198 protein-coding genes, 2 tRNA genes, 1 pseudogene and 3 CRISPR repeat arrays (2 of these 204 only partly in view) are annotated in these 230,686 nt (G+C 46.3%); of the genes and pseudogenes, 121 read left to right on the plus strand and 80 right to left on the minus strand.

All coding sequences use genetic code 11. From position 1 onward, the window contains the following. Positions 1–1,149, minus strand: the 5' portion of a protein-coding gene (locus OCV37_RS16460; protein ID WP_038184158.1) for a DUF294 nucleotidyltransferase-like domain-containing protein. 735 nt of this gene lie to the left of the window's left edge; the window shows 1,149 of its 1,884 coding nt (coding positions 1–1,149); its start codon is at positions 1,147–1,149; its stop codon lies off the left edge, out of view. 205 nt (positions 1,150–1,354) lie between these two features. Between OCV37_RS16460 and OCV37_RS16465 the strand changes: the two genes are divergently transcribed. The 4 genes from OCV37_RS16465 to cqsA all read left to right on the plus strand — a co-directional run bounded on the left by OCV37_RS16465 (position 1,355) and on the right by cqsA (position 7,854). Next, positions 1,355–1,873 carry a YgjV family protein gene (locus OCV37_RS16465; protein WP_038184155.1) on the plus strand — a complete coding sequence of 173 codons (519 nt, stop codon included), beginning with the start codon at positions 1,355–1,357 and terminating at the stop codon, positions 1,871–1,873. 190 nt (positions 1,874–2,063) lie between these two features. Continuing rightward, positions 2,064–3,206, plus strand: coding sequence for an efflux RND transporter periplasmic adaptor subunit (locus OCV37_RS16470; RefSeq protein WP_038184153.1), 1,143 nt, complete (start codon positions 2,064–2,066; stop codon positions 3,204–3,206). Positions 3,207–3,209: 3 nt separating this feature from the next. After that, positions 3,210–6,275: an efflux RND transporter permease subunit gene (locus OCV37_RS16475; protein WP_038184151.1), complete on the plus strand. Its 3,066-nt coding sequence runs from the start codon at positions 3,210–3,212 to the stop codon at positions 6,273–6,275. A gap of 406 nt (positions 6,276–6,681) precedes the next feature. Continuing rightward, positions 6,682–7,854 carry an alpha-hydroxyketone-type quorum-sensing autoinducer synthase gene (cqsA, locus tag OCV37_RS16480; RefSeq protein WP_038184149.1) on the plus strand — a complete coding sequence of 391 codons (1,173 nt, stop codon included), beginning with the start codon at positions 6,682–6,684 and terminating at the stop codon, positions 7,852–7,854. 59 nt (positions 7,855–7,913) lie between these two features. Here the strand turns inward: cqsA and OCV37_RS16485 are convergent, their stop codons facing one another. Further along, positions 7,914–9,398 carry a hybrid sensor histidine kinase/response regulator gene (locus OCV37_RS16485; protein ID WP_245609145.1) on the minus strand — a complete coding sequence of 495 codons (1,485 nt, stop codon included), beginning with the start codon at positions 9,396–9,398 and terminating at the stop codon, positions 7,914–7,916. Between the two features lie 1,173 nt (positions 9,399–10,571). On the opposite strand from OCV37_RS16485, the gene OCV37_RS16490 reads away from it, so the two are divergent. Together OCV37_RS16490 and OCV37_RS16495 are read left to right on the plus strand one after the other, a co-directional pair. Next, positions 10,572–11,396: a hypothetical protein gene (locus OCV37_RS16490; protein ID WP_157635057.1), complete on the plus strand. Its 825-nt coding sequence runs from the start codon at positions 10,572–10,574 to the stop codon at positions 11,394–11,396. A gap of 67 nt (positions 11,397–11,463) precedes the next feature. Then, positions 11,464–12,090 carry a hypothetical protein gene (locus tag OCV37_RS16495; protein ID WP_038184140.1) on the plus strand — a complete coding sequence of 209 codons (627 nt, stop codon included), beginning with the start codon at positions 11,464–11,466 and terminating at the stop codon, positions 12,088–12,090. A 58-nt stretch (positions 12,091–12,148) separates the two neighbouring features. Here OCV37_RS16495 and OCV37_RS16500 read toward each other — a convergent pair whose 3' ends face one another. The 3 genes from OCV37_RS16500 to OCV37_RS16510 form a co-directional block, all read right to left on the minus strand. After that, positions 12,149–12,847 (minus strand): sulfite exporter TauE/SafE family protein, encoded by a 699-nt coding sequence (locus tag OCV37_RS16500; RefSeq protein WP_261888162.1) that lies wholly within the window; start codon positions 12,845–12,847, stop codon positions 12,149–12,151. Positions 12,848–12,975: 128 nt separating this feature from the next. Beyond that, entirely contained in the window at positions 12,976–13,404 is a 429-nt protein-coding gene (locus OCV37_RS16505; protein WP_038184133.1) for a GNAT family N-acetyltransferase, read from the minus strand. A gap of 416 nt (positions 13,405–13,820) precedes the next feature. After that, a complete protein-coding gene (locus OCV37_RS16510; RefSeq protein ID WP_038184130.1) occupies positions 13,821–14,765 on the minus strand; it encodes a D-2-hydroxyacid dehydrogenase family protein in 945 nt (314 codons plus the stop codon). Between the two features lie 615 nt (positions 14,766–15,380). Here OCV37_RS16510 and OCV37_RS16515 point away from each other — a divergent pair. Beyond that, a complete protein-coding gene (locus OCV37_RS16515) occupies positions 15,381–15,764 on the plus strand; it encodes a hypothetical protein (RefSeq protein ID WP_038184127.1) in 384 nt (127 codons plus the stop codon). A gap of 10 nt (positions 15,765–15,774) precedes the next feature. On the opposite strand, the gene OCV37_RS16520 is transcribed toward OCV37_RS16515, so the two are convergent. After that, on the minus strand, positions 15,775–18,813 hold the full coding sequence (locus OCV37_RS16520) for an AAA family ATPase (RefSeq protein WP_038184124.1): 3,039 nt from the start codon (positions 18,811–18,813) through the stop codon (positions 15,775–15,777). A 9-nt stretch (positions 18,814–18,822) separates the two neighbouring features. Next, positions 18,823–19,956, minus strand: a complete 1,134-nt coding sequence (locus tag OCV37_RS16525) for an exonuclease SbcCD subunit D (RefSeq protein WP_038184121.1) — start codon at positions 19,954–19,956, stop codon at positions 18,823–18,825. Positions 19,957–20,471: 515 nt separating this feature from the next. Here OCV37_RS16525 and OCV37_RS16530 point away from each other — a divergent pair. Together OCV37_RS16530 and OCV37_RS16535 are read left to right on the plus strand one after the other, a co-directional pair. Next, the gene (locus OCV37_RS16530) at positions 20,472–22,772 is read left to right on the plus strand and encodes a two-partner secretion domain-containing protein (protein ID WP_157635056.1); all 2,301 of its coding nucleotides are present in this window, start codon (positions 20,472–20,474) and stop codon (positions 22,770–22,772) included. A gap of 70 nt (positions 22,773–22,842) precedes the next feature. Continuing rightward, positions 22,843–25,677 carry a DUF637 domain-containing protein gene (locus OCV37_RS16535; RefSeq protein ID WP_038184116.1) on the plus strand — a complete coding sequence of 945 codons (2,835 nt, stop codon included), beginning with the start codon at positions 22,843–22,845 and terminating at the stop codon, positions 25,675–25,677. 396 nt (positions 25,678–26,073) lie between these two features. Here OCV37_RS16535 and OCV37_RS16540 read toward each other — a convergent pair whose 3' ends face one another. After that, complete coding sequence (locus OCV37_RS16540) at positions 26,074–28,431, minus strand: glycoside hydrolase family 3 N-terminal domain-containing protein (protein ID WP_038184113.1); 2,358 nt, start codon at positions 28,429–28,431, stop codon at positions 26,074–26,076. A gap of 573 nt (positions 28,432–29,004) precedes the next feature. On the opposite strand from OCV37_RS16540, the gene OCV37_RS16545 reads away from it, so the two are divergent. Then, positions 29,005–30,180 carry a carbohydrate-binding protein gene (locus tag OCV37_RS16545; RefSeq protein WP_084717509.1) on the plus strand — a complete coding sequence of 392 codons (1,176 nt, stop codon included), beginning with the start codon at positions 29,005–29,007 and terminating at the stop codon, positions 30,178–30,180. Between the two features lie 93 nt (positions 30,181–30,273). Here the strand turns inward: OCV37_RS16545 and puuE are convergent, their stop codons facing one another. Both puuE and OCV37_RS16555 read right to left on the minus strand, forming a co-directional pair. Continuing rightward, complete coding sequence (gene puuE, locus OCV37_RS16550; protein WP_038184110.1) at positions 30,274–31,188, minus strand: allantoinase PuuE; 915 nt, start codon at positions 31,186–31,188, stop codon at positions 30,274–30,276. A gap of 25 nt (positions 31,189–31,213) precedes the next feature. Further along, positions 31,214–31,888 carry a GntR family transcriptional regulator gene (locus OCV37_RS16555; protein WP_038184107.1) on the minus strand — a complete coding sequence of 225 codons (675 nt, stop codon included), beginning with the start codon at positions 31,886–31,888 and terminating at the stop codon, positions 31,214–31,216. A gap of 332 nt (positions 31,889–32,220) precedes the next feature. Between OCV37_RS16555 and OCV37_RS16560 the strand changes: the two genes are divergently transcribed. From OCV37_RS16560 to OCV37_RS16610, 11 genes are all read left to right on the plus strand, one after another. Further along, the gene (locus OCV37_RS16560) at positions 32,221–33,669 is read left to right on the plus strand and encodes an NCS1 family nucleobase:cation symporter-1 (protein WP_261888163.1); all 1,449 of its coding nucleotides are present in this window, start codon (positions 32,221–32,223) and stop codon (positions 33,667–33,669) included. A 395-nt stretch (positions 33,670–34,064) separates the two neighbouring features. Then, entirely contained in the window at positions 34,065–34,856 is a 792-nt protein-coding gene (locus OCV37_RS16565; protein WP_038184106.1) for a transporter substrate-binding domain-containing protein, read from the plus strand. Between the two features lie 16 nt (positions 34,857–34,872). Beyond that, positions 34,873–35,541 carry an amino acid ABC transporter permease gene (locus OCV37_RS16570; RefSeq protein ID WP_038184104.1) on the plus strand — a complete coding sequence of 223 codons (669 nt, stop codon included), beginning with the start codon at positions 34,873–34,875 and terminating at the stop codon, positions 35,539–35,541. A gap of 12 nt (positions 35,542–35,553) precedes the next feature. Next, entirely contained in the window at positions 35,554–36,195 is a 642-nt protein-coding gene (locus tag OCV37_RS16575; protein WP_038184103.1) for an amino acid ABC transporter permease, read from the plus strand. Between the two features lie 97 nt (positions 36,196–36,292). Further along, positions 36,293–37,021 (plus strand): amino acid ABC transporter ATP-binding protein, encoded by a 729-nt coding sequence (locus tag OCV37_RS16580; RefSeq protein ID WP_038184101.1) that lies wholly within the window; start codon positions 36,293–36,295, stop codon positions 37,019–37,021. A 93-nt stretch (positions 37,022–37,114) separates the two neighbouring features. Next, positions 37,115–37,972: a MurR/RpiR family transcriptional regulator gene (locus tag OCV37_RS16585; protein ID WP_051680741.1), complete on the plus strand. Its 858-nt coding sequence runs from the start codon at positions 37,115–37,117 to the stop codon at positions 37,970–37,972. A 108-nt stretch (positions 37,973–38,080) separates the two neighbouring features. Beyond that, positions 38,081–39,085, plus strand: a complete 1,005-nt coding sequence (locus OCV37_RS16590; RefSeq protein ID WP_038184099.1) for a bile acid:sodium symporter family protein — start codon at positions 38,081–38,083, stop codon at positions 39,083–39,085. Between the two features lie 14 nt (positions 39,086–39,099). Beyond that, positions 39,100–40,305, plus strand: a complete 1,206-nt coding sequence (locus OCV37_RS16595) for an amidase (RefSeq protein WP_038184097.1) — start codon at positions 39,100–39,102, stop codon at positions 40,303–40,305. Further along, a complete protein-coding gene (locus OCV37_RS16600; protein WP_038184094.1) occupies positions 40,302–41,870 on the plus strand; it encodes a gamma-glutamyltransferase family protein in 1,569 nt (522 codons plus the stop codon). Before OCV37_RS16595 ends, OCV37_RS16600 begins: the two co-directional genes overlap by 4 nt. A gap of 35 nt (positions 41,871–41,905) precedes the next feature. Next, positions 41,906–43,138: a pyridoxal-phosphate-dependent aminotransferase family protein gene (locus OCV37_RS16605; RefSeq protein ID WP_038184090.1), complete on the plus strand. Its 1,233-nt coding sequence runs from the start codon at positions 41,906–41,908 to the stop codon at positions 43,136–43,138. Between the two features lie 58 nt (positions 43,139–43,196). Continuing rightward, positions 43,197–44,438: an allantoate amidohydrolase gene (locus tag OCV37_RS16610; protein ID WP_157635055.1), complete on the plus strand. Its 1,242-nt coding sequence runs from the start codon at positions 43,197–43,199 to the stop codon at positions 44,436–44,438. A gap of 95 nt (positions 44,439–44,533) precedes the next feature. Here the strand turns inward: OCV37_RS16610 and OCV37_RS16615 are convergent, their stop codons facing one another. Beyond that, positions 44,534–45,289, minus strand: coding sequence for a DUF3307 domain-containing protein (locus OCV37_RS16615; RefSeq protein WP_038184084.1), 756 nt, complete (start codon positions 45,287–45,289; stop codon positions 44,534–44,536). Further along, positions 45,282–45,932, minus strand: coding sequence for a hypothetical protein (locus OCV37_RS16620; RefSeq protein ID WP_038184081.1), 651 nt, complete (start codon positions 45,930–45,932; stop codon positions 45,282–45,284). The genes OCV37_RS16615 and OCV37_RS16620 overlap by 8 nt, the downstream gene beginning before the upstream one ends. A 521-nt stretch (positions 45,933–46,453) precedes the next feature. Here OCV37_RS16620 and OCV37_RS16625 point away from each other — a divergent pair. From OCV37_RS16625 to zntB, 3 genes are all read left to right on the plus strand, one after another. Then, a complete protein-coding gene (locus OCV37_RS16625; protein ID WP_038184078.1) occupies positions 46,454–46,855 on the plus strand; it encodes a putative signal transducing protein in 402 nt (133 codons plus the stop codon). Positions 46,856–46,977: 122 nt separating this feature from the next. Then, a complete protein-coding gene (locus OCV37_RS16630; RefSeq protein WP_038184076.1) occupies positions 46,978–47,388 on the plus strand; it encodes a hypothetical protein in 411 nt (136 codons plus the stop codon). 125 nt (positions 47,389–47,513) lie between these two features. After that, the gene (gene zntB / locus OCV37_RS16635) at positions 47,514–48,488 is read left to right on the plus strand and encodes a zinc transporter ZntB (RefSeq protein WP_038184074.1); all 975 of its coding nucleotides are present in this window, start codon (positions 47,514–47,516) and stop codon (positions 48,486–48,488) included. A gap of 164 nt (positions 48,489–48,652) precedes the next feature. Here the strand turns inward: zntB and xylA are convergent, their stop codons facing one another. After that, positions 48,653–49,972 (minus strand): xylose isomerase, encoded by a 1,320-nt coding sequence (gene xylA / locus OCV37_RS16640; RefSeq protein ID WP_038184073.1) that lies wholly within the window; start codon positions 49,970–49,972, stop codon positions 48,653–48,655. A gap of 374 nt (positions 49,973–50,346) precedes the next feature. Between xylA and xylE the strand changes: the two genes are divergently transcribed. Then, entirely contained in the window at positions 50,347–51,750 is a 1,404-nt protein-coding gene (xylE, locus tag OCV37_RS16645) for a D-xylose transporter XylE (protein ID WP_038184070.1), read from the plus strand. 49 nt (positions 51,751–51,799) lie between these two features. Further along, a complete protein-coding gene (locus tag OCV37_RS16650; protein WP_038184068.1) occupies positions 51,800–52,066 on the plus strand; it encodes a hypothetical protein in 267 nt (88 codons plus the stop codon). Here the strand turns inward: OCV37_RS16650 and OCV37_RS16655 are convergent. Further along, positions 52,045–53,325 (minus strand): XylR family transcriptional regulator, encoded by a 1,281-nt coding sequence (locus OCV37_RS16655; protein ID WP_281172939.1) that lies wholly within the window; start codon positions 53,323–53,325, stop codon positions 52,045–52,047. The two genes, OCV37_RS16650 and OCV37_RS16655, sit on opposite strands and share 22 nt — an antisense overlap. Before the next feature lie 257 nt (positions 53,326–53,582). Here OCV37_RS16655 and xylB point away from each other — a divergent pair, with 257 nt between their 5' ends. Further along, positions 53,583–55,037: a xylulokinase gene (xylB, locus tag OCV37_RS16660; RefSeq protein ID WP_038184064.1), complete on the plus strand. Its 1,455-nt coding sequence runs from the start codon at positions 53,583–53,585 to the stop codon at positions 55,035–55,037. A 199-nt stretch (positions 55,038–55,236) separates the two neighbouring features. Here the strand turns inward: xylB and OCV37_RS16665 are convergent, their stop codons facing one another. The 3 genes from OCV37_RS16665 to OCV37_RS16675 form a co-directional block, all read right to left on the minus strand. Beyond that, positions 55,237–56,634 (minus strand): peptide MFS transporter, encoded by a 1,398-nt coding sequence (locus OCV37_RS16665; protein WP_038184060.1) that lies wholly within the window; start codon positions 56,632–56,634, stop codon positions 55,237–55,239. 326 nt (positions 56,635–56,960) lie between these two features. Further along, on the minus strand, positions 56,961–58,151 hold the full coding sequence (locus OCV37_RS16670; protein WP_038184058.1) for a cellulase family glycosylhydrolase: 1,191 nt from the start codon (positions 58,149–58,151) through the stop codon (positions 56,961–56,963). A 447-nt stretch (positions 58,152–58,598) separates the two neighbouring features. Then, positions 58,599–59,051 (minus strand): DUF1353 domain-containing protein, encoded by a 453-nt coding sequence (locus OCV37_RS16675; RefSeq protein ID WP_084717508.1) that lies wholly within the window; start codon positions 59,049–59,051, stop codon positions 58,599–58,601. A 439-nt stretch (positions 59,052–59,490) separates the two neighbouring features. Here OCV37_RS16675 and OCV37_RS16680 point away from each other — a divergent pair, with 439 nt between their 5' ends. The 6 genes from OCV37_RS16680 (at position 59,491) to OCV37_RS16705 (ending at position 65,709) form a co-directional block, all read left to right on the plus strand. Then, positions 59,491–60,177: a DUF4336 domain-containing protein gene (locus OCV37_RS16680; RefSeq protein ID WP_038184629.1), complete on the plus strand. Its 687-nt coding sequence runs from the start codon at positions 59,491–59,493 to the stop codon at positions 60,175–60,177. Between the two features lie 332 nt (positions 60,178–60,509). Further along, positions 60,510–61,139, plus strand: a complete 630-nt coding sequence (locus tag OCV37_RS16685) for a 2OG-Fe(II) oxygenase (RefSeq protein ID WP_051680788.1) — start codon at positions 60,510–60,512, stop codon at positions 61,137–61,139. A gap of 24 nt (positions 61,140–61,163) precedes the next feature. After that, positions 61,164–61,565: a GFA family protein gene (locus OCV37_RS16690; RefSeq protein WP_038184051.1), complete on the plus strand. Its 402-nt coding sequence runs from the start codon at positions 61,164–61,166 to the stop codon at positions 61,563–61,565. A gap of 157 nt (positions 61,566–61,722) precedes the next feature. Next, entirely contained in the window at positions 61,723–63,558 is a 1,836-nt protein-coding gene (locus tag OCV37_RS16695) for a CHASE domain-containing protein (protein ID WP_051680736.1), read from the plus strand. Beyond that, a complete protein-coding gene (locus tag OCV37_RS16700) occupies positions 63,536–63,964 on the plus strand; it encodes a response regulator (RefSeq protein ID WP_261888164.1) in 429 nt (142 codons plus the stop codon). The genes OCV37_RS16695 and OCV37_RS16700 overlap by 23 nt, the downstream gene beginning before the upstream one ends. A 14-nt stretch (positions 63,965–63,978) precedes the next feature. Next, positions 63,979–65,709: a putative bifunctional diguanylate cyclase/phosphodiesterase gene (locus OCV37_RS16705; RefSeq protein WP_038184047.1), complete on the plus strand. Its 1,731-nt coding sequence runs from the start codon at positions 63,979–63,981 to the stop codon at positions 65,707–65,709. A gap of 4 nt (positions 65,710–65,713) precedes the next feature. On the opposite strand, the gene OCV37_RS16710 is transcribed toward OCV37_RS16705, so the two are convergent. Then, the gene (locus OCV37_RS16710) at positions 65,714–67,750 is read right to left on the minus strand and encodes an NADPH-dependent 2,4-dienoyl-CoA reductase (RefSeq protein WP_038184044.1); all 2,037 of its coding nucleotides are present in this window, start codon (positions 67,748–67,750) and stop codon (positions 65,714–65,716) included. Here OCV37_RS16710 and OCV37_RS16715 point away from each other — a divergent pair. Next, the gene (locus OCV37_RS16715) at positions 67,729–68,457 is read left to right on the plus strand and encodes a TetR/AcrR family transcriptional regulator (RefSeq protein ID WP_211252077.1); all 729 of its coding nucleotides are present in this window, start codon (positions 67,729–67,731) and stop codon (positions 68,455–68,457) included. The two genes, OCV37_RS16710 and OCV37_RS16715, sit on opposite strands and share 22 nt — an antisense overlap. Positions 68,458–68,575: 118 nt before the next feature. On the opposite strand, the gene OCV37_RS16720 is transcribed toward OCV37_RS16715, so the two are convergent. Then, positions 68,576–68,758, minus strand: coding sequence for a hypothetical protein (locus tag OCV37_RS16720; protein WP_038184042.1), 183 nt, complete (start codon positions 68,756–68,758; stop codon positions 68,576–68,578). Positions 68,759–69,395: 637 nt separating this feature from the next. Here OCV37_RS16720 and OCV37_RS16725 point away from each other — a divergent pair. Further along, positions 69,396–70,139 carry a putative ATP-dependent zinc protease gene (locus OCV37_RS16725; protein WP_084717507.1) on the plus strand — a complete coding sequence of 248 codons (744 nt, stop codon included), beginning with the start codon at positions 69,396–69,398 and terminating at the stop codon, positions 70,137–70,139. Between the two features lie 379 nt (positions 70,140–70,518). Next, complete coding sequence (locus OCV37_RS16730; RefSeq protein ID WP_051680733.1) at positions 70,519–72,033, plus strand: endo-1,4-beta-xylanase; 1,515 nt, start codon at positions 70,519–70,521, stop codon at positions 72,031–72,033. 297 nt (positions 72,034–72,330) lie between these two features. On the opposite strand, the gene fruA is transcribed toward OCV37_RS16730, so the two are convergent. The 3 genes from fruA to fruB are packed head-to-tail and all read right to left on the minus strand — an operon-like array spanning position 72,331 to position 76,189. After that, on the minus strand, positions 72,331–74,067 hold the full coding sequence (fruA, locus tag OCV37_RS16735; protein ID WP_038184040.1) for a PTS fructose transporter subunit IIBC: 1,737 nt from the start codon (positions 74,065–74,067) through the stop codon (positions 72,331–72,333). A 22-nt stretch (positions 74,068–74,089) separates the two neighbouring features. Further along, positions 74,090–75,043: a 1-phosphofructokinase gene (pfkB, locus tag OCV37_RS16740; RefSeq protein ID WP_038184038.1), complete on the minus strand. Its 954-nt coding sequence runs from the start codon at positions 75,041–75,043 to the stop codon at positions 74,090–74,092. A gap of 9 nt (positions 75,044–75,052) precedes the next feature. Continuing rightward, on the minus strand, positions 75,053–76,189 hold the full coding sequence (gene fruB / locus OCV37_RS16745) for a fused PTS fructose transporter subunit IIA/HPr protein (RefSeq protein ID WP_038184035.1): 1,137 nt from the start codon (positions 76,187–76,189) through the stop codon (positions 75,053–75,055). Between the two features lie 356 nt (positions 76,190–76,545). On the opposite strand from fruB, the gene cra reads away from it, so the two are divergent. After that, complete coding sequence (cra, locus tag OCV37_RS16750) at positions 76,546–77,541, plus strand: catabolite repressor/activator (protein ID WP_038184032.1); 996 nt, start codon at positions 76,546–76,548, stop codon at positions 77,539–77,541. Positions 77,542–77,647: 106 nt separating this feature from the next. Here the strand turns inward: cra and OCV37_RS16755 are convergent, their stop codons facing one another. Then, on the minus strand, positions 77,648–78,430 hold the full coding sequence (locus OCV37_RS16755) for a class I SAM-dependent methyltransferase (RefSeq protein WP_038184029.1): 783 nt from the start codon (positions 78,428–78,430) through the stop codon (positions 77,648–77,650). A gap of 136 nt (positions 78,431–78,566) precedes the next feature. On the opposite strand from OCV37_RS16755, the gene OCV37_RS16760 reads away from it, so the two are divergent. Further along, positions 78,567–79,517 (plus strand): GHMP family kinase ATP-binding protein, encoded by a 951-nt coding sequence (locus OCV37_RS16760; protein ID WP_084717506.1) that lies wholly within the window; start codon positions 78,567–78,569, stop codon positions 79,515–79,517. A gap of 236 nt (positions 79,518–79,753) precedes the next feature. On the opposite strand, the gene OCV37_RS16765 is transcribed toward OCV37_RS16760, so the two are convergent. Then, positions 79,754–80,179, minus strand: a complete 426-nt coding sequence (locus tag OCV37_RS16765) for a hypothetical protein (RefSeq protein WP_261888165.1) — start codon at positions 80,177–80,179, stop codon at positions 79,754–79,756. 235 nt (positions 80,180–80,414) lie between these two features. Between OCV37_RS16765 and OCV37_RS16770 the strand changes: the two genes are divergently transcribed. Beyond that, positions 80,415–80,705, plus strand: a complete 291-nt coding sequence (locus OCV37_RS16770) for a hypothetical protein (protein ID WP_261888166.1) — start codon at positions 80,415–80,417, stop codon at positions 80,703–80,705. A 455-nt stretch (positions 80,706–81,160) separates the two neighbouring features. Continuing rightward, positions 81,161–81,549: direct repeats of the CRISPR family, unit length 28 nt. Between the two features lie 118 nt (positions 81,550–81,667). Here OCV37_RS16770 and OCV37_RS16775 read toward each other — a convergent pair. Continuing rightward, positions 81,668–81,853, minus strand: coding sequence for a hypothetical protein (locus tag OCV37_RS16775; protein ID WP_038184027.1), 186 nt, complete (start codon positions 81,851–81,853; stop codon positions 81,668–81,670). Between the two features lie 1,049 nt (positions 81,854–82,902). After that, a CRISPR array of direct repeats spans positions 82,903–83,652; the repeat unit is 28 nt; unit sequence GTTCACTGCCGCGTAGGCAGCTTAGAAA. Between the two features lie 122 nt (positions 83,653–83,774). Between OCV37_RS16775 and cas1f the strand changes: the two genes are divergently transcribed. From cas1f to cas6f, 6 genes are read left to right on the plus strand one after another with little or no spacing between them, the layout of a single operon-like run. After that, positions 83,775–84,746: a type I-F CRISPR-associated endonuclease Cas1f gene (gene cas1f / locus OCV37_RS16780; protein ID WP_038184021.1), complete on the plus strand. Its 972-nt coding sequence runs from the start codon at positions 83,775–83,777 to the stop codon at positions 84,744–84,746. After that, on the plus strand, positions 84,743–88,150 hold the full coding sequence (gene cas3f / locus OCV37_RS16785; protein ID WP_038184018.1) for a type I-F CRISPR-associated helicase Cas3f: 3,408 nt from the start codon (positions 84,743–84,745) through the stop codon (positions 88,148–88,150). The genes cas1f and cas3f overlap by 4 nt, the downstream gene beginning before the upstream one ends. Before the next feature lie 9 nt (positions 88,151–88,159). After that, positions 88,160–89,512: a type I-F CRISPR-associated protein Csy1 gene (csy1, locus tag OCV37_RS16790; RefSeq protein ID WP_038184014.1), complete on the plus strand. Its 1,353-nt coding sequence runs from the start codon at positions 88,160–88,162 to the stop codon at positions 89,510–89,512. Beyond that, on the plus strand, positions 89,509–90,546 hold the full coding sequence (csy2, locus tag OCV37_RS16795) for a type I-F CRISPR-associated protein Csy2 (RefSeq protein ID WP_038184011.1): 1,038 nt from the start codon (positions 89,509–89,511) through the stop codon (positions 90,544–90,546). The genes csy1 and csy2 overlap by 4 nt, the downstream gene beginning before the upstream one ends. A gap of 14 nt (positions 90,547–90,560) precedes the next feature. Continuing rightward, positions 90,561–91,547: a type I-F CRISPR-associated protein Csy3 gene (gene csy3, locus OCV37_RS16800; protein WP_261888167.1), complete on the plus strand. Its 987-nt coding sequence runs from the start codon at positions 90,561–90,563 to the stop codon at positions 91,545–91,547. 9 nt (positions 91,548–91,556) lie between these two features. Beyond that, complete coding sequence (cas6f, locus tag OCV37_RS16805) at positions 91,557–92,201, plus strand: type I-F CRISPR-associated endoribonuclease Cas6/Csy4 (RefSeq protein WP_038184005.1); 645 nt, start codon at positions 91,557–91,559, stop codon at positions 92,199–92,201. Positions 92,202–92,353: 152 nt separating this feature from the next. Next, a CRISPR array of direct repeats spans positions 92,354–93,162; the repeat unit is 28 nt; unit sequence GTTCACTGCCGCATAGGCAGCTTAGAAA. A gap of 59 nt (positions 93,163–93,221) precedes the next feature. Here cas6f and OCV37_RS16810 read toward each other — a convergent pair. The 4 genes from OCV37_RS16810 to OCV37_RS16825 all read right to left on the minus strand — a co-directional run bounded on the left by OCV37_RS16810 (position 93,222) and on the right by OCV37_RS16825 (position 96,237). Then, positions 93,222–93,413: a hypothetical protein gene (locus OCV37_RS16810; RefSeq protein WP_038184003.1), complete on the minus strand. Its 192-nt coding sequence runs from the start codon at positions 93,411–93,413 to the stop codon at positions 93,222–93,224. 687 nt (positions 93,414–94,100) lie between these two features. Continuing rightward, positions 94,101–94,427 carry a hypothetical protein gene (locus OCV37_RS16815; RefSeq protein ID WP_261888168.1) on the minus strand — a complete coding sequence of 109 codons (327 nt, stop codon included), beginning with the start codon at positions 94,425–94,427 and terminating at the stop codon, positions 94,101–94,103. Positions 94,428–94,447: 20 nt separating this feature from the next. Continuing rightward, complete coding sequence (locus OCV37_RS16820) at positions 94,448–94,897, minus strand: hypothetical protein (protein ID WP_261888169.1); 450 nt, start codon at positions 94,895–94,897, stop codon at positions 94,448–94,450. Positions 94,898–95,328: 431 nt separating this feature from the next. After that, complete coding sequence (locus OCV37_RS16825) at positions 95,329–96,237, minus strand: hypothetical protein (RefSeq protein WP_038180924.1); 909 nt, start codon at positions 96,235–96,237, stop codon at positions 95,329–95,331. 292 nt (positions 96,238–96,529) lie between these two features. Between OCV37_RS16825 and OCV37_RS16830 the strand changes: the two genes are divergently transcribed. The 9 genes from OCV37_RS16830 to OCV37_RS16870 all read left to right on the plus strand — a co-directional run bounded on the left by OCV37_RS16830 (position 96,530) and on the right by OCV37_RS16870 (position 107,003). Further along, positions 96,530–97,483 (plus strand): glycoside hydrolase family 25 protein, encoded by a 954-nt coding sequence (locus OCV37_RS16830; RefSeq protein ID WP_038180927.1) that lies wholly within the window; start codon positions 96,530–96,532, stop codon positions 97,481–97,483. Further along, the gene (locus tag OCV37_RS16835; RefSeq protein WP_038180931.1) at positions 97,480–98,493 is read left to right on the plus strand and encodes a hypothetical protein; all 1,014 of its coding nucleotides are present in this window, start codon (positions 97,480–97,482) and stop codon (positions 98,491–98,493) included. Before OCV37_RS16830 ends, OCV37_RS16835 begins: the two co-directional genes overlap by 4 nt. A 391-nt stretch (positions 98,494–98,884) precedes the next feature. Further along, the gene (gene rbsD, locus OCV37_RS16840; protein WP_038180934.1) at positions 98,885–99,304 is read left to right on the plus strand and encodes a D-ribose pyranase; all 420 of its coding nucleotides are present in this window, start codon (positions 98,885–98,887) and stop codon (positions 99,302–99,304) included. An 82-nt stretch (positions 99,305–99,386) separates the two neighbouring features. Then, a complete protein-coding gene (rbsA, locus tag OCV37_RS16845) occupies positions 99,387–100,892 on the plus strand; it encodes a ribose ABC transporter ATP-binding protein RbsA (RefSeq protein ID WP_038180936.1) in 1,506 nt (501 codons plus the stop codon). Continuing rightward, complete coding sequence (rbsC, locus tag OCV37_RS16850) at positions 100,889–101,872, plus strand: ribose ABC transporter permease (RefSeq protein ID WP_038180939.1); 984 nt, start codon at positions 100,889–100,891, stop codon at positions 101,870–101,872. The genes rbsA and rbsC overlap by 4 nt, the downstream gene beginning before the upstream one ends. A 141-nt stretch (positions 101,873–102,013) precedes the next feature. Continuing rightward, the gene (rbsB, locus tag OCV37_RS16855) at positions 102,014–102,892 is read left to right on the plus strand and encodes a ribose ABC transporter substrate-binding protein RbsB (protein WP_038180942.1); all 879 of its coding nucleotides are present in this window, start codon (positions 102,014–102,016) and stop codon (positions 102,890–102,892) included. 190 nt (positions 102,893–103,082) lie between these two features. After that, the gene (gene rbsK / locus OCV37_RS16860) at positions 103,083–104,012 is read left to right on the plus strand and encodes a ribokinase (protein ID WP_038180944.1); all 930 of its coding nucleotides are present in this window, start codon (positions 103,083–103,085) and stop codon (positions 104,010–104,012) included. A gap of 39 nt (positions 104,013–104,051) precedes the next feature. Next, complete coding sequence (locus OCV37_RS16865) at positions 104,052–105,059, plus strand: substrate-binding domain-containing protein (RefSeq protein WP_038180947.1); 1,008 nt, start codon at positions 104,052–104,054, stop codon at positions 105,057–105,059. A 279-nt stretch (positions 105,060–105,338) separates the two neighbouring features. After that, positions 105,339–107,003, plus strand: coding sequence for a putative transporter (locus tag OCV37_RS16870; protein ID WP_038180950.1), 1,665 nt, complete (start codon positions 105,339–105,341; stop codon positions 107,001–107,003). Between the two features lie 95 nt (positions 107,004–107,098). Here the strand turns inward: OCV37_RS16870 and OCV37_RS16875 are convergent, their stop codons facing one another. The 4 genes from OCV37_RS16875 to OCV37_RS16890 are packed head-to-tail and all read right to left on the minus strand — an operon-like array spanning position 107,099 to position 110,653. Continuing rightward, positions 107,099–107,974, minus strand: coding sequence for a metal ABC transporter permease (locus OCV37_RS16875; RefSeq protein WP_038180953.1), 876 nt, complete (start codon positions 107,972–107,974; stop codon positions 107,099–107,101). A gap of 2 nt (positions 107,975–107,976) precedes the next feature. Next, positions 107,977–108,870 carry an iron chelate uptake ABC transporter family permease subunit gene (locus OCV37_RS16880; protein WP_038180956.1) on the minus strand — a complete coding sequence of 298 codons (894 nt, stop codon included), beginning with the start codon at positions 108,868–108,870 and terminating at the stop codon, positions 107,977–107,979. A gap of 5 nt (positions 108,871–108,875) precedes the next feature. Next, positions 108,876–109,775, minus strand: coding sequence for a metal ABC transporter ATP-binding protein (locus OCV37_RS16885; RefSeq protein ID WP_038180959.1), 900 nt, complete (start codon positions 109,773–109,775; stop codon positions 108,876–108,878). Further along, complete coding sequence (locus OCV37_RS16890; protein WP_038180962.1) at positions 109,772–110,653, minus strand: metal ABC transporter substrate-binding protein; 882 nt, start codon at positions 110,651–110,653, stop codon at positions 109,772–109,774. Before OCV37_RS16890 ends, OCV37_RS16885 begins: the two co-directional genes overlap by 4 nt. A 528-nt stretch (positions 110,654–111,181) precedes the next feature. Here OCV37_RS16890 and OCV37_RS16895 point away from each other — a divergent pair. Beyond that, complete coding sequence (locus OCV37_RS16895; RefSeq protein ID WP_038180963.1) at positions 111,182–111,910, plus strand: MaoC family dehydratase; 729 nt, start codon at positions 111,182–111,184, stop codon at positions 111,908–111,910. Between the two features lie 127 nt (positions 111,911–112,037). Here OCV37_RS16895 and OCV37_RS16900 read toward each other — a convergent pair whose 3' ends face one another. After that, a complete protein-coding gene (locus tag OCV37_RS16900) occupies positions 112,038–112,502 on the minus strand; it encodes an Lrp/AsnC family transcriptional regulator (RefSeq protein WP_038181036.1) in 465 nt (154 codons plus the stop codon). Positions 112,503–112,688: 186 nt separating this feature from the next. On the opposite strand from OCV37_RS16900, the gene OCV37_RS16905 reads away from it, so the two are divergent. Together OCV37_RS16905 and OCV37_RS16910 are read left to right on the plus strand one after the other, a co-directional pair. Continuing rightward, a complete protein-coding gene (locus OCV37_RS16905; RefSeq protein ID WP_038180965.1) occupies positions 112,689–113,705 on the plus strand; it encodes a 1-aminocyclopropane-1-carboxylate deaminase in 1,017 nt (338 codons plus the stop codon). A 767-nt stretch (positions 113,706–114,472) separates the two neighbouring features. Further along, positions 114,473–115,774: an anaerobic C4-dicarboxylate transporter gene (locus OCV37_RS16910; RefSeq protein WP_038180967.1), complete on the plus strand. Its 1,302-nt coding sequence runs from the start codon at positions 114,473–114,475 to the stop codon at positions 115,772–115,774. A 77-nt stretch (positions 115,775–115,851) separates the two neighbouring features. Here OCV37_RS16910 and OCV37_RS16915 read toward each other — a convergent pair whose 3' ends face one another. Next, on the minus strand, positions 115,852–116,541 hold the full coding sequence (locus tag OCV37_RS16915; protein WP_038180968.1) for a LexA family protein: 690 nt from the start codon (positions 116,539–116,541) through the stop codon (positions 115,852–115,854). Positions 116,542–116,851: 310 nt separating this feature from the next. Here OCV37_RS16915 and OCV37_RS16920 point away from each other — a divergent pair, with 310 nt between their 5' ends. The 5 genes from OCV37_RS16920 (at position 116,852) to lysC (ending at position 118,682) form a co-directional block, all read left to right on the plus strand. Next, positions 116,852–117,229, plus strand: coding sequence for a hypothetical protein (locus OCV37_RS16920; protein WP_157634956.1), 378 nt, complete (start codon positions 116,852–116,854; stop codon positions 117,227–117,229). Positions 117,230–117,318: 89 nt separating this feature from the next. Further along, positions 117,319–117,597 (plus strand): hypothetical protein, encoded by a 279-nt coding sequence (locus tag OCV37_RS16925; RefSeq protein WP_072959891.1) that lies wholly within the window; start codon positions 117,319–117,321, stop codon positions 117,595–117,597. A 27-nt stretch (positions 117,598–117,624) separates the two neighbouring features. After that, a complete protein-coding gene (locus tag OCV37_RS16930) occupies positions 117,625–118,161 on the plus strand; it encodes a lysozyme (RefSeq protein WP_038180974.1) in 537 nt (178 codons plus the stop codon). Continuing rightward, positions 118,151–118,489, plus strand: a complete 339-nt coding sequence (locus tag OCV37_RS16935; RefSeq protein ID WP_038180976.1) for a hypothetical protein — start codon at positions 118,151–118,153, stop codon at positions 118,487–118,489. The genes OCV37_RS16930 and OCV37_RS16935 overlap by 11 nt, the downstream gene beginning before the upstream one ends. Next, positions 118,476–118,682, plus strand: a complete 207-nt coding sequence (gene lysC, locus OCV37_RS16940; RefSeq protein WP_245609122.1) for an Rz1-like lysis system protein LysC — start codon at positions 118,476–118,478, stop codon at positions 118,680–118,682. The genes OCV37_RS16935 and lysC overlap by 14 nt, the downstream gene beginning before the upstream one ends. 337 nt (positions 118,683–119,019) lie before the next feature. Here the strand turns inward: lysC and OCV37_RS16945 are convergent, their stop codons facing one another. Continuing rightward, on the minus strand, positions 119,020–119,271 hold the full coding sequence (locus tag OCV37_RS16945; RefSeq protein ID WP_021019862.1) for an ogr/Delta-like zinc finger family protein: 252 nt from the start codon (positions 119,269–119,271) through the stop codon (positions 119,020–119,022). A gap of 496 nt (positions 119,272–119,767) precedes the next feature. Here OCV37_RS16945 and OCV37_RS16950 point away from each other — a divergent pair, with 496 nt between their 5' ends. From OCV37_RS16950 to OCV37_RS17040, 19 genes are all read left to right on the plus strand, one after another. Beyond that, positions 119,768–120,253: a phage tail protein gene (locus tag OCV37_RS16950; RefSeq protein WP_038180980.1), complete on the plus strand. Its 486-nt coding sequence runs from the start codon at positions 119,768–119,770 to the stop codon at positions 120,251–120,253. A gap of 169 nt (positions 120,254–120,422) precedes the next feature. Then, complete coding sequence (locus tag OCV37_RS16955; protein ID WP_038180982.1) at positions 120,423–121,541, plus strand: DUF2586 domain-containing protein; 1,119 nt, start codon at positions 120,423–120,425, stop codon at positions 121,539–121,541. Then, positions 121,538–121,993: a phage protein gene (locus OCV37_RS16960; RefSeq protein WP_038180984.1), complete on the plus strand. Its 456-nt coding sequence runs from the start codon at positions 121,538–121,540 to the stop codon at positions 121,991–121,993. Before OCV37_RS16955 ends, OCV37_RS16960 begins: the two co-directional genes overlap by 4 nt. A gap of 199 nt (positions 121,994–122,192) precedes the next feature. Further along, positions 122,193–122,474 (plus strand): putative phage tail assembly chaperone, encoded by a 282-nt coding sequence (locus OCV37_RS16965; protein ID WP_038180988.1) that lies wholly within the window; start codon positions 122,193–122,195, stop codon positions 122,472–122,474. 8 nt (positions 122,475–122,482) lie between these two features. Next, complete coding sequence (locus tag OCV37_RS16970) at positions 122,483–122,662, plus strand: DUF6890 family protein (protein WP_038180990.1); 180 nt, start codon at positions 122,483–122,485, stop codon at positions 122,660–122,662. Positions 122,663–122,688: 26 nt separating this feature from the next. Further along, positions 122,689–124,707, plus strand: coding sequence for a phage tail protein (locus OCV37_RS16975; protein WP_157634958.1), 2,019 nt, complete (start codon positions 122,689–122,691; stop codon positions 124,705–124,707). Beyond that, positions 124,697–125,029: a DUF2590 family protein gene (locus OCV37_RS16980; protein ID WP_038180994.1), complete on the plus strand. Its 333-nt coding sequence runs from the start codon at positions 124,697–124,699 to the stop codon at positions 125,027–125,029. Before OCV37_RS16975 ends, OCV37_RS16980 begins: the two co-directional genes overlap by 11 nt. Continuing rightward, positions 125,026–126,231, plus strand: a complete 1,206-nt coding sequence (locus OCV37_RS16985) for a baseplate J/gp47 family protein (RefSeq protein ID WP_038180996.1) — start codon at positions 125,026–125,028, stop codon at positions 126,229–126,231. The genes OCV37_RS16980 and OCV37_RS16985 overlap by 4 nt, the downstream gene beginning before the upstream one ends. Beyond that, the gene (locus OCV37_RS16990; protein ID WP_038180998.1) at positions 126,224–126,793 is read left to right on the plus strand and encodes a phage tail protein; all 570 of its coding nucleotides are present in this window, start codon (positions 126,224–126,226) and stop codon (positions 126,791–126,793) included. The genes OCV37_RS16985 and OCV37_RS16990 overlap by 8 nt, the downstream gene beginning before the upstream one ends. Positions 126,794–126,804: 11 nt before the next feature. Continuing rightward, the gene (locus tag OCV37_RS16995) at positions 126,805–128,598 is read left to right on the plus strand and encodes a tail fiber protein (RefSeq protein ID WP_051680512.1); all 1,794 of its coding nucleotides are present in this window, start codon (positions 126,805–126,807) and stop codon (positions 128,596–128,598) included. Beyond that, a complete protein-coding gene (locus OCV37_RS17000) occupies positions 128,598–129,578 on the plus strand; it encodes a hypothetical protein (protein WP_051680513.1) in 981 nt (326 codons plus the stop codon). The genes OCV37_RS16995 and OCV37_RS17000 overlap by 1 nt, the downstream gene beginning before the upstream one ends. 110 nt (positions 129,579–129,688) lie before the next feature. Beyond that, on the plus strand, positions 129,689–131,434 hold the full coding sequence (locus tag OCV37_RS17005; RefSeq protein ID WP_051680516.1) for a phage tail-collar fiber domain-containing protein: 1,746 nt from the start codon (positions 129,689–129,691) through the stop codon (positions 131,432–131,434). Between the two features lie 2 nt (positions 131,435–131,436). Further along, positions 131,437–131,790: a hypothetical protein gene (locus OCV37_RS17010; protein WP_051680518.1), complete on the plus strand. Its 354-nt coding sequence runs from the start codon at positions 131,437–131,439 to the stop codon at positions 131,788–131,790. 94 nt (positions 131,791–131,884) lie between these two features. Continuing rightward, positions 131,885–133,819: a phage tail-collar fiber domain-containing protein gene (locus tag OCV37_RS17015; protein ID WP_169739362.1), complete on the plus strand. Its 1,935-nt coding sequence runs from the start codon at positions 131,885–131,887 to the stop codon at positions 133,817–133,819. A gap of 10 nt (positions 133,820–133,829) precedes the next feature. Beyond that, on the plus strand, positions 133,830–134,396 hold the full coding sequence (locus OCV37_RS17020; protein ID WP_051680523.1) for a hypothetical protein: 567 nt from the start codon (positions 133,830–133,832) through the stop codon (positions 134,394–134,396). 2 nt (positions 134,397–134,398) lie between these two features. Then, positions 134,399–135,286 (plus strand): hypothetical protein, encoded by an 888-nt coding sequence (locus OCV37_RS17025; protein ID WP_038181000.1) that lies wholly within the window; start codon positions 134,399–134,401, stop codon positions 135,284–135,286. After that, positions 135,274–135,747, plus strand: a complete 474-nt coding sequence (locus tag OCV37_RS17030; protein WP_038181002.1) for a baseplate complex protein — start codon at positions 135,274–135,276, stop codon at positions 135,745–135,747. Before OCV37_RS17025 ends, OCV37_RS17030 begins: the two co-directional genes overlap by 13 nt. Further along, positions 135,744–137,336: a hypothetical protein gene (locus OCV37_RS17035; RefSeq protein WP_038181005.1), complete on the plus strand. Its 1,593-nt coding sequence runs from the start codon at positions 135,744–135,746 to the stop codon at positions 137,334–137,336. The genes OCV37_RS17030 and OCV37_RS17035 overlap by 4 nt, the downstream gene beginning before the upstream one ends. Beyond that, positions 137,336–137,533 carry a hypothetical protein gene (locus tag OCV37_RS17040; protein ID WP_038181007.1) on the plus strand — a complete coding sequence of 66 codons (198 nt, stop codon included), beginning with the start codon at positions 137,336–137,338 and terminating at the stop codon, positions 137,531–137,533. Before OCV37_RS17035 ends, OCV37_RS17040 begins: the two co-directional genes overlap by 1 nt. Positions 137,534–137,552: 19 nt before the next feature. Here OCV37_RS17040 and OCV37_RS17045 read toward each other — a convergent pair whose 3' ends face one another. After that, positions 137,553–137,855, minus strand: a complete 303-nt coding sequence (locus OCV37_RS17045) for a helix-turn-helix domain-containing protein (RefSeq protein WP_038181010.1) — start codon at positions 137,853–137,855, stop codon at positions 137,553–137,555. Between the two features lie 218 nt (positions 137,856–138,073). Between OCV37_RS17045 and OCV37_RS17050 the strand changes: the two genes are divergently transcribed. From OCV37_RS17050 to OCV37_RS17085, 8 genes are all read left to right on the plus strand, one after another. Then, positions 138,074–138,304 (plus strand): hypothetical protein, encoded by a 231-nt coding sequence (locus tag OCV37_RS17050; RefSeq protein ID WP_038181013.1) that lies wholly within the window; start codon positions 138,074–138,076, stop codon positions 138,302–138,304. A 187-nt stretch (positions 138,305–138,491) separates the two neighbouring features. Continuing rightward, positions 138,492–140,420 carry a threonine--tRNA ligase gene (thrS, locus tag OCV37_RS17055; protein ID WP_038181015.1) on the plus strand — a complete coding sequence of 643 codons (1,929 nt, stop codon included), beginning with the start codon at positions 138,492–138,494 and terminating at the stop codon, positions 140,418–140,420. 3 nt (positions 140,421–140,423) lie between these two features. After that, positions 140,424–140,975 carry a translation initiation factor IF-3 gene (infC, locus tag OCV37_RS17060; RefSeq protein ID WP_084717461.1) on the plus strand — a complete coding sequence of 184 codons (552 nt, stop codon included), beginning with the start codon at positions 140,424–140,426 and terminating at the stop codon, positions 140,973–140,975. Between the two features lie 102 nt (positions 140,976–141,077). Then, positions 141,078–141,272 (plus strand): 50S ribosomal protein L35, encoded by a 195-nt coding sequence (gene rpmI, locus OCV37_RS17065; RefSeq protein WP_027694124.1) that lies wholly within the window; start codon positions 141,078–141,080, stop codon positions 141,270–141,272. 42 nt (positions 141,273–141,314) lie between these two features. Further along, positions 141,315–141,668: a 50S ribosomal protein L20 gene (gene rplT, locus OCV37_RS17070; RefSeq protein ID WP_021019837.1), complete on the plus strand. Its 354-nt coding sequence runs from the start codon at positions 141,315–141,317 to the stop codon at positions 141,666–141,668. 141 nt (positions 141,669–141,809) lie between these two features. Next, positions 141,810–143,012, plus strand: coding sequence for a sugar efflux transporter (locus tag OCV37_RS17075; protein WP_038181020.1), 1,203 nt, complete (start codon positions 141,810–141,812; stop codon positions 143,010–143,012). Between the two features lie 237 nt (positions 143,013–143,249). Beyond that, complete coding sequence (locus tag OCV37_RS17080) at positions 143,250–143,780, plus strand: GNAT family N-acetyltransferase (protein ID WP_038181022.1); 531 nt, start codon at positions 143,250–143,252, stop codon at positions 143,778–143,780. 85 nt (positions 143,781–143,865) lie between these two features. Further along, positions 143,866–144,519, plus strand: coding sequence for a beta-phosphoglucomutase family hydrolase (locus OCV37_RS17085; RefSeq protein WP_051680526.1), 654 nt, complete (start codon positions 143,866–143,868; stop codon positions 144,517–144,519). Positions 144,520–144,588: 69 nt separating this feature from the next. On the opposite strand, the gene OCV37_RS17090 is transcribed toward OCV37_RS17085, so the two are convergent. After that, positions 144,589–145,065 carry an FKBP-type peptidyl-prolyl cis-trans isomerase gene (locus OCV37_RS17090; protein ID WP_038181026.1) on the minus strand — a complete coding sequence of 159 codons (477 nt, stop codon included), beginning with the start codon at positions 145,063–145,065 and terminating at the stop codon, positions 144,589–144,591. A gap of 255 nt (positions 145,066–145,320) precedes the next feature. On the opposite strand from OCV37_RS17090, the gene OCV37_RS17095 reads away from it, so the two are divergent. After that, positions 145,321–145,935: an OmpA family protein gene (locus OCV37_RS17095; RefSeq protein WP_038181030.1), complete on the plus strand. Its 615-nt coding sequence runs from the start codon at positions 145,321–145,323 to the stop codon at positions 145,933–145,935. Between the two features lie 94 nt (positions 145,936–146,029). On the opposite strand, the gene tkt is transcribed toward OCV37_RS17095, so the two are convergent. Both tkt and tal read right to left on the minus strand, forming a co-directional pair. Beyond that, entirely contained in the window at positions 146,030–148,021 is a 1,992-nt protein-coding gene (gene tkt / locus OCV37_RS17100; protein WP_261888170.1) for a transketolase, read from the minus strand. Positions 148,022–148,101: 80 nt separating this feature from the next. Then, on the minus strand, positions 148,102–149,052 hold the full coding sequence (gene tal, locus OCV37_RS17105; protein WP_038185209.1) for a transaldolase: 951 nt from the start codon (positions 149,050–149,052) through the stop codon (positions 148,102–148,104). Positions 149,053–149,491: 439 nt separating this feature from the next. On the opposite strand from tal, the gene OCV37_RS17110 reads away from it, so the two are divergent. Continuing rightward, entirely contained in the window at positions 149,492–150,481 is a 990-nt protein-coding gene (locus tag OCV37_RS17110; protein ID WP_038185202.1) for a sugar-binding transcriptional regulator, read from the plus strand. Positions 150,482–150,600: 119 nt separating this feature from the next. Here OCV37_RS17110 and OCV37_RS17115 read toward each other — a convergent pair whose 3' ends face one another. From OCV37_RS17115 to moeA, 3 genes are all read right to left on the minus strand, one after another. Beyond that, entirely contained in the window at positions 150,601–151,452 is an 852-nt protein-coding gene (locus OCV37_RS17115) for a sulfurtransferase (RefSeq protein ID WP_038185200.1), read from the minus strand. Between the two features lie 91 nt (positions 151,453–151,543). After that, entirely contained in the window at positions 151,544–152,311 is a 768-nt protein-coding gene (gene moeB / locus OCV37_RS17120) for a molybdopterin-synthase adenylyltransferase MoeB (protein WP_038185198.1), read from the minus strand. 11 nt (positions 152,312–152,322) lie between these two features. Beyond that, complete coding sequence (gene moeA / locus OCV37_RS17125; protein ID WP_038185196.1) at positions 152,323–153,558, minus strand: molybdopterin molybdotransferase MoeA; 1,236 nt, start codon at positions 153,556–153,558, stop codon at positions 152,323–152,325. Positions 153,559–153,813: 255 nt separating this feature from the next. Here moeA and folE point away from each other — a divergent pair, with 255 nt between their 5' ends. Beyond that, the gene (gene folE, locus OCV37_RS17130; protein WP_038185193.1) at positions 153,814–154,470 is read left to right on the plus strand and encodes a GTP cyclohydrolase I FolE; all 657 of its coding nucleotides are present in this window, start codon (positions 153,814–153,816) and stop codon (positions 154,468–154,470) included. Positions 154,471–154,605: 135 nt separating this feature from the next. On the opposite strand, the gene OCV37_RS17135 is transcribed toward folE, so the two are convergent. The 5 genes from OCV37_RS17135 to OCV37_RS17155 all read right to left on the minus strand — a co-directional run bounded on the left by OCV37_RS17135 (position 154,606) and on the right by OCV37_RS17155 (position 161,776). Beyond that, on the minus strand, positions 154,606–157,209 hold the full coding sequence (locus OCV37_RS17135) for a pectinesterase family protein (protein ID WP_038185190.1): 2,604 nt from the start codon (positions 157,207–157,209) through the stop codon (positions 154,606–154,608). A 240-nt stretch (positions 157,210–157,449) separates the two neighbouring features. Next, positions 157,450–158,328 carry an ethanolamine ammonia-lyase subunit EutC gene (gene eutC, locus OCV37_RS17140; protein WP_051680836.1) on the minus strand — a complete coding sequence of 293 codons (879 nt, stop codon included), beginning with the start codon at positions 158,326–158,328 and terminating at the stop codon, positions 157,450–157,452. Beyond that, on the minus strand, positions 158,325–159,728 hold the full coding sequence (locus OCV37_RS17145; RefSeq protein ID WP_038185180.1) for an ethanolamine ammonia-lyase subunit EutB: 1,404 nt from the start codon (positions 159,726–159,728) through the stop codon (positions 158,325–158,327). Before OCV37_RS17145 ends, eutC begins: the two co-directional genes overlap by 4 nt. 393 nt (positions 159,729–160,121) lie before the next feature. Continuing rightward, positions 160,122–160,772, minus strand: coding sequence for an isoprenoid biosynthesis glyoxalase ElbB (elbB, locus tag OCV37_RS17150; RefSeq protein WP_038185178.1), 651 nt, complete (start codon positions 160,770–160,772; stop codon positions 160,122–160,124). A 47-nt stretch (positions 160,773–160,819) separates the two neighbouring features. Next, complete coding sequence (locus OCV37_RS17155; protein ID WP_157635083.1) at positions 160,820–161,776, minus strand: LysR family transcriptional regulator; 957 nt, start codon at positions 161,774–161,776, stop codon at positions 160,820–160,822. Positions 161,777–161,916: 140 nt separating this feature from the next. Here OCV37_RS17155 and yjjG point away from each other — a divergent pair, with 140 nt between their 5' ends. Continuing rightward, the gene (gene yjjG, locus OCV37_RS17160; protein ID WP_038185176.1) at positions 161,917–162,591 is read left to right on the plus strand and encodes a pyrimidine 5'-nucleotidase; all 675 of its coding nucleotides are present in this window, start codon (positions 161,917–161,919) and stop codon (positions 162,589–162,591) included. A 92-nt stretch (positions 162,592–162,683) separates the two neighbouring features. Beyond that, on the plus strand, positions 162,684–163,427 hold the full coding sequence (locus OCV37_RS17165; RefSeq protein WP_051680833.1) for a GntR family transcriptional regulator: 744 nt from the start codon (positions 162,684–162,686) through the stop codon (positions 163,425–163,427). A gap of 144 nt (positions 163,428–163,571) precedes the next feature. On the opposite strand, the gene OCV37_RS17170 is transcribed toward OCV37_RS17165, so the two are convergent. Beyond that, positions 163,572–164,282, minus strand: coding sequence for a hypothetical protein (locus tag OCV37_RS17170; protein ID WP_051680831.1), 711 nt, complete (start codon positions 164,280–164,282; stop codon positions 163,572–163,574). A gap of 284 nt (positions 164,283–164,566) precedes the next feature. Between OCV37_RS17170 and OCV37_RS17175 the strand changes: the two genes are divergently transcribed. The 5 genes from OCV37_RS17175 to OCV37_RS17195 are packed head-to-tail and all read left to right on the plus strand — an operon-like array spanning position 164,567 to position 170,670. Continuing rightward, positions 164,567–165,091 carry an NUDIX hydrolase gene (locus tag OCV37_RS17175; protein WP_038185173.1) on the plus strand — a complete coding sequence of 175 codons (525 nt, stop codon included), beginning with the start codon at positions 164,567–164,569 and terminating at the stop codon, positions 165,089–165,091. Positions 165,092–165,142: 51 nt separating this feature from the next. Continuing rightward, positions 165,143–166,924, plus strand: a complete 1,782-nt coding sequence (locus OCV37_RS17180; RefSeq protein ID WP_245609158.1) for an extracellular solute-binding protein — start codon at positions 165,143–165,145, stop codon at positions 166,922–166,924. 8 nt (positions 166,925–166,932) lie between these two features. Beyond that, complete coding sequence (locus OCV37_RS17185) at positions 166,933–168,018, plus strand: microcin C ABC transporter permease YejB (protein ID WP_038185164.1); 1,086 nt, start codon at positions 166,933–166,935, stop codon at positions 168,016–168,018. A gap of 1 nt (position 168,019) precedes the next feature. Continuing rightward, entirely contained in the window at positions 168,020–169,063 is a 1,044-nt protein-coding gene (locus tag OCV37_RS17190) for an ABC transporter permease (protein ID WP_038185162.1), read from the plus strand. Continuing rightward, positions 169,060–170,670 (plus strand): ABC transporter ATP-binding protein, encoded by a 1,611-nt coding sequence (locus tag OCV37_RS17195; protein WP_038185154.1) that lies wholly within the window; start codon positions 169,060–169,062, stop codon positions 170,668–170,670. The genes OCV37_RS17190 and OCV37_RS17195 overlap by 4 nt, the downstream gene beginning before the upstream one ends. 163 nt (positions 170,671–170,833) lie before the next feature. Here OCV37_RS17195 and OCV37_RS17200 read toward each other — a convergent pair whose 3' ends face one another. Next, positions 170,834–172,270: a glyceraldehyde-3-phosphate dehydrogenase gene (locus OCV37_RS17200; protein WP_038185151.1), complete on the minus strand. Its 1,437-nt coding sequence runs from the start codon at positions 172,268–172,270 to the stop codon at positions 170,834–170,836. A gap of 340 nt (positions 172,271–172,610) precedes the next feature. Beyond that, entirely contained in the window at positions 172,611–173,246 is a 636-nt protein-coding gene (locus tag OCV37_RS17205; RefSeq protein WP_038185150.1) for a hypothetical protein, read from the minus strand. 395 nt (positions 173,247–173,641) lie between these two features. Here OCV37_RS17205 and OCV37_RS17210 point away from each other — a divergent pair, with 395 nt between their 5' ends. Further along, on the plus strand, positions 173,642–174,184 hold the full coding sequence (locus tag OCV37_RS17210; protein WP_038185149.1) for a cytochrome b: 543 nt from the start codon (positions 173,642–173,644) through the stop codon (positions 174,182–174,184). Further along, positions 174,181–174,750, plus strand: coding sequence for a YceI family protein (locus tag OCV37_RS17215; RefSeq protein WP_038185146.1), 570 nt, complete (start codon positions 174,181–174,183; stop codon positions 174,748–174,750). Before OCV37_RS17210 ends, OCV37_RS17215 begins: the two co-directional genes overlap by 4 nt. 131 nt (positions 174,751–174,881) lie before the next feature. Here the strand turns inward: OCV37_RS17215 and focA are convergent. Further along, positions 174,882–175,742: pseudogene (gene focA, locus OCV37_RS17220) on the minus strand (formate transporter FocA); the annotation flags it as partial. A 165-nt stretch (positions 175,743–175,907) separates the two neighbouring features. Between focA and OCV37_RS17225 the strand changes: the two are divergent. Then, positions 175,908–176,813, plus strand: coding sequence for a LysR substrate-binding domain-containing protein (locus tag OCV37_RS17225; RefSeq protein WP_038185139.1), 906 nt, complete (start codon positions 175,908–175,910; stop codon positions 176,811–176,813). A 115-nt stretch (positions 176,814–176,928) separates the two neighbouring features. Here OCV37_RS17225 and OCV37_RS17230 read toward each other — a convergent pair whose 3' ends face one another. Then, positions 176,929–178,563 carry an ATP-dependent endonuclease gene (locus OCV37_RS17230; RefSeq protein ID WP_038185137.1) on the minus strand — a complete coding sequence of 545 codons (1,635 nt, stop codon included), beginning with the start codon at positions 178,561–178,563 and terminating at the stop codon, positions 176,929–176,931. Between the two features lie 189 nt (positions 178,564–178,752). Between OCV37_RS17230 and OCV37_RS17235 the strand changes: the two genes are divergently transcribed. Together OCV37_RS17235 and OCV37_RS17240 are read left to right on the plus strand one after the other, a co-directional pair. Continuing rightward, positions 178,753–180,486 (plus strand): bifunctional metallophosphatase/5'-nucleotidase, encoded by a 1,734-nt coding sequence (locus OCV37_RS17235; RefSeq protein ID WP_038185135.1) that lies wholly within the window; start codon positions 178,753–178,755, stop codon positions 180,484–180,486. 580 nt (positions 180,487–181,066) lie between these two features. Continuing rightward, the gene (locus tag OCV37_RS17240) at positions 181,067–182,329 is read left to right on the plus strand and encodes an OmpA family protein (RefSeq protein ID WP_038185125.1); all 1,263 of its coding nucleotides are present in this window, start codon (positions 181,067–181,069) and stop codon (positions 182,327–182,329) included. A 104-nt stretch (positions 182,330–182,433) separates the two neighbouring features. On the opposite strand, the gene OCV37_RS17245 is transcribed toward OCV37_RS17240, so the two are convergent. Next, positions 182,434–183,000: a PhnA domain-containing protein gene (locus OCV37_RS17245; protein ID WP_038185123.1), complete on the minus strand. Its 567-nt coding sequence runs from the start codon at positions 182,998–183,000 to the stop codon at positions 182,434–182,436. A gap of 247 nt (positions 183,001–183,247) precedes the next feature. On the opposite strand from OCV37_RS17245, the gene OCV37_RS17250 reads away from it, so the two are divergent. From OCV37_RS17250 to OCV37_RS17260, 3 genes are all read left to right on the plus strand, one after another. After that, a complete protein-coding gene (locus OCV37_RS17250) occupies positions 183,248–183,670 on the plus strand; it encodes a hotdog fold thioesterase (protein ID WP_038185122.1) in 423 nt (140 codons plus the stop codon). A gap of 89 nt (positions 183,671–183,759) precedes the next feature. Beyond that, positions 183,760–185,451: an SgrR family transcriptional regulator gene (locus tag OCV37_RS17255; RefSeq protein WP_038185109.1), complete on the plus strand. Its 1,692-nt coding sequence runs from the start codon at positions 183,760–183,762 to the stop codon at positions 185,449–185,451. A gap of 187 nt (positions 185,452–185,638) precedes the next feature. After that, positions 185,639–186,529, plus strand: a complete 891-nt coding sequence (locus OCV37_RS17260; RefSeq protein WP_038185107.1) for a LysR substrate-binding domain-containing protein — start codon at positions 185,639–185,641, stop codon at positions 186,527–186,529. Positions 186,530–186,602: 73 nt separating this feature from the next. Here the strand turns inward: OCV37_RS17260 and OCV37_RS17265 are convergent, their stop codons facing one another. Continuing rightward, on the minus strand, positions 186,603–189,299 hold the full coding sequence (locus OCV37_RS17265) for a bifunctional acetate--CoA ligase family protein/GNAT family N-acetyltransferase (RefSeq protein WP_038185105.1): 2,697 nt from the start codon (positions 189,297–189,299) through the stop codon (positions 186,603–186,605). Positions 189,300–189,514: 215 nt separating this feature from the next. Here OCV37_RS17265 and OCV37_RS17270 point away from each other — a divergent pair, with 215 nt between their 5' ends. Together OCV37_RS17270 and OCV37_RS17275 are read left to right on the plus strand one after the other, a co-directional pair. Further along, on the plus strand, positions 189,515–190,081 hold the full coding sequence (locus OCV37_RS17270; protein ID WP_038185260.1) for an SPOR domain-containing protein: 567 nt from the start codon (positions 189,515–189,517) through the stop codon (positions 190,079–190,081). A gap of 136 nt (positions 190,082–190,217) precedes the next feature. After that, positions 190,218–191,234, plus strand: a complete 1,017-nt coding sequence (locus OCV37_RS17275) for a D-alanine--D-alanine ligase (RefSeq protein WP_038185103.1) — start codon at positions 190,218–190,220, stop codon at positions 191,232–191,234. Here OCV37_RS17275 and OCV37_RS17280 read toward each other — a convergent pair. Then, complete coding sequence (locus OCV37_RS17280; RefSeq protein ID WP_038185101.1) at positions 191,215–192,183, minus strand: tyrosine-type recombinase/integrase; 969 nt, start codon at positions 192,181–192,183, stop codon at positions 191,215–191,217. The two genes, OCV37_RS17275 and OCV37_RS17280, sit on opposite strands and share 20 nt — an antisense overlap. A gap of 101 nt (positions 192,184–192,284) precedes the next feature. On the opposite strand from OCV37_RS17280, the gene OCV37_RS17285 reads away from it, so the two are divergent. From OCV37_RS17285 to OCV37_RS19840, 4 genes are all read left to right on the plus strand, one after another. Continuing rightward, entirely contained in the window at positions 192,285–192,665 is a 381-nt protein-coding gene (locus OCV37_RS17285) for a DUF3319 domain-containing protein (protein ID WP_038185098.1), read from the plus strand. Positions 192,666–192,672: 7 nt separating this feature from the next. Then, positions 192,673–192,984: a stress response translation initiation inhibitor YciH gene (yciH, locus tag OCV37_RS17290; protein ID WP_038185096.1), complete on the plus strand. Its 312-nt coding sequence runs from the start codon at positions 192,673–192,675 to the stop codon at positions 192,982–192,984. A gap of 244 nt (positions 192,985–193,228) precedes the next feature. Continuing rightward, the gene (locus OCV37_RS17295) at positions 193,229–194,374 is read left to right on the plus strand and encodes an iron-containing alcohol dehydrogenase (protein ID WP_038185094.1); all 1,146 of its coding nucleotides are present in this window, start codon (positions 193,229–193,231) and stop codon (positions 194,372–194,374) included. 459 nt (positions 194,375–194,833) lie between these two features. Continuing rightward, positions 194,834–195,160 carry a GNAT family N-acetyltransferase gene (locus tag OCV37_RS19840; protein WP_390902304.1) on the plus strand — a complete coding sequence of 109 codons (327 nt, stop codon included), beginning with the start codon at positions 194,834–194,836 and terminating at the stop codon, positions 195,158–195,160. Between the two features lie 584 nt (positions 195,161–195,744). On the opposite strand, the gene OCV37_RS17300 is transcribed toward OCV37_RS19840, so the two are convergent. The 8 genes from OCV37_RS17300 to OCV37_RS17335 form a co-directional block, all read right to left on the minus strand. Beyond that, positions 195,745–196,902 carry a conjugal transfer protein TraF gene (locus tag OCV37_RS17300; RefSeq protein ID WP_038185092.1) on the minus strand — a complete coding sequence of 386 codons (1,158 nt, stop codon included), beginning with the start codon at positions 196,900–196,902 and terminating at the stop codon, positions 195,745–195,747. Positions 196,903–196,962: 60 nt separating this feature from the next. Beyond that, entirely contained in the window at positions 196,963–197,844 is an 882-nt protein-coding gene (locus OCV37_RS17305) for a DUF2861 family protein (protein WP_038185089.1), read from the minus strand. Further along, positions 197,844–198,506, minus strand: coding sequence for a response regulator transcription factor VxrB (gene vxrB / locus OCV37_RS17310; RefSeq protein ID WP_038185080.1), 663 nt, complete (start codon positions 198,504–198,506; stop codon positions 197,844–197,846). Before vxrB ends, OCV37_RS17305 begins: the two co-directional genes overlap by 1 nt. After that, the gene (vxrA, locus tag OCV37_RS17315) at positions 198,481–199,929 is read right to left on the minus strand and encodes a sensor histidine kinase VxrA (RefSeq protein WP_038185076.1); all 1,449 of its coding nucleotides are present in this window, start codon (positions 199,927–199,929) and stop codon (positions 198,481–198,483) included. Before vxrA ends, vxrB begins: the two co-directional genes overlap by 26 nt. Positions 199,930–200,095: 166 nt before the next feature. Beyond that, entirely contained in the window at positions 200,096–201,475 is a 1,380-nt protein-coding gene (gene pntB, locus OCV37_RS17320; protein ID WP_038185074.1) for a Re/Si-specific NAD(P)(+) transhydrogenase subunit beta, read from the minus strand. Positions 201,476–201,488: 13 nt separating this feature from the next. Next, positions 201,489–203,024 carry a Re/Si-specific NAD(P)(+) transhydrogenase subunit alpha gene (gene pntA / locus OCV37_RS17325; protein ID WP_038185072.1) on the minus strand — a complete coding sequence of 512 codons (1,536 nt, stop codon included), beginning with the start codon at positions 203,022–203,024 and terminating at the stop codon, positions 201,489–201,491. Positions 203,025–203,299: 275 nt separating this feature from the next. Next, positions 203,300–203,575: an HlyU family transcriptional regulator gene (locus OCV37_RS17330; protein ID WP_038185070.1), complete on the minus strand. Its 276-nt coding sequence runs from the start codon at positions 203,573–203,575 to the stop codon at positions 203,300–203,302. Beyond that, complete coding sequence (locus OCV37_RS17335; protein ID WP_038185067.1) at positions 203,576–203,962, minus strand: late competence development ComFB family protein; 387 nt, start codon at positions 203,960–203,962, stop codon at positions 203,576–203,578. Positions 203,963–204,303: 341 nt separating this feature from the next. On the opposite strand from OCV37_RS17335, the gene OCV37_RS17340 reads away from it, so the two are divergent. Beyond that, complete coding sequence (locus OCV37_RS17340) at positions 204,304–205,536, plus strand: GGDEF domain-containing protein (protein WP_038185066.1); 1,233 nt, start codon at positions 204,304–204,306, stop codon at positions 205,534–205,536. 118 nt (positions 205,537–205,654) lie between these two features. Here OCV37_RS17340 and OCV37_RS17345 read toward each other — a convergent pair whose 3' ends face one another. Together OCV37_RS17345 and OCV37_RS17350 are read right to left on the minus strand one after the other, a co-directional pair. Further along, on the minus strand, positions 205,655–206,524 hold the full coding sequence (locus tag OCV37_RS17345) for a hypothetical protein (protein WP_211252094.1): 870 nt from the start codon (positions 206,522–206,524) through the stop codon (positions 205,655–205,657). Further along, positions 206,511–207,653 carry an MBOAT family O-acyltransferase gene (locus tag OCV37_RS17350; protein WP_038185062.1) on the minus strand — a complete coding sequence of 381 codons (1,143 nt, stop codon included), beginning with the start codon at positions 207,651–207,653 and terminating at the stop codon, positions 206,511–206,513. Before OCV37_RS17350 ends, OCV37_RS17345 begins: the two co-directional genes overlap by 14 nt. A 413-nt stretch (positions 207,654–208,066) precedes the next feature. On the opposite strand from OCV37_RS17350, the gene OCV37_RS17355 reads away from it, so the two are divergent. The 4 genes from OCV37_RS17355 to OCV37_RS17370 are packed head-to-tail and all read left to right on the plus strand — an operon-like array spanning position 208,067 to position 211,539. Beyond that, a complete protein-coding gene (locus OCV37_RS17355; RefSeq protein ID WP_157635077.1) occupies positions 208,067–208,447 on the plus strand; it encodes an SxtJ family membrane protein in 381 nt (126 codons plus the stop codon). A 14-nt stretch (positions 208,448–208,461) separates the two neighbouring features. Then, positions 208,462–208,611, plus strand: coding sequence for a DUF5989 family protein (locus OCV37_RS17360; RefSeq protein WP_235862816.1), 150 nt, complete (start codon positions 208,462–208,464; stop codon positions 208,609–208,611). 8 nt (positions 208,612–208,619) lie between these two features. Beyond that, positions 208,620–210,455 (plus strand): carbamoyltransferase family protein, encoded by a 1,836-nt coding sequence (locus OCV37_RS17365; protein WP_038185060.1) that lies wholly within the window; start codon positions 208,620–208,622, stop codon positions 210,453–210,455. Further along, a complete protein-coding gene (locus OCV37_RS17370) occupies positions 210,442–211,539 on the plus strand; it encodes an SGNH/GDSL hydrolase family protein (RefSeq protein WP_157635076.1) in 1,098 nt (365 codons plus the stop codon). Before OCV37_RS17365 ends, OCV37_RS17370 begins: the two co-directional genes overlap by 14 nt. A 66-nt stretch (positions 211,540–211,605) precedes the next feature. Here the strand turns inward: OCV37_RS17370 and OCV37_RS17375 are convergent. The 6 genes from OCV37_RS17375 to OCV37_RS17400 form a co-directional block, all read right to left on the minus strand. After that, a tRNA-Gly gene (locus tag OCV37_RS17375) sits at positions 211,606–211,680 on the minus strand. Between the two features lie 163 nt (positions 211,681–211,843). Then, complete coding sequence (locus tag OCV37_RS17380) at positions 211,844–213,487, minus strand: electron transfer flavoprotein-ubiquinone oxidoreductase (protein WP_038185055.1); 1,644 nt, start codon at positions 213,485–213,487, stop codon at positions 211,844–211,846. A 105-nt stretch (positions 213,488–213,592) separates the two neighbouring features. Then, positions 213,593–214,525, minus strand: coding sequence for an electron transfer flavoprotein subunit alpha/FixB family protein (locus OCV37_RS17385; RefSeq protein ID WP_038185052.1), 933 nt, complete (start codon positions 214,523–214,525; stop codon positions 213,593–213,595). Next, on the minus strand, positions 214,525–215,274 hold the full coding sequence (locus tag OCV37_RS17390) for an electron transfer flavoprotein subunit beta/FixA family protein (RefSeq protein ID WP_038185051.1): 750 nt from the start codon (positions 215,272–215,274) through the stop codon (positions 214,525–214,527). Before OCV37_RS17390 ends, OCV37_RS17385 begins: the two co-directional genes overlap by 1 nt. A 28-nt stretch (positions 215,275–215,302) precedes the next feature. Beyond that, positions 215,303–216,448, minus strand: coding sequence for an acyl-CoA dehydrogenase family protein (locus tag OCV37_RS17395; RefSeq protein ID WP_038185050.1), 1,146 nt, complete (start codon positions 216,446–216,448; stop codon positions 215,303–215,305). 624 nt (positions 216,449–217,072) lie between these two features. Continuing rightward, positions 217,073–219,292, minus strand: a complete 2,220-nt coding sequence (locus OCV37_RS17400) for an alpha-galactosidase (protein ID WP_261888171.1) — start codon at positions 219,290–219,292, stop codon at positions 217,073–217,075. A gap of 302 nt (positions 219,293–219,594) precedes the next feature. Here OCV37_RS17400 and melR point away from each other — a divergent pair, with 302 nt between their 5' ends. Next, on the plus strand, positions 219,595–220,548 hold the full coding sequence (gene melR / locus OCV37_RS17405; RefSeq protein WP_038185046.1) for a transcriptional regulator MelR: 954 nt from the start codon (positions 219,595–219,597) through the stop codon (positions 220,546–220,548). A 145-nt stretch (positions 220,549–220,693) separates the two neighbouring features. On the opposite strand, the gene OCV37_RS17410 is transcribed toward melR, so the two are convergent. Beyond that, a tRNA-Gly gene (locus tag OCV37_RS17410) sits at positions 220,694–220,768 on the minus strand. 239 nt (positions 220,769–221,007) lie between these two features. Here OCV37_RS17410 and OCV37_RS17415 point away from each other — a divergent pair. Continuing rightward, positions 221,008–221,199 (plus strand): hypothetical protein, encoded by a 192-nt coding sequence (locus OCV37_RS17415; protein WP_038185044.1) that lies wholly within the window; start codon positions 221,008–221,010, stop codon positions 221,197–221,199. 81 nt (positions 221,200–221,280) lie between these two features. On the opposite strand, the gene modC is transcribed toward OCV37_RS17415, so the two are convergent. From modC to OCV37_RS17450, 7 genes are all read right to left on the minus strand, one after another. Beyond that, positions 221,281–222,360: a molybdenum ABC transporter ATP-binding protein gene (gene modC / locus OCV37_RS17420; RefSeq protein WP_084717529.1), complete on the minus strand. Its 1,080-nt coding sequence runs from the start codon at positions 222,358–222,360 to the stop codon at positions 221,281–221,283. A 4-nt stretch (positions 222,361–222,364) separates the two neighbouring features. After that, on the minus strand, positions 222,365–223,039 hold the full coding sequence (gene modB, locus OCV37_RS17425; protein WP_038185042.1) for a molybdate ABC transporter permease subunit: 675 nt from the start codon (positions 223,037–223,039) through the stop codon (positions 222,365–222,367). Positions 223,040–223,059: 20 nt separating this feature from the next. After that, positions 223,060–223,791, minus strand: coding sequence for a molybdate ABC transporter substrate-binding protein (modA, locus tag OCV37_RS17430; protein ID WP_051680827.1), 732 nt, complete (start codon positions 223,789–223,791; stop codon positions 223,060–223,062). Between the two features lie 230 nt (positions 223,792–224,021). Beyond that, positions 224,022–225,323: a GGDEF domain-containing protein gene (locus OCV37_RS17435; RefSeq protein ID WP_051680826.1), complete on the minus strand. Its 1,302-nt coding sequence runs from the start codon at positions 225,321–225,323 to the stop codon at positions 224,022–224,024. Then, entirely contained in the window at positions 225,320–226,339 is a 1,020-nt protein-coding gene (locus tag OCV37_RS17440) for an ABC transporter substrate-binding protein (RefSeq protein WP_038185040.1), read from the minus strand. Before OCV37_RS17440 ends, OCV37_RS17435 begins: the two co-directional genes overlap by 4 nt. Before the next feature lie 72 nt (positions 226,340–226,411). Beyond that, positions 226,412–228,106, minus strand: a complete 1,695-nt coding sequence (locus tag OCV37_RS17445) for a HAMP domain-containing methyl-accepting chemotaxis protein (protein ID WP_038185039.1) — start codon at positions 228,104–228,106, stop codon at positions 226,412–226,414. A 330-nt stretch (positions 228,107–228,436) separates the two neighbouring features. Beyond that, the gene (locus OCV37_RS17450) at positions 228,437–229,075 is read right to left on the minus strand and encodes a TetR/AcrR family transcriptional regulator (RefSeq protein ID WP_245609155.1); all 639 of its coding nucleotides are present in this window, start codon (positions 229,073–229,075) and stop codon (positions 228,437–228,439) included. 405 nt (positions 229,076–229,480) lie between these two features. On the opposite strand from OCV37_RS17450, the gene OCV37_RS17455 reads away from it, so the two are divergent. Further along, on the plus strand, positions 229,481–230,686 hold the 5' portion of the coding sequence (locus tag OCV37_RS17455; RefSeq protein WP_038185036.1) for an ABC transporter ATP-binding protein. 327 nt of this gene lie beyond the right edge of the window; 1,206 of the gene's 1,533 nt are visible here — the first part of the coding sequence; its start codon is at positions 229,481–229,483; its stop codon lies beyond the right edge, outside the window.

Below are 230,686 nucleotides of genomic sequence, written 5' to 3' on the forward strand. Positions count from 1 at the left end.
GTCATCCGAGAGCACCAATGCACTATCCTGATCGGAGAGTAGATGGACTTCATTACGGGCATGAGAGCCGGCAACCATCCAAGCATATTCACACGGCGGCGGCCCGAGGATTTCTTCACTGAGCTGAATGATTCGGCGCGTAAATGCATCCATCATCATCGACATGATCTGCCCTTGAATTTCAGCACTGACTCCCCCTTCAACCAGCGCCTGAAAAATCGTTTCCCGTTCGCTTTTCAGGTTCGCTAATGCATTGACCGAGCTGGCGTACTTGATTTTTTCCAGCAGAAACAGCGACTGGGTACGATGATTGTGAACCAGATGCGTGGTGGTCAGCAGCCCGGTGACTCGCTTTCCGGTTAACACCGGCAAACACCGGATGTTGTATTGCATCATCAATGAAATCGCTTGAATCACTTTGGCATCATGATGAATTAAATGTGGGTTCCGGGTCATTACGGTGGCAATCGGCTCATGAATATCGCGTCCGGTCGCGACCACCGATTGGGTCATATCCCGATCAGTGACCAGACCGACAATTTCCTGATCCTGCATCACGACCGCACAAGAACTGCGTTGCTTATCATGGGCGATGTTGCCGCACATCAGGCGTGCAACATCACGGATGCTGTCATCGCAACTGACGATGGCAATGTTTTCACTGGCAATTTCTCCGACGGTTCGGAAGAACAGTCCTTTAGCCTCTTTTTTATTGACATCGTTGACTGCCGAGCTAAGCCGGATATTCGCCTGAGCCGCAAAGTAGTCTGCAAAATCCGGGTAGGTTTCGCAGACCAGAGTGAGTTCCTGATGAGGAATCAAATACAGGAGTGAATCATCAATGGCTTGCGCCTGATAACCATCTTCTGCATTGACCAATGGTTTGAGAAAGGTAAAACCAAACTGGTCATCCTGCCCGAGCCGGGCGCGCAGCTCACCGGTTGGAGTCCGTTGTTCAATGGCCCCGGTTCTGACGATGTAGAGGTAGCGTTGTTCACACAGCGCACTAAAATCAATCGTTTCTCCTTTAACCAGATATTTGACTTTGACCGTATTGGCAATCGAAGTCACTAAGTCTGGCGGTAACTTATCAAACGGATCGATTTTGACCAGAAAATCATGGATGTTAGGCGTGATCGACGTACTCATAGATTCATTCTACTCTGATGCGGTTCGCGCTATTATAGCGTTGCATGAAAAGATGAACAGTATTTTTAAAATCGCTTTTCAAAAATTTGAATTTGTGCAACTATAGCGCAATCAATCGATCTGCTTTTCATATTTTTTTCTTTTTATTCAATCAATTAATTTCACTAATTTCACTAATTTGTAATCTGTAGATGGGGCTGTTGTTGTGGACGACACATTGGCACAAGCGTTAGGGTTGGTCAGTTTTGCTTTAGGGCTTTCGACTTTTTATCAAAAGAATGACCGACGTCTGAAGATATTAATGCTGGTTTTCAACCTGAACCACTGTATTCACTATCTGTTACTAGGATCCACCGTTTCGGCACTCAGTACGATGCTGTCTGCCGCACGGACAACCACTGCTATTTTTGTCTCTTCAGCCCGGGTTGCTGCGGTATTTATTGTGATCAGTCTCGTTAGCGGTCTATGGATGGCTCATCATTGGTGGGATCTTTGGTCAGTGGTCGGAACCGTGATCGGAACCTATTCTGTCTTCTGTCTTTCCGGTATTAAAATGCGCATCGGCTTTCTGTTGGGTGGCATATGCTGGCTCACGAACAATATTATCGTCGGGTCGATTGGCGGCATGATGCTGGAAACTTCGTTATTGAGTATGAACTTATTAACGATATATCGCATTCATCGACAAACGATCGATATGTTGATAAAAACGCCGGAATGTTAAAAATATGATGTGATTGACGAATCCATCCGACTCACTTTGAGACCCTCCTCCCAAACATTTTTCCTGACTTGAATGACCGGATAGCTTGTCCGGTCTGACCACCTCGATATGCATTAAATTTCCATTCATTCTGGATCATAAATCGGTAATATCGCTTGAGTTCAAAATAAAAAAGTAGGGGAACATCCGAATGACGTTTCGCATCTGTCAGAAAAGATCGGTATCTGTTGTCGGTCGATTTTCTCGGTATCGCGTTTGGCGACAGTGGCTTGGGTTATGGATCTTAATCAGCGGACTGACCGCTTGTTATGATGATGCGCATCCGGTGAAAGTTGAGCCGAAACCGCTTCGTCCGGTGAAAACCATGCTTGTCTCATCGGTAAAAACCACACCGATTGTGACACAAGTGGGTGATATTGAAGCCTATCAGCAAACGGTACTGGGGTTTCGTATTGCCGGTCGAATTCTTGAGCGTCGGTTTGATGTCGGCGACCATGTGCAGCAGGGAGAAGTTTTAGCGGTTTTGGATCCCAGTAATGCCAATAATGCGCTTAAACAAGCCAAAGCTGAACTCAACAATGCGCTGTCTACGGCAAATCTGGCAAGGCAGACGCTCAGACGGATGAAAAAATTATTGCCCACCGGGGCGATTTCCCGCTCTCGCTATGAGGAAGCGGAATCTGACTGGCAGGCTGCAGATTCACAGCTTGAACGCGCTCAGGCAGCCGTTATCGATGCACAAGATAATTTGCAGTTTACCCACCTGATAGCCCCCCAAGATGGGGTAATCAGTGAGACCAGCGCCAACGCCGGGCAAGTTGTCAGTGCCGGACAACAAGTGTTTAAACTGGCATACAATAGCCATCTGGACGCTGTGTTTGAAGTGCCGGAGCAGGTATTACAGACCCGGATTGAAGATCCGCAAATTACCGTTGCCCTGTTATCTAACCCTGAGATTAAAGCGCGTGCCAAATTACGCGATGTGACGCCACAGGCGGATCCGTATACCCGGACATACCGTGTGCGCGTCACGCTGATTGACCCGCCGGAGCTGATGGGGCTGGGAGCCATTGTCAAAGGACAGTTACAGCTGCCGACGATTGATCAGGTCATCGTGCCGAAATCGGCGCTGACCCGCCAAGGGGAACAACCTGCGGTTTATGTGGTTGACCCGCAAACCGGTGAGCTGCGACTGAAGTTGATTGATGTGACTCGGTACAGCGACGACGCTCTGTATGTTTCTGATGGTCTTGATGAAGGTGATCAGGTGGTGATTGCCGGTGTGAATCAATTGCGTCCCGGGCTGAAAGTTCGCCTGATGACGGGAGAATAATGCATGGCATCCGATTCATCTCAAAAGCGTTTTAATCTCTCGGCGTGGGCATTGGAAAACCAGCAAATGGTTTCATTTTTGATGCTGATGATCGTTGTGATGGGGATCATCAGTTTTCAAAATTTACCACGTAATGAAGACCCGGAGTTTACTGTGAAAATCGCGGTGGTTTCCGCACATTGGCCGGGGGCGACCATCGAAGAAACCACGCAGTTTCTGACCGATAAATTAGAAAAGAAGTTGCAGGAGATTCCCTACCTTGACCATTTGAGAAGTTATACCCGGGCCGGGGAAACCGTTATCTTTGTCAACTTACGCGACAGTACTCCCCCGGACAAAGTGGCGGATATCTGGTATCAGACCCGCAAAAAAATGTTGGATTTGTCCCCTGAACTGCCCAGCGGCGTTATCGGCCCGGCCGTCAATGATGAATTTGCCGATACCTACGGGACGATTTTCGCATTCACGGCCGACGGATTCAGTATGAAAGAGCTGCGTCAGAAAGTGGATGACGTTCGTTCAACCCTGATGCGGGTGCCCTATGTGAGTAAGATTGAAGTGATGGGCGCACAGGAGCAACAGGTTGTGCTGGCCATCTCATCCAAACGGCTTGCCGGGCTCGGCCTGAACCTAACAGAGGTGATTAATAGTTTAAAAGCTCAGAACGCAGTGACGCCTGCAGGCGTCATTCAGACCCGTGATGAGCGGATTGCTGTTCAGGTCAGCGGGGCATTCAGTTCGGCTGAAAGCCTGCGAGAGATTGTCCTGCATATTCATGACCGTTTTATTCCACTGCACGACATCGCAGAGATATATACACAGACAGAACAGCCGCCGAAACCGCAATTTCGGGTTAACGGTAAAGCCGCTATCGGGCTGGCGATTTCGATGTCTCCTGACGGCAATATGTTAAAGTTCGGACAGGATTTACGTGACGCAATGTCGCGGATTGAGCATGACTTGCCATATGGGATTGACGTGACCAAAGTGGCTGATCAGTCATCAGTGGTTCAAGATGCCGTGGGGGGATTTGTCAAAGTCCTGATCGAGGCTGTGGTGATTGTGCTTGCAGTATCGTTTGTCTCTTTGGGCACAAGAGCCGGTTTGGTCGTTGCAGTCTCGATTCCGATTGTGCTTGCGATGACTTTCTCCGGGATGGAGATTGCCGGGATCGGTTTTCAGCGCATCTCTCTCGGGGCCTTGATCATCTCGCTTGGTTTGCTGGTTGATGATGCGATGATCACCATTGAAGCGATGGTCTCCAAACTGGAAGACGGCTGGCCGCGCAAAAAAGCAGCGGCATGGGCTTATCAAAATACCGCATTTCCGATGTTAACGGGCACATTGGTGACGATTGCCGGTTTTATTCCGGTCGGATTCGCTGCTTCTGGGGCCGGGGAATATTGCTATTCGCTGTTTGTCGTAGTGATGGTCTCACTGGCCAGCTCATGGATTGTGGCGATTCTTTTCTCCCCATTATTAGGGGTATGGTTGTTACCTGAGAACCTGAAAGCCCATCAAGCCAAACAAGGACGACTCTCTGCCGGGTATCAACGTTTGATTGACGGTGTGCTTCGTCATCGATGGAAAACCATTGTACTGGCAATATCGGTGTTGGTTGCCGCCGGTGTATTGTCTGAACGACTCCATTCGGAGTTCTTCCCGGCATCTGACCGCCCTGAACTGCTCGTGAGTTTACGCTTACCCGCTAATGCCGCTCAGGCAGACACATTGGCTGAGGTGAAAAAACTGGAAACCCAGCTCAGCAATAATCCCAAAGTCGCTCTGTTTTCAAGTTACGTCGGTTCCGGTGCGGTGCGGTTCTATCTGCCGATGGATATTTTGCTTAATCAGGAGAATATTGCCCAAGTGGTGGTGGTGGCCAAAAATATTGAGCAACGAAAAGCGCTCCGCAAAGAGCTCCAGACCATTATGCAGCGTGATTTCGGAGAATGGATTACGCGTGTTTCGCCATTAGAACTCGGGCCGCCGGTCGGCTGGCCGTTGCGTTATCGGGTGAGCGGGCCGAATCTGAATCAAGTCCGGGCCTATGCTCAGTCACTGGCGAATGTGGTTGCTGACCATGCAGAGACCCGGGATATCAACCTGACATCCGGTGAGCCACAACGCTTACTGCGAGTCGATGTTGATCAGACTGCCGCCCGGGCTGTCGGGCTGAGTCGCCAACAAATCGCGGAACAGCTGGCGACGATTTTCTCGGGTCAGACTATCACGTCACTGCGGGAAGGGATTCATCCGGTCAGTATCGTTGTGAAAGGTGGTGTGAGTGAGCAACAGGATATTGAAACGATAGAGAACCTGCAAATTTCACTCGGTCAGGATCAAGTGATTCCCCTGCGGCAAGTGGCAAAAGTTGAATATACCATCACGGATCCGATTATCTGGCGACGTCAGTTGGAACCCTTTATTACGGTTCAGACCGATATCGCGCCCGGTGTCATGGCGGAAAAAATTTCTTCCGAATTAGCGCCTCAGATCGAAGCCTTCAGGCAACAGTTACCTGCCGGTTATGAAGTCACGGAAGAGGGAACCGTCAGCGAGTCGGAAAAAGGGAATGAATCCATTTATGCTGTTCTACCGGTGACTCTGATTGTGATGCTGACATTACTGATGATTCAGCTGCGACGTTTCTCCAGCATGATGCTGGCATTGTGTACCGCACCATTCGGTTTGATCGGGATTGTCGCGGCGATGCTACCCACGGGAACACCGGTTGGCTTTGTTGCGTTACTTGGCGTGATTGCCTTGGTCGGGATGATTATTCGTAATGCAGTGATTCTGATCTCTGAAGTCGATGATAACCTGACGCGGGGCAATGGGGCGCATCAGGCGATTGTAATGGCTGCAACCCATCGGGCCAGACCGATTCTGTTAACGGCTTTTGCTGCGATTCTCGGCATGATTCCGATTGCCAGACAGGTTTTCTGGGGGCCGATGGCTTATGCCATTATTGGTGGCTTGATGGCGGCAACAGTCATTACATTAACTGTACTACCGGCGGCAATTAGTCTGGTCTTACAATGGGAGAAACGTGCGACACCTCCATAAGTTGTCCCCTTTTCTACTTAGATCTGTTCCGCAGCGCTGCCATTGGCAGCGCTTTTTTGGGTCGGACGAAATGAATTGTTTTGTTAAACAATAGTCTGAGATCGGGCTTGTTTGTTTAAAATGTTGCTTCAGTCTTTTAAAACATTAGGGTTTGGGATAGAGATGAATAACAAGATTAGTTTAATATTAATGGCTTAATATTTTGAAAATATAACCAATTGATTACATTAAAATGAATATATTTAATTAATTATACCTCCAAAGGGTAATGATGTTTAAATAATAATGAATTTAATATAATTGAATCTGCAATGATAAGCAAAATAATTTATTTATCATGATGACAATTGCTTCTTTATTGAGAAAATAGCTTTCCTAATTATTATATTTTGGAAGGTTTTTTATTATGTTTAACTATCCTAAGTCTTTACCTGAGTTTATTAAACCAAGAGCGGATTTTTTAATGAAAGATCTCATTGACACCGATTTTGGGAAAAACTTAGTTGTTGGGATAACGCCAACACCTCAAGATATTGTGATGCAGAGTAATGATTATTTAAATATATCTGAACATATAGATATACGAGAACAATTAATCAAATCACTACAACAGAAGAAAAATGATATGTTTATGTCATCAATATTTCTACATGATGACAATCATAAGCACATATTAGAAACTGAGATATCAGAATACACCGGTTTTAGTAACTCTTTTCTCTCTCAGTCTGGATGGAGTGCAAATGTCTCTTTATTACAAGCCCTTTGTGTACCGGAAACGAATGTATATATTGATTTTTTCGCGCATATGTCAATGTGGGAGGGCGCTCGCTATAGTAATGCGAACATTCGCCCATTTATGCATAACAACTGTAATCATTTGAAAAAATTAATCCAACGTCATGGCCCCGGTATTATCGTAGTCGACTCTGTTTACAGCACGATTGGGACGGTAGCTCCTTTAGAAGAAATTGTCGCAATTGCTCATGAGTATCATTGTGTGACCGTTGTTGATGAGTCTCATTCTTTGGGTGTTTATGGGCAGAATGGGGCAGGTATATTAAATGAGCTGGGGTTATCGCAAAAGGTTGACTTCATGACGGCTAGTTTAGCAAAAGCATTTGCTTATCGTGCGGGAGTGATTTGTACCAATAGTGATTTTGGGCAATGTATCCCATATGCTGCATTTTCGAATATTTTTAGTTCTACAATGATGAGTCATGAAATTCCAGCGTTAAAAGCGACGTTAGATGTTATAAAAAATGCTGATGATAGAAGGGAAAAATTATTTGATTTGTCTAAAGCATTACGGCTGGGATTGAAGGAGATAGGTCTTGAGTTAAGAAGTCAGTCCCATATCATTTCATTAGAAACTGGTGACGAATTAAATACTAAAAAAATTAGAGTTATTCTTGAAGAACAGGGTATATTTGGTTCAGTATTTTGTCGTCCTGCAACACCAAAAAATAAGAACATTATTCGTTTTTCAATCAATAGCTCGTTAAGTTTTGAAGATGTAAGTAAGATAATTAAAGTCTGTGGTGAATTAATGAAAGACAAATCTGTATATTTTAAATAAGGACATTCATATATAAATAATTATCGGCTTTATATAAATTAGTGGACATTTTATTATTTTTATATCCAGTTAGCTAACTTATCCAGTAAATTATCCGTATCTGCTGGCTTAATAATATAATCATTCATGCCTGAATTGCGAATGCGCTTCAGTGTCGGCGTATTGGTATCACCGGTATGACCCAGAATGGGGATATGACGATAAGGTTTCTGGGAACTGCGGATCGTACTGGTTGTTTCGATGCCATCAAGAACGGGCATCTCTATATCCATTAAAATCAGATCAACTTCGTGCGCTTCCATCGTTCCCAGAGCCTCTTGACCATTCGATGCCTGTAAAACATGATAGCCCTGCTTCTCTAAAAGGATAGCCGTCAAATTGCGAACCGAATGGTTATCATCCACGATAAGAATACATTTTTCGGTACGTTCCTGTTTGAAAGGTATCACATTTCTATCGGCTTCGATTTCCTCTGCGGGTTCAAAAAATAACTGGTACAGAATCGATGAGCTGTCGTCTAGTAACGGCTCTCTTTCCAGTGGATAAACTGAAAGATGGCGTTCAACATGAATCGGATACTGACCACTGGCATCATAAATATAATTGATTTGTGCCTCAGAGAAATGCAGCTGAGATTCCAGAACGGTAAGCAGATCCCATTGCCGATCAATTTGGTTAAGATCAACCATAATGACATCAAACTCAAATTCAAATTCCTTGCGTTTGAGTGCTTCTGTCAATGTCACGGCCTCGAGATGAAATCCCATTTGCTGTGCTTGTTTTTTCAGTTGCAGGAGTACGTGATCCATCGTACCAATATAAAGGAGTGATTTTTCGATCACGAGCTCTTCTTTAAGTTTTCTCATTTCTGTAGAAGATTCTGTCGGAAATGAAAGTGTAAATTCAGTCCACTGGCCGACTGAGGATGTGCATTCGATTCTCCCGCCGAAAGCTTCCATAATCCGTCGGCAAAATGGTAATCCCAGACCGTATCCACCATGTTTACCATGCGTATAAAAGTCCTTAAAAATATCTTGCAGATTTTCCTTGGCAATACCTACACCATTATCCTTTACCGTAATTTGATTCCACTTTCCTTGTCGTGTCATACAAATATTAATGCGAAATATTTCGTTATTTTGGTAATAAAAAGCATTTTTGAATAAATTATAAAAGGCATATTTTAATAAAATATCACTACCCAGAAATCTGAAATCATTCTCAATTTGAATATTAATCGCTAGTCGATCGAGTGGGTTTTTATAACTGAAAGAGTGGATGGCATGTTGCGCAATGTCACTGGCTGAGTACATTTTAAAAGTCGATGTCGGAATCCGATTCTGATCGATTGAGGTCAGTAGTAGATTGATCGTTTCATTGGCCGAATCCACAGTGTTATGCATATCATTGAGTAGTTCATTGACCATCTGATAATCGTGCTGTTCGATATTATAGTGAGGCACTGAATCCGTTGGGTGTTTGGTATGAAGCAGTGATTGAATCAGCCCTACAGATGACTTGATGGCACTCAGTGGATTACGCATCTCATGCGCGATTCCTGCACCGAATGACTTCGCGATGGATACCTTGGTTTCATGAGATATTTGATTGCGAAAATAAAAAACATTCCCGAAAATGTAAACAAAGAGGAATATTGGTATGTACGTCCAGTCAGTAAAAGGACTGAGTTCATTCCCTTTAATATAGTCAGCGGAAACATATGCGACGAATATGGAAATGATGGTCTGAATAGCAAGCGATTTGGTTTCATGAATAAGGAGAATATGTAGACATATAGAGGCCGTGAAAGACATCACCCATACATTATTATAACCATTCATGATCATCATATAGCCAAAGAAAAATGGCAGGCAAAAACCCATCGTCAAGTAGTAATAATAGGGGAGGTATTTTTTTAATTTTATCGGTACAAAAGAACGCAATGCGAGACCAAGACAGAGTAGTGATCCAATCGCTCTCAACCCAAGAGATTCATATGGTTGCGGGAAAAGATAACTCCAGACGTAGTAATATACAGGAAAGCCGAAAAAACCCATCCATCCAACGGAGGATAAGTTAGGTTCCGCATATTGGTATATTTTCTTGATAGCATTCATTGATTTTCTAGCCTAAACCGAACTAATTGTCTGCTTATTGTTTGTTAGATTACAGTCACGATATCAGTAATGTGATGCTCTAACTTTAATGTTGTGTAACGATAAGACTACCTGATTCTACACGGAAGAGAAATGCCCTTTTGGATTAAGCATGTATTTTATATGGCTGTCGTGGAATATGGTAAAGTGATCTGTGAATCACAAGTCGTGACTTTTGAGTATTTAATATCTTATCTGTTATTAAAAGTTATTGAATTTTATAATTTATTTTGGGTTGTTCTATTAATGCGAGTCAGACTCTTCAAGCATCATTGTGCTGTTCATCTATCGTTCAAAGTTAACGAGCCTTCGAGACTCGATAATTGCCTTGCGGGATGAATCATAACAGTATTTATCTCAGTATCAATAAAAGGTATTTCTTATTCGGTCAGCTTCATATTCATGCGCCATAACTTCGATTCTTCCTTCTACAGATAATACATGATAATGTGAAATAGTGCACATATGTAAAAAATGCAATTGATATGTCTTGTGATGTGATAAATGTTTTCTACTCTTCAAATTAGTCAACGTCGGCTAACCTTGCTATGGGGAATAATAATGAGCTTCTTAAGTGCACTCACTACAGGTGGTATGTTAATCGGAAAAATTTGCCAAGCTTTATCACCAAGTAGTTCAAATCGATACACATGCCCTAATTCTGGCAATATTTACCACGGTCCCATTACTTCTGGTGGTGTATCATTTTATCGCAAGGTAAATTCTGACGGCTCTACGGCGATTTGGGTAGCTAATACAGATGTCGAACAAACGGCAACAATTTCACTTGAGAATGAACACGATATAAATGGAACTACATTGATATTGCCTCCAATGCAGCAAGCTCCTTTTCCTGATGCAGATAGCTCCAATGTATCGCCGCTGAGTAGAGTCGTCTCTGGATCCACATCCTCAGCCTCTACCATGTTATCGGCTTTAAATGAGGGGAAAAATAAACCCTCTTTCACACTCAACTTTCAAGGTTTAGATTTTACACACAAAGGTTTGCCTGTAAAAATTGGTGCATTCCGACTTAGTGCGACTAATACTGCACTAAAAATTCTCACAATAGGTTTTACTATTAACTATATAGGGTACCTATACCTGAGTGGGCGACAAGGAAATACCTACTTGAACCGCGATCGAATAAATCCAAGTCAGCCTAAACCAGATAAATCAGTCATTACGGATAACGGTGAAATTGAAAATGTTTTTGAGATTGACTTCGCTGATATCGGTTTCGACTCAGAAAATGAACTTTTGTCGGGAACAATTAACTTCGAAATAGACTCAGAGGAGGAAGTTCTACATCGTCTTGCCCATCCAGAGCAGAAAAATATAGATGAACATGATTTATTGTTTCTAACCTCATTAAATCGAAAATAAAATATCGTCAATTGAGTACGCGAGCTAATCCAAAAGCGGGTTAGCCCGTGTAATAGAGGTTAACTAAATGGATATTCTGATTCAGGCAAGAACTGCATTCAAAGCAATCCAACTATTATCAGATTCATCTCTAAATCTCTCTCTGACAATACCATTAGATGCCCCTGGTGACGGTGGCTACTTATACATTTTTGAAAACAGAGCTAAGCAGTACGTAGTGAAGCATTATCTGACTAAAGAAGAAATTCGAAGTGAAACTGTTGTAGATTGTGACCTTAATTTACAAGATGGACAGTTTACCATCTTCTATGGCCCTACTTGGGACAAGAAAAGTGCCGATGACTACGCTGCTAGCTGTCAACTAACTAAAGGGGATTTCTCACACTATGAAGGAAGTAGTTTGTCATTAGTAAATGTCTCGGATGAGGTAGTCGCTTGTGAGTATGAAACGCCTAAAGGTTCGTTCAAAATGAATTCAGGCAAGTCGAAAATAGTGGTTCGTGCTGGCGAAGTCTTGGGTCGAGGAAAAAATGTGAGTATTAGTCGGGTACTCGATGATAACGAAGATAGTGGTTTGGTAAATGTTCCTCTGCTTAACGACGAGAAGTTGACTAAAGGTGAAATTTATAATGTTGTACTCACATTATATTCAGTTCAGGGGCGAGTAGCTGCGGGCGTAGTGTTTAGATATTGAGTTAATAGGAAGTGTAACCCACCCAGTAATCTGCGTTGCCTGAAAAGTAAGTATCAGACTATATCATCACACCCCCAATCATTTTGATAGCAAACAAGGTCAGTAACACCTTGATGATTTTAATTATCTGATCATTATTGGTTCTTAAACGAAGTTTGGTGCCTAAAAATGATCCCACGATTGCTCCGATAATCATATAAATAAGTAGATTTAACTCGGTGAACAAACTGGCTGTAACGGCAAGATAGACTGGGATTTTTGCCAAGTGACTGATGGTCATGAACAATGCACTGGTGGCAATGATTTCATCTTTAGATTTCAGTTGTTTGGTTAATACATTTAAAGCCAAAGGCCCTGTGGCACCCACGACCAGACCTAGTCCCGTTTGTAACAAGCCGATTAAATAGTAACTTTCGTATCGACTGACTAACGCCGAAAACTTGGTGCTCCACAGATTCAGCAGAATGTATAAACCAATTGCAGCGGGGACGTACTCCATTGAAACATGAGAGAGACCATAGCCAATGAACAGTGCACCGACGATTGAGCCCATCAAAAATTTGGGCAGCAGTTGCCAGCGAACATATTTTAGTGAGAAAAGCATTCGCGAAATGTTACTCGCGAGTTGAACCACGCCATAGGCCGGTATAATTAAGCCGGGGCTGAGAAAGGATGGAAAGACAACAATTAAGAGCATACCACCACCAAATCCAATCGTGGCTGCAACCATAGATGTCAATAATGCGAATAAGCCCAATAGATATTCGATGGTCCGTTTCTCCTTGTTGCATTACGACTATAGCTGCGTCTGACGGTATTTATCACCTACTGATATCTGGATGACAATCTTACCGGTATGATATTAGTTGAAATGTTGCGTCCGATTCAACGGAGAGATTTATATAAATACTTTGGCGATTCTACATACCCTTGTCGGTCATAAAAGCGGTGTGCATCCACTCGTCTGAAATGGCAATGAACTTCAATGCGATCGCAGCCACGCGCTTTCGCAATATCAACAGCATGAGACTCAAGCCTAGCTCCGACACCCTCTCCTCTGGAAGATTCAGAGACACAAAAATAACTGATACGGCACAAATCTCGGGGCAAAGCGAGCTGTGGAATAAAGTGCAGAGAAATAACACCAATCACCACATTCTCTTTAACAGCGATCAGGAGAACATCGTCGTCATGGGAGATAAGTTCAGTGATTCGGCTTTCAATAAATGGTTCTGTGCCGGGATAACCGAGTGAATCGAGGAGTGCTGCGATGGCTGCTGCATCAGATATCGTTGGCTCTTGAATATCGATCATGAATTGCATCCTTTCTTGAATTATCAGACCTTTTCCGGTGATGGGGGAGTCAACACAACCGGGTGACGGAATCTATTATGATTTAAATTGTTCTGTGATCAATGAACCGACACAATTCGTCCCAATTTTGATCAGTAAGCGTTAAATTTGATCGTGACACTTATTTATGTCTTCACCCATTCAGAACAGAATTAGAAAAGGAAAACGAGTCCCATCAAAAGGTGATCGATGCGCTGGATATGATAGCCGAAGAAGGACAGTCCGATTGACCAAATGTGTGTCGGTCACATCTCTATCTCCATGGCCACGCAAAACAGCTTCGTTATGAAGAAACCGACTTTCTGTTGTTGAATTTCTGCTGGTGAATAAGGCTGACCACCGGAAAAGCCGCGGACCCATTTTCTTTGTGTTGAGATTTATCCAATATCTTTCGCAAAGGCCAGAATATTCTCGAAAGCGATTTTGAAATACAGCTCGTAACTATTTTTCTCAACATAGCCAATATGAGGGGTGGCAATCACATTGGGCAGTGTGAGCAACGGTTCGTTGTGGACAGATGCCGGCTCAGTGTCAAACACATCAATCGCAGCCTGTTTCGTCGGAACTGCGCAAAGCTCATTGTATAGCGCCGATGGTTCCACCAGCTCCGCACGACTCACGTTCAGGAACAGGGAATCCGATTTCATGTGTTTTAAGTCGTCAGCGGTCACACATCCTCGGGTGGCATCATTGAGGCGTAAATGCAGTGAAACAATATCTACTGTGGAGAAGAATGCCTGTTTTGATTCGGCAGCTTCAAAGCCGTGCGCTTGAGCGAGCGTCCGCGACGATTCACTGCCCCAGACGACAACGGACATTTCAAATACTTTCGCGTATTGGGCGATTTTCTGGCCAATCTTGCCGTAGCCCCAAATCCCGAGTTTGAGTCCCTTTAGCGTGCGTCCTAAACCAAACTCACCGGCACTTTGCCATTGGTTGTTTCTGAGGTTTGCAGCATAAGTCGGGATATGACGACTGGCAGCCATCAACAAAGCCCAGCATAATTCAGCGGGGGCCACCGGTGAACCGCGTCCTTCTAACACGGTAACCCCGTATTTCTCGCACAATTGAACATCAATATGCTGGCTCACTTTGCCTGTCTGACTAATCACTTTGAGACGGGGAAGCTGAGCAAGCAGTGATTCAGTGATGGTCGTGCGCTCCCGGATTAACACGAGAGCTTCGGTGTCTTTGAGTCTGGCGATCAACTCTGGTTCGGTATAGGTTTCGGTGAAAACGGTGACGTCATGTGCTGCCAATAATTTGAAGCAATCCAAGGTGTTGACCACATTCTGATAGTCATCCAATACGGTTATTTTCACGCAACGCTCCTTGTTATTTACGTATCGACCGGTCGCTTGATTTGCCCTTTTACTGGGAGGCAATCACCAGCGTCCATCATTGATGAACATCGCGATACAGTCAACTGTAGTAGCAGCGCCTCGCATGATTAGCCCTGTTTGGACAATATGTCTTGTCTGTTTTTGAAAAAGGAATGAACAGATACACTATTGTATGAAAACTTGTTTAAAGAGGTTAAATATTTGAACCTCTGCTCACATTCTTTTACTCAGTTAATTAACGGTTATGCAATCAAGTGCAATTTATTATGATGTATCCATTGTACTTATTTTTGATGATGAGAGGCACGATGCCAGTCGCTCAAATAAAAAGTGATTTTTGCTCTATCAGCGGTTTTGTTCCAACATCGAGAACAGTTGATGCCATTAATGACATGAACGATGTGATTAACATGAGTTCATTATTAGAAAGAATCCTCATGTTTGTTCCCGCATTTCAGATATTTGCGGGGCGGAACACATACACAAGTGTGACGTTAGCTTCTACAGCGAAAATATAAAAGACTATGATTGGGTGATGTTTGCTCAAGCCCTTCAGCCAATGCGACATCGATACATGACTATTTACGGCAAAAAATGCTGACAAGTTATGACCATTTGAACGTGAAGATCGAACAATGTCGTCACAAAAGAGCAAAAGATGATATTAAATCGGCTTGGTTGTCTTCACTGTCTCGGGAAAAAAAAGTGATGGTCGTATCTATTTTGAGTGAAATGGCAAACGATCAATGTGTCGCAGAAGAGAAGGCTCGCTATAGCCAAGATTTACTGAACTATGTCGCAGAAACCGGAGATAAAACAAGATTAGATGAGTGGTTAAAAATTCAGAAAACATATCGGCCGCAAGCATTGGAATCGGAGTTTCAGCAACTGGATATGCAGCAGATCGAAACATTATCGGCGCAACCCCCGTTTAATGCGCCATTTAATCCGCTGCAACTGATGAGCGTGTATCAGTGAGTCGTGGTACTTAACCTCTAACTTTAACCGTCGATCCGGTCAGTGAGGGCACAACATCAATCCGCAATGCCATTTGCTCTTTCAGATCTGCCACATGGGAGATGATACCGATCATCCGCCCGGTTTGTTGGAGATCAACCAGTGTCTGAATTGCCAGATCGAGCGACTCCGGATCCAAGCTTCCGAAACCTTCATCAATAAATAAGGTCTCCAGCCGGATCCCGCCACTGTATGACTGAACCACATCGGATAATCCCAAGGCGAGCGCCAGAGCTGCCATAAACGATTCACCACCGGACAGCGTTGCCACATCGCGGGTTTTACCGGTGTAGCCATCTTCCACCACCAGATCAAGACCACGACCGGCGATGCCTTTGAATCCTTCGGTTTTCCGCACCAGCGTATAACGCCCTTTGCTCATTAAACTCAGCCGTTGAGAAGCCTGAATCAGAACGTCATCGAGTAAAACTCCTAATACGAAGCGGTGCAGGCTGATCCGGCTGCCGGTTTTACCGCTGGCGACATCATAGAGGGTGCCGTAAACCTGATACTCTTTCTCCAGTCTGGCGTTTTGCGTGTGGAGCCGGACAATATCTGTGCGGACTTTTTCCAAGCGTTCGAACGTTGAGTAGATTGTATCCAGCTGCTGGCGTGCATTGGTATAAGCCTGTTGGGCTTGAGTCTGGGTGGCATTCAAGGCTTCTAAATCCGGTCGTTGAACATCTTTCAAGGCGGTTGTTAAGTCGGCCAGTGTTTGCTCCAAGCGTGTTTGTGTTTGTTTGAATTCATCGAGTGCTTGTTGCCATTGCTGAATTTCTTGTTCGCTGCGTTGACTGGCGAGATAGTGTTGTTCGTCGCGGAAATGGCTGGCTGCCAGCGCTTGACGCCATTCGGCTTCTGCCGCTGTCAAGCGCGTTTGTGCCTGCTGGAGTAACTCCTGATTGGTGATGAGCTGACTGTTGAGGTTCGAACAAGCCAGTGTCGCTTGTTGTAGTTCAGTCTGTGCCGTGGTCAATGCTTGATTGAGAGTGTCGATCTGTTGCTGTGTTGTGGTGATTTCTTGATTAACTTTGGTGACGTTGTCACGATTTGGGTCAATTGATTCGCTGAGCTGACGTAGTTGCTCCTGACTGGCACTTAGCCGGGAATCATTGGCTACGATCTGTTGCTGAAGCTCGGTCAGTTTCCGTTCTCCGGTTTCACAACGTTGTTTGAGTGTTGTGACCGTTTGTGCCATTTGCTCCAGATTGAGGGTAGATAAATATTGCAGGCGGTCATGTCTGGCTTGTAAGTCTTGCTGTAACTGCGCTGGCTGAACGGAAGCTTGTTCGCCGAGTTGTGCGGTTAACTCATTCAAGCGCTGTTCGGTTTGAGCTATCAATGTCTGGTGCTGCTCGAGTTGAGCCGAGAGCTGATGATAGTGCTGCCATGCCTGCTGCTGTTCAGCGCGGGCTTGGCGGATGTGTGATTTAGTGACTTCGGTATCGGTCAAGACCGCAGGGGAAGGGTGCTCACAACTGCCGCAGACCGGGCATGCCTCGCCGGGTTGGAGTTTTTGCGCCAGAATGGCCGCCTGTGCACTGTGCCACTGCATTTCTAACCGGTCAGCCTGTTGTTGTGTTGCTTCAAACGCTTGTTTGGCCTGTTGGATGGCGGCAGTTTTTTGCGGTGTTTGTTCCATCGCCTGTTGCTGCTGTTTTCTGAGGCTTTCAAGTTGATGGAGATCTGTGGCTAAACGCTGCATGCGGGCAATATCAGCCTCAATCACCGGTTTTTCAGCCACCTCCTTCTGGGCATGCTCGAATGCTTGATGCGCCTGTTCGGCTTCACGGGTCAGGGTGTCTTTATGAGCAATATACTGCGTTTGTGTCTTCTCAAGAGACTGTTTTTGGGTGATATTTTCTGCAATCTTATCTTCAAGCGCCTGTTTTTCAGCCAGCTTGGTTTTGAGGGTTTCCAGCTGATAGACCGTTTTTGACAGCTCCGGGATCTGCTTGGCCTGCTCTGTGGCTGCATCAAGCACAGTCTGTTTGTGCTGTTGTTCGGTCAGCGCTGCATCGCGTGCTTTTTCCTGAGTGATTATTTTCTGCTGAAACTCATCTACCTGCTTAGCAGCATTGATCCAATTCACATAAGGCAGTTGAATTTTAGCCGCATGACGTGCCGTATCCAGTTGTTGCTGCTGTACTGCCATATGCGGACTTTGTTCGAGATGAGTGTTCAGTGCCGATTGCGCGTGACTGAAGCGGTCAAAATCCTGATTGAGCGCTTGCGCTTTTTGAATTTCGGATTTGATCTGATTGAGGGCAGACAAAGCGGTTTGTTCTTGATGACGGGCCGCTTCGAGCTGTTGGCCAAGCTCAGTTTGTTGTTCATTGAGTGCCTGTTCAGAGGTCACGCCGGCAACTTGCAAAGCACCGCGGATCTGGTTATCGAATTCGTTTTTAGCCTGACTGATATCACTGGCTTTATCTTTGAGCGCAAATTCGATTTTTTTATAAATGTCGGTTTGAAACAGTTGACCGAAAATGGCTTCCCGATCTTTAGAGCTTGCCAGCAACAGCTCGCGGAACTGACCTTGAGGCAAAACCATCACCTGACGAAACTGCGTTTCGTTGAGACCAATCAAAGTTGTCACTTCCGTTTTCACCTGCGTGGTTTTGGCGGTGATCAGTTTCTCTCCGTCGGTTATGTTGTACAGCGCTGCGCTATGTTTGCGAATGGTTGTCCCTTCGCCACGGCTTTTCGGAACGGGTTGCTCCGGGCTTCGGGCGACCCGGTAGACTTGATCGTGGAGGGTAAACGTCAGAGTGACTTCTGTCGGGGTATCGGCGCTGGCGAGATCACTACGCATTTGAGCGCCCTGACGTTCATTACCGGTAGTTTCGCCATACAGGGCAAAGCAGATTGCATCCAGAATCGATGTTTTACCGGAACCGGTCGGGCCATTGATCAGAAACAGCGGATGCCGCCCCAGACGGGTAAAATCAATCTGTTCGGTATTGGCAAACGGGCCAAAGGCCTGCATGGTCAGTTGTAATGGTGTCATGGGAGTCCCTTACTGCCGCGTCAGTTGGTTGATGATATCGCCGATGGCTTGTTCTTGTTCTGCCGATAAGGTGTCATCCTGTACTTCAGTAAAGAAATCACGGAACATATCGATTTCACTGCGGGCCAGTCTGGCCGGGGCCATGGTTTGTTCAACCCCAATCAACATGCCCGGTTTTTCCAGATGCAGCACATTGGGATAGACGGTGCGGAGTTTCTCCATCGGATTGAGAATGGCGTGTTTGTCCATCAGCCGTACCAGCAAATAGTCGTGATGCTGCGGATCGGTTTTGCCTTGTTCAAGAATGGTATTCAGTTCACCTTCAACAATGCGCATTTGATGCGGGGCGGTGAGTTCGATAGGCGTGGCGGAGACAAAACCATCTTGGTTCAATTCAACCAGCGTGATGCCTTTCTTATGGTGTTGCTCTCCGAAACTGTACTTCATCAGAGAGCCTGAGTAGCGAATGTGCGCCGCCCCTTTTTGTTGAGGCTGATGCAGATGACCGAGGGCGACATAATCAAAATCGAGAAAGTGCTCATGGCTGACCCGATCAGAGCCGCCGATAGACAGGGGCCTTTCGGATTCGGATTCAATCGCTCCGTCAACAAAACAGTGACTGATCAGCACCTGTTTCTGTGTGGCGTCGGTATGCTCGCGGATTTTTTGGGTCAGGAATTGATGGGCTTCATCATGGGTAGAAACTGCGGTTTGAAACGCTGCACGGACGGTTTCCGGATCACTGTAAGGCATCCCGTAGAAGGCGACTTCACCCGCCGATTCGCTCGACAAAATCACGGGTTCCAGCATCTGTGTGAAATCACTGATAATGTGCAATCCGGCATGTTTCATCTGTTCTGCACCAAAGCCAAGCCGCTCTGCTCCGTCATGATTGCCCGGAATGAGAATCATCGGGGTTTTGAGGGTGCCACAAATCTGATGAATGACCTGATTCAATAGCTCGATGGCGACCGTCGGTGGTACCGAACGATCATAGATATCTCCGGCAACAATGACTGCATCAACCGGGTTGTCTTCAATCAAAGCAACTAATTGGGTCAATACGGCACGCTGATCGGCAATCAGTGAGACGCTGTGAAACTGGCGACCAAGGTGCCAGTCAGAGGTATGGATAAATTTCATCAGTGTTAGTTTCTTGATTCGTCAGCAGAGTCGCATGGATAAAGTCCGGAAGTTCAAAGACTAGCGTATTCACGCTTGACTGCAAAGAGATGAGCGGGATTTATCGGTAATCCTTGACAGCAATACTCAGTGATACAACATCTGGCAAGCACGAATTTGTGATTGAACAATGTTGTTGCCAATAGACTAAAAGTTGCTGTCAATAGACTAAAAAGCCAATAGCTTTGTTATTTATATATCATTCATGTAAATGTAATTAATAGATGATAATTCGTGAATTGAATATATTCATTTTTATTGGATGAAATGAGCATGGGTTATATCAATCGGATATTAATGAACAAATTTTTATCATAAATGTTCACTTGTTGATTTTCAGTTCGGTGATATGATTTGCGAACTAAAATTGACATTCACATGACATTGGGAGTGTTAGTTTTTTAGGGCGTTTATCATATGTGTTGATAAACATTTTTATTTAGATATAAGAATATTTCTGAATCATAGGTATCACATTGGCTAATATAAATTGGAAACTGAACGTCGGATATCGGGCTTCGGTGAAATATGCATGGCTCATGATTTGTTTTTCTTTGCTCTCAATCGCCCACTCAGCAGTTGCGGCAATTCGTGCACAGGGAGACGGTAGTATTGAGCAAGCATCAGTCTTGGACCGTTCTGATCAATATTATGTGCGTATTGCTAAAGCAAATGCGCAAGGTTTATCGGTGAATTATTTTAAAGAGTTTAATGCGCAAGGAAAGCCGATTGTCTTGCTCAACTCATTAGTGATGAACCCGAAAATTGGTCATGCTCCGGCCCAGACGATCATGCTGGTCGTTGACCAAAATCAACAGGCAAATATTCAGGCGATTCGGGTTGAGGGACATGCCGCAGATGTCGTTTTAGTGTCTCCCGGCGGCATCCAGTGTCAAAGCTGTTCGATGAACAATACCGAACGGGCGACGTTTGCTACAGGGACTGCACAGATAGAAAATGGTGAGCTGACCGGCATTGATGTGAATGGCGGGACTGTCACAATTAACGGCGACGGTCTGACGGCAACCGATTTATCGTTGTTAGATATTGCTGCGGGTCGTGTACTGGTTGATGGTCCGTTACGTACCAATATGAAAGGAAGCCTTTCTACCCGTAATCATCAGCAAGTCAAAGAAATTGATGCCGGGGGGAATTTAGAAGTTTCCAATGGTGACGTACAAATTATTGTCGGGAAAAATCACTTCCGTTATACCGACCGTCGGTCTGATGCGCATTATCAACTGTTTAATCGTAAATCTTTTCAAAACGCATCAAATGCTTTAGAGATCACTGAAAAAGGCCGTATTTCTGTCGGCAATCTTCACCTTGAATCAACCTATGATTTAGGTTCGATTCTGGTCAAAGGGCTCATCAAAACCCAAGGAAACTGGACATATGTCGGCCGGTATAACGAACGCAGTATTATTCCGTTAGAGTCGGTATCGATTAAATCGAATGGCAATATTAATCTTTCTGAGCAGATTATTGCGACAAATAAAGTCGATGTGGAATCGACCCGAGCGATTCATATTGCTGCGCTGCCTGCGGGGAATAATTATCTGCTTGATAGTATTCAAGGCGCAGAAATCAAAGTGGTTGCCGTGGGGCAAATTAAAAACTTTGGCGCCATATCGGGTGAATCGGTTTATTTTACCGGCCAGAATATTATTAATGAAGGTGATATTGAAGCGACTCGTGATCTGTACCTCAATGGCCAAACAGGTGTGAATAACCAGTATGGCGGTATTATTCTGGGCGAGAATATTGAGTTAGTCTCTCAAGAGGATGTGATCAACGGTCAATATTATCCGTTCAAGCCGGCTGAAATATGTGCGATGCTGCGTGTGGTCAATAACGCGCCTTCCATTGAAGTCGGTGGTAAATTAGCTGTTCCGCCATTTACAGGATGTGGCAAAGTTGCCGCACAATCACTGAGTGCTTATATATTAGGGCAGAATATCAAGGTGGTTGCGCAAAACTTTATCAATGCGAACCCTTATGAAGTCTCCAGAAACAGCTATACCGATCCTGAACTCGATTTGGATTTAACGAAAAGTGAGCAGGTTGTGGCGTCTGCAGAGTCGATCATGGATATCCGAGTTCATGAGCGATTCTGGAATATGTCAGCGGTTGTCGAATCATGGACCGGTAATGTGATCTTACAAGCCCCGATCATCGACAACGAACGCTACCATATTTGGGCGGATACCTACGAGAAAGTGGTTGGCAATCCCAACGGAACCCACACCAATCAGCAGATCCAATATCTGAAAGTTTTATCACCACCAGCGAGACTGAATGTCGGTCAGGACCTGATTCTGAACAGTGACATGCTCAATAACGAACACAGTAGTGTTGAAGTCAAACGCGATGTGTCCGGGACGGTCAATAAAATCTGGATGGAAGGGCTTAAGCTGCGTGATATTTTCAAACAGACCACGGTGACAGAGCATTCAAAACGTTACTGTAGTAAGCGCGTTTTCGGCCACTGTATCAAACATAAGAGAAAACATTGGACGACGTCGAGTGTGGCACTGACGAAGAATAGTAAAACAGCTGAGTATCCATTTATTTTTCTTGTCGACGGGCATATTCATGAAGGGTTCGGCAGCGAATATAGCATGTTGCAGAATATCACCTTCGGCCCTGAAGCATCGGCTTATGATCCGAAGCCAATGACTCAACCGGTGCAACCCGGAAAACCTGGCAAATTCGTTCCGATTACGGCCAGCGATGTGACCTTCTTTGTGGAAAACCCAAATTATCAGGGAGATTAAGCATGGGCTCTCGTCGTGTATTCGTGAATATAAATGTAATTGAATGACTCAGAATCAGGTAAATCAAACTATGAAAAAAAATCAAATACCATCGTGGCAGCGCCTGACTTCTTCTACGCTGTTACCGATACTTTTTACCCATATGTCTTTTCCGGTTTATGCTTCGGTCCAACAACATATTGCACTGGATTCGATTACCAGCGCAGTGTCCAGCTCGGCTCGTTATGAACTGAAAGAACAAGTTCAGAATTATTTGTATGCGGGTGCGATTGAACAAAATGAACTGGCTATTTTTGACGGGTTCGGATTCTTCTTCGAGCAAATCAAAGCCAGCTATCCGGCCATGTTGTCGGCGTTTCATGGCAAGAATACGACCTTGAATGATATTCCGGCCCGGTTTGGTACACCTTATGTCGAACGGGGTGTCATCCGCCAGCAGATCACCCAGTTACTCAATAAAAGCTGGATTACCGCGCCCGGTTATTCCAGCTATAACGAACAGACCAAAAAATTGTATGAGAATGCGATCAGTTATGCGCAGTCACATACGAAAAAACTGGGGCAAGCCCTGACAGCCGATGAAATCACGCAGATCCCCGCCGATATGGTGTGGCCTGAAATCCGGGTGATCAATGGACGTAACTACATTGTGCCATTTGTTTATTTGACGCCAACCACCATTGCCAGCCAGAAGATCTCTGAATCAACACTGGCGGCTGGGTCTGCCAGCATCAAAACGGATACCTTTGTTGTCAATGATGCGGATGTGCGCTTTAAACATAATGCATTGTTGGATGTTACTCATGATTTCATTAATACCAAAGGCAGGATTTCTGGCGGAGAGCTGACCATCCGCACCGGTCGTGAATTGCAAAACTTATCCGGTACGATTACCGGTGATGATGTGTCACTGATTGCCAATAAATTGGTGAACGACACATTGGTGACGCGTTTTGACTATGGGCACGGCTATTCTGAACATTTTGACCAGATAGGTTCTATTGTGTCTCTGGGTGATTTGAATATTCGTACCGCTTCCGATGTGGTCAGTCATGGCGGGCAGTTCTCTGCGCAGGGTGATTTACGGATTCAGTCTCAAGGCAACATCATTCTTGTGCCACAAAGTGCGAAGAGTGAACGGGCAGAATCAGGCAGCCACTGGTCTGACAGCGAATCGTCACTGGTAAATTTACAAACCCATCTGTCGGCGATTGATACCTTATCCCTGATTTCTGGCGGTGAAGTGTATATCGAAGGCGGTGTTCTGGAAAGCCAAGGGCTGCTGGAAGTGCTGGCCGCGCATGGGATTACGCTGAAAAGTGCTGCGGACATGAAGACCTTTGACCGTCGTTTTGAAGCCGATAGCGGTGGCTTATTCGGCAGCAAGGAGAGTGAATCGGAGAGTAAGACTGAGTCTACAATCGTTAAAACCCTGCTCAAGGCAGGCCAAAGTATGGTTCTGCATACCATTCAGGGCGATGTGTCGTTAGAAGCGGTTACCGTTGATAGTCAGGGACTGGCTAAAATCATTTCTGATTACGGGGCTGTGGATTTTAAACTGGCTAAACTGCTGGAAAATTATAGCTATGCGAAATCTTATGACGGGGCATTAGCGTTCCGCCATCAAGGCCATGGCTATCAGCGGGAAGTGGCTTACTATTCTGAGTTCGTCAACTCTGGCGGCATCATGCTCAATGCATACAGTGGGGTGCGCATTCAGTATGCCGGTGATAAGCATAATCTGGACACAACACTGGCAACACTGGCACAAACGCCTGAATTGTCGTGGATGCTGAATGTACGTAATGATCCGTCGATCAACATTGACTGGCAGCAAGTCCAGTTGGTGATGGAAGACTGGGATTATGACCAGTCTGGCCTGACACCGGCAGCGATGACGATTATTGCGGTGGCAATGGCGGTTGCGACCAGTGGTGCCGGTATGGCGGTGATTGGTGGCGAAGGGCCGCTGTATACTGCAATTAATGTCGGCTTCAAATCTTTGGTTTCACAGGCAACCAGTAGCCTGATGTCAAATAAATTTGATATCAAAGCCACACTGAAATCATTGTCGTCTAAACAATCGTTAATTTCATTAGCGACAGCGATGGTGACGGCTGGGGTTCTGAAAAGCGTTGATACCCATCTGTTTGCTGAAGGCACTGATGCTGCCAATGCAATCAAAGATGCAACCACCATTGATATTGCCAGTAACAGTATCGAAGCCCAAATCATTCGTTCGGTGGTGAATTCAACGGTGAGTATCGGGATTAATACCGTGGTTCAAGGCGGAGATCTCGGTGATTTCGGCGATGCATTTTCGACCAGCTTCGCGTCTTCGATGGTATCTATTATCGGTAGCTCTTTGTCTGAGAAAATCAGTGATGCTGCGGGTCATAAAGGGGTGACTGAGACCAACCCGAGCGGGACACCGCAGATCGGTGAAGCGGCCAAGTATATTGCTTATGCATCGTTAGGATGCGGCATCGGTTCGCTCACTTCTTCGATTGGTGGCGAAAAAATATCTGGTATTGCGATGGGATGTGCGTCGGGTGCGACAGGGAGTGTCATCGGTGAATATGTGACTGATCAATACGGTGACGTGATTCTAAAAGGGGAACGCAAAGTAGAAGGATGGACCAAAGACCTTTTAGGGAGTGGGCTGCTTTGTCCGAAACGGATCAAAAAACTGGTGAAAACCTTACGTCAACAAGCGATCAATGTGCCTCGTTATGCGGCTTCAGTGGCAGTATATGCTTTTGGTGATAAAGGAATTAGTGCCAGTAATGCGGATAATGTGGTGAAACAGAATGCGTTATATCTGCTGAAGTTCGCGTTTGATGAAGATAAAGCGACTGACGATAGTAGCAGTAGTGATGGTGATGACGAGTCTTGTATTATCTAGGGACAACGACTGTGATTTGGTGAGGTTAGGTCCTCCGAATCTTTGACAGTCACATCATATCAACACAGCCGGGATTCACCTCCCGGCTTTTTTATGGTGATGTCCGGCTGTGATTTGATGATGGCATCATGGTCGGCTTTTCTGTTGTTGAATATGCACCTGTGTGCGCCTTGAGACACAATTCAGGAAAACTCATACTTTTCTAATGCTTGCAGGGGATAGATTGCGCTTAGCAACTGGGCTTAGTCATTGCGCCAGTACCACTGACGGTTCGCTGTAACCTCTGGCATTTACGTGGAATGGATGATCATCACGAAGAGGGGTCAGCATGTCATGCTGACCCCTCTTTCTGCTTTCTGTTTTCTTTCGGTCAAATGTCCGAAGCCAGAATATGGCTTATTCTACCGTGACATCACAAATCATGTTCCATGCTTGCGGCAGCACTTTTTTACCTGCGCAGACCTCAATGGTATGGCGTGATTCAATTTCTTGTGAAGAACGGCCAATCATCAGCTCAAATTCACCGCCTTCGACAACCCGTTGATTGGAAGCGTCGGTGAAATTCAGCATATCAACCGGCAGATGGAAGGTGACGGTTTTCTGCTCTCCGGCTTTCAGAAAAACCTTTTTAAAGCCTTTCAGTTCCTTCACCGGACGAACCACGGAACAGACTTTATCCCGCACGTATAACTGCACCACTTCTGCACCATCCCGTTCTCCGCTGTTGGTAATCATGACCGAAAGCGTAACTGACTCATCAAACTCATATTCGGTTTTGGCAAGCATCGCGTGGCTGTAGTCGAAGTGGGTGTAACTGAGACCAAAGCCGAAGTTGAACTGAGAACCGAAGTGGAATGCAATCGGAGTCCCTGAACTTTTCAGTTTATGGTTGTAGAAGTAGGGCACGGCACCGATATTTTTCGGGATTGAAACGGTCAGACGACCACTTGGATTGATCTCTCCGACCAGCATATCGGCGATGGCGTCTGCGCCGCCTTGGCCCGGCTCCCAACCATATATAATCGCAGCGGCTTCATCTTCGGCTCGGCCAAGATGATAGGGGCGTCCCCCGGTCACAAGGACCACCACTGGTTTTCCGCGATCTAGTGCCGCATCAAGCAGTTGTTGCTGAACCCCCGGCAGATTGAGCGAATCCGCATCTGAGCCTTCACCGGTAGTACCGGTCTGGAATAACCCGGCTAAATCGCCGACGCACACGACCGCAACGTCAGCGTCATCAATGATCGACACGGATGATGCGATCGCGGATGTATCCACACTGACGGGGGAGACTTTGTCTTGCGTGATCGCCATATCAACATCCCCGGGAAAGACCGGCGCACCGCTTTCACGTTTGGTGAGAATATCACAGCCTTTTTGATAGCCAACCAGAGTCACACGCTCCGCCAAGGCTTCTTTAATCGATTTGGCGACGCGCTCGGTGGCACTCACACCGGCAAAAATAAGATGGACGGGGAAGCTGTAACCGGAAAGCAGCGCCAAGGGATCATCAGCCGTTGGCCCAATGAGCGCCACTTTGCTCTGTGGCGGCAGTGGCAGATGCCCATCGTTTTTCAACAGCACAATTGACTCAGCTGCAGCCTGATAAGCCAGTTTTTCACTCGCTTCATTATGTAAGGCTTCCGTCGGAACCGGCGTATAAGGATTCTCAAATAAGCCGAGTTCAAATTTGAAGGACAAAATCCGGCCAACGATTTCGTTAATTTTTTCTTCAGTAATCAAACTGCGTTCGATCGCTTGGGTGAGGTAAATGGCACAGGTATCGTCCGGTAATTCAATATCAAGCCCTGCATTAAATGACTGTGCGGCGGCATCTACACGATCTACTGCTGTGGCATGATGTTCGCTCAGCAGCTCAACACCGCCGTAGTCAGCGACGATTAAACCATCGAAGCCCCATTGGTGACGCAAAATTTCTGTCAGCAAGTAGGTCGAGCTATGACAAGGTTCACCGTCAATATCATGATACGCAGGCATGACCGAACCGGCGTTCCCAAGTTTGACTGCCATTTCAAACGGTAACAGGAAGGTATCATTGAGCGTTTTAAAACCCACATTGACGGGGGCGTGGTTACGGGCACCTTCACTGGCTGAATGGCCGACATAGTGTTTCAGTGTGGCAATAAAATCGCGGTCTTGACCTTGTAGTCCTTTGACGTAACTGGTCGCCATCACTCCGACGAGATAAGGGTCTTCAGCTAATGTTTCTTCGGTACGCCCCCAGCGCACATCGCGAGAGACATCTAACACCGGGGATAATCCTTGTTTCGCACCGACAGCTCTTGCCTGACGACTGATATCTTGCGCAACTTGTTCGATTAATTCCGGATTCCACGTATGACCATAATTGATTGACGCGGGATATAAGGTTGCGTCTTTTGTCATCAGACCAACCAGACACTCTTCATGAGCAATTGCGGGGATCCCTAACCGGGTTTCTTCGACCAGAAATTTTTGTAACTGATTGAGTGCCTTGACGCCAGATACGACATCGACAATATGTGTGCCGAGAGGGCGGGTGATCTGGCCCAGCCCATGCATGAGCTTTTCTTTGACAGAACGCGAAACCACCTGATTTGAGAACTCCAGTTCACGTTCCTGATGTTCTCCCTGTTCGTCGAGTATCAGCCATTGCGCGCCTAACTGCGCGATTTTTTCTTCGATTGTCATCTGTGACAGCAGGTCATGAACACGCTCAGCTGTTGTGTAGTTCGCATCTTTGTAAATTGACATAAACAAATCCCTATCATTGAAAGCGTCATTGAAGATTCTGTCCATTTTGACTGAGTCTTGCAAAGCTGCATTTATTCAAATTCACGATCTGCTTATGTTATTTGATAAATGTGATTCAAATACAAAAAAATTGCGGCGACACGAAACATTGTTTGAGATAAGTCACTGTTACCAAATCATCATCCAAGCGATACGGCGGGGGAATTATATTTTAATGCTTTTTTAAAATTATATTTTCGTCAATTCATTGCGCGGATCATCCGGCGTGATTTTTTATTTTTATCATCCAGCCAATCTCTTTATTTTAGAATGAATAAAACAATAAAGTTTTTTGACATGTCGGTTTATCAATGAAAATGACAGGATGATTAGTTACATGTTTATCTGCGGTTAATTGATAGAATTGGTTTATTTTTGTGATTATTTTGCGGAGATATTCATTGGATAAATGTCAAAATTTGACCCGATACGCAAATAAGTGAATATCCATATTGCTATGCTTGCTAGCGTTTTAAGGGTTGTGATGTTTATGTCTGTCTTAATTTGATGACGATAGCTCGATTGAGGATAACGATGAATATGAAATTAAATACGGCATTAAGCCTAATCGGCTGCGCTTTATTTTCACACTCAGCAATGAGTGCCGACTGGCAGCTTGTCTGGCAGGATGAATTTACCAATGGCATTGGCCCTGATTGGGTATTTGAGACCGGCAATGGGAGTAATGGCTGGGGCAATCAGGAGTTGCAATATTATCAGCGGCAAAATGCCACGGTTGAACAAGGGAATTTGGTGATTACTGCCAAACGTGAAAATGTGAATGGGTTTCGGTATACATCATCACGGATGAAAACGCAGGGATTGGCGTCCTTCCGTTATGGTCGTGTCGAAGCTCGGATCCGTTTACCGAATGGGAGTGGTCTGTGGCCAGCATTCTGGATGCTCGGCAGCAATATTGACAGTGTCGGTTGGCCGCGTTGTGGTGAACTCGATATCATGGAGCATATTAATACCGAAAGCCAAATCTACGGGACAGCACACTGGGAAGAGAATGGCCATGCCAGTTACTCCAGCCCCAGCTACAACCTCGACGTGAGCAAATACCATAATTACGCCATTGAGTGGGATGAGAATGAAATCCGCTGGTATGTCGATGGCAACATGTATCACGTGATGAGCATTGCCAATAATGCCGGAGGAACCTCGGAATTACATAACGATTTCTTCTTATTGCTGAATATGGCTGTGGGTGGTCAGTGGCCCGGATTCAATATTGATGAAAGTAAACTCCCTGCGAAAATGTACGTTGATTATGTCCGGGTTTACCGTGATGCGGATCGTCCCTCTGACGGGCCATCAAATCATTTCTCCAAACAAATTGAAGCCGAAGATTATTCCAGCATGAAAGGTGTCGGCACCGGACCCAGTAACGACGTCGGCGGTGGTGATAGTGTTGGCTGGATCGATACCGGTGACTGGATGTCCTACAGCAATATCAATATTCCGGCTTCCGGGGACTATCGGGTTGAATACCGGGTGTCGAGTTTAAACGGTGGTGGTCGTTTGTCGCTGGATCATAGTGCGGGAGCAACGGTATTAGGCTATCTGGATGTCGGTGCAACCGGAGGTTGGGACAAATGGACAACGTTATCTCATACGGTGCACATCGATGCCGGAACTTACAACTTTGGCATTTACGCGCAACAGGGTGGTTTTAACCTGAACTGGTGGCGGATCAGCAAGCTATAACGATAACGCTTGGCGCATCAGTTACAAATCCCCATACATATTATCCATGTATGGGGATTTTATCGTATCAGGGGGCAGTATAGATGCGTGGTATTAAATGGTCGGCGGATGCTTCTCAATCCAATGACGGGCAATGGTTTCCCGTTTGGTGATCCAGACATGGTCGTGTGACTGGACATAATCAAGGAACTTCTTCAGCGCCATAAATCGGCTTGGTTTGCCCAGAATCCGACAATGCATGCCAATCGACATCATTTTGGGGCGGTCTTGACCTTCAGCATATAAACAGTCGAAATGATCTTTCAGATACTGGAAAAATTCTTCCCCATGACTGAAACCATACGGCGACGCAAAGCGCATATCATTGGTATCCAGTGTGTATGGAATGACCAGATGAGGTTGGGGCTGACCGTCAACACGAGTCCAGAATGGCAGATCATCACCATAATAATCAGAGTCATAGAGTAAACCATCCTGCTCTGCCACTAACTGGCGGGTATTCGGGGAGTCCCGTCCGGTGTACCAGCCAACCGGACGTTTACCGGTCAGGTTTTCAATGATATCCAATGCTGCCTGCATGTGCTGACGTTCTTGTTCGATCGGCATATCTTGATAATGAATCCATTTCAGACCATGACAGACGATTTCATGATCTGCCTCGATCATTGCCTGAGTCACTTCCGGGTTGCGTTGGAGGGCCGTTGCAATGCCAAAAATCGTCAATGGTAGCCCGCGTTGCCGAAACTCATTCAGAATCCGCCACACGCCGACCCGAGAGCCATATTCATAGAGGGATTCCATACTCATGTGGCGTTGTGGATAAGGCTCCGCCCCAAATATTTCAGAGAGAAATGTCTCGGCATGGTCGTCCCCGTGCAGGACGCAGTTTTCCCCGCCTTCTTCATAATTCAAGACAAACTGTAGCGCGATGCGCGCTTGTCCCGGCCATTGGGCATGCGGCACTGTGCGGCCATAACCGATATAATCGCGGGGATTGTTTTCTTCCATGTATTATTTCCTTCCTTTGTCACTATTATTTTTCGATTCCGGCAAAAATCTGCTGGAAATCAATGACGGTATGTTGATCCTGTTCGAGCTTCAAAGAGTCTCGGATATGATGAAGATGATGTGTCATCCATTGTTGAGCCGCTTGCGTCTCTTGTTGATTGAGCAGCGTAATCAGTTCGGCATGATCGCCACAGTCACAACTGACGCTGTGATGCGATCCGAACGCGGCGATGACCAGTGAAGAGCGGTAACAGAGTTGTTCAATAAAATCTGCCAGCACTGAATTACCTGCCAGTTTCGCCAGTTCATAATGAAAACGGGCCGTCAGCTGAATCGAATCCGAAAGGTGCCCATGCTGTTCGGCTTCTTTCTCTTCATGGATCATCTGGGTGAACCGCTCAGACTGTTGTGCATCCCAACGACGTTGTAGTTCGGGAATCAACAAGGGTTCGAGCAGGATGCGGCTACTGAGCACTTCTTCTGCTTCCTGACGGGTAGGGCGGTTCACATGCGCCCCTTTATTGGGTTCTATCACTACAAATCTTTCCAACGCTAAACGTTGCAGGACTTTACGGATACCGGTCCGGCTGACACCAAAGGCTTCAGAGAGCCGATCTTCCGGCAGGCGCACGCCCGGGGCAAGTTGATGCTCGACAATGGCTTTGAGCATTTTCTGATAAATTTTCTCATCATTCGACATCGCGATTTCTCGTTATATGATTTAGATTCTTTGATCGATGCATTTTGTATACAGTTTATGTTGGTAAGCTGTATACAGGCAATATATATACCACGGAAACGCGGAACGGTTCAGGATGTTTCGCTTTCATGAACACCGGGCATTGATTCCCGGGATGACTCATCGCCATTCCCACACTTGTGCACCATGAGGTTGCAAAATTGCATAAAATCAGTGCAATTGAGGTGCATCATTGTGCCACAAATCCATTCATCATGCGGTTTAACCATGCTATTTCAGATTGGCACGTAAATTGTATTTATCATTGTATACAATCTTGACATGGAGAGTCGATGATGAAAACAACACAACTACCTATCAGCCCACGGCTGAGTAATTCAGACCTGGCCCCGGATACGGAACAAAAATGGGGATGGTACAGTATTTTTGCTTTTTGGATGTCTGATGTTCACAGTGTCGGCGGCTACGTTTTCGCTGCGAGCCTGTTCGCCCTCGGACTAAACGGCATTCAGGTGTTTATCAGTTTGTTGGCGGGTATATCCATCGTGATGGTTTTTGCCAATCTGATGGGCAAACCGGGTCAGCAATCCGGTGCGCCGTTTCCGGTCGTGGCCCGAATGTCATTTGGCGTGTTCGGTGCCAACATTCCTGCGGTGATTCGTGGGTTAATCGCAGTGGTCTGGTACGGGATTCAAACCTTTTTGGCTTCAAGTTCATTTATTATCTTGTTGCTCTACTTCTTTCCGCAGTTAAGCCGTTTGGCGGACGACAGTTTCCTCGGATTATCCTATCTCGGCTGGATTGGATTCAGTGCGATGTGGTTGATGCAGGCGATTGTCTTTATGTTCGGCATGAACATGATTCGCAAAGTGATCGATTGGTCGGGACCTGCGATTTATGTCGCGATGTTTGCGTTGTGCCTGTACATGATTGACCGCGCCGGATGGGACAACATTCATTTCAATCTGAGCACCCATAATCTCGAAGGATGGGACGCGATCACGCAGATGGTGATTGCCATTGCGTTGGTTGCCGGTTATTTCGCCGGCCCGACCCTCAACTTCAGCGATTTCTCACGTTACTGCGGTAGTTATCAAAAGCTGAAACTCGGCAACTGGCTGGGCCTGCCGCTGAACTTCATTCTGTTCTCACTATTCAGCGTGGTTATTGTTTCCGCATCGATTCCGGTTTTTGGTGAGATGATCACCGATCCGGTTGAAACCGTTAAACGACTCGATTCGGGGCTGATTACTGTGTTGGGTGCGCTGACATTCATTTTTGCCACGGTTGGGATCAATATCGTTGCGAACTTTGTTGCGCCGGCATTTGATTTCTCGAATGTGTCACCACAGAAAATCAGTTTCAAATTCGGTGGCTTCATCGCTGCATTTGGTTCGGTTCTGCTGACGCCGTGGAATCTATTCAACAACCCGGAAGTGATTCACTATACGGTGGATATTCTGGCTGCGATGATCGGTCCGCTATATGGCATTATTCTGGTGGATTATTTTCTGATTAAGAAAGGCCAGATTGATGTTCCGTCGCTCTATACCGAATCGCCGCAAGGGCAATACTGGTATGACAATGGGGTGAACAGAAAGAGCATTTATGCGCTGGCGATTGCAGGTTTCGTGGCAGTTTGCGCCACATTCTGGGTCACCGAGCTGGCCAACTATGCGCTGTTTATCGGTGGTGGGGTTGCCGCCTCGACCTATCGCTTCCTGATGGAGTCGGAACGTGTGCGTGTCGGCGGTTTAAAGCTGGCTAAGCAGAAATCGTAATACATATTTTGGAATGCGTATTGTGGAGCACGTGTTGCAGAACGCGTGTTTCGGAATAGAGAATATAGTAAAGACATCATGCCTCGGTTCGTCGTTGGTTGATCAACGGCGAACCGACTGCCGTTAATGCAAAAGCTAAAACAGCAATTCTTAGAACTTTCTGATGCTTTGCCGCTTGGAAATCCTTCCCCCTAATATCTCTGCTGCACCGTATTGGTTCATCGACTGTATAAGAATGGGCCAATACAGTGCTGTCATTCAGTCGGGCTCTCATATCGGATGATTTTATTTTTAATAAAATCAATAGGATAAATTGTTAAATCTAACATGGCACAATCGTTGCAAAAAATAATTTGATTGTTTCAATCGTTTCATTTACAAGATAAGGGACTCAAATGAAATTACTTCGATTGTTTGCTATAGCCGTGACTTCGGTCATGTGTATGGGATACACGCTGACCGCGTCAGCCGATCAACTGGACACCATTCATCAACGGGGTGTGTTAAAAGTCGCGGTACCGCAGGACTTTCCGCCGTTTGGTTCTGTCGGAACTGACATGCAACCACAGGGATATGATATCGACATGGCGGCCTACATTGCTAAGCAGATGAAGGTCAAACTGGAATTGGTGCCGGTGACCAGTGCCAACCGGATTCCGTATTTGCAAACACAGAAAGTCGATTTAGTGATTTCGAGCATGGGTAAAAATCCGCAGCGTGAAAAAGCGATCGATTTTAGTGAAGCTTATGCACCATTTTATTTGGGGGTATTCGGTGCCGCAGATGAGCACGTTACTTCCGCAGATGATTTGGCGAACAAAACGGTGGGTGTGACTCGTGGTTCAGTGGAAGATCTGGAGTTAAGCAAACTGGTACCGGTATCGGCCACGATCAAACGGTTTGAAGACAACAATGCCACTCTGTCTGCTTTCTTGTCCGGGCAGATTGGGCTGATTGCGACCGGAAATCTGGTGGTGACTGAGATTGCGACCCGTTATCCGAATAAGGCACCACAGACCAAGTTCTTGCTGAAAAATTCACCGTGCTACGTTGGGGTCATGAAAGGTGAGCACGCGTTGGTCAGCGAAGTCAATCGTTTGATTGAACAAGCCAAAGCCAACGGTGTCTTGGAGCAGTTTTCACAAAAATGGCTGAAGGCACCATTTCCGAAAGATTTAGGCGCTTAACTTCTGGGAGAACAGCATGAGTTATCAGCTAGACTATGCCGGACTCGCGCCATACCTGCCACAGTTTGTGGCAGGTGTCTGGACGACGGTACAACTGACGGTGATTTCTACCGTGGCAGGGCTGGTGGTCGGGACGTTATGTGCAGCCGGGCGAACCGGACGCCAACCCGGATTACGCCTGCTGTGTGCCAGTTATATTGAGGTCACCCGCAATACCCCGTTTATTGTACAGCTCTTTTTTATTTTCTTCGGTTTACCGGCGCTTGGCCTCAAGCTCACCGCATGGGAAGCCGGGGTGATCGCCATGGTCTTTAACCTGGGCGCATACAGTGCAGAGATTATCCGGGCCGGGATTGATGCTGTACCGCAAGGGCAATGGGAGGCCGGTAAGACACTGGGATTGAGCCGACGTCAAATTTTCATGCATATTGTTCTGCCACCGGCATATCAACGGGTTTATCCGGCATTGGTCAGTCAGTGCATTATTGTGATGCTTGGCTCCGCGGTGGTGTCGCAGATTTCTGTCGAAGACCTGACGTTTGCCGCGAATTTTGTGCAATCACGGAGTTTTCTGAGTTTTGAATCTTATACATTAACGGCGGTGATTTATCTGGTCTTGGCGATTTTGATGCGCCAAGGATTTGCTTATCTTCGCCATCTGGCATTTAAAAACCCATCGCTCTAGGAGAGATTCAGGATGATGCAGTTTACTGATTGGGATATCTTCCGTAACCTCCTGCTGGCAGCCCGCTGGACGATACTCTTGTCTGTGTATGCTTTTATCGGCGGTGGTCTGGTCGGGCTGGCGCTGACTTTATTGCGCAGTACACGCAACCCGTTATTTACCCGTCTGATTCAGCTCTATGTGGAACTGTTTCAAGGGACACCGTTATTAATGCAGCTTTTTCTGGCCTTTTTTGGTCTGTCGCTCATTGGGATCGAAGTCAGTGCATGGTCGGCAGCGATTCTGGCGTTAACGCTATTCAGTAGTGCGTATTTCCACGATATCTGGCGGGGATGTATCGAATCTTTACCCAAAGGTCAGTGGGAAGCCTGTCGCACGCTGGGACTAACGTATTTGCAGACGATGCGGCATGTGATTTTTCCGCAGGCGATGCGCATTGCGATTGCACCGACGGTCGGTTTTTCGGTGCAAATTGTGAAGGGTACGGCACTGGCATCGATTATTGGGTTTGTTGAACTGACCAAAGCCGGAACCATGCTCAACAACGCAACATTTCAGCCGTTTAAAGTATTTGCCATGGTTGCGTTGCTCTATTTTGCGATCTGTTTTCCTTTATCGATGTTCGCCCGTTATCTCGAATCACGGAAGGTGTGAGATGTAGCCGTGTCAAATATCAAAGTCCTGTCATCCGACAGACAGCAAGAAGAACTGAAAATAAGACGACTCATTCATAGCTCGGAGGCGAAGTATTATGTCACTTATCAGTGTTGATCAGGTTCATAAGTTTTATGGTGAAAACCATGTATTGAAAGGGGTAGACCTGAAAATTCAAGCCGGAGAAGTGATCTCGATTATCGGCCGGAGCGGTTCAGGAAAAAGTACACTGCTGCGATGTATGAACGGACTGGAAACCTATCAGGAAGGCGCGATCGTGGTGGATCAGCAGGCTGTGGAAGATGATGAATATAAACTGCGTCTCTTGAGTCAGAGTGTTGGCATGGTTTTTCAGAGCTTCAATCTGTTTCCGCATAAAACGGTGGGTGAAAATGTCATGCTGGCACCAAAGCTGGTGCAGAAAAAATCCACGGCGGCCTGTCGGCAGATTGCTCAGGAATTACTGGCAAAAGTCGGACTGGGCGATAAATTTGATGCTTATCCGGGGAATCTTTCCGGCGGACAGCAACAGCGCGTGGCGATAGCGCGTTCTCTGGCGATGTCCCCGAAAGTGTTACTCTGTGATGAAATTACCTCGGCACTGGACCCGGAACTGGTCGGCGAAGTGTTGAAAGTGCTTGAACAATTGAAAGCTGAAGGGATGACTTTGATTTTAGTCACCCATGAAATGAATTTTGCACGGGATGTCGGCGATCGGGTCGTGTTTATGAATGAAGGGAAAGTCTGGGAAACCGGGCCGAGTGAAACGGTGTTTGCCAATCCGCAGACGGCGGAGCTGAAAAGTTTTCTTTCGGCGGTACTTTAATCAGCCGCTTATCGATTAACCCTTGATAGAACTGACCGCCGTATACAGAGTCAGCGTTCACCATTAATTGTCCGTCAGGAGATAAAACCAGCGATGAATGACCGAACCCATGATGTCAGCAAATCCACTTATCCGTCAGCGACAGATTGTCCGCTCAGTGAACGGATCACGCAGCACTACGCGAGCCTGACGGACAACAATCGGCGCTTGGCGGATTACTTGCAATTGAATCCGGAAAAGGTGTTGATGTTATCAACCAGTGAGATTGCCGAAGCCTGTCAGGTGTCGAAAGCCAGTGTCAGTCGGTTTATCCGTAAACTTGGCTATGAAGACCACCTTGCCTTACGCCAAGAGCTGATGACGGAGCGGGATAATGGTCTGCCGGTGATGATGACAACACTGGACGATTCTGAATTCAACCATGAATTGCGTGCGCTGGAAAAACTCTGGGAACAATTGACCCGACAAGATCATCAGGCCTTAATTGAGAAACTGGCGACGGCGAAACGGATCAAAATTATCGGTTATCGTAACAGTTACCCGTTGGCGATGCATTTTCGTCAGCAGTTGATGCAATGTCGGCCTCATGTTGAGTTGTTACCACTGCCGGGTCAGACGATTGGTGAAGATTTGGCATCGATAGAGGACGATGATTTTACGATTGTGATTGGTATCCGACGACGGATCGCAAATTTTGAGAAAATTATGGCCTTTCTGGCGCAACGCGATAGCTTGCTGATTACCGACCAATCCGGACAAAAGTACGCGCAGCAAGCCGGACACTTCTTTATCTGTTATATGAATAATGAGCTGCCGTTAGACAGCTATACTGTGCCGATGAGTCTGATTGCGCATCTGGTCAACCAAACGTTTTTACATCTGAAAAGCAAATCGACGCAGGTTAGCCGAAAAATTAGCATGAACTATACACAGCTTCACGAGTTAGAATAGCGCGGTTGGCAGTCATGTCCGACGATGAAGGTACAAACCGCCTGAGTGCTAGCAAGCATATCGTGGCGATAACAGAATGACGATAGATAAGTATAGGTATCAACAAGAATGAGTATCATCAATAAACTAAAAAAAGAGTGGTTTCTGGTTGGCATGGTGGCCGCTATTTTGCTGGCGACTGTTTCAGAACAGGTGGGGCGTTCCGGTGGACTGATTCATCTCGATAAGCTGACGGGGATCGGTGTCGCGATCGTGTTTTTCTTACATGGGTTAGGGCTGTCTCCGCAAAAGATTAAAGCCGGAGTAAGCAACTGGAAACTGCATGTGTATATCCAACTGGCGACCTATTTATTGTATCCGTTACTGTGGCTGATTTTTGGCAATGGGATGTTGGCATTGATGCCGGCGTCGCTCGCGTTTGGCTTCTGCTACCTGTTTGTGCTGCCCAGTACCATTTCTTCCTCGGTGGCGATGACCAGTGTGGGTAAAGGCAATGTCCCGGGGGCAATTTTCAACGCATCACTTTCCAGTATCCTCGGTGTGTTCCTCACGCCGTTATTGATTCAGCTCTTTATGGGGATGACAGGCGTGGAGTTAGATCTGATGAGCTCAGTCACTTCCATCGCTAAGTTGTTGTTAATCCCGATGGTTGCCGGGCAACTGGCCCGTCCGGTATTACTGAATTTCATCGATCGGCATAAGTCAGTGGTCAACAAAGTTGATAAGTTCGTTATTCTACTGATTGTCTATAATGCATTTTGTGACTCGGTAGCAAATGGTATCTGGCATAACTTCTCGGTCGCCATGTTAGCGTCTGCGATCGTCATCTGTTTTGTGGTGTTGCTGGTGATGGTTCATGCCATTCAGTGGGGGGCTCAGCGCTGCCATTTTTCACGGGCCGATGAAGTCGCTGCCGTGTTTTGTGGGACCAAAAAAACACTGGCCGCAGGGGTGCCGATGGCGACGGTTATTTTCGGTAACGACCCGAATCTTGGCATGATTTTGCTACCGATAATGCTTTATCACCCGATTCAGATTTTCTACTGTGCAATTCTTGCGAATCGGTATGCCAAACGTTATCAGCCAGCCAGTGAGGCCGCTGCTAACTCATAAGCGGAGAGACAGATATGGGACAACAGCAGATCAGAGACCAACGTATTTACTGTCAGCAGGGGCCTGATTATCTTGCGGCAACCGATGATGGTGCGTTATCCGGTCTGAGCTTTGTATTTAAAGATTTATTTGATGTCGCCGGGTATGTTACCGGGGCCGGGAATCCTGCATGGCTGGAGAGTCATGCCTCGGCAAATGCAACATCACCGATGATCGAAACCTTACTTCGTGCTGGGGCCACTTGTCGTGGCCGGGTTCAGACTGATGAGCTGGCTTATAGTCTCAACGGCCAAAATATCCATTACGGCACGCCTGACAATCCGGCAGCGCCCGGTTGTATTCCCGGCGGGTCATCGAGTGGCAGTGCCGTGGCGGTAGCGCGAGGGGATGTGGATTTCTCAATCGGCACAGATACCGGGGGTTCGGTGCGGATTCCTGCCAGTTATTGTGGTTTATTCGGCTTGCGTCCGACATTGGGTAAATTTGATCTCACTCACTGTTTCGAACTGGCGAAAAGCTTTGATACCGCAGGCATTTTTGCCCGCGATCTGTCGGTTTTAAGCTCGGTTTATCGTGAGTTGTCTGGAGAGCCGGTGCCGGATGTTGTTGAGCCGGTGCCGACCCTGTATCTCGACCGGTTTATGGCGCAACACCTGAGTGAAGATCGTTACCAGCGGGTGCATGACCGTTGCCGCTGGGCCGGGATTGCGCTCGAAGAGAAAGATTTTATGACACAGTCCGAGTGGCGACCGGACGCGTTGAGCCTGTTGTTTCGCAGCATCCAAGGATATGAAATTATTCAAAAACATGGGCGCTGGCTGACAGAACATGAGCATTCACTCGATCCGGTGATTCTGGAACGGGTCAAATGGTCGAGAACCATTTCCGATGCCACTTATCAGCAAGGAAAGATCCGCCAGAAAGCATTTCGCACGTGGTTATATGCTCAGCTCGATGAGCATGGGGGCGTCTGGTTGTTACCAACCACACCCGCGGGTCCGCCATCACTGGATATGGCACCGCAAGCGATGGCGGATTACCGGACGGCGCTGATGGGCTTGACTGCGATTGCCGGCTTGGCCGGGTTCCCCCAGTTACATTTACCGTTTCAGGGAATGGCCGACGGCCCGTGTGGGATGTCGTTGTTGGGGCTGCCCAATGAAGAGGCCCGGTTACTGGCGATTGCGACAAAACTGATGGCCGGAGAGGATAGTCAATGAGATATCAGACCGCATTTACCGCGCCCCATTACCGGGCGGCAGAAGTCGGGCAAAAAATTCTCGATGAGGGGGGCACCGCCAGTGAAGCGATGGTCGCTGCGGCGGCGATGGTGACGGTGCAGTATCCGCACATGAATAGTATCGGCGGCGACAGTTTCTGGCTGATTTGCCACCCGGGGCAGCAACCGATTGCCATTGATGGTTGCGGTGCGGCGGCGTTGCACCTTGATCCGGCGGCGTATTGTGCGCAAGGTGATGAGTTGCCTGCGAGCGGTGGGCGTGCGGCGATCACCATGGCCGGCACCATTGCCGGCTGGCAACACGCCTTAACGCTCAACCACCGCCAGCATACCTTGCAACAACTGTTGCAACCTGCGATCACCGCTGCCCGTGAAGGGATTGAGGTCACTCAGAGTCTGGTCAATGCAAGCGAAAAAACAGTGGCAATGTTGGGAGAGATTCCGTCATTTGCTCAGTGCTATTTACCGGATGGCAAAACACTGGAAGTCGGGCAGATTTTGCATAATCCGGCCTTGGCGGCGACCTTTGAACGGCTTGCAACCGCAGGGCTGGATGATTTTTATCGGGGTGAGCTTGCCAAACAGGCTGCGGCCGATTTAGCCGCCTTAGGCAGCCCGTTAACTCTGGACGATTTTCATCACCATCAGGCCCGGGTTATGGCCCCGTTATCGGTGCAGACCGGCAAGGGGAAGCTGTATAACTTCGGTGCGCCGACACAAGGGGTGGCCTCGCTGCTGATCTTGTCGATTTATGACCGATTGGTGACTCAGGCGGACCGTGAGATTGACCACATTCATTTGCTGGTGGAAGCCACCAAACAGGCATTCATTCTGCGCGATCAATACGTGACTGATGAAGCCGATCTCGCTGTCTCGTTGCAGCAGTTATTGACTGAGCCGAATATTGATGCGTGTGCGGCACGTATTTCGCTGGCACAGGCCCAACCCTGGCCGCATATCGCCCAACCCGGTGATACGGTCTGGATGGGAGCAACCGACCAATACGGTACGATGGTCAGCTTTATTCAGAGTGTGTACTGGGAGTTCGGTAGCGGCGCTGTATTACCAAATTTAGGCTTTGTCTGGAACAACCGGGCGAAAAGTTTTTCACTTGATGCGACGCATCACAATGTATTGAAACCGGGTAAAAAGCCATTTCACACTTTAAATCCGGCTTATGCTGAGCTGAATGATGGACAACGGATCGTGTACGGCACCATGGGCGGGGAAGGGCAGCCCCAGACACAAGCTTGTCTGTTCAGCCGTTATGTCTATCAAGGTTATGCGCTGGATGAAGCGATTGCCACACCGCGCTGGCTGCTGGGCCGGACTTGGGGAGACGATACCCATCAGTTACGGCTGGAGCAGAGTTTATATCTGGCATATCAGGATACCTTACGCGAGCGCGGCCATCATATTACGCAAGTGAAAGATCACAATGAATTGATGGGTCATGCCGGCGCTATCACGTTAAATCAGAATGGGCAGGCGACTTCGGCAACGGACCCGCGCAGTGATGGTGATGCCTTGGCCGGGCCGTTTTAAAGTCACAATTTGAATCAGATTTTATGGAGAGATGTATGGAAACCAATCCGCTATTTGAAACCCTCAATCCACCGCAACGGATGCTGATGGGGCCGGGGCCGATTAATGCTTATCCCCGGGTGCATCAGGCGATCTCATCAGCCCTGATCGGACAATACGATCCGGTGATGACGGGTTATATGAATCAGGTTCAGGCTCTTTATCGTCAGGTATTTGAGACCCAGAATCAACAGACGTTCCTCGTTGACGGCACTGCCCGGGCCGGGATTGAAGCTGTGCTGGTGTCGGTCCTGCAACCGGGGGACAAAGTGCTGATTCCGGTGATTGGTCGGTTCGGACATCTGTTATGTGAAATTGCTCAGCGAGTCGGCGCGACGGTACAGACGATTGATATTGAATGGGGAGAGGTGTGCCCGCCGGAAAAAGTGGAAGCGGCGATTCGTGCATTTCAGCCGAAAATGCTGGCCACTGTGCAAGGTGATACATCGACCACGATGAACCAGCCGTTGGCGGAGATCGGGGAAATTTGTCAGCGTTACGGCGTGCTATTTTACTGCGATGCAACGGCATCGATTGCCGGAAATGCGCTGAAAGTTGATGCGTGGCATCTGGATGCGGTTTCTGCCGGACTGCAAAAATGTCTCGGCGGCCCGTCGGGCAGCGCGCCGGTGACGCTCAGTGATCGTTGTGTTGCGGTGATTAACCGGCGCAAACGGGTCGAAGCCGGGATTCGGACGGCTGCGCATCAGGATGGTGAGGAGACACCGATTCAATCCAACTATTTTGACTTAGCGATGGTGATGGATTATTGGGGGCCGGAGCGGCTTAACCATCATACGGAAGCAACCAGTATGCTCTATGCTGCGCGTGAATGTGCACGGCTCTATCTGGAAGAAGGGGCCGCACAGGTGCTTGCCCGCCACCAGCAAGCCGGGCGGGCGATGGCAATTGGCCTTGAAGCGATGGGCTTAAAATTGTTTGGTAATCAACAATACAAAATGAACAATGTGGTCGGGGTCTATATTCCTGAGCAAGTGAATGGTGACCTCGTCCGTCAGGAACTGTTGCACCGCTTCGGCATTGAAATCGGCACCTCATTCGGGCCGCTTCACGGCAAAATCTGGCGAATTGGCACTATGGGATATAACGCCCGTCAGGAATGTGTCCTGATGACACTGGCAGCACTGGAATCGGTGCTATTGAAAGCCAACGCTTCTGTTGCCCCCGGTCAGGCAGTCGCTGCGGCAATGGATGTTTTCGGTGCCTGATTCGGGTCATCAAAACAAGGAAGAGTCACAATCTATGAGGCAATCAGAAGGAGCGTGTATGCAGGGAGCACCCCGGGCAACCCAAGTGATGGACAGAATTCAGACTTTGGCCTCATTCAGTGCAATGCCAAATGGTATTCTGCGGGCTTATCTGACCGAAGAGCATCGTCAGGCACATCAGCAACTGGCGCAGTGGATGACGCAGGCGGGGCTGGAAACATGGCAGGATGAAGTCGGCAATCAGTGGGGCAGAAAAGTCTCGGCACATCCCGAGATGCCGACGCTGATTATCGGTTCGCACAGCGATACGGTCGCCAACGCGGGCGGCTATGACGGCCCGTTGGGCATTTTACTGGCGATTGAGGCGTTGGCGGCACTCAAAGACGTTGACTTACCGTTCCATGTCGATGTCGTGGCATTTGCCGATGAAGAAGGAACCCGCTTTCAGACCACATTACTCGGTTCCAGCCCGGTGGCCGGCCTGTGGAATCCGGCTTTGTTAGACCGTCAGGATAAGGATGGTATCAGTATTGGTGAAGCAATGAGCCGGTTCGGACTCGATCCTGACAAGGTGGTGAATGCCGCCCGTAAACCGGAAGAGACGCTCGCTTATCTGGAAGTGCATATTGAGCAAGGCCCGCTGTTGGAGAGTCTCGACCTGCCTGTCGGTGTGGTGACTGCGATTGCGGGCGCGAAACGGTTTCTGATTGATGTTTCAGGTGTTGCCGGACATGCCGGTACCGTGCCGCTGCCACTGCGTCATGATGCTTTGTGTGGCGTGGCGGAGATGATTTCCTGTATTGAAGCATTTGCCACCGAGCATGAAATTGTCGCGACGGTCGGCAAGTGTGAGGTGCGCTCTGCCGCGGTCAATGTGATTCCCGGACAGGTGCAGTTTTCTCTCGATATTCGCAGTCAGTCGCAAGACAAACTGGATCACTGTGCGTCAGTGCTGATGGCACAACTGGCAGCGATAGCTGAGCGCCGCGGCCTGAGGATGACGGATGAACAGATTTATCAGGCACAAGCCGTCCCGTGCAGTGATCGGCTACAACAGGTCTGGGCAGATGTGGTCGAATCAGCGACCGGGAAAGATGTCTGTTATCTTGCCAGTGGTGCCGGTCATGATGCGATGGTGATGGCAAATCTTGCCGAGATGGGCATGTTGTTTGTCCGCTGTGAAAAAGGCATTAGCCATAATCCGCGAGAAAATGTAGAGACTCAGGATGTGGCGATTGCGCTGGACTGTTTGATCAACATGATCCGTTCTCTTTCACCATCCCGTGCTGGCATTGATTAACCACAAGCCAAGATCCTTCTTCGCCCGGACAGGAACACCGTCCGGGCATTTTTTTGGCTTGTATTCCTGTTTCGATAGCTATGAATCTGTGGCCCTCACTTCATTTTGATATCGAGCCCGAGTGAAACCAACGTCCCGATAAGGGTGGCGCTCACGACCGATAACAGCGAACCGATCAGCACATATTCAGTCAGATTACGACTGTCTGATTTGTTCAGTTCACCAAACCTGAAAATCGATTTGGCGGTGAAGACAAAGCCGACCGCGGCATAACTCCCGACCAGCGTGAAAGTCAGGATCAAAATACGTTCTAAATAACCAATCAGCTCACCACCAGCGACAAGGCCATTCATCTGCGGGGAATGGTCGGTTATGGTCATGGAATACTTATTTAAGAGACTGCCAATCACCACCGATGTCGGTTTCAATACCAGTACATACGCCAGAGCCACCAACATGCCTTGAGTAAATTTGTCATGCTGAAGGATGGTATCGATGGTGAGGTCCGTTGTCATGTGAAAAGCTATCAGTGCAAACACCACCGCATGGAGTGTTTGCTCCACTATCACATGGGTGAATTGATGGTGATTGCGCGTCGCTTGCCATAGGTCGATCATCAGATGACTGAGCGTAACAATCACGATGAGACAAGCGGTGGCACGCCAATCCATCCCAAGTACTACCGCTGGTACGGAGAGCACGATGCCTTGCAATAATGCATGAATGTACAGTTGCGGGGCGCGATAGGTGAATTTTTGTTTGGCTGCCCGCCATCGTCCGGGTTGGAGGTAAAAATCACCAATCAGATGAATCAGTAAAAACGTGATGAAGACCGTCAAAAAATCAGACATTTCTGAACCCTGCCACTTGGTTGATAAATTGTTGATTAAGCGCACTGATGAGCGACCAGCCCGACGCTTTTAATGATTTACTGGCTGTTGCCGTCGCAATACCGAGCTGTTCGGCTAACTGACTGACTGACAGCTCTTGAGCGGTTTGTAGCATCGGCAGCATCACTTCACACTGGCGGGCCGTTAAGTCGGTCAGCTGTCTGTCGAGATATTGAAAGAGTAAGTCAAACTGAGTACGGAGTTCGGCACGGTCAGCATTAAAAATCAGCCGATGGCTTTTTAATGACTTCAGCCCGCGCCCGGAGAGGACGAATGCTTCTCCCATTGACTCCGAGACCGACGTACGCAGCTCGGCATGAGCCGCAATAGCAAAGCTGATGCGGCTGTCAAAGGCTTTGCCGAGCGCTTTAATGCCAAGCCGATACAGGAGGGTATATCTCAGCGCATTTTCAATATCATGTACCACACTCTGAAATTCATCCCCCCGGATAATACTGTGTGCATTGGCTGTGTTTTCATGACTTATCCATGCCTGAATCTGTTTGATACGTGTCAGAAGTTGTTCAAACTGCTCAGTATCTAACTGCGTTGAATTCACTATATCACCACTGATCACAGCAATTGTTTTATTGGTCTTCGCCACATGAAACTCCTCTCTGTCTCTGCGTTAATTTAGCCTCTTATAGCTAATTATGCAAATTTAGCTGTTTATGGCTAATTAGGGTGGTTTGGCGATATGGGGCTAACGTGTCAAGGGGAAGCGGAAAGCATGAAGTCATGATCGAAGCGGTCGGGCAGGCGGAGGCGATGTTTCATCGCATATATATTTCCAGCCTTCGTTACTCCGAAAGGCACAGAAACTATCGGAGGAAGTATATCTTTCATGGAGAATCAACCGCCGGTCAATCCCTGTTTCGATGTGGATGATGAACCGAAAATTTGCGAAATAATGACTTTTCGTGGTGAGGTTGGTGATGACTTTACGGCGGGGCTTGGGCGTGACATGAATATTCATTTTCATGTAATCTATAGCAATACCTGAGTGTGGGGCTGGGTTTTTGGTGGTGTCTGTATGCTACCAGCCTTTACACATCAACGCAGGCAGTGGAGACCGATAGCCCGTCTGGGACACGGTTATTGAGGTGGTACGGCAAGGAGTAGAATGTGGTTGTGATTGCAAGGTTTTCTTTTCCGCACGAAGCGCAGATTGCGAAGGCGAGCTTAGATTGTGCGGGTATCGCCAGCTATATCGCTGATGAACATACAGTCAATACGCAGTGGCTATACTCAAACGCGATGGGAGGTGTTCGTCTCATGGTTGCTGAGGATGATGCTGAAGAAGCGATACAAATACTCAATAGCGATTTCTCCCAATCTGTAGACCATGAGTTGGTGACAGAATCCGTCAAAGACGTTTGCCCCCATTGTGGGAGCGCTGATTTGTTTGCCTTTACCAAAGGTAAGCGTCCCGCTTTTCTGGTGTTTCTCCTGCTTGGTTTTCCATTGTTCTTTTATCAGCATGGTTACAAGTGTCATCGGTGTGGCAAATTCAGTCAAAAACTGTAGTGTTTCAGGCCTTGAGCGATGCATGGTGCTGTTCTGCCCGCGATGACGCCGCGAACTAATCAGATCTCGTATTGTCTGTAAAGGGAGATGTGAATCGCGAAGACAAGCAGGAGTCTCGAAGTATGCGAGGTTTAAGCACCATCATTTTGATTGCTGTCGGGTGTTTGATTGGTTATTTCACACCGCAGTCGTTTGGTAAACACAAACATCACCGTACCAATATGGAGATCGTCTCGGAAACCATTGCCCCCGGTGTGATGCTAACGGGGTACCGGGAACCCGAAGAGAATGAGCAACAAGGGCCGCAAGGCTACCACTATCTTTACTATTTACACGCCCCCGGAGATGCATTGAGCGATCCGTTTCTGATTACCGATACCCCGGTCGCTAAAATTGGCAAGCTGAATGCCCATCATCTGAGTATCCGTTTAAGCGGACATGTCTTCCACTATCAAACGCTGTCACAAATAGACTGGCATGATCACCTGACGACGATCGCCGTTGATCTGGAGGCACATATACCGGCGTCGTGATCCTGATATGGGGTGACTGTCTATTTTGCAGGGATGAACATTCAGTCCGGTAAGCGATTCAGTTCCTTTATGTTTATCTGAAAAAATCTGCTAATTTAAACAAGATAACGATTCCCGGAGGCAGCATGAGTCAAAGTGCGTTTATAGCAGCTTTATTATTTGATGGGCAGGGCGGAGCCGTTGAGCTGGATCTGGAACAGGTCAATGCCTGGCAACCCGAGCAGGGCACATTGTGGGTACATATTGATTGTGCCAATGAACAGGGCAGTCACTGGTTGTCGCATCAGAGTGGTGTCGGAGAATTGGTTGCGGATGCCTTACTGAGTAATGATACCCGCCCGCGGGTGAGTCATGTGAATGAACAGTCACTGATTTTTTTACGTGGGGTGAACTTAAGTGAAGGTGCCAGCCCGGAAGATATGGTCTCGGTGCGGATTGTGATTGATGCGCAGCGGATTATTTCGACCCGACGACGCAAATTGTTGTCAGTCAGTGATTTAATTCAGTCTCTGCATCAGGGGGAAGGGCCGGTGAATCCGTCTGACTTTCTGGTGCGGCTGTGTCATTACCTGACATTACGCATTGATGCGGTGACAGCCACGTTTGAGGATCGCATTGCGCAGATTGAAGAGGATGTACTGGAGGCGTCAAACCCTGCGGCACATCGCAAAGAATTAATGGAAATCCGCCGTCAGACTATTCATCTGCGTCGTTATCTTGCGCCGCAGCGTGAGGCTATGTTGAAAATGATGGCGGAGCGAAAAGCATGGTTACTGGCCGATGACCGGCTGTATTTACAAGAGAGTACGGATCGGCTGATTCGCTCGGTGGAAGAGCTGGATGCGATTCGTGAACGGGCGGTGGTGACACAAGAAGAGTTGGTCAGTCAGGTGAATGATCAGATGAACCAGCGTATGTATGTGATGTCGCTGATTGCCGCGTTGTTTTTACCGCTGGGATTTTTGACTGGTTTGTTGGGTGTGAATATCGGTGGCATTCCGGGCACGGATAACCCCGCGGCCTTTCTCTGGTTTGCAGTCATGTTAGTGATAGTGACGTGCGCCATCTTAGGATTTTTCAAACTCAAACGCTGGTTTTAGGCGGGTGTCACTGACATCTTTATCGATCATGAAACGGCCCAGTGCAAATGCACTGAGCCGTTTTCATCAGGACGGTATGAGGGCAAGACTAAATACCACCTGTCGGGGGTTGGAGCATCCGTCTATCGGCGGCTGTCGATTGACTTAGCGTCAATCTCGGCGCATTACCGATAGATAAAGCGATTGACCAGATTTTCCAGATATTCTTGTTGGCCGGAGACGCGTTGTGGCGCAATATCATTGTCTACGGCGTACTGTGCCAGTGATGCCAATGAATGTTCTCCGGACAGAATCTGGCTACCCAGTGTTTGACTCCAGTCGGCGTAACGTTGGGCAATATGTTTGCCGAGTTGATCATTTTCGATCATGCTGGCTGCCCGTTCGAGTGCTAATGCCATTGTGTCCATACCACCGATGTGACCGTGGAACAGGTCTGCTGCATCAATCGATGGGCGACGGAGTTTGGCATCAAAGTTCAGACCGCCGGTGGTGAAACCGCCTGTTTTAAGAATTTCGTACATGATCAGGGTATTTTCTTCCACACTGTTCGGGAACTGGTCCGTATCCCAACCCAGTTGTGCATCACCACGGTTGGTATCAATGGAGCCGAAGATTCCCAGCGCGGTTGCTGTGGCTACTTCATGGTGGAAGCTGTGACCGGCCAGTGTGGCATGGTTGGCTTCAATGTTGACTTTGACTTCATCTTCCAACCCGAACTGTTTTAAGAACCCGTATACAGTGGCACAGTCGTAGTCATACTGGTGTTTGGTTGGCTCTTGAGGTTTCGGTTCGATCAGAATCGTGCCTTTAAAGCCGATTTTATGTTTGTGCTCGACCACCATTTGCATCAGGCGACCCAATTGTTTGCGTTCCTGACGTAAGTCGGTGTTCAGTAATGTTTCATACCCTTCGCGTCCGCCCCACAACACATAGTTTTCACCGCCCAGTTTTTGTGTTGCTCCCATCGCATGGAAGATTTGAGTCGCGGCATAGGCAAAGACTTTTGGATCGGGATTGGTCGCTGCGCCAGCCATATAGCGTGGATGAGAGAACGCATTGGCGGTGCCCCATAACAATTTCACACCAGTGTCTTGTTGTTTTTGTCCCAGAACATCAACCATTTCTGCGAAATTATTGACGTATTCTTTGATGGAGCTGCCTTCAGGAGCGACATCGGCATCGTGGAAACAGTAGTAAGGCACACCAAGTTTAGTAAAGAATTCAAATGCAAGATCGGCTTTTGAACGCGCCAGTTCCATGGCACTGCCGCCATGATGCCATGGCCGGTCAAAGGTTGCGGCCCCGAAAACATCGGCACCCGGCCAGACGAAGTTGTGCCAGTAGCATGCAGCAAAACGCAAATGTTCTTTCATGGATTTGCCAAGAATCATACGGTCCGCATCATAATGATGGAATGCCAAGGGATTCGTTGATTCTGTCCCTTCGAATTGGATGGGCTCAATGTGTTTAAAAAATTCAGTCATGATGGTTTCCCTGTAATTAATGGCCCTTGCCTTTATGAAATAGCTTCATGGAATAGGTACCGAGTGAATAAAATCAATTCGCATTTATCATGACGGGATTGTTCGGCAAGCGGCAATTGTGATTTTTCTTATCGCTATTATTCATTTTTTTAAATTTGAACTGTGTTGTTTTTTTAAAATATGGCCGGACCTACACGATCACATAAATAAAAAATCATAATTCAGTTGAATTATTCCATAATATGCAAACCTGAATCGTTTGACTTTATATATAGCCAGACAATCATCAAGATGGCGATATCTTCATTATGAGATGGCTCTTTTGAGATGGTTGGAAAGAAAGATACCCTACAAATATAAAAGAGGTCATTCAGATGAAAACTGGCACGAATGTGATTCACCTAACGCTGGTTGTGGCGTTAGGTGGGCTGTTATTTGGTTACGATACCGCGGTGATTTCCGGCGCGGTTGAGGCGCTGCAAAATTATTTTCAATTGACGGCAACTGAGTTGGGCTTTGCGGCGTCTTCGGCGTTAATTGGTTGTGTGCTTGGTGCTGCATTGGCGGGCTATGTCAGTCAACGTTACGGGCGACGTGGTGCACTGATTATTGCCGCTTTACTGTTTCTGATTTCTGCCATTGGTTCGGCGATACCACAGCATTATTGGACTTTTGTGATTTATCGGATCATTGGTGGGGTCGGTGTGGGCATCGCGTCGATGGTTTCACCAATGTATATTGCCGAAGTTGCCCCTCCTGCACGGCGTGGCGGATTAGTCGCATGGAACCAGTTTGCCATTATTTTCGGTATGCTGGTGGTCTATTTCGTCAATTACGGCATTGCGCTGATGGGCAGTGATAACTGGCTGAATGATGTTGGCTGGCGATATATGTTTGCGTCAGAAGTGATTCCCGCAGCCCTGTTCTTTGGCTTGCTGTTTACTGTACCGGAGACTCCTCGCTGGCTGGCATTGAAAGGACGGGACAATGAAGCGCATGGTTTGCTGAAAGCGCTCAATCCACAACAAGATGTTGAGCCGCAATGGCAAGAGATCAAACAATCGTTGGTGAAAGTTCACCGGCCAGGGATTGTCGCTGCCGGATATCTGGGCGTATTGCTGATTGGTATTATGCTGAGTGTGTTACAACAGGTGACGGGGATTAATGTGTTTCTTTACTATGCTCCTGCGATCCTGAAAGGTTTTAGTGATTCCACAACTGATATTGCATTGCTGCAAACCATTTTGGTGGGGGCGGTCAATTTAAGTTTTACCGTTTTGGCAATTTTCACCGTGGATAAACTCGGACGCCGTCCGTTGATGATGATCGGGGCCGGCCTGATGGCGGTCAGTATGCTCGCGATCGGCACCGCAGCGTATCTCAATGCAATCGGCGGATATTTATTAGTCTTTATGTTGTTATATATCGCTGCCTTTGCACTGTCATTGGGGCCCGTCACATGGGTATTACTGTCTGAAATTTTTCCTAACAGTGTTCGTTCCAGAGCGTTATCGATTGCGGTGTTCGCGCAATGGTTTGCCAACTTTGTTGTGTCTCAGACCTTCCCGATGATGAATGAAAAAGAGAGTTTCATTTTTCAACAATTTCATGGCGGTTTCCCATTTTGGATCTATGGCATTATGGGGATATTCACCGTTTACTTTATTTATCGCTGGGTACCGGAAACCAAGGGCAAGTCGCTGGAACAGCTGGAAGGCCTTTGGCAGCGTGATGCTGACCAAGCCAATGGTCGCATGAAAACAGCGGATTTATCCTGAGTGAGGCAGCACGGATGATAGCGTCGGAAAGCTGGTTGGTTCGAGTGATATGATGGCTGAATGGTGTGTGTCGAGCATTTTGTGCAGTGGCCCACCGGGATCCGGTGGGCCGTCTGCGCGGTGTTGTCGTTCTCTCATTATGTCACAAGGCGATGCTGTGACAGCCGTGAGAACGCTCGAACATACCAAAGCATCGGTCATGCGGAACTGTCGCTCATGCGGAATTATCGGGCATGGTAAACATCGACCAGACAGAACAATGGATCATGCCGGTGATGCGTTACAACAATACAGTTACAACAATGCATCACGATGACGCCATCGGTCGTGGTGCTGTTCGCGGAACTCTTTTGGTGTACATTGCTGGTGTTTTTTAAACACACTGTACATGTATTGCAGTGACGGATAACCACATAGCTCCGCAATTTCGGCCACCGGCAGTGATGTGGTCGCCAGAAGGTGGCGGGCTTGTTTGAGTTTTGAGTTATGAATTTCCTGATGAATCGAGTGGCCGCATTCTTCTTTGAAACGAATTTCCATGTTGGAACGCGAGATCCCGACATAATCGAGTACCTGTTCGACTTTAATCCCTTTACAGGCGTGATGGCGGATAAAATGCATCGCCTGAATGACATATGGGTCTTTCAGAGCCTGATAGTCGGTGCTTTGCCGGGCGTGAACCTGCGTTGGGGGAACCAGTCGGCGGGTTTGATGCAGGCTCTCTAATTGCTCGGTGTCTTGCGGATCGGTCGTTAACAGGCGGTGCAGCAGTTTGGCTGCCTGATAACCCATTTCTCTGCATCCTTGTTCGACCGAGGATAACGAGACGCGGCTCAGGTAGCGGGTCAGCTCTTCATTATCGATACCGATGACAGAAATTTTGTCCGGTACCATCAGCTTCAAATGATCACAAACCTGCAAGAGGTGACGGGCACGGGCATCGGTTACTGCCACGATGCCGACCGGCGTCGGTAGCTGTTGTAACCAGTCCGCGAGGCGATTCATGTCATACTGCCACGTTTGCGGACTGACCTCATTGCCCCGATAGACCGAGCCTGAATATCCTTCGCGCTGTAACAGATGAATAAACGCCTGCTCTCGCTCATGAGACCAGCGTCGCCATGATTCCTGCGGCATGCCGTAAAACGCGAAGTTTTCAATGCCTTTGCTTTTGAGGTGCTGAAATGCCAGTTCAATCAAGGCCTGATTATCTGTCGCCACATAAGGAACGTTCGGATAATCCTCCGGGTGTTCATAAGAGCCGCCGATTGCGACGACGGGAATCGTGGTCTCTTCCAGCAGCGTGCGAATTTTAGGGTTGTCGAAGTCAGCAATCACACCATCGCCTTTCCAGGTATGAAAGTTTTCCAGATGCGTTGTGAATTCTTCCTCAAGATAAATATCCCAGTTGCATTGGGAGGCTTGCAAATATTCGCCGATGCCCTCAATCACTTCTCGGTCATACACTTTATTGGCATTAAATAACAGTGTAATCCGATAACGGTGGTCGATGAACTGACGGTATGGTGTGTGAGAGTAAGGTTTCAGAGTGGTCATGGATGGGTTTTTATTCATAAATAATATTAATTATATTTTGTCCATAATTTTTAAGTCTAACAGGCAAGCACCGTGTTAAATGTGATCCTTCACTCAGTCATTAAATCCATGAAGCTATCTATGAAAAATCGTAATTGTGTCGTGAACTGAGAGACTTATGATAATGATTCGATAAATAAAATCATAACGAAGCATCAATATATTCGGATTGCCCCACCAGACAATGTATTTCTTGAGGTTATCCGAGCGGTTGACTGAAAATAAAAGGATAGCTTATGTATGTTGGAATCGATTTAGGGACATCCGGCGTGAAGGTCATTGTGCTGGCTGAAAACGGTGATGTCGTTGCGAGTGAAGTTGCACCGCTTGAGATATCACGTCCGTTTCCGCTATGGTCAGAACAAGATCCGCAACACTGGTGGCAAGCCACCGAACAAGCGATTCAGGCGCTGGGCAAGCAGACGGATCTCAGCGCGATCAAAGCGATTGGGCTGTCCGGACAAATGCACGGCGCGGTGTTACTGGATCAGCAAGGCGAGGTGCTGCGCCCTGCGATTTTATGGAATGACGGGCGTTGTCAGGCGCAATGTGCCGAACTGGAGCGGCGTGTCCCCGATAGCCGTCAGATTACCGGGAATATGATGATGCCGGGCTTTACTGCGCCGAAACTGCTTTGGGTTGCAGAGCATGAACCGGACATTTTTGCCCGGACAGATAAAGTTCTATTGCCTAAAGATTATTTACGTTATCGGATGACTGGCTTATACGCGTCAGATATGTCCGATGCTGCCGGAACCATGTGGCTTGATGTCGCCCGGCGTGACTGGAGTGATGAACTGCTTGATGCGACCGGATTGGAACGGCGTCAGATGCCAGACTTGTATGAAGGCAATGCAATCACCGGCACGTTGAGTCGTGAACTGGCCAATGCGTGGGGGATGCCGGAAGTGCCGGTGATTGCAGGTGGCGGTGATAATGCCGCAGGAGCCGTCGGGGTCGGAATTATTGAGCCGGGACAAGCCATGCTCTCTTTGGGAACTTCCGGGGTGTATTTCGCCGTCAGTGACGGCTTTCTGGCCAATCCGGATTCGGCGCTGCATAGCTTCTGTCATGCCCTGCCCGGAACGTGGCATACCATGTCGGTTATTCTGAGTGCCGCATCGTGTCTGTCTTGGGTGTGTGAATTGACCGGATTTGCTGATGTGCCTGAGATGTTACAAGCGACGGAAAATCATGCGGATGTCAGTTCCGGGGTGGTATTCCTGCCTTATCTGTCCGGGGAGCGGACACCGCATAATGATCCGTATGCCAAAGGTGTTTTCTTCGGTATGACTCATTCAACTTCAAAGTATGAGCTGGTTCAGGCCGTGTTGGAAGGGGTCGGGTTTGCATTTGCAGATGGTTTTGATGCATTACATCAGACTGGTCTGTTGCCGGAAGAGGTGGTTCTGATTGGCGGCGGGGCCCGTAGTCAGTACTGGCGTCAGATGCTGGCGGATATTGTCCGCTTACCGCTGGCTTATCGTCAGGGTGGTGATGTCGGTCCGGCTCTGGGGGCTGCGCGACTGGCGATGTTAGCGGTTCAACCGGAGATGACCGCGCGGGATATTTGTGCGTCACCGGTCTTGATTGAAAGACACATACCGGATGAAGAGCAAACCGAGCATTACCAGCGCAAACGAGCCGTTTATCAGCAATTATATCGTCAATTAAAACCACTCTTTATTTAAGCAACACCGATTATTCAAGAAAAATAGAGCGTTTCAGTCGGCGTGATTTCCCCTCGGTTGAGGGGAAATCACGATGGGTTAGCGATTCGCCAGCCACAAAATAACAAACACAAAATAACAAAGGAGCCTTGAGGCTCCTTTGTTAATCAATAATGTTAATCAATGATCACGCTGAATATCGACAGCATATTCCATCGCGTTATGCCGTTTGAGTGGTCTGCTCCACGTCCTCCGGGGTCTCGTTGAGATGGGTTATTGTTTCCGCACCGTGCATCCACATCACCAGTTTATTGGAGAATAATAGCAGGATCAGGCCGGACACTGTGGCCGTTACGGCGATGCCGCCGAAAATTGCTAAGGCGCCGAAATCACCGACATGGGCCCCGATCAACCCGGCAATATAGTTGGCAACTGCATTAAATCCGAGCCAGACCCCCATCATGAGTGACGCCAGACGCAGCGGTGCCAGTTTGGTGGTCATCGACAAACCGATGGGTGATAAACAGAGTTCCCCGATGGTATGGAAGAAGAACGCGCCCACCAGCCAGAACATCGAGGTTTTCACATTCAGATCACCGCCTTGTTCTAAAACTGCGCCAATCATACACAAGAAACCGATCGCCAGAAAAAATAGTCCAAACGCAAATTTGACCGGTGAATTGGGTTCACGACTGCCAAGTTTGATCCAGAGTAGCGCAATCAGTGGCGCACAGGTAATAATGAAAAACGGATTCAGAGACTGGAACCAGGCTGCGGGCACTTCAAAACTGCCGATCATCCGGTCGGTATATTGTTGGGTATACAAGTTCATCAAACCACCGGCTTGCTCGAATCCTGCCCAGAAAACAATCACAAAGAAGCCCATGATGATAATGACTTTCATACGGTCTGTTTCTTCTTTGGTTAATGGTTCTTTCTTCTGTGCTTTCTTCTGTTGTAAATCCCGGGCTGCCGCAGGTTTGAGGCCAATATCTCCCAGCAAGCGTTGTGCAAACAGGATCTGAATGACGAAGCTGATCATCATCCCAATTCCGGCGGCGACAAAACCGGCTTTCCAGCCGAAATTATTGGTTGCGATGCCGGAGATAATCCCCGCAAGGAGCGCGCCCATATTGATGCCCATATAAAAGATAGTGAATGCGCCATCACGCCGATGGTCGCCTTCGTGATACAGGTCTCCGACCATGGTGGAAATATTCGGTTTAAACAGACCATTGCCGATGATCAGTAACGCCAGTCCAAGATAGAAGCTGTGTACCGCGTCAAGACCGAATAGCTGATGCGGCAGAGCCAATGTAAACTGACCGATGGCCATCAGGGCTCCCCCCGCGAGGATCGAACGACGCTGGCCAAAATAGTTATCGGCCAGCCAGCCACCGATTAAGGGCGTAATATAGACAAGCCCGGTATAAATGCCATAGAGATCTAATGCCTCTTTGGCTGACCAGCCCATGCCACCATTGAGTGTTGTATCTGTGAGGTATAAAACCAGAATTGCTCGCATTGCATAGTAGGAGAATCGCTCCCACAGTTCCGTGCCGAACAAAAGAAACAGGCCACGAGGATGGCCTAAAAATTGATGATTGTTGTGATTCATATTTGCTTTGTTTGGATTATTTATTAGCTTTTTATTTTACTTTAATGTTACATATTGGGTAAATGGTTTGGTTTTTAACATCTTTGCAATATATTATAACTATGTGTTTTTAAGTTTTTGAAATTCAACAAATTTGTAAATTTTGCTTGAAAGTCAGGTAATCGAGGGGAACTAAGTTTTCATTTATGAAACAATTGGTTGCATGGTTGATATAGAAAAACTAGCAATAATTAAAGATTTGTGACGGTGATTGATATCGCTGAAAAAAAAGCCAGCACAGCGTGCTGGCAAGATCCTGCAAAAGATAGGATATCAGAGCGTATTGATTAATTTGTACACGCGCCGGTCAAAGTCCAGGAGTTATCACTACCGGGAGTTGATGTCGTATACCAGTTGGCCTGATAGAGTTTATTCTGATACACCATGTAGTCACCGCTGTCGCTATGGTTATAAGGGCCGTTTTCCCACGCCCTGCGTGTCCAGTTTGGATAGACATTGACGCCGGCACATGTTTGTGGGGTATTGTTGCCCAGCTGATATGGCCAGTTTTCAATAATTGATTTTACTTTTTTGCCGGATGGCGTCAGATTCATCGTATCGGGATAATAAGTCGATGCGCCTTCAGCTTTGTCGTTTAACGCCCAGTTTGCATTACTGAGGTCATGCTCTTTCATGAAGTTCACCCAGATATTGGTTTCCGCTTCATTGACCCCACCGTCTCCGTCGGCGTTGATAGTGCCCCATTCGGTGACGAAGAGCGCAATGCCATTATTCATCGCGGTGAGGGCTTTGTCTCTGAGATATTGTCCGTGTGTACCGGCATAGAAGTGCAGTGTATAGGCAATGTTGGTTCCGTTGATGGGATTAAAAGATGCGGTATCGACATCTTGTGACCAGCTTGGGGTACCGACCACGATTAAGTTATCTGGATCAAACTCGCGGATTGCAGCAATGACTTTTTCGGCATAAGGCTTGATGACATGATCCCAAGAGATTTGCAGCGGCTCATTATAGATTTCATAAATGACGTTGGGGCTATCGCCATATTTCTGAGCCATTTCCCGGAAGAAGCTGACCGCTTCAGCAACGTTATCTTCGGCATGGTGAGAATGCCAGTCGATGATTACATACATGTCGTTTTCAATTGCGGCATCGACGACGGTAATCACTTTGGCCTTATTACCGGCCGGATCATCGAGATAGCCACCATCTTCCTGAATTCCCATTGATGCCCGGACAATACTTGAATGCCAGTCATCCCGAAGCATTTTGACAATATCTGCGCGATAGAACTTTTCACCGCCCCATTCGTTATTACTCCAGAACAGACTGTTACCCGCGAAGCTCTTCACGGTATCTCCGGCATAGATTTTATTGCCGGACACTGACAAAGGTTCAACCGCCCATGCTTGCTGACTTAATCCGACAAATAAGCATCCCAGACAGGAAAGTAATAATTTTTTTGCCGGGAAACGGCGTTTTTTCATCGATAGACGTTGTGTTGGTAAATATGACATCAGTTCACCTCTAATTAAACATGACGTACCATTCATTATATGTGGAATGACTCATGATAATTGTATTGTTAGCTTGGAAGTATGTTTGACAAAGATTGCCAATCAATAAATTGGCAATTATTTAAATATAGATGCTAATAGGCAAATTGGAATACGAACTATCATAGTTGTGACAATACACTCGATAGTCGGTTTTTATATTTTTATTTATATTATTAAATATATTGTTTTGAATTTACTGAAACAATCTTTGTGATCTGTATTTCAAAGGATGTTATGAAATAATGTATGAAAATCCAAGGGATAGGATATTGTCTGGCGAGTGAATATGATATTCCGTCCTATAAAAAGGACGGAATAGTGACATTATTTTATCATGTTTTCATTTTCAGATTTTTATTTCCAGAAAACAAGAAAGTAATGGTATTGCTTGGTCTGTTGGTAAAATTACAGCCCATACTTTGATGGTAAGCGATGGTCATTCTGAATCATGATTTTCAGATCAGATAAATATTTCACATCATCGTCATTATTTTCCCAGTAGAAATGGCCGAATGCTTCAACCGCCTCGCGCATTAAAATCGCTTTAACTTTTTTGACACCCGATTCGCGCAGTAGCTCGTAGAACAGTTGATCGGCATCAGAGCGGCTTAACAAATGCGTATAATAGAGCCAGTCATGGATCACTGCCGCTTTCATAAAGCGCGGGTTAAACGGTGTCCCGATAATACTGTAGGCAGCACTCGGAATACTTGCCCCATCGTACTGAAAGAACTTCGGCACCCAGAGTTCTGTGCCTTGGTTGACGATGCCAAAATCCTCAGCAACTTCATAGGCTTCATCAAGCTTACTGCTATGTGGTTCGGTCACCGGAAATAAATATAAATTGCTCATGCTCATATTCGAGTCTCCATATTCAAGCGTGTTATTGGGTTGTATGTTCGTCCGGACGGCTGAGGCACATGATCCGCAGCAGAGATAGATTATGTGTATTGATGACTATTGAATAGGGGGGCCTGCGAACAACTTTGCGAACAAATATAAATAGTTACAGAGAGTTAGCAAGTCTATTTGAGGCGAACGTCGGAGAAAATGAGGGGAAGTTGCGGTCAGTCATACAGTCTGTGCATTTTATGTTTTTTGTTGCATACTGTTTTTCAGCCCGTTCTGATGAACGAACGGCTCTCAACGAATGGTTATGAACGAATAGTTATGAACGAATAGTTATAAACGAATGGTTATAAACAAATAGTGATAAACAAACCGTTATCAATGAACATCCATCAACGGGGACGCGCGTTGTGCTGAAAGATGAAAAACCAAAACGGAGAAGACAATGATGACAAAGATTGGTGAAAATATTTGGATATTCGATGGTAAAACCGTTCCGTTTTTAACCTTACCGTATTCGACAAGGATGACGATTGTCCGGCTTGCCGATCAATCTTTATGGGTTCACAGCCCCATTGAATTTAATTCTGAACTGCAAGCCGCAGTCGATGCTTTAGGGGTTGTGAAATACTTGATCGCGCCCAACCAGCTTCATCATCTGTTTATTGCCCAATGGCAAGCCGCTTATCCGGAAGCGTTCTCGTATGGAACCGAAGGGGTACGTCATAAGCGTCAGGATTTGACATTTAATGCGACTTTGTCCGCACAGGCCGATTATCCGTGGACCGATGAACTGGATGCCGTGTTATTTACCGGTTCTCAGGTGATGCAGGAGTGTGTCTTTTTTCACCGTTCGACTGAGACGTTAATTGTCACGGATCTGATTGAAAACTTCTCACCGCAAGCTTTCAATTTCTTTCAGCGTTTGTTGGCTAAGCTGACCGGGATTCTTGCCCCGACCGGTAAAATGCCATTGGATTGGCGCTTAAGCTTTTTGATGGGCAAAGCGACCGCTCGGACGCATTTGGAGAAAATCCTGAGTTGGAACCCCAAGACCATTGTCATGGCACACGGTATGATTGTGACGGAAAATGCCGATAAATTCTTACGCCGTTCATTTCGCTGGCTATTATAAACGGAATCAATAGACTGTTGACTCTGTCATTTTCTGGTGCTGAACCTTGTGTTCCAAGGGGCGTCGCTCGCGGGGTGAATGGCCGATCATTTAACCGCATCTCATCATGCCGAATCGGTGAACGAAATATGTAGCGAAATGCGCGGAATGTGGTACTTTGCCCGGCAATAAATGGTGTGTTTCTGTGCAACGCAGCGTGGGTTGATATGACTCAGTGTGCGATGTGATATCAACATGTCGGTATACATGAATGACGATAATAAGGAATCAATGTGGCAGCGTTTGATCGATTTTCAAAAGCCAATGGATCAAAAACAGATGACGGGAGTTCGATGAATGAAAATTTATTCGAGCTGATTGCTGATGATATAGAAAAGCAAGGATATAGCATTCGTCCGGCTGCGTTGCCAGAAGCGATCTCCGGCCCACTGTTTGATCACCAGCAATCGCTTCATGCTGACAAATATATCGACGCTGGTATCGGTCGGCGCGATGACTATCTGAAAAATGACTTTGTCAGAAATGATGAAATTTGTTGGATTACCGGACAATCAGATTCAGGACAAGCTTGGATCGACTGGACATCACAGTTAAAGCGCTTCCTCAATCAACGGCTTTTTCTGGGGCTGTTCTCGTTTGAAAGCCATTTCGCGCATTACCCGCCGGGAGCCTTTTATAAACGGCATTATGATGCTTTTCGTGGTGAAGCCAACCGGGTTTTGTCCGTCGTGACGTATTTAAATCCGAATTGGGGGGCGACCGATGGCGGCGAACTGATTTTGTATCGGGATGATTTGGACCAGGAAGGGATCAGCGTCGTACCGCTGTATGGAACCATTGTGGTTTTTCTCAGTGAGGAATTTCCGCATGAAGTGCGTCCCGCGACGCGAGATCGATACTCGATTGCCGGTTGGTTCCGGGTGAATACCTCGATTAATAACCGAATCGATCCCCCGCGTTAATTACACTGATCATCAGGAGGATGTATGCATCATTTTCAAGGTTCGTGCCTGTGTGGCAGTATCCGGTATGAAGTGGCCGGTAAACTACAGAAATTTTTCCTGTGCCACTGTCAGCGGTGCCGTAAAGATACGGGGTCAGCTCATGCGGCAAATATATTTATCAACCCCACCACCTTTGATTGGCTGAGTGGTGCTGATTTAGTAAAAACGTATCACCATCCGGACTCCCGTCATGTGAAAAGCTTTTGTCAAAACTGTGGCTCAGCTGTGCCGACCGTCATCAACAGCACCATGATTCTGCTCCCCGCCGGAAGCCTGGATTCAGAGCCTCCACGGATGCCTGACGCAAATATTTTTGTCGACAGTCAGGCAAACTGGTCAAAAAATACCGACAACCTGCCGGGTTTTGCACAATTGCCTGAATAAACGGATTCACATTTCATCATTTTTGGCCTGACTCAGATTTTCATAGAATGATCGAATAGCTCAAACTAGTCACAACTGAAGATTGAACAAATATTGAGGTTTTTGAACCCTTCAACTAACTTAAAATTATCGTTTTTATTTTGGGAGCGCACGATTGATGCCATCTCAATCGAAAGATATTGAGTACGAAGTGAAGGGGACTACCACTGGGTTGCATTGGTATCACTGGGCTGTTATTTCACTGTCTCTGATACTGACTTTTGGCGCTTACTATATTACTGAACGCCAGACCAACCTGAAAATCACCAATCAGTTTGAGTTTCAGTCACAGCAAATCGTCGAACTGGTACAAGAGCGAATGATTCGCTACGAAGAAGCATTATGGGCGGGGGTCTCCGCATTAAAAATGTTTCCGCGTGATGCCTCGCGGGAAGATTGGCGAACATTTGCAGCAAGCTTACAGATCGATCAGCGTTTCCCGGGGATTAACGGCATTGGGGTGATTCATTATGTGCCGCCGCAAAAGCTTGCCAACTATCTGGCGTGGCAACGGGAATCCATACCTGACTATGGTCTTCATCCTGCTCACGCAGAACCCGAATACTGGCCGATCACCTATATCGAACCGCAATCTGAAAACCGCCGGGCGGTTGGGTTAGATATGGCACATGAAATAAACCGGTATACCGCAGCGAAAAAAGCCCGTGACTCTCAGCATGCGAATATTACCGGCCCGATTACGCTGGTGCAGGATGATCAAAAAACACCGGGATTTTTGTTCTATGCACCGTGGTCTTCACCGGGTCGGCCTTCTGACCGGTATGGTGAAACCGACAGCGATTTTAAGGGGCTGGTGTATGCGCCGTTCATCATGTACAAATTGATGGACGGGACCTTAAAAAATGTCAATCGTCTCGTTAATTTCAGCATTCATGACGGAGACACTTTACTCTATACCGAACTGGATTCAAATGCTGAAAATCTTGATGCTGATCCACTATTTCAACGCGAGATTACGCTGAAACTTTACGGGCGTGAATGGCGTTTTCATCTGCAATCGACACAGCTATTCCGGACGCAACAAAGCAGTGCCCAGCCTTTTGTCATTTTGTTCGGAGGTTTAACGATCGATGTGCTACTTTTTGCCATTTTCTTCATCCTCGCCCGATCAAACCGGAATGCGATTGAGTACGCGCAGAAGGTCACTGCCAGTTTGAAGTTACGTAAAGAAGAATTGGAACAGGCCAGTGACGATCTCCGGCAAAAAAACTGGGATTTGGAAGAAGCCAACAGCGAACTCGATCAGTTTGCCTTTGTCGCCTCTCATGACTTAAAAGCACCGCTCAGAGGGATCAATCAGCTGGCGTTGTGGATTGAAGAAGATAGTGAGGGGAAACTGACAGAAACGACCTATGCACATCTCGAATTAATGAAAAACCGGATCTCCCGGCTCGAGCGTTTGCTCGATGATTTGCTCACCTATTCTCGGGTCGGCAGAAACAAAGAGCTGCCGGTGTCCGTCAATGTTGCGTCTATGATTGAGGACGTATTTCAATTGCTGAATCATGACCACCGTTTTTCGCTAACGGTTGATGCGCCGGATGAAGTCGTGACGACGGTTGCCACACCGCTGGAACAAATTCTCAGAAACTTAATCGGCAATACCATGAAACATCATGATCAAGAGGCGGGAAATATTGCGATTCATGTTACTCAGTCACCACAGTCTCTGCATTTTGAAGTGAAGGATGACGGCCCGGGAATTCCCGTTGAACATCAGGAGAAAGTGTTTGAGCTGTTCCATACCCTTAAACCCCGGGATCAGGTTGAAGGCAGCGGACTGGGATTATCGATCATTAAAAAAATATTAGAGCGTTATCACTGCCCCTATCAGATTCAATCAGACGGAAAACGTGGACTCACGTTTTCATTCTCCTGGCCGATTGGAATGAAATCACAGAATACAGCAGATGATGAGAGAGACGAATCATAAACCAGTCAGTATTTTACTGGTCGAAGACGATGACATTGATGCGATGAGTGTGCAAAGAGCATTGCACAAAATGCAGTTGAGTAATCCTGTGATTCGCGCGATCGATGGCATTGAAGCATTAGAAATTTTACGACAGGGTAAGATTGAGCAGCCATTTATTGTGTTACTCGATTTAAATTTACCGAGAATGAGTGGGCTAGAGTTACTCAGTGTGATACGTGATGATAAAACACTCAAAAATTCAATCATCTTTGTTTTAACGACATCAAAGCGCGAAGAGGAAATTGCACAGGCTTATCAGCATAATGTCGCCGGATATATTGTGAAATCATCGGTCAATCAAGATTTCGACCCTGTATTGGCATTTCTCGAAAACTACTGGCGATTGGTTGAAATTCCGCATTAGAGGCAAGGCGTTCTATGGATATATTGATTATTGATGATGATGCGATCGACCGGATGTCAGCCATCAGAACTTTGCGTCAGTCAGAATTGATTTTAGGCAGAGTTGATCAGTCTGACACTGCGATCGAGGGGATTCGTCAGGCTTCTGAGCACGGCTATGACATGATCTTACTCGATTATCAGATTCCCCCTTCAAACGGTATTGAGATATTGCGTGAGATTCGCGGAGGCAATGATTATTCAACCGCGATTGTGATGTTAAGCCATAGTAATGATGAAAAGCTGGCGTTGACATGTATTGAAGCCGGTGCGCAAGATTTTATTATGAAAAGTGAAATTACAGCGTCACGTTTAAAACGGGCGATTTTGATTTCACAAGAGCGACATTTGCTTGAACAACAGATCCGGGCAAATCACGAGCAACTTCGCTATATCGCAGAGCGTGATAGTCTGACCGGTTTGCGGAATCGATACTTTTTTGATGAAGCGCTTCGGGATGCGGTGAGCAAGAATTCCCGGAGCGGTCAACAATTGGTCTTAATGTTGTTAGACTTGGATAACTTCAAGAAAGTCAACGATGTACTGGGCCACCAAGCCGGAGACTACCTCCTGCAGGAGATTGCCCGACGTCTGGAACAACCTATTCGCAAAAGTGATAAGTTGTGCCGTCTAGGGGGAGATGAATTCGCGATTCTTGTTCATGATTTGCCACAACTTGAGCAGGTTCGCTTACTGGCGGATCGCATTTTAAAATCTTTAGAAACACCGATGATGATTCAGGGACAAACCATCGAAGTGACTGCAAGTATCGGGGTTGCAACCTATCCGTTATGCGCCACCGACGCGACGGGTTTGATGAAATGTGCTGACGTCGCAATGTATCGTGCCAAAGAGCTTGGCCGTAATCGTGTACAGTATTATTCTGCCGATTTACATCAAAAAATCGTTTCACGGATACAATTGGAATTTGATTTAAAGCAAGCGTTAAAAAACGATCAATTAACCTTGTATTTTCAACCGCAGTTAGATGCCCGCTCAGAACGGTTGGTGGGTGTCGAAGCGTTGATTCGTTGGCAACATCACGATTTAGGGATGATCCAGCCGGACGAATTTATTCCGATTGCAGAAGAATCAGATCTGATTATTGAGATTGGCCGCTGGGTGATTCAGGCGGCTTGTTGTCAATTTAGTCAATGGGTCGAAGCTGCGCTGGGAACGCATATTCACTTTTCGATTGCAGTCAACCTGTCAGCGCGTCAGTTAAAGGACCACGCCTTGTCGGAATATCTGCAAAACTGTCTGGCACAATACAACATCCCTGCGGCTCTGGTTGAGTTGGAGTTAACCGAAAGTCATCTGGAGAATAGCCTCAGTGCGATAGAGATGCTGAATAACTTATCAGCCACGGGGGTTCGCCTCTCTCTGGATGATTTTGGCACGGGCTACTCTTCTTTATCACACCTGAGTCAGTTTCCGTTCAGTATCCTGAAAATTGATAAATCTTTCGTACAAAGCTCAGACGATGAAAAACAGCGGACTTTACTCAAAGCTATCTGTGCGTTTGCCCATTCACTGGGATATGAAACCGTGGCCGAAGGCATAGAGACCGAAGCACAAAAACGTTTTTGCCAATCATTGGCGGTTAATCGACTGCAGGGTTATTTATTTTCTCACCCGATTGCGGCACAAGACTTTGAAACCCAATGGCTTTGCCAGACAGGAAACTCATCTGGCAAAGCTGAGTAATCCGTTATATCTGAATCGCCGTAAGCGTGCCCTGACGGATGGCCCGCTTGGCATCGAGTTCGGCAGCAATGTCTGCCCCCCCGATCAGATGGTAGGGTTTATGCAGACCTTCGGTGAGCGTTCGTAAAGGCTCTTGTCCGGCACAAATAATCACATGATCCACGTCGAGACATTGCTGTTGCTGATTGATTTGTAGCCATAAACCATCATCATCGATCCGTAAATACTCACAGCCCGATAACATCTGTACGCCCCGGTTTTGCAAGCTGGTACGATGGATCCAGCCGGTGGTTTTGCCGAGATCGGCGCCGACTTTGGTTGTTTTACGCTGGAGCAGATAAATCTGGCGCGGTGATTTCTGAGGGGGAGGCTGAATGCCTTCGATCCCGCCACGCGCCTTGAGTGTCATATCTATTCCCCATTGCTGCATAAATGTCTCAGGAGTCGTCAATGCGGTTTGATTCGCTTCGTGAGACAGATATTCTGCCACATCAAACCCAATCCCTCCGGCCCCGATAATCGCGACCCGCTGGCCGACGGGATGTTGCTCGCGCAAAACGTCGAGATAACTGAGCACCTTCGCGTGCTCGATCCCCTCAATGGCGGGTGTACGGGGGAAGACACCTGTTGCAATGATCACTTCATCCACATCTGACTGATTCAGTTGTTCCACATGAACATATGTATTGAGCTGAAGATTGATCGGCAATAATGCGAGTTGACGACGAAAATAGCGCAAGGTTTCATGAAACTCCGATTTACCCGGGATCTGTTTGGCGATATTAAACTGACCGCCGATTTCAGCTGCGGCATCGAACAACGTCACGCGATGACCACGGCGGGCCGCAGTGACTGCTGCTGCAAGGCCAGCCGGTCCGGCACCGATGACGGCTATTTGCTTCGGCTGAGCCGTGGGACTGGCGACAAGTTCCGTTTCATGGCAAGCAAATGGATTGACCAGACAACTGGCGATTTTGCCGACAAAAACATGGTCCAGACAGGCCTGATTACAACCGATACAGGTATTGATTTCATCACTGCGGCCCTGACGCGCTTTGTAGACAAATTCAGGGTCGGCGAGAAAAGGGCGGGCCATCGAAATCATATCGGCATCCCCCCGGGCTAAGACGCTTTCGGCCATTTCCGGGGTATTAATCCGGTTGGTGGTAATCACCGGAATGTGAAAGGCCTGACGGAAATGTTTGGTCACCCAGGTAAAAGCCCCCCGCGGGACACATGTGGCGATGGTAGGAATTCTCGCTTCATGCCAGCCGATTCCGGTATTGAGCAGGGTTGCGCCAGCCGCTTCAATCGCCTGACCAAGCTCAGTAATTTCTGCAGCACTGGAGCCACCTTCGACCAGATCCAGCATCGACAGGCGGTAAATAAGAATGAAATGTTGACCGACGGCAGCTCTGACCCGTCGTACGACTTCTAATGGAAAGCGGATGCGATGGTGATAGCTTCCTCCCCATTGATCATCGCGTTGGTTGGTGCGGGTGACAATAAACTGATTGAGCAGATAACCTTCTGAGCCCATGATTTCCACACCATCGTAACCGGCCTGTTGTGCGTTGAGTGCCGTTTGCACGAAGTCGTTAAGCTGCTTTTCAATGCCTTGTTCATCGAGGGCCTTGGGTTTGAAGCGGTTAATCGGTGCCTGAATTGCCGACGGTGCGACCAGTGCCGGGTTATAGGCATATCGTCCGGTATGCAGAATTTGCAGACAGATTTTGCCCCCCTCGGCATGTACCGCTTGCGTGATCAGCCGATGGGCCTGAATTTGCGTTGCTGTGGTGAGCCCCGGACTCTGTGGATGGGTTGCACCTTCCGGGTTAGGGCCGATGCCGCCGGTCACAATCAAACCGACCCCACCTCTGGCACGTTCAGCATAATAGGCGGCAAGGCGTTTCTCACCGTGCGGGATATCTTCTAATCCGGTATGCATCGATCCCATCAATACCCGATTTTTCAACGTGGTAAAGCCTAAATCCAGTGGTTGGAACAGGTGTGGGTAATGTGGATGGTCTGATGCCGTCATATGCGATATCCCTCTGTTTTTATCTTGACAGTGTCAATATTGTCGATGATTTTGACACTGTCAAGATTCGTGCTAATTTACAGCGTATGACATCAAAAAAATCAAACTACCATCATGGTGATCTGCGCCGCAGTCTGTTGCAGTCAGCCAGTCTCATGTTGAGAGAGACTGGTATTGAAGGCTTGTCACTGCGTAAGCTGGCCGACCACGTCGGTGTATCCCGGACCGCGTTATATCACCATTTTCAGGATAAAAATGAATTACTCTGCGCATTGGCTGAGCAGGGATTTCATCATTGGTATCAGCGGACTCGTCAACTGGTCGAGAGTACAGAGTCTGATCATCGTGAGATGTTTCGCCGCTTCTTCTATCACTACATTCAGGATGCAACCACAACGCCGGAAACCTACGAACTGATGTTTGGCCGGGCTATCTGGAAGCAAGCACAGGCCACCCCGACATTAAAAGACATTGCCTATCTCTGTTTTCAGTATCAGGTAGAAATTACCGCACGCTGGCAGCAGTTAGGGCTATTTCCTCAGGAAGAAACCACCGTGCGGCTCGCGCAGGTGATCTGGAGTACCATGCACGGGTTAGCACGATTGGTTATCGACGGCGTCTATGCCGATAGTCAGCATATTGATGATATGTGTGATTGTGCGATTCGGATGTTACTGACACCGGACACGAAGGCATCAGACAAGTGATAACAGTGAGAGAAAAACATGTTGGGTATTGCCTTGGACGTGGCGCCACCCAAACATGTGGGGGAATACAGCTAAAGATTGTTTAGTTGAATCACATCAACTAAATAAAAAATATGTGCTACGAGCTAAACAGAATTTCTCCGGATTCATTGAGACATAGGTGAGCCTGATGATTCTTGAGTAACTGAACGGCAAGCATCGGACTAACTGCTAACAATTCACCTTTCGCGTGGGCAATTGGCGCTTCCCATACGTTGTCTCGGTGTTTTCCGCTTTGATCAAACTGAACTAAAACTTTCATATTTACTTCTCCTCAACCACGGTTTTTATTGAATTTCTTAGTAACCTGAATGTAAACGTAGCGTAAATGAACTGTTACTTCACTAGTTAAAAATGGAAGATTAATTTGATGAAATAATTATTAATATCATTAATAAATGTAATCTCATGTTCACATTAAATAATGTTATTACTCATATTGAATATGATTCGAGGCCATATTGCAGCCTGTTAATACCAGAAGAGATCGGCTGACTCTCTTCCTGCGCTGATAAATTGGTATGATATTCTTCTTTTTCTTTAGATTTTGGCCATCACTCATCAAGCATCATCGCGATTCGTGATCTTAGTGGGAGGCACCATCTGCCAGTGTCATATACTGAGCGATACCGAGCACTGCTTAGGGGCTGGTTTGATGTTCATCGGTGGAAAGCAGATCACTGTTGAGCCGACATAAAGCGCAAAAATTTGTAGTTTTCAGGATAAAAAATAAGCTAACATCTTGAAAATTACCTATAAACCACCACAATTTGATAAGTAAGAAATCAATAAGTAATAGATAAGTAAGCAATAGAACCAATCATCAGTCGATATGAATCAGTTGATGAATTTCAGTGGCAGCATCATATTTGGCGGCCCAATAAACGTGGGGGAATCGGATGAAACGACCATGGAAGTCATGGATAACATTAATGCTGTTGAGTGGGGTGGTGGGCTGTAGCAATACCAGATCGGTTGAGGATGAGACATCCACAACACAACAGGACGCGAGCCATGCGGACCGCGAAACCGTCATGCAGCAGATCGATCAGTCCTATGGATATGAATTTGCACCCCAGAGTGATGTTGCAACGCAGGAGACCGTGCATCAACCAACGGACGTCAGCGAGAAGGCATCAACTGAATCTGTGGGACGTGAGCACGTTGAGCAACCTATTGTGGCTGATCGCCAGACGTCCCCTGATGCCACGGTCACCCCGGCTGAGCCGTCAGGCACGGATCAAAAAGGTTGGGTGTATCTGCCGGGGGTCGATGAAAAGTTTCCGGCTCAACTTGATCGGGATGCTGAAATGTCCCAGTTATCGACAACGGATGTGAATTATTTCCGGCGCAGTGGTCAGGAATGGGTTCAGTTCCGGATTCAATCGGATTCGCGCAAAAGTGCCTCGGTCAGTTTACCGATCATGCGGTGGATCGATATTACCTCCACCCAAGCTCATGCTGCTCAGCGACATCCGGTTGTCGTGACTTGGATTGAATTTGGCAAAGAGATTAAAGAGCGGACGGAATTCATGCTGACGGATACCATGCAACGAACCCGTTTCCCCGTGCGACTCGGACAAAGCTTGTTCCGTGATATGGCATCTCATGAAACTGAACAGACTATTGATATATTTAATTAGAAACATGAAATAAAATTAAAATGACGGTTTAAAAACATCCAGTTGTTATAATATATTGCTCAATAGCCCCGGAATGCTTTTGTATTCCGGGGCTATTTTTATATAAATATCAATAGAATGAAAAATAAATAAGCCTTTCCTGATTTGATAGCTTTATTTCAACGACGCGATCACAGATTGATACTTCGGTTTAAAAATATATGGATACGAATAACAAAAAATTGAAGTGGGATCTCTCAAAAATTTTATTTAGTGATACTCTATATGCGACCTGATTTATATTTCTGGTCTATGTTTAAGCGGTTTGTCAGTGCTTCTCCACAATTGAAGAAGTCTTTGGATAAATCGCGATATCAGCGTTTAACGCAAAGGAGAAAACATGAAGGAAAGAACACAACGACAATGGCTAGGTTTCAATGCGAGACAGATCCGGGGCAAAGCTGCGCCAGTTCTGACAGTCATCGCTGCCTTGATGATCCCATTTACGGGAGCAGTGGCCAGCAGTGAAGCAGATGTCAGTGCGGCATCGTCAGGTTTTGCTGCCTATTATGCTTCAGAGTCATTTGCCGGACTGGCAAATAATGGTGGCGTTGAAAATGGGTTAACCAACTGGTCATCTATTGGTGGTTATGTGACCCGTACAACGCAGGCAAGTCATAGTGGTGCGGCAAGTGTCCTTATTGCAAACCGCAATGCGACTTGGAATGGCATTACATTTAAGCCAGCACCGTTAGTCAATGGTAAAAAATACAACGTATCCGTTTGGGTCAGATTAGCGCCGGGATCTCAAAGCGCCAATATTATCCTGACCGGTAAACGGACCGACGATTCCGATACATCGACAACCAATGAATATACACGGATTGCGATGGCAAGAGCGACAGACTATCAGTGGACGGAACTGAAAGGTTCATATACACAGTCTGGCACACCATTCCAGCACTTCATCATCGAATCTGATAATAGCAATGTCAGCTACTATGCAGATGACATGTCGGTTGAAGATGTTGGTGGTGGTGATAATGGTGGCGGTGATACCCCGAATCCAGGCAACGGTAAAAAATTCGTTGGTAACATCACAACCTCGGGTCAGGTCCGCGGCGATTTCACCAGATACTGGAACCAAATCACCCCAGAGAATGAAGGCAAATGGGGATCCGTCGAAAGAACACGTGATGTCTATAACTGGAGTAGCATTGATGCCGCTTATAATTATGCCAAACAGCATAATATTCCATTTAAACAACACACCTTCGTCTGGGGAAGCCAGTACCCAACTTGGATCGATCGCTTAAGCCCATCTGAACAGGCTGCTGAAATCGAAGAGTGGATTCGTGATTTCTGCCGTCGCTATCCTGATGTTGCGATGATTGACGTTGTGAACGAAGCCACACCGGGTCATGCTCCGGCAGAGTACGCCAGAAGAGCATTTGGTAATAACTGGATCACCAAATCATTCCAACTTGCACGTCAATATTGTCCGAATGCAACCTTGATTCTGAATGATTACAACGTGTTAAGCTGGAACACAGATCAATTCATCGCGATGGCAAAACCTGCCGTACAAGCGGGTGTTGTTGATGCGATTGGTCTTCAGGCGCATGGATTGGAAGGATTCTCGAATGCTGCATTGCAAGCGAATCTGAACAAAGTCATTGCGCTGGGATTACCGATCTATATCACTGAATATGATGTTGCGAAAACCAACGATCAGGCTCAGTTAGATGTCATGAAACGTCAGTTCCCACTGTTCTATAACTCAGATGCGGTTGCCGGCATTACCCTGTGGGGATATGTCGTCGGCAGAACTTGGGTTGATGGTTCTGGTCTGATTTATGACGATGGTTCACAACGTCCGGCAATGCGTTGGCTGATGAACTACTTAGGCCGATAATCATAGCAGTCATACGCTCTGCTCACCATTTGGAACCGGTGTCTGAGCAAGCGTACTGAACACTGCACTTTGATCCCCTCAGGCATCATGTCTGGGGGGATTTTTATATTGGGTGACAGGTTCAAGAAACAGTGAATGGTGAGCATGAAGTGTCACCGCTCATTGTTCAATCAAGATCAATGTTCAATCAAGATCAATCGGGATGTGTCAGCGTCAGATATAAAAAAGCCAGTGGGGTGTCGTTCCCACTGGCAAACCGTTTTTAACGGGGCAAATCTGCCCGAGAGGTTTAGGAGATTATGCTTTTGCTTTTTCTAACGCGACCTGAGGTTTAAGCATTGCGTAACCAATACCAGTAATCGCTGTACCAACCGCGATAGCAACCAGATACATTAGAACCGGTGAAATTGCGTTTGGAATTAGCAGAACGAACAGACCACCGTGAGGTGCCATCAGTTTTGCACCGAACAGCATCGAGAGTGCACCTGTGACTGCGCCACCGGCCATACACGCCGGGATAACACGCATTGGATCTTTGGCTGCAAATGGAATCGCACCTTCTGAGATGAAGCACAGACCCAGCACGAATGATGCTTTACCAGCTTCTTGTTCACTTTTCTCAAATTTGCTTTTCGCAATAAAGGTTGCAACACCCATACCCAACGCTGGCACCATACCGGCAGCCATAATCGCAGCCATTGGCAGGTATTGTTGAGAAGCCAACAGACCGACACCGAAGGTATAAGCAGCTTTATTGACCGGACCACCCAAGTCAAAGCACATCATGGCACCCAGAATAATACCCAGCAGAATCGCATTGCCTGAACCCATGTTCTCAAGGAATGACGTCATCGCTGCCATGATATTCGCAACAGGCGTACCCACGATATAAATCATGATCAAACCGGTTGCCAGTGTGGCTAAGAACGGGATAATCAGAATCGGCTTTAGTGCTTCCATCGACTGAGGCAGTTGAACTTTATCTGCAATCAGTTTTGCTGCGTAACCGGCGATGAAACCAGCCACAATACCACCAAGGAAACCAGAACCGATCGAGCTGGCTAACATACCACCGACTAAGCCGGGTGCAAGTCCGGGACGGTCTGCAATCGAGAAGGCAATGTAACCTGCCAATACCGGAATCATCAGAGCAAAGGCTGAACCACCACCGATTTTCATCAGTGCCGCAGCAAGCGTGCCTTCTTCTTTAAAGGCTTCAATCCCGAAGACGAACGATAGTGCGATGATCAAACCACCGGCAACCACTACCGGTAGCATATGTGATACACCGGTCATCAAGTGTTTATAAACACCTTTCTTCTCTTCACTTGCTGCATCATTTGAACCCGCAGAGCCCTGATAAACAGTTGCCTGAACGAATGCTTTTTCGATCTCTTCCTGTGTTTTTTTCAGTGCCGGGCCAGTTTTCGTCCGGTAGAGTTTTTTACCGTTGAAGCGATCCAGTGGGACCTCAATATCCGCAGCAATGATAACCAGATCAGCGGCTGCAATTTCTTCGGCAGTCAGTTGATTTTTCGCACCGACTGAACCACGGGTTTCAACCTTAATCTGGTGACCCATCGTTTTGGCTGTATTTTCCAGAGCTTCAGCCGCCATGAATGTGTGTGCAACACCTGTCGGACAGGCAGTAATTGCAACGATTTTCTTGGCCGCACCCGCTGATGCAGCTGGCGCTGCTGCTGCGGCGACAGGTTGTGCTTTATCAAGAACTTGTGCTTGTTCAGCGGCTTTGTTCAGATAAGCTTTCGGATCTGCTGTACATGCGGCAATATCGCTTTGGTAAACTTTTTTGCCAACAAAACGGGTGGTATCAACAGGGGTATTGGCAGCAATGACAACCAGCTCAGCTTCAGCAATATCGGCATCAGTGAGCGTATAGCCATCGACAACGGAAGAGTGACATTCAACCGTTGCTGACCAATCCAGAGACTTCGCTGCTTGCTCTAACAGACCGGCAGCGAGAATACTATTTGCGACGCCGCTCGGGCACGCGGTAATAATGGCAATTTTCATAGTTACGACCTTATTGTTGTCCTTAATTACTAGCCTCAGGGCTATACGGTTGTAATTGGATTTGCTGTTGTAGGGTGTTTAACTCTTGGATATCGGCGACACCGACACCCACCTGACTCACTGCTAGTGCAGATAGTGCCGTTGCAAAGGTAAGTAATTCCTCCTTCTTCATGGATTGCATGTGCCCCCAGCACAGACCCGCAACCAGCGTATCACCGGCGCCGACGGTACTGACGACATTCATCCGAGGTGGTTTTGCATGTAGCCATTGATTGTTGTTGAGCCACATCACCCCATTTGCACCCATTGAGACAACGATATTCTCAATCTCTTTTGCGGCGAGTTCACCCGCTGCTTGTTGACATTCAGCCGCAGACTCAAGTGGTCTGCCGACAAAATGAGACAATTCTTCATCATTGGGTTTAATTAACCACGGATGCGCATTCAGACCCGCAGCAAGCGCATCACGGCTGCTATCGAACAGCACTTTTTTACCCAGTTGGTGAAGTTTCTCGATCCAAGCCGCACACAGTTGCGGTGAAACCCCCTTGGGTAAACTGCCTGCCAGTACGAAGTATTCGTGACTTTCAGCCAGACGGAACAACGTTTCTTCAAATGCAGCAATGGCCTGTGATGAGACTTCAACACCCGGGAAGTTGATATCGCTGACCTCACCGGAGCTTTCTACCAACTTCACATTGATGCGGGTCGAGCCATCAACCCGGATAAATTCATCTTTGGCACCCATTGTTTCAAAGAGTTGACAAAAGATGTCTTGATTATCTTTGCCCAGAAAACCAGTCACCGTCACTTCGGCACCCAGATCACTGAGCACTTGAGCGACGTTGACGCCTTTTCCTGCGGCATGCAGTGAGCCCTGTTTGACCAGACTCACTGAACCCACTTGTAAGGTGTCAAGGCTGCCTGTCAGATCCAGTGCCGGATTGAGCGTAATGGTGACTACTCGATTCGTCATAATGATCCCTTACTGTTCGCCTAAACCGGCAGCGATTGCCGCACCCAGTGCTTCAAGGGCCTGACTGGCATCTGCACCATTGGCAGTAAATTCAAGTCGGTGCCCGCATTTCACACCCAGAGCGATCACTTTCATCAGGCTCTTGGCATTCACGGCTTTACCATCGCCATCCAGATTGGCCACTTTGATGTCTGATTCGAATTTCTTCGCTTCCGCCACCAGCATTGCGCCCGGACGAGCATGCAGACCGTGTGAATTTTTCACCTGGAAAACTGCCGTATTGGCATCACTACCAGCCTCTGCCGGTGCAGATTCAGCTAAGCCGAGTACGTTCAGAACCGCTTGCTTGTCAGTGGTGAAGAGCGCCTGTTGATTCTTCTGGAAAACAATCTCTGTGATTTTTTGCATCAGCGGCTGGTGTGCGGCATTACATGCAGCAACAACGAGCAGTCCTTTAACTGGCTGGCCCTGTACGTCAAACGCATCGCTTGCAGTGATAAATGCCAGACCGGTACGAGACACACCACGATTGCTACTGGTCAGCCACAGACCGCCACCCAGTGGTGTTGCATCTTTAGCAATGATGTCAGCCACAAAATCGCTGCTCACGCCGCCTTTGTTTTTCAGTAGTCCGCTGGCAACTGCCGAGAGCTGAATCAGATCGGTTGCCGGGAATTGCAGTTGAATGAGGGTCTCATCAAAGTCGGCTTCAAACTGAACATCACCATTGAGCAGGGCAATGATTTCTTGTGCCTTGCTGGCTTGTTGCAATTTTTGTTCAACGCCATCGGCGGACAGCACTTTGGTGAGTTGTTTCAGAATACCGAGGTGTTCATCCGATTTGGCAGCGATACCGATCGCAACATAGACGGTGTTACCATCCCCCCAGTCAACCCCTTGAGGGAAGTGGTGAACCGCAACACCGGTTTCTTTGACTAAAGAGCGGGTGTCGGTTGTGCCGTGCGGAATTGCAATACCATTACCGAGAAATGTTGAATTTTGTGCTTCCCGGTTAAGCATTCCATCGACGTACCCGGCATCGACAAGTCCTTTTTCACTCAGATGGGCAGCAATTGCGCGAATCGCATCTTGTTTGTTCGATTGAGACTGTTCCAGATGGATGTCATGAGGAGTGAGTTGCAGCATGTTTGGCCCCTTTAATTGCCTTCATTTGGCGATTGAGTGCGGACACATCCGATAGCTCTCTAATGGAGTTTCTGGGGGGATAAAATTCCCTGAGTGTCGACACTATTGTTTATTATTTCAATGCGCTGAAACGTTTCAGCAAGGTTTAAAAAAGTTCAGCAAAAGTCACTTCATACGGACTAATAATATTGAAGTCATCTAACAAATAGTCCAAAAAACTAGATTCCGCTATCATTTTTGAGTTTTGCTGAATCCTTTCAGCTTTTATAGTGAATCGATTCAGCATATAGTTCAATCCTATTGAGGATCTTAATTTTTATTTCTATGATCCGACGCACACTAAAAAGAGTAGCGATATGACACTAGATGAAATTGCTAAATTGGCTGGCGTGTCTAAAACAACGGCAAGCTATGTGATCAATGGAAAAGCGCAAAAGTATCGCATCAGTGAAAAGACTCGACTGAAAGTTATGGATGTGGTGAATGCGTATAACTACCGGCCCGATCACACAGCTTCTGCTTTGCGGGCCGGGAACAGTCGCTCATTCGGCTTGATTATTCCTGATCTGGAAAACACCAGTTATGCGCGGTTATCGAAACTGTTAGAGCAAAATTCCAGACAGGCGGGATATCAGATTCTCATTGCTTGCTCAGATGACAACCCCGACACTGAAATGTCCGTCGCAAACACACTGATTGCCCGTCGCATCGATGCACTGTTTGTTGCCAGCTCGATTCCCAATGCCAGTGAATTTTATTATGGGCTCCAACAGGCCGGCACGCCGGTCATTGCGATTGACCGTCCGCTCGATGATGAATTTTTCGCCTGTGTCGTCAGTGAAGATTACAGTGCCGCTTTGGAACTGACCGAATCGGTGTTGGATGATCAATTGCAGTCAATTGGTCTGATTGGCGCACTACCGGAACTCAGTATTTCAACTGACCGTCAGCTAGGATTTGAAGCTGCAGTAAAAGCCAAAGGCATTCAGATTTTAGAAGGCTACGGCAATCACTTTAACCGTGAAGAAGGAAAGAAAATTTTCTCCGGATGGGTCGAGAAGGGCACCGTGCCCGAGGCGATTGTGTCAACCTCCTACACATTATTGGAAGGGATTCTGGATGTCCTGCTGGAACACCCCCAATTGATGGATAACATTCGCTTAGCAACTTTCGGGGATAACCGCCTGCTGGACTTTTTACCGCTGAAAATTAACTCCTTACCACAGCAGTTTGAACTGATTGCCGACAGTGCGCTGGCCGTCGCTTTAAATGCAACCGCAAAACGCCACCAGCCCGGGATTGAGTTGGTTCCGCGGAAGTTAAAAGTACGTCGCAATCCAAGCCTGTCATGATGGCGTAAATCATGACGTGGTTGATATCAGTCGGGTGACCATCTGACACAGGTTATCCTGATACAGATCGTCACCCAAATCGAGCCACGCACGTTATCAGCATGGTTTATAGCTGTCCGACGATTGAAAACATCATCGGGATACTGAACCGATGGCGATAAGTTCCAGAACCTTCAGAGACCTCATACAGATTCGGAAAACAGTTGTAATTACTGTAGGGGTACTCTGTCATTTCGAAAGTAATCCCGGCATTTGTGAGCGCGTTAATTACATCAGACAGCGGATGTAAATATTCATAAGTGGTATACGACCCATGATCATCAGGACTATTTACATATGATTTTTGGTCTGAAAATGTGACAGCGTCACCTTGATTGCAGTAATCATACCCAATGCTATTGAATTCATCGTCGAGTACATTGAGAAACGGATGAAACTCAACCATCACCAAGTGACCGCCATCTTTTAAGTGCCGGCGGATCACTTGCGCCCATTGATTCAGATCGGACAACCAGTTGATCACCCCATAAGAGGTGTAGATGATGTCAAACTTCTGATCCAGTTGCAGTTCTAAGACATCTTGGCAGACGAATTTTGCCGGGATATTCAATTCAGCAGCCAGTGCCGTGGCAGTTTTGATCGCCTCAGGTGAATAATCTACCCTGGTTACATGCGCTCCTGCATGTGCTAATGACAGGGTATCTTGGCCAAAATGACACTGCAGATGAAGGACCTCTTTACCTTGCAGATCCCCCAGCAGTTGTTTGTCGAGTGCTTTGAGCGAGTCAGGGTTTTTCTTGAATTCATCCATGGCGTAGAAATCGGAGCGGACATGAATCGGCACCCATGCGTTCCATACATGAATATTTTTAGTATTAACAGTTGTCAATTTTGGTGATCCTCATTGATACGTTTGGGGAAAATTTTACCATATGCATCAAAGTTATTATCAAAATATCCTCACTATTGACACAAATTGATGAACCACGTATTAAGGCTAAATTCGGTAATAAGTTACCTTTTATATGCTATCTCATCAAATTGTGCGTTTTTCTCAAATGGTTCAGGCAACGAGTGAGCCGTTGATTGATATCCTGTCAGAGCCACAGGAGTCGAGCGGCCTCTGTTATTTTGGTTCTGGTCAGTCTTGCTGCACATTTGGCGAGTTACTGCAAGGCGTATTACCCAACGGGCAAGATTTTCTGGTGACGCTTTCGGTTCAGCGCTACGTGAGCGCAAAATTTTATCTCGTAAAAGAGGAGGCGGGCTTGCAGGTTTGTCCGCCTCATAAGACGAAAGCACTGGCTTTGGCACACACACTGTTGAGTCGCTATCAATTGCCATTGCAGGGTGTGCTTGAAATAGCTTCTGATTTACCCGAAGGGAAAGGGTTAGCCAGCTCTTCCGCTGATCTGGTTGCGACCGCCCGGGCGGTGACAGACTACTATCAGATTCGTATCCGCAGTGAAGAACTTGCCCGTCTCATGTGCCAAATCGAGCCAACCGATGCGGTGATGTTTCCTCACTGTGTCGCGTTTCATCAAAATATCGGAGATGTGATTGCTGATTTGGGGGCGTTGCCCGAGCTGTTTATTATTGCGCATGATGAAGGGGGCAGCGTTGATACCGTCGCCCATAAAAAAACACGCCCCGGGACCAGTCCCGCTGAGAGAGAGCAATACGCGCATTTATTGGCACGTCTTCAACAGGCAGTCAAACAGCGTGACTGTCAGGAGATCGGCCATGTCACCACAATGAGCGCAATTTTAAATCAACGGCTGAGGCCCAATAAATATCTGAGTTTGTTTATTGATATCTGTGAGCAGCATGGCGGGCTTGGCGTTGTTGTCGCACACAGTGGCACATATATCGGTATTCTCCTCGATGCCAATGATGTGCAACTGGCCGAAAAGAGAGCAGCTATTGAGAATGCATTGCAAACCAATGACTTAGGTGCTGAAATGTTTCATACCTAAGGTGTGACCATATTGATGGCGCCGGAGCGTCTCAAATTGCTGCATCACTATTTTACTTTCCTAGCCTTAGCTCCGAAATTTGACGCACAATTGCGTTTTTCGATTTCAAAAGCATCGGTGCTCAGTGCGCCAGTTACTCTTGCCAAGATGCAAGAGTAACCAGAAGATCTTTTTTGTTTTGGCTTAGTCACGCGTTGTCCAGAACCAGCTTTTACGGGCGTCCTGCCCGGAAAAGCCTAACCATTCATCCGTGAATGGTTTTCTTCGGTGGGTGGTTTGTTTGAGTGAAGTGAAACATAGCGAAAGCCAATTTGATCGATGAGCTCAGGGTGAAATTCATGGATGAATTTTAAGCTTTTCGTGAGCAGGAGCGAATAAAAGCGTCCCTGATAACAGGCGCTGAACTCAACCCCGAGGCCTTTTGGGGGACTTTTTCGGCCATGAAAAAGTACCTGGGGCGCTTCGGAGATGTGATTGAAATCGAGGAACTTGATTGCGTCCCAAACCAGCAGCCTATCATTTTTACCTTCCCAGCCTCCGGCACCGAAATTTGACGCACAATCACGTTCTCCGATTTCAGAAACATCGGTACTCTGTGCGCCAGTCACTCTTGCAGAGATGCAAGAGTAACCAGAAAATCTTTTTTGTTTTGGCGGCGTCACACGTTTTCCAGAACCAGCTTTTACGGGCGTCCTGCCCGGAAAAGCCTAACCATTCTTCCTTGAATGGTTTTCTTCGGTGGGTGGTTTGTTTGAGTGAAGTGAAACATGTTTAGAACGAAACTCAATTGATCGATGATCTCAGGGGAAAATTCATGGAAGAATTTTAAGCTTTTCGTGAGCAGGAGCGAATAAAAGCGTCCCTGATAACAGGCGCTGAACTCAACCCCGAGGCCTTTTGGGGTACTTTTTCGGCCTTGAAAAAGTATCTGGGGCGCAGTCGGTGATGTCGATGAAATCGAGGAGCGTGATTGCGCACCAAACCAGCAGCCTATCATTTTTACCTTCCCAGCCTCCGGCACTGAAATTTGACGCACAATCACGTTCTCCGATTTCAGAAACATCGGTGCTCAGTGCGCCAGTTCATCTTTCAGAGATGAAAGACGAACCAGAAAATCTTTTTTGTTTTGGCGGCGTCACACGTTTTCCAGAACCAGCTTTTACGGGCGTCCTGCCCGGAAAAGCCTAACCATTCATCCGTGAATGGTTTTCTTCGGTGGGTGGTTTGTTTGAGTGAAGTGAAACATAGCGAAAGCCAATTTGATCGATGAGCTCAGGGTGAAATTCATGGATGAATTTTAAGCTTTTCGTGAGCAGGAGCGAATAAAAGCGTCCCTGATAACAGGCGCTGAACTCAACCCCGAGGCCTTTTGGGGTACTTTTTCGGCCATGAAAAAGTATCTGGGGCGCTTCGGAGATGTGATTGAAATCGAGGGACTTGATTGCGCACCAAACTACTACATTACAAGTTTTATATTCCCAGCCTCCGGCACCCAAAATTTGACGCCATCAGACCCTTTATTTTTAACCTTCAAAAAACACAATTAAAATCAACAATTTAAAAATAAGCATTTTTAACAAGGTAAAAAAGGGTTTTTTCGACTAACCTTTTGCTGTGACAAGGTTTTTCGTGATAAGTTTATTGTTCACTGCCGCATAGGCAGCTTAGAAAATCTGGTGAGATTAAATCAGAATTGCATTTGCGTTCACTGCCGCATAGGCAGCTTAGAAAAAATTATACAAAGATAACAACGGCTTTTGTTGGTTCACTGCCGCATAGGCAGCTTAGAAAGGACGATTTAGCAGATGCAACAGCAATGGGAAGTTCACTGCCGCATAGGCAGCTTAGAAAAGCGACCAAATCACCCGTAACAAGCGGTGATAGTTCACTGCCGCATAGGCAGCTTAGAAAGGATTGATACAGCGCGTCAGATGGGAATCAATGTTCACTGCCGCATAGGCAGCTTAGAAAAAGAAAGCGGCCAAGTTGCGCTTGGGATAACCGTTCACTGCCGCATAGGCAGCTTAGAAATTCCATGCGTTTCGTGATGTCACAATGTAATCGTTCACTGCCGCACAGGCAGCTTTTGACTTGGAGTGGCACGCAGTGCATACCGGTGCCACTCCGTTCGTTTTCAGCCTATCGCTGGCTTACTCATCAAGCATCATTTCTTCTTTTCTTAGATTGATCTCATCAAAGGTAATCAGATTATTGAGGTACAGGAGCACCTCCCGCAGTTCATTTTGATCGACATTGGGGTGGGTATTGGTGATAAGACAATCAATCAGATAGCCGCGAGCTGTCAGGTGTAAGTCAGGATTTAGAGATTTAGGCATAATAACCCTCTTGATGTGGAATATTAAAAACTATCACCACTCAGAGGTTCCTAATCAATGGGTGGTGAACTGGACAAGGTTAGGAACTACCGCCACATCAAAAACGGCCAGCATAGCTGCCTGTGCCCAGCTCACCATAATCGGAGGAGTAGGCTACACATAAATATCAATCGTCACAAGACTGATAGATGCGTGTCTGATGTATTGCGGGGTTCCTAATCCCGACACCGTTTTTTTTCGGTGCCTGTGCAGCGTATGTTTCATCTGGAATGTTGGCGAGTGGTCGCGGTGCGAAACGCGTGTGGTGTAGTGAAATCTCATACTTTTCTAATACTTGGTTTGTCATTTTTTTGCGAGTGATTTCAAAGTATTGGGAGTATTGACCTACGGTCTTACGGTTTGTTTTTCCTAGCCTCCGGCACTGAAATTTGACGCACAATTGCGTTTTTCGATTTCAAAAGCATTGGTACTCAGTGCGCCAGTAACTCTTGCAGAGATGCAAGAGTCACCAGAAGATCTTTTTTTGTTTGGCTGAATCGAACGTTGTCCAGAACCAGCTTTTACGGGCGTCCTGCCCGGAAAAGCCTAACCATTCTTCCTTGAATGGTTTTCTTCGGTGGGTGGTTTGTTTGAGTGAAGTGAAACATGTTTAGAACGAAACTCAATTGATCGATGATCTCAGGGTAAAATTCATGGATGAATTTTAAGCTTTTCGTGAGCAGGAGCGAATAAAAGCGTCCCTGATAACAGGCGCTGAACTCAACCCCGAGGCCTTTTGGGGTACTTTTTCGGCCTTGAAAAAGTACCTGGGGCGCAGTCGGAGATGCTAATGATATCGAGGGATTTGATTGCGTCCCAAACCAGCAGCCTATCATTTTTATCTTCCCAGCCTCCGGCCCCCAAATTTGAAGCCATCAGACCCTTTATTTTTCATCCTTTAAAAACACGCTTAAAATCAACAACTTAAAAACAGACAATTTTAACAAGGTAAAAAAGGTTTTTTTCGACTAACCTTTTGCTGTGACAGGGTTTTTCGTGATAAGTTTATAGTTCACTGCCGCATAGGCAGCTTAGAAAGCGAGTATCAACCGTTGCATCATCAGGCGTCGGTTCACTGCCGCATAGGCAGCTTAGAAAGTTTGTTGAAGCAGAAGAACAGACAATCAACTGTTCACTGCCGCGTAGGCAGCTTAGAAAATAAAATCCCGATAAATAAGATTGTTGAGGGCGTTCACTGCCGCGTAGGCAGCTTAGAAAATTGAGCCAGCGACGCACGGTAACAGGCTCGAGTTCACTGCCGCGTAGGCAGCTTAGAAATTGAAGAAAGCCATTAAATTTCACACCTTGCGGTTCACTGCCGCGTAGGCAGCTTAGAAAAGAAACATCTAATGAAACATTTTCACTAGTATGTTCACTGCCGCGTAGGCAGCTTAGAAAATAAGATGTTTAGCTAGGTTGTGTGCTAATTCGTTCACTGCCGCGTAGGCAGCTTAGAAATTTTTGACTGGGTTTCACTTTGACTATTTTCAGTTCACTGCCGCGTAGGCAGCTTAGAAATCTACTTCGATTTCGATGAATTGCCAGTATTTTGTTCACTGCCGCGTAGGCAGCTTAGAAACAGCGCCTTTTATTGCAAGATTGATGCTTTTCGTTCACTGCCGCGTAGGCAGCTTAGAAAGGGAACGTGGAAACGTCTTTCGGTGTTTCGTGGTTCACTGCCGCGTAGGCAGCTTAGAAATTCTAAGGTTATCGCCCTAACGGGCATTTATGTGTTCACTGCCGCACAGGCAGCATAAAAAGAGGTGGTAGTCGTTGTTGTGAAAACAGAACTATGAACCACTTATCGAAAATGCAACCTCATGCATTCAATCAACAATTGTCTCTGGTATGATCAGTGGAGATGATTGCTTGAGGTAAACCCATGGATGACCTTTCCCCCTCCGACTTAAAAGTCATACTTCACTCTAAACGCGCCAATATGTACTACTTAGAGTATTGCCGGGTGATGCAAAAAGACGGGCGTGTGCTGTATCTCACCGAATCAAAAAAAGAAAACCTCTATTACAACATCCCCATTGCCAACACCACCGTCTTGCTTTTAGGCAATGGCACGTCGATTACCCAAGCCGCAATGCGCATGTTATCTCAAGCCGGAGTATTAGTCGGATTTTGTGGCGGGGGTGGTACGCCGCTGCATATGGCAACTGAGGTGGAATGGTTTACGCCGCAAAGTGAATATCGCCCGACCGAATATCTGCAAGGCTGGCTCTCTTTCTGGTTTGATGATGGAAAACGCCTCGAAGTTGCCAAGCAATTTCAAAACGCCCGGATTGACTACTTACAGTCGGTATGGTCGAAAGACCGTGAATTAAAAAGCCACGGTTTTGTCTTTCAGGATGACATGATCCAAACCGCTTTAGCCACTTTTCATCAGCGTACCGATAAAGCGACTCAAACGGCAGAATTACTGCTGACCGAAGCGCAACTGACGAAAGTCCTTTACAAATATGCAGCCAATAACACCGGGCTGAAAAACTTCACCCGCCAGCATGACTCCACCACGCTTGCCAATGACTTTCTCAATCATGGTAACTACTTAGCCTATGGTCTGGCAGCCAGTTGCCTGTGGGTACTGGGGATCCCGCATGGGTTTGCTGTGATGCATGGTAAAACCAGGCGCGGGGCACTGGTGTTTGATGTGGCGGATCTGATTAAAGACGCAGTTGTCTTGCCGTGGGCGTTCGTCTGCGCCAAAGAAAATGCATCGGAGCAAGAGTTTCGTCAGCAGGTGTTGCAAGCTTTTATCGATCATCAATCAATGGGCTTTATGTTTAATACCATCAAAGCGATTGCTTTGGATAAACCTGCTGAACAAGGAGATGCCGGGCAATGATGGTGACATTTGTTTCTGAGTGCGAAAAGAATGCCCTCAAGAAAACGCGTCGTGTTTTAGACGCATTTGCTGACCGAATCGGTAACAATACATGGCAAACCTTAATCACCGAAGACGGCTTACAAACCGTGAGAAAAATGCTTAAACAAACGGCCAGTCGCAGCACTGCCGTGAGTTGCCATTGGATCCGCAGCCGATCCCGGAGTCAGTTACTGTGGGTGGTGGGCAATCGGTCTAAGTTTAATTTAGACGGGCTGGTTGCGGTGAACCGAACCTCACTTAATCTTGAGCACCGTGAGTGGGAAACCGGCTGGTATTTGAATGAAATCGTGGCATTAGCCAGTGCAGTCGCGGGATTATTTCATGATTTTGGCAAAGCCAATGCGCTGTTTCAGAACAAACTCTGCGGGAACAGTGCAACCAAAGGCGAACCGTATCGCCACGAATGGATCTCACTACGCTTGTTTGAAGTGTTTGCCAAAGGTAAAACCGACTCAGAATGGATCCAACAACTGGCTCAATTTACCGATCCCTCCATCGCCAAACAATGGGATACGCAGCTAACGCAGGCGATTTTTATCGATGCGCCGGATGCACTACAAAATCCGTTTGCTCATTTCGCCCCATTTGCCAAACTGATCGCGTGGTTAGTGGTGTCGCATCACCGGCTGCCCAAAAATAATGATGGGTCTAAGCCTGTGAATATCGAAGAAATGGATATGTGGCTGGAGCAGTGTTTCGACTGCCATTGGAACTCACCCAATGCCCTCGATTTGTCTCAATATAGTCAGCAAGCATTACAAGAGAACTGGTGTTTCCCGCATGGCACTCCGATGCTCAGCCGGACTTGGCAACAAAAAGCGGCAAAACTGGCGCGACGGTTACAGAAGACGCCTTTACTCATCAGCCATTCTATCCCTTGGTTTGAACAGCGTTTTGTCAGCCATATGGCGCGTTTATCGCTGATGTTAGCCGATCACTACTATTCTTCGCTTCGCTTAGGTGAGGGTAAAACTGCGTGGCAAGATCCGAATTATGCGCCGATTGCCAATACCGACCGACAGTCGGCGCATGACCAAAGTACCGTGCCAAAACAGCAGCTTGATGAACACAATATCGGGGTCTGTGTGAATGCCCAGCGCTTTGCCCGCAATTTACCCGCGTTGAAATACACATTGCCTGCCATTGCGCAGCATCGGCTATTTTCTAAAAGCGCCGGGATTGAAAAATATCACTGGCAGGATAAAGCCTACGCCAAAGCGAAAGCCATTGCGAAACCCACAGAGCGACAAGGCTTTTTTGGCGTCAATATGGCATCTACCGGCTGTGGGAAAACCATTGCCAATGCCCGTTTTATGTATGGTCTGGCCGATGATCGGGAAGGATGCCGCTTCTCCGTGGCGTTAGGATTACGCACTTTAACACTGCAAACCGGTGATGCTTACCGTGATTTATTGAAACTGGGGGATGACGATCTGGCGGTACTGATCGGCTCTCAAGCGGTGCAGACACTGCATGAACTCAATCATGGCGATCGACATCACGGCAGTGAATCGGCTGAAGATTGGTTTGAACAGCTGTTCATTCACTATGAAGGGCAGATCTACGATGGCCGGCTGAAACACTGGCTGAGTGCCAGCCCCAAATTAGAACAACTGGTGAGTGCGCCGATTCTGGTCAGTACCATTGATCACCTCATGCCCGCGACAGAAAGCCAACGCGGTGGCAAGCAGATCGCACCGATGTTGCGTCTACTCACTTCTGATTTGGTGCTCGATGAACCGGATGACTTCGGTTTAGAAGATATGCCCGCGCTGTGTCGCTTAGTCAACTGGGCCGGGATGCTTGGCTCGCGAGTCTTGTTGTCTTCCGCGACTTTGCCACCGTCATTAATCAAAACCTTATTTGATGCCTATCGAGCCGGGCGGGAACAATACAATCAAGCGCAATTTGCAGACGCCAAACAGCCCCCGATCTGGTGCGCGTGGATTGATGAATTTACCACTCACAGCCAAGAAATTACCCAACTCAGTGATTTTGTTGCAACGCACCGCCAGTTTGTCGATCAACGGGTCACCAAGCTGGACAAACACGATCTGCCAGTTCGCCAAGGGGAGGTTGTGCAGGTGGCGCAATTCACGCGCCACGATTCAATGACAAACGCTGCATGTCGCCACGCCATTTATGACCGTGTGGCGCATACCTTTTATGCGCAGATTCATCACTTACATCAGGCCCATTGTGTGACGGCACCGAATGGTAAACGGGTTTCATTGGGGGTGATTCGGATGGCGAACATCACCCCGATGGTAGCTGTCGCCCAAGCACTGACTCAATTACAACCCCAGCCGAATGTTAGAATTTGCTACTGTGTGTATCACTCGCAGTTTCCACTGGCGTTACGCTCTGACAAAGAGCACAAATTAGACCGAATACTGGATCGTCATGATGTCGATGCGTTGTGGCAACAACCGGAAATTCAACCGATTTTAGACACAGCTACCGAAGCAAACATCGTTTTTGTGGTGTTGGGCACTTCCGTGGTCGAAGTCGGGCGTGATCATGACTACGACTGGGCAATTGCAGAACCGAGTTCGATGCGCTCATTGATTCAGTTGGCCGGACGAATTCAGCGTCATCGTCAGCAAGTCCCGGTACAGCCGAATCTGATGGTACTCAATCAAAATATCAAAGCATTGAAAGGTAAGCCGGTGGCGTATTGCCATCCGGGGTTTGAAAGTAAAGCGCTGCCGTTAGCCTGCCATGATATGACTGAATTGTTGAAAGGTGAGTTAGCCCATATATCCGCAAGGACTCGCGTCAAAGAACCAACGGATCAATACCAACAAAACGGCAGAGATTTCTTACGTAATCGCAGCGAACCGAAGCAGCAAGCTTATCCGGTTAAATCTTTCCTTGTGCAAGAGCATCGAGCCTTACGCTTTGCCTTGGAATCTATGCCAAAGCCGGAGTTTTATCACAGTGGGAAAGAGGCGAACCGCTGGTGGACGTCTGGCCTTGGCAATCATGCCAGTTGGAATGGTGAATTGATACAACAAACCGAGTTTCGCAAGTCCGAGCCTCAGGAGTCGTTTGTACTGCGCTGTGATGAAGACGGGCAACTGGAGTGGAGCCAGCTGGATACGTCCTGTCAACCGTATCGTTATGTGTCGCAATCCACACGTTTTCACACCGTTGAGTTGCAAATCGCACGAGGATGTCAGTGGTGGTTTACACCATCGCCGGTTGAAATTTATGCGCAGTTCGCGCACCAGCTTGGTCAGTCAATCAGCCGCACCAGCAACCGGCTCGGTGAAGTACAACTGCGAACCGGCAACAAAGATCAAACCATTGAGTGGGCTTGGCACGAGCAACTCGGTGTGTTTCAACCCGAAAATCAATAAGGAAGGCGAATGGACGGAACATTAAGTGCCGCAATCGCGGCATATATCCACCAGCGCAAGCAGGCGAAGCTTGAGCCATTGCAAAAAGCGCTCAATAAAGTGCTTGAGCAAAGCGACGATCCGGTTGCGATTGCGCAGGCGCAAGCTGAATATCATCAGCAGGCCGACCCCATCGAAAGCGCTTATGACCCGGTCACTTGGTTAACCGATGCGGCACGGCGGGCAAAGCAAATTAGTCTGGCGACTCACGCAGCAAAATTTACCCACAGTGATGCCAAAGCCAGCAGTATTTTACTCAATCACTATCAAATTGAAGATGGCGGTTATCTTGTCTCGGCTCATCTGCCGGATAAAGCGATAGATGCTGTTGGTAATGCTGCTGCATTGGATGTGGCGCGTTTATTAAAATTGCAAGCCAATGGTGAGACGTTGATCGATCAGTTGCAAAACCACAGTGTTGCGGCATTAAGCGCGTTTACCAGCGATGAATCGCGATTGGCCGAATGGCAGGCAGGACTGAGTCAAGCGCTGGGTGACGAGAAGGTCTCGGCGCACACGCTCTCGAAACAGCTTTATTTTCCTGTCGGTGATAATGAAGCGGCCAGCTATCACCTGTTGTGTCCGCTCTATGCATCATCACTTTCGCATCAACTGTATGCGAAAGTTCGTCAATCCCGTTTTGGTGACTCAAAAGACGTTCGCGATGCGCATAAAAAAGGGCATTATGACGACCGGTTAGATATCCGTTTCCCCGCAACCGCAGTGCAAATGTTTGGCGGCTCAAAACCGCAGAATATTTCGCAGTTAAACAGCGAACGCTACGGCCAAGGCTTTTTACTCAATTGCGCACCGCCGACTTATCAGGCGCAAACCAAGCCACCGGTGAACAGCCTCTCAATCTTTGACCGCCAGTTTGGCTTTAAAACCAGTGCATTAGTGCGAGAATTTAAAGCTTTCTTAGCCAGCCTGAGCGAGAAAGACCGCAATTTTAAAACTCGCTACAAGCGGGATTATTACTACGTTAAACCGCTGATTGATCGTTTATTGAACGTGGTGGCCGAAATACAGGCGATTCCCGATAGTGCCGGTTGGAGTAACGCGCCGACGTGCAACATGAAGCGCGCCCATCAGCTCTGTCTGGATATCAATAACCCTGACAGCGCTTTTCAGCGTGAACGCCAGCAAGGCGACTGGTTAGATGGGGTGGCGAATGACTTTGCACATTGGTTGCTACGCCAGCTCGACAACAAACAGCAATACCTGCTCGGGGATGGTGAACAACGCTATTTTAAAAAACTGTGTCTGAACGAGTTGCGGGCCTTTGAGCGGATGAATGTTGTATCAGAGGAGCACCACGCATGAAGCATTATCTTTTATTGAAAAAAATCGAGGTGCAAAATGCCAACGCCATTGCAGGATTAACCTACGGCTTTCCTGCAATCACCAACTTTCTGGGCTTCGCTCATGCCTTGTCCCGTCAGCTAGCACCTAAAATGGGAGTGACTCTCGGTGGTGTAGCAGTGATCAGTCACAAAAATGCGGTGCATGCGCGCCGACCGAGTGGTTGGGGCGATTATGTATTTGCATTAACCCGTAATCCGCTGACTCAGCAAGGCAATACCGCGCCCATCAACGAAGAAGGGCGGATGTCGATGCAGATGTCGCTATTGATTGAAATTGAAGGGATTCGTGGCGGTGACAGGCAGACGGAGCAAACCCTGATTGAGCATCTGAAAACCGTGGTGCCGTCGCTGCGTTTAGCCGGTGGTCAGATTACCCATGTCGCAGCGTATCAACTACTCGCCAGTGAAGCCCAGCAGCGCCATGCATTGCGTCGGTTGATGCCGGGATTTGTCTTGATCGACCGCCACGATTATTTAGCCAAGCATTTTGAGCAATTACAGCAGCACAATCCGGGCAGTACGTTAATGGATGCCTGGTGTGATTTCGCCACCCTCAAATACAGCGCGACACCGCTGGCAGACGATACCGTTGCACAGCATGATGCGTTAGAAAAAGGGAGTGCAGACACACGTGCGACAGAAAAAGATGACACCAAGCAAAAGGCGGTTTGGCAAGCCCAACCTAAGCCAGAAACGGGTTATTTAGTACCGATTGCAACAGGCTATTGCGCCATTTCTGAATGTTATGCCCCGGGGGAGGTCGCCAACGTCCGCGATACTCAGGTTCCGGTCGTTTTCGCTGAAACGGCGTATTCCGTCGGCGAGTGGCTCAGTGTGCACCGTTTACAAGAGATTCAACAAGGAATTTGGTGTTATCACCATGATTCCCCTTGGTATTTGGCGAAAGGATCTTTGATTCAAGAAACTGTTCTACCACCTGATTTTATTGATGAAACCGAAGCACAAACTGGTTTTGACCCAGATTTTTTATAATTTAAAGGATTCGAATGATGGCTGATAAAAAATTAAAAACTCCCTCCGTACTGGCATTTGAAGCGAAATTAATTCCGTCTGATGCCTTAATGTTTGCCGGCAACTGGGATCAAAACGACTGGTCCCCGATTCTGGTGGGCGAAAAGTCAGTGCGTGGCACGATTTCCAACCGTTTAAAGAATGCGCTTGCGAATGACCCGGCAAAATTGGATGCCGAAGTGTCAAAAGCGAACTTACAAACCGTCGATACCGCAGCATTGCCTCATCATACCGATACACTCAAACTGGTGTTTTCACTGCGTGTCTTGGGCGGGTTAGATGTGCCTTCAACCTGTAACGACCCAGCCTACCAACAAGCACTGGCAGCAAAAGTGCATGCTTATCAGGTGGAAACCGGGTTTAAAGAGCTGGCACAACGGTATGCTTTGAATATTGCCAACGGGCGCTTTCTCTGGCGCAACCGGGTCGGGGCTGAAAATATCCGCGTCGAGGTGAATGCTGCCGGAAAAACCTTCTCCTTTAACAGTTATGAATACGATTTGCGCACTTTTGCCAGCAACGATCAAGTGGATCAACTGGCGGCTCTGATTCAGCAGGGTTTACAGGGGGAAGCGGTCTTTTTGAAAGTCACTGCCTGTGCCAAGTTAGGCGAAGGTCAGGCGGTGTTCCCGTCTCAGGAGCTGGTGATGGGCGGTGGCAAAGGCGATAAAAGTAAATTCCTTTATCAGCTTGATGGTCAGGCGGCAATGCACTCACAAAAAATCGGTAATGCCTTACGTACGATTGACACATGGCATTCTGCGGTAGAAGAAGTCGGCCCGATTGCTGTGGAACCTTACGGTTCGGTGACTAATCGCGGAGCGGCTTACCGGCAACCGAAAGAAAAAATGGATTTCTACAAACTGCTGGACAGTTGGATGTTAAAAGAGCAAACCCCGGCCATCGAACAACAACATTACATCATGGCAATGCTGATTCGTGGCGGTGTCTTTGGCGAATAAGGGCAGAGTATGAAATATTATCAAGACATAACATTACTGCCGGATGCTGATATTTCGTTAGGGTTTATCTGGGAGAAGGTGTACCAACAAATACACCTAATGTTGGTAGAACATAAAAATGAGGCGTATGTCTCTGACATCGGGCTGAGTTTTCCGGCCTACGGTGATGCTGCATTTCCGCTTGGTCATCAGCTGCGACTATTTGCGGACAACGAATCACAGCTTGCTGATGCCAGTGTGGCGCAGTGGTTACAGCGTTTGCGTGATTATGTCCATATTAAATCAATCAAGCCGGTGCCTAATGGGATCACGGAATACGCCTGTTTTTCTCGCTGCAATCCTAAGTCACAACAGCAGCGTTTAAAACAGCTTGACCGTCGGGTCGCTCATTTGTCGCACAAGCATGGAGTGGATGAACATGAGATGCGGAGTGTATTGCTCACTTCAGTGAAGAAGCACTCTGGTCGTAGTCAGTTGCCCTATATTCGTGTGCAGAGTTTATCTACACCGGCTGAGGGGCAGCACCGCCATCAATTTATGCTGTTTATTCAATGTGATAAATCGAACTCAGCGCCCGATGGTGGCAATGGGTTTACGTGCTATGGTTTGAGTGCGAAAGCCAAGGGGAAAGAAACATTCGTGCCGTGGTTTTAACCTTATTTTTCAGAAGGTGAGACCCTTTATTTTTCGCTCTTTAAAAACATCAATAAAAACAATAAGCTACAGAGAGGCGGTTTAAACAAGGTCAAATAGGGTCTTTCCTGTTAACTCCTTGCTGTGGCTTATTTTTCTGGGATAAGTTTATTGTTCACTGCCGCATAGGCAGCTTAGAAACACCAGCCGCAATGATCAGTTTAATTCCATATAGTTCACTGCCGCATAGGCAGCTTAGAAAGGACAGAAAACGGATATGGTAGCGTTTAACGAGTTCACTGCCGCATAGGCAGCTTAGAAAAACACCAATCCCACTAAATAACGCACTCACCGGTTCACTGCCGCATAGGCAGCTTAGAAAGAACTCCGGCGAATGAGGATGACCGGTTGGTGATTCACTGCCGCATAGGCAGCTTAGAAATACGACTCTCGCAACTGCGGATATGTCTACGGGTTCACTGCCGCATAGGCAGCTTAGAAATCGCTCATAGCAAGGTGCTGGATGTCCCAAATGTTCACTGCCGCATAGGCAGCTTAGAAATGCTCTGGAATTTGATTTGATGGATACTCAAAGTTCACTGCCGCGTAGGCAGCTTAGAAAGGGCAGTCATATTCAGCTGGCGGGGTTCCGGTGTTCACTGCCGCGTAGGCAGCTTAGAAAAGGTTGCGCAGGACGTCCCGCCGGTATTTGGCGTTCACTGCCGCGTAGGCAGCTTAGAAAGAATTGGAACTTCGATCCGTCTACACCCGACGGTTCACTGCCGCATAGGCAGCTTAGAAATTGTGATAAATGCATGATTGGAGTAGAACCCCGTTCACTGCCGCATAGGCAGCTTAGAAACTGCTGTGAACTGAATCGAGGGCTGTTTTAGAGTTCACTGCCGCATAGGCAGCTTAGAAATTGTTCCAGATGAGTCACCCGTTGATCTATTTGTTCACTGCCGCACAGGCAGCTTTTGACTTGGAGTGGCACGCAGTGCATACCGGTGCCACTCCGCTTGTTTTCAGCCTATCGCTGGTTTACTCATCAAGCATCATTTCTTCTTTCCTCAGATTGATCTCATCAAAGGTAATCAGATTATTGAGAAACAGGAGGATTTCTCGCAGTTCAACTTGGTTGACGCTGGGATCAGTATTGGTGACAAGAAAATCAATCAGATAGCCGCGGGCGGTCAGGTGGAGGTCAGGATTCGGTTGTTGGTTTTGTATCATAAGTATTCCCTCTGAGGATTCATGTTTCCACCACTCAAAGGTTCCTAATCTTCGGGTGGTGAGTTGGAACAGGGTTAGGAACTACCGCCTCAAAGGGTAACGGCCAGCTAACGCTGCCCTGCCCAACACACCATAATTAAGACGTGCAAGGCTACACATAAAGCCTATCTGATACAAGATGGCATTGATGTCCCTTTGAGAGTCATACAGGTTCCTAATCCCGACACCGTTTTTTTCGGTGCCTGTGCAGCGTATGTTGCATCAGGGATGCTGGCGAGTGGTCGCGGTGCGAAACGCGTGCGGTGTAGTGAAATCTCATACTTTTCTAATACTTGGTTTGTCATTTTTTTGCGAGTGATTTCAAAGTATTGGGAGTATTGACCTACGGTCTTACGATTTGTTTTTCCTAGCCTCTGGCACTGAGTTGTGACGCACAATCGGTTCTCCGATTTCAGAAACATCGGTGCTCTGTGCGCCAGTTCATCTTTCAGAGATGAAAGACGAACCAGAAAATCTTTTTTGTTTGACGGAGTCACACGCGTTCCAGAACCAGCTTTTACGGGCGTCCTGCCCGGAAAAGCCTAACCATTCTTCCTTGAATGGTTTTCTTGGTTGAGTGGTTGATTTGAATAGCGTGAAACATTGAATCAACAAAGCTCAATTGATCGATGCTCTCAGGGTGAAAAATCACGGATGATTTTTCAGGATTGCCTGAGCAGGATGCGAATCAATCCGACCCTGATTCGATGCGCTGAACTCAACCCCGAGGCCTTTTGGGGTACTTTTTCGGCCATGAAAAAGTACCTGGGGCGCAGTCGGAGATGTGATTGAAATCGAGGGACTTGATTGCGTCCCAAACCAGCAGCCTATCATTTTTACCTTCCCAGCCTCCGGCACCGAAATTTGACGCACAATCCGCTTTTCCGATTTCAGAAACATCGGTGCTCTGTGCGCCAGTTCATCTTTCAGAGATGAAAGACGAACCAGAAAATCTTTTTTGTTTGACGGAGTCACACGCGTTCCAGAACCAGCTTTTACGGGCGTCCTGCCCGGAAAAGCCTAACCATTCTTCCTTGAATGGTTTTCTTTGTTTGGTGGTTGATTTGAGTGGGGTGAAATCTTTTTAAAAAGCCAACTTGATCGATGCTCTCAGGGTAAAATTCAGGGATGAATTTTAAGCTTTTCGTGAGCAGGAGCGAATAAAAGCGTCCCTGATTCAGTGCGCTGAACTTAACTAGGCCTTTTGGGGTACTTTTTCGGCCATGAAAAAGTACCTGGGGCGCAGTCGGAGATGTGATTGAAATCGAGGGACTTGATTGCGTCCCAAACCAGCAGCCTATCATTTTTACCTTCCCAGCCTCCGACACCGAAATTTGACGCACAATCCGCTTTTCCGATTTCAGAAACATCGGTGCTCTGTGCGCCAGTTCATCTTTCAGAGATGAAAGACGAACCAGAAAATCTTTTTTGTTTGGCTTGGTCACACGCGTTCCAGAACCAGCTTTTACGGGCGTCCTGCCCGGAAAAGCCTAACCATTCTTCCTTGAATGGTTTTCTTTGTTGAGTGGTTGATTTGAATAGCGTGAAACATTGAATCAACAAAGCTCAATTGATCGATGCTCTCAGGGTGAAAAATCACGGACGATTTTTCAGGATTGCTTGAGCAGGATGCGAATCAATCCGACCCTGATTTGGTGCGCTGAACTCAAAACCTAGGCCTTTTGGGGTACTTTTTCGGCCATGAAAAAGTACCTGGGGCGCAGTCGAAAATGCTAATGAAACAGAGGAACGGGATTGCGTCCCAAACTGCTACATTACAAGTTTTATATTCCCAGCTTCCGGCACCCAAAGAAACTCAATTGATCGATGCTCTCAGGGGTAAAAACCAGACAATCGTCTTCAGCATATTTGTCACTCACCAATGCTCCACCACACATACAGAGCGATTAGTCACCGCACCGTGATCAACATTAATCCAGTCCGGGGCGGTGATGGCGTAGCTGTTTTGTGGCCGGGTATAGGCGGTGATTTCTTCTGCGCTGATTTGGTCGTTTTCATAGATGAGTAAACGGCGCTTTTGCAGGTGCAGTGTCCGGGCATCGAGCCATAATTGCAGGCTGACGGAGGTATTGTGCTGATCGCGAGTATTGCTTTGATTCGAAAGATTATTTTGAGTGGGTGTCTGGGTCATGCGCAGAAACAGATAAGGCGTTTGGTGAAGGGTGGCCCGGCCCACGTATTCGAGTTGCAGATCCGAGAGTTCAGTCGCGATGTGTTCCGGCATAAAGTGTTGATTAAACGTGACCCGTTCTTCGATTTGTGCCTGATCGGCAATATCAAACCATAGTCCGGTGTTGACGAATAAGTGCTGATCCAGATTGATCCATTCATCTAAAGCATATTGATCCCCATCCCGGATTGCCTGACTGACGTGCGCCTGATCCGGCTTGATACAGTCAATACGCCAGCTCTGAAGGATTTCTTGACTGGGTGCTCTTTGGTATGACAGCGCTGAAAAGCATCGCTCATGGTTTGCCGCCTGAATGATCTGCTCAATCAACCCTTGCGGGGGTTCGATTGCTGTCCACCCTGAATCCGGCAACTGGAGATTATGTTGCAGAATCAGCGCGATTTCTCCGGTCATTTCATGGGGTGTTGTCCCGGAAAAAATGCTTTTGGCCGTCGGTGACGTCGCAAGCTGAACACTGGCTACATCTTGTTTGATATTCTTTTGCTTGATGTATGCCAGTCGAATTGCCCTAACCATAATGACGCCAAAGAACACAGCTATCATAGCAATGATCATAATTGCTGACTGGCTCATCTGAATCACCTACCCAAACTGTGCAACTGATAGAGCAATTATATACCTGAATGATTGTATATGCGTATGGTTGATAGTTTCAGTGTGATGTCGGCAAGCATAAAATCCCGGCTTCAATGGTGCGCGATTGTGAGCATAAATTCGTCGAAAGTACCGATTCTGAACGCAAGATTGTCGCTAATATGACGGAATTGAGTGCCTGATTTATCGTAAACGGCATTCAAAAGCCGCATCTGTTTGTGGCGGGAGATAGCAGAAAAAGCAGTGGCAGGGTAGTGCAATCAGGAAGCGAATGGCAGGGAAGGCAATGACGGAAAGCGCGAGAACAGAAGGCCCGATGACAACCAGCGTCATGACCGAGAAAGACGTGGTGGCGAAAGCGGTATTATTTGCTGTTGTGGTCGGTTTATTTGTCGGCAGCTACCTGTTTCTCTCCCGGCCGTTGCTTCATTCTTTATCAAGTACGCTGCCACCAGCGGCCAGCTCGTCTGTGCCACTACCGGCATCAGCGATTCCGGCGGTATCTCATTCGCCTCAGGCTGATGAACCATCTATGTCGTCAGATCCGAAAGAGCACGATGTAGCAGTGTCGCGTGTTACCGCTTCACAGGAGCAAACCGAGGGAAAGCGTCCACGGTCGCATGGGATTGATGTGTCTCACGATCAGGGCCGGGTGGCGTGGCGTGAGGTGATTGCGTCTGGCATTGACTTTGTGTATCTGAAAGCGTCGGACGGGATGACATTTCTCGATCCGATGTTTGCCGCCAATATGCAGGCGCTTGTGTCACATCCGGTTCTTGTCGGGGCTTACCACTTTTTTGAAGCTGAAGATGACCCTCGCCGACAACTGCACAATTTTTTACAGGCGACCCAAGGACATACACTGACATTAGCACCGATGGTAGATGTTGAAGTGGCGCGGGGTGTCAAACCGAAGGTCTTACAGGCTCGTTTGCGGCAGTTTTTAAAAGGGGTTGAACAAGCAACCGGCTGTACGCCGGTGATCTATTCCTATGGGGATTTCTGGCAGACTTATATCGGGCGTTCATTCAATCATTATCCGTTCTGGCTGGCTGATTATTCAGCGGAAATATCGCGACCGGCAGGATTGCAGCATATTCAGCTCTGGCAGCACTCTGAACAAGGGCGGCTGCCGGGAATTCGTGGTGCGGTGGATCTGGATAAAGCCCTTGATCATACGGCTCTGGAAACCATTCGTTGTCAGACCCGCCGGGAGGCAATATGAATACAATCACAACAGCAAAACAGCCCACCCGGCAAAGTGCGGTGGCTGAGATATCTGCAACCTCTCAGCCGGAACAACCGTCTTCGCCCGCTCCCAAGACGGCCGGTTCTAAGCCATCATCTACCCCACAAATCAGTCGTTGGTGGCTGTTGTGTGCCATTGTGTTGATCGGGGGCGCTGCTTTTTTCTGGTGGTCTGCGCCCTCTGCGCCGGCTGGCGGTGAGCAGGCGACAGATCCATTATATCGCGCAAACTTGTTGTATCTGGCCCACAGTGAGCAGGAAGCCGGTGCAGAACTATTGCACTTGCTGGAACTGGATGCCTTGATCAATGTGGCCGGTAGCAGCCAGTTCGGGGTGTCGTTTATTGTCGATATGAATGTTGAAGTGGGTCGCATTCTGAAGCGACTGAATCAGGTGCTTGAGCGCGGCTCGGAAGCGGTTGCCGTTGCGCTGGCGGCCATTGCGTTACTGCGGGTGGTGGTGATGGTTGCTGAACTGGCAACCCCCTGGCTGTTCCTGATCTTTGTCGGTCTTTGTCTGAGCTGGCTGATACTGGCTCTGGTTCACCGCGCGATTTTACACTGGTCGGTTGCCAGAAAGTTGTTACGCCTGACTGCGACATTGTTCTTACTCTGCTGGTTGATCATTCCCTACGCGCTGCATTTGAGTGTTGTGGTCACGACGGTGATTGAGAAAAGTTTTACCGAGCCGACGGGTTTCGGCTATTTCTCCGCGGTTGCCGGTGAGCTCAAAGGCCATGAACGTCATCATGGCGATCTGAAAGCACATGCCAAAAGCAGTGTGACGTTGCTGCATAAGGCAACATCCGCAAAGCTTCATCACAAAGTCGAACGCGGTCTGTTGGTGGTGATTCAGTTTGCCATCAAAATGTTGTTGGGACTGGTCGTGGTGCCGCTGGGGCTTACGGTGCTATTACATCACCTGTTATGCCGGGTTTTACTGCATCATCTGATGGTTGAAAAGCCGCTTGCACGGATGTCGTCGTGACTTGGGTTTGGTGGTCATCAACGGCTCGCTGGTAGCACAGAGGTTTGTCGGTCATTAAAGGTTCATCGGTAAACACAACGGTGAACGGGCAATCACAGCGGTTCAGGGCTGAAAATTAGCAACAGATTTTATACATCGACATTCATAATCATCATTCACTCATCAAATCACATATATTCAGTGATCTCCTTCAATATTTTTAGCGAGTTTAACTCTCTTTCATCGATCAGCTTCACAGTCTGAATTTTACTGGGATTCAAACTTTTCAGATTCATATATGATTTTATCGAAACGTTTCGATGAGTGTTTTTTATACATTTGATTCGGAACGCAACGGCAAAAATTGATCACCGTGCTGATCAGTGTTTTGCACGACTGTTGAGGCATTGTGATGAAAAAAAATCAGTTATTGAATTCAGAGCTTTCTTATTTGGTCGCGACATTAGGACATACGGATGAAGTGACCGTCTGTGATGCGGGACTACCGATTCCGGAAACCACATCCCGGATTGATCTGGCCTTAACCTACGGTGTACCGGGATTCATTGAAACGGTGCGCACGATACTGGCCGAAATGCAGATCGAAGGGGTGGTGCTTGCCACTGAATTTCGTGAAGTAAGCCCGCATTTACATGCAGAATTGCAACACTTGCTGGAAATTGAAGAACAAAAGACCGGTAAAACGATTCGTCAGACCTATATTAGTCATGAAGCGTTTAAGAGCCGTTCGGGTGAGAGCCGGGCGATCGTACGGACCGGTGAATGTACACCGTATGCCAATGTTATTTTTCAGGCCGGGGTCGTTTTTTAGTCCGGGAGCAAGAATCCGGGAATGAGTATTCAGGAACCGATGGTTGTTCCGGCAGTATTCCAGAGTGAATTGAGGTGAAATCATGGTAGAACCCATTTTAGCGCTCAGCGAGATAGACAAAGCCTTCCCCGGCGTGAAAGCGCTCGATGGTGCCAGCTTAAATGTTTATCCGGGCCGAGTGATGGCGTTGATGGGAGAAAACGGCGCAGGCAAATCTACACTGATGAAGGTGTTGACGGGCATTTATACCAAAGATGCCGGGGATATTCTTTATCAACAAAAGCATGCCGCTTTTGCCGGGCCGAGAGATTCTCAGGAAGCCGGTATTTCTATTATTCATCAGGAGTTAAATCTGATTCCTGAGTTAACGATTGCAGAGAATATCTTTTTGGGACGGGAAAAGACCAATCGTTTCGGTCGGATCTTATGGCAAGAGATGTATCAGGACGCCGACCGCTTGTTGGCTCGTCTGAATGTGCGTCGTAGCTCGAAAACACCGCTGGGACAGTTGAGCCTCGGTGAGCAACAGATGGTCGAAATTGCCAAAGCGCTGTCGTTTCAGTCGAAAGTGATCATTATGGATGAGCCGACCGATGCTCTGACCGATACGGAAACTGAGTCGCTGTTTAGTGTGATTCGGGAGCTGCGTGCTCAGGGGTGTGGCATTGTTTATATTTCACACCGGCTGAAAGAAATCTTTGAAATTTGTGATGACGTCACGGTGTTGCGTGATGGTAAGTTTATCGGTCAGCGTCCGGTCGAAGAGATTGATGAAGACACGCTGATTGAGATGATGGTTGGCCGTAAGCTCGATGAGCAGTATCCGCGAATGAATTCGATGACGGGTGAGATCTCGATGGAAGTGAGCGGTTTGACCGGATCGGGGGTTCACGATGTGAGTTTTGTGCTCAAACGCGGCGAGATTCTCGGGATCTCCGGGTTGATGGGCGCGGGGCGAACTGAGCTGATGAAAGTGATTTATGGCGCATTCCCCCGTGAAAAAGGGGAAGTGAGACTCGGTGGCAAGGTTGTCTCACCCAACACGCCTCAAGAAGGGTTGGCCAGCGGTATTGCTTATATTTCGGAAGACCGGAAAGGCGACGGGCTTGTGCTGGGCTTATCGGTCAAAGAAAACATGTCGCTGTGTGCGCTGAATTATCTATCGGAAGGGATGCAGATTAACCATCAGAATGAACGAGATGCGGTTTCAGATTTCATCCGTCTGTTTAATATCAAGACCCCGTCTCAGGATCAGATTATCGGTAATTTATCGGGCGGAAATCAGCAAAAAGTCGCGATTGCCAAAGGGTTGATGACACGACCTAAAGTGCTGATTCTCGATGAACCGACCCGCGGCGTGGATGTCGGGGCGAAGAAAGAGATCTATCAACTGATTAACCAATTTAAAGCGGAAGGGATGAGTATCATTCTTGTCTCTTCGGAAATGCCGGAAGTCCTCGGAATGAGCGACAGAATTCTTGTCATGCATGAAGGACGCATCAGTGGCGAGTTTGCGGCGCAAGATGCCAATCAAGAAAACCTGCTGGCGTGTGCCGTGGGTAAGCATATTCACGAGGTAGCAGCATGAGTACCAGTTCCATGAATCAACCGACACCCAAGCAACAACGAAAGTGGTTCAGCAAAGAGTGGCTGATTGAACAAAAGTCATTGATAGCACTGCTGTTTTTGATTCTTGTCGTGTCATTTCTGAATCCTAACTTTTTTACTGTGGATAATATCCTCAACATTCTGCGTCAGACTTCGGTCAATGCCATTATGGCGGTCGGGATGACGCTGGTCATTTTAACCGCAGGGATTGATTTGAGTGTCGGGTCTGTTTTAGCACTATGTGGTGCCTTTGCTGCCAGTATGATCGCGCTGGAATTACCGGTCTTTGTGGCCGTGCCGGTATCGCTGCTGGCGGGAGCCTGTTTAGGCGGACTGAGCGGGATGATTATTGCCAAAGGTAAAGTGCAGGCGTTTATTGCGACCTTGGTGACGATGACATTATTGCGCGGTGTGACCATGGTTTATACCGACGGGCGGCCGATTTCAACCGGATTTACCGATGTTGCAGATAGCTTTGCCTGGTTCGGGACGGGGTATATGCTGGGGATTCCGGTACCGGTCTGGCTGATGGTGATTGTTTTCGGGCTGGCGTGGTATTTGTTGAACCATACTCGATTCGGGCGTTATGTTTATGCTTTGGGTGGCAATGAGTCCGCAACGCGCTTATCCGGTATTAATGTGGATCGCGTGAAAATCGGTGTCTATGCTATCTGTGGGTTGATGGCGGCTTTGGCGGGTGTCATTGTGACTTCACGCCTGTCGTCTGCACAACCGACTGCCGGTATGGGCTATGAGTTAGATGCGATTGCAGCTGTTGTTTTGGGCGGTACCAGCCTGATGGGTGGTAAAGGCCGAATCATGGGGACATTGGTCGGGGCGTTGATTATCGGATTTTTGAATAATGCGCTCAACCTGTTAGATGTCTCTTCCTATTATCAAATGATTGCCAAAGCGATTGTGATTTTGCTGGCAGTTCTGGTCGATAATAAAAATAAGTAGTCCGTGTTTCACAAAAAGTGTCTATAGATAGAAATATCTACAAACAGAAGTTATTAGCAACACCCGTATGTCGTCATACAATCATGGAATCTTGAATCGGGCTCACTATCGATTCAGAACCTGAAAATAAGGAAAAACAAGATGAAAAAACTAGTTACGCTAATCTCTACAGCTTTACTTTCGTCTACGATGTCTATTGCAGCGCAGGCGCAGGACACCATCGCGATTGTACTATCCACGTTGAACAACCCATTTTTTGTCAGTATGAAAGATGGTGCGGAAGCGAAAGCCAAAGATTTAGGCTACAACCTTATCGTCTTAGATTCACAAAACGACCCAAGTAAAGAGCTTTCCAATGTGGAAGACTTAACGGTTCGTGGTGTGAAAGCCATTCTGATCAACCCGACTGATTCTGACGCTGTTTCGAATGCGATTCGTATGGCTAACCGTGCCAAAGTGCCGGTCATCACACTTGACCGTGGTGCCAATCATGGTGATGTGGTCAGCCATATTGCATCAGATAACGTTGCCGGTGGCGAAATGGCGGGCGACTTTATTGCCAATAAACTGGGTGACAATGCCAAAGTGATTCAGTTAGAAGGGATTGCCGGAACGTCTGCCGCTCGTGAGCGTGGTAAAGGTTTCATGCAGGCGGTCGAGAAACGTCACCTGAATCTGTTAGCCAGCCAACCGGCTGATTTTGACCGGACGAAAGGTCTGAACGTCATGGAAAACCTGCTGGCAGCCAACCCGGATGTTCAGGCGGTCTTTGCACAGAACGATGAAATGGCACTGGGCGCAATTCGTGCTGTTCAGGCCGCAGGCAAAAAAGTGATGATCGTTGGATTTGACGGTACAGATGACGGGATGAAAGCGGTTCTGCGTGGTCAGTTAGCTGCCACAATTGCACAACAGCCAGATGTCATCGGTGCGTTGGGTGTGGATATCGCAGATAAAATCCTCAAAGGCGGAACAGTAAACAAAAACATTCCTGTACCTTTGAAAGTGATTAGTAACTAAGCCAGATAGGTCAGCGGCTGGCTGTCGCTGACCTGCCTTTTTTCGCGGGTGTGTCAGTGAATATCTGCCGCACATCACGAGTTTCGATATAAAAAGAAATCTGATATCGGCAAGGTCTGCATTATCTAGCATTGTGCATAACGAGAGTTCAGACCTTGCATATATTAAGCTGATTTTCGAGGAAAGCCTTATGAGTAAATTAGTTGTACTTGGCAGTGTGAACGCTGATCATGTGTTGCGGGTTCCGACTTTTCCCCGTCCGGGAGAAACACTTCACGGACATGATTATCAGGTGATTCCTGGTGGAAAGGGAGCCAATCAGGCGGTTGCTGCTGCTCGTTTGGGAGCCGATATCAGTTTTATAGCCAGTGTCGGTGATGATCCGTTCGGGGTGAATATCCGGGAAAGCTTTAAGCTGGACGGGATGGATATTTCCGGGGTTAAGATTCAGCCGGATTGTCCGACTGGGATTGCGATGATTCAGGTCACGGACAGCGGTGAAAATGCGATTTGTATCTCTTCTGAAGCCAATGCCCGCCTGACGGCTGACGCTCTGGAGAGCGATCTGGCGCGCATTGCGCAGGCAGAGTATTTTCTGACTCAGCTGGAAACACCGCTTGACGGGGTGATTCGTGGTGCTCAGGCTGCCAAAGCGGCGAGTACGCAAGTCATTCTTAATCCTGCACCGGCTCGTTCGTTGCCGGATGAGCTGCTGAGCTGTGTGGATATGATTACGCCGAATGAGACTGAAGCCGAAGTGCTGACAGGCATTGCGGTCACAGATGAGCAAAGTGCTGCGCGTGCCGCTGCGGTTTTGCATGAGAAAGGGATTACCACGGTACTGATTACCTTGGGTGCGAAAGGGGTCTGGCTCAGCGAGAACGGACAGGGAACCGTGATTGCCGGATTCCGGGTTGATGCGATTGATACCACCGCCGCCGGTGATACGTTTAATGGTGCTCTGGTGACCGGGTTATTAGAGGGGCTTTCAATGCAGCGTGCGATTCGTTTTGCCCATGCATCGGCTGCCATTTCGGTGACCCGTTTTGGCGCACAGACGTCGATCCCGGCGCGTCAGGAAGTGGATGCTTTTCTGGCAGAACGAGATGCTGACAACTAAGTCATGATGTAGACAAAGAACTCACCAAGGAGAGATCACATGGCGACGATGAAAGATATTGCCAAACGTGCCGGCGTTTCCACATCAACGGTGAGCCATGTGATCAATAAAACCCGTTATGTGAGTGATGAAATTGCCGCCCGGGTCAATCAGGCGGCGAAAGATCTGAATTATTCACCGTCTGCGCTGGCACGTAGCCTCAAAATGAATCGAACTAAAACTCTCGGTATGTTAGTGACGACCTCGACCAATCCGTTCTTCGGTGAAGTGGTGAAGGGGGTGGAGCGGAGTTGCTATCAAAAGGGTTACAATCTCATCTTATGTAACACCGAAGGGGATGACCATCGGATGAAAGAATCGATCAATACCTTGCTTGAAAAGCGGGTCGATGGTCTGATTTTGATGTGTTCTGCGCTGGAAGGCGAGCACATCGATGCGTTTGATCGGTTCCCGGAAGTGCCTGTGGTGGTGATGGACCGTGGCCCGGTTCATTTTTCCTGCGATAAAATTCAGGATAATTCGTTGCTCGGCGGGTTTATGGCGACCAATTATCTGATTGAACGGGGTCATCGAGAGATTGGGTGTATCACAGGTCCGTTGAAGCTACATCAGGCTTATATGCGTTATGAAGGCTTTAAAAAAGCCATGACAGAAGCCAAACTACCGATTAACCCGGCTTGGATCGCGGAAGCTAATTTTGAATGTGACGGCGGTGTGGATGCGTTTGAGCGTATTTGTCAGCGCGGTTCACTGCCCAGCGCTCTGTTTGTCGGAAACGATATGATGGCGATGGGGGTGGTGAATGCCGCACATGCCCGGAATATCCGGATTCCTCAGGATCTGTCGATCATCGGTTACGATGATATTTATATTGCTAAGTTTATGACCCCACCGCTGACAACCATCCACCAGCCCAAGCATCGTTTAGGCACTGCTGCGGTGGAGGCGTTGGTCAACCGCCTTGATAAACACAAAACCGATGCTCAAGTGGTTCATCTTGAACCGACACTGGTGGTTCGGGATAGTGTCCGTGAATATACCGCGTGATTGCGCATCCGTATTTCCACCAGCGATGCACATTTAAAACAGATAAAAATCATTAAATAGAATCGTTGAACCTATTGCCCTCACAAATTGAACACTTCGTTTTCCTGAATGCCAATTATTGTTGCAAATTTTAACCTTTATCAAAAATAGGTCAGATCGAAGGTTATAGACTTATTTCAGAACGTTTATTTTTTGCACGCTTCAATTCAAAACTATTTTATTCAGTGCAGATAAATTTAATTTTTTCATTTTTTAAATCTGATAACGGAAGTAATAACTATGGGCGAAGTCGCACTCTCGATACTCGTCCTGTCCTTAGTGGCAGTGATTGGGTTGTGGTTAGGTGGCTTGAAAATCAAAGGTGTCGGGCTCGGGATCGGTGGCGTGCTGTTTGGCGGAATTTTCGTCGGGCATTTCATCAACCAGTTTGGCTGGCATCTTGATAGTCATGCTATGCATTTCATTAAAGAATTCGGGTTGATTCTGTTTGTGTACACCATCGGGATTCAGGTCGGGCCGGGTTTTTTTGCATCGCTGAAAAGTAGTGGTCTCAAGCTGAACGGACTGGCCGCCGGTATCGTTTTTGTCGGTGGTTTGACGGCTGTGATCCTTCATTTCATTTTTAATATCCCGCTGCATATTTTCCTCGGTATTTACTCCGGTGCGGTGACCAATACGCCTTCTCTGGCTGCCGGACAGCAGATTTTGCATGAGCTGGGAGAAATCGACAGTCAGGTCGATATGCTGGGTCTGGGTTATGCGATGGCCTATCCGTTCGGGATTATCGGCATTCTGCTGTCGATGTGGATTATCCGGATTGTGTTCGAAATCAATGTCGATAAAGAAGCAGAGTCTTATGACAACCGCAGTCTGGGTAAGAGCAAAGATCTGCTGTCGGTTAATGTGATGATCGAAAATCCCAATCTGGATCAGATGAAGTTTGCTGAATTGTTACCTCTGCTTGGTCAGGGGGTGGTCTGCTCAAGAATGAAAACGCAGGGGAATCTGGTTGTTCCCGGCGAAGACACCATACTGAATGTCGGCGATTATCTGCATTTTGTCAGTGACCGTCAGGAACTGTTGCATAAAGCGGTTTTAATTGTCGGGCGTGAGGTGTCAGAGTCGTTGTCCACCAAGGGCACCGTGCTGAAAAGTGACCGGGTGGTCGTGACCAACGAGAAAGTGCTCGGCAAGCATTTAGGCGAGCTGAGTCTGAAATATAAACATAACGTGGTCATTTCTCGTTTGAACCGGGCGGGTGTTGAGCTGGTGGCGAGCCATGATTCGGTGCTGCAGTTCGGGGATATCCTGTATATTGTCGGCCAGAAAGAAGATATTGAATATGTCGGCAAAATGCTCGGCAATACGGCCAGTAAGCTGCATCATGTGCAGATGTTGCCGATTTTTATCGGTATCGGTTTAGGGGTGTTGCTCGGGTCGATTCCGTTTCAGCTGCCGCATTTACCGGCACCGCTGAAACTGGGGCTTGCCGGTGGTCCGTTAATTGTTGCGATTATCTTGGCAAGAATCGGTAGTATCGGTCGGCTTTACTGGTTTATGCCGCCCAGTGCCAACCTTGCTCTCCGGGAAATTGGGATTGTGCTCTTTCTGGCCGTGGTTGGGATTAGTTCTGGCGGGGATTTCTTTACCACCATACTCGATGGAGAAGGATTGACCTGGATGGGGTACGGGATAGTCATTACGTTAATTCCGCTGCTGACTGTCGGCCTGTTCGCACGCTTTTTCGGTAAGGTGAACTATCTGACGATTTGCGGATTAATGGCCGGGTCGATGACCGATCCACCGGCGCTGGCATTTGCCAATGCGATGCATGCGACCAGCGGCGCTTCATCACTGGCTTATGCGACGGTTTATCCGTTAGTGATGTGTTTAAGGATCCTCACACCGCAAGTGATCGCGGTGCTGCTGTGGGTGGCTGCCTGATTGATGTTTCACGGATGATGCGTCGTCGCATCAATCGTGGCATAAAAATACCGCCGGATGGCGGTATTTTTGTGTCTGTCCGGGCCGGATGGCGATTAATGAGACGATACCGGATGTGTCTCTGATGCCGGTCCGTTCAGCCTTGCCATTCGGCTGTTGAGCTTGGCGAAGGTCAGTGCCAGCATAAAAAATGCTGCCTGAACGAGTACGATACAGGCACTGGTTGCGCCGTCAATGTGAAAACTGATCAGAATACCGAGAACAATTGAGCTCAGCGACACGCCCAGTGCAATCCACATCATCCGGGCAAACTGTCTGGTGAGAATAAATGCGGTCATGCCCGGTGCGATCAGCATCGCGACTACCATAATGACGCCGACAGCCTGAATGGTTGCGACGATGGTCAGTGACAGTAATACCAATAAACCATAGTGAATCAGCACGACGGGCAATCCGACGACCCGCGCATGGCTGCGGTCAAAGCAGTAAAGTAAGAAATCTTTCCTGAATAGGACAATAATGGCAAACACAATTAAGGATAGGGTCACGGTTTGAGTGAATTCATAATCCTGAATCCCGAGCATATTGCCAAACAGAATATGCAGCAGGTGCTGATCAGTTTGTATCTTGGTAAAAAGGATCAGACCCAGTGCAAACATACCTGAGTAAACAATGCCCATGACGGTGTCTTCTTTGACCCGGCAATTTTCCTTGATATAGCCACTCATCAGGGCGCAAGTCAGGCCGGAGATAAAGGCGCCGATCGGTAGCGCGATTCCCAGTGCGTAGGCAATGACGATCCCCGGTAATACAGCATGAGAGATGGCATCGCCCATCAGTGACCAGCCTTTGAGCACCAGATAACAAGAAAGCACCGCACAGACTGCCCCGACAGCGAGCCCAGCCCATAGCGCACGCTGCATAAATTCATACTGGAAAGGTTCACTGAACCAGTGAATGAGATGATCCATCCTTAACCTCCTGATGTGACGGTGTTGCGAGTGTGTGTCTCGTCAGATGAGGCACGATCTCTGGCATTTCTCCGGTTTGCGAGTACGCCATATTTGGGCGCAAAGAAAAATGCGCAGAGGAAGATGATCGTTTGCAGCAGGACAATGGTGCCGCCCGTTGCGCCATTGAGGTAATAGCTGAGATAAGCGCCTAGAGCACTGGTGACAAAACCGAGCGTGATGGCAATGATTAACAACAGGCCAAACCGGTCAGTCAGCAAGTATGCGGTCGCTCCCGGTGTGATAACCATCGCAATCACCAGAATGGCCCCGACGGTTTGGAGTGATGCCACCGTACAAGCACTGAGAATGGTAAAGAACACCACTTTCAGTATGGTTGGTGACAGACCCACGGATGAAGCTTGTGTTTCATCGAAAAACACCAGCATGAGATCCTTCCACAGCAGTGTCAGCAGCACAAATGATACACCGGCAATGATCAGCATTTGGGTTAAGTCAGACTGGCTGACGGTCAAGATGCTGCCGAAAATAATCCCTTCTATATTTATTGACGTCGGATTGAGTGAAATTAACAGCAGACCGGCAGCAAAAAAGGTGGTGAAAATGAAGCCGATAATGGCATCTTCTTTCAAATGGGAGAGCGTGCGTAGCAAGGCAATCCCAATTGAAGCCAGAAAGCCGGCGATGAATGCACCGACAGAGTAAGGCAAGCCCAGTGCATAGGCACCGGCAACGCCGGGAACCACAGAATGCGACAGGGCATCACCAATCAGTGACCAGCCTTTGAGCATCAGAAACGCGGATAAGAACGCGCACACCGCGCCGACAATCGCACTACTTAAAATGGCATGCTGCATATATTGATAGTGCAGCGGTTCGAGCAGGAGTTCCAACATAGCGGCTACCTCGATGCTGGCTGTGGTTGTTCGGGAGGCTGGCCGTCCCGGATCAGCGTGGCACTGTGTTGATCTTTGCCATAAAAAACGGCCGGTTTTTCATGGTCTGAGAGAATCGTGACCGCGCGTTCGTCCTGATCCTGATGTAGCGTTTCACCGAGAATCCCGACATGTTTGAGCACGCCGCCGAAGGTGGCGATCAGGTTCTGTTGTGTGAAGGTCTCCTGAAGATTACCGGCGGCAACAATGGTGCGGTTAATAAACACCACTTCATTGCAGTAATCGGGAATGTTACCCAGATTATGGGTCGAGACTAAGATCAGATGACCTTCTTCACGAAGCTCCCGCAGCAGATGCATGATCGCTTCTTCGGTGGTGAAATCGACTCCGGTAAACGGCTCATCGAGTAAGATGATCTTACTTTCCTGTGCGAGTGCCCGGGCGAGAAAAACCCGCTTTTTTTGCCCGCCGGAGAGCTCTCCGATTTGACGGTCTGCCAGTGCTTCAATGCCCATGCGTTGCATCGCTTGTTGAACTTTGGCTTTATCGGTGAGGCTCGGGCGACGCAGAAAGTTCATAAAACCATAGCGCCCTTGCATCACGACGTCCTGAACCAGAATCGGAAAGTGCCAGTCAATGTCTTCACTCTGCGGCACATAAGCGACCTGATTTTGTTTGAGTGCTTGCCGGACCGGGCGATGAGAGAGAAGAATTTCCCCCTGTGAGGTTTTGACGAGCCCCATGATGCTTTTGAAGAGGGTTGATTTACCACCGCCGTTGACGCCCACCAACGCGCAGATAGTACCACCCTGGAGGCTGAAACTGACATCATGAATTGCTTTAAACCCATTATTGTAAGTAACACTCACTTGAGTTGCTTGCAGTGTGACGGGGGAATGAGTCATGAGCGTAATCCTCTAACGATGGTATCGGTGGTGACTTTGAGCAGGTCAAGATAAGTCGGGACCGGCCCGTTTTGGGTCGACAGGGAATCAACATAAAGAATCCCCCCGTAAGTTGCCCCGGTTTCTCTGGCAACCTGCTTGGCCGGGCGGTCAGAGATCGTACTCTCACTGAACAGCACGCGGATATGATGTTGATGGATGGTATCGATTAAAGCTTTGACTTGCTGGGGTGTGCCTTGCTGATCGGCATTGATCGGCCAGAGAAACGCTTCTTTTAACCCGTAGTCTCTTGCCAGATAGCTGAAAGCACCTTCACTGGTGACCAGCCAGCGTTTTTGTGCCGGAATGGCTGCCAGTTGTGTTCGGATATGGTCATTCAGTTGTTTGATCTTTTCCAGATAGACCTGAGCATTGTGATTGTAGGTCGCGGTATGACTGGGATCGTATTTCACCAGTGCCTGACGGATATTTTCGACGTAGATCAAAGCATTTTGTGGTGACATCCATGCATGGGGATTGGGTTTGTCTTTATAAGGGCCGGCGTAAATCGAGAGTGGCTCAATCCCCGCGCTGACCACTACCGAAGGCACGTCTTTCACATGAGAGAAAAAGCGTTGGAACCACTGCTCCAGATTGAGGCCATTCCATAAAACCAGATCAGCGGACTGCGCTTTGATGATATCTCTCGGAGTCGGCTGATAGTTGTGAATTTCTGCGCCGGGCTTGGTCAGAGAGACCACCTCGGCAGCATCTCCGGCAATATGCTGTGCCATGTCCTGAATAATGGTAAATGTCGTTACCACCTTAAACTTCGCTAAGGCTGTGCCGGGTAAGAGTATCAGCGTGCAATACAATGTGGTTATGAGATATTTTTTCATACAATCGCTACCTTCAGGCCTGATTGAAACTTCTATGTGATAATGATTATCATTTAAATATGTTGGGTTGTCTACTTAGCATAGTCAAGTATTCCATCTGTCGGACCGATATCTGTAATAGGCAGAAACGATGGGAAAATGGCGGCCGATGGTGAATGGCTAAAATGGCAGCATTTTTGTGCATGATGGCACTGATTTTGTATGAAATAGACAAACAGGTTGTTTTTTCACCGCTTTTCGTCAGTCAGACTGATAAGAGAAAAATTAACATCATATCTGATTGATTTATAAGATTAAAATTTGAATCAGGGCTCATTCGGAGCCAACGGATGCCCTGAATTCCGGGTGATCGTACCTGTGTTGAATTATCGATCTAATAAAATGGCGTTTTATTCGTAACCTAATGAAAAATATATAAAAAACAGTGTTCGGTTAACGCATGTACGCCCGAAAGTATTTGCACCTTTATGTGAAGTGGTTCAAAATCAAACCGTTATAGACTTCATAATAATGAAGCAAGGAGTTGAGATGAAAGTCGTAGAACTGTTCAAACAACGTGGTGAAATATTAAGCAAGCAGCATGCAGAACTGATGCAGAAAATGCCGCCGGCGATGCGCGAGTATTGGGAAGAGTTGCTGACAAAAACGAATAATTTTCACCTGTTTTCGTGGATCAGAGATTTTCATCAACCAGCGGTAAATGAAGAGGTTAGCCTGCCGAACGATGCAGATGATATTGCGTTAAAGCGTGAATCTGCAATTTTCGATCAAGAATCGCTGAAGTTAAACCCTGAAGCTCAAGCTTTATATGAAGAGCTCCGGGAGAAAATTGGTGAAGTGATCCACGTTGGAGATTGGTTGCATGTTGACCAAGACCGGATTAATCAATTTGGTTCTGTCACTGAAGATACACAGTGGATCCATACGGATCCTGAGCGGGCATCAACGGAATCACCGTTCAAGACGACCATTGCACATGGTTTTCTGACGTTGGCATTGTTGCCGAAGCTGACCGATAGCGTTAATCCTGAGGTGCCGCTATTTCCGACTGCAAAAATGGTTGTGAATGTTGGCCTGAATCAGGTTCGCTTTCCGTATCCGGTGAAATCGGGTGATCGTGTTCGGGCGAAAAGCATTCTGACGAAAGTGACGCCAGTGCGTAAAGGGCTGGAAATCGAGCGTGAAATTCGTGTTGAGATTGAAGGCGTGAGACGTCCTGGGTGTATCGTTGTTTCGGTGATTCAACTGCACTTCTAGATTGCAACATCATGTTTGTTTGACATATTTTGATCTGAACAGAGAAACGGGGCTTTAAGAAGGCCCCGTTTTTTTATGCGGAATTTCTCGGCCGATGCTCTGCCATGACGATCATCAGACCGGTCAATCAGAATCGTAACGGCGCGTGGTGAATGACTTCTTTCATGACAAAGAAAGTCCGGATCTGCCGGACCCCGGGCAGGGCGATCAGCTGACTGGCATGCAGTTGATTGAAATCTGTCATATCCTGAACCCGAACCCGGAGAAAATAATCAAATTCACCCGCAACTAACTGGCAGTCAATAATCACGGGCAGGCGAACAATTGCCGCTTCAAACTCGGCAAAGCTCTCCGGGGTTGAACGATCCAACACCACGCCGACGGTCACCAATGTCCCTAAATCAATATCCTGCGGATTGATGTCTGCTCTGACGGATTGAATGGTTCCTTGTTTGAACAGGCGTTCAATGCGACGGTGACATGTTGCCGGACTAATATTGGTTTTCTCCGCCAGAACGGCATTACTCGCTCTGCCGTCTTGCTGTAGCAGGCGCAAAAGTTTCAAATCGATACGATCGAGTGACTGGTTCATGGAATAATCTTTCATTTTGATGCGAGTTAATTTATTAAAATAACGATTCATGATTCATTTGTAAAATTTATATGAAAAAAATGAAAATAAATCGGAAGCACATTTCATTTCAGATTGAGTAATCTAAATGCATATCCTGACCAACAGGATTGATTGGACTGGTCATCGTATATAAGGAAATCTGTTATGAAATTGGAGAAGTTTGAACGTTATCCGCTTAATTTCGGTCCGACCCCGATTGAAAAGCTCAGTCGTCTGAGTGAGTTTCTGGGAGGCGAGATTGAGATTTATGCCAAGCGGGAAGATTGCAACTGTGGGCTGGCTTTTGGTGGCAACAAGATTCGTAAGCTGGAATATATTGTCCCGGATGCGCTTGCCAGTGGCGCAGATACATTAGTCACCATTGGTGGTGTGCAGTCAAACCATACTCGTTTGGTGGCTGCGACGGCGGCGAAAATCGGGATGAAATGTCGGCTGGTTCAGGAAAGTTGGGTGCCATTTCAGGATGCTGTCTATGATCGGGTCGGAAATATTCTGATGAGTCGGGTTATGGGGGCTGAGATTGAGCTTGTCGACGAAGGATTTGATATCGGGATTCGAGAAAGCTGGGAAAATGCTATCGAAGATGTGAAAGCAAAAGGCGGGGTGCCTTATCCGATTCCTGCCGGTGCATCGGAGCATCCATACGGTGGGCTGGGGTATGTTCGGTTTGCCGAAGAAGTCCGCGAACAAGAAGCCGAAATGGGAATCAAATTTGATTATATTGTGGTGTGTACCGTAACGGGCTCAACTATGGCCGGTATGGTGGTTGGGTTTGCGGCGGATGGCCGGGCGCAAAAAGTGATTGGTATCGATGCTTCAGGGACACCAGAGCAAAATCACGAGCAGGTGTTACGGATTGCCCGGCACACCGCTGATTTAGTTGAATTGGGTCAGGAAATCAGCGCAGAGGATATTGTGATTATCGACGATTACGCTTATCCGGCTTATGGCGTTCCTTCTGAGGAAACCAATGAAGCGATTCGGATTGCCGCACGGACGGAAGGAATGATGACCGATCCGGTCTACGAAGGAAAATCGATGCAGGGTTTGATTGATTTAACCCGTCAGGGGTTTTTCCCGAAAGGTGCCAAAGTTCTATATGCACATTTAGGTGGTGTTCCGGCGATTAATGCTTATAGTTATATTTATCGTAATGGCTAATTGATTAAAATCAATTTATTCATTGATATCTGGCATAATATTTGTTGTGCCAGATCATTTCGAGCAATTCATTATTCTATTGAGATCAATTTTTCTTTATTTATTTTTTAGTCAATAACAAGATGCACCAAAAAGGTGATCTAAGTACTGTTATTTTTGCGTTGGTGCGGTATGATGAGCGCAAATCAGGATGGATTTTTAAACTAATCTTTGTTCAGAAAGGATTCTTATATTTTGGTGGTTGGGGGTCATAGCATGATTTCCAACATAATAAACTAAGGAACCTTGATGATGCATATGAGAGATGTTTCCCATAATTGTCTGTCCGTCTCCCTCAATCAGATGAATCAATCAAGATACCTCCCGTTTATTCTCTTGTCATTGAATATGAAGCAATCGCGATATTTATCAATTTAACGTTTCTGTTTCGTTGACAGGAAATAATTAAACTTGAATCGATTGCTTAAATTTTTTAATTGTTTCAAATGTAAATATAGTGTGTTTTTTTATTTGTGAGTTGAGGAAATATATTAATTTCATCAATCTATTTTTGTGATAAGGAGGTTATCTATCATTTGATTTCCTGTAACAAAAAGCAAGACGGAATTCGTAAATTAAAGTCTTTATTGAATGGTTAAGACGTAAGGGATTTTAGTTTGTGAGAGGGTGCTTGCAATGGATCTGCTATCAATTGGCCCACTAAGTGATTATTCGATATTGAAATAAAAATTATTATTTAAAATGCAATAACTTAACGAGGTATCATCATGGTAGCAGTAGAGCTGTTTATTGTCCTGCTCTTCATTTTTCTCGGCGCTAGGATTGGCGGTATTGGCATTGGATTTGCCGGTGGGGCGGGGGTCATCATTTTGACAATGGGGCTGGGAATGCATGCAGGGACGATCCCGGTCGATGTAATTTTAATCATTATGTCCGTGATTACTGCAATTGCAGCAATGCAAGTTGCCGGTGGAATGGACTGGCTGGTTGACCTGGCAGAGAAGTTTTTAAGAAAAAATCCCAAACAAATTACCTTTTATGCGCCGATCGTCACTTTTATGATGACACTTTTAGCCGGTACAGGTCATACGGCATTTTCAACCTTACCGGTGATTGCTGAAGTGGCGAAAGAACAAAAAGTCAGACCATCACGTCCTCTCTCTATTGCTGTGGTTGCTTCTCAAATTGCGATTACGGCATCTCCGATTTCTGCTGCGGTCGTTTTTTTCTCCGGCATTCTTGAGCCGCTTGGTGTCGGCTATCTGAAATTGTTGGCTGTGTGTATTCCGACGACATTTATGGCCTGTATGATTGGTGCTTTCGTCGCTAATTTCTTAGGTAAAGATCTGGAAGATGACCCGATTTATCAGGAACGTCTGGCAAAAGGATTGATTAAAGTCCGTGGTGCGACCCAACGTGATATTCTGCCGTCTGCAAAAATGTCGGTTTATATCTTTGTGGTTGCCATTGTTGCGGTGGTGGCTTATGCAACCATGATTAGTAAAGCGGTGGGTTTAATTACCGAGCCGGCAATTGGCCGTAATGAAGCGATCATGGCAATTATGCTGATGGCTGCCACGGCGATCATTCTGTTTACTAAGATTGATGCCTCAAAAATCACCTCGGTTTCAACATTTAAATCCGGGATGAGCGCTTGTGTTTGTGTGCTTGGCGTGGCTTGGTTAGGTGATACTTTTGTCTCCGGTCATATCAACGAGATTAAAGCGCTGTCTGCTCATATTCTCGAACAATATCCGTGGATGCTGGCAATTACGCTGTTTTTTGCGTCCATGCTTTTGTATTCACAAGGTGCCACAACAACTGCCTTGATGCCGGCGGCATTGGCAATCGGGGTCGCACCGTTAACCGCAGTGGCGTCTTTTGCAGCTGTCAGTGCGCTGTTCGTGTTGCCCACTTACCCAACCTTATTGGCTGCGGTTGAGATGGATGATACTGGTTCAACCCGAATTGGCAGCTATGTCTTTAACCATCCATTTTTTATTCCGGGGGTGGTCACCATTACTTCAGCGGTCACATTTGGCTTCATTTTCGGAGGAATGATACTTTAGTGTGACAGGTCTGACGATTGATTTTCATGTTTGAGAAAGGGGAGCGTTGCTCCCCTTTTTTTCCCGTATTCAATCAGTTAAATGGGCTTCATATGGGCAATCACGGTGCCGATAATCTGACAGTTGCCATTAATGGACAAAAAGCGCAGCTCCGGCGGATAGGAGGGATTGAGTGCTTTGAGATACTTCTTATTATCGATGACCTGTATTTGTTTGAATGTTGCTTCTGCCGAATCGGTCAGCATGGCGATAACGAACTTGTTGTGTTCTGGCTCGACAAGATTCGGATCAATAAAGATCAGATCATTTTCCTCAAAGCGAGGTTCCATTGAGTCCCCCCGGACCCGCAGAATGTAAGTCCCGGGGCCGCTATGTACCGGGCAAGGGTAATATTCGTATTCGTCGGGCGCGTACGGTGTCACGGCTTCAGAAAAGTCACCGGCTTTTACCCAGGAAATTACCGGACACATGGTTGAGACTGAAGGGCCATTGCTGACGTTTGCCTGCGATGGTGAATCCGAGAGTTCGGTGTTCGCTGAATCGGTGCCGTAGACGATCCATTCCGGTGAACACTCCAGCGCTTTAGACATGGCCAGCAATAAGCGGTCTTTCATGCTGGATTGAATGCCATTTTCGATCTGGCTGATCGTAATCCGGTTGAGACTTAGGGATGAATCTATCTCCTTCACCCGGGCTGTCAGCATGTCTTGGGTGAGCCCTAAACTTTCTCGTCTGGCTTTGAGCCGTTCGCCTAATTCAACAGTCATAAATCATCGTGCCCGTGGTAACGGGATACCCTCAATTGGTTATTTCTTTCCGGAACCCTGACCAGTGTTCGCATTTCGAACCCACATCATAGCCCTTTTCAATCCAAGTATACAGTACTTTTGTAATGATTTTTACGCACAAAAAGAAAATTTTATTACGTCATTATATTTACATGTAATGAAAGTTTTCTTACTATTGCTATCAAAATAGTGGTGAGGCAAGGGTGCCTGACCCGGTTTTCAGTATGGCAAAGACGTGATATTTCGGCGATTAAAGCGATATCAGAATTATGAAATGGGGAAATCAATCATGGAATTTACCAGCGTAGAAATCAACGCGATGCGGAAAGAGCTCATGAATCATGCGTTCTCTGCTTTAGTGCGGCGGATGCCGATGAATAAATGTAAAGCTTATGAATATATTGCCAATTATCTCGGGGTGAAATACAGCACGGTGACCAACATGGTGCAGAAAGGGATCTCAGCAAAACATGCGTCGGGTTTGTCTGACATTGCTGCCCGGTTTAAAACCCGGATGTATCACTATCAGTTTGCACCGACCGATGCGATTTGTCAGGCGTGGCTGGAACATGACTACCGCTGCGATAAAGGCAAACATCCCAGTAAACATCTGTTCAAGCATTGGGATCGGGATATGAACAAGTTACATATCTATGAGGAAGTATGAATGTTCCGGAACCGATCGGATGGGAATCATTTCAGTCGATTCAACATGAATACAAATCGTCCTTTCTGCCTGACAGGAGAAACGCTGCGATGAGTCTTTTTTCTTTTAAAACCGGACAGGGGGGAGCTGTTATTTCTGAAAAAGCAACGATGTCAATTGCTGTTGGAAGTGGTACGGGGGTTGGTGTCAGCGTTGCCCAGGGTGCTGAAAATTATCAGTCGATGATGAATTCAAGTCTGCATGACATTCTGGCTGGAAACTTTGTCTGGTACGGTTCAGATATCGCTTTCCTCATTGGCACGACGTTATCCGTGATCGGCATTGGTATTACATTGGTGCGTTTGTTTCTGTTTCAGTCACAAAGGTAAAGATAAAAAATCAAGATAGAGGTCAGCATGAAATATAACCGATTGATTGGTACGGTGCTCTTTGGTGCTGTGGCGATTACCGGCACATTTGAAGGTCAGCGTCATGAGGCTTATCGGGATCCGGGCGGGGTGTGGACGGTCTGCTTCGGAGAAACCGCCGGTGTGCGTCAGGATATGTCCTACAGTGATCAACAGTGCGCTATGATGCTTGCCAGTTCTTTGAATTATCACAATGAACCTCTGGAAAACCTACATTATCAACTGCCGCCAAATGTGCATATTGCTGCCCTTGATTTCAGCTATAACCTGGGGACGAATGCGCTGCGCCGCTCAACGCTCTATCGCAAACTGAAGCAACGGGATATTGAGGGGGCATGTCAGGAGTTTAACCGCTGGGTATATCTGAATGGCAAAGATTGTCGTGTGGCACAAAATCGCTGTCGGGGAATTGTGACCCGCAGAGAAATTGAAACCCAGCTCTGTCTGGGACAGATTTCAGTCAAGGATGCTTTGATAAAACTAGGCCATACACCTTCAGATGCTGAGGTGATGTATGATCTTTAAAGGATATGTAAGACTTGGCATTTTCCTGCTGCTGGGACTTGGTGTGGTGAGTGTCATACTCAGAGTTAAATGGCTGGTTGCTGAAAATGAAAAACTAACGGCTCAAGTCTCTCAGTCCAGTGTGCAAATTATGATGCAAAAAAATGTACTGGCTCAGGTGTCTCAGGAGCGCGAACAGATGAATCAGATTCTGATCAGAAGAGCCAGAAACAGTGCCGATAACGAGGAAAAACTACGCCATGAGATTCAAACCCTGCAACAAGAAATATCCGGTCATTCTTGTGTTGTCCCTGTCAGCGTTACTGAGCGGTTGCGTGAGTCATACTGAGCCACCAGTGATACAGACGCAATATCTATTGCCACCGGAGGGCATCATTGTACCTTGCTACAAACCCAGTATCAGCGGGACCTGGCCGGAGGTTGTTACGGAAGATATTCCCCGGCTGAAGTCGGCTTTGAGTCAGTGTGCTGCCCGGGCCGAGGATTATCTGCAATGGCGGGCGTCTAACGTTACCCATTAACACCGCTTCTCCCCGTTGCCCGAGTGGCCGGACACGAGCATTCGTCTCAATCGGTTGACCTATCATAAAAATCTTTCTGGTGATTTCTGTAGCCGAGTTGCTTCAGAAAACAGGAAGATTTTTTTATGTCTGACGGTTTTGTATGTCAGGTTTCGCTGATGTAACTCAGTTTATTGAAGTCTTTTGGGGATGCAAATGAAAAATAACTTACATCTTGTGTGTGAGATATGACGGGGAAAAAATCCTGAAAATAGGTGGGAGATGCAGGCGAAAAAATTTCGGTCAGCCGGTTCAGAAACAGGGTCAAAACGGCTGACTGAAAGGGAGAAAAACAGATTTAGATTAAGGATAATTCTTGTTGCAGGCTGGCACGACTTTCGGGAGGAAGTGACTTGATCAGGTTGCAGACTAATTGGTTAGCAGCCTTGGCTGAAGGGCTCAGAGTGTGACTGTAAGACAGATTCATAACGAAGGTGTGACCGCATTCAGGATCACTACAACTACAGTACAGATCTGCATGACTGTTGGTAATCCGGTTCGATTTTTGGATCCGGCTTTTTTGACCACACTCAGGGCATAACACTCTCATATTTATACCTTTCCCTCTGATGAATAATTGACTCGATTATAACAATAATGATGGCATCTACCTAGCGAAATGTAAAAAAACTTACCATAAAGTGCGAACAATCGCCGGACAAGCCCGGCTCTGTCTGACCTGCGTCAGTTTTTGGCTATCCAGCCTGTGTGTTTAGACCATCATGATGACTCATTTCTCCCGTTAATCTCTGAGTCAGTGGTTCCTCAATGTCGTTGTGTTGCACAAAATATCGACAGAAATCCCCGTATCAACACTTATTTTCTCCTGATTAATTCCAGTCTGTTCCGTTTTATCCGATATCCGAATCAGGCCGAATTCAACATGATGCAGTATTTTTTCAGACCGAGTATTCTGCTCTCAACCCGAACGAAACGGGGAAATAAAACGAAGCTGTAATCAGATAAGAAATTGATATTAAAAATAAAATATTAATTTTAAATGGTTCAGATTCTGGAAAGATAACCCACTGTAAGGTGACAGTTTCATGGCTCAGTATGAAGCGGGCGAGAAGCTCAGAGAACTTAAAACATTCATTGACACTTGTGTCGGAGACGAAATTGCACAAACCCTGACGACCCAAATGAAGCATATTGCCCTGAGTCTGGACAGTCAGTTTATGGGCAATGGCTGTCAGTTGATGAGACTGCGTTATCAAGCCAGTCTGGTGTTCGATAACTTTCCGCATCTCAGCTATAGCCCAGCCGTGCTGTTTGCCAATATCGGAGCCTGGTTGATGGATCACGACCCTGACCGGGAAGCGGGCGAGCAACTGGCAAATCCCGTGATTGAGATGACTCCCGTTGATGACACGCATACGACGATTAGCATTGATGTGGCGTTTGAAGAGCCCGTCAGTGTGACAGAAGACGCGACAGGGCCGATTTACTGGCGGGGAAAACAGTGGCGTATCGATACCTATGACATTTGGGTTGCAGAAACATTGGGTAATTTCACCACAGGCCTGCGTTAAGCGAGCTGGAAAGGGGAATTGGAGCATGCCATTTCTGATTCCCCAAACCAAAGGCGATTCAATCCCAACCGGGGTTGAGTCACACGAAGCGGTTGTTTGGCATTGTAAGTTGGCGATATGACAAGCAAGCAGAACAATCGGATGATCACATTAAATAGGAGCGGATAACATGGCGTGGCCCAGCGTTATTATTAATATTAAAAACATGATGAAAGGCCCCATTGCCGGGGTGGAATATCATTTTCTGTTTGTCGGATACGGGACTGTCTCCGGTACAGAACGTGAGTTAACGGTTGTTGATGCTTCAACCGATCTGGACGCCGCATTAGCTTCAGCCGGAGAATCCCTGCGGACGACTGTGATGGCTGCGAAGCTCAATGGTGGCAGTGAATGGACTGCCGGAGTGATGGTGCTTGATCAAGCCGATAACTGGAAAGATGCAGTACGTAAAGCCAACGAAACCGCAAGTTTTGAAGCATTTGTACTGGATTTCCCTGCGACGGATAAAACGTTGCTTGAAGATGCGATTGCAATGCGCACTGAGCTGAAAAATGCATTGGGTCGTGAAACTTTCGCAGTGTGTTGTCTGCCTGAGATCAATCATACCGACGCAACCAACGGCGAAACGTGGGAAGCGTGGTTAGCGAAGTCAGTTGCGATTGTTGACGGCGTTGCCAGCCAATACATCACTGTGGTGCCGTCGGTTCATGCCGATGGGTCAACACTGGGTAAATATTGTGGCCGTCTGGCGAATCAGGTGGATGCATCGATCGCAGATTCTCCGGCACGGATTAAAACCGGTAGTGTTGTCGGGTCAACGGATTTTCTGACCGATAAAGATGGCAAAGCTTTGGCATTGTCTGTATTGAAAACACTGGAATCGAATCGCATTTCCTGCCCGATGTGGTATCCGGACTATGACGGTCAATACTGGACAACCGGTCGTACTCTTGATGTGGTCGGTGGTGATTTCCAAGACATTCGCCATATCCGTGTTGCGATGAAAGCTGCCCGTAAAGTCCGTATCCGTGCCATTGCCCGCATTGCGGATCGCACATTCAACTCGACACCGCAGAGTGAAGCACAGGCAAAACTGTTTATGACGCAGGATCTGCGTGAAATGGCACTGACCGGCAATCCGGGTGAAATCTATCCGCCACAAGATGATGACATTCAAATCAAGTGGGTCAACAGCACTGAAGTTGAAGTTTATATGGCTGTTCAGCCGTATGAATGCCCGGTCAAAATTACTGTTGCAATCTATATCAGCCAAGGAGATAAAGCATGAGTGCCCGTTTTTCCGGTCGTAGCTTTGATACGACACTATTTGGAGTGTATGTCCATGTTAAAAGTGCGACAGCAACAATCAATGATGAGTCGGCCGTTGCCTTTACTCGTGGTGTAACAGACGGTTATACCGACGGTAAAGTCAGCTGTGATGTTGAACTCGAAATGGATCTGAAACAGTTCCAGAAAATTCATGGCGCAGCAAAAAAAGCCGGCAGCTACCGCGATATGGAACTGCAGGAGCTTCAGTTCTATGCCCATAACAGTGAAGGCGAAGATAAAATCGAACTGTACGGTGTGAAGTTCGTCCTTTCCGATCTACTTAATATCGATTCAGAAAGTGCCGATAAATCGACTCGTAAACTGAAAGGTTTTGTCACCAGCCCGAACTTTGTCAGGATCAATGGTGTGCCTTATCTGTCTCAGGCCGATACAAATAATCTCATTGGCTAATTAGGCCCCGATTCCAATCACGGGGAACAGCCTGACATGATCAGGTTCGTATTCGACCAAGGCTGAGAAAATCATCGAGAAACCACTATGTATCAGGGTCAGCCCTGAGGGATTTCTGCGGCCTGAATTGTCGGTTGTGCCCCACTTATACATCAATTTTATATGTGCCTTGTGGCCTTGAACAAAGAGAGAAAGAGAGATGACTAAAGCTGCTTTTACCATTAAACCGGTTGTTGTCACGATTGGTGAAACTGATTTTACGTTTAAACCGACAGTGAATGATGCCAACAACTATACCAACCATGTGTCGATGGACAGCAAAGTTGAACCGGCACGGACTTATCTTGAGCGTACCGTTGATGATGCACAGAAAAGTGAACTGGTTGAACTGATGAATACGGTTCCCGGCCTGGTGATGGAAGTCTTCAGTTTGGTGCATGAATCTTCCAAAGGCGGGATTTCAATTACCCTAAAAAACTAACGGAGCGGGTGAAGCGCATTGAAACCAATGGGTTGGAACAAGCGCTCACCCTGCGGCGATATTACTTTCCCGACGGAGAGGATGAACCGCAAGAGTTAGCAAGGGCGCTCTGGCTCGATCAACATGAGAAAGAGCGCATGGAAGTCGCGGTTATGAGTGCAGTTGCGAGGTTATTTAATCACCGATGAACGATTCAGTCTTAATAGAAATCAATATGATTGATAAGTTGACTCAGCCTTTGACCGGTGTTGTTGACCAAATCAATCAGATTGTCCAAACCGCCAGTAGCGATTTTGACAAGGTAAAATCCAGTGCCTCAGATGTCATCCAGACGTTTACTGAAATGGGAACATCACTTGAACCTGTATTGACGATGGATTGGGATGTCGGAGGTATCGACTCTCTGGAAGATGTCGGTCGCATTCTTGAGCATGTTTCTGCAGCATCGAGCGAGATACTCTCGCTCGGTCTCGGGAGTCAACTGGTCCAAGTATTTAAAGATGCTGAAGGAGGGATCAATAAATTTGCTGACAATCTCGATCAGGGGATAGATAAGGTTATCGAAACATTTGATCTGGCGAAAGCCAAGGTCAAAGATTTTTCCGGTGCTGCCAAAGCGCAATTTTCGGCGGTGTCACAACGAACACAGAATTTCATTCAGGCTGGTAAGGGACTGACTACCTCGTTTTCGAGTGCTGGGGTCAAGGGATTTGCCAGTGTTGCCAAGGCGCAATTTGCAGCCCTGTCTCAACGAACCCAATCTTTTCTCAGTCATGTGAAAAATATTGGCACAGCCTTTTCTGCCGGTGGGCTGAAAAATGGTGTCAAGAATCTTGCGGCGTCAGTGAATCAGCAATTGTCCGGCATTTCACGAAGAGCCGCTGGATTGTCTGACATGGGCGGGCGAGTACAACAGTTTCTGGGACCTATTTCTTCCTCGCTTGATAATGTTAAAAATAGTCTCTCTCAGGGGATGGGAGAAGGCATTGCTAAAGTCACCGCGTTAGGTGAAAAGTTTCCTTTTCTTGCTGGCGGCACAGAGTTTGTTGTTGCCGGTATGACATCGCTTGATGGGGTCATGAAATCGGCTTCCGGTACTTTAGGTGGTGTACAAAGTGCATTAACTTTTGTTTCCGATTCTGTTGGTACATTTCAAAGTGTTATGGGATCGGCCTCCGAGGTGATCACCTCGTTTCAAAGTGTCATGGGAGCTATGTCAAATGTGATGACCACGTTTGGCCGTTTGATTCCCAGCGTATCGAGTGTAATGGCGGTCATGGCCAGTCCGATTACATGGGTTGTTTTAGGAATCGCGGCACTGATTGCGACGGTCTACCTGATTATTAAATATTGGGACGATCTGGTTGCCGCTTTCTCAAAAGTCTGGATTTTCCAACAAATTGGGCAATTGTTTGGTTGGCTTGGAAAGCAATGGGAGAAGTTTACATCATATCTTTCTGACACCGGTGTCATGAGTATATTGATGAACATATACAGTGGATTTGTCACTGCTTTTTCTGGGATTGGTTCGGTGATTAGCGGCATTGCCAGCGTGATAGGTAGTACATTCAGCCTGATATTTTCACCCATTCGGGTTGCGTTCAAGCTGGTTCAGTCATTCTTGACGTTACTCGTTGATGGTCCTGCTGCTGCGATGGGCGTGTTAATGGAAATTCCAAATATCTTCACTGGCATTGCGGATTCTTTTTCAGCAGCGTTTCATTCCATTACAGAAGGGATTCAAACTTATATTGATGGCGTGTTGAATGTATTTAAATCGATCGGATCTGGTATCTCTTGGATAGCCAGTAAGCTCGGTATTTCAATTGGTAATGATGACGCTGAAAAAACTGAACAACATGTATCAACGGAGGCTCGAGCATCTGAGAATATTCAGAAACAGGTTCAGTCGGTGAGTCGGGGCTCGGAATCAAGCCGCTCATCCGAGAAGCGTGTCATAGCGGAAACGCGAACGACAGAGAACATTCAGAAACAGGTTCAACCTGTTACCCAAACATCGGCGTCCGTCAACGAACCTTCAGCCGGGAGTGATTCGGTCATGGCTTACAAACGTCAACAGAACACTTTGCCTTCCGGCATGGTGCAAAACATGACCAGTACGCAAAGCCAACAGGTGAGTGAAGTGAAACGCTTCGGTGACATTTACATCACTGCACCGAATGGTTTAACGCCGGATCAACTAGCAGAATGGGATGAAATCAATGTCGGATAAACAGTATATCGATATCAAAGTCGTCGATGGTGGTTGGGATATGGATGCCGGGCAGCAGCCAACCCTTTGTAGCGATGCTTACAGCATCGCGCAGGATGTCAAGCATGCCATCATGGAATCCGGTTTAGCCAGAGAGCTTCAGGCTGAACGAAATCCAGTATTGCGCGCCAATGTGCTGCTGCAAATTGAACAAATTGCGGAAAACGATCCCCGGATTATTCCGGGGACAGCCACCGTAACCGGAGATGTCTCCGGTACCGTCGGGCTCTCTGCTCAGGCATATGACAGCGAGGGCGTTATCAATACAGAGGTGAACATATGAGTAACAGACCCCAAGCCGATTTTTTAACTATTCTGGCGGAATCCGGCGTTCCGCTGAGCGAACAGGCATTAGAAGAGCAACTGAAAAAGGAAGTGTCTGCGGCTGGCAGTCTATTGTCGAATGATTCTGAAATGTCACCGTTTTGGCGCTGGGTCCGGGCGGCGGTGGTCAAACCCGCGTTATGGATGACCCGCACGCTTTTGGTCACACATGTGATGCCGAATATGTTCGTGGCAACTGCGGAGCGTTGGGCCTTAGAGCTGAAGGCGTGGGAACTGAATGTTGAACCGAAACAAGCGGTAAAAACGCAGGGTTATCTGACGATGACCAAAGAGAATATCAATGATGAAGTGCTGGTCGAACGTGGCGTGTTTGTGCAGACTCTGGCCATTGAGGGCGTCGTGTACCGAGTCAAGGTCACTGAAGATACGGTGATCCCTGGCGGGCTGGCCAGCGGACAAGTTCCCGTTGAGGCTGAACAGGCGGGTGTAGCTTATAACCTGCCTGCAGGCTACCTCAATATTCTGCCGACCGAGGTTCCGGGGATTGTTTCTGTGGTCAATGATGCCGGGTGGATTACCCGACTAGGTGCCAATGAAGAGTCTGACGAAGAGCTCGCATTAAGGCTGCAAAACGCCTTTACCGGCTCCGGCGAGTGGCATATTAACGATGTTTACCGGTCAATTATTGCCAGTGTTGCGGGTATTCGCAGTGACAACATTTTCTTCCGCAATACTGGCGATATCTCACCGGGGACCGCAGAAGCCCTGATTCTGGTGGAAGTGGGAGAAACACCGCAGTCGATTATTGAAACACTGAATGACTACATCATGAATCAGGGTCATCACGGTCATGGCGATGTGCTGACCTGTAAGCCGATTCCTGAGACGCGTCATGATGTGATTGCCGATGTGGTGCTGGCAAAAAATCTGACAGTTGCGCAGATGGCAGAAACGCTTCAGGAAGTCAGAGATCGGATTCGGGCCGCATTTCGTGAAACCAAAGCGTATGACGAAATGACCCGTGCAGCTCCCCAGAGCCGGTTCAGTATCTCCCGTATGGCGACGGAGATTCACAACAACATGGCTAACGTGAAATCTGTGCGCATCACGCTTGATGGTGAGATTCAGGAAGATATCGTCAGTGGCTATACGCAGCCACGTTTAAAATCTTTAACGGTTGGGGAATTAGCAGATGAGTGATCAAAATGCACCTCAAATGGAAGAGATCGTGATTCCGTGGTGGGAAGACGGTGAAACAACGTCAGAGACGGTGAAAGAACCTTATTTTCTGACCCGGGGCGTAACCGCTTTCCTGAATAAAATTCGTTCAGGTTTGCTGTTTCCGTTACAGCAGATTGATGCGCTGACCTGCCATGAATCCTTGCTGAACTTACTGGCTTGGGATCGTGATATTCAGCGCTTTGCCGGAGAACCGTTGAGTCTGTTTCGAACACGGGTGAAGTATGCGGCGATTAATGCCAAAGATGCCGGCAGTGTGGCGGGGTTCAAACGCATTTTTGCCCGGTTGGGTATCGGCATTGTTGATTTTAAAGAACGACAAGATCCTGTCGAGTGGGATGTCTGTCTCATCCAGTTAACCGACAGTGATATCTCGATGAATACCCGGTTACTCCAGACATTGATTCGTCAGTACGGTCGCACCTGTCGTCGTTACCGTTTCCAAATTGTCTATCCGTCCTCGGTGACACTGGCTGCCAACGGATTTCATCAAACTTTTGCACTATATAGTGCTTCACTATAAGGGAGGAGATCATGAGTCAAGTTGCAATTCCTTTCGCGTTTGAAAGTTATCTGCAAGATCGACTGCTCAACGGTCTGGCACCGGATATGAATGAGGTGATCTTTGCCTATCTGCCAGACTTGGATCCGGAGCAGGTGATTGATCGCAATTTAGGGCTACCCGCACCAACTTACTGGGTGTACCGGCAGGATGTGACCCAGAAGGCGAAACTGAACGATGATTCAGTCGCCTACTCAGTCGTCATTCCCAGTGAGGTTGAGACATTTACTTTTAATGCGATTTATCTGCATGACAAACAGACTGCGGATTCTTGTGGCCTGGTGGTGCACAAAACTGCGGAAACCAAAGAGCCGGGGATGTCGAGTGTCCGCACTTGCGTGCAGCAATATACCGGTGCCGCAAGGGCAGCCAAGATTAACGTGACCCCTGAGAGCTGGCAGATCGATTATCACGCCCGTTTGTATGGTATGGATGACGACTTACGTTTGGCATGTTTTGACCTGTTCGGAGCGGCATCGTTTTTTGCCGATGGTTTCTTAGTGACGCAATCGGGCAGTGATTATCTCTGCCAGCAGGGAATCGGTTATGTTGCAGGTCTGCGTTGTGTCAATCAACAACAGGTTCAACTCCCTGATGCTCAGGCTGGATCTAAAATTTACTTGGATGTCAGCTGGCAGGGACAAGTTGTCAGCCGCTGGGCAACACGTTGGACGCTCGTTGTGAGTGCAACCTCAATCACCGATTATACGGAAGATGGTATTCAGCATTATGTCGCGCCAATTGCTCAGATTGAAGCGGATGGCCGAGTCACGGATCTGCGGCATTTAGGGCTGGATGAAAACAAGTTGCCGGATGCGACAATAACCACCAAAGGTGCTGTCATTCGGGCAACTGATATTGATGTTCTGAACGGTCGAGGATCCGATATCCTTTCAGCTGAACAATTGAAAGCGGCAATGTCTCAATTTGGTTTGTTTGGTTCAGCCTATAATTTAGGGGATGTTGTTGAGCATTCGGCTTTTGACTCAGCACCACATGGACTGATTGCATTTACATCACGATTACCACTGAATAATGACATCAATGTTGCATGGCAAGGGGTTAAATCAACCTATGGCCCAGCGTATACAATTATTGCTGCTTCAAATAATGCGGGAGATCCAAAACTGGTTTTCTATCATTCGACACGGAATCAATGGTCTGAATTGCAGCAGGTTGATAGTTCGGCCTCTTTATGTCCCATTGGAGTACCCCAACCATGGCCGACAGATACCGCGCCTGCCGGATGGGCGATCATGAAAGGACAGGCGTTTGATACAAAAGCCTATCCCGTACTGGCTGCGTTATATACAGACGGGGTTTTACCGGATATGCGCGGGTTGGCGATTGTCGGTAAGAAAGATGAGGAATCTGTGCTTTCTTATGAAGCGGATCAGGTGAAAAACCATGGACACCCTGACTCATCCGTTACCAGTACCGATTTAGGAGGTAGAAATACTAATGGTGGGGGCGATCATGAGCATTACTTGTTTAGAAGTGGTAACTCTGCACCTCAGACAGGTGCATCGAACTTGTCATCAGGTAATTATGCTGCTTCGGGGACAGGACCAAGTAAAATCTATGAAGGGTATAATATTATGGCGACGGGCAATGTATCTAACGTTGGCAGATCGAGTCGCTCCCCACAACATATACACTCTATGTCTATTGGTTCACACGCACATAGTGTTGCAATTACCGCATTCGGTGCAACTCAGAACACTATCAAAAATAGGAAATTCAATTGGATCGTGAGGTTGGCATAATGTACTCAATTGTCAATAAAACATGTTGTTTAGAGGTTTCAAGAATCTCTGGTGATGGTTACTGGCTGGGTAACGGTCAAGAGCAGGTTATGCAAGGTACGGCTTTAGGAATGGACTGTACCACTGTAATTTTTATACCGAGCCGTGAAGGGATGACGGGAAAATATAATCGTGAAACCGAACAATGGTCTGAAATTGTAGATAACACGCAAAAGCCATTTTGGAATCAGAATGGTTTGGAGCAGCGAGTTGACACACCTGAAAGTAATTTTCCCGAGTGGGCTATTTTTGAAAAACCACCTACATATAACCGCCAAAAAGAAACTATAAATTTTGAAGATGGTCAATGGGTGGTTTATGAAAATCGACTTGGCGAATCTTACTATGATGAGTGGGGGAATGAATTAAGCGTTACTGAATATGATTTTAAACTGCCAGATCGTCATACATTTTTAAAACCATTCAAGCCAGCTGAAGGTTATGCAATTCGATTAGTGGATGGACAGTGGCAAGAACTCGCTGATCATCTCGGTAAAACGGCCTATGCAAAAGATGCTAGTCAGCCGGATATAACAATCAGTCAACTCGGCGAAATTCCTGATGGTTACACGCTGAAAGAGCGTGGCAAATTTACGCGATGGGATGAGACGCTGGGCGATTGGGTTTACTCTCAAGAGCTCGAACAACCCGTAAAAACAGATGAAGAGAAAAACTGGCGCGATGAACAGCTGCGCAATGTACTCGATCGCATCGATCAATATGAAAAAGACCAGAACTATGAACCACATTACCGGACTTCTCCGCTGAGTGAGACCGAGTATTTAGGTTTACTCGGATATCGAAAACTGCTGTGTGATTACCCGGATAGTGACGGTTTTCCGTTTGGTGAGCGTCCTGTTCTGTCATATCCCGAGCCGGTTGCAGAACCACCGAAACCAACCATGATGCAGCGTGTGCTGAACAAAGTGAAGCCTCGCTGAGGGCGCAATCGACATCACAGGTCATTCAAAAGACGGTGACGGCAAGGCCGACCATAGATAGCTGTAATGCTGTCGGCCTCTGCACATCGTGATTACAGAAAGGTTTTATTATGAGTCAAGTTGTTATTCCTCTGGAATTTGAACGCTATTTGCAAGATCGGCTGGTCAATGGACTGGCTCCGGATATGAACGAGATGATCTTTGCTTATCTGCCGGATTTGGATCCGGAACAAGACATTGATCGCAATCTGGGGCTGCCGGATCCGTCTTACTGGGTACATCAACAGGAGATTACCCAGAAGGCCAAACTCCACAATGATGCAGTCATCTATTCGGTGGTGATTCCCGGCGATGTTGAGGTATTTACCTTTAATGCGATTTATTTACATGACAAACATACCGCACATTCCTGTGGTTTGGCGGTGCACAAAATCGCTGAAACCAAAGAGCCGGAGATGTCGAGCATCCGTTCTTGTGTGCAGCAATACTCCGGTGCTGCAACTGCAGCGGATATTCATGTCACTCCGGAGAGTTGGCAGATCGATTATCAGGCCCGTTTGTATGGTATGGATGACGATTTACGTTTGGCATGTTTTGATCTGTTTGGTGCAGCTTCATTCTTAGCGGATGGTTTTCGGGTTAAGTCTGTTGATGGGAAATATATCTGTGAAGCCGGAACGGGATATGTGGCAGGGCTGCGTTGTGTCAATCTCAGCCAGACTGACATCGCTGGTGTCGTGCCAGATTGCGGGGTTTATCTCGATGTGAGCTGGCAGGGTGAAGTACGAAGCCGTTGGACAAGCCAGTGGAAAATCACTGCCAGTAATACAGTTTTGACGGATTATGTTGTCGACGGTGTTCAGCATTATGTCACGCAAATTGCCCGGATCGAAACGGACGGCCGGGTGACGGATCGCCGTCATCTGGGGCTGGATGAACATAATCTTCCCGATGCAACAACCTTGTCAAAAGGGGCGGTTGTTTTAGCGAGCGATGCACAAGTGAATGCCGGCCAGGGCGCTGGCGTGGTATCACCGCAGCAGTTAAAGCAGGCATTGGGACGATTCGGCCTGTTTGGCAAAGCTGCAACGTTTAACGATTTTGATACTCAGGTAAATACCGGTTTTTTCACCGCATCATCCACAGTGCTAAGTCCACCAATTGCAAGCACCGATGGTTGGTTCTTAACCGTATTACGTGGCAGTGATAACTATCTACACCAAACGGCTCATGATGCATCTGCGGTAAACCGAACATTTACCCGGGCGAAAGCGGCAGGTGTCTGGAGTCCGTGGGTTCAAATGACGACTGGGAATGATATCCAGCGCAGCTTTGTCGGGATGATCGCTGATTTTCAAATCGCCGCGCCGAAGCCCGGCTGGTTGAATGCCAACGGAGGCGAAGTTTCCCGCACCACTGATGCAATTTTGTGGCAATACGCCCAAGATGCCGAGCTGATCATTGAGCAGGCAACCAAAGATGCTGACCCGATGAAGTATGCCGCCTATTTCGGTGACGGTGATGGGTCAACTACATTCACTCTGCCGAATTTCCATCTGGGGCATTTCCGGCGTGGAACTCCGTCAGGCGTGACACACGGTACAACGCAAGGGGATGCAATTCGGAATATTTGGGGTGGTTTTACCACAAATAATGGATGGATGTTTACTGGGGCACAAGGGGCATTTGTTAGGACTGGGGGGATAATGAATCTTGCGAATGCAACAACGAATGCGGGAACATCAATGGTTAGCCCTGCTCTTGAATTTCATGCATCCAATATTGTACCGACATCAACCGAAAACCGCCCCTATACCGTCAATATTGCTGTGAAAATTTTCAGAGGATGGCTATAAGCATGAATAAAAAAATAACCGCGTATCATTATTCGTCTGAGTCTGGCTTATTGGTCGGGACCAGTCCGGCCTTTATTGAGTATGGCTATGATCATTATATCAAACCGCAGTGCGCCACATTTACGTCACCACCGGAGTTCGATAGCGCCACCCAGCAGTGCCGTTATCTGCCAGAGAGCGATAGCTGGCAAGTTGAAGCAAGGTCTGAAGTGAAAGAAGAGCAGACTGAAACTTCGTTATCGACGCAAGCGGAGCCGTCGGGAGATGCGCCATCAATTACGGATCAACAAACGTTATCTGCACCAGCGAAACCCGGTGCTGTGCGACGGCTGCTGAACCGGCTGACTTCCCGCTGAGTAACAGAGCATATCTGAATGATTAATCATGCTGACGGTTGGAAGCTCATGGCAGTTTTCTGACCGGGCAGCAAATAAGAGAAAGGTGTTTATCATGAGTCAGGTTGTGATTCCTTTAGAATTTGAACGTTATCTGCAAGATCGCATTATCAACGGGCTGGCCCCGGATATGAATGAAATGATCTTTGCTTATATCCCTGGTTTAGACCCGGAACAACCAGTCGATCGCAATCAGGGGCTGCCGGATCCGTCGTACTGGGTCTATCAACAAGATGTCACCCAGCAGGCGAAGTTAAATGATGACGCAATCATTTATTCGCTGGTGATCGCCGGTGATGTAAAAAAATTTACATTTAATGCGATTTATCTGCATGACAAAAAGACCGCCAATTCTTGTGGGTTGGTGGTGCACAAAATGACGGAAACTAAAGAGCCGGAGATGTCGAGTGTTCGTTCCTGCGTGCAGCAATATTCAGGGGCGGCCTCGATTGCGAAGATTCACGTGACGCCGGAAAGCTGGCAGATCGATTATCAAGCCCGCTTGTATGGTATCGATGACGACTTACGTTTGGCATGTTGGGATCTGTTTGGGGATGCATCATTTCTTGGTAATGGATTTCAGGTTAAAGCGTCAGATGGTGGTTATCAGTGTTCTCCCGGTGTCGGATATGTGGGCGGATTACGTTGTGTGAATGACGCATTAACAACGCTCTCCAACGTGCAGGCTGGGGATGGCATCTATCTGGATGTGAGTTGGCAAGGGGATGTGCTGAGCCGTTGGGCAACACAGTGGAAACTAGTGGTGAGTGCGACACCTTTAACCGACTATGTGGATCACGGAACACAACACTATGTAACACAGATTGCCGCAGTGAAAGCGAGTGGCAGTGTGACCGATCTGAGACATTTAGGGATTGATGAGAGCAAGCTTCCCAACGCGACCACAACGAGAAAAGGGGTGGTGGCTCTGGCGACTGACGGCAATGTCAAAACTGGCAAAGGCACCGGTGTGATCTCTCCGCGGCAGTTGAAACAAGCGTTGGATCAGTTCGGGGGATTTGGTCAGCCTGTCGATTTGGGCATGATTACTGATAATACTGCGCTGGATAGTGCACCGATGGGATTTATATCCTTTGCTTCGGCTTTACCGTTTGATCCGGACGCGGTGGCAGTTGCATGGCAGGGTATTAAAGTGGCCTCAGATGATGAAACTTATGATGGTGCCTATACGGTGATCGTATGTTCAAATAATGCAGAATCACCACCGATGATGGCATTTTATCATTCAACTAAAAATCAATGGTCTGCAGTTCTGACGAACATTAATGCTCAATTTGCACCATATCAACCCGATCGCGTTTATCGAACAGGGGATGTTTGTACAACTTATGATTCTGGAACCGGAGAACGAAAATTCTGGCAAATGTACGCAGGTCCGAACATGACTTGTTTAGGGAAAAACCCAGATGATCCATTAAATCGACATGATGGATGGTCCGATTCGTCAGCCCCATTCTGGTGGATTCCGTATGGCGGGAAAGTGGGACAGCCCTTTTTCTGGCTTGACACGACGCCGCCAGAAGAAGCGGTCATGGAGATAAATGCGGATTTACCAATTTCTGTCTATTGGCGTTTAGCCAAAGCATATCCACACTTGGTGACCGGAGATACGATTAATACAGGGGAAATACGAGGGGAATTTCTGAGAGTACTTGATCAAGGACGAGGTATTGATGCTGAGCGTAGTATTAACTCATGGCAAAATTCCTCAGCATTTGTAGGAGATGGTGATGGTTATAATATTTTAGTTCCTAATCTTAGTTCTGCCGAACATAAAAGAGTTTTGGGTTTTGAATTTGATAAAGCAACTGATTCAATATCAGCGAATTTTGCTGCGCTTAATAATAATGATCGAAATGCAAAAGTGATCACTTCTGGGGCAAAAAGTCTGGAGACAGCGAATATAACATCAGATTTCGCTCGGTTAAGAGTCCGCAATATCGCTCGTCCAATGGCTATTTACATATAGAGGAGCCACTATGAAATATTGGCAATTTGATACTGTCACAAGAGAAGTTTCTACCGTTGCAACAGAGGCTTTAAAGCGTGGAGGGATATTTCATATTCCAGCTAATGCTATCACGGTTCGTCCTCGAGAACCTAAATCTGGATTTGCCGTTGTTGCTTTCAAAAATAAAAATGGCACCAAATATATCGAAGATTATCGAGGGACATTGATTACGCACAAGACGACTTATTCGACGAAAGTTCACAGTACTCTCGGTCCAATTCCAGAAGACTGGACACTCAAACCTCGACCATTACATAGTTATTGGGATAGCGATATTGGTGACTGGATAATTGATAGCGCTTCTCAGGAAAGAGAGATAGCAGAATCTGAATACCAATGGGTTCAAAAAGAACTGGCCAATGTTGATATCCAGCTTAAGTATCACGCCACCGGCGATACAAAGAGACAGCAACTGACCGCTGAGGACTGGTATGGCTATGCGATTGCTTTGCGCGATTACACCACTACGGATGACGCAGGTCAGCCGGTGCTGGTGGGGAATACTCGCCCGATCCGGCCAACGGACGAGGGCTAATTATGTGGACTCAATCATCACTCACATGGCCAACTTCGGCCAACGGGATCCAAACCCGTGCGTCCTCGGTGATCGGGCAAGTTGGTGCAGACCATGGCGAAAATCGCTTATCCGCGCTGGAAAGTGATGCGGCATTTAGTCGTCATCCGCTCAGCCCAGATGCTCAGGGATTACTGAACCTGCGTACGGAACTGGATCATTTACTCACTCAAGGGCAAGTCCTGACGGTGACGCCGTATCAGTTTCAGGTCGGGAGCGAGTCGGAATCCGGTGAGGTTCTGGATACCGATGTTGCGATCAAGCGCTTGGCTGAGAAACTCAGAGATTATGCAGATGCGCATCGGCCCAGTGGGCAGCTTCACGCCATTGCGGTCATGATAACCGCTGCGACCCGACAGCAATTTGCGGAACAGCTCAAACAGGTCACGGCGGTCATACCGCTGCCTGAATGGTGTCAGGCCTTGCGTCACACTCAATCGTTACTGGCCGCTGATCATGAAAAATTACGCAAACCGGCGGCAATGATTCAGCCCCGGTTTAAAGCGGTCGCCCCGCTGACGACCAAACCATTTGTCGGGATGAATGCCGCATTAGGCACGCAAATAGCAACGTTGGAGTCACTGGCCAGTGACCGCGTCAATGTCATTGGCAAGCTGCGTCAACTGGCGGAAAAGCGTCAATCGACCCTACAAGCAGTAAACGACACGCTTCAGGCCATGCAAAGCATGGATGCTCAAGTCTGGTCAATCGCTTTAACGGCAGAACTGGCTGGCTTAAGTCACCAGCTCACAGAGATGTTGCCGCCCAATTATCATCGCTATGCGGTTGCCAGTTTGATACTCAGTGCATCGCCAATGCCATTTTTCAAGGAGTTACTATGTTCGCCTTAAACGGTCAGACATTTGGATTAAAAAACCTTACCGTCAGTTTTGAACGGGAATTAAAAAGCAAAGATATGAGTGCCCAGTCGTCCGGGACTGAACAAGCAGAACAGGGCGATAAAGCGGCAACACTCAATGTCTCAGGGTTAATTGCTTTCCACGATATTCACAAGCTGGAAGCGCTGCAAACTATGAGTTCGGCCAAGGATGACAAAGGCAATCGCATGGTTTACACGATTGTCGAAGAGATGGCGAACGCGTTTAAAATTAAGAAGGTCAGGTTCTCAGGGCGCTTTTCTGCTGCGCAGCAGGACAATGTGATGGCTTGGCAGGTGTCTTTCCAGCTCAAAGAATCAAACAGTGTGGCTGAGCAGAAAGAAGCACGTCAAAAAGAACAGACCAAAGCTAAACCGACTCAAAATCCCCGTTTTCAACAGTCGTTGAAGCAAAATGAGGAGGCGGGCCGATGAATTTAGAAAAACGCCTCTATATTTCCGGTGAAGAAGTCCATCTGGCGCGACATATGATCAGTCTCAAATTGTCGCTCGGTGGTAAGGCGATTTTCACTATTCAGGCTGAAAAGGCCCCGGAACGATTTGAACTGGTACGGCTGGATATTGGTTATGAGCATGATCTGTGGATTTTCTTTGAAGGGTATATCGATAAAGTTCAGCCAGCAGAAAATGGTTTCTTCAAAATCACGGTCAAAGAAAATGCCGGAATTCTCAGTCAGCGCTGGCCGATCAGCCTTGAACACCCGACCGCGATTGATGTGCTTGATCAACTGACAGTATTGACGGGGCTGGATTTTAAATATCCGGATGCCGAATATATGCGACAAGTGATTCCCAATTTTGTCCATCAGGGGAACGGCTATCAATGTTTGGATGCTCTGGCAAAAGCGTTTGCGATTGAAGACTGTATCTGGTTTCAGGATACGGATCAGAATATTTATGTGGGGGGCTATGCCGAGAGTCTTTTTGCTGGTAAGCCCATGTCTGTGCCGGCTGAATTTACCTCACGTCAGACCAATTCTAGTGTCACGTTCGTCCCGTATCCGATGCTGCGACCCGGCCGGGTGATGAATGGTCACCGGATTACTCGGATCGATCTGATCGAAGACGATATGACGGCTTACTGGCAACCGGTCAGCAGTGAAGCAGGGGCGCGGAAACAGCAAGTTTATAATGAGTTCCCGGAACTTTCCGCCGGCTATCACTTACCACTGTTCGGCCGGATTGAAGCGGTCCGTGATGTTGTGCCGCAAGGGAAGATCACCGATCCGTTCCGGCCGCGTTATGCCGTTGATGTGCAAATGCTGGATGCGGATCTTCAGGCGGATTCCGCCGTGCCGGTTTATCGTTCGATTCCGCTGCCGGTTGCCATGGGTGGCATTGAATCGGGATTACTGGCCTATCCGCTGGAAGGGATGCTGGTGGAAATTGCATTCGCTTATGGTCGCAGTGACCGGCCGATCATTCGGGGCGTTTATGGTTTCAATTATATGCTGCCGACACTTGAACCCGGTGAGCAAGTCCAGCAACAGCGGGATGAAGTCAGTCGTCGAATTGATGGGGTTGGCAATATTAACGATAAAACCGACCAGAAAATGAGCCGTTGTGCCTATCAGATGCAGGATCAGGCACAGCATTATCAGGGTGCGTTTGGTCAGCATCAGTTGGATATTCGCGAACATAGTCAGGAAAATATTACGGGGAAAAAACAGATTGAGGCTTTGGGGGCGGTTGAATTACTGGCCGGCGATAATCTTGAACTGGGCAGTCTGGGCAATCTGCATGTTGCTACCGCAGGGGATTGGATCACAACCGTCGGTCAACTACGCAACACCGTGATTCAATTGAATGATCAATTAAAAATTATGGGCAACCGACTGGAAGTGATCGAAAAAGATTGGCAAGCGTCGGCAGCGAATATGCGTTTTACCGCAGATTTGATCACGATGAATGGCGGGAAAGGCGTTGTACAAGGCGACTGTATTTGTGCCTTTACCGGTAAGCCACACTCGGATCTTTCTTCCACAGTTAAGGCAGGAAAATAATGGCACTAAGTAAATCATCACTGAAAGACAAAATTATTAACGAATTGAAACAGCAGAAATTTGTCACGGAAGGAACACATGCCCGCTCTGAAGAATTGGCAACTGCACTGGCAAATGCGATCGTCGATGAAATTAAAGAAAACGCCGAGGCGATCGTTTCCGGAGGAAGCTCTGCGGGACAGTGGCCGGTGAATTAGTTCGCTTGGTACAGATTTCTCATGAACGTTGTGTTTCAAACTTGAACGTTGTCATCAGAGATAACACCACCTGTTTGAGATTAGGCGGCATTTGATGCCAGAGGGTCAGGTATTCGGCGCTGTTGAGATGATCGGCTTGCGTCATCTCAGCAACACCGAGTACCACCATAATTTGATCTCTCATCTCTAGTGTCATTGACTGACGCCCGGATAATACTCGTTTAATTTTAGACTCGTCGATACCGGAAAGGGTTGCCAGCCGGGCATAGGAGAGGCCTTTGCTTTTTAAGATTTTCCGAATGAATATAACAGTGGGATGCAAAATCAATCCTTAAGACAGTATACATGATAGTTAATAATATTATCATTAAAGGTATTGATTCTATTGCTGATTTTATGATGAAAGGTGGTTCGCCTGTTGAACTTTTTGCGTTGCTCAGTTTGTTTTCCGGACTAATTGAAAGTTGTTGGTAGCAGATCGCATAAAATTTATTGCACTATAGCAAAATATACAAATTCAACGTGAGGCATAGGGTTATTATGAATAATAAAATCAAAGAGTTAGAGTATATTGCTGATGAGGCTGAGCTGGCAATGCTGGCACTCTCCTCGATGTTATTGATGGATTACAAAGGGATAGCGGTTTTACAGAAGAAAATGCATGAAATTAGTCAAAAAGCGCATCAGTTGATCGCACAGGAAACACATCAATGTAAAACAGCTGTTTTCAGTACTGAGCATGATGCAGAAGAATATCATATATCAGTCTGATAAATGGGTTGTGATTTCATCTCGTTGATTTAAAATGGTCGGTAAAGTACTCAGGATGATGCATCCGTATTTGCATCAAAATGGGTACTATTTTTATGCCGCGTGTTTTTCTCTATAAAAACACAACATTTACGAATTAATGAAGCATGTGTTGCTTGGTGCGCAACACCACTGTAAAGGATAAATCATGCCTATTATTACTCTTCCTGACGGTAGTCAACGTCAATTTGATCATCCCGTTTCTGTTTCAGATGTTGCTTTATCTATCGGTGCCGGTCTTGCGAAAGCAACCATTGCCGGACGTGTGAACGGTGCTCGTGTTGATGCCTGCGATCTGATTGAAAACGACGCCAGCTTAGAAATTATCACTGCCAAAGACGAAGTTGATGGTCTAGAAATCGTTCGTCACTCCTGTGCTCACTTACTGGGTCATGCGCTCAAACAACTGTATCCTGATGCCAAAATGGCGATCGGGCCAACTATCGACAGTGGCTTCTACTACGATATCGATTTGGAACAATCTTTGTCACAGGATGATTTGGAAAAAATTGAGGCGCGGATGAAAGCGCTGGCGAAAACCAAATATCAGGTGATTAAAAAGAATGTGAGTTGGCAGGAAGCCCGGGATACCTTTGAATCTCGTGGTGAACCCTACAAAATCGAAATTCTGGACGAAAATGTGGCGCGTGATGATCGTCCCGGACTTTACCATCATGAAGAATATATTGATATGTGTCGTGGCCCACATGTTCCTCATATGGGATTTTGTCAGCATTTTAAATTATTGAATGTGGCCGGCGCTTACTGGCGTGGTAACAGTGATAATAAAATGCTGCAACGGATCTACGGGACAGCTTTCCACGATAAGAAAGCCCTGAGTGCACATTTAACGCGTCTGGAAGAAGCTGCAAAACGCGATCACCGCAAGATCGGTAAACAACTCGATTTATTCCATATGCAGCAGGAAGCCCCGGGGATGGTGTTCTGGCATCATAACGGTTGGTCTGTCTTCCGCGATTTAGAAGTTTTCGTTCGTGAAAAACTGACAGAATACGATTATCAGGAAGTGAAAGGTCCGCTCATGATGGATCGGGTGCTGTGGGAACGCTCAGGACACTGGGACAAGTATGCCGAAGCAATGTTCACGACCAATTCTGAAAATCGTGAATATGCCATTAAGCCAATGAACTGTCCCGGCCACGTGCAGATTTTTAATCAAGGTCTGAAATCTTACCGTGATTTACCGTTGCGAATGGCTGAGTTTGGTTCATGTCACCGAAATGAACCGTCAGGTTCTCTGCACGGCATTATGCGGGTGCGTGGTTTTACTCAGGATGATGCGCATATTTTCTGTACAGAAGAACAGATTCAGCAAGAAGTGACTTCTTGTATCGAGATGGTCTACGATGTCTACCGGACATTTGGTTTCGAAAATATTGCCGTTAAGCTTTCAACCCGACCTGAACAGCGGGTTGGCAGTGATGAAATCTGGGATAGATCCGAAGAAGCATTGATGCTTTCTCTGAAATCCATGAATATCGATTACGAAATTCAGGAAGGCGAAGGAGCATTCTACGGGCCGAAAATCGAATTTACCTTGCATGATTGCCTTGACCGTACATGGCAATGTGGTACAGTGCAGCTCGATTTTAATCTGCCGGGCCGTTTGGGCGCGACTTATGTCGGTGAAAACAACGAGCGTCTGGTGCCAGTTATGATTCACCGGGCGATCTTAGGATCACTGGAACGGTTTATCGGGATTTTAATTGAAGAATATGCAGGATTTTTCCCGACTTGGCTTGCGCCAGAGCAGGCTGTCGTATTAAATATTACAGATAAACAATCTGATTATGTTCAGGATGTCGTCCGAAAACTACAAAAATGTGGGATTCGGGCAAAAGCAGACTTGAGAAATGAAAAGATAGGCTTTAAAATCCGCGAACATACTTTGAAACGTGTGCCGTACATGTTGGTCTGTGGTGACCAAGAAGTCGAAGCTGGCGAAATTGCAGTACGGACACGAAGAGGCAAGGACTTAGGTAAATTTAAACTGGATGATTTCATTGAGTTGGTCCGGACCGAAGTCTCTAGCCGTAAGCTCAATCTGGAGGAATAAACTATTAAAGGTGGAAGACGTGGCCAAGTACCGGCCAAACAAAACCAACATCGTATCAACGGGGAAATCCGTGGTGTACGTGAAGTCCGTTTATCGGGAGCAGAAGGCGAAGATTCTAGAATTGTTTCAATTCAGGAAGCGCTTGATACGGCAGTAGAAGCAGGATTGGATCTTGTGGAAATCAGTCCAAATGCAGAGCCGCCTGTTTGTCGTGTGATGGACTATGGTAAATTCCTCTTCGAGAAGAGCAAAGCTGCAAAAGAGCAGAAGAAAAAGCAAAAACAGATCCAGATTAAAGAAGTCAAATTCCGTCCTGGAACTGATATTGGAGACTATCAGGTAAAACTACGCAACCTGTTACGTTTCCTTGAAGAAGGCAACAAAGTGAAGGTAACAATTCGCTTCCGTGGCCGAGAAATGGCACACCAAGATATCGGTGTCGATGTTTTGAATCGTCTGAAAGAAGATACCGCAGATATTGCTGTTGTAGAATCTTTCCCTAGTCGGATCGAAGCCCGTCAAATGATTATGGTGCTAGCCCCTAAGAAGAAGTAATGACCGGCTTGCAAGTAATAAACCCTGCCGTTTTGAACGGTGGGGTTTTATTCGCCCTCATTACATGGTTATTAAAATCTAAACAATGCGGAGTTATTCATCATGCCTAAGATGAAAAACAACAAAGGTGCTGCTAAGCGTTTTAAGAAAACTGCTGGTGGCGTGAAGTACAAGCACGCGACTAAACGTCACATCCTGACTAAGCGTACAACTAAGAACAAGCGTCATCTACGTCCAAACTCAGTTCTTCCTAAATGTGAAGTAGCTGCTGTTGCACGTATGTTGCCATACGCTTAATTCTTTTTTGGTTTTTAATTCGTTTAGTTTAGGAGAAGCAGAATGCCTCGCGTAAAACGTGGTGTACAAGCTCGTGCACGTCATAAGAAAGTTCTAAAACAAGCTAAAGGTTATTACGGTGCTCGTTCTCGAGTTTATCGTGTTGCCTTCCAAGCAGTGACCAAAGCTGGTCAATATGCATATCGTGACCGTCGCAACAAGAAACGTCAATTCCGTCAACTGTGGATTGCACGTATCAATGCGGCATCTCGTCAGAATGGTCTGTCTTATAGCCGTTTCATCAACGGTCTGAAGAAAGCATCTATCGAGATCGATCGTAAGATCTTGGCCGATATCGCAGTTTTCGATAAGTCAGCATTTGCTGTACTTGTTGAGAAAGCAAAAGCCGCACTTTAATTTAAAGTTGTAGCCCAGTTTTCGGAAAGGAGAGCTTTTAGCTCTCCTTTTTTGTCTTTAGACGAAATGAATTGTTCCGGTTCTCTGTTGAATTAACTGGTTCTGGTGTTGTCGGTAGTTTTTGAGTGAAGGTCTGGTGGGATGAAATTTGAACTTTTTAGAGGTGATTCAGGCGTTTATTTCTGGTTGAATGGGTTGGCTGCAATGGCTTTTTCATTCATTCTACCAGTGATGAGCTTGTTCCTTATTGAAGGTTTAGGCATTGAACCCATGTATATCGGACTTTATACCGTCGGTACTGCGATTGCGACTATTCTGATTAGTCAGGTATTAGGGCGCTTGGCAGACAGAGGCATCGATAGTAAAACATTGCTGTTGATTTCAGTTGGCTTCCTGTGTCTGGCCGCCTTATGTTTTTCCCAACTGACTCAATTCTGGCAGGCGGTGATTGTCGGCTGGTGTTTTATGGCATTTGGTGCGTCATCAATTCCGTTGTTGTTGGCAATGATCCGACGTTTCGCAGAACGGTCAGGCAAAGATAGCACTAAGCTCAATTCTCAGATGCGCTCTTCAGTTTCTCTGGTATGGATTGCCGGACCGGCACTGGCTTTTGCATCGGTTGGTACGTTCGGCTTTCGGGCGAACTTTCTACTGGCTGCTAGTATTGCGCTATTAGTTTTGGTGATGGTATGGCGCTTATTACCGTCAGCATCAAAAGCTGTAAAACCTGAAACTTCCCATGAAATTGTGCCACCTTTTCCTTATAAAGTCTGGTTTCTCGGGGTCGGTATTTTATTTGCCAATATGGCAAACAGCACTTATATCAATGCGATGCCACTCTTTATTACCAAAGAATTAAATTTACCGGTTTCATATCCGGGGATTTTTATGGGATTGACTGCGGCATTGGAAATACCGGTAATGCTACTTTCTGCTGCTTGGTCACATCGTTTCGGCAAAATGAAGATGATGATGGTGGGGTTCATCATTGCTATATTCTTCTATACCGGCATTCAATATGCCTCGACGGTAGAATGGTTATTGGCACTGCAATTATTCAATGGGCTTTTTTACGGGATCTTTGTCGGTCTAGGGATTACGCTTTTACAAGACTCAGCACCTAAGCGGGTGGGGCAGGTTTCTGCTTTTTATACCAATGCGATGTCGGTCGGCACGATGTGTGGTACTTCTTTAATGGGATTTGTTGCCCAACAATATGGGTTCCGGAATGCTATCTATATTTCGTTGGCGGCTATTGTGATTTCATTGGGTATCTTTCTGGCAGTTCATTTGAATGAAAGTAAGCAGGGAAAAGTTTCCGAACTACAATCTCCGCCTGTTTAATTCACCGATTTTCAATTTCTTGTGATTAAATCCGAGTAATTGTATGCAATCGAGCAAGATCATGGCAGAAAAAACTGAATATGCTGTGTCAGGATGGTGATTGCTTGCAAAAAGAATCATGCCGTCGTACGGTAATCAATTGGTCATATATTTTGCCGGAATGTTATGCTTTTGCGTAAAATGATGACAGTACAAATGTAGAGAACAGAGCTAACAGGAAGTTAGAAGGGCTATTAAATGGACATTCGAGTAGCTGAATATAGTGATTTTGAAAAAATTGCAGAATTGCATGCCCAAAGTTGGCAACAGAATTATCAGGGTGTAATGGAAGCCGATTATCTTCAGGATGAAGTTGAAGAAGACCGACGTTTAATCTGGCAAACCCGATTAATTAACCCGCCTATCAATCAGCATGTGGTAGTGGCCGAAGAAAACGGTAAACTTTGTGGTTTTATCTGCGCGTTTGGCAATCACGATTTTGAGAAAGGCACGGTGATTGAATCGCTGCATGTTGCCGCTGAATTTCAGGGCAAGGGACTTGCAAAGCTGTTGCTGAAAGAAGTCACCAAATGGATTCAGCACTATTTCCCAGATAGTGGCGTGTATATTGAGGTAATGGAACAGAATATCCGTGCCATTGAGTTTTATGATCATCTTGGCGGCTTACATACGCTGGATAGAATCTGGCGCTCGCCTTGCGGGAGCGATGTTCCGGAATGGATCTATACCTGGGAGACACCTCAGGCGATTTTATCTGCGATCGAATAAGTTCAGGCGGGCCCTAAGGCCCGTTTTTAGTCTGTTTTCTCGTAAGAGATGTTGTTGCCAGAACTAAAAAGTAGGAAAGAAGTCTATGAGTCAGCCTGAAACCGCGGTTCTCCCTTCTCAATCAGAGTTATTGATCGATCTTTCCCGATATAAAGGATTGATTTTTGATATGGATGGCACGTTGCTTGACACGATGCCTGCTCATGTCGCATCTTGGAAAAAAGCCTCCGAACATTTTGGCTTTCCCTTTACTGCACAGTGGCTGCATAGTATGGGCGGAATGCCGAGTATCAAAGTCGTCGGTGAGATAAACCGGCGCTTTGGTTTATGTTTGAACCCGCATGATGTTTCACAATTTAAACAAGATGCCTTTCGTCTGCTTGATAATCAATATCAGCGAATTGCACTGACCTGTGACATTCTGGAACAAGCTTACGGAGAAAGGAAGCTTGCGGTCGGTACGGGGAGTCATCGGGATAATGCAATCACCCTGTTAGAAAATGCCGGATTGCTGGATAAATTGGACACAGTGATTACGGCAAGTGATGTCGAAAACCATAAACCTCATCCGGATACATTTCTTAAAGCCTGTCACCAAATTCAACTGAGACCGGAAGAATGTGTTGTGTTTGAAGATACAGAGCTTGGGAAAAAAGCCGCCCATGCTGCCGGGATGGACTGTTTTTTGGTGACGGAACACGGATTGGTTTTCTATCCGCTGACTGATGAAGCATCATGAGTGAGATGATCGGTGTTCAAGAGAGCTGTATATGCATGCAGCTCTCTTGATCTGGTGTAACTGACGAAATTACTCAATATCGAGTAACTCAACATCAAAAATAAGTGTTGCACCCGGTGGAATCGTGCTGATACCGCGATTACCGTAGGCCAGATGTGCGGGGATAAATAAACGCATTTTCTGGCCGACAACCATCAATTGTAATCCTTCTTGCCAGCCTTTAATCACTTGCTTAACACCAAAGGTAATGGGTTTCTTGCGTTCAACTGAACTATCGAACATTTTGCCGTTCAATAATGTGCCATGATAATGGACTTTGACCTTATTGGCTGGCATCGGATGTTGTGTGCCGGTTCCTTCCTGCAGAATCTGATATTGCAGGCCACTTTCTGTCGTGATAACGCCTTCTTGCTGCGCATTTTGTTCCAGAAAAGCTTTCCCTTCACTGATATTTCTTGAAGCGGTCTGGCTTCGTTTCCAGTTCCGGTAGAGAAAAATACCGGCAATGATGAACATAAAAAGAGAGAAAATATAATTTTTATCCATGATGAATGTGTTCCTTGGGTTAAATCGATGATCCCACTCACAATGAATCACTCGAAGGCACTTTGTCGATCAGAGACGATATGGTCTGAATTTGTATTTTGTGTGGGGATCTACGGATAGGCATATTTCAGCGAAAAGTACCGATAAAGGCAATCTTTCTTGCTTCACAATCAGGCAAATGTCGAAAAATCAGCTATAAAGTTTTTATGATTTAGCCGATAAAGTGAGTATGTCGGAAAGAAGGATCGTGAATCAATGAAGTTTATCGTCTATCTATTAAGCTTCTGTCTTTTCGGGTGTGGTTCACTTGTCACTGACCGTTTGTTCGATGACAACATGTTGGATAGGGCACCCAAGAATAACACAGACGTACGCTATCCTGAATGGGGTAAGTTGCCGCAGACAAGCCACTCTGGTGTTCAGGGGCCGCAAGGACAGAAGCGATCCGATAGTGCTTATCAGTCATTACAACGTTTTTTGCTGAATAATCATATTGATTACGAAGTCTTACCGGGGCAGTTTATGATTGTTCGGGTCAAGCGGACGATTCAATTTGCGGTCGGCTCTGCAAATGTTGCCCCGGAATCACTGCTCTGGTTAGAAAAAGTGAAGCACTATCTGACCACTGCATATGGGCTTGAATTGGTGATTGACGGGCATACCGATGATCTGGGCGATGCTCGTTATAATGATCAGTTATCGAAAAAAAGGGCTGAAGCTGTCAAACGTATTATTGCTAACCCACGCGTCTCACTTGATTCGATTTACACTCGGGGGTATGGTGAGGTCGTTCCGGCATGTACCAATCAAACACCAAAAGGCAAAGCGTGTAACCGACGTGTCGAGCTATTCTTTATTCTTCCGACTTGATTCAATATACAGAATATAATTAAAAAAACGCCAGCAATTTGCTGGCGTTTTGCATGTGATGTTATTGTCGTTCAGGATCGTGTCGATTGACGACTCAGCCTATAGACAGCGCCACTTCGACAACATTGTCAACGGTAAAACCGAACAGTTTGAACAGTTCGCCTGCCGGTGCTGACTCACCAAAGCTGGTCATGCCGACAATCCGGCCATTCAGGCCAACATATTTGTACCAGTAATCGGCAATGCCCGCTTCAATGGCAACGCGAGCCGTCACCGCTGCAGGTAATACTGCTTCACGGTAAGCCGCATCCTGACGGTCAAAGGCATCGGTCGAAGGCATTGAAACCACACGCACCTGCTTGCCTTTGGCGGTCAATTCAGTCGCTGCCTGAACCGCCAAATCCACTTCAGAGCCGGTCGCAATCAGAATCAAATCCGGTGTGCCCTGACAATCTTTGAGGATGTAACCCCCTTTGGCGATATTCGCTACCTGAGTCGCATCCCGCTCTTGTTGCGCTAAGTTCTGACGCGAGAAAATCAGTGCCGTCGGGGCATCTTTGCGTTCAATTGCCAGTTTCCAGGCCACCGCGGATTCCACCTGGTCACAAGGACGCCAAGTGCTCATATTCGGTGTCAGACGCAGTGAGGCAATCTGCTCCACCGGCTGGTGGGTCGGACCATCTTCACCCAATCCAATCGAGTCATGGGTATAAACCTGAATGTTCTGCACTTTCATCAACGCCGCCATCCGCATCGCATTACGCGCGTATTCCATAAACATCAGGAAAGTCGCTCCGTAAGGGATGAAACCGCCATGCAATGCAATCCCGTTGATGATTGCCGTCATACCGAATTCACGGACACCGTAATGGATATAGTTGCCGGACGCATCTTCCGCCGTCAGTGATTTTGAGCCGGACCACATGGTCAGGTTCGATGGCGCTAAGTCAGCTGAGCCACCCATAAATTCAGGCAGAAGCTTACCGAAAGCTTCCAGTGCATTTTGAGATGCTTTACGCGATGCAATGGTGGCCGGATTCGCTTGCAACTCAGCAATGATTTGATTAGCCTGAGTTTCCCAGTCCGCTGGCAATTCACCATTGACCCGACGCTTGAATTCAGCCGCCAGCTCAGGATAAGCCGCCTGATAAGCAGCAAACTTGTCATGCCATGCCGCTTCTTTGGCTGCGCCGGATTCTTTCGCATCCCACTGCGCATAAATATCAGCCGGAATTTCAAACGGGCCATATTCCCAGCCCAGTTGCTCACGCGTTGCTTTGATTTCATCCGCACCCAGCGGGGCACCGTGACAATCGTGAGAGCCGGATTTGTTCGGTGAGCCAAAACCAATCACGGTTTGCGTACAAATCAGCGTCGGACGTGCTGTTTCCGCTTTCGCCGCTTCAATCGCCGCTTCAATCGCCGCCGCATCGTGACCGTCTACCGCCGGAATCACATGCCAGCCGTATGCTTCAAATCGTTTTGCCGTGTCATCGGTGAACCAGCCGTCCACATGACCGTCAATTGAAATGCCGTTGTCATCCCAAAACGCAATCAGTTTGCCCAGTCCCAAAGTCCCAGCCAGAGAGCAAGCTTCATGAGAAATTCCTTCCATCAGACAGCCATCACCAAGGAACGCATAGGTGTGATGGTCAACGATAGTGTGCTGGTCACGGTTGAACTGTGCTGCGAGCGCTTTTTCGGCAATCGCCATCCCGACCGCATTGGTGATGCCCTGTCCGAGTGGCCCGGTGGTGGTTTCAATCCCCGGTGCATAGCCGTACTCCGGGTGACCCGGGGTTTTTGAATGCAACTGACGGAAGTTTTTCAGGTCATCAATCGACAGGTCATAACCGGTCAAATGCAACAGTGAATAAATCAGCATCGAACCATGGCCGTTAGACAGGACGAAACGGTCGCGGTCAGCCCAGTTCGGGTTTTGTGGGTTATGGTTCAGATGAGAGCGCCACAGCACTTCAGCGATATCCGCCATCCCCATCGGGGCGCCGGGGTGACCTGAATTGGCTTGTTGAACACCATCCATACTTAAAGCGCGGATTGCATTCGCGAGTTGTTTACGGTTCATAATTTTTTCCAACAAGATTAAATGAAGATGAAAGCGGTATGAATAGAAAGAGGACTGTCAGTACAGTCCTCTTATAAATCTTAAAGTTGTTTACTGATCATTGTTTCCAGTTTGCCTTGGTCAATCGCGAAGTTGCGAATACCTTCAGCCAGTTTCTCAACGGCCATCGCATCCTGATTATGTTCCCACAGGAATTCAGCGTGAGTCATGGGTTGTGGGCGTTCTTGAATACGAGTTGCTGGCGTCAGTTTTACATCTACCGGGCTTTCTGTTTCCTCAAGCGTTTGTAATAGCTGTGGGCTGATGGTCAGACGGTCACAACCTGCGAGTTCGAGGATTTCTCCGGTATTACGGAAGCTGGCACCCATCACAACGGTGTCATAGCCATGTTCTTTGTAATAGTTGTAGATCTTTGTGACGGACAGAACACCCGGATCTTCATTGGCTGCAAAATCACGGCCTTCTTTTGCTTTGTACCAGTCCATAATGCGACCGACAAAGGGTGAGATCAGATAAGCACCGGCTTCTGCACAGGCCCGGGCCTGGGCAAACGAGAATAATAATGTCAGGTTACAGTTGATACCGTCTTTCTCAAGGACTTCTGCAGCACGAATACCTTCCCAAGTCGAAGCCACTTTAATCAGGATACGGTCATTGCTGATCCCTGCATCATTATACAGGCTGATAAGTTTGCGAGCTTTTTCAATGGTTTTTTCGGTATCGTAAGACAGACGGGCATCGACTTCAGTCGAGATACGGCCGGGAATACTCTTCAGGATTTCTTTACCAATCGTGACGGCGAGCATGTCACAGGTATCTTCAAGCTGCTGGGCTTTGTCATTACTTTTAGATTTTGCATAAGCGACTGCCTGATCGATAAATTCAGCATATTCAGGAAGCTGGGCCGCTTTTAGAATCAACGATGGATTCGTTGTTGCATCTTGGGGCTGATATTTTTTGATGGCATCAATTTCGCCGGTATCCGCAACGACAGTGGTACATTTACGCAGTTGTTCTAGTTGATTGCTCATATTCCGATCATCCTCTTTTAGGCCAAAAGCACAGCTGAGAGATAAACATGGCATTACGAGGGTGCCTGTTTCAAGCGCTGGCTTGATAAATCTTCAACATTTGTACCATTGCTCTGAACATATGATCAAATGTTGAGTAAATGATGAATCCATATTTATCTGATCGATTGAGAAAGTCAACGGCTATCATGAATTTCTTCCGGCTAGTACTGATATTCAGAAAATGTGACGCTTTTTTTCGCTTATTTTGCCGCTATTCTCTCAAATGAGTACCAGATTCAGATTAAAAACATGGTCAATCTGTGTGAGCATTTGTATTGTTGTTGAGCATTTGGTATATAGAATAATCTTGATCATGATGCTACCACCGTCACTTCAATTGTTCTGAGTTGCGTGAGGGAATCATGACTGTTGTGAGCCAAGTGTATTGGGGGTGTCTATGACCGGGCTGCAAGAGATATCCGTTGAGGATTCCGATTTATTGACAGAGATTTCAGTTGCTTATTATCAGGATGGTGCAACACAAGAAGAGATCTCAAAAAAATATGCGATCTCCAGAGCGAAAGTCGGGCGGATGCTCAAACAAGCCCGGGATGAGGGGATCGTCGAAATCACGGTGAAATATCATCCGGTATTCAGTGCCAAAGTTGAGCAGCGGTTGATTGAGCGGTTTGGGATTAAACGTGCCCTGATTGCATTAGATCAACCCGATGAAGCGCAACAACGTCAGCAAATCGCCGGGCTGGTGTCGAATTATTTATCCAGTTCACTCAAGAATGGTCAGGTGATCGCTGTCGGACAGGGACGGAATGTGTCCGCAGTGGCCCATCATGTCGGTGTTATTTCACCGAAAGATGTCAAGTTTGTGTGCAGCATTGGTGGGATTCACCCTCGGGGCGGTATGTTTAACGCCGACCACATTTGTCGCCAGTTGGCCAAAAAATATGGGGGCACCTCGGAGACGCTCTATGCACCGGCATATGCAGTAAACCGGGCGCAGAAACTGGCATTTATGGAAAATGACACCATTAAGCAAACACTGGATTTGGCCAGAAAAGCGGATGTTGCACTGGTCGGAATTGGTGATATGAGTGAGAACAGCTACATGGTGGATTTGGGATGGTTTACCCCACAGGAAGTGGTTCAGTCTCGTTTGGAGCAAGGGGTGGTCGGTGATTTTGCCGGATACGACTTTTTCGATATTTACGGGCAAATTGCTAAAACGGTGATGAGCGATCGCATTATTGGATTGAGTATTGAAGAGTTCCGGCCGATTGCTGAGGTGATTGCGATTGCCGGGGAAAATAGTAAACCACTTGCCTTGCTGGGGGCTTTACGAACCGGTGCCATTGATGTGATTGCGACCAGTGTTTCTAATGCATTAACCATTCTCAACCTTGATGAGCAAATGACATTTCAATCAAAATGAGAGTGTTGAACGAGGTTGTCAAAGTTATGTTGATGCTTCAAGTCGTATTCTGACTTGAAGCATGGCATGAAATGACACCTTGTTGCTTGCGTTTTGACGAACGGGTCACGACGAGCTGATCACAACGAACGGATCGTGGCAGCGTCGGTCGCAATCGGTCGCTGTGATGCACCCCATTCAGTCCATGAACCATCGTAGACTTTCAGGTTTTGATAACCACAGATATAAGCGGCCAGCAGTACAATACACGCCGTCACACCGGAACCACAACTGAAGATATATTCCTCCGTGTCATGAGGTAGTCTGTCTTGCAATACGTTACGAAGGGCTTCCGGTGATTTTAATTTATGTCCGTCAATCAGTTGGGTAAAGGGCAGGCAGATCGAATCAGGAATGTGACCGCTACGAATGCCAGCTCTCGGTTCGGCTGCAGCGCCGGAAAAACGTGCCTCTGAGCGTGCATCGACGGTCAGGCTGTGCTGTGGTTCGATCTGCTGTTGAACATAATCAGCATCAACAAAATATGCGTCATTGAATGTCCCGGAAAAATTGCCGGGTGCGACCGGTGTCTGAAAGCTTGTCACCAACGGCTGCCCCTGACGTTTCCATTCCGGCAAACCACCGTTGAGAATATAAACTTGTTCATGTCCCATGGCTTTGAGCATCCACCATGCCCGGGGAGATGCCAGCGTTCCGCTGTTATCGTAGATGACGATCAGTGAGTCCTGATTGAGCCCGATTTGACGGGCACATTGATTAAAGCGTGTTTCACTCGGCATCATGTGTGGCAGATGACTATTCAGATCGCAGAATACCTTATCGTAATCAAAGCGGCGTGCACCGGGGATATTATGCACGGTATCTTTTTCCGTTTCTGAGGGGATTTGAAAGGTAATACTGCTGTCTAAAATAACCAGTTTCGGGTCGGAGAGATGTTCCGATAGCCATTGTGGTGAAACAAGTGGTGACATGATTGATATTCCTTCTATTTGATCAGTAATTGCTTCATCCGGAAGCATGTGTATATCAAACCGTGACATTGTCACTAAAAATAATATGAATTCATGTATGGCAACAGACTGGACAATTCTCTCGCTGGGGGAGTTTCATCGTCTGCCATGACAGTGTCATCGCATCAAATAACAGCACTTTCCCCTGTAACGGTTGACCGTAATTTGCCAAGATTTTGAGTGTTTCCAGTGCTTGCATCGCTCCAATCACTCCGACGACCGGTGCCAGTACGCCATTTTCGACACAAGTCGGGGCATGATTGCCAAACAATGCGCTGAAGCATTGATAGCAAGGTTCACCCGCCTGATAGGTGAAGATACTTAAGAAACCTTCCATACGGATTGCTGCACCAGAGATGAGCGGTGTCTTACTTTGAAAACAGAGCTGATTGAGCTGATTACGAGTGGCAATATTGTCACTGGCGTCCAACACAGCATCATGATGCTGTATCTGTGCCAATAAAGCCGGCTCTTCCAGTCGGCGGGCAATGGTTTCAATCTGAAGGTAAGGGTTCAGTTGACGTAACGAATCAGCGGCCGAATCAACTTTCAGCCGTCCGATGTCCAGATCGGTATGAAGAATTTGGCGCTGAAGATTGGATAATTCCACCACATCATCATCGACCAGCGTGATATGGCCGACACCAGCACTGGCAAGGTACTGGCTGGCTGCACATCCCAGCCCCCCGGCACCAATTATCAGTACCCGTCCTTGTTTCAGCGCTTCTTGTCCCTCAAAATCAAACTGTTTTAAGATAATCTGACGGTTGTAGCGCAGGTGCTCTTCATGACTGAGCAGTTGTTGGTCATGCGTCGTCATATGGGATCTCTCTAGTATAACGCTGAATGAAACGGTTCGATGGTGACGGTTTCTCCGGCTTCAACCGGGCCGCGTTGCTGTTCGAGAACGATGAAGCAGTTGGCGGCACTCATTGCGCGGAATGCTCCGGAACTTTGATTTCCCGCATTATCGACAACGATTTGCCCATTCTCAACACTGAAAATCCCGCGTTGATAATCTGCCCGCCCGGGCGATTTTTTAAATGACACTTTACTGATCGCTTGCATTTGTACTGGTGCTTGCCATTGAGTGTGACCTGCCAGTTTGGCAAGCATAGGTTGGACCAAAACGTATAAAGTCACCGCAGCAGAAACCGGATTACCCGGCAACCCGCAAAATAGCGAATGATTCAGCCTGCCAAAAGCAAAGGGTTTGCCCGGTTTGATGGCAATTTTCCAGAAATTGATTTGGCCGAGAGATTCAAGAATTGTTTTGGTGTAGTCAGCTTCACCGACACTTACACCGCCCGATGTAATCACAACATCCGCAAGCGATTGTGCTTTTTCAAAAGTTTCAGTGAGCCGGGACTGATTATCGGGAATGATCCCTAAGTCAATTACAGCACAACCGAATTTTTCGAGCATCGGCCGAATCGCATACCGGTTACTGTCATAAATTTGCCCGGCTTCCAGTGTTTCACCCACCGGCTTAAGTTCATCCCCGGTTGAAAAAATAGCAACTCTGGGTTTTCGTAGTACCGACACCTGAGCGATTCCCAATGATGCCAATAGTGGTAAATCCCGGACAGTCAGACGGCTGCCTGCCGGGAGCACAACCTCATTCTGTTTGAGATCATCACCTTGAGGGCGAATATTTGCCTGTGCTTTGACCTGAGTGGTGAGAAAACGAATCCCTGCCTCGGTTGATTCGGTTTTCTCCTGCATAATCACGGCGTCACAACCCGTTGGTACGGGGGCTCCTGTCATAATTCGAATACACGTTTTTTCAGGCCATGTTTCGGTGAAGGGTTGCCCGGCAAAGGCTTTGCCCGCGAGCGGGAGCGTGTCAGTTGTGGCGAGATCTTGAATACGGATGGCATAGCCGTCCATTGCTGAATTATCAAAAGGGGGGACATCAATTGGAGATCGGACATCTTCGGCGAGAACGTGGCCTAATGCCGTTTCGATGGGAAGTTTCTGGCTGAGCTTGATCGGAGAAACATCAGCCAGCATCGTTTGAATTGCATCTTCAATTGGGAGAAGTCCTGGAGTATCACAGCATCCCATATCTGTTTTCCTAATTCGCGTAGTATGATGTTGAGGGGTTACTTTAGCATGAATCATTTCATACCGAGTGTGCTTTCATGAATATTTTCATGCAATGTATTGCATTTTTTAGCCAAGCAGGTCTGCGGATTGATTCGCAAATCAGAATGCACTGAAGTGGTTGTGATTTCCTGCCTTAAATTGTGGATGTAATTATGACAAATTCCGAGTATCCTTGTCAGCCACCGCAAGGGTTGAATCAAGAGAGGTTATGTCATGTCTGGTCTGAGCGAGTCTGCGTTGCTGGTTAAAAATGCACTCGAACATCGAGGTTTAGAAACACCGATGCGTCCGAATTCTGTCGGACGGGAAGAGAAGAAAGAAAAAATAGAATATCACATGCGTGAGATTCTCAATTTGCTTGGACTCGATTTAACTGACGATAGCCTTGAAGAAACGCCACATCGTATTGCCAAAATGTATGTGGATGAAGTGTTTTCCGGCCTTGATTATCAAAACTTTCCGAAAATCACGCTGATTGAAAATAAAATGAAAGTCAGTGAGATGGTTCGGGTCAAAGACATTACCGTGACGAGTACCTGTGAGCACCATTTGGTCACCATCGATGGTAAAGCTGCGGTTGCTTATATTCCCCGAGGCAAGATCATCGGTTTATCGAAAATTAACCGGATTGTTCGTTTCTTTTCCCAGCGTCCGCAAGTGCAAGAAAGAATGACGCAGCAGATACTGGTGGCGTTACAAGCCTTGTTAGAAACAGATGATGTTGCAGTGACCATTGATGCGACCCACTATTGTGTCAAAGCCCGTGGCGTGATGGATGCTACCAGTGAGACAACGACGACCGCACTGGGTGGCTTGTTCAAGTCTAATCCCGCGACCCGTTCTGAATTTTTACATGGCCTGTTAGGTTAGTTCAGCGTTTCTTGGACGGTGTGCCTCTTCGTTTAATCACGAAATGATTCAAAAAAACCGAGTGGTTTACACTCGGTTTTTTTATGGTTGTTGCAAACACTTTCATCATGAAAAATTGAATCAGAAAGTGTGATTCTATGAACGAGGCAATTGTCTCGCAAGGTGATGCAGGGCCGGGTTTTGTTGAATGGCCTCAATCACCAGTCGGGCAATCCGTTGGGCACCTTGTTGTTGAAAATGGGTGGTATCCGGTTTTGCCAGTGAACCGGTCCGATCAGCATAGTAAGGATATTGTACCGGATCGACCGCCAGCCAGATTGTTTTCCACTCATCTCCACTGGTTTGGTTGACCATATCAATGACCATTGATTGTAGGTCGATCAACGGTATATGGTTGAACCGTGCTGTATCTTCAATCGTTTGAGTATAGTTACCGACATATTGATAACCGTTATCCGCATTCTGTGTCGTGATATGCTGTTTTGACGTGATTGGTGTGCCAGTCCCGCCATGAATGCTTTTTGCACGAGGCACCGGTGTAATCAGGATTGGTTGCATATGATGGCGACGGGCAAAGTTCAAATATCTTTCCAGTGAGTGCTGAAAGGAATCGTACCATGCCAAAAGCGGATACTGAGGATTACCCCGGGCATCATTCGGATAGGTACATAGGTTTGCCACATCGACGGCACCTCGTCCCGCTTTGGCACCGTTGCATTTTTCATCATTGTGTCCAAATTGAATCAGCAGGAAGTCATGAGGCCGGACAAGCGGCTCGATCTGACTGAGCCAGCGGGCGTTGAAGAAATCTTTTGAGCTGCGTCCGGAGCGAGCGGCATTGACGACTTGTAACCGACGGCCATCGGATACCATCTCAGCAAATGCCTGTCCCCATCCCATGCGCGGATAAACGTCATTATCATAGTTGGATACGGTTGAATCGCCGACCAGAAAGATCCGACGTTCGGCTGACTGGATCAACTGTTTGGTGTCAGCAAGCTGCTCTCCGGTAACCCGATATCCTGCAACTGTGTCTGAGGCAAGGATTGAGTGAAATGACAAGTCGGTCAGGTTCGTTTTTGCCGCCAACCCGGTACTGGTGTCATAACCGCGATTATGAATCACCTGACTGGCAAGCTTACGTATCACCGGTTGATAGCGATCAGAGTAACTGACGGGATCCCACGCCTGCTGAGCATCAATCCCATATGCTTCGGCAACAGACTGGAAGGCGGTTCTGAAGTTTTGTTGCGCTTGTTGTAAGACCGCTGCTGAAAAGGCCGGTAGTTTATCCATCTCATTCAACACAGCCGGACCGTTAATGCCTTCATGTGCTGCAAGAACAGAGACGATCAGATCGCTGAATGGATTGACGTTACCTGTTGTCGTGCCGTTATTATTGATGTCACTGACTAAAGCACTGGCACAGACGGACTGGTAGAAGTCTCTGTGCAGGCAGGAAGAACCACTTTGATCATCAACTGTAACCAGAATCGGGGGCGTCATGCCCGCAATTGATGCCTGATAGTATCCGGCAGAATCGGTCTGGGTGGTTGCCGTCTGACCACTGCTGCCTTTCAGATGTACACTGGCAGGAAAATTCATTCGCGCATGAATGACCTGACCTTTGAGCAGACTTTGTGGACCAAGAGAGACATCCGGCTGCCAGCCGGACAAAATATGGCTGCGGGTATACTGGGCGGCATCGGCATCACTGAGCTGTCGCCTTGCCGTATCGGATGCATCGGCTGTGCCGGCACCGGTATTCTGGTATTCCCAGAAGCGACTGTCTTCGGGATAGAACCAGATCACATTACCATTGATATCTTTACCGCTCATTTTATCCCAGCCAAAAATATGGTCGTCTACATCACAGTTGATGAAGGCGGTATGGCCGATTGCATTCGGATCGGCATAACGACCATCTTCGAATGTCCGGGTCGGATGCCAAGGGCGGCCCAGACCATAACTTGCGGCCGGAACGGCCTCTTCTTTTGATAACTGACAATCTTTAAAGACAAGACCGAAGGGAGAATTGATATTGGTGCTGGGGGCTGTCAGATAACCTTGGGTGTTTCCCGGTGCCACATCATCACGATAACGCGCAATCAACTGACTGTTTTCAAACAGCGCCGTGCCTTCACCAAAGATAAAGTCGACGGTGCCGGTAATGACGGAGTTGTCAACATAGGTATGTGGTGCGCGCAGATAGACCGTATCTTGATAGCTCACTAGCCGGACATCTTTAAACTGTGAGCGATCTGCTTTGGTGGACACCAGTAGTGCAACCGCTTGTGTTCCGCTGAGCTTGGTCGGGTCATCATCACTTTTGGCCTGATTGGCCGGAAAATCAAACCCATTTTCAATTGTCAGAGAGCGGGCGGTGAAATTGGCAGCATTGATGTACACGGTACGACTGCCGGACGTCCCGTATTTTTTGCCATTTTCATCGAGTGTGCCGTTGGCGGTTGTCGCGGTGATGACAGTATGATCGCGATTTTCACCGATGAGCATAATATTCGGACGAGAAACCGTCAGTTTTTCGTGATAAGTCCCATTGGTGACATAGATGACATACGGTCTTCCATCATCCGGAGCACTATTTATTGCCTCTTGGATCGAAGTAAAGTCCGCAGACCCATCTAAGGCAACCTTACTGTCATAGAGTGGGGCAGCGATGGCAGAGGAAAGGCACAGGAGGGAAGTCAGTCCCAGACCTGTCGTTGTCAGGTGATTCATACAGAAGTTCCTTCTGGTTATTGGTCAAAATGAAATAATATTATTTTTATTTTGAAATGATGTTTTATTTTATAATTTTCAGAACAGATTAACTGTGATCAAATGAATAAGCAAGCCATGAGGAAGTGATAGAACGGTCAATATGTGAGCAAGAATAGATAAAAAATCGTATAGCGGAATGGTGCAACGTCACATACCTACTGATCACGCAGCAAGGTATGTGACGTTGATGAGAGGGAATTATTTTGGTCTGTCGACCAGACTGAATGTCGGGGTTGTGCCGGTATGATGTAGAGTTTTATCCTCTGAGCGATCTTTGAGCCCGACGCCCGTCTGATGCAGACGCCGGGACTCTTGTAGTAAATAGAAACATTTGTGGGCGGCTTGTTGATAGTCCAGTCCTTCCGGTCTCACATTTGAAATGCAGTTACGGAGTGAATCTTCTGTGCCCCGATGTGGATGCCATGTCAGATAAAGCCCCATGCTATCGGGAGAGCTCAACCCGGGACGTTCACCAATGAGCACCAAGACTTCTCTGGCATTCAAGGCTGCACCGACATCATCCCCGACAGCAACACGCCCTTGTTCAACAATACACAGGGGGGCAATCTGCCAGTTCTGATTCGGGTCATCATGTAACTGATGGAGTAAATGTGTCAGGAATGGAGCAGCATGATGAGTGATGGCGTAGGAGGACAGACCGTCAGCAATGACAATCGCGAGATCGAATCCGGCTTCGGGTTGCTGATATTGCTGTAACTGATAAATAGCAGCCTCATTCAGGCAACGTCCGTAGTCTGGTCGTTGGAGATATGCCATACGATGCTGCGCCTGACTGTGGAGTCGAAAGGCGGGCAGATAAGATGAGAATAACGGCTCTGCTTCAAACTGGTGACATAATGCTGGAACGTCTAAAGGGACATGCACTGCATCGATAGCCTGAGCGTGAGATAACTGAAATTGGAGTAAGGCTTGGGTTGGAATACTGGTGCCTGCACGACCAATGCCAATCCGGGCGTGAGTAAACTGGCGCAATTTTTCCCAAGGATCATGATGAACATAGGTTTCTGCAACATCGTCACCGGCTGAAACATGCTGCGAAAGAGGGGTGGAATTCATGAAACCTCCTGAATCAGTTGCAGTGGGCGGGCAAATGACGGGGGTAAGCTATCGCATAGCTGGGTATGATTATCAGACGGTGCGATCTGCATTTTTTTCAGCCACTGATCAAACTCAGGTGCCGGGCGTAAACCAAGCACTTGACGGGCATACAAGGCATCATGAAAGGAGGTGGTCTGATAATTGAGCATGATATCGTCAGAGCCGGGAATTCCCATGATAAACGAACATTCGGCAACCCCTAACAGTGTGAGTAAATTGTCCATATCATTCTGGTCTGCATCTGCATGATTGGTATAGCAGATATCGCATCCCATCGGCAGACCCAGCAGTTTGCCACAGAAATGATCTTCAAGACCGGCTCGGGTTATTTGCTTGCCATCGAACAGATATTCCGGGCCGATAAAACCAACGACTGTATTGACCAGTAGCGGATCAAACTTTCTTGCGACAGCATAAGCGCGTGCTTCACAGGTCTGAAGATCAATACCATGATGCCCGTTGGCGGACAACGCACTGCCTTGACCGGTTTCAAAATACATCACATTGTGGCCGACCGTGCCTCGTTTGAGACTCAGAGCTGCGTCATGTGCTTCCGCGAGCAGCTTGAGATTGATCCCGAAACCTTGGTTGGTCAATTCCGTTCCGCCAATTGATTGAAATACCAAATCGACCGGTGCGCCGAGTTCAATCGCTTCAATGGTATTGGTGACATGGGTCAGAACGCAGGATTGGGTGGGGATTTCATAATGCTGAATGACATCATCCATTAAATGCATCAGTTTCGTGGCTTGTTTGACATTGTCGGTTGCCGGATTGATCCCAATGACTGCATCACCGTTGCCGTACATCAAACCATCAAAGATAGATGCAGCGATGCCGTTGATATCGTCAGTCGGGTGATTGGGTTGCAGACGGGTCGATAAATGGCCGCTCAAACCGATGGTATTGCGAAACCGAGTGATCACATGACATTTTTTGGCAACCAGTATCAGATCTTGATTACGCATGATTTTACTGACGGCGGCAGCCATTTCAGGTGTCACACCTGCCCGGATTCGGGCCAGTTCGACAGCGGTGGTTGTTTCCTGAAGGAGCCAGTTCCGAAAATCACCGACCGTCAGATGAGCAATGGTCGCGAAGGCTGTCGCATCGTGTTCATCGATGATTAATCGCGTGATTTCATCTTGCTCATACGGGATCAGGGCTTCATTCAGAAAAACTTTTAGAGGCAGGTCGGCCAATACCATCTGGGCAACCACCCGTTCTTCTGCTGATTGAGCGGCCACGCCGGCCAATTGATCACCTGAACGAAGTGGCGAAGCTTTGGCCATCACTTCAGCCAGATTAGCGAATTGGTAGAGATGTGTCCCAAGCTGATATCGATAATGGGTCGGCATAACATCCTCATCACGGGTTATGGTTATGATTCAAACATAGTCTGAGCAGCGTTGTCTTACCAGATGCGGTGTGCGCTTGTTCCGATACAAAATAACGCTGATTATGAGGAGGTTAGCGAAATTCGTTCCAATTGTGCTGGTTAAAAGAAAACAAATAAAAATGAATTAATTCAATTGATTATATTTATTCCGTGCCAGCGGGGAAATGAGCTCTGCGATAGCTGCCCATTGCTGAATCATGAAGTGATGGCTTTGCACCAGATGAGTGCAAAAAGGCGTGCAAGATGGGATGTAGCCAGGAAATGAGAAACCAAAAATGATCGGGCTCCCCGATCATTTTCAGTGGCCTTATCGGATCATGAATCACCGATAAGGCTGCGTCACTCTCAGCATTTAAGCCAGTTCAACCAGTTTTTTGACTAGTTTATCGATGCCTGAGGCGGCTTCTGAAATACTCCCAGCCAGCATATACGCTGGTGTAGATAACACGTTGTAGCGTTGATCGTAAACAATCTCATCAACCGGACAGTCAATGTGTTCACCACCGAGAGCCTGAAACGCAGCAGCCATCTCTGGATCATGACCCAGCGTGCCGCGGACACCTGCTTCGTAAATCATTGGAATGATCGCCGGGGCAATACACAGATAACCGGCAGGTTTACCGGATTGGGCGAAGGCACGACATGCTGAAGCAACGTGAGTGTTCATACTGCATTCTGCGCCATTGATAGCAAAATCCGTCAAATTTTTCGCAGCGCCAAATCCACCCGGTAATAACAGAGCATCATATTCACTGGGATTCATCGTGGAGAGATCCGTAATCTGGCCGCGGGTAATACGGGCTGATTCTATCAGAACATTTCTCTTCTCTTCGGTGACATCACCGGTTTTGTGGTTGACGACATGATGTTGCTCAATATCAGGTGCAAAACAATGCCAGCTTGCTCCTTGACGTTCGATAGCAAGTAGTGCCAGAACACTCTCATGGATCTCCGCGCCATCGAAGACGCCGCAACCACTTAAAATGACAGCTATCTTTTTCATGTTGTATCCTTTCTCTGATTCAATTGTGTCGTGATTTGTGTATAAGCCTAGCACGATTTTTCATGTACTGAGGCTGGTGGTTTAGTCTGTTGTAATGCCTGATCCCAATAGGGCGCATCCCCTCCGAATTTTGCCTGAATGAAGTCAATAAAAAGGCGGACTTTATGCGGCAGATATTGTCGGTCCGGATAGACCGCATAAACAGCATGATTGGGGAGGTGATAGCGGGACATCACCGGGGTCAGAAGCCCTGCGGTTAGATCTTTACTGATCATAAATGTCGGCAGTTGTGCAATACCTAAGCCGTCTAATGCTGCGCGACGGATACCTTCACTGTTATTCATGATCAGATTCCCTTTAGGAACCACTTTGTACTCTTTGTCCCGCTGGTGGAAGGTCCAGGCCTGACCACCCCGGAAGTAGGAATAGAGCAGGCAGTTATGATGACGCAGGTCTGTCGGGTGTTCAGGTGAGCCGGACTGAGCAAGATACTCAGGCGATGCACACAATACGGATTGGCAGTCGGAGAGGCGTTTGGCAATCATATTTGACACGGGTAAACGGCCTATTCTGATGGCAAGATCAAATCCGCCCTGTAACAGATCAACCATTTGATCTTCAAATTCCATCTCGATGTCGAGTTTCGGATACTGCTTCATAAATTCACAGATATAGGGAGCAATATGGCGGACGCCGAATGACATGGGGGTCGCAATCTTCAGTTTGCCCTGAGGCTCTCCCTGAAGTTCTAATACTGAATCTAACCCCTGCTTCGCATAGTCAAGCGACTGAGACGCATAAAAATAGAGTCTTTCTCCTGCTTCGGTCAGATGAATTTTTCGTGTGGTGCGATGAAATAGTCGTACACCAAGAATCTCTTCGAGTTGCGTCAGACGTTTACTGACCGCTGATTTCGTAATATTGAGCTGGCTTGCTGCTGCAGAAAAGCTGCCTAATTCGACCACAGCAACAAAAATGGGTAATGAAGCAAATTTGGGGCTCATCATCGATGTTAACCTACAGGAAACAGTTAGTTTCTTTGGTGAGGGATTATAGCAAATTAAAAAACAGTATAAACTGATTGTACGCAAATGATTGGTAGATGGATTGCGAGAGTGAGCCAGATGATACGAAAGGATAATTTATGAAATTTGATTGGATCTTATTTGACGCAGACGAGACCTTGTTTCATTTTGATGCGTTCACTGGACTGAAGCGGATGTTTTCCTCTTTTGGTGTGGATTTTACCGCTGAAGATTTCCAACAGTATCAAGCACAGAATCAGCAGTTGTGGCGCGATTATCAGGACGGAAAACTGGATGCAGCGACCCTGAAGCATCAGCGTTTTACAACGTGGGCTGCCAGGTTGGGTCAGACAACCGAAGCTCTGAATCTCAGCTTTTTTCAGGCAATGGCAGAGATTTCGACATTACTGCCCGGCGCCAGAGCTTTACTGGAGCAGCTACGCGGACAGGTTCAGCTCGGAATGATTACCAATGGCTTTATCGATTTACAATCCCACCGTCTGGAAAAACACGGCCTGACCGATTACTTTGCTCAAGTGACCGTTTCTGAGCAGGTTGGTGTCGCCAAACCAGATCCTGCTATTTTTGCTTATACACATCAGCAGATCGGTTATCCCGAAAAAAGTCGGGTGCTGATGGTTGGTGATAATCCATTGGCAGATATACAGGGCGGTCATCAATATGGTTTTACCACTTGCTGGCTGAATACGGCTCAGCAGTCGATTCCTGACAAGATTGTCTGTCACTATGAAATCCAGTCGTTATCCGAATTATCCGCGGTGATTTTTGCCTGATCGTCATCGCAATACCTTTGGCATTGTTGTCAGCGATACAATGAAAAATATCTCATTGTATCTGCCGGGAAAGCCCGTTAAATTGAACGTATATGTTTGATTGTTGTGACAATGTCACTTTGAGTTGGTTATCGGTGCAATATATTAAAATTAAAGAAACCATTGCAGAACAGATTGAGCAGGGCATGTTGTCTGCCGGGCAGAAATTGCCTTCGGAGCGACAACTGGCTGAAACATTTACGACCACCCGGGTGACGTTGCGTGAAGCGTTATCGTTGCTGGAAACGGAAGGACTGATTTATCGGGAAGATCGCCGGGGCTGGTTTATTGCACCACCACGTATCGAGTTTCCGCTATCAACAGCTGAAGACTTTCTTACTTTGGCACAACAGCAGGCACGTCAGGCGAGTCTGTCTGTCATCCGGGCCAAAAATACACTGGCGAATAAACAGGTGAGCGGCTGGCTGCAACTGGGGCCTTTTGCTGAAGTTTATGCAGTCGAACTGTTGCGTTATTTGGAGAAACGTCCGGTTTGTCTGGTTCGTTACTGGGTTGCAGAGAAACATACCGCGATGGATTCTGATGCTGCGACAGAGTTATTTTCATGGCTGCGGCAACAAGAGTCACAGCATCATTTTTGTGTTCATGACAGCGTGACGCTGGGGTGTCTGACCGGTGAAACGGCGGTACTGCTGCATGCTGCTCCGGGAACGCCGGCACTTGTGATTGAAAGGAAAGTGTATCGTGATGCCGCGCCTGTCGCAGCCGAAATAACCATTTGGCGGCATGATAGCTTAACGGTGACCTCAAGTGCTGCGTATCACGCTGATCATTGAATCCGTTTGTTCTTGTGGGGCCGGAAAGGGAGCTGAATGACTGGTTTGGATATCTGTCTTCAGAGCATGGTGTTCTCAAATCACGGGATGCCACATCGCAATGATGAAGCATCCCGATATTACTGAATGAGGGCATCGTTTTGTTTAATGGTAAACGCTTTCACTCATGTTAATTTTTGTACGGCACTGCATGACAGCTGAGCGGGCTTTGAGGTAGAGCTGGGTCGAAACTGCGGCGTAACCGATAAGCGCGTAACACAGCAATTCTGTTCCTTCCTCAATGGTATTCTTCACATTGCGGACATAATCGTCCTGCATGACCATATGCCAGAAACTACCCATTCCGAATAAGCGGGAAAACGACAACAAGAGAATCACGCCACAGACCAACAAGCGCATATTGGGCACACTGAGAATTTCGGCCATTTCGTGGAATACCTGTGTTTTTCCTCTCAAGGCATAAACAATCGCGCAGAAAGTGACGAATAGGGCCGGATAGACCCAGAAGCCATGCCATATATAGTCAAACAGAAAGTCGAGTTCGCGGATCGATAAAACCACAAAGAAGCCACTGATCAAGATTGCTGCATGACGCAGATTTTCGTGACTTGCCTTGACCCGATAGAAAGCAATCGCAGCAATCCCCAGCAGAATTTGTTGAACATACTCAGTGACAGAGTTTTCACCAATATAGTGATCACCATATAAGTAGTCCAGCCAGAGACAGGCCATGGTCAGAAGGCTCGCGCCAAGAACTGCGAGGATCAGTTTACCCGTATCAATCAGGATATTTTTAGTCTTCTCGTATTGTTCATGATGAATATGAACTGATGACGACGAGCTTTGATTTTTCATAGTAGTCACCTATTATTGATAATAGTTATGAATTTATTTTATGAATCAAAGACATATTTTTATATTGTTTGCTGCTTAAGGACGGCAACAGAAATTGAGAAAACATGTCTTATCAAACAGTATTCATCCCTGATTCATGGTACGTTGTGCCGACTTACTTCGAAATATGGAACTTGAAGTCGTAAAAAGTTGCATTTTATTTTTTGCTAACTTATTGTTTTTTATGACGAGTAGTCATTTAAACATTCCAATGGATTAGCAAGGACAGACAAGGAGATGCCTTTATGAAACATTTGGCGACAACAGTCGATCCTGAGGTACAAGCCCAGAAGGATTTTCAGACACAAGTTCGTTTAGCGAGCCGAGCGATTGTGCTGAATGAACATCACGAAGTTTTAGCACTGTATACCGACCGTTTTGATGATTACAGTCTACCGGGGGGCGGGTTAAGAGATGGTGAAGACCCGATTGTCGGGATGATTCGCGAGCTGCAAGAAGAGACAGGTGCTCACAATGTGCACAATATCCAACCTCTCGGTATTTATGAAGAGTTTCGGCCGAGAGGAACGGAAGCCGGCCAAGTTGTACATATGGTTTCTTACTGTTATGCCTGTAAGGTTGCTGATCAGCTCAGGAAACCTACCCCGGAAGATTATGAGATCCAAAACGGGAGTCGCCCGGTTTGGCTCGATATTCATCAGGCAATTGCTCATAATGAACAGGCGTTGATGGATCCATCCCATCATGGTAAGAATTTAGAGCGGGAAACGTTTCTTCTCCGGTTGGCTGCAAAAGAATTATTGATTTAGGAAAGTAATTGTATGGTTAAAGTAAGACTGGCCTTATTGAGTTGTGGCTTGATGATTTTCAGTATGGCCAGTTTTGGCAAAGTGATTGAAACGACACGTTTGGTTGGATACGGTGAGGCGAAGTATCCGGAGAACTTTCAGCATTTTGATTATGTCAATCCGAATGCGCCGAAGTACGGTAAAATCACTTATGGTCAAATCGGGACATTCGACAATTTTAACCGCTATGCCTCACGTGGCGTTCCAGCTGTTGCCAGTGGCGAGTTGTATGATAGTTTGATGTTCTCTCCCAGCGATGAAATCGATGCTTACTATCCGTTGATTGCAACCAAAATTCGTTATTCGGATGATTATCTCTGGCTTGAAGCGGATTTGAATCCGAAAGCTCGTTTTCATGATGGTCAGCCCATTACAGCCCATGACGTTGCCTTTAGTTTTAACAAGCTAAACACCGAAGGTGTGCCTCAATTCCGCGTCTACTATAAAGATGTCAAATCCGTCAGGGCACTCAATGATCATACCGTCCGGTTTGAAATGTCACAACCGAACCGAGAAAAACTGTTTAGCATTGCTGAAACGCTCCCGGTATTACCCGCTCATTTCTGGAAGGATAAAAACTTTGCTGAACCACTGGCAACGCCACCGGTCGGGAGTAGTGCGTACAAAATCATTGATTATAAGATGGGGCAAAGTATTACTTACGGGCTGGTAGATGATTATTGGGCGCGTGACTTACCGGTCAATGTCGGACGGAACAACTTCAAGGTGGTTCAGTACGACTATTACCGGGATGATACGGTTATGCTGGAGGCCTTCAAATCCGGGGAATTTGATTTTCGTCAGGAAACCAATGCCAAGCAGTGGGTGACCGCGTATACCGGGGTGAATTTCGATAATGGTCATATTATTAAAGAAGAAATTCCCCATCAGAAACCGGCACCGGCAAAAGGGTTTGTCTTCAATACCACGCGGCCGGTGTTTCAGGATCGCCGTGTGAGGGAAGCGTTGACCTACGCACTGGATTTCCAGTGGATGAATCAACACATGTTCTATAATCAGTATACGCGGACGAGAAGTTACTTTCAGAATACTGAGTTTGAAGCCAAAGGACTGCCGTCTGAGGCGGAGCTGAAGATTCTGAACCCGTTGAAAGCCGAGATCCCGCCCCGGGTATTTACTCAAGCCTACCAACCGCCGGTGACGGACGGTTCCGGCCAAATTCGAAAGCAAATGCGTCAGGCATTCAAACTGCTCAAAGTGGCAGGATGGCAGGTTAAAGACGGTGTCATGACCAATATCAAGACGGGCCAGCCATTTACGTTTGAATTATTAATTTTTAATCCGACCGATGAGCGTATTGCTATTCCTTTGCAGAAAAATTTAAAGCGGATGGGGATTACCATGAACATCCGTACTGTGGATACCACACAATATACAAAACGACTTCGTGACAGAGACTTCGACATGATTTCAAGAGGGTATAGTGCAAACGCTTATCCTTCATCAGATCTGATGATTGTCTGGAATTCCGGCTTTATCGACTCAACATACAATCAGGCGGGGGTCTCTGATCCGGCCGTTGATCAGCTCACCGAAGCGATTGCCGCCAGTCAGCATGACGCCCAAAAACTGGTTGCGTTAGGCCGGGCATTGGATCGGGTGTTGCAGTGGAATTTTTACATGATTCCGCAATGGTATGTCAGTACCTATCATGTTGCGATGTGGGATAAGTTTGAACGTCCGAAAGTGATGCCGAAATACTCGCTCGGCGTAGATAGCTGGTGGATTTCAGCCGCAAAAGAGCAAGCATTGGCAAGTGGCCAAAGCCATTAGAGGGAATTATGGCTGCATATATATTCCGTCGGTTGTTGTTAGTCATCCCGACGTTATGGGCGATTATTACGATCAATTTTTTTATTATCCAGATAGCCCCCGGCGGGCCGGTTGAGCAGGCGATCGCACAAATGCAGGGACTCGGTTCCGGCGTGATGGAGCGGTTTAGCGGTGGTCATCAGGATGTATCCCTTTCCGACGAAAAAACAGGACATTCAGGATATAAAGGCTCAAGAGGGCTCGATCCCGAAGTGGTTGCCGAGATCAGACGCCAGTTCGGCTTTGACAAGCCATTACTGGAACGATATGTCGAAATGCTGAAAAACTATGCCACCTTCAACTTTGGACAAAGCCTGTTCAAAGGCGGGGATGTGATGACACTGATCAAAGAGCGCTTACCGGTATCAATCTCGTTGGGTTTGTGGAGTACCTTAATTGTCTATCTGATTTCTATTCCGCTCGGGATCATGAAGGCGATCCGACACGGTTCTCGTTTTGATATCTGGTCCAGTGCGATGATCATTATCGGCTATGCCATCCCCGGCTTTCTGTTTGCGATTCTGCTGATCATTGTGTTTGCCAGCGGCAACTATTTTGACTGGTTTCCGTTGCGGGGCTTGGTTTCGGACAACTTTGAACAACTCACATGGTATCAGCAGATTGGCGATTATTTTTGGCATCTGACATTGCCGATTCTGGCGATGGTCATCGGTGGATTTGCCACATTGACAATGCTGACGAAAAACTCGTTTCTCGATGAGATTAATAAACAATATGTGGTCACGGCCCGGGCGAAAGGGTTGGATGAGCGCAGTATTTTGTATCAACATGTATTTCGCAATGCCATGTTGATTATTATTGCGGGTTTTCCCAGTGCGTTTATCAGTATTTTCTTCACCGGTTCGATGTTGATTGAAGTGATGTTTTCGCTCAATGGGATTGGTTTACTGGGATTTGAATCGACCATACAGCGTGATTATCCGGTGGTATTCAGTTCTCTTTATATTATGACTTTGCTGGGGTTGGTATTGGGGATTATTTCAGATTTGACGTATACCTGGGTTGATCCACGTATTGACTTTGAGGCGCGTTGAAATGGCATTGATTAAGATGAATCCGATGAATGCTGAGCGTTGGCATCGCTTCAAAAAGAGCAAGCGAGGTTATTGGTCGCTGTGGATTTTCAGTTGCCTGTTTTTGCTCAGTTTATTTGCTGAACTGATTGCCAATGATAAGCCCCTTTTTATTTCCTATGATCATCACTGGTATTTTCCGATAGTCTATGCCTATCCTGAAACCGAGTTCGGCGGTGAGTTTCCGACGGAGACAGATTATACCGATCCTTATGTTGATGAACTGATTCGTGAGAAAGGGATGATTATCTGGCCGTTGATTCGGTTTAGTTACGATACCATTAATTTTAATATTGATAGCGGTAGCGTCCCTTCCGCCCCCGATGCGGTTAACTGGCTTGGAACTGACGATAAAGGACGAGATGTATTGGCCCGGCTCATCTATGGCTTTCGGATTTCGGTCTTATTTGGATTTGTCCTTACGCTGGTTTCTTCTGTGATTGGCGTGGGAGTCGGTGCGATGCAAGGATATTACGGCGGATGGTTCGATCTGTTCGGCCAGCGTTTTATCGAGATTTGGTCAGGGATGCCAACGCTGTTTTTACTGATTATTTTGTCTAGTTTTGTTGAACCGAATTTCTGGTGGCTACTGGGGATTATGGTGTTATTTAGCTGGATGAGTCTGGTTGGTGTGGTGCGGGCTGAATTCTTACGGTGTCGTAATTTTGATTATGTCAGAGCGGCGCAGGCTATGGGAGTTTCCGATCACCAAATTATGCGTCGTCATATGCTGCCAAATGCGATGGTCGCATCACTGACCATGCTGCCATTCATTCTCTCCGGTTCGGTCACTACATTAACGTCACTGGATTTTCTTGGTTTTGGTTTGCCGGTCGGCTCTCCGTCACTCGGAGAACTATTAGCGCAGGGAAAGGCAAACCTTCAGGCGCCCTGGTTAGGAATATCGGCCTTTGTGGTTTTATCGTTGATGCTGACTTTACTGGTATTTATCGGTGAAGCGGTGCGGGATGCATTCGACCCACATCAGTATGGGAAACGCACATGAGTCAGGATGTATTGAGTATCAAGAATCTGTCGATTGGTTTTCGACGTCAGGATCGTACCGAACAAGAAAGGATTGAACCGGTGACACATCAGGTTAGCTTCTCTATCAGTCAAGGAGAAACGCTGGCGCTGGTCGGGGAAAGTGGCTCCGGGAAATCAGTGACAGCGAATGCGATTCTGAAATTGCTGCCAGTTCATGCGGCACACTACGATGAAGGAGAAATTCTTTTTGATGGGATCAATACATTAACCTGTTCAGCCCGCCAGTTGCGGGGGATTCGCGGGGGCCGGATCGGGATGATTTTTCAAGAGCCGATGGTGTCACTGAATCCGCTGCACAAAGTTGGCAGACAGTTGGTAGAAACGCTGGCCATTCACCGGGGTATCCGGACTCGTCAGGCAGAGGCGATTGCACTGAAGTGGCTAGAAAAGGTTGGCATTCGTGAGCCGGCAATGAAAATTAATGCTTATCCGCATGAGCTGTCCGGCGGTGAACGGCAACGCGTGATGATCGCGATGGCACTCATCAATGAGCCGGAGTTGTTAATTGCCGATGAGCCGACCACAGCACTGGATGTCTCGGTACAAGCTCAAATCCTTGACCTATTGAAAGCGTTGCAACAAGAGTTGGGGATGGCGATGCTGTTCATTACCCATGATCTGAGTATTGTCAGACGGATTGCGGATCGGGTTGCTGTAATGCAACAGGGCAGACTGGTGGAAACCGGTGCAACCCAGCAACTATTTGCTGATCCTCAACATCCCTATACGCATCAGTTAATTCATGCTGAGCCCAGAGGTAAACCGGTTGATGTCTCTGCTCACGCCCCGACTCTGCTTCAGGTTGAAAATCTGAAAGTTTGGTTTGCAATCAAAGGTGGTTTACTTAAGCGTACCCTCGGTCATATCAAGGCAGTGACGGATATGCAGTTTAATCTCCGGGAAGGACACTCGATTGGTTTGGTCGGAGAGAGCGGGTCAGGCAAGTCTACGACCGGATTAGCGATTCTCAAATTGCTGCATTCTCAGGGATCGATTCGTTTTCGGGAGACCGAGCTACAGTCACTCGATCGTCAGGGAATGTTGCCATTCCGCCACCAGATGCAGGTCGTATTTCAGGATCCATTCTCAGCGCTCAACCCGAGAATGTCGGTCGCTCAAGTGATTGGTGAAGGATTACGGGTTCATCAGCGCTTGAGTGATGCAGAGATTGATCGACAAATCTGTGACGTAATGGCCGAAGTCGGACTCGATCCACACAATCGCTATCGTTATCCAAATGAGTTTTCCGGTGGTCAGCGACAGCGGATTGCAATCGCCCGGGCCTTAATCTTACAGCCGCAGTTTATCTTGCTGGATGAGCCGACATCATCGCTTGATCGGACGGTTCAGGCGCAGGTACTGGATCTGCTGAAAATGTTGCAGGAAAAGCATGGTTTGACTTACTTATTTATCAGTCATGATCTGAATGTCGTGAAATCGTTGTGTCATTACACCATTGTGATGCGGCAGGGGAAAATCATCGAGCAGGGTGAGACCCAGACCCTTTTTAACGACCCTCAGCACGAATACACCCAAAAGCTGGTGGCATTATCATCATGGTCTTAAGCGATCAACATCGTCTGAATGATAAGCAAAAAAAAGCCGCTTTGTGTTAGAAAGCGGCAAGCACTCAGGTGCATGATCGATGTCGTCAGTATGTGCTGAAGTGATGTCGAACAACCGACGGCATCGTTCGATTATTATTGTTATGTTGTGGAGATGAAACCGGTTATTGAGTCGGATAAGTTTTGTAACGAACCCCCATCATTTGTTCCATACAGTGAATCACCTGACCACTGTATCCAAATTCATTGTCATACCAGATGTACAGAACACACCGGGAATCTTGCGCAATCGTTGCCGCTCCATCGACAACACCGGCATAGCGTGAGCCGACTAAATCTGTTGAAACAATTTCTGTGGATTCGGTGTAATCAATTTGTGGTGCCAATGATGAATTGAGTGCGATATCCCGCAGGTAATGATTCAGGGTTTCTTTATTCGTCTCAGAGGCTAGATTCAGATTGGCAACCGCCATCGACACGTTTGGTGTCGGCACCCGGATCGCATTGCCGGTGAGTTTTCCGGCCAGTTCCGGCAGGGCTTTGGCAACCGCTTTCGCTGCGCCGGTCGAGGTCAGAACCATATTGAGTGAAGCACTCCGACCACGGCGTTCACCGGGATGGAAGTTATCGATCAAATTCTGATCGTTGGTAAATGAATGCACCGTCTCAATATGACCCGATAAAATCCCATATTGCTCGTGGACTGCTTTTAATACCGGTGTAATTGCGTTGGTCGTGCAACTGGCGGCTGAAATGATGGTGTCCTCCGGCTGAATCGTGGATTCATTGACCCCGAAGACGATATTCTTCATTTCACCTTTGCCCGGAGCGGTCAGGAGCACTTTGGCTGCTCCCTGACATTGCAGATGCTGGCTTAAACCGGCTTGATCGCGCCAGACCCCCGTGTTGTCGACGATCAGTGCATCGTGAATCCCGTAATCGGTATAATCGATGTCTTGTGGCTGGTGGGCATAAATGATCTGAATATAATTTCCGTTGGCAATGATTGCTTTCCGTTCATGATCCACGGTAATACTGCCGTTGAACAGGCCGTGAACCGAGTCACGACGGAGTAAACTGGCACGTTTTTCCAAATCACCGTCTTTGCCGCCGCGAACCACAATTGCCCGTAAACGTAAGGGATAACCGGGGCCACTTTTTTCGATGAGCAGGCGAGCCAGTAAGCGACCAATTCGACCGAATCCATACAGCACAACATCTTTCTGGGGCGCTTTAGGTTTTTGCGTCAATGCTGCGTGAAGTGACGTTTGTAAATAATCCTTCAGGCCGGATTCATCGTCATGGTGTTGCCAGTACCGATGGGCGAGTTGACCGATATCGATACGGCTCGGGGTTAATTCGAGTTCAGCAAGCTGTTGTAAAACAGGGCGTGTTTGTTGTAAATCGAGGGGAGAACCAATATAGCGACGGGCGATCCGATGTGTCTTGATGATTTCAATCGTTGCTGCGTTGATCAGCGTTTTACCGAATAAAATCACTTCAACACCCCGAGTTCGGTATAGCTGCCCGATGAGGGGAGACATGGATTCCGCAATCGTTTGGCCAGCGTGCCAGTCGAGTAGGTGTTTCTCTGGGCTCATGATTCAGGACCTTTTTATTGTTTACGTTGAGCTTAAGTTCATACCTGAGGTATGAATTCAGTCATCCCTTGGCGCGATAACTTTGTGTGTCAGGAGATGGCTGTTGTTATGCGTTTTTATGGTGGGCGATTCTAATCTGAGTTGTTTTATTTTCCTAGTAAAAATAAAACGATATTTTTTTCTGTAAATAGAGGAAAAATCAGTTTTTTAAATGGAAGCTGGCGCAGTACATCAAACGAAGCGAGGCAGTTTCACTGTTGTGAATTCGATGTGAAATATCAGGAGGACCGGTTTGGTGAGCCGTGATGTCTTTTGGCGGGGGGCGAGATCGAAATTGCAATCAGGCCCACTGCAAAACAGCGTATAACTGAATGTATTTACGAACCAGTTGCTGATCTTTGGAGCGTCTGAGTGGATGACCATACTTTATGTAACAAGGCGAAACTGCATGACAGGTTTCTAAATGTTGACTTAATCTTGAGTCACTTTCATACAATGTAATGCCCTGAGCATTGTACTCGGCGAGCTCGTCCGGCAGTTGTCCCATCCACCAGTAAAGTAACTCGCGGCTGGTGGTTTTACGCGAGATCCAGTGATCTGCCAGTAGCAATAACAGATCGGAGGGCTGGATTGCATAGGCATATTCTTCTTTCCAGAGGGTAATGTCCTGAACAAGTTTTTCCCGGCAGGTCTTTCCGGCACTGACGAGATGATGCGTCAGGATCCACACGGTACCGATTTCCGACGTCACCCGAAAATGATGGGGAAGTTCGTGGTGGAGATGCAGGTCAATCGGGATATATTCGCAAGAATGACCGAATTCAATGAGCGTACGGGCGAGACGTCTGGAAAATGCTTTAGCAAGGTGGTGTTCAGTCATTCCCTGATTATGAATCGTCGGATAGTGTTTTTCACATAGCTTCAGACAGTCAGATTGAAACTCATTGACACTTTGAATCAGGATATCCAATAACAAGACTAACACTCCTTGTGAGAACAAAACTCAGCGTAGCATATTTTATACTGAACTCGATTTTTTTTATGCTTTTCGGAGAGCTATTCGACTAAATATATTAAGTTTTTGTGATGTTTTCTGCGCATTTTAAATCGTGGCGTTGGAGGAGAGACCGGACAAAAATGGAGGGCGTCTATAGTATATAATGTGATTCTAATGCAAATAAGTGCGTATAGTTCAAGAAATTGGAATAAGTTCATCAATTTATTGAGGTGTTCGGTGAAATCTTTATAAGAAATACTCATTAAAGAAAGTGAATATAGACCGATTTCTACTATAGAACTGATTAAAGCAACAATTATTTTTAATTTAGGAAACCGTCGTTATGAGCAAATATATAGTCAGGAAGGGCAGATATGAGCACTGATGTTAAAAACTATAATCTTGTCGCTAGGAGCATACATTGGCTATCGGCAATCGTTATTGTGGGAATGTTTGCTGTTGGTGTCTGGATGGTTGATCTGTCTTACTACAGCACTTGGTATCATGAGGCACCTTTCTTACATAAATCGGTCGGGATACTTGTGGCACTTTTAACCATTTTCCGTGTGATTTGGAAAGCCTCAACCGTCTCACCAAAAGTGACAGGGTCTCGTTTTGAAAAAATTGCATCGAAAGCAGTTCACCACACGATGTATCTAGATTTGTTCGTTATCTTTGTCTCCGGCTATTTGATTTCTACAGAAGATGGTCGCGGGATTGATGTATTTAACTGGTTTACGATTCCCGGCGCCGGAGCGCTCTTTGAAGGGCAGGCTGATCTCGCAGGCGTTGTTCACAAAATCGCAGCTTGGACATTGATCATTATGGTCGTTTTGCATGTCTTAGCTGCCCTACAACACCACTTTATTTCCAAAGATGATACATTACGAAAAATGATAGGAGCATCTAAATCATGAAAAAGGCATTACTCGCAACAGGGTTGGCATTGACGACAACTTTATCTTTTGGCGCAATGGCTGCCGATTATGTTATCGACACAGAAGGGGGCCACGCATCGATTAACTTCACCGTGAGTCATTTGGGATACAGTTATATTCAGGGACGTTTTAATCGTTTTGACGGAACATTCTCTTATGATCCGAAGAATATCACCGCATCAAAGGTTGAGGTTAAAGTCGATACCACTTCTTTGGATTCAAACCACGCGGAGCGAGATAAGCACATTCGCGGCGGAGAATTTATTGATGCAGGCAAATATTCGACTGCAACGTTTAAAAGCACCAGTATTGAAGATCAAGGTGATGGTGAGTTCACGATCAATGGCGATTTGACTTTGCACGGGCAGACTAAACCGATCAGCATTGATGCAGAACTGATTGGTGCGGGTCCTGATCCATGGGGCGGTGAGCGTGCTGGTTTTGAAGGCACGACAACACTACAGTTATCTGACTTTGGTATCAAAGCCATGGACATGGTTGAAACTGTGGATATGCAGCTTTATGTAGAAGGTATTAAAAAGTAAGCTGCTGTCAGTCATACTGAACAATAAAAGCCTCTCATCTGAGAGGCTTTGTTGATTGGGGCGTATTTTAAAAATGTTTAGGCATCATTTTTAACAGCTTTATGGTCCACCGCGGTTGTTTTTCCCTGATTCGGACGGCTGAATACAAACCAGTTACCTAATCCGACCAGGAAAGCACCTCCGACAATATTGCCCAGAGTGACAGGGATCAGATTGGCAAATATAAAGTGGGAAATCGTCAGATCAGCATATTGAGTGGCATCTGTACCGATGGCATGCCAGAACGTATCCGGCGCAAATGTTTGAATTGCAATCCCTAAGGGCACCATAAACATATTGGCGACACAGTGTTCAAACCCTGAAGAAACAAACAGGGCAACAGGTAAGATGGTCATCATGGCTTTGGTTGCTGCATTTTTTGAACTGAATGTTAACCAAACCGCGAGACAAACCAACAAGTTACATAATATACCGAGCGTGAAAGCTTGAATGAATGTGTGGTGAAGTTTGTGTTGCGCGATATTGAGTGCATTGAGGCCCCATAGTCCGTGAGCACTACCGTACAAACCGGAAGCCATGATTAAGACTAACAGCAACATGGCACCTAAAAAGTTACCGATATAAACTTTGCCCCAAATCGTCAGCATCTGAGTGGTGTTTACTTGTCGGTTTGCCCGGGCGAGAATCGTGAGTACCGAACTGGTAAAAAGCTCTCCGCCACAAATGACCACCAGAATCAGGCCCAGACTGAAAGCAATCCCACCGGCTAGTTTTGCCAAGCCCCAAGGAATGTCTGCAGAGCCTGTTGTGACTGTAATATAAAACACAAAAGCAAGCCCGATGAACAGGCCAGCCATCATCCCGAGTCCTAAAATCGTCCCTGTTGATTTCTTGGTCTTACTGTGTGCGTAATGTTCTGCTTCAACCATCATTTCAGCAGGCGTTAAGTAATCGGTATTGTTCGCCATATGGGCTCTCCAGATATAACTCATAGCGTTTAAATTGTGTGCTACAGCACATTCCTGTGCGTAGATTACCTAATTTTACACCATACGGTAAATCGGTAATTCTGAATATAACTATCAATTTGATTGATAGTTGTTGATACGCCCGTAAAATAAAGCCGATGATGGATGCAGAGTGAGTGATGAGTCACGGTGAAATATACATTAAAACAGATAGCTGTCTTTGATGCGATTGCAGAATACGGCAGTGTCAGTCAGGCTGCGGATTACTTGTCTCTGACCCAGTCTGCGACCAGTATGTCTTTGTCGCAGCTGGAAAAAATTCTGGGCCGTTCTTTATTTGAACGGCAGGGCAAACAGATGCGACTGACTCACTGGGGCAAATGGCTGCGACCACGGGCCAGACGTTTACTGCAAGATGCCCGACAAATCGAGTCCGGTTTTGTGGATTTACAGGGTATCAGCGGTGATTTGACACTGTCCGCCAGCCAGACACCGGCAGAACATCTGTTGCCGGAATTGATTAGTCTGTTGGACCATCATTACCCTGACGTCCGGATCAAAGTCAGTGTCAAAAGCTCACATAATGTGATTGAAGATGTTCTCAACTACCGCAGTGATTTAGGGATTATTGAAGGCCGTTGTGATGATCATCGTTTATGTCAGACCATCTGGTGTAGTGACCAGCTGATCATTGTTGCCGCGCCCGATCACCCCTATGCAAATTTGTCCTCTGTCAGTTTCGAATTACTGGCGCAAGCGCGCTGGGTGTTGAGAGAGCCCGGTTCGGGGACCCGAATGGTGTTTGAAAGTGCCATTCATCCTCATGTTCCTCAGTTGGATGTCTGGCGTGAGTATGATTTCGTGCCGTTGCTGTGCAGTCTGACAGCCCATTCAGATTATTTGACCTGCTTACCGTATCTTGAAGTGAAACCGTTAATTGAAAGTAATCAGTTAGTTGCTTTGAATGTTCCGGCATTGAAGATGGATCGGAGTCTGTCTTTTATCTGGCGTGCCGATGTTGGTGAACATCCATTAATTGACTGTATCAGGGCCACAGGCCTGCACATGGTTGAAGGGCGCTCTCTGCTGCGATAAATGTTGACGTTTAGTTCGTCGACAAATCATACATGAATAAGTGGCAGTGAAATAAGCCGTATTTAAATAAACCATATCTGAATAAACAGTACCTAAGCTAAGCAACACAATCACGTCAGATATTGCTATTGGCCATGGTGACAATCCGTTTTAGTGTGCGTCTGAGTTCTGATGGAATACAGGTTACCCCTCGTTGCTCACAATAGGAGACGATTGCGAGTGCTAAATCCGGTTTTGCATATTTTTTGAGTACCCGCATGACCACTTTTTTGGCGGGAATCGGGTGGTCGTGCGGGATTCTGAGCATATCTTTAAAGAAAAACTCGAAACCGTTGTTATATAAGAAGTGTTCGATATCGCGATCCGGCAGTTCGGTCAAACGGTGTAATATCTGATCATGTTCCAGTTGAGAGCGGACAGCCGCAGCATATTTCTTGCCCGCAGCATCACCGTCAGTCACCACATGCCAGTCGATCCCGAATGCTTTCGCAACTTTTATTAATGATTTGAGACCGGATTGCGCAAATTCGATGATCTGTATTCCTTCAGCCATCAAGTCATAGCCACACTGACGAGCCAGTTCACTGAATAACCAGACTTCCGTCTCTCCCTCCACTAATAACCAGCAGCGAGCAAATAACGCACTGGAGCGATGGAAACGAATATGGAAACCAATGCGACGCAGATCGTCCTGAGATAACATTTTTTCCGGGACAGACATCGCCTTGGTCCGGTCTGTCATTCTGACCAGTCGCCGGATTGAGTAGAGTGGGACGGCTGCAAGTAATTCACCACTGTTGGTTGTGAGTATTTTTTGCATTGGCAGCAGTTGTAGAATGGTCCAGGCCCTTGCCAGATGAGTCGGGTGCAATCGGCCCTCCGGATCTTCAATGATCAGAATCGGTCTTGCACAGCGGCGGAGATCGGTCGGACCTTTGGCTTGTAGATATGCATTCAGCAAGCGCATTAACAGTAGACGGCTCTGACGATTTTTGGTCTCTTCAATATATTGAATGAAGGTTTTTTCTGATGTGGGAGGGGCATAAACCAGACTGGTTCTCTCAAACATCGGTTTCTTTTTACCCCGGCTTTTAAATGAGAAATAATGTTCAACCAGTGAATTCATTGCATTGAGGCTGCTTTTGATTTCCCCTTTATTGACATGTCCGGGGGTTGCCAGCAAGCGGCGACAGGTATTGTCGATTCTTTTCTCTATTCTGGCATTCTTACTGTGATTGTTGCCGTTTGTTGATTCTCCGACATACCGGGAATCCCGGAGTCGTATGACAGGATGAAGGCTACTTAGCTCTTGAGCAAGTTTTTCTGAATGGTGCAGTTTGAGCGGTTCACCCTCCTGATTAAGAAAGTGATGAACGGTTGTGATTCGATCATGTTCCCGGGTACCGCTGATCCGATAAATGATCCGGCTGAGTCCCCGAGGGGCGGGTTGCCAGATCGGCTTGAGTTTACGGTATCGGCCGGATTTCGGCTCATTTTTCTCCGTTGTAATAAAACAGAGCACGATTTGCAGATGTTGGGTCTGTGGTTGAGAAACCGCGTAGTTGACATGAAAATCCTGCAGTAAAAAGTGATATAGACTACCGTCAGGCGGGAGAGCAATACTGAGTGCATCCAGCAGTGAAGACTTTCCCCAAGTGTTTTCTCCGATTAAAGTGGTGAGCGCTTCTAAACTCAGCGATAAACGGCGGATTCCTCGGAAGCCGGATATTTCGACTCGCTCTAAATGCATAGGCATTTTCCCAGAGTTATAACACTTATCGTAAGAATAATATAAAAAGTCAGAAATACGAGTTACTTACATCACAGATGGTGAATGTTGGTGAGGGATGTCGCTTGAGAGACGAAAAAGTTTCGAACTCTATTTCACAAATGGAGATGAATCTGTCATGCTTTTCCCTCCATGATATGAAAACAAACAATGCTTGAGTCTATGCATCACCAGCCACTATCAATCACCATTGCACACTTGAACGACACTCACTCATACTTTGAGCCTTCATCATTGCAACTTGCAATGACCGTACATCAGGATGAGATTTCACCGTATGTCAGTGCGGGGGGATTCGCCCGGATTGCAACGCGTGTCGGTCAGCTGAAAGATGAGGCCCACAGGGGTGGCCGTCCTTTTTTATTTCTGCATGGCGGAGATTGTTTTCAGGGCACATTATATTTCTCCTTATTTAAAGGTGAAGCGAATGCCACATTGCTCAATGCGTTAGGGATTGACGCGATGGTGTTGGGCAATCATGAACTGGACTTGGGGAATGAACCTGTCGCCCGGTTTGTCCGGAAGATTAACTTTCCGCTGTTAGCGGGAAACTGGGATCTGAGTCAGGAGCTGGCCGACAAGCCATATCGACTTGCAGAACAAAGTAATGTGTATCGATATGATGTCCAACAACGCACCGCCCAATGGCTGGTGCGGGAATATCAACAAGATGCTGTTGCTATCTTCGGGCTCTCACTAGATCGGATGGATGATATCTCCAACCCAGATGCTGACACCCCATTTGTGACGGCGCTGGATGTTGCCCGCAACACCGTCGATGCAATTCGGAACAGTGGTATCAATAAGATTATTTTACTCAGCCACCTCGGCTATGAGATGGACAAACAGCTTGCCGAGGCGGTGAGTGGTATCAGCTTGATTATTGGCGGGCATAGCCATGTTTTACAAGGTGACTTTTCAGAGATTGGACTGGGTGCTGCCGATCCATATGGGATCAAAGTGGGAGATACCCATATCGTACAGTCCGGATGCCATGCGCTGGCGCTGGGACACTGCCATGTTGACTTTGATGCTACGGGCAAAGTTGTGCGTTTTCAGGGCAAGAATGAGTTGTTAATTGGCCGACGTTTGTTTGTCGATGCTGCCAGACAGTCTCCCGGCAGTGACTGGCGGCACCAACATGCCTGCGATTATCTGGAACAACACCCGCTGGTTCATGTGTGCCGCAAGGATCCCCAAATTCAGGAGATATTGAATCGTCATTACCTACCGGTGGTGCGGCAGCAGCAAACCAAAGCCGTCGTTCGCCTGACACAACCTTTATTTCACACCCGGATTCCCGGAGACAACGGCGGCAGCGAAATAGCCCCATTGGTGGCCCGTTCATTTTTTCATGCGATGCGTAAGCGAGAGCATCCGGTTCAGTTTGCCGTGCACAATGCCGGGGGCGTCCGTTGTTCTCTGCCGAGCGGTGTGCTGACCGTTGCCGACATTGCCGGTCAATTATTGCCATTTGCTATTCCTATCGGCGTTTATTACGTCACCGGGGCAACTCTCCGCAGTTTATTGGCTGGTGCGATTGATAATGCGTTGGGTTATCGGCCAGAAAGTACCGGGACGGGCAGTTATCCTTATTGTTATGGTCTGGATTTCCAATATCAGGCCGACATGCCACCAGAAGAGCGGATTCAGGCATTGAAGATTTATCAGGATGGTCACTGGACATTTGTTGATGATTCAACGGTTTATTGCGGAACATCATCGGCTTATACCATGAAAGGGAAAGAAGGTTATGAAGCAATCCTTGGTATGGTCCGGCCCGGTATCGTGTCGAATGTGTCAATGGCTGATGCTTTGATCGAGATGTTTGAGGATAAACCTGAGTGGCTTGAAGCCTCTGTTGAAGCGCAGTTTATCAGCTAATTTTTATCTCATTTCTCGGTCATGACCATCATGGCATTGTCTTTGCTTATCTGATGATGTTGAAATAACCTCATCAGTGGGGAGGGAATATGCGGTATAAAGATTGGTTTGATGCGCTGGTGGTTGTCAGTTGGGTGAGTATCTGGACGTTACTGGTTTATTTTTTACCCTATTCAGCTGCTTAAATCAGGCGAGCATTCAAATGGATAAATTGTATCGGGCAGCTATTGTGATGAAACAATAGCTGCTTTGAATATTTCTTTTCATATTCAATGCATATCGATCGCTATTTTTTGTCTTATTTTCACTGTCCTTAGAATTACCCTTTACAAAATTGGAATCGGCCTCTCATTTTGATTAGTATTCTACAAAATCCCCGAAAAAAATATCCAAAAACAGTCAATATCTCATCAATTCTGCTTGCCTAAATAAGTGATCGCTTTAAGATCGGTTCGTTGTTTTTCATATCTTTGCTAGGTATATAATCATAATGACTACACAAAAAATAAGTGAATCTATCTCCGTTATTTCTAAGGTTGGTTTTTTTCTCGGTGCAGTAATAATACTGATATATTGCTCAATGATTGGATTCTATCCTCAAGGCCTGACATTAGGCGATGGGGCATTCATTGGCTTCGTGTTTCTCTCCTTCGGGTTCTTAGCCGCATTATTTATCTTTCTGTTTTCGATCTCGTCCTTGTCATTGGTTAATGCGCTGATTTTTCTGTTTCGGCTCCCGTCGTTTATCGTGAAAACATTGTCGATGACCAAGAAAGAGAAGCATCTGCGTGGCATGGTGTTTGGCGGGATGATCAAAAACTTTATTAAAGATCATCACATCGGTTCGATCTCTTTCTTGGGATTGATCTGGTTGTTTCCGCTGATTTATCTGCTTTGTCAATACGCAACGGTTAGGGATTCAGACTGGTTTGCAACCCTCTTCATGTTCACACCGCTATTTTACTGTGGTATTGCTTGTAAGATGTATCTCAATCATAAAGAGAAGAATATTTTTAATAGTTTGGTCACGCTATTTATTTTATTGACACCCTTTATGGTTGTGCCCGGATTATTTAAACATACCCTATATACCGCAATGGAAAATATGGGTGTCAGGGACAGCCATGTTTCACTTTATATTGATAATCAGTATGTTCCACTTATCAATAATGTTATCAGTAAAAATGATTTGAGTGACTATCAAATCACCACCGTTGATGACAATTTCAGTAAAATTGATAATGTCGATGTTATTTTTACCGGAGCCGGAAACCGAAGTCTTCTCCGATTGGCTGATAAACGGGTGTCTATCGATTTTGTCTTACCGTCTGATGCATTTTATACTGAAAAATCTCATTTGAATCATGATTTAAATAGTCTGATTGCTGCTATTCAAGCCAATAGTTCCGATGCGTTTCAACAAAATAAGGTCTCATTTGATTACCATCATATGGTGCTCGATTTTGGTTCGTATGGCTATTTTAAAGTCGGTGAATATACGGTTTCACCTCGGTTTGAAACCGCGATTACATCAACCCTGAATCCATTATTTGATGTCTTGTCGCGATATCCTGATCAAATTAAATCTCTGGAAGTAATTGGTTTATCCAGTCAGGAATGGAAGGGATCAAAAGACGATTTGGATGCATACAAGTATAATTATGATCTGTCTGTGAAAAGAGCGTTAGCCGTGTCTAATGTCCTGTTTGAGAGTGAGATGTTACAGCCATACGGGCAGTGGTTGAGTGATAAACTCGTGATTCGGGGTGAGTTGTCTCAACAAGATGGACGGGATAAGAAATCAGATCGAAGAGTTATCATTCAATTGAATTTGAAGCATTAATTTGATATCAACCATTTGATGTCAACAAACAAAAGCCCCCGGCATCAGCGTCTGATGCCGGGGGCTTTTTACAAACTGAGCTGAATGAAATCAGCAAAATCGGGTTATTTTTTACGGGTATACTCGGCAATGATATACATTGACTGGCCGTTGGCTTTCCCTGAAACCAGCTTTGGATCGTCGCTCAGGCTGATACCACGGACAACCGTCCCTTGTTTAATGACCTGAGAAGAACCTTTAATCGGCAGATCTTTAATAATTGTGACGTCGTCACCTTTTTTCAGCTCAACACCGTTAACGTCGCGGGGTTTCTCAGCATCATCATCCATGCCGATCATTGCCCAGTTGGCCACTTCTTCTTCCAGATACATCATATCAAGCAGATCGTGCGCCCAGGCTTCTGACTCTGATAAACGCTTCAGTTGGCGCCATGCGACGACCTGAACGGCTGGCGTTTGATTCCACATGCTGTCATTCAGACAACGCCAGTGGTTCGTATCGACCGTTTCCGGATTTTCAATTTGACTCTTACAGGTGTCACAGAGCATCACTGCATGATCAACTGTAATTTGTGTATGAGGTGCAACAACCAATGGTTGAAGCTGAGCGGTAGATGAACAAAGTTCACATTTTGATTCACAACGTTCAAGCAGCGCTGATTCGGTTGCCATATGATGGGACTCCTGTAAAAAGAATAAGGGCGTATTATCCACTTCGTGGCAACAATTTAAAGTTTTTTATCCGCCAAGACGACATTTTAGCAACAATCAGCGCGGCTGATCAGCCCGATGAAATGAGCATTCAACGCTCACACAGATCAGTATAGTTTGCTGGTGCCGACTGTGTTTGTCATGATATTTTGTCAGTGGAGCATTTCGGCTCTGCCATTTTTATGATGTGATTTGTTAAAGGTAGATTATGCGTATCTGGAAAAGACCGATTGATCTTGATGTCTTGAATCAAAGTTCTGCGAACACCATGATGGAACATCTGAATATTGTGTATACGGAAGTGACCGATTCAACAATTTCGGCAACGATGCCCGTTTGTTATTTTACCCATCAACCTTTAGGGATGTTACATGGTGGGGCCTCAGTTGTGCTGGCGGAAACATTAGGCTCCGTTGCTGCAAACTTTTGTGTCGCTGAAGATGCCTATTGTGTCGGACTGGATATCAATGCCAACCATGTTCGGGCGGTCAGAAGCGGAACCGTGACAGGGGTTGCTCAGCCGATGCATCTCGGTGTATCGACGCAAGTATGGCAGATTAATATTCATGATGATCGGGATCGACTTGTGTGTACCAGCCGTCTCACCATCGCTGTCAAAAAGAAAAAATAGCAATAATATGCGGACGACATTTGCAGAAAAGGGAAAAATAGGAAATTATAGAGTCATGAATCATTTCATCGATTTCCCCCTTTATTCTTATGAGTAGTCCAAGGTTACGTGTCCAGTTTGAAACTTTATTCGAACACTTTGAAGGTCAAAATACGGAAATCCGTCTGGAAGATGTGACGGATATACTGTTTTGTACGCGCCGTAATGCGCGTATTGTCTTGAATAAGATGGAAGAAGAAGGCTGGATCGAGTGGCATCCGGCTGCCGGCCGGGGCAAATTGTCACACCTGATTTTTAAACGTAGCCGTAGTGATGTCAGTGAGAATCTGGCCAGACGATATCTTGAAGAAGGGAAGTTTGGGCAGGCGCTATCCGTTCTCGACCAAAATGCCGACAAGCTGACACAGGTTATCCAAAGTTATCTTGGTGTCCAGCGTCAGCAGGGGCGCCAAGTGATTCGTCTGCCATATTATCGTCCGTTATCGATGCTCAATCCTCGTAAACCCATGCGCCGTTCTGAACAACATATTGCCCGGCAGGTTTTCAGTGGCCTTACCACCTTCGACGAGCATGAAACGTTACAACCAGATCTGGCGCATAGCTGGCAGAGTCTCTCTGCAGAGCACTGGCGGTTTTATCTGCGTCCCGGCGTTCGGTTCCATAATGGTCAGCTACTGACGTCAGAATTGGTGGTTGACAGCCTTCGCGAATTACAGCACTTCAGATTGTTCCGTCATATTGAAGATGTCTCCTCGCCCGGAGACTGGGTGATTGATATTCATCTGAATAAACCTGATTTGCATTTACCGATTTTATTGGCTGAAACGTGTGCAAGAATTGTGAGTCCCGACATTCAGCAAGAGAACGAGTTTGATGTTATGCCGGTTGGTACCGGGCCATTCAAAGTTGTTATTAATGATGACAAACGACTGATTCTGCAAGCATTTGATAGCTATTTTGGCTATCGTCCGTTGTTAGATCAGATTGAAGTGTGTGTCATTGATGAGGCTGATTCTTCTCTGGTTTTCCCGACCTTGAATACACCGCTCAAAATGAGGCGTGGTGCGTCCCGCGAAGATGTCGATTTGGATCCGGGATGTATTTATCTGCAACTCAACCACAGAAACGGGATCGCCTGTGATGAGGTATGGGCTGAATATCTGAGTGGTAAATTAAGTGCCTTGAACCTGTTCAGTCTTTTCCCCGAAGAAACGGTGGTGGCATGGGGCATGTTACCGGCTCACGGGCTGAAGCCGGGTTGGTATCATCATCGTCCCAGTCGTCAGATGTTTATCCCGTCGATCACTCGTCCGGTTCGAATCGCTTATCACGCCAGACATCCGATGTTTCCCCATCTGGTTGATGTGATTCAGACTTTATTGACGCAAGATGGGATTGAGGTTGAATTGATCAGGTATGAACATGCTGTGGATGTCAAACAAGAGATTGATATCTGGATCAAAGCGATGGGGATCTCAAACCATCGTGATGACGCATTAGCGGGATGGCTTTTGGATTACTCTGATATCAGTGAAACCAGTCAGCCAGAAGATTTTGCCGGTTGGCAGCAGTTGATTGATCACTGGCGCTCAGAGCCCGAGCAACCATTTCCAGCGAGAGAGATCGGCAAGTCTTTGATTGAAAAACATCAAATTGTGCCGCTATTTCATAGCTGGCTTGGTGTGAGCCATGATCAATGCGGCACATTGCAAAATGCGAAATGTAATGCGTTAGGGTGGTTCGATTTCTGTCGGGTGTGGGTTAAGCCCGAATTAGGTTGAGGATGATGAGCGCATGAAATTGAGCGTTAGGTGCCATGATGGCGCTCATATTTTTACAGAAGCTTGGCGAATGAAAGCAGAAATGGTATTCAATCCGCAATAGAATGATGATTCATATTGGATTGTTTTTTGTACCACGCTGACAAACTGACCGTTTAATCATATAAATAGCTTAAGGATACTTATTTTGCATAGTCCTATCACACTAGAAGCACTTTACATTCTCGATGCGATCGAACGACGGGGCAGTTTTGCTGCAGCTGCACATGAGATGAATCGCGCACCAAGTTCCCTGAGTTATCAGATTCAAAAACTCGAGCAAGATCTCGATATCATTATTTTTGATCGTTCTGGCCATAAGGCTAACTTTACTGATGCCGGACGATTACTTCTGGAGCATGGGCGACGAATTCTCTCTGAAACCGATAAACTGGTCAATGATGCGACAGTTTTGGCTAATGGCTGGGAGCTGGATGTTACCTTGGCTTATGATGGGATCGTGCCGGTGGATAATTTCTTTCCGCTGGTGGAAGCTCTCGGGAATGTCAGTAAAACCAGAGTCCGTCTTCAGGAAGAAATACTGGCGGGATGCTGGGAGTCACTGGCAACTGATCGGGCCGATCTCTTGATTTGTCCTCGTCTTGAAACGATGCCTCATGATGTCAAAGTTGAATCATTGGGATCGATGTCCATGGTGTGGGTTGCTGCAACCGGTCATTATGTGCATAAACGCAGTGGTGCTTTTGATGAAAATGCGCGCCAGAAGTATCGAATTGTTGCGATTGCAGATACTGCCCGAGAGCAACCGCCTCTGAGCGTGAATATTTTGCAAAAACAGCCACGGCTGACCGTGACAAACTTCGCTGCGAAGTGTCAGGCACTGATATCGGGGTTGGGAATTGGGACACTGCCACAGCAGGTGGCACAACCGTTGATTGATGCGGGCAAGCTGCAAATGATTCATGGGACGGAAAAGAAAGACGCTGAGTTGGTGTTGGCTTGGCGTCGGAACAAAATGGGAGAGGCTAAATCCTGGTGTATCCAGTATTTGAAAAAGTATTGGAGTTTACGCAGTTGATGAGCTATGTGACGCGGTAACAAGCAAAAGAAACAGAGTCGTGAATTGCGACTCTGTTTTCGTCTGATGGTTATCATCCTTGTGTTTGTGATAACTGCAATTGCATTTCTGCCGTTCCGTCTTCGAAGTCAACTTCGACCTGAAATCCAAGCTTCTGAGCCAGTGATAACATCCCTTGGTTACTGGGCATGGTGATCCCTGATATTTGTTGGGTACCTTTGTTAGTACAATAGTCGATAATCTTCCTCATCAGAATTCGCCCCAGCCCCAGACCTTTTAAGTCAGAGCGGATTAAAATTGCAAATTCTGCATTGCTATTATCCGGTGTGATTAACGCGCGGGAGACGCCGATAATCTCATGTGAGGGGGTTGAACGAACGGCAACAAAGGCCATTTCCCGATCGTAATCAATCTGAGTCATGTTCGCTAAAGCTTCATGATTAAACTCACCGACTTCCGTAAAGAAGCGTTTATACAGATCTTCTTTGGAGACTTTACTGATAAAGTCTGCATGATCGGGTTCATCTTCCGGCAAAATAGGACGAATCAAAATCGATTCCTGATTTTTTATCGCAAGTTGTTCTTCCAGCTCGGATGGGTAGGGACGAATGGCTAACCGCTGCTGTGCATCACCATGATAAGGTTTGAGATGTAAGTCGGCATCCAGAATCGTAAATTGATGACCATTAGCCAGCAGGGGATGAATATCCAATTCATGAACTTCAGGACACGTTTCTATGAGTTGTGAAAGTCTCACCAGAAACTGAGAAAGCCCCTCAATATCAATCGGCACCGGCAGTTTTTGCAGACGGATTTTATTGTTCTTGATTGCCTGAACGATTAAATACCTCGCCAGTGTCATATTCAACGGCGGCAGGGCGGCTTCTGCGTCTGTTGCTTCTTGCCATTCGGAGCCACCTTGTCCGAGTAGAATCACCGGGCCAAAGGTCTCGTCATGTTTGACTTTAATCCGCAGTTCTTCACCGCCAGCGAGTTTTGCCATGGCCTGCACGACTAAACCATGAATCAGGGCTGCCGGATAAGACAGACTGACCCGGTCAAGGATCGCCTGTGAGGCACTTTCAACTTCGTGACGATTTCTGAGGTTGAGCATAACGCCTTGAACATCAGATTTATGGGCAATATCCGGTGAGCGTAGTTTGACGGCAACCGGATAACCGATGGTCTCGGCAATATGGACGGCTTCACTGCTATCTTGTGCCATCCAGGTCGGTAATACATCAAACTCAAAACAGGTTAGCAAGTCACCGATTTGGTGAGTATCGAGCAATGTCGCTTGCTGGTTTGCAAGACGAAGATGCTCTTGAATCCACTGTTGTGCCTTATGAATATTTTCCGGTGGAAGAAAATCGGCGGTGGTGGGGGTTTCCATCAGCTGTTTTTGATTTCGTCTGTACTCGACCATGTGCATGAATGCAATCACTGCACTTTCCGGCGTTCGGTAAGTCGGAATCCCGGCCTGATAGAACCGTTGTCGCGCAGCCTTGGCGGTGAGTTCCCCCGACCAGTTTGTCAGAATATTAAACTGGCGGCTGCGTGGATGTTGCTTCAAGGCATCAATCACTGCCTGAGCCGTCTGTTCTGATTCTGCAACCGCTGAAGGACAATGCATCACTAAAATGGCATCGGCCACATCTGAATCTAACACGGCATTCAGTGCTGATACATAACGCTGATGACCCGCATCGCCGACCAGATCTATGGGGTTGGCATGTGACCAACTCGGCGGCAGACTCTGATTGAGTTTATGTATGATCGCTTCATCCAGCCGGGCAAGTTTTCCACCGCGCTCAAGTAAGGTATCAATGGCCATAATTGCCGGCCCACCACCGTTGGTGATAATTGCCAGTCGTTCTCCACGCAGCGGGAGTGGGTGAGTTAAGGTTTCAACTGCGGCAAATAGTTCATGTGTGTTATGAACGCGCAACATGCCGCTACGACGAATGGCAGAATCATAAATGATATCGAGTGTATCGATTCCACCGGTATGCGCTTTGGCGGCTTTCCTTCCTTCCTGTGTTCTGCCTCCTTTTAAGACCAGAATTCGCCGGTTTCGTGAAGCGGCCCGGGCCGCGGAGATAAATCGTCTGGCATTCCGAATGGTATCGATATAAAGCAAAATAGCGTCAGTGTGACGATCGGTGCTGAGATGATCGAGCAGATCATTGAAATCAATATCGGATGCATTCCCCAGAGAGATAAAAGCAGAAAAGCCAATCTGTTTTTCATTGGCCCAGTCTAAAATGGTTGTACACACCGCAGCTGATTGAGAAATAAAGGCAATATTCCCTTTCAAAGCGGGGACCGGAGAAAAAGAGGCATTAAATGATATCCAAGGAAGGATGATGCCCAGACTATTTGGACCGACAATACGCATGTTCGCAGCCTTTGCGATAGCGTGACATTGTTGTTGAATCTGGTGATCTTCTGGATCATTGGTATACATATCCGACGATAAAACCACCACATAAGCGACTTTTTTTTCAGCAAGCTGGTGGAAGAGCGAAATATTTCTTGAGGCGTGCGTACATAAAACCGCGATATCCGGTATGATAGGCAGCGAGTCGATTGTTTTGTAAGCCAGGACACCACAGACAGATGTATAACGGGGAGTGACCGGCATGACTGTGCCATCAAAGTTACCGCTGAGCAGGTTCTTCATCACGACGTGACCAGCTCGTAGTGGGCGATTGGAGGCACCAATGACGGCAACCGATCTGGGTTTTAAAAAATGAGACAGGTTGTTCATTTTTATTTCTCACATCAGCAAGGATATCCGTCTGATTATACAATTGGATTGGTGGATACAGGTATATAGAAAGCAAAACTTGGATATTCGCTTAAAATTGTTTAATACTTTGTGTTTTATATCACATGTTATTCATTTGAATTTATTACCTAAACTTGATTCTAGACTCGGCTATGGGCATGATTGATACACTCTTTATGAAAGGCACGAAAACTATGGAAAAAAAAGTCATTCTCGGTTTGTCTACGTTACTGTTGGCGGCATGCTCTTCTGGCACTTATGTAACGGACGTGACAACTGAAAGCTACCAGGAAGAATATCCCACGGCCAAAATACAGCAGCCGGTGGTTTCTCAGCAGGGAACAACCGCTGATGGTGTGACAGAAATGAATGTGGTGCGGACGACTGAGAAACCGGCGACATCACAAAAAATGTCTCAACCGAGTCAGACTGCTGTGACCATTACACCACCAACGGCAAAACAGGTGGCAATGAATCCACGTTTTGGTTATACCATTCAGGTCGTTGCGGTTGGTAGTCAAAGCAAAGTGGATCGATTCTCCAGTAAGCTCCCTAAGAATGGTCAGCCTATCTGGGAAAACTACAAGGTTGTCAATGGGACGAAGTGGTATACCGTTTTATATGGTGACTTTGCAACGCGAGCGAAAGCGCATCAGGCGATTCAAATGTTGCCAGCCGAGTTTCGTCAACTCAAACCTTTCGTGAAAAGTATTGACGCTATTAAAAACTCGGAGTATCCGACTTTAAACAAGCTGAATTAAGTAAAAAAGGGCCTTGGGCCCTTTTTTTGTGTAGATAGTGAACGATTAGCTGCTGAGAGAAAAATTAAGGCTACAACTTTATCGGGAATTATCTATGATAGAGGCGGTTTAAACTGAAAGGATGTATGGAAGAATAATGGGCCGTATCAATATATTATTACTTTGTGGTGGTGGTTCATCCGAACATGAAGTGTCATTGGTTTCTGCGAATTATGTGCAGGAACAACTCCAAGCTAATCCTCACTTTCATGTTGTACGTATTGAAATGAAACGTGACGGATGGTTTACCGAGGACGGTCATCTGGCATATTTAGATACCAATACTGCAACGTTGAATACCGATGTTAGCTGTCAGAACATTGATTTTGTGGTGCCATGCATTCACGGTTATCCGGGGGAGACCGGCGATATTCAATCCATGCTTGAACTCGCTGCAATTCCATATCTGGGATGTGGCCCGGAAGCGAGTTCCAATAGTTTTAATAAGATTACATCTAAGCTTTGGTACGATGCGCTCGGTGTTCCGAATACCCCTTATTTATTCTTATCTGAATTGACGGATCAGACGATTGCACAATGTGAAGAAGCATTTCACCGTTGGGGGGCTTTATTTGTCAAAGCAGCTCGGCAAGGTTCTTCCGTTGGATGTTACAAGGTCACTGATTTATCACAATTGCATCAGTCAATTGCCTCTGCATTTCAGTTTTCTGAACAGGTTCTTGTTGAGAAAGCCGTAAAACCGAGAGAGTTAGAAGTTGCGGCTTATGAAATCGGCGGAGAACTTCATATTTCGGCACCGGGTGAGGTGATTGCGCCAGCCGATGCTTTTTACACCTATGAAGAGAAATATAGTCAAACCAGCCACTCTTATACGAAGGTCGAGGCTGAAGGTCTCAGCGCTGAACAGCTTGCCTCTATTCGGGAATACAGTGAAAAAGTGTTCCGTCATATGAAACTGAGACATCTTGCCCGTGTTGATTTTTTCTTAACGCCGGACGGACAAGTTTATCTGAACGAAGTCAATACATTCCCGGGAATGACACCCATCTCGATGTTCCCTAAGATGTTAGAAAACAATGGTCACACCATGGCAGATTTTTTAACGGACTGTATTGAGCGCTCATTGGCAAAAGTTACGGCTTCCAAGGCTTGAACGATTTGAATCGTTGAATTTCAATTTCGGCTTGGTGATGCTTTCCTACGTACTGAGAAGGCATCACCGTACTTTGCCAACGGCCGAAAGATTGGATCTCTTTGATTTTCATTCCTTGTTTATAGAGCTCTTGGGCTGCGCCGATGCGGGTTGATTGACCTGAAAACTTAAGGTGGGCAATACCAAGCCGTTCTCCGGCTCCTCTTAAAATGCGATAGATTGATGAGTCGTTTAGTTTATCAATACCGATATTCTGATGACGGTCGATCGAACGAAAGACATAAGGTGAGGACTGGATATCAATGAGCTGATACCACCTGTGGATTGCTTCTGAAGCCGGTGGAGAAAGTTGATAATGATTGCCTCTGAGTTCGACTTGTACCTCTGATTCTGAGTGAAAGGTGAGTTGTTCAACGCGAAGCTCTCTGAGCTCGAGTCGTTTCAAAATACACTCAAACATCAAATGATAAATTGCCAGATCGCGAATGTCTTTGGCATCTTTAGCGGTGGAGAGTAACGCATCTAATTGTTCAATATGGTCATGGTTTAATGCATCTGCCTGACTGTTATCACCTTTTTTTTCTGTTCTCAGTGCCATCAGGAGTATACGAACTTGGTGATGTGTCATCGGGTCAGGATAGCCAAGGAATTTATGTAACACTGTTATGGTGACGGTGTAACGACGCAAGGTCGAAAACTTTCTTACCCGCGATTCCTTTTCAAGAAACAGGCGAATCATATCCGGGGAAGCCGGATAAGGAACAACCTGCTGATTCTGACAGAACGCTACAAACAGATTCCAGTCTTTGACCATCGCAAGTAAGGAACTATTTGAATACTGATATTGGGTCAGTTCATTGAGTTGTTCTTTATGGATAAACGCACAAAGTTGCTTGGTATAATCCTCAATTATTGTCTTTTTTGTGATTAATATTGGTTTTTTCAACATTCTAATGCACTATAACTAGGTTATTAGCCCTAAATATACTTGATCATGTGCCGATTACAATTAATATTAAATGAAAATACATAAAAGAGCTGAGTAGACTTATGGCTGTTGCAACATACCGAGGGTTTACCCTCAAATCTGCCGGTCAATCCAGTGATGTCTGGCAAGTAAAAATTAAGAATCACGTTCTTTCCGGTAATAAGGCAGCTGTAAAGAAAAGTATCGATTGGTGGTGTGATACTGCCTCTATTATTGACCCCAAAGAATTTTCCAATGTTGAAGTGAAGAGAGAGCAAGCCTCTGCAACTCAGGAACAGTTTGCTGGTTTTACTCTGAAAAATGATACGGGTGAGCCGAATGACTGGTACTGTATATTCAATGGACGACTTCTTAAAGGTTCCAAGCTTGCTATCGAAAAACATATTGAAAAAACAATTCTAGAACTCCGTCAGGCGAAAGCAGCGGCATCAGCAAAGAAGTAGTTAAAGTATGACATTAGTATATTCCACTGAAGTTGGACGAATTAAACCAGAAGCATCACAACCTCAACGGCCAAAAGGTGATGGTATTGTCAGAATACAGAGACAAACCAAAGGGCGAAAAGGAAAAGGCGTCTGTGTTATCACCGGTCTTGACCTTGAAGATACTGCACTAAAACGTTTGGCAGCAGAGTTAAAGAAACATTGTGGCTGTGGTGGTGCAGTAAAAGACGGGCATGTTGAGATCCAAGGCGATGACCGGGAAAAAATAAAAGTCTTTCTGGAAAAGAAAGGTCATACAGTTAAGCTTGCTGGTGGCTAAAATAAGTTTTAGTGAAGTGAAAGAAAGGCCTAAGGTGACATTGTCACTTTAGGCCTTAAACGTCCTTTGGGACGGATAGTTATCCTTAGTTCATCTTATTGCCTCTCGCTGTACAAAAAATATCTAGTTATTTCATATCTATAGAATTTATTCGCGATTAATGATTCAAATCAGTGTTTCAGTGCGCTTGTAAGCATATTGTATCTCTAATCACATTTTCATATGCAAAATATAGGAGAGAATTATGAGCGTCATGAGGTTTTCTGTACCCAGAGATATTATCTATGGAGAAGGTGCACTGGCTGAACTGGCAAATTTAAAAGGTCAAAAAGCTGCAATCGTGACAGGTGGAAGCTCCATGAAAAAATTTGGCTTTTTAGAACAATGCCAAAATTACCTCTCACAAGCTGGAATTCAGAGCATCATTATTGATGGTGTTGAACCGAACCCATCAGTTAAAACAGTCTGGCGTGGTGCTGAAGCAATGATTAACTTTGAACCAGACTGGATCGTAGCAATAGGGGGTGGGTCGGCCCTGGATGCAGCCAAAGTCATGTGGTGCTTCTATGAACATCCGCACTTAAAATTCGAAGATATTATTGAGGTCGGCTCTATGCCGGCATTACGCCAAAAAGCGAAATTTATCGCGATTCCGTCAACCAGCGGTACGGCTTCTGAAATCACCGCGTTTTCTGTTATTACTGACACAGATAACCATATTAAGTATCCCATCGTTGCAGCAGACATGGTGCCTGATATTGCGATTCTTGATCCCAAATTGCCGGAAACAATGCCAGCGCATATTACGGCTAATACCGGGATGGATGTCTTAACACATGCCGCAGAGGCGCTTGTTTCAATTGCTGCGACATCATTTACGGATCCGTATTCAATCGAAGCAATCAAACTGGTGATTGATAACATTGAGACCGCATACAAAGAGCCTGATAATAAAGAAGCCCGTTATAACATGCATAATGCATCAGCACTTGCTGGTATGGCGTTTACGAATGCTTCATTAGGGTTGGTTCATTCACTTGCTCACAAAATTGGTGGCGAATTTGGGGTCACACATGGCTTGTCCAATGCGATTTTATTGCCATATATTATTGATTTTAATAGACAATACACAACTAAGTATCAGTTGGCAGAAAGCATTCTCGGCATTGATGATCTGGCACAAACCGTCAGAGAACTGAACAAAGCATTGAATATTCCAACCTGTTTTAAAGACTGTGATGAGGTTGACTTCAGCGAAGAGAAATTTACTCGAGTACTGGAAAGAATGAGTGAGCGAGCCTACGGTGATCCATGCACACTGACCAATCCGGGTAAACCAACAGTGGAAGATGTGAAGAACCTATACCGTAAGAGTTATTACGGCGCGTAGTATCCAATTCATTTAAGCATAAGCGAGCGCGGTAGTAACTAACCGCGCTCGTTTTTATCATTCTCAAATCCTTCAAGATAATATTAAATCAGGGGGGCACAAGAAACGCGAGGTCACCATAAGCATCATCTGAGCCGTAAGTGAGATACAAAAGGCCTATAGTGATTTACTTTGAATTGTCTCGAATATTATATTTAACATAACGTACATAATGCGCACTTTTGTATTGGGTTTAATTTGTCTGTTAATGGTAAGCTCAACTAGAAAACTACGATATGTCTTCGACTTTGCAGATCATATTAAAACATGAGCTGTCATTATCAAGGATTTAAAATGATACCTAAAATCCAAACCTCGAATCTTATACTATTGCCACCAACGGCGGACTGTGATGTATGGTGGCCCGATTACTAAAAGCCAAGTTTGGTCTAGGCTTCAATCCGACTTGGTTCATGGTATCTGCAAGGATTTGGTGTTTGGGTTATTCAGTTACGTTCAAATAAGCAGTTAGTCGGTACGTGTGGATTTTGGCAAGGGTTAGAATGGCCAACTGAGTTAACTTGGTGGATTCTTCCCGAATATAGAGGACAAGGGATTGCGTCAGAAGCTTCTCAAGCAGCAATAGAATATGCATACACTCATTTTAAGTGGGATCATGTTGAAACTTATATGCATGATGAAAATGCAGCGGCTCGAGCTCTGGCAGAAAAAATCGGTGGACAAAAAAACAGACGGCTTCGATTCCCTGATGACCTGACTCGTGATGTTTATCGCTTCTCCCGCTAAAGCGTCGACTCCTCTACTTCTGTTGTTACCTTCAATTCAGGCTAAATTAGAATGAACAGTCAGAGTTTTGTTCTCGTCATATACACTTCAAATCAGTAATTCTCCCTCATTCAACCGACCTCCAATTTATTCAATACAAGCCTTACAGATAAGTGGTTTCGGGTATTGTATTTAGTTTGGTATTGCGGAGGTGGTTGTTGTTTATTGTATAACTAACCCATTAGTTATAGTGCATCAGGATATTTCCTATGAGTGATACTGTCACGAGACAGAAGTATTCACTAACATAAGATCCAAAAAGATCCTGCTTCTTTATGAAGACGCTCATCGAATAAAAGGAGATAAACCGATAGAATATCATTCTGCACTAAGTCTATGAAAAAACAAATATTCCTCTCAAAAATATAGAAAAATTGGCATCGGAATAAATACGATCAACTTATTTTTCTTCAAAAAACAACTAAGCGATGTGAGTAATTACTATGCGTAAAAATGTTGGTATCTCAGGAATGATTTATTTTCAGATACAAAAAAGCCCCCTCTTTTCAGAGGAGGCTTTAAAAGCGAGACTGGGAGGGAACGTATTAATACGTGGATAAGAAGTTCACATAGGCGCCTTTTGCATGCGCATTGGTATAGCTTACGGCTGCATCAAGTTCAAATAACCCAAGTAGAGAAAGCCCTATCCCCGCAGTATAGACATCATCAGAATTGCTATAAGCCAAATTCTTTTTATAACCGGCTCGCAATTTTAGCTGGCGTAGAATATCAATTTCGCCACCGACGCGAAGCATCTGGGTATTATCATTGAAATTGGTGTAGCGCTCTTCCTCATTCAGATCATAATCAACGCTAAATGAAGCATAGTCACCAATCAACCCGACACCGATTGTATATAGGGGTCTGAGTTGGTAGCTATATTGCAGGTCAGCCTTGCCAGAAACACTGGAGGCAACTCGCTGGGTTGTGATATCACGAGAAATCAAATTGGTTGCTGCAAATCCCACTCTCACCGGCCCGTAGAACCATAGTAAACCGGCATCTAAGTTGAATACAGTTTCTCCGGAGCTGTTGGCATCAATATCACTGAGATCGTAGTTCTTTAAGCTGGCTTCATATACATAGGTATAGACACGTTGAAGTTTGGGAGAAACGCCGACTGAGATATGCTGTCCCAGAAATGTTTGGTACTTTGCCAGGGAAAGACCAACCTCAGTGACCGCAACAGAAACAGCATCGATGGTACTATTCTGTGCATTATCAAGCGTAGAGGAGCCCGTTGTCGCAATTGATGGCGTTACATAGGTCTCCGCATAGGCTTTACCAAATAAATTCATCGCAAGATATTGATTTGGTATTCCGATCGCGATTGCACCACCAATATCAGCTTTGAGTTCACCGCCATTCAGTGCATCTAACTGACTCTGCAGTTCAGCTTCTCGTGATGAATCTCCGCCTTCCACATTCTTGATTAAATCACTGATATCATCAATGGTATTGGAGATATCGTCAGGATCGTTATAGGTCAGGCCAAAACTGGGGAGTAATATTCCTGCATCATCATTTCTGCGATAGATGGCGACAATAGCAGGGTTATAGAAAGGTGCGGTGAGATAATTGGCTGAAACGACGCCAGTGCCTCCCATTGCATCTCCGCGAGCCTCAACAGCATAGGAAGCGGCCATACTCCCGGATGAAACAACGAGAAGCGAAGGAATCAAGTGTTTTAGTTTTATATCCATATGCGCTATAAACCGAATAAAATTTAATGTCTATAACGACAGATTGTTATATATCTTTAGCTATTCCTCTAGTGAAACATCATATGTTTTACTAATAACTTGAGATTGCTCAATAGTGATTGGTCCTTGCCACCGTTGATGATTCATCGATACCGCCAAAACATATCGTCCCGGTTCAAGTGTATTCGGAGGTAACTCACTCGGATAATTAGATTCATAGGTCTGCTTCCAAACTTCTGAATATTTTCCACTATTGTAGCTATATGCGGAAACTCTCATTTTGGGTAACGGACAGTAACGATTCGGAATCGCTGTTTTTTCAACACGCCATTGTTCTTTTGAACGCCAATGAATCGTGTGATAGGTTTTGGGATTATCAAGAATGACCCACGAACTCCACGATTCCCCATTTTTTCGAGAAATAATCAACCGATAAAGCCCCATCGGCAGACGATTATTCAGATTATACCGTTTCACATAGGTCAACTCATTAGTGACATTGTCACTTTCCACCTGAGAAAAAGAGCTATCGAGTGAAATTGAATGATCAACCCACCGAGTGAACGAAACCTCTTCTATTTGTGACGTTGTCACCATATCAACTAATAATTGAAATGCGTCACGTCCCGGACTTTGAATTTCCACTCTTCGAACGGCGAGAGATTTGATCCAGTCAGGGAAAGGAGCAGGTTCCAGACTCTTACCACAATCGGCACTTAAAGATTGAAGGAGTAAATCATTTAGATGACTACTAAGATGTTTGCTTTCAGCACTCTGCCAGACTTCAACTAAAGAGTTAAACATTTTAGGCAGATCATTTTCCAGCAGATGTTCATGGGCTTGCGTTAATGGCGTGTTGCGTTCAAACCAATTCGCGTAAACAAAATGGCTGGGAGCACACATCAGTACTCCCAGTAAGAAAAAACTCTTTTTTCTCATCATCAGGCTTTCATTTTGTAGCCAACACCCCGTAACGTTTCAATTTCTAGTCCGGGAAGTTTTTGTCTTAATTGCAGAACATGTGTGTCCACCGTTCTTGTTGTCGGAAAGTGATTATAGCCCCACACATGATCCAATAATTCATCTCGGGTAAAAACTCTACCTAAGTTGCTTGCCAGAAATAGCAACAGATCAAATTCTGTACGAGTCAATGTAATTAACTCACCTTTGTAATGCACTTCCCGAGTGGATTTATCAATGGTGAGTTCTGGTGTGACAACCTTTGTGTCATCCTGTTGTCCATCACCATCCGGTGCTCGAAGCTGCGCTCTCACTCGGGCAAATAACTCGGCTTCAGCAAATGGTTTGGTTAGATAATCATTCGCACCAGAATCCAGTCCGGCAACTTTATCTTTCACTGTCACCAGCGCGGTCAACAAAATAACCGGAACATCTTTCAGATTTTTCCAATCCACGAGGTGTTCAACCGAATCACCATCAGGAAGCTGTCGGTCTAAGATGACTAAATCAGCCTGCTCCCAATATTGTCTTACTTCTGAAATCTTCTCCGCATGTAAACAGTTATATCCGGCTTGTTCCAGACTAACTAACAATCCATCAGCCAAGTTTTTATCATCTTCAACAAGAAGCAACGTCTGTTTCACAAGGTATCTCCAAAATAAATGTTGTTGGTGGCCCGACTAGAGACATCTTGCCTCCCATTCTTCCAACCATTGATTCTACAATTGTTAAACCTAGGCCTAAACCACTTTTACTGACAAAGGGCTTACGTAGCTGACGCCAGTCTTTTTCGGTCAGCACACCCTGATCAACTACCTTGAACGTAACCATATGACTTGACGTCGTTACATCCAACTGCACGGGGGCAATACCATATTTAATGGCATTTCTTAGTAAATTATCAATACAAGTTCCCAACCAATAGACATTTAATTTTGCTGCAACATCCTGATTGATTGAGAAATGAACAGATGATTCAAATTCTTCCTCTAATTTATACTCTAACCACTCAGCAACTGATGGAACCCAATCCACAGCTAAAGGTTTCGTGTCGGACTGCAAATAATCTTTACTAGCCTCCGCTAACTGCCTTAGGCGGCGAGTATCTTCACATAATCTGCGAAATTCATCATAGACACTTTCAGGCAGATGCTCAAACTCTCGTCTGAACCCTTCAACAGTCAGTGAAAGACTCGCAATCGGTGTCCGTAATTCATGTGTCAATATCTGCAAAATAAGCATACGGCTTCTCATCTCAAGCCGCTTGGTATTCCAACGATAGAAAAACCAACTAATCACTAATAAAACGTTGAAAGCAACAAGACCAACGAGGATGTACCGTAAAATATCCGATTGATCTTCCTCTGCCCAACACAAGTTACCGCGTCGAACAAAACAAGTTGAATTATCAGTATTTACATAACTGAAGACTAACCCCGCCTGCTCGGCATTATTCTTCCACACATGATCAGCAAACACATAGTATCGATCACCTTTTCTCAACCAAAGCTCATTTTGCTCGCTGAACATTGAGTCCCCTGATATCAATGACGTTACCGACTCACTGTCCATGCGTTGCAGACGTCCTAATAAAGTATCTTTAGAGGCTTTAGGACGTTCCTGAATATGCATATAGACTTTTAGTTCATCATAAAGCTCAGGGTGTTTTTTTACATATCGCGCCGCATACGTTCCCCCACCCGGATGGATCAAAGCACTTCGGGCAAACCAGCGTAACGGCAGTTGAGTCCCTTTACAAATTGCCCGAGTAAAGACCAGCGGTTCCGTCGTTAAGGGACTCAAAGGTAAATTCCCGGTACATTGTTTCGCTAAGGCGTAAAGTTGCTGGATATCTTTTAAAGGGTACTCAAAGGTCTGCGGCAACATGGAGTCGGGAGTAATTAGTCTTGTGGCATACTCAGCTTCTATTTTTCTTAAATCATATGAAACAAGCGCTTCATCGTATCTGAACAAAGAAATAAAATGATCGATTCTTGCCGGCAAAGAGTCCGCATGTGCATATGGAATAATAAACATGAACAACAACATGAATCGTTTTAATATCATCTTTTTATGTGACTCTGTATTCTCTGGCAAGTTTCATGATCCGGATGCATTATGACAAAAATAGTTATTACCGTGTTATGTTGATGTCAATAATCTGTCCCGTAAATAAATAAAGCCAGCATTATCGCTGGCTTATATTACAAATACAAAGTTTTTTTACTCAGGGTCAATCCAAATGTTCCAGTATATGCAGACATGACGCTTTGGCATCGCCAAACAACATCTGAGTATTTTCTTTAAAGAAAAGTGGGTTTTGAACCCCTGCATATCCGGTATTCATTGAACGCTTAAAGACGATCACATCTTTGGCATTCCAAACTTCCAAAACTGGCATTCCGGCGATAGGACTATTCGGATCCTCGAGTGCAGCCGGGTTGACCGTATCATTTGCCCCGATAACCAACACCGTATCGGTTTCACTGAAATCATCGTTGATTTCATCCATTTCCAAGACAATCTCATAAGGAACTTTCGCCTCGGCCAACAGAACATTCATATGACCAGGCAAACGCCCCGCAACGGGGTGGATACCAAAGCGAACGTCAATCCCTCTGGCTCTCAGCTTCTCGGTAATCTCGGAAACCGGATACTGAGCTTGTGCAACTGCCATACCATATCCCGGTGTAATGACCACAGACTTCGAATTCTTAAGCATGTCTGCAACATCCTCAGCCATAATCTCACGGTGCTCACCTTGCTCTCCCTCCTCGCTAATGACAACTTCCTGACCGAATCCGCCAGCAATAACACTGATAAAAGAACGGTTCATCGCTTTACACATAATATAAGACAGAATAGCACCTGAAGAACCAACCAAAGCACCGGTTACAATCAATAGATCATTCGCCAACATGAATCCCGCAGCTGCGGCAGCCCACCCTGAATATGAGTTCAGCATGGAAACAACAACCGGCATATCTGCACCACCGATAGAAGCGACCAAGTGATAGCCAAACACAAAAGCGATCAGAGTCATCACAATCAATGCGAAATAGCTACCGTCCACATTGACAAAGTAGATCAGTAATAGTGTAGAAACGATAACTGCCGCAAGATTCCACTTATGTTTGTGTGGAATATTTAACGGTGATGATTTAAACACACCATGTAGTTTGCCAAACGCAACGATCGAGCCGGTAAATGTGACAGCCCCAATGAAAACGCCGATGAACACTTCAACCAAATGGATGACATGCTCAGCATGTGTCGCGGTTTCCGGCGCTTCAATAAAGCTATTATATCCAACCAAAACAGCGGCCATACCGACAAAACTATGGAGGATCGCCACCAACTGGGGCATTTGTGTCATTTCGACTTTTTTCGCAAAATGGATACCGATCGTCCCACCAATCGCCATTGCAATGATTATCCAGACAATTCCCGACGTATCGGGAGCAAAAATTGTTGCGACTAAGGCAATCGCCATCCCGGCAATACCGTAATAGTTACCAACTCTCGCTGATTCCTGTTTTGATAAGCCAGCCAGACTCATCACAAAAAATAAAGCAGCAACGATATACGCCGCTTGTACTAATCCTGCAGACATTCGCTACTCCTTGTTATTTTTTACGGAACATTTCAAGCATACGCTTCGTGACGGTAAAACCACCGAAGATATTAATACTTGCGATCAACACAGCAATAAACGATAGAAACGTAACAAAACCATTACCCTGACCAATCTGCAATAAACAGCCGATGACAATAATCCCTGAAATTGCATTGGTGACGGACATTAAAGGCGTATGTAAGGCATGAGTCACGTTCCAAACCACGTAATAACCAACCACACAGGCAAGTACAAAAACGGTAAAATGGCTGAGGAACGCTGCAGGTGCGACAGAGGCAATCCAAGCGAATGCACCTACACCAACCACGAGTCCCAACATTTTTTTCATCGGAGAAACAGCTTTCTCTTCTTTTTTCTGGGGGGTTTTTACTGGTTCGGATTTCGTCTGTGGTTGTGCTGAAACCTGAATAGGAGGAGCCGGCCAAGTCACCTCACCTTCCTTAATGACAGTCACACCTCGCTGAACGACATCCTCGAAATCGATGTGAATTTCACCATCTTTTTCTTTGCACAATAATTTTAATAGGTTAACTAGATTCGTGGCATAAAGCTGAGAAGACTGCGTTGGTAAACGCCCCACCATGTCAGTATATCCAATGATCTTGACGCCATTTTCAGTAGTCACGACCTGATCAGCCACGGTATATTCACAGTTTCCGCCATTGGCAGCCGCAAGATCAACAATCACACTCCCCGCCTTCATACTGTCAACCATGGCTTTGGTTATCAGTTTTGGTGCCGGCTTACCGGGAATCAATGCCGTTGTAATGATGATATCGACATCTTGTGCCTGCGCTGCGTAAAGTTCAGCCGCTTTACGATTAAAATCATCAGACATCTCTTTGGCATAGCCGTCACCAGCGCCAGAATTTTCCTGAAAATCAACAGAAAGGAATTCTGCGCCCATCGACTGGACCTGTTCTTTCACTTCAGGACGAACATCAAAAGCCCGGACAATAGCGCCCAAACTCCCCGCAGCACCAATTGCTGCTAATCCAGCAACACCTGCACCTGCGACGAATACTTTAGCGGGCGGAACCTTACCTGCTGCGGTAATTTGTCCCGTAAAAAAGCGTCCGAATTCATGTGCCGCTTCAACAACTGCACGATATCCAGCAATATTGGCCATCGATGACAAAGCATCAAGAGCCTGTGCACGAGAAATACGTGGTACTGAATCCATAGCAAGCACATTAATTTTTTTACCGGATAAGGTTTCAAGTAGTTCTGGATTTTGTGCTGGCCAGATAAAGCTGATTAGCGTTGCCCCTTCTTTGATCAACGCTATTTCTTCTGCTGTCGGCGCATTGACTTTCAAAATAATATCGGCACGCCATACATCTTCAGTGGATACCACCTGAGCACCAGCAGCTTCGAAACTCTGGTTGTCAAAACTCGCTTTTTCTCCAGCATCGGTTTCAATAAGAATATCAAAACCTAACTTTAGCAGCTGCCCAACCGAAGTCGGTGAAGCTGCAACTCGCGTTTCACCCGCAAGTCGTTCTTTAGGCACACCAATTTGCATAGTTATTCCCTTATAATTGGCAAAGTAAATATGTTTAATCTAACGGCTTACTTATCGATCCAAGCAGCTGACAATCTCGACTAACCACTTGCGTTTCTTTATAACATGTTGGTTCAACGGTGTTGGTCCAACATCTACCATGAACTTCACCATACTAACGAGAATGTCCAGTGAATTGAACATCATGGCAAAAATTAATCATCACGAAAAAAGAAACCACAAGCTTATCGGCTTGTGGTTTCTTTCATTATGATTTCAATCAACTTGAGTCACACTCAACTGAAGATCTTTTCTCCCATCTGATCAATAAACATCTTCGCCTTATTAACCATAAGCTCGTCGGCACTACTGCGACTAGACAAAACATCTGACCGAATAAAGCGATGTTCTTTGACTTCACCATTGATTTCGCGAGTAATTCGTCCGGCCACCCGATACTGACCATTTTCAGCAATCGCTTCAGGAAAGATAGCAAAATCTTTGTAATAAACAGGCTCAATCGGTGCTGATTCTTGCTGACGTTGGCCAAACAACCGAGATAAAAATCCCACTTACTTCTCCTTTTGATATTCTGTGTGATGACTAATGATCGGGCTTTCATACCATTCCAATTCAAGGTCATCATCATAACGAGCCGTTGCAACGACGATAGGAACCTCCCGATGCTCAGGATTCTGACGACGGTCATTTTTGATCATCGTTTCTCCGGCTTCAACGGCATCTTTGGCAAATTGTTTTAATTTGACTAAACGAGTTTCCGGCAGCGTGGATAAAAAATCAATGTCATGGCGAATATATACGGGACGCAGCTGGCTCAATGCTAAACAAGCCAGATCAGCCAGTTGTTCATGATCATAGCGTGCTTTAAAATCGTCTGAACTCAAAATTTGACCGACTAAAGTTTCCATATAATTATGGACATCAACACTGATATGCATATTTATTCTCCAGTAGCTGTCAGCATCCAAATAGATATCATCTTCACCATCACAGGATTCAGGTATATCATAAACATAGTATCAGATAATCAACCTGACATACTTTTATGCATTGCAGTCGCAGTCCTGTAAACCATATGATGTCAAGATTCGGTATTTTTTAGCCTCCGGGAATCCGGAAGGCTGCTCTCCTTTGTTTCATTCGATGCATCTTGTCACGCATCGGTCTTATGCACTCACTATCCAAAATGCAAGAAAAGTACAGAAAAAACGACAAAATGGTGTATTTTTTACTAAAAATCACGTAAAGTGCAGCTAATTGTTTGACGAATCAACCATCTATGTTTTCAATGTCGGTCAGTTCTTCCTGGTTCCGCTCTTTACTCCCTATTCTGTTCATTGTGGCTATCCATATTGGGATGGGCCATGAGATATTCACGCAACTATCAAATTCCAATGTACTGCTTAACTTACCTTACGTTTTACTTTTCACCGCACTAGCAGTGGCGCAAATATTCAAACAAAGTCGTATGGGGATGTTAGCCGTAGCCCAGATACTGGCCTATGTTATCATTCAGTTTCGTTTGCAGACGCCTTTAATCAGCGGCTCAACACTCTTAGAATTGTCCTTACTTGCTTTTCTTTTTCCGGTGAGTTGCATCATTTGTTATGTATTCCATGATTCCGATCTGTTCACCAAAGAGTTTCTGTACTATCTGCTTGTTCAAGGTCTGTTTTTTGCCTGGTCATTGTTGATTCTGGATTATTTTAATCAGGGTGATTTTCCGGATCTCTTTACACAGCTCTTATTAGCTGTGCCTCAGGTATCACGGTTACCGTTTATTTTATTCCTTTACCTGATTGTGTTAAGTGGCATGACCATGCTGTTGCTATTGAGGAAAAATCGTAAACTTGATGCCGTTGTTTACACCTCTGTTCTGCTTATTTCAGATGTTTTTGTCTCTTTTCATCTGCCTCATATCTCCAGCATACTATTTTCTATCTCTGGCATTTTTCTGGTGCTGTATGTTATTGCCGCCGGACATGAGCTTGCGTTCAATGATCGCCTCACTCACCTTCCCGGTCGTGCCGCACTCGACCACACCATGAAATCTCTGGGACGACATTTCACCATCGCCATGATTGATGTTGATCATTTCAAACAATTCAACGACAACTACGGTCATGATACCGGTGATGAGGTTTTAAAACTGGTGGCAAGCAAATTACGCCAAGTCAAAGGAAAAGCGAAAGCTTATCGCTATGGCGGTGAGGAGTTTACCATTATCTTTAAAGGAAAAAGCTCAGAAGAAGCATTTGATTATCTTGAATCTTTACGCCAAGAGATCCAAAACTATGACATGTATCTCAGAAATACAGATAAACGTCCTAAAAGTGATAAAATGGGACGTCTGAAACGCCAAAAAAATCAGCCCAGTAATGTCGTCAATATTACGGTCAGCATTGGTGTCAGCGACAGTCAGTCAAGCCGGGATCCTCAAGACGTCATAAAATCCGCAGATCAGGCCCTCTATAAAGCGAAAAAATCCGGGCGGAACCGGGTGGTTGTGTAAAGCTCTCCTAGCAAACACAACATCAACTGCAATTAACATTTAAGAAAAGAATAATAAAAATCAACGAGGTATCAACATAAAATCATTCATATTGATACCTAGTCATGATGAATCAGCCTTATCTATGAGTCGCAATACAATGATTAACTTTACTATTCAATACCGATTTTATGGCAATGCTGCCATTTTCATTTAAGTGGTCACCATTCCAGAACATTTTAGTGGGTAATAGATAATGATATAAATTAATATAGCAATCAGCGCCTAATTGATTCATATCCTTAGTAAACGTTTTCAAATCAGGCACATCATATTTTGATAAGTAGTTTTTTAGTCGGTTGATATAAAGATCATGCAATGGCATAGAAATGAGGATAACAACATGATCTTTTCCCTGCTTTATTAAGCGAATCATTTTCATCAATTTCTCTTTACTGCCGATATAAAAATTTGCATCTGGTTTGTTCCCTTGAAAATGAGATTCTCTGAACCAGTCGCCACCGCCATGACTGTGTATCCCATGAGAGACTTTTCGTCCATTGGATAAAAAATAATCATCATGAGATGAATTTTCAAATATAGACAATGGTGTTTTGACTAGTTTACGTTCAAAAAAATTCACTATATCTAATGGCTTGCCAAGAGATAATGAATCATTATCATTAGCCGACATATCGTAGGGTTTATATAATTCTAACGGCGTGATATTGATAACGAAATATTTCGTATTTTTAAACTTTTCTAATCCGATACCAATTTGTTTCATTCGACGATCGATATCGGCACCATCTTCATTAAGGTAATAGACATCAGTTTTATTAAGCAAAATTTTATAAGCATGAGAATTACCTATCATGAGCCAGTTAACATATTGGGGGCTGGAAATTTTTTTAAAAGAATCATCGAATATGACAATATAAATAGAAAAAATAACAGTCACACTAAAAAAAAATGCTGATATGATTTTTATTTTTCTAAAATTGCGCATAATAAAATTGCCCATCCACTTTTCTGAAAAACAAGGTAAATACTACAAAAGACAAACATAACATGATAACAAAATAAGGATGACGATTAATTGTCTTACGAACTAATGAAAAAGACTTATAATCAAAAAATAACATAATTGAAATGCATAAAAACCACAATGTAAAATAGGACCAGTTGGATATTATTGGAATCAAATTACTTGGTAGAAAACCATTAAATAAAAAGCCGATGAAAGCATAATAAATAATTTGACTACCCCATAACAACTTATTCTTCTTCTTAATTTTATTCTGAAAGAAAAAATATATAAAGTTGAAAAGTCCAAACAGAATAAAATTAAACCCTAACCCATGCCATAAAGCTAAAGATGCAGTTGCAAAACCTATATTGGTATAAGCCCAAAATTTATTGTAAATTTTCACCTTGATAAAATCTATACACCATTGGTAAATAGTGATATTCCATCGCCTGTAAAACTGCGATATATTTTTGCTAAAAAAGGGCGATTTAAAGCTGATCGGCATTTTAAATCCTGAAAGGCCAGCAATACCAATCCCCATTAGTGACCAAGAGAGAAAATCAGAATACATATATGCCCACCAATATATGGAGTTGAGTAAGCTATCATCATTAGCATAAACATAATGAGTTATATGTGTAATATATGTTTTATAAAACAATCCGACTGAAAATATAATATGATATAGTGCCAAAGATTTGATGTTCATCTTTTTATTTCGAATAAAATCAGAGGACTTAACAACGGGCCCACAGTACATTTGAGGAAAAAAACTCAGCCGACTAACCATTGTATATAATGAAATCTCTTCTTTAATATAATAACAGGATTGAAATAAAACAAAACTCAATCCGAGAAGGTCACCTCTAATGTCTATAGGTAAAAAAGAATTTTTAAGTGAAATAAATAATAAGAACACCAAAGCTAGCATCACTTCTCGATTATACAGAAAATGTTTGTATTGAGTAATCAAAAAAGCCAACATCAACACAAAAACAAAGGTTAATGGATACAGTAAAGATGAAATTAAAACACCACTAAAAATAACAACCCTCTTGGAATTTGTTATAGCGGAAATAAAATAAATAAAAATCAATACTGTAACCAAACTATCTCCTTGCTATTATTTATTTTCATTCTTAATTTGTCAGATGATAGCGTTGTATATTTTTGCTGCATTTCTTTCAAAACCATACCTAACAAGCACATCACACTTCCCTAATCAGCTTATTCATTTCTATGCTATCAACTGTTATAAATTGGTAATTCATCAATAAGAATGACTTCCTCGTTTAACTTTTTCTATAGACACAGACACGATACCTGCCATAAATAGTATATGATAACTTGCTGTTTTTTACATGATTTTCTATATTAAAAAATGGGGGCAGATATCACGTCAAACCTCCTCCGTTTCAATAGATCACTACGTAAAATGAATCAGATAATTTTTAGGCTGGGTAGCTCTTGAGAAAAAATCGATACAAGACCCATAATAATGACAGATATGACCTAAAATTAGTGTCTAATCAAGACTTTGGTTTTATGCTCTCTATCATGATTCTTATTGTTGCCGGCTACCTTAATTCTTATAAGGCTGGCACTATGAGTACATCTGTGGCGTTTTTGGGAGGAATGATTGCCTTAGTCGCAACGATTCAACCTGATCGCTTGTACAGACTTAATTTTCTATGGACTTTCACCGGGTTCTTTTTAGGAAAAATAACTCAGACCATCATACTTGGGCTCATCTTTTATCTGTTATTTCTACCAACCGGACTGATCATGCGTCTATTTGGTAAGGATGAATTGAAGTTAAGACAGTCAGAATCCCATACATTCTGGCGTCACCGACAGCCGCAAAATTCTTCCCTTGAAGACACCTTCAAAAATCAATTTTAATCGCTGGATTGAGTATGGATCACCTAAAAGAACTTTTTATTTTTCTAAAAGTACGTAAGAAACTGTGGCTTGCCCCAATTATCATTGTCATGTTTCTCTTGTGCGGGCTATTCTTTGTCGTTCAGGGAACCGTCGTTGCACCGTTCATTTATACTTTATTCTAGGAGTAATAATGTACATTTTGGGGATCTCTGCATTCTATCATGACAGTGCCGCCTGCCTGATTTTCAACGGTGAAATCATTGCAGCAGCGCAAGAGGAAAGATTCACCAGAAAAAAACATGATGATAGTTTTCCTGTCAATGCGATTCAATATTGTGTTGCAGAAGCAAACATTACAGCCTCTGAGATTGACTATGTTGTTTTTTATGAAAAGCCATTGGTTAAATTTGAAAGATTAATAGAGACCTATCTGGCATTTGTTCCCCATGGCTTCAGAAGTTTTCGTTTAGCAATGTCGTTATGGATGGAAGGAAAACTATTCCAAAAATCTCTCCTCATAAATGGGCTATGCAGTGCATTTGAATCCCGTATTAATTGGAAAGAAAAACTCCGATTCTCAGAACATCACCTGTCTCATGCTGCAAGTGCTTTTTTCCCTTCACCATTTGAACGAGCAGCAGTACTGACATTAGATGGTGTTGGTGAGTGGACAACAACATCTCTGGCTATCGGGCATGGGAACCAATTAAATATCATTAAAGAAATACACTTCCCTCACTCTCTCGGGCTGCTTTACTCATCGTTTACTTATTATCTCGGTTTTAAAGTGAATTCCGGCGAATATAAGATGATGGGATTAGCGCCCTATGGAACCCCCAGATATACTCGCCTTATCAAAGACAAGCTGATCACTATTTGTGAAGATGGCAGCTTCCATCTGAATATGCGCTATTTTAACTATTGTGCCGGATTGACCATGACCAATAGGCGATTTCATCACCTTTTCGGGGGATCGCCACGACAACCTGAATCACCAATTACACAACGGGAAATGGATATTGCCGCGTCAATCCAGAAAGTCACCGAAGAAATCATTGTCAAATTAGCACGCTCGATTGCCTTGGAAACCGGAGAACGAAACTTATGCCTTGCAGGCGGTGTAGCGCTGAACAGTGTTGCTAATGGTGTGATTTTACGAGAGAACATATTTGATAATATATGGATCCAACCTGCTTCAGGAGATGCAGGAGGCGCTTTGGGTGCAGCTCTTGCTTATTGGCATATACATCATCAAGGAGAACGGACTTGTACCTCAACACGACATGACCATATGCAAGGTGCTTATCTGGGACCTGCTTATTCAGATCAGATAATAGAACAAACGTTGAATAAGCATGGGGCGAAATACAATCAACTGACGGCAGACGAATTAATCAATCAAGTCGCAACCCTGTTAGCGGAAGGAAAAGTCATCGGATGGATGCAAGGACGGATGGAGTTCGGGCCTCGGGCACTTGGCGCAAGAAGTATCCTTGCCGATCCAAGAGCGCCTTCTATGCAGAAAAAACTGAATCTTAAAATTAAATTCAGAGAAAGTTTCAGACCATTTGCTCCCAGTGTTTTAAGAGAACATATGGCGGACTGGTTCATGTGTGATACTGACAGCCCATATATGTTACTGGTTGAACATATAAATACTGATAAACAATATAAAGTTCACGATAGTGAATCAGTGGGTATCGAAAAATTAAATTTTGCCAGATCCGCTATTCCTGCTGTCACACATGTTGACTATTCAGCACGGATACAGACCGTCCATCAAGATACCAATCCTAAGTATTATGCATTAATCAAACGCTTCTACGAATTAACGGACTGTCCCGTTCTTGTGAATACTTCATTCAATATTCGAGGTGAACCGATTGTATGTACACCGGAAGATGCTTTCCGATGTTTCATGGGCACAGAGATGGATGTTTTAGCGGTCGGGAATTGTTTGCTGATCAAAGCTGAGCAAGATGTATCACTGAGAAACAACTATGTGGGCCAGTATGAGCTGGATTAAGCTGATATCAATCAACCTCTTTGTCCTTGTTGCTCTGCTCTTACTTTTGGAAGGTGGTGCTCGACTCGTATGGACATTAAAAACTTGTATGGCAGGAATGTGTGATTATAGTCGATTGAATCACTTAGCAGTACGAGAGCTGCCTGAAGATGTGAAAATTAATTTTTTCAAAACGAATCAACAGCTAGGTTATATACCGACTCCGGGATTCAATCAAATTATCAACTTCCGTCATTGGCCTCACGTCAAAGTTTCCATTGATGAAAATGGCTATAGAAATAATGACAATAACGGTATTGACACTCATGCCATTCTCGCAGTCGGAGATTCTTTTACATTTGGTGATCAAGTGTCAAACCGTGATACTTGGCCATCATGTCTTGAACGCAGCTTAAACAAAGGCATCACAAATGCGGGCGTCTCTGGCTACGGTGCAGCCCAAGCGATAAAAAGAGCTGCCATGATCTTAACAACAAGTCATTACGATACCGTGATTCTATCCATATTATTAAATGATGATTTTCATAGAGATAAGATGGATTATTTTTCTGGTTTGCCTCGCCCTGCAGTCATTACAAGACACGGTATCAGTGAATGGGCATCATTAACATTGGATGCAAAAGGAAGTAAATGGAATCCGGCCCAACTCCCCCACTCTCTCAGGCTTCTCAAATACGTTTGGCGCTACTCTATTGTTGGAGCAACCCTGATAGACAGAATATCTGCCATGAAAGGTAAATCAATTGACTGGACCGGTCGTCGTTTAACACACAAACACCCCGATGCAGCACCAATCGATGACATTATCAAATTCACATTAGAACAACTATCACGTTTACCCGTGGCTGAAAAATATGTTCTATTTCAATATTCACAAGGTGATCTCTTTAATCCTGAAATTGAAAAAATCCGCCATAGAGTGACAAACGCAGCACAACGGCAACACATAAACGTATTAGACAGTTTTAATTATTTGAAAACCGCTACAGAAGTAGCGCCAAGCCCCATATGGGATGGACATCATACGGCTTACGGTAACCAGCTGGTTTGTCAATTTATTGCAGAAAATATGAAACCAAAATAGTTCACTAAGTAAGAAGCAAGAAGCAAGAAGCAAGAAGCAAGAAGCAAGAAGCAAGAAGTAAGAAGTTGGAGCGGGCAGCGGGAATCGAACCCGCATCATCAGCTTGGAAGGCTGAGGTAATAGCCATTATACGATGCCCGCATCGAGATGACGGAGCTAATATGCCACAATCGACGAAAAATAAAAGTGCTATTTACGAAAAATCCGTTTGATTGCACACTTCATAATCAAATTAATTTCAATTGGTTATCATACAACCAGCTGTTCACCATCCAACTAATATCCCACGTCAATAATCAATAGATCACATATTCGTATACAACGGCCCACCACCGCCTTCCGGGGGGGACCAGGTGATATTTTGTGCGGGGTCTTTGATGTCACATGCCTTACAATGGAGGCAATTCTGCGCATCAATGACAAAGCGTTTGTCATTATTTTCTTCCACGATTTGATAGACACCGGCAGGACAATACCTTTGTGCCGGCTCACCATAGACCACAAAGTTTTCTGCTAACGGAATGTGTGGATCCCGTAATTGAAGGTGACATGGCTGATCATGTTCATGAGAGACTTTGGCGATATAGACGGAAGAAGACCGATCAAAACTCAACTTCTGATCCGGTTTAGGATAGTGAATCGGCGAACATTGATTGATCGGTAATAATTGGGCGTGATCGGCTTGGTTATCTCGAATATGCCATGGCAAACGTCCCCGGAGAATATTCTGATCGACAACATTAAAGAGTCCCCCACCGAAGGGGCCAAATTGATGCATCGCCGCAGTACTATTTCTGGCCGTATACAGCTCGTCATGTAACCAAGAGTGGCGTAGGCTATCAGCAAAGGACGTTAAATCAGTGCCTTGCATCTCCTCTAACAATGCGGGATAAACAGTTTCCGCAGCCAACATCCCAGATTTCATCGCAGTGTGGATACCTTTCAGTTTTGCACCGTTCAGCACACCCGCTTCACAGCCAATCAATATCCCACCGGGAAATGTCATCTTAGGCAGTGCATGATATCCCCCTTTGGTTAACGTTCTGGCACCGTATGACAGTCGCTGCCCTCCCTGAAGATATTGGGCAATCTCAGGATGATGTTTCATCCGCTGAAACTCCTCAAACGGGCTCAGATAGGCGTTCTTATAATTCAAATCAACCACCAGACCGACAGCGACCTGATTGTCATCAAGAAAATAGAGAAATCCGCCGCCATTGGCATGGCGCGTCAAAGGCCAGCCAAAGTGATGGATCACCTGCCCCAATTGGTGGCGCTCAGATTCAATCTGCCAGACTTCCTTTAATCCCAGGCTAAAATGTTGTGTATCGGCATTGCGATCCAGCGCATAACGCTCAAGCAGTTGTTTACCGAGATGTCCCCGGCTTCCCTCAGCAAATAATGTATATTTGCCTCGCAATTCAATCCCCGGAATATGTTCGGATTTCGGTTCTCCCCGGACATTTAATCCCATATCACCAGTGATAACCCCACAAACTTCATTCCGTTCATTGACAAGCAACTCTGATGCGGTAAACCCAGTAAAAATTTCTACACCCAGTTGTTCGGCCTGACTGGCAAGCCACTGACAGAATTTTCCTTGGCGAATCAGATAACTCCCCTGATGATGCATATTCCGGGGAACAAAGAGGTTGGGAATCTGCCAAGCCTTATACTCATCCCGGAGATAAAAGAGAGCTTCCTGTTTTACCGGGGTAATCATGGGGGCATTTTGCGCTTGCCAGTCAGGAAAAAGTTCATCCAAGGCCCGACTTTCCATGATCGCCCCTGATAAAGCATGAGCACCAATGTCAGCCCCTTTTTCAATCAGACAAACATTCAACGCCTGATTATCCGCCTGTGCCTGCTGCATCAGACGGCAGGCGGCAGATAAGCCTGCGGGCCCGCCACCAACAATCACAACATCAAATTCCAGAACTTCTCTCATTGATTTTCCTTACTTCTTATATGATGAATTATGGTGGCCGACTCAAGTGACTCTGCGCTATTACTTTTCATTTCGCTTTATTTTCATTTCGCTTTATTTTTCACTTCACTCTATTTTTTCAATCAATTCAGGCAGTACATCCATACAATCGGCGACCAACACATAGTCTGAGGATTGAAATATTGGCGCATCAGCATCATTGTTGATAGCCACAATTGTTTTGGCATCTTTCACACCGGAAATATGTTGAATCGCGCCGGAAATACCGACAGCAATATACAAATCCGGTGCGATCACTTTCCCAGTCTGCCCGATTTGAAGATCATTGGCGGTAAACCCGGCATCAACAGCAGCCCGGGTTCCGCCAATTGCCGCGCCAAGCTTATCGCCCAGTGTTTCCAGCAACGCGAAATTGTGTTCATTTCCCAATCCACGACCACCCCCAATCACAACCCGTGCCGATGAAAGTTCCGGACGAGAAGACTCAACCGTCTGATGACTGATTACCTGTGAAAGCCGGACATCTTCCGTCACCGGAACGTGAACAACGCTGGCAGTCCCCCCCATATCAGCGCTGGCAGCAAACGCGGTGGTTCTGATGGTCATCACTTTGATCGGATCCATCGATTGGATCGTCGCAAGCGCGCTTCCCGAATAAATCGGTTTGCGAAAGGTATCATCACTTTCAATATCAATAACTTCCGAGAGGAAGGAAACATCCAGCAATGCCGCAGCTCTGGGTAAAAAGTTTTTGGAGAATGACGTCGCAGCAGCGACGATATGGGTATAGTCTCTCCCGATACAAGCAATGAGATTGGCAATATTTTCAGCGGGTGCCTCAATATAAGTATCAGCATCCGCAACGAGAACCGTCGAAATATGACTTAACCGGGTGGCTTGCTCAACCACTGGCTCGCAATGACGACCAATAACGAGTAAATGAAGATCATCACTCATTTGTATGCCGGCTCCGATGGCATGATGTGTCGCCTCACCTAATTTGAGATGATCGTGCTCCGCAATAATCAAAATAGTCATCAGATTACCCTCGCCTCATGTTTTAATTTACTGACCAGCTCATCTACATTTTCCACTCTGATACCGGCTCGTTGACCATTGAGTGATTCAACCTTGATAAGCCGGGTGCGCCGATGCATCGCGACATTTAAGCTCTCTGCTGCAATCGATTCGATCGGTTTTCTACGAGCCTTCATGACATTAGGAAGAGAAGCGTGGCGAGGTTTATTTAAAGGCAAGTCTGCAGTCAGAACTGCTGGCAGTGTCAGCCGGATAACCTGCTGACCATGATCGACTTCACGCGTAACCAGAACTGAATCAGATTCAAACTGAATATCTGAAGCAAATGTTCCCTGAGCGATACCGAGTAGACCAGCCAACATCTGACCGGTTTGATTATTGTCACTATCGACCGATTGTTTACCGGTAAATATGACTTGCGGCTGCTCTTTCTCAACAATTTTCACCAACAACTTTGCAATAATCAGCGGATCCAAATGATCTTCTGACTCGATATGGATCGCACGGTCGGCCCCCAGTGCAAGTGCAGTTCTCAGCTGTTCCTGACATGGCAGCGTTCCGACAGAAACCGCAATAATTTCTGATATCAGCCCCGCTTCTTTCTGCTGTATTGCTTCCTCTAATGCAATTTCACAGTAGGGATTCAACACCATTTTGGCATCTGACAGATCAACGTCACGCTGATCACTCTGAACACGAACCGCCAATGACGGATCCGCAACTCGTTTGATTGCTACTAATGCTTTCATATCCTAGCCTTATTCGTAAACTGACGACTCAGAGCCCTAATTTTCTTGCGATGATGCCTCTCTGAATATCATTTGATCCGGAGAAGATTCTTGAGGGGACAGCGTCCAGTAATAACTGCATGATTCCCATTTCTTTTTCAATGGCGGAGCCCCCGAACGTCTGGATGGCATCCAAACCACACTGCACAGCCGATTCAGAAATAACTAACTTACTCATTGCAATTTCCAATTCACTATCTTTCCCTTGATCATAAAGCCAACCTGCGCGATACAGCAGTAAACGCGAGGTATCCAGATTGATTTTCATATCCACGATCCGGTTAGATACGGATTGATTTTGTGCAATTGCCCGACCAAATTGTTTTCGTTCCTGCGCATGATGAATGACTCTTTCAAGCATTCTCTCCATCGCTCCCACGTAATACGCGAACAGGCACCCTTTTTCCCAAATCATCGAATCATAAAACATCGCCCCTCCGGCACCTTCGGCGCCAACGCGATGAGACTCAGGCACAAAAACATTTTGTAAATAAACTTCTGACCATAAACAGGTTCCTAGTCCCTCTTTGGCATGGTGGCTGCCAACCGTCAGACCTTCAGCATCTTTCGGGACCAGAAAAGCACTCACACCTAAGAATCCCATTCCCGGATTCGTTTTTGCGTATACAAGGAAATAGTCAGCGACAGGCGCATTCGAGATAAAACATTTTTTCCCATTTAAACAATAACCGTCCGAAACACGTTCCGCGGTAGATTTCATCCCGTAAATATCAGATCCGGCTTCCGGTTCGGTCGCTGCGTTGGCCATAATGCAGGAGCCGTCAATCAGTCGCGGTAGATAGGTTTGTTTGAGGGTTTCACTGGCAAAGCCGCTGAAAGGGACAACACAGGCAAACAAATGGGCAGATAGTGAGAACGCCAGTCCCAGATCACTACAGCCTTTACCTAAAGCTTCAACCATAAGCATGGTTTCCAGTGTGGATAGACCGCTCCCGCCATCAGCTTCAGAAATCGGCAGGCTCGCATAACCAAACTGTGCGGCTTCCTCCCATAACTGACGATCAAAAGAGTGCGTAGCCATACGTTCCGCCGCACCGGGCTCTAATACATCCGAAGCAAAACGTAATGCCGTATCATAAAGCTCGATTTGTTGCTTTGTTAACTCAAAGTTCATGCTTATATCCTTATTAGGAATGAATGACCAAAACGGGGGCGACAGCATCCATTAAAATAAGTGCAGCACGAAAGCATTACATTGAAATGTTCTAAATGTAATTTTTAGTTTATGAGATTATTTCTTATTTTCATCAGAGATTGATAGTGACATTCAATCACTTAATTATAAAAACCTAACCTAAGCCTGTCCGTCTATATGTCGGTTTAAAACCTGCACTTTATTATTAAATATCAGGAAGCGTCTGAATTTAAATTATTAATATGGTAGTCATCATAAACACACCTTTTCTGGCATAGCTAGTCATACCTGTCATATGTTCAGCATACCGCACATATTTAATTATATTTTCAATATATAAGTATCAATAAAGGTAATACAAGCTATACAGATCAATATTTAAAATTAGTGTATTTATTCTATATTAAACAAAAGTAGTAACAGAAAAATATACTGATTTAAAAATATTAAATTTACAGATTATATGCATCGACTATGAAGGAACAATGACATTTACCGAAAAAATATATTCCATAAATAAAATCAAAGCCGCCTTTATAAATATCTTGGCGGCTCATTTCATAAGGTTTGGAGACGCAAGCAGGTCTGAATGTAACAAACCTGTTAATTCACCCGTTCTAATTTGATTAATATTGCGGTTTCCGGATCCAGAACCGGCAAGGTAATCCCGACTTCCCGGCACCAAGAACCAGAAACCTTGCCGCCCGAGAATGTCCATTGTGGCTGAGTGTGAACAATATTTTCATAAAATGATGGCTTATCCAGAATAGAAATCTGATATATCGCCTGCTGATCCAAACCGGGAATTCTTAAAGATCCGCTCAAAGCATGTGTCGGCATTGCCAGTTGTACAACGAGTACAACCGCCTCAGACTGGTCAGCAGCAACCACCGCTTGAGCCTGATGAGCATCATCATCTGTCGGAATCCGCCAGTTAATACCAGTATGAAGTAAAGGCCGTAAAGATTGGTGGAGTGCCACATAATGTGCAAAGCGCTCTTTCTCCGCAACATCCTCTTTTACCGGATCAAGCTCAATTCCCATGTGGCCAAACAGTGCTGTCAGACCACGAAATTCAATGCTGTGACGACGACGCGTACTATGGCAATGCGCAGCACCGATGTGACTTCCCATCACTTCAGGCGGGAAAAAGTAACTCATCCCACGCTGAATTCGCTGTCGCTCCAAGGCATCATTATTATCCGACGGCCAAAATCGATTCGTCCGTTTGAGGACTTCATAATCAATTCGCCCCCCACCCGATGCACAGGATTCGATACTCACATGAGGGAATTGTGACCGTAACAAATCAACCAACGCATAAAATCGCTCTGTCTGCCGGACACCCGATGCCCTTCCTTGATGTCCCGGTTGGACAATTTCACGATTCATATCCCACTTAATATAAGCAATATTATATTGACTCAGAAAATAACACAGTCTTTCATATAAATAATTAAATGCATCACTATTTTGTAAGTCAATCGCGTACTGATTCCTTCCCGTCGGTTGCTCATACCCGTCTACGGCTAATAACCAATCGGGATGCGTTCGGTAAAGCTCAGAGTTTTTATTGATCATCTCCGGTTCAAACCAAAGGCCAAATTCCATTCCTAATTGATTGACATGTTTAATAATAGGTTCAAGATCATTGGGATATTTACTTTCATCTAAAAACCAGTCTCCCAACGCAGCGGTGTCATCATTTCGGCCTCTAAACCAGCCATCATCAATAATAAATCGCTCGACACCTAATTTGGCCGCCTGAGTTGCCATCGAGATAATATATTCGGGCTTATGATTAAAATAGATGCCTTCCCATGTATTGAGATGAACAGGCCGGGAATTTGCTATCAAATCAGGTGAGCATATCGAATGACGAACATGTGCATGAAACTGTTGACTCATCCCATTCAATCCCCGATCACTGTAACTCGCGTACAGCCATGGCGTCGTCAGACTCTCTCCTTCCTCAAGTGTCATTTCACCGGGTAGATAGATGACTTCTGCCTGCATATATCGTCGGCCATCAGCTTTCACATCGACACGGAGTCGATGATTGCCACTCCATGCAAAATGAAATCCCCAGACATCGCCATGCAATTCGTCAAAATGTTGCGAGCCGGCAATCAGTGCCGGATAGTGCTCATGAGAGGTTCGTCCGCGTCGATTCTCTTGCTGATATCCCCCTTGAAGCAATGGTTGACGCTCGGTCTGAAACTCTTTCACCCAGCGTCCGTAAAATGTCATCAGCTCTTTCGCTCTCATGGGTAACGGTAATGTATTGGCAAATCGGTTAACCTGATAAGTGCCAGATTTGATGTTCGTTAACTGGTGGCGGATTTTCACAATATCATATTCGTCGATATGAATTTCAGTGCTCAGTCGAAGCCCCGCCAAAGCATCTTCACTTTCGAGATATAGTGTCTGTCCTTTTAACGCACCTTCCTGCGATGCCTGTCCTTTTAATGCATTTTCCGCCAACGACGTCTGTCCTTTTAAACTCTCGTCTTTGAACATCTGTCCTTTTGGCGATTTTTGTACCACGTTTTTCAAGGTGAAAACCGGTGCCCAGTCTTGACCATCACGATGGCCCTCAAGGCCAGGACTACTGAACACGCCACGGCCTAATTCAGGTGACACTGTCACTGGAATATCACAATCCAATCGGCCATAGGGAACCGGACGATATATAGTTGAGCAGCAACTCGCGATATCACCATAAACCTGATTGCCCCAATACAATATTTCTGCAAACTCTCCCAACTCAATGATTAACTGCGTCTGCTTGCCGGTTAATTCAATCAATTCTCGCTCTTGCATCACTAACCACTCTATGTTGTTCCGTTGAGAACAAATTAATTCACTCAGAAACAGGCAGCAAATCCAGTTCGACACACATATCACGTAATCTTACTTTTCCGGATAATTTTGTAGCATAATGCAATCACACAGTGGACTTTGATCTCCTGAAATTCATAATATATTGCTATGATATTACTTGTGTTCACCCCGTATCCGTAACATTGAATACCTTCATTCAGACTCCCTTACTTTTAGGTACTCGGTGATGACGAATCATTGTGAAATGAAGGCAATAGCAGTAAAGCAAAGGACAGAGAAGTGTGGCGAATCCAGTGACAGTCAATCAAGGCATGAACAACCGATGGACGGCACCAGCAGAAACGAACATGCCCTCCGAAACTCATCATACTCAGGTTGTTCAGCAACACGATGGCCCATTACTTGATGGTGAAGCAGAATTAAGTTTTGAGCTGCGTCAGCCCTTTTATATGCAGGAATATCACTGGCATCAGCAAATTGAAGTGAATATCCTTTATCAAGGGACACTGACGTATACGTTCAATCATACCGACGTACGAATAGAAAGCGGTCAAATGGCTGTGTTTTGGGCTGTTACGCCTCACCGGGTCAAGCAGAGCAGTGATAATGCACTGATGGGGATTGTGAATATTCCTCTTAACATGTTTTTGAGCTGGCCACTTCCTCAGGAATTTGTCCAACAGGTCATGAATGGGGGGATCATTTCCGTTTGCCATACTGACGTTGTCAGTCTTGCCGAAAATCAACGTTGGATGCATACCTACCGGGAACAGCATGAGATTCGCAATCAAATCGTTCAAGAAGAAGTCTTTTTCATGCTGCGACGGCTTTGTTCTTATGACTATCATGCAGAAATGTTTAACATGATGCGTGAAACGTCATCGCGTCATGCCAATTACACTGGCTATAAAAATGTACAGTTGATGCTTGATTATATGGCAAAGAACCACAGCAGGAATATTCAGGTTGAAGATATAGCGTCTCATGTCAGACTCCATCCTAAATATGCCATGACACTCTTTAAAAACATGCTCAGTGTTTCGCTCAAACAATACTTAATCATTATGCGCATCAATCATGCCAAGGTGTTACTCGGCAATACCCGTCATCCCATTAAAAACATTGCAACACATAGTGGTTTTAAGCACCCCAGCTCGTTTTTTGCTGCATTCAAAAACCATACGGGGATGACCCCTCAAGCATTCCGGGAGCAGAGTCAGCAGCAGTCACGATGACAGAAAGAGACAGAAAGGACACACAATTCAAATCGTCCCGATTCAAATATGGCAGACACGGTAGATAGCAGACAATTGCTCAGGTGCACGGCAAAAAATGATACTGAAGCGGGTGAGATTAAATATGAGGATCGTGAGCAGAACTTGGAGCGGGCAGCGGGAATCGAACCCGCATCATCAGCTTGGAAGGCTGAGGTAATAGCCATTATACGATGCCCGCATCTCAGCTTGAGGGCCATAAGATGCCATAACTGAAAAAAAAGAAAAGCGCTTTTTGTCTAAAACCCGTTTATTTGTACACTTCATCAGCAAATAAAGATCAATCGGTTACTGAATCATCATAAAAGAGTCATCGCAATGCCCGCCACTGGTCGGACTGCAAAAGTTTCCGCCCCGCGCTCATTTGACTACAATAACACTGAGTACCATAGTGATCTCATCGATAGTAGGAGGTGCAATATGAACATTCGTGATCGTATTGAATCACTTGAGCAACAGATCTATGTTGCTTGCTCTGACGGTGATTACCAAGCGGTCAATCATCTGGAACAACAATTAGAACGTTTACAGGGCATCGTAGAACATTCTATGAATGATGAAGGCCCATATGTACTGGAAGGCAAAGACTTCTTGGATGATGACTGGCGGTAAGCACCATAAGACCGACTTTCAAACAAATATGCCCGGATAGCGCGCACTGTTTGGGCATATTTATTCGTATTCAATTTGGGATCAGGACAATGCCACAGACTTGATCTGTGCCCATACCGACATCCCGGGCGTTAACCCCAATTCAGATGCCGATCTCATCGTAATTTTAGCCAGCAAACGGTGGTGGCTGGATAACGACAGCACCACAACGACTTGCCCCTGCTGCTCTTTACGATGATCAATATCGACAATCACAGCTGGCAAACGATTGAGCATTGTGGTTTGTTCCGGCTCATACAATGCAATACTGACATCAGAAGCCAATACCCGACAACGGTACAACTGACCTTTTTCACCAATGTGCCCGGGGGCCCAGATAGTGACACCGTCACTATCTAATTGCGTGACCCGATCCGGATGATGTTCTACCACCCGCGTGTCAAAAATACTCCCCAACGCCTCACCAAATATATCCTGATGACTGGGATCAGACATCACCACCTCAGCTTGATCACTGACGACAACCCGTCCGTTTTGGAACAACACGACATGATCAGCTAAACGGGCCAGCTCCCGTACCGAATGGGTCACATAAATCACCGGAATAGACAGCTCCTGATGAATTTTTTCCAAATACGGCAGGATCTCAGATTTCAACTTAACATCCAGCGCCGATAATGGCTCATCCATCAATAATAGTTTGGGACAAGTCAGCAATGCACGCGCAATTGCAATTCGTTGTTTCTCGCCTCCGGAGAGTTGATGAACCGAGCGCTCCAACAGATGACTCACCCCGATAAAATGACAAATACTGTCAACGGAGATGCGTCGTTTACTGACTGGGATTCGTCGATAACCGTATTCCAGATTCTGCTGCACGGATAAATGCGGAAACAATCCGGCCTCCTGAAACACATAGCCAATCTCACGCCGATACGTCGGGAGAAAGACCCCTTGTTCAGAACACTGCCAAACCTCATCGCCGACCCGTAACCACCCTTTTTCAGGGGCTTCCAGCCCGGCAATCGCTCGCAGACATGTTGTTTTTCCAGAACCGGAAGGACCAAATAACACCGTGATACCAGAAGCGGGCAAGATTAAATCAACCGCTAAAGAGAAATCCGGATAGGAGATGGCGAATGTCGCATGGATAGAACTCAAAAACTTACCTCTGCGAATAATGATAGCGATGATTCAACCAGTACATCACTAGCAAAGCAATAAAAGAGAAGGCAACCAGACTGCCGGCGAGTAGATGTGCTTTACCGAATTCAAGCGCTTCAACATAGTTGTATATTTCAACCGACATCACCCGAGTCTTGCCCGGAATATTGCCACCAATCATCAAAACAACCCCAAACTCACCCAGTGAATGACAAAACCCCATAATGGCTGCTGAGAAAATTCCCGGCCAGGCCAATGGCAGAATGACTGAACAAAAACGATCCCACGGAGAAGCTCTGAGTGTTGCGGCTACTTCAATCGGTAATTGGCCAATGGCAAGAAAAGCATTTTTCAACGGTTGTAAGACGAATGGAAAAGAATGGATCGTACAAGCAATCGCAATCCCAGCAAAAGAAAAGGGTAACGTTCCAAGATGAAGCTGTTGCAATAACTGCCCAATCACGCCTTGCGGCGAAAACAGCAGTAACAGATAAAACCCCAGAACCGTTGGTGGCAATACCATTGGCAGGGAACAAACCGCCTCCACCACACCTTTATAACGACATTTAGAAACACACAACCACCATGCGACCGGAATCCCAATCACCAGTAAACTGAATGTAACGACCCCGGCAAGTTTTAAGGTTGTCAGCACAACAACGCTGTCAATTTCCATCCCATTACCTTTGTGTTGACTTACCGATATCCGTAACTCTGAATAATACGCTGTGCCCTGTCCGTCTGCAGATAATTCAGAAATGCCTGTGCGGCTTCATTGGTCTGTCCGGCAGGCAACACCACTGCATCTTGCAGGATGGGCGCATAATCTTCACGCGGGACTTCCCAATAAGAACCGGATTGATAGTGATTATTCTGATAAACCTGAGATTTTGCGACAAATCCCATATCGGCATTTCCGGTGACGACAAACTGGAATGTAGGATTTAATCCTTTCCCTTGGACGATTTTATCCTGAATTTTCGTATATAACCCCATTTTTTCAAGAACCTGTTGTGCCGCAAGCCCATATGGTGCCAATTTGGGGTTTGCCAGCGCAAGATGTGAATACTCCCCGCTCAATAATCGTGCTTTCAACGCAATGTTCGGTTGTGCCGACCACAAAACCAACGTGCCGCGAGCATAGGTGAATTGAGCACTCGCCTGCCCGTCTTGAACCAGTTTGGTCGGTCGGATAGTATCCGCGGCAAAAAACAGGTCAAACGGAGCTCCCTGCGTAATCTGAACATATAGCTGCCCGGTCGCCCCGGTTGAAATTTCGATATGATGGGGAAACTGAGATTCAAAATCCTGACTCAGTGCTTTCATTGGTCGATAAAAATTATTCGCTACCGCAAATAAAGCCTCTGCTGACCAACAAGAGGCACTCAACAATAATCCACTCACCAAGACAATAAAACGAACTTTCATACTTATATCCCTAGCCGATAGATGATCCAACCGATTGAATATTCATCAATCGCATCAGGATATACCCAAGTCACCCTAAGATGAAGTTCCAACAAAAATTATTCAAACAAAATGATTTCCCAGACCGTATCCGCAATAAACCGTAATGCTCAGCCGGTGAGCAAAAATAATTGATTGAAACAATCTAAAACTTACAGCGTATGACGGGAAATAGGAAAGCCCTGTCAGATTCAGACCACATCAGATATATCCGGGCTTCCGATACGCTTGTCATATTTGATCTCATACATCGATTTATCCGCATGAGAGAGTAATCCTTGTTTATTTGATGCATCATCCGGAAAACAACTCATTCCGATACTGACATCCACCGAAATTTGTACATCATTGACCGAAATCGGCTGAGAAATCTCTTCTGACAATCGCTGAACTCGGGATTCAACACAGTCGAGACTGTCCAGCAAATCCAAACAAATCACAAATTCATCCCCACCGATACGTCCGGCAAAGTCAGAGGTTCGGATATGATGATGAATACGTTCGCCAATACTGCGGATCAATTCATCACCAATTTCATGCCCGTAATTATCATTGATCTGTTTAAATTTATCCAAATCTAGAAACAGGACCACCACTTTCATGCCCGATCGATTCGCTTTGACGAGTGCCTGTTCCAAATGTTCTTCAAAAGCCCGCCGGTTCAACAATCCAGTCAAATAGTCATGTTCAGACAAGAACAGCAACCGCTCTTTTTGTGCTTTCAGCTCTTCGGTTTGTCGGTGAACCTCGGTTTGCAAATCATCCCGGGACACCATGGTTTTTCTCAAAGCGCTTTTCATCTGGTGGAAAAATTCCGCCAGCGCAACAAATTCAGAATCTAAATGACTTGTCTCAATCTGACTACTCAATTTACCCTGCGATAACTCGTGAAAACCATGTTTCAGCGCCTTAAAACCAAACTGGAAATGTCGATAAATCTGCAAAGCAAATCCCCAGACAAAAGCAGAAAAAATCAATAAATTCGCGGCCGTCAGTATCAGCGTAATCTGTTGATTCTCGCGGCTTTGATTGAGTTTTTTCCTTTGCAGGTCGAGCAGCTCTTCGGTCATATTCTGCACCAACATGTTATATCGGGCATGAAGTAAATCCCGGCCGGACATCTTCCCTTCCATTTTCATGACAGATTGGCCGAATTTGGTTTCCTGAGCGATCAAAACCGATAGATTTTGATTCAGTCGGATCATACTTCTCGTATGACGATCTGAATAAGCAAACTGATCCAATTTTTCCGAGAGTTTTTTCTGTGCAGCAGACACCTGCTTCAACATATCAGCGTCTTCATACTGTAAGAATCCCCACAACTGACTACGCAGAGAATCAATACTTAACTGGATCTGCATAATCGACTCTAAATGATTCCGAGTCTGGGCTTGCTCTTTGGCTAAACTCCAAAGCGAGAAAATAATTAATCCGAACAAGAGTAGCGTCGTGATTAATAGCAGCAGTAATTTTCGAGAAATTGAACGGATCATGGTAAGACACCACCCTGTTGATCCCGTAACCGTTCTAACGCATCTGACGCAAGCATCTTACGGTAATCCGGCAATGCACCATTCACAATACCAGTATCAATGGCCCAACGTGCCTGCAACTGCAGATTGGACAATAATGCATTACCTAAAGAAAGCTGGAAAACATAGTCTTTCCAAGTGGTTTCCAGCTGAATTTTTTTGATAGAAAGCGCTTTACCGACAATACTCCGGGACGATTCAGGATGTTGATGAATCCAATCAATAGTATCTGCCAGAGCTTGCAACAAACGTTGATGGGTCTCTTGTTTTTGAATATAAAAAGATCGCATCATCAAAAGATTGAACGAGAGTTGATACACACCGCTCAAACTTAAATCAATCAAGGGCGTCTCAGATTGTGACGTGGCCTGATAACCATACGGTTCCCAGACAGATATCGCATCAACCTGCCCATCAAATAATGCAGTGGTCAGGGCTTGCGGCTTTAAATAAACTCTTTTGATCTGATCATGTGTGAGATTATGGACCAGTAACAGCGCATCCAAATAAAATTCTGAAGCACTCGCCTCAACCACACCCACCGTTTTACCAATTAAGTCACTCATTTGACGAATACCGGTCCGTTGTAATGACAACAGTTTCAAGTCATTATCCGACTGAACAAAGCTACTCAGAACCATGAAGTCTTTCCGTTTGAAACTCTCAAACATCACCACGGACTCTGAAGCGGTGGCATAGTCGGCAGTGCCTGCAAATAGCCCGCGAATACAGTCAATACCGCCATAACAAGGCACAAGCGTCACATCTAACCCATATTTGGCGAATATATCTAATTGCTTTGCAACCAGAAATGGTGAAGACAAAGGCGTCTGAGAAACAGCAATACGAATCTGAACTTGAGGCGCTTGCATCAACATGGCTTGTTCTTTATGCACTAAAAACAGAAACATAAAGAAACTGACCGCCAGAATGATCAACAGCCCGATCCATCTGAGCAAAGTAAAACGAGTGATCATCTATCCATTATCCATATTCCGCCACACCTATATGAAGATTAAGGTTCCGGGACAGCTGATGATGCCAACAATTTACCCTGACTTAACCTGAAACTGAGACATCAGATGACGTAAATCCGATGCCTGTACCGACAGATCTTCACTGGCTCGTTTGGTTTCATCTGTGCTCATCATTACAGATTGTCCAGAGTCTCTGATATGCACCATGCTACGGCTGATCTGCTCTGCCGCAACCGATTGTTGTTCACTTGCAGTCGCAATCTGAACATTGGCTTCGTTCAATTCGATGAGTGACCGTTCAATGAGATTCATTTTTTGTCTGATATCCTGAATCAATCTTGAAGAATGCCCGATTTGCTCACCGCTAACCTGAATGGCACTGACTGCCGAATCGGTATTACCGACTAATGATTCAATTAATGAATCGATTTCTTGAGTCGCTTCCTGACTCCGTGCAGCCAGAACTCTCACTTCATCGGCAACAACAGCAAAACCCCGCCCCTGTTCACCCGCTCTTGCAGCTTCAATCGACGCATTCAAAGCCAGTAAGTTGGTCTGCTCTGCAATCGCATTAACAACAGACACAAAATTTTGAATCTTGGTCGTGCCTGATTGTAAGTTGGTGATCAACGCCTGTGAATTTTCAGCACTTTTCACTAACTTCTCCGCCAGATGACTGGTTTCTTCTATCATCTGGCAACCATCTTTCACATGGGTTTCAGCCCGCTGACTGGACGTCGACGCTTCCTCGGCATTGGCTGCAACTTCAGTGATGGTCGCAGCCATTTCAGTCATCGCACTCGCAACCTGTTCAGTATTTTGCTGCTGTTGCTCAACCGCTTGCCGGTTACTGCTGGCAACCGTTGACAACTCAACCACCGAGGTCGCAATCGAATAGCTGCTGCTCATCACCGATGACACGATGTTGCCCAATGAGTTCGACATCATCTGCATCGAACCTAACAAGCGCCCGACTTCATCACGGCGATCCACCTGAACATCCAGATCGAAATTTCCCTGAGCCATTTGTTCTGCGACCGAACAGGCATAAGACAAAGAATGAACTAACTGACGACTGATAAACAGGCCAATGAGTAAACCAACGGATAGCGCAATAACCACCAATAAAACCATGCCCCATATTGCCTGCTGCTCTTCGAGCTCCGTTTGCACAAGCGATGATTCGGTGAGTTGTTCAACTTCGGCTAACAGTGCGCTAAGCTCCTGATTTTGAGCGGTTTGTTGTTCTTCAAGTTGCTGTGCTTTTACAGATAGTGCCTGATTATTTTTATGCTCAACAACCGCTTGAAGAATCTCTGCAGCGGTGTCTTCATAACGCTGATGATGGGTGATCACGGCGCTTAAATGCTGCAATAATCGTTGCTCTTTCTCAACCCCGTCATTGCGATGAGATTGTAACATCCCTTTCAGATTAGACTGTGCTTGCTGAACTTCCCGGTCAAAGGTCTGTGAAACACTACTGAAGTTTTGTTGGAGCTGGCGTAATTCTTCTGCATCAATTGCCACAGTAAAATCCGCAGCCCGTAATGCTTTTTCAACAATCAACGCACTTTGTAACTGTTTTACAGTGGCATCGCTGACAAGTTGAATCAACGGTATATGTTCATGAGCAATGCCTTTGACCTCTCCGGCGACTCGATTCATCTTCAACAGGCTGAAAGAAGAAAGAATAATGGTCAGTATTAGCATCGTTCCAACAAGAAAGACCATCTTAACAGTAATAGACTGATTCTTTATCCATTGCATAATAAAATCCGGCCGACTCTATACGTTTATATTGAACAGTCAGACGTATTCATACACTTGCTGTACAACCACGTCACAACTCACTCATTTAACTTAAGTGTATAGGGCTACTGCGTAATTGCTCAGATTTTTTTGGCAATACACCATCAAACAGACCGGTTTTGATGGTTATCGTCAGAAAAAACAATCGTTAATCTCTATCAATATAAAAATGGTCTTATAAGAACAATTCTGACTCAGTACGCTTTCCTGAGAGAACGTTTATCAGAGAAAGATTAAAAAATTCAATCAAATTGGATGGAGTCCACTGAACGCTTATTGGTGGATCATTTACGCCAGTGCATCCGTCCGGAGTCCAAGCCCTCTTAAAACCATTTCGACGACAAATTGTGTCGCATCTTCAAACTCTTGCTCATTCAGCGGACGCTTTTTAATCAGCGAAATTTCAGTATCACAATCAGCATAAAACTGCGTGGTCCCCCAAATCATAAATAACAGATACAACGGTTCAATCGGGCGAATTAAACCACGTTCAATCCAAATTTGGATAATTGTGGCCGTTTTTTCTGTCCACTTCACCATGGGGAGCTGCATGGCGTTCTGAATATGGTGGGCCCCATGAATTAACTCCAACGCAAAAATTTTTGATTCTTTTGGATGGGTACGGCTGTAACGCATTTTCCCCCGAATATAACGTTCAATCACCTCATCCGGCGGTTGAGTTAAAGCAGCTTCAGAAAATCCTTGGTTCCAAAGGTTAAGAATATCCGCCAATACAGCCAAATACAGACCTTTTTTAGACCGAAAGTAGTAAAGAATATTTGCCTTGGGCAAATTGACCCGGTCTGCAATAGCCTGAACAGATGTGCCTTTATAACCATGTTTAACAAATTCATCCGCAGCAGCCTGAAGAATCAAAGCTTCATTGCGCTGGCGAATCGTACCTGCCTGAGCCTTACGCGGCGACATTTGTCTCATAGAAAACAGCGTCCTTATTGGGGAATGGATCGAGTGCATTCCTTATTCCCTATCCTCTTCATTGCTGTCAAGTTTTTCTCTGATTTTTTTAATTATTACCGGGACAGACGCCCTTACTTTTAAGGACTCCTTTTCAGGGACAGAGACTTGAGTTGTGGGTGAGTTATGAGGACAGACGTCTTAGGCTTAGTTTTGAGGACACAGTTGTGAGGACAGGCATCTCAGGCTACAAATCATTCAATCATCAGTTCCAGGGACAGACACTGTAAAATTCAAATCCCTCCATGTTCTATCTATATATTATTCCCACGATTGATACTAAAATCAGCGACAATTTCACAGTTGGTCAGATATTTGCATTACGCCAGCTGATATGTTGAAGGGAATACATTGAATATGACAAAAATACCACTCTTGGAACTCTGGAATGTCAGTAAGTTTTTTCCGGGGGTTGTGGCAAATGATCAGGTGAATTTAAAACTTCATACGGGCGAAATTTTAGCTTTATTAGGTGAAAATGGTGCCGGGAAGTCTACCCTTGTCAAAATGATATATGGTGTCACACGTCCCAGCCAAGGATCGATTTTATGGGACAATCATGAAGTTGAAATCCACTCTCCTAATCAAGCCAGAACAATGGGAATTGGTATGGTTTTCCAACATTTCTCTGTGTTCGAAACACTGACTGTACTAGAAAATATCGAACTGGGTCTTGATCGGGAATATCTCCATAAAATTGAGAACCTGAAAGAGAAAGTGTTGGAAATCAGCCAACGTTACGATCTGCAAGTGGATCCGGATCGCTATGTCCATCATCTCAGCATCGGAGAACGCCAGCGGTTGGAGATATTACGCTGTCTCATTCAGGATATTCGTTTATTAATTCTTGATGAACCGACATCCGTTCTGACCCCTCAGGAAGTGGCCGGATTATTTCGGGTGCTGCGTAAACTGGCCAGTGAAGGCTGTAGTATTTTATTTATCAGTCACAAACTCAAAGAAGTCACGGCCCTGTGTGATCGAGCGGTGATTCTGCGCGGTGGAAAAGTCACAGGAGAGTGCATTCCAGCCCAGGAAACCCCGAATTCAATTGCTCGCATGATGGTCGGTAGCGATGCCGAACTCTCCGAAAGCTATCCAAAATCGTTGGGGGGACAGACGCTTTTACAGACCAATGCGCTGACTTTATCACCAACCCACCCGTTTGGGTGTGGCCTGACTGATGTCAATCTGTCCATGCAAAGTGGTGAGATTCTCGGTATTGCCGGCGTTGCGGGGAATGGTCAGGAAGATCTGTTAGAAGCGTTAAGCGGAGAAGATCACCGCACGCCGAAAGAGAGTATTTTCTTTCATGGCCAACCTGTCGGCCATTTAGATGCGGGGGCCAGACGTGCCCTCGGCATGGCCTATGTGCCAACCAACCGTTTAGGTCAAGGTGCCGTACCGGACATGACATTGGCAGAAAATACGTTACTCACACATACTGCTGAACTCTCCCGTTTCGGTTTTATTCAACAAAAAATGATGCAAACTCTCACCCGCAAACTGATCAAAGAGAATCAGGTCAAATGCCGTAATGAACAAGCACAGGCGAAAAGCCTC

This window comes from Vibrio rhizosphaerae (assembly GCF_024347095.1).
Taxonomy (GTDB): domain Bacteria; phylum Pseudomonadota; class Gammaproteobacteria; order Enterobacterales; family Vibrionaceae; genus Vibrio; species Vibrio rhizosphaerae.

Bases quoted from the DNA above. Each gene is read 5' to 3' on its own strand.
- OCV37_RS16865 (WP_038180947.1), top strand. From the start codon at position 104,052: ATGGCGACGATGAAAGATATTGCCAAACGTGCCGGCGTTTCCACATCA.
- OCV37_RS16910 (WP_038180967.1), top strand. From the start codon at position 114,473: ATGGTAGCAGTAGAGCTGTTTATTGTCCTGCTCTTCATTTTTCTCGGC.
- OCV37_RS16595 (WP_038184097.1), top strand. From the start codon at position 39,100: ATGGGACAACAGCAGATCAGAGACCAACGTATTTACTGTCAGCAGGGG.
- yjjG (WP_038185176.1), top strand. From the start codon at position 161,917: ATGAAATTTGATTGGATCTTATTTGACGCAGACGAGACCTTGTTTCAT.
- OCV37_RS16775 (WP_038184027.1), bottom strand. From the start codon at position 81,853: ATGCCTAAATCTCTAAATCCTGACTTACACCTGACAGCTCGCGGCTAT.
- OCV37_RS16470 (WP_038184153.1), top strand. From the start codon at position 2,064: ATGACGTTTCGCATCTGTCAGAAAAGATCGGTATCTGTTGTCGGTCGA.
- csy2 (WP_038184011.1), top strand. From the start codon at position 89,509: ATGAAGCATTATCTTTTATTGAAAAAAATCGAGGTGCAAAATGCCAAC.
- cas1f (WP_038184021.1), top strand. From the start codon at position 83,775: ATGGATGACCTTTCCCCCTCCGACTTAAAAGTCATACTTCACTCTAAA.
- OCV37_RS17010 (WP_051680518.1), top strand. From the start codon at position 131,437: ATGAATAAAAAAATAACCGCGTATCATTATTCGTCTGAGTCTGGCTTA.
- OCV37_RS16980 (WP_038180994.1), top strand. From the start codon at position 124,697: ATGTCGGATAAACAGTATATCGATATCAAAGTCGTCGATGGTGGTTGG.
- tal (WP_038185209.1), bottom strand. From the start codon at position 149,052: ATGAGCAATCAACTAGAACAACTGCGTAAATGTACCACTGTCGTTGCG.
- OCV37_RS17380 (WP_038185055.1), bottom strand. From the start codon at position 213,487: ATGAGAGAAGTTCTGGAATTTGATGTTGTGATTGTTGGTGGCGGGCCC.
- csy1 (WP_038184014.1), top strand. From the start codon at position 88,160: ATGGACGGAACATTAAGTGCCGCAATCGCGGCATATATCCACCAGCGC.
- puuE (WP_038184110.1), bottom strand. From the start codon at position 31,188: ATGGAAGAAAACAATCCCCGCGATTATATCGGTTATGGCCGCACAGTG.
- OCV37_RS16975 (WP_157634958.1), top strand. From the start codon at position 122,689: ATGATTGATAAGTTGACTCAGCCTTTGACCGGTGTTGTTGACCAAATC.
- OCV37_RS17145 (WP_038185180.1), bottom strand. From the start codon at position 159,728: ATGCCGACCCATTATCGATATCAGCTTGGGACACATCTCTACCAATTC.
- OCV37_RS17175 (WP_038185173.1), top strand. From the start codon at position 164,567: ATGAAACATTTGGCGACAACAGTCGATCCTGAGGTACAAGCCCAGAAG.
- OCV37_RS16905 (WP_038180965.1), top strand. From the start codon at position 112,689: ATGAAATTGGAGAAGTTTGAACGTTATCCGCTTAATTTCGGTCCGACC.
- OCV37_RS17095 (WP_038181030.1), top strand. From the start codon at position 145,321: ATGAAGTTTATCGTCTATCTATTAAGCTTCTGTCTTTTCGGGTGTGGT.
- OCV37_RS16630 (WP_038184076.1), top strand. From the start codon at position 46,978: ATGCGAGGTTTAAGCACCATCATTTTGATTGCTGTCGGGTGTTTGATT.
- OCV37_RS16945 (WP_021019862.1), bottom strand. From the start codon at position 119,271: ATGAGAGTGTTATGCCCTGAGTGTGGTCAAAAAAGCCGGATCCAAAAA.
- OCV37_RS17170 (WP_051680831.1), bottom strand. From the start codon at position 164,282: ATGAAAAATCAAAGCTCGTCGTCATCAGTTCATATTCATCATGAACAA.
- OCV37_RS17435 (WP_051680826.1), bottom strand. From the start codon at position 225,323: ATGATCCGTTCAATTTCTCGAAAATTACTGCTGCTATTAATCACGACG.
- cra (WP_038184032.1), top strand. From the start codon at position 76,546: ATGACACTAGATGAAATTGCTAAATTGGCTGGCGTGTCTAAAACAACG.
- OCV37_RS17085 (WP_051680526.1), top strand. From the start codon at position 143,866: ATGAGTCAGCCTGAAACCGCGGTTCTCCCTTCTCAATCAGAGTTATTG.
- OCV37_RS17090 (WP_038181026.1), bottom strand. From the start codon at position 145,065: ATGGATAAAAATTATATTTTCTCTCTTTTTATGTTCATCATTGCCGGT.
- OCV37_RS17250 (WP_038185122.1), top strand. From the start codon at position 183,248: ATGCGTATCTGGAAAAGACCGATTGATCTTGATGTCTTGAATCAAAGT.
- OCV37_RS17230 (WP_038185137.1), bottom strand. From the start codon at position 178,563: ATGCATTTAGAGCGAGTCGAAATATCCGGCTTCCGAGGAATCCGCCGT.
- rbsB (WP_038180942.1), top strand. From the start codon at position 102,014: ATGAAAAAACTAGTTACGCTAATCTCTACAGCTTTACTTTCGTCTACG.
- OCV37_RS16535 (WP_038184116.1), top strand. From the start codon at position 22,843: ATGAAAAAAAATCAAATACCATCGTGGCAGCGCCTGACTTCTTCTACG.
- OCV37_RS16880 (WP_038180956.1), bottom strand. From the start codon at position 108,870: ATGTTGGAACTCCTGCTCGAACCGCTGCACTATCAATATATGCAGCAT.
- OCV37_RS16955 (WP_038180982.1), top strand. From the start codon at position 120,423: ATGGCGTGGCCCAGCGTTATTATTAATATTAAAAACATGATGAAAGGC.
- thrS (WP_038181015.1), top strand. From the start codon at position 138,492: ATGCCTATTATTACTCTTCCTGACGGTAGTCAACGTCAATTTGATCAT.
- OCV37_RS16610 (WP_157635055.1), top strand. From the start codon at position 43,197: ATGCAGGGAGCACCCCGGGCAACCCAAGTGATGGACAGAATTCAGACT.
- OCV37_RS17165 (WP_051680833.1), top strand. From the start codon at position 162,684: ATGTTTGATTGTTGTGACAATGTCACTTTGAGTTGGTTATCGGTGCAA.
- OCV37_RS17210 (WP_038185149.1), top strand. From the start codon at position 173,642: ATGAGCACTGATGTTAAAAACTATAATCTTGTCGCTAGGAGCATACAT.
- OCV37_RS17000 (WP_051680513.1), top strand. From the start codon at position 128,598: ATGTACTCAATTGTCAATAAAACATGTTGTTTAGAGGTTTCAAGAATC.
- OCV37_RS16875 (WP_038180953.1), bottom strand. From the start codon at position 107,974: ATGGATCATCTCATTCACTGGTTCAGTGAACCTTTCCAGTATGAATTT.
- OCV37_RS16965 (WP_038180988.1), top strand. From the start codon at position 122,193: ATGACTAAAGCTGCTTTTACCATTAAACCGGTTGTTGTCACGATTGGT.
- OCV37_RS17185 (WP_038185164.1), top strand. From the start codon at position 166,933: ATGGCTGCATATATATTCCGTCGGTTGTTGTTAGTCATCCCGACGTTA.
- OCV37_RS17445 (WP_038185039.1), bottom strand. From the start codon at position 228,106: ATGCAATGGATAAAGAATCAGTCTATTACTGTTAAGATGGTCTTTCTT.
- OCV37_RS16990 (WP_038180998.1), top strand. From the start codon at position 126,224: ATGAGTGATCAAAATGCACCTCAAATGGAAGAGATCGTGATTCCGTGG.
- OCV37_RS17415 (WP_038185044.1), top strand. From the start codon at position 221,008: ATGAACATTCGTGATCGTATTGAATCACTTGAGCAACAGATCTATGTT.
- OCV37_RS16540 (WP_038184113.1), bottom strand. From the start codon at position 28,431: ATGTCAATTTACAAAGATGCGAACTACACAACAGCTGAGCGTGTTCAT.
- OCV37_RS17340 (WP_038185066.1), top strand. From the start codon at position 204,304: ATGTTTTCAATGTCGGTCAGTTCTTCCTGGTTCCGCTCTTTACTCCCT.
- rbsA (WP_038180936.1), top strand. From the start codon at position 99,387: ATGGTAGAACCCATTTTAGCGCTCAGCGAGATAGACAAAGCCTTCCCC.
- OCV37_RS16485 (WP_245609145.1), bottom strand. From the start codon at position 9,398: ATGCGTAATCCACTGAGTGCCATCAAGTCATCTGTAGGGCTGATTCAA.
- OCV37_RS16575 (WP_038184103.1), top strand. From the start codon at position 35,554: ATGATGCAGTTTACTGATTGGGATATCTTCCGTAACCTCCTGCTGGCA.
- OCV37_RS17235 (WP_038185135.1), top strand. From the start codon at position 178,753: ATGCTTGAGTCTATGCATCACCAGCCACTATCAATCACCATTGCACAC.
- OCV37_RS16520 (WP_038184124.1), bottom strand. From the start codon at position 18,813: ATGACACCATTACAACTGACCATGCAGGCCTTTGGCCCGTTTGCCAAT.
- OCV37_RS17025 (WP_038181000.1), top strand. From the start codon at position 134,399: ATGTGGACTCAATCATCACTCACATGGCCAACTTCGGCCAACGGGATC.
- OCV37_RS16930 (WP_038180974.1), top strand. From the start codon at position 117,625: ATGAAATATAACCGATTGATTGGTACGGTGCTCTTTGGTGCTGTGGCG.
- OCV37_RS16935 (WP_038180976.1), top strand. From the start codon at position 118,151: ATGATCTTTAAAGGATATGTAAGACTTGGCATTTTCCTGCTGCTGGGA.
- OCV37_RS17015 (WP_169739362.1), top strand. From the start codon at position 131,885: ATGAGTCAGGTTGTGATTCCTTTAGAATTTGAACGTTATCTGCAAGAT.
- OCV37_RS16650 (WP_038184068.1), top strand. From the start codon at position 51,800: ATGATGGCTGAATGGTGTGTGTCGAGCATTTTGTGCAGTGGCCCACCG.
- rplT (WP_021019837.1), top strand. From the start codon at position 141,315: ATGCCTCGCGTAAAACGTGGTGTACAAGCTCGTGCACGTCATAAGAAA.
- folE (WP_038185193.1), top strand. From the start codon at position 153,814: ATGTCTGGTCTGAGCGAGTCTGCGTTGCTGGTTAAAAATGCACTCGAA.
- OCV37_RS17360 (WP_235862816.1), top strand. From the start codon at position 208,462: ATGGATCACCTAAAAGAACTTTTTATTTTTCTAAAAGTACGTAAGAAA.
- elbB (WP_038185178.1), bottom strand. From the start codon at position 160,772: ATGAAAAAGATAGCTGTCATTTTAAGTGGTTGCGGCGTCTTCGATGGC.
- OCV37_RS16555 (WP_038184107.1), bottom strand. From the start codon at position 31,888: ATGTCGAATGATGAGAAAATTTATCAGAAAATGCTCAAAGCCATTGTC.
- rbsC (WP_038180939.1), top strand. From the start codon at position 100,889: ATGAGTACCAGTTCCATGAATCAACCGACACCCAAGCAACAACGAAAG.
- OCV37_RS16690 (WP_038184051.1), top strand. From the start codon at position 61,164: ATGCATCATTTTCAAGGTTCGTGCCTGTGTGGCAGTATCCGGTATGAA.
- OCV37_RS16580 (WP_038184101.1), top strand. From the start codon at position 36,293: ATGTCACTTATCAGTGTTGATCAGGTTCATAAGTTTTATGGTGAAAAC.
- OCV37_RS16720 (WP_038184042.1), bottom strand. From the start codon at position 68,758: ATGAAAGTTTTAGTTCAGTTTGATCAAAGCGGAAAACACCGAGACAAC.
- OCV37_RS16545 (WP_084717509.1), top strand. From the start codon at position 29,005: ATGAATATGAAATTAAATACGGCATTAAGCCTAATCGGCTGCGCTTTA.
- OCV37_RS16585 (WP_051680741.1), top strand. From the start codon at position 37,115: ATGAATGACCGAACCCATGATGTCAGCAAATCCACTTATCCGTCAGCG.
- xylB (WP_038184064.1), top strand. From the start codon at position 53,583: ATGTATGTTGGAATCGATTTAGGGACATCCGGCGTGAAGGTCATTGTG.
- rbsK (WP_038180944.1), top strand. From the start codon at position 103,083: ATGAGTAAATTAGTTGTACTTGGCAGTGTGAACGCTGATCATGTGTTG.
- OCV37_RS16890 (WP_038180962.1), bottom strand. From the start codon at position 110,653: ATGAAAAAATATCTCATAACCACATTGTATTGCACGCTGATACTCTTA.
- rbsD (WP_038180934.1), top strand. From the start codon at position 98,885: ATGAAAAAAAATCAGTTATTGAATTCAGAGCTTTCTTATTTGGTCGCG.
- vxrA (WP_038185076.1), bottom strand. From the start codon at position 199,929: ATGATATTAAAACGATTCATGTTGTTGTTCATGTTTATTATTCCATAT.
- OCV37_RS16725 (WP_084717507.1), top strand. From the start codon at position 69,396: ATGAAACGACCATGGAAGTCATGGATAACATTAATGCTGTTGAGTGGG.
- OCV37_RS17385 (WP_038185052.1), bottom strand. From the start codon at position 214,525: ATGACTATTTTGATTATTGCGGAGCACGATCATCTCAAATTAGGTGAG.
- OCV37_RS16760 (WP_084717506.1), top strand. From the start codon at position 78,567: ATGCTATCTCATCAAATTGTGCGTTTTTCTCAAATGGTTCAGGCAACG.
- OCV37_RS17075 (WP_038181020.1), top strand. From the start codon at position 141,810: ATGAAATTTGAACTTTTTAGAGGTGATTCAGGCGTTTATTTCTGGTTG.
- OCV37_RS17400 (WP_261888171.1), bottom strand. From the start codon at position 219,292: ATGCAAGAGCGAGAATTGATTGAATTAACCGGCAAGCAGACGCAGTTA.
- OCV37_RS16915 (WP_038180968.1), bottom strand. From the start codon at position 116,541: ATGACTGTTGAATTAGGCGAACGGCTCAAAGCCAGACGAGAAAGTTTA.
- OCV37_RS17395 (WP_038185050.1), bottom strand. From the start codon at position 216,448: ATGAACTTTGAGTTAACAAAGCAACAAATCGAGCTTTATGATACGGCA.
- modB (WP_038185042.1), bottom strand. From the start codon at position 223,039: ATGGAAATTGACAGCGTTGTTGTGCTGACAACCTTAAAACTTGCCGGG.
- OCV37_RS16565 (WP_038184106.1), top strand. From the start codon at position 34,065: ATGAAATTACTTCGATTGTTTGCTATAGCCGTGACTTCGGTCATGTGT.
- OCV37_RS17305 (WP_038185089.1), bottom strand. From the start codon at position 197,844: ATGATGAGAAAAAAGAGTTTTTTCTTACTGGGAGTACTGATGTGTGCT.
- OCV37_RS17345 (WP_211252094.1), bottom strand. From the start codon at position 206,524: ATGCGCAATTTTAGAAAAATAAAAATCATATCAGCATTTTTTTTTAGT.
- moeB (WP_038185198.1), bottom strand. From the start codon at position 152,311: ATGACGACGCATGACCAACAACTGCTCAGTCATGAAGAGCACCTGCGC.
- OCV37_RS17035 (WP_038181005.1), top strand. From the start codon at position 135,744: ATGAATTTAGAAAAACGCCTCTATATTTCCGGTGAAGAAGTCCATCTG.
- csy3 (WP_261888167.1), top strand. From the start codon at position 90,561: ATGATGGCTGATAAAAAATTAAAAACTCCCTCCGTACTGGCATTTGAA.
- OCV37_RS16835 (WP_038180931.1), top strand. From the start codon at position 97,480: ATGAATACAATCACAACAGCAAAACAGCCCACCCGGCAAAGTGCGGTG.
- OCV37_RS17450 (WP_245609155.1), bottom strand. From the start codon at position 229,075: ATGTCGCCGCGTAAGGCTCAGGCAGGTACGATTCGCCAGCGCAATGAA.
- OCV37_RS16685 (WP_051680788.1), top strand. From the start codon at position 60,510: ATGAATGAAAATTTATTCGAGCTGATTGCTGATGATATAGAAAAGCAA.
- modA (WP_051680827.1), bottom strand. From the start codon at position 223,791: ATGAAAGTTCGTTTTATTGTCTTGGTGAGTGGATTATTGTTGAGTGCC.
- OCV37_RS17020 (WP_051680523.1), top strand. From the start codon at position 133,830: ATGAAATATTGGCAATTTGATACTGTCACAAGAGAAGTTTCTACCGTT.
- OCV37_RS17030 (WP_038181002.1), top strand. From the start codon at position 135,274: ATGTTCGCCTTAAACGGTCAGACATTTGGATTAAAAAACCTTACCGTC.
- OCV37_RS17390 (WP_038185051.1), bottom strand. From the start codon at position 215,274: ATGAAAGCATTAGTAGCAATCAAACGAGTTGCGGATCCGTCATTGGCG.
- OCV37_RS16655 (WP_281172939.1), bottom strand. From the start codon at position 53,325: ATGAATAAAAACCCATCCATGACCACTCTGAAACCTTACTCTCACACA.
- OCV37_RS16495 (WP_038184140.1), top strand. From the start codon at position 11,464: ATGGATATTCTGATTCAGGCAAGAACTGCATTCAAAGCAATCCAACTA.
- OCV37_RS17040 (WP_038181007.1), top strand. From the start codon at position 137,336: ATGGCACTAAGTAAATCATCACTGAAAGACAAAATTATTAACGAATTG.
- OCV37_RS16670 (WP_038184058.1), bottom strand. From the start codon at position 58,151: ATGTCATATTTACCAACACAACGTCTATCGATGAAAAAACGCCGTTTC.
- OCV37_RS17135 (WP_038185190.1), bottom strand. From the start codon at position 157,209: ATGAATCACCTGACAACGACAGGTCTGGGACTGACTTCCCTCCTGTGC.
- OCV37_RS17265 (WP_038185105.1), bottom strand. From the start codon at position 189,299: ATGAACAACCTGTCTCATTTTTTAAAACCCAGATCGGTTGCCGTCATT.
- OCV37_RS17200 (WP_038185151.1), bottom strand. From the start codon at position 172,270: ATGAGCCCAGAGAAACACCTACTCGACTGGCACGCTGGCCAAACGATT.
- eutC (WP_051680836.1), bottom strand. From the start codon at position 158,328: ATGAATTCCACCCCTCTTTCGCAGCATGTTTCAGCCGGTGACGATGTT.
- OCV37_RS16665 (WP_038184060.1), bottom strand. From the start codon at position 56,634: ATGAATCACAACAATCATCAATTTTTAGGCCATCCTCGTGGCCTGTTT.
- OCV37_RS16885 (WP_038180959.1), bottom strand. From the start codon at position 109,775: ATGACTCATTCCCCCGTCACACTGCAAGCAACTCAAGTGAGTGTTACT.
- OCV37_RS17300 (WP_038185092.1), bottom strand. From the start codon at position 196,902: ATGGATATAAAACTAAAACACTTGATTCCTTCGCTTCTCGTTGTTTCA.
- cqsA (WP_038184149.1), top strand. From the start codon at position 6,682: ATGTTTAACTATCCTAAGTCTTTACCTGAGTTTATTAAACCAAGAGCG.
- OCV37_RS16560 (WP_261888163.1), top strand. From the start codon at position 32,221: ATGATGAAAACAACACAACTACCTATCAGCCCACGGCTGAGTAATTCA.
- OCV37_RS17280 (WP_038185101.1), bottom strand. From the start codon at position 192,183: ATGTTGAAAAAACCAATATTAATCACAAAAAAGACAATAATTGAGGAT.
- cas6f (WP_038184005.1), top strand. From the start codon at position 91,557: ATGAAATATTATCAAGACATAACATTACTGCCGGATGCTGATATTTCG.
- fruB (WP_038184035.1), bottom strand. From the start codon at position 76,189: ATGCTGCAACTCACTCCTCATGACATCCATCTGGAACAGTCTCAATCG.
- OCV37_RS16600 (WP_038184094.1), top strand. From the start codon at position 40,302: ATGAGATATCAGACCGCATTTACCGCGCCCCATTACCGGGCGGCAGAA.
- pntB (WP_038185074.1), bottom strand. From the start codon at position 201,475: ATGTCTGCAGGATTAGTACAAGCGGCGTATATCGTTGCTGCTTTATTT.
- OCV37_RS17240 (WP_038185125.1), top strand. From the start codon at position 181,067: ATGATTGGATTCTATCCTCAAGGCCTGACATTAGGCGATGGGGCATTC.
- yciH (WP_038185096.1), top strand. From the start codon at position 192,673: ATGACATTAGTATATTCCACTGAAGTTGGACGAATTAAACCAGAAGCA.
- OCV37_RS17365 (WP_038185060.1), top strand. From the start codon at position 208,620: ATGTACATTTTGGGGATCTCTGCATTCTATCATGACAGTGCCGCCTGC.
- OCV37_RS16895 (WP_038180963.1), top strand. From the start codon at position 111,182: ATGAAAGTCGTAGAACTGTTCAAACAACGTGGTGAAATATTAAGCAAG.
- zntB (WP_038184074.1), top strand. From the start codon at position 47,514: ATGAGTCAAAGTGCGTTTATAGCAGCTTTATTATTTGATGGGCAGGGC.
- OCV37_RS17005 (WP_051680516.1), top strand. From the start codon at position 129,689: ATGAGTCAAGTTGTTATTCCTCTGGAATTTGAACGCTATTTGCAAGAT.
- OCV37_RS16505 (WP_038184133.1), bottom strand. From the start codon at position 13,404: ATGATCGATATTCAAGAGCCAACGATATCTGATGCAGCAGCCATCGCA.
- OCV37_RS17180 (WP_245609158.1), top strand. From the start codon at position 165,143: ATGATTTTCAGTATGGCCAGTTTTGGCAAAGTGATTGAAACGACACGT.
- OCV37_RS16710 (WP_038184044.1), bottom strand. From the start codon at position 67,750: ATGACGGCATCAGACCATCCACATTACCCACACCTGTTCCAACCACTG.
- OCV37_RS17080 (WP_038181022.1), top strand. From the start codon at position 143,250: ATGGACATTCGAGTAGCTGAATATAGTGATTTTGAAAAAATTGCAGAA.
- OCV37_RS16675 (WP_084717508.1), bottom strand. From the start codon at position 59,051: ATGAGCATGAGCAATTTATATTTATTTCCGGTGACCGAACCACATAGC.
- OCV37_RS16920 (WP_157634956.1), top strand. From the start codon at position 116,852: ATGGAATTTACCAGCGTAGAAATCAACGCGATGCGGAAAGAGCTCATG.
- OCV37_RS16870 (WP_038180950.1), top strand. From the start codon at position 105,339: ATGGGCGAAGTCGCACTCTCGATACTCGTCCTGTCCTTAGTGGCAGTG.
- rpmI (WP_027694124.1), top strand. From the start codon at position 141,078: ATGCCTAAGATGAAAAACAACAAAGGTGCTGCTAAGCGTTTTAAGAAA.
- tkt (WP_261888170.1), bottom strand. From the start codon at position 148,021: ATGAACCGTAAACAACTCGCGAATGCAATCCGCGCTTTAAGTATGGAT.
- pntA (WP_038185072.1), bottom strand. From the start codon at position 203,024: ATGCAAATTGGTGTGCCTAAAGAACGACTTGCGGGTGAAACGCGAGTT.
- OCV37_RS16950 (WP_038180980.1), top strand. From the start codon at position 119,768: ATGGCTCAGTATGAAGCGGGCGAGAAGCTCAGAGAACTTAAAACATTC.
- OCV37_RS17215 (WP_038185146.1), top strand. From the start codon at position 174,181: ATGAAAAAGGCATTACTCGCAACAGGGTTGGCATTGACGACAACTTTA.
- OCV37_RS16705 (WP_038184047.1), top strand. From the start codon at position 63,979: ATGGATATATTGATTATTGATGATGATGCGATCGACCGGATGTCAGCC.
- OCV37_RS17110 (WP_038185202.1), top strand. From the start codon at position 149,492: ATGACCGGGCTGCAAGAGATATCCGTTGAGGATTCCGATTTATTGACA.
- OCV37_RS16700 (WP_261888164.1), top strand. From the start codon at position 63,536: ATGATGAGAGAGACGAATCATAAACCAGTCAGTATTTTACTGGTCGAA.
- OCV37_RS17255 (WP_038185109.1), top strand. From the start codon at position 183,760: ATGAGTAGTCCAAGGTTACGTGTCCAGTTTGAAACTTTATTCGAACAC.
- OCV37_RS16570 (WP_038184104.1), top strand. From the start codon at position 34,873: ATGAGTTATCAGCTAGACTATGCCGGACTCGCGCCATACCTGCCACAG.
- OCV37_RS17370 (WP_157635076.1), top strand. From the start codon at position 210,442: ATGAGCTGGATTAAGCTGATATCAATCAACCTCTTTGTCCTTGTTGCT.
- OCV37_RS16925 (WP_072959891.1), top strand. From the start codon at position 117,319: ATGAGTCTTTTTTCTTTTAAAACCGGACAGGGGGGAGCTGTTATTTCT.
- OCV37_RS16730 (WP_051680733.1), top strand. From the start codon at position 70,519: ATGAAGGAAAGAACACAACGACAATGGCTAGGTTTCAATGCGAGACAG.
- moeA (WP_038185196.1), bottom strand. From the start codon at position 153,558: ATGGGATGCTGTGATACTCCAGGACTTCTCCCAATTGAAGATGCAATT.
- pfkB (WP_038184038.1), bottom strand. From the start codon at position 75,043: ATGACGAATCGAGTAGTCACCATTACGCTCAATCCGGCACTGGATCTG.
- OCV37_RS16590 (WP_038184099.1), top strand. From the start codon at position 38,081: ATGAGTATCATCAATAAACTAAAAAAAGAGTGGTTTCTGGTTGGCATG.
- OCV37_RS17115 (WP_038185200.1), bottom strand. From the start codon at position 151,452: ATGTCACCACTTGTTTCACCACAATGGCTATCGGAACATCTCTCCGAC.
- OCV37_RS16695 (WP_051680736.1), top strand. From the start codon at position 61,723: ATGCCATCTCAATCGAAAGATATTGAGTACGAAGTGAAGGGGACTACC.
- OCV37_RS17275 (WP_038185103.1), top strand. From the start codon at position 190,218: ATGGGCCGTATCAATATATTATTACTTTGTGGTGGTGGTTCATCCGAA.
- OCV37_RS17440 (WP_038185040.1), bottom strand. From the start codon at position 226,339: ATGATCACTCGTTTTACTTTGCTCAGATGGATCGGGCTGTTGATCATT.
- OCV37_RS17295 (WP_038185094.1), top strand. From the start codon at position 193,229: ATGAGCGTCATGAGGTTTTCTGTACCCAGAGATATTATCTATGGAGAA.
- OCV37_RS16515 (WP_038184127.1), top strand. From the start codon at position 15,381: ATGCTGACAAGTTATGACCATTTGAACGTGAAGATCGAACAATGTCGT.
- OCV37_RS17285 (WP_038185098.1), top strand. From the start codon at position 192,285: ATGGCTGTTGCAACATACCGAGGGTTTACCCTCAAATCTGCCGGTCAA.
- xylA (WP_038184073.1), bottom strand. From the start codon at position 49,972: ATGACTGAATTTTTTAAACACATTGAGCCCATCCAATTCGAAGGGACA.
- OCV37_RS17155 (WP_157635083.1), bottom strand. From the start codon at position 161,776: ATGAGCCCCAAATTTGCTTCATTACCCATTTTTGTTGCTGTGGTCGAA.
- OCV37_RS16810 (WP_038184003.1), bottom strand. From the start codon at position 93,413: ATGATACAAAACCAACAACCGAATCCTGACCTCCACCTGACCGCCCGC.
- OCV37_RS16985 (WP_038180996.1), top strand. From the start codon at position 125,026: ATGAGTAACAGACCCCAAGCCGATTTTTTAACTATTCTGGCGGAATCC.
- OCV37_RS16995 (WP_051680512.1), top strand. From the start codon at position 126,805: ATGAGTCAAGTTGCAATTCCTTTCGCGTTTGAAAGTTATCTGCAAGAT.
- OCV37_RS16825 (WP_038180924.1), bottom strand. From the start codon at position 96,237: ATGAGCCAGTCAGCAATTATGATCATTGCTATGATAGCTGTGTTCTTT.
- OCV37_RS16490 (WP_157635057.1), top strand. From the start codon at position 10,572: ATGAGCTTCTTAAGTGCACTCACTACAGGTGGTATGTTAATCGGAAAA.
- OCV37_RS17245 (WP_038185123.1), bottom strand. From the start codon at position 183,000: ATGGCAACCGAATCAGCGCTGCTTGAACGTTGTGAATCAAAATGTGAA.
- OCV37_RS17050 (WP_038181013.1), top strand. From the start codon at position 138,074: ATGAATAATAAAATCAAAGAGTTAGAGTATATTGCTGATGAGGCTGAG.
- OCV37_RS17335 (WP_038185067.1), bottom strand. From the start codon at position 203,962: ATGCATATCAGTGTTGATGTCCATAATTATATGGAAACTTTAGTCGGT.
- OCV37_RS16960 (WP_038180984.1), top strand. From the start codon at position 121,538: ATGAGTGCCCGTTTTTCCGGTCGTAGCTTTGATACGACACTATTTGGA.
- OCV37_RS17195 (WP_038185154.1), top strand. From the start codon at position 169,060: ATGAGTCAGGATGTATTGAGTATCAAGAATCTGTCGATTGGTTTTCGA.
- cas3f (WP_038184018.1), top strand. From the start codon at position 84,743: ATGATGGTGACATTTGTTTCTGAGTGCGAAAAGAATGCCCTCAAGAAA.
- xylE (WP_038184070.1), top strand. From the start codon at position 50,347: ATGAAAACTGGCACGAATGTGATTCACCTAACGCTGGTTGTGGCGTTA.
- fruA (WP_038184040.1), bottom strand. From the start codon at position 74,067: ATGAAAATTGCCATTATTACCGCGTGCCCGAGCGGCGTCGCAAATAGT.
- OCV37_RS16475 (WP_038184151.1), top strand. From the start codon at position 3,210: ATGGCATCCGATTCATCTCAAAAGCGTTTTAATCTCTCGGCGTGGGCA.
- OCV37_RS16830 (WP_038180927.1), top strand. From the start codon at position 96,530: ATGGCAGGGAAGGCAATGACGGAAAGCGCGAGAACAGAAGGCCCGATG.
- OCV37_RS16680 (WP_038184629.1), top strand. From the start codon at position 59,491: ATGACAAAGATTGGTGAAAATATTTGGATATTCGATGGTAAAACCGTT.
- OCV37_RS16525 (WP_038184121.1), bottom strand. From the start codon at position 19,956: ATGAAATTTATCCATACCTCTGACTGGCACCTTGGTCGCCAGTTTCAC.
- OCV37_RS16900 (WP_038181036.1), bottom strand. From the start codon at position 112,502: ATGAACCAGTCACTCGATCGTATCGATTTGAAACTTTTGCGCCTGCTA.
- OCV37_RS17190 (WP_038185162.1), top strand. From the start codon at position 168,020: ATGGCATTGATTAAGATGAATCCGATGAATGCTGAGCGTTGGCATCGC.
- OCV37_RS17270 (WP_038185260.1), top strand. From the start codon at position 189,515: ATGGAAAAAAAAGTCATTCTCGGTTTGTCTACGTTACTGTTGGCGGCA.
- OCV37_RS16605 (WP_038184090.1), top strand. From the start codon at position 41,906: ATGGAAACCAATCCGCTATTTGAAACCCTCAATCCACCGCAACGGATG.
- OCV37_RS16615 (WP_038184084.1), bottom strand. From the start codon at position 45,289: ATGTCTGATTTTTTGACGGTCTTCATCACGTTTTTACTGATTCATCTG.